The following is a 224,074-nucleotide window of genomic DNA, read 5'->3' on the forward strand; positions in this document are numbered from 1 at the left end:
ACGAGAGCAGAAGCTATACTGCCGTCCTTTTCTTCCAGATCCGGAAGAAAGACGATGTCAATCTCGTCAAGTGAAAACGTCTTACGTACCCGCTCGGCATTCTGAGCGGTGGCGTCGATAGCCGCCAAAATCCGGCTGCTCGCTGCATCCGCCTCGACCTCCTCGGTTTTCACCTCGGAGCCAACGATTGCGTCAATCGCTTCTTCCCGCTGCAGTCCCTGCGCGAAAAGTGGCGTCTGCAGCGCAAATGCCGCCGCGATCGCGAGGCCAATAATCAGATGAAGTCTGGTATCGACCGCTGCCGGCCGATCCATAATACTCAAGCTCATGGTTCAATCCCGTGTTCTCGCCGCGCAGAAAACATGTTCTGCCACGGAAGGCAACGGGCGCAGCGCAGCGCAGGTTCCGTCAGAGCCAGGTTGGATAATCTGAAACCAGCAGCCGATAGGGATCTTGATCTTCCTCAATCTCGGAGAACCGCGCTATCGGGTCGGCAAAAATATTGTCGCTCACGTCATCGTTTACGGTAGAAACCTCACCGATCAGCACATCCTGCTTTTCTCCCCAGAAGGCATGCCAGACCCCAGGAAGAAGCGTAACGCTCTCGCCAGGCTGCAATCTCAGGACACCGCCTGCATCCACACAGCGCATCACCCCGTCCGTGGGCACAGTGACCGGAGCCGTCCGATCAATGTTGCCATCCGCATCGGAAGCGAAAAGCTCGATGCAGAGCGTTCCGCCGCCGCGATTGATGATATCCTCGGCCTTGATTGCGTGGGTGTGCATCGGTGCGAGCTGATCGCGCCGGGAAATCATGATCTTCTCGGCATAAAGCATGCCGCGGCCGTGTTTCAGATCGTCCTGATTGCCGTTGCGCACCGTGAAGAGGAATAGGCCGCATCGATCGAAATCGCCGCGGCCATAGTCGGTAATGTCCCAGCCAAGACTCGCGTCGACGATCCCGCCGATCGAATCGCGCCTTTGCTTCATCTCATCGGGCGTCCAATCCGCAAAGGGCGGCATTACATAGCCGAAGGAACGGATGAACGCCTCTCCTTCGCGCAAAATCTCATTGACTTTCGACCGTTTCACCGCCGCCTCCCAAATACGAACCGATTTAGATCGTCGGTTCGTATCGCAAGACGGCCCTCGCGCCAAGGCGTTTGTTCTCTAGAACGCCTTGAAGGTCAAAGTGGTGAGCGAACGGCGAATGCCGGGCACATTGGCGATGTTCTCGCTGACGAATTTGCCGATATCGACACCGTCATCGATGTAGACCTTCATGAGCAGGTCGTAATCGCCGCTCGTGGAGTAAAGCTCCGAGGCGATTTCGCGCTTGTAGAGTTCATCGGCCACCTTATAGGTCTTGCCAGGTTTGCAGCGCAGTTGAACGAAGACAGGTCTCATAAGGGCTCCATGGAGCGGATTCAAAACAGGTTTGGGCCACACTTGGCCCACAGGCTCATGCTGTCAACAGACAGCGCACCATCTGATGATCGGAATCCGCAAGCCCGTCAATGACATCGAAATGATGGCGGTCGGGCTCTTCCACAGCGGTGGTATTGGCGCCAAGACCCACCCAGACATTCGCAAGCAAGGCGTTCTGCCGCAGGAATTCGCTGCGCTCCGAGGCCCCGACCCAGCACGTCAACCTCACGCCAGGCAAAGGCGCCAGCAAGGCCGGGCTTTCCACCTGCGCCTCTTCAGGGCTGATCTTCAGGCTCTCGTTCATGGCCGTCTTCATCATCGGACGCAGATCATGCACGCCGGAAATGGACAGAACGTGACGAAGACGTGACCGCACATCCGCTGGCAGGGGCGACGTCTCACATGCCATGCGGGACGCGAGATGACCGCCCGCTGAATGACCCGTCAGGATAAGGGGACCAGCGACGCGTCCGGCAGCGGCAGAAACGGCATCGCAAATCTCGCGCACGATGCCGGAGATCGAATTTTCGGGACATAGCGTATAGGACGGCATGGCAACCGCATATCCATTGTCCACCGCCCCGGCAGCCAGATGCGACCAGTAACTCTTGTCGAGCCTCAACCAGAAACCGCCATGGATGAAAACCACAAGACCGGCGGGCTTGCCCTCCGGTAGAAAAAGATCAAACTGATTGCGTGCGCCATCGCCGTAGGGAAGGTCGAGCTCGGCCCGTCCTGCTGCAACAAGGGCATCGCGATAAGCTTGCGCGGGTTCAACCCAGATCCCGGGCCACCGGTCTCCCCGTGGAATGTTTGCTCCATTGGCGTAAGCATCGTCCCAATCGGATACCTGATGATAGAACACGCGCGACTCTCCCTCTCTCGGGGCCGAAACACCCTGCTTGGTCCTGCGGGTGTATTCTGTCATTCTCACACCGCGTCGTGTAGACTGCGACCAGATTGCATATATTTCAACCTTAAAATTTCATACTTGAAATGTCGATTGTCCGGTGCGATGCTCCAAGCTTTCAATGCCAGGTGTTGAGCGATCCTGGGAGGAAGGAGCGCAAGCATGAAAGTTGCAATTCTCGGCGGCGGCCCGGCAGGCCTTTACTTCGCGATCTCCATGAAGTTGCGCGACGCGTCTCACGACGTGACGGTCTTTGAGCGCAACAAGGCTGACGACACGTTTGGCTGGGGCGTGGTTCTTTCCGACGAAACCCTCGACAATCTCGCAGAAAACGATCCGGTCAGCGCCGAACGCATTCGAGAGCATTTCGCCTATTGGGACGACATCGCCGTGGTGCACAAAGGCGTGCGCACGCTCTCCACCGGCCATGGTTTCTGTGGAATTGGCCGCATGCGCCTGCTCATCCTCCTGCAGGAGCGCGCCCGTGAGCTCGGCATCAAGCTGGAGTTCCAGACCGAGATCGACGACCCCCGTCCTTTCATGGCCGAATACGACATGGTGCTGGCGGCCGATGGCCTGAACTCAAGGACCCGCACCACCTTTGCGGATGTGTTCAAGCCCGACATCGACGTGCGCAAATGCAAATTCGTCTGGCTCGGTACCCATCAGAAGTTCGACGACGCTTTCACCTTCATCTTCGAGAAGACCGAGCATGGATGGGTGTGGGCACACGCCTACCAGTTCGACGACGACACCGCGACCTTCATCGTGGAATGTGGGCCCGAGACCTGGGAGAAGTTTGGCTTCGGCGAGATGAACCAGCAGGAATCGATCGCCGTCTGCGAGCGGATCTTCAAGGATCATCTTGGCGGCCACAGCCTGATGACCAATGCCAACCACATTCGCGGCTCGGCGTGGATCAACTTCCCGCGCGTGCTCTGCGAGCGCTGGTCGCACGAAAACATCGCCCTGATGGGCGACGCCGCTGCCAGCGCCCACTTCTCCATCGGTTCGGGCACCAAGCTGGCGCTCGAAAGCGCCATTGCGCTGGCCGAATATCTCCACACCGAACCGACACTGAAAGAAGCCTTCGACAAATACGAAGACGCAAGGCGGCTGGAAGTGCTGCGCCTTCAGTCGGCAGCGCGCAACTCGCTTGAGTGGTTCGAGGAGGTGGAGCGCTATCTCGATCTCGATCCGGTGCAGTTCAACTATTCGCTGCTCACCCGATCCCAGCGCATCAGTCATGAGAACCTGCGCCTGCGCGATCCCGACTGGCTCTCCGGCGCCGAAAGCTGGTTCCAGCAGCAGGCAGGCGCCGAGGACAATGCCGCCCGCGCGCCCATGTTCGCGCCCTACAAGCTACGCGGCCTCACGCTGAAGAACCGCGTTGTCGTCTCACCCATGGCTCAGTACAAGGCAGTGGACGGCTGCCCGACAGATTGGCACATGGTGCATTATTGCGAGCGCGCCAAGGGCGGCGCGGGCCTCGTCTATATCGAGATGACCTGCGTCAGTCCGGAAGGACGCATCACGCCCGGCTGCCCCGGCTTCTACAAGCCCGAACACGAAGCCGCCTGGACCCGGATTGTCGATTTCATCCATCAGGAGACGGACGCGAAAATCTGTGCGCAGATCGGCCATTCCGGCCCGAAAGGCTCCACCCAGCTCGGCTGGGAGGAAATGGATGCACCGCTGAAAGAAGGCAACTGGCCGATTCTCGCCGCCTCCGAGGTTTCATGGTCAGAAAAGAACCAGACACCCAAGGCCATGGATCGCGCCGATATGGACATGGTGCGCGACCAGTTCGTTTCCGCTGCTGAAATGGCCGAGCGTTGCGGGTTCGACATGCTCGAACTGCACTGCGCCCATGGCTATCTCCTGTCGTCCTTCATTTCGCCACTCACCAACCGGCGCGAGGACGATTATGGCGGCAGTCTCGAAAACCGGATGCGCTTCCCACTGGAGATCTTCCATGCGATGCGTGCCGTCTGGCCTGACGACAAGCCCATCTCGGTGCGCATTTCGGCCAATGATTGGGTCGGCGATGAAGGCGTGACGCCGGAGGAAGCCGTTGAGATCGCCCGCATGCTGCAGGAGGCGGGTGTGGACATCTGCGACGTCTCGGCCGGCCAGACCTCCAAACGTGCCCGACCCGTCTATGGCCGTATGTTCCAGACTCCCTTCTCCGACCGCATCCGCAACGAGACCGGCATGGCAACCATGGCCGTGGGCAACATCTACGAGCCGGACCATGTGAACTCGATCCTAATGGCTGGCCGCGCCGACCTCGTCTGCCTCGCCCGCCCGCATCTGGCCGACCCCTACTGGACGCTCCACGCTGCGGCAACTCTCGCAGACAAGGGCGTGACCTGGCCCGATCCCTATCTGCCAGGCCGCGATCAACTCTACCGGCTCGCCGAGCGCGCCGAGCAGATGACGGGGAAGGTGTGACGATGTTTTCCGAATGCCGGCTCTGCCCCTCATCCTCACCTTCTCCCCGCGCACGGGGAGAAGGTGGCATAGACGTCGCCGCTTCGTCCTTCTCCCCGCGTGCGGGGAGAAGGTGCCGGCAGGCGGATGAGGGGCATCGCCGAACTTCAAAGAAAAGGCCAGCACAATGACCAGTTCACGCCACGCACTCGTCACAGGCGGCGGAACGGGCGTTGGGGAAGCCGTCGCGCTTGCCCTTGCCGAAGCCGGCATCGACGTCACGATCTGCGGACGGCGCGCCGAACCGCTGGAAAAGGTCGCCGCACGGCATGATCGCATCCACCCCCTGACCGCCGATGTAACCGACGAAGCCTCCATGCAGGCGCTCTATGAAACGGCGGAAGACGCCCGTGGCCCCTTCGACATCGTCATTGCCAATGCAGGCACCGCATCCAGCGCGCCCGCCCACCGCACGAAGCTCGAAGACTGGAACCGCATCCTCGACGTCAACATGACCGGTGCGTTCCTGAGCGTGAAACCTGCCCTTTCCCCCATGGCCAAGCGCGGCAGCGGACGCATCATCTTCATTGCCTCGGTCGCGGGCCTTAAGGGCTATGCCTATGTCGCGCCCTATGTCGCCTCCAAGCATGGCGTCATCGGCCTGATGCGGGCGCTTTCGGTCGAACTGGTCAAGACCGGCGTGACAGTGAATGCCATCTGCCCCGGCTACGTCGAAACCGAGATGCTTGAAGAATCCATCGAGCGCGTGGTCGAAAAGACCGGGCGCAGCCACGAAGAAGCCCGCAAGGGTTTCGTCGAAGCCAATCCCCATGGCCGGCTGATCCAGCCGGAGGAAGTGGCGGCGGCGGCATTGTGGCTCGTCAGTTCTGCTGCCTCGTCGGTCACCGGCCAGTCGATTTCCATCTCTGGAGGTGAAACATGGTAAGCGCTCCCCTGACGGCCGTAAAAAGCGGAGCCCCGGCAAAAGAACGTCTGCGCCTGTGGATCAGGATCTTGCGTGCCTCGCGTCTGATCGAAGCCGTCTTGCGGGAGAGGCTCAAGTCCCGTTTTGACACGACCCTGCCGCGCTTCGATGTGCTGTCCGCGCTCGATCGCGCACCCGAAGGCATGGCGATGAGCGACATTTCACGCTTTCTACTCGTCTCCAATGGCAATGTTACAGGCATCGTGGAGCGTTTGGTGACGGATGGTCTGGCCAGTCGCACCAAGCGCGATGGCGACCGCCGGACCTCCATCATCAAGCTGACACCCACCGGCAAGGAAGCCTTCGCTGCGATGGCCGAAGCGCATGAGCGCTGGATCGACGAACTTCTCGGCAATTTGCCGGAAGATGAGGCGCGGGCGCTTGCCGGCACCCTCAAGACATTCGAAAGCAATTGGGAGGGCGGCGTATGAGCTCCATGGCCGATCTAAAGCCGAAGCATTTCATCTGGCGCATGGAAGGCAGCGTCGCGCTTATCCAGCTCGACCGGCCCGACCGGAAGAACCCGCTCACCTTCGATTCCTATGCCGAGCTGCGCGACACGTTCCGTACCCTGCCCTATGCGGACGATGTCGACGCGGTTGTGTTCCTGCCCAATGGCGGCAATTTCTGCTCGGGTGGAGATGTGCACGACATCATCGGCCCGCTGATCGATATGGACATGAAGGGCCTGCTCGCCTTCACCCGGATGACCGGCGATCTGGTCAAGGCCATGATCGCCTGCAACAAACCGATCATTTCGGCGGTCGATGGCGTGGCGGTCGGGGCGGGCGCGATCATCGCCATGGCGTCCGACATGCGGCTTGCCACACCGGAGGCAAAGACCGCGTTCCTGTTCACCCGTGTCGGGCTCGCCGGCTGCGACATGGGTGCCTGCGCGATGCTGCCGCGCATCATTGGTCAGGGCCGTGCCGCGGAGCTGCTTTACACCGGCCGCTCCATGAGCGCCGAGGAAGGCGAGCGCTGGGGTTTCTATAACCGGCTCGTAGCCGCCGACGCACTGGAAGCGGAAGCCTTGAACATGGCCGCGCGGATTGCCGCCGGACCGACCTTTGCGCACGGCATCACCAAGACCCAGCTCAACCAGGAATGGTCGATGGGTCTTGAACAGGCCATCGAGGCGGAAGCACAGGCGCAGGCCATTTGCATGCAGACAAAGGATTTCGAGCGGGCTTATCGTGCGTTTGTCGCCAAAGAAAAACCGGTGTTTGAGGGGGATTGATGCCTGATCGCTCCTTCCTCGACTGGCCCTTCTTCGAACAGCGCCACCGCGACTGGGCCGATAAACTCGACACATGGTGCGCCAAGAACCTCCCCGTCGACCACAGCGATGTGGACGCCGCCTGCCGCGACCTCGTCGCCCGGCTGGGCGCTGCCGGTTTCCTCAAGCCCACCGCGCTCGACACCGCCAATCCCGGCCCGCTCGATGTGCGCACGCTTTGCCTGACGCGCGAAACGCTGGCCCGACATGACGGTCTGGCCGATTTCGCCTTCGCGATGCAGGGGCTCGGCACCGGCGCGATCAGCCTGTTCGGAACGCAGGAGCAGCAGCAATGGCTCGACAAGACCCGCGCGGGCGAGGCGATCTCGGCCTTTGCCCTATCGGAGCCGCGCTCCGGGTCGGATGTGGCAAATATGGACATGTCCGCCACACGCGATGGTGCTGATTATGTGTTGTCCGGTGAAAAAACCTGGATCTCGAATGGCGGAATCGCCGATCTCTACACGGTCTTTGCCCGCACCGGCGAAGCGCCGGGCGCGAAGGGCATCTCCGCCTTTCTCGTCCCTGCGGACACGCCGGGGCTGGAGGTCGCAGAACGTCTGGACGTGATCGCGCCACACCCGTTGGCGCGGCTTGCCTTCAACGATGTGCGCGTGCCCGCCTCCGCCATGATCGGCAAGCCGGGCGATGGTTTCAAGATCGCCATGTCGGTGCTCGATGTGTTCCGCTCAACTGTGGGTGCCGCCGCACTCGGCTTCGCACGCCGCGCGCTGGACGAGACACTTGACCGCGCCGGCAACCGCGAGCTTTTCGGCGCGCCGCTGTTTGACCTGCAGATGGTGCAGGGCCACATCGCGGACATGGCGCTGGATGTGGATGCCGCGGCCCTTCTCATCTACCGCGCCGCATGGACCAAGGACATGGGCGCGCCGCGCGTGACGCGCGAAGCTGCCATGGCAAAACTTTTTGCCACCGACAGGGCGCAGCAGGTCATCGACAAGGCAGTGCAGATTCATGGCGGCGACGGCGTGCGCCGCGGGCACATCGTGGAGAGCCTTTACCGGGAGATCAGGGCTCTGCGCATCTATGAGGGCGCATCAGACGTCCAGAAAGTCGTCATTGCACGGCAGATAAAATGAGGGTGAACACATGCTCGGACCGACGGGTCACACAGACACATTTGCGCGGGATAACCTTCCGCCGCCGGATCAATGGCCGGAATTCTTGCTCGATGGTTTTGATTATCCCGACTATCTGAATGCCGGCGTCGAACTGACCGACCGCATGGTCGAGCGCGGTTTCGGTGACCGTGTGGCGCTGATCGGCAATGGCCGCCGCCGCACCTACAAGGAACTGGCCGACTGGACGAGCCGCCTCGCCCACGCGCTGGTCGAGGATTACGGCGTCAAGCCCGGCAACCGCATCCTGATCCGCTCGGCCAACAATCCGGCCATGGTGGCGTGCTGGCTGGCTGCCACCAAGGCAGGCGCGGTGGTCGTCAACACCATGCCCATGCTGCGCGCCGGCGAGCTGGCCAAGATCGTCGACAAGGCGGAGATCGGCCTTGCCCTGTGCGACACCCGCATCAAGGACGAGCTCGTCGCCTGCGCCAAGGACAGCAAGTTCCTCAAAAATGTGGTCGGCTTCGACGGCACCGCCAATTTCGACGCCGAGCTCGACCGCATCGCCCTCGACAAGCCTGTTCAGTTCGACGCGGTCAAGACAGGCCGGGACGATGTCGCGCTTCTGGGCTTCACCTCCGGCACCACCGGCACGCCCAAGGCGACCATGCATTTCCATCGCGATTTGCTAATCATCGCCGATGCCTATGCAAAGGAAGTGCTTCAGGTCACACCGGACGACGTGTTTGTCGGCTCGCCACCGCTTGCCTTCACCTTCGGGCTCGGCGGTCTGGCGATCTTCCCCTTGCGTTTCGGCGCAACGGCGACGCTGCTTGAAAGCGCCACGCCGCCGAACATGATTGAGATCATCGAAAAATACCGCGCCACGGTAAGCTTCACCGCTCCCACCGCCTATCGCGCCATGATGGCGGCGATGGATGAAGGGGCGGATCTTTCCTCCCTGCGCGTTGCCGTTTCGGCTGGCGAGACACTGCCTGGCCCCGTGTTCGAGGCATGGACGAAAAAGACCGGCAAGCCGATACTCGACGGCATTGGCGCGACCGAGATGCTGCACATCTTCATCTCCAACCGTTTCGATGATCGCCATCCCGCCACCACGGGCCGCCCGGTGACCGGCTATGAAGCGCGGATCGTGGACGAAGACATGAACGAACTGCCGCGCGGCGAAACCGGGCGTCTGGCCGTGCGCGGCCCGACCGGCTGCCGCTATCTGGCCGACGAACGGCAGAAGGAGTATGTCCGTGACGGCTGGAACCTCACCGGTGACTCCTTCTATCAGGATGAGGACGGCCGCTTTCATTTCGCAGCCCGTTCCGACGACATGATCGTTTCGGCCGGTTACAACATTGCCGGCCCCGAGGTGGAGGCCGCTTTGCTTGCTCATGCCGATGTCATGGAATGCGCCGTCATCGGCGCTGCGAGCGAAGAGCGCGGACAGATCGTCGAAGCCCATGTGGTACTCGCCCAAGGGGTGGCGCGCGACGCGCTGACGGTGAAACGCCTTCAGGATCACGTGAAAGCGACCATTGCACCGTACAAATATCCGCGTTCCATCAAGTTTCTCGATGCCCTGCCCAAAACGGAGACGGGCAAGATCCAGCGTTTCCGACTGCGGGAGAAGAGCTGACCATGGCAAGCCAGCCTGAGATCGATGACAACGGGGCAGCCAATATCAAGCCGCCCATGTCCTACAGCGACTATCTGCATCTGGAAAAGATACTCAGCGCGCAGGAGCCCCTGTCCGAAGCGCGCGACGAACTGCTGTTCATCATCCAGCACCAGACCTCCGAGCTCTGGATGAAACTCGCCATCACCGAAATCCGCTCCGCACGCGCTGCCATCGCCGAAGACCGCCTGCGCCCGGCCTTCAAGATGCTGACCCGCGTGGCGCGGATCTTTGAACAGCTCAACAGTGCGTGGGACGTGCTGCGCACCATGACGCCGAGCGAGTATTCCACCTTCCGCGATGCGCTTGGACAGTCGTCGGGCTTTCAATCCTGGCAGTACCGTTCCATCGAGTTTCTGGCCGGCAACCGCAATTTGGCAATGCTCAAGCCGCACTCAGATCTGCCGCAGATCACCGCACGGCTTGAAGAGATACTTGCCGAGCCCAGCCTTTATGACGAGGCACTACAGCTTCTGGCGCGCAACGGTTTCGACATCGGAGCGGATGCGGGGCGCACAAGCTGGCGTGACAAGCGCGAGGCCAATGATCAGGTCCAGGCGGCATGGAAGGCGGTCTACGCGCGGCCCGACGAGCACTGGGCGCTTTACGAGCTTGCGGAAAAATTGATTGATTTCGAAGACTATTTCCGCCGCTGGCGTTTCAACCACGTGACCACCGTCGAACGGATCATCGGGCTGAAACGCGGAACAGGCGGTACATCCGGCGTTTCCTACTTGCGCAAGATGCTGGATGTGGAACTATTCCCCGAGCTCTGGCGGGTCCGCACGGACATGTAACGGGGCGCGGGTAACAAAGCCGCTCATAGCGGTGTCAATGACAAGGGAACGTTGGGAGACTACACATGAAGAATCTACTAGCAGCAAGCCTGCTTGCCCTTTCGGCAAGTGTTGCCGGAAACGCCTATGCCGAACCGGTGAAAATCGGCATGATCACCACGCTTTCAGGCGGTGGCGCGGGCCTTGGCATCGACGCCCGCGACGGGTTCATGCTCGCCATCGAGCAGTCTGGCAACAAGGAAATCGATGTCGTTGTTGAAGACGATGCCCAGAAGCCCGAACTCGCAGTCCAGATCGCCGACAAGATGATCCAGAGCGACAAGGTGGACCTGATGACCGGCATCATCTGGTCAAACCTCGCCATGGCGGTCGTGCCATCGGCGACAGCGCAGGATGTGATCTACCTGTCAGTCAATGCCGGTCCATCGGCACTTGCCGGCGCCGGCTGCAGCCCGAACTATTTCAACGTTGCCTATCAGAACGACAATTTCCACGAGGCGATGGGCGAGGCGGCCAACAAGGACTACAAGAAGACCTTCATCATGGCGCCCAACTATCCCGCCGGCAAGGATTCGCTGACCGGCTTCAAGCGCTTCTACAAGGGCGAACTGGCAGGTGAAATCTACACCAAGCTCGGCCAGACGGATTATGCGGCCGAGATCGCCCAGATCCGCGCTTCAGGCGCCGATTCGGTGTTCATCTTCCTGCCGGGCGGCATGGGCATCGCCTTCACGAAGCAATATGCCCAGTCGGGCGTCGACCTGCCGCTGCTTGGACCCGCATTCTCCTTCAGCCAGGATGTCCTGCCAGCCATTGGCGATGCAGCGCTTGGGGTGAAGAACACCGCCTCCTGGGCTTATGATCTCGACAACGAAGCCAACAAGGCCTTTGTCGAAGGATTTAAAGAGGCGTATGGCCGCCTGCCCTCGGTCTATGCCGCGCAGGCCTATGACACGGCGAACCTCATCCTTTCCGCGGCAGAAAAGGCAAGCGTGAAGGACAAGGAAGCCTTCCGTGCAGCACTGAAGGAAGCGGAATTCGATTCCGTTCGCGGCAAGTTTTCCTTCAACACCAACAACCACCCGATCCAGGATTTCTATGTCCGCGAGGTGGTGAAGGATGGTGACACTCTGACCAACAAGATCGTTGGCACCGCATTCACCGACCACAAGGACGCCTACGCGGCCGAGTGCAAGATGTAGGACAGCCACGCGACATCCCGCCCTCGTGGTTCGACAAGCTCACCATGAGGGCTGGGGTGGGGTGAGTTCTGCAACATGCACTCCATTATTGGCGTGTTTCGCCTGACGCAGCTGTTTCACCCTCATCCGAGCTTGTCGAAGGGCGAGGGTGGAACGCACCTCAGTCGCCTCAAGTTCAACCCAAACAACAGCTGACCCGTGTCCCTAACCCTTCTCATAGAGCAGATTTTGAACGGCCTTCAGTTCGGCGTGATGCTGTTTCTGATGGCCGCCGGCCTGACACTGATCTTCGGCGTGATGGGGCTGATCAATCTGGCCCATGGCTCGCTCTTCATGGTCGGCGCATTTGCCTGCGCGGCCGTGGCCGCGGCGACGGGCTCGTTCTGGCTTGGCCTCGTGGCCAGTCTTGCCGCGGCTGCAGCGGCTGGTGCCATTGTCGAGCTTCTGGTGATCCGGCGGCTCTACGAACGTGATCATCTCGACCAGGTGCTGGCCACCTTCGCGCTGATCCTCATCTTTTCGGAAGGCACGCGCTGGGTATTCGGCTCCTTCCCGCTCTATCTCGACATACCGCCTCTTCTCTCAGGCGCGGTGCACCTGCCCGGCGGCGCACAATATCCGATCTATCGGCTGGCCGTGATCGGGGTCGGCATCGCGGTCGCCGTGGGGCTTTATCTCCTGATCGGCAAAACACGGCTCGGCATGCGCATTCGCGCAGGTGAATCCGACCGCGAGATGATCGGCGCGCTCGGCATCGACATCGGCACACTCTACACACTCGTCTTCGCGCTCGGCGCAGCTCTTGCCGGTTTGGCCGGCGCGATGGTCGGCGCCCTGCAATCGGTGCAGGTGGGCATGGGCGAACCGGTGCTGATCCTCGCCTTCGTGGTCATCGTCATAGGCGGTATCGGCTCGATCAAGGGTGCACTGGTGGGCTCGATCCTCGTGGGGCTGACAGAAACGCTCGGCCGCTTTTTGCTGCCGCATCTCTTTGGCCTGTTCATGGCCAATTCCGAAGCTGCCACGGTCGGTGCGGCGCTCGCCTCCATGCTGATCTATATCGTCATGGCCCTCATCCTCGCTTTCAGGCCACAGGGCCTGTTCGCGGCAAATGCGTGAGGGTGCAGTCATGACACGCGAAACAGTCTTCAGCATCCTTATCGTCGCCGGCCTGCTTGCGGCAGCCTTCATCGCGCAGGCCATCGGCGAGACCTTCTACATCACGCTGGCGACCCGCATGGCGATCCTCGGCCTTGCCGCCACCGGTCTCAACATCGCGCTCGGCCTGGGCGGTCTGGTCTCCTTCGGCCATGCCGCGTTCTTCGGCATTGGCGGTTATGCCGCGGGCATTCTGGCCACACACGCCTTCAACAGCGAGCCGCTTCTCTTTGGCCTGCCAGGCACCAACCAGATGATCGTCATCTGGATCACTGGTGCCATTGCTGCCGCACTGGTGGCGTTGCTCATCGGCCTGATTTCGCTCAGAACCTCCGGCGTCTATTTCATCATGATCACCCTCGCCTTCGCGCAGATGATCTACTATTTCGCAATCTCCTGGCCGGCCTATGGCGGTGAGGATGGCCTGTCGATCTATGTTCGCAATGCCTTCCCGGGCACGAACACATTGGCACCGATGAGCTTTTTTCTCATCTGTTTTGGCCTGCTCGTGCTTGGCCTCCTGCTTTTTGGATTGCTCCGCGATTCCCGTTTCGGTGCCGCACTTCAGGCCGGGCGACAGAACGAGACGCGGCTTGCCGCCGTCGGCATCGGCCCTTTCAGGGTGCGGTTAGTGGCCTTCGTCCTGTCCGCCATGTTGACGGCGCTCGCCGGAGCGCTCTTTGCCGATCTCAACCGCTTTGTCAGCCCGTCCATGTTTTCCTGGCACATGTCAGGCGAGCTGATCGTGCTGATCATCATCGGCGGCGTCGGGCGTCTCGCAGGGCCGTTGACCGGGGCCATCGTTTACGTCCTTTTCGAGTTCGCGCTGGGCGGCATCACCGAGCACTGGCAGTTCTTTCTTGGCCTCATCCTTCTGGCCGTGGTGCTGTTTGCCCGCGGCGGCATGATGGGCCTTCTTGCCGGGAGGGCGCGTCATGGCTGATCCCATTCTCGACATTCGAGACCTGAAGAAGCGTTTTGGCGCATTGCAGGCGACCGATGGGGTAAGCCTCGATCTCAAGCCTGGCGAGATCCACGCGCTGATCGGCCCCAATGGCGCCGGCAAATCGACCCTCATCCACCAGATTGCCGGCTCACTCAAACCCGACAGTGGGGAGATCCGCTTCGAGGGCCGCGATGTGAAACCGCTCGATGTAGCGGCCCGCGCGCGGCTTGGCATGGGGCGCACATTTCAGGTCTCTTCGCTGGCGCCGGAGTTTTCAGCCCTGCGCAATGTCATGCTGGCAGTACAGGCCCGGCAGGGTTCCAGCTTCCGGTTTTTCCGGCCCGTCATGCACGACCGCAGCCTGACGGAACCTGCACATGAGGCGCTCGACCGTGTCGGTCTTGCTGATCGCGCCCAGATATCGGCGGCCGAACTTTCCCATGGCGAAAGGCGGCAGCTCGAAATCGCGATTGCGCTGGCGCTGGGGGCAAAGGCCTTTCTGTTGGATGAACCCATGGCGGGCATGGGGCCTGAAGGCTCGCAGGCACTCACCGGTTTCCTTGATGGCCTTCGGGCAGAGGCACCGATTCTTCTGGTCGAGCACGACATGGACGCGGTCTTCGCACTGGCCGACCGCATTTCGGTTCTCGTCTATGGGCGCATCATCGCCACCGGCAAAGTTGACGAAATCCGCAATCATCCCGCCGTGCGCGAAGCCTATCTGGGAGATGGCGCATGAAGCTGCTCGAGATTCGGGATCTGAAAACCTTCTACGGCAAGTCCCAGGCGCTCTTCGGCGTTGATCTTTCAGTCGAAGAGGGTGAAGCAGTCGCTCTCATGGGCCGCAACGGTATGGGCAAGACGACGACCATCCGCTCCGTCTGCCACCTCACGCCCGCGCAGTCCGGCGGCATAAAATTCGCCGGCAAGGACATCATGCGCATGAAGCCGCACCGGATCGCGCGATTGGGTGTCGGGCTGGTGCCGGAAGGCCGCCGCTGCTTCCCCAATCTGACGGTGGAGGAGAACATCCTCGCCGCCGCCCGACCGGGAAAATGGATGCTCGATGGCGTGAACACGCTCTTCCCGCGCCTGGCAGAGCGGCGCGACCAGTATGCGAACACGCTCTCGGGCGGCGAGCAGCAGATGCTTGCCATAGGCCGGGCGCTCGCCACCAATCCGCGCCTCCTCATTCTCGACGAAGCGACCGAGGGTCTCGCCCCGGTGATCCGGCAGGACATCTGGCGCGCTATCCGCACCATCCGGACGGAGGGACAGTCGATCCTGATCGTCGACAAGACGCTCAGTGAGCTTCTGCCCGTGGCGGACCGCTGCGTCATTCTCGAAAAAGGCCGCACCGCGTGGACCGGTGCACCCTCAGCACTCACGGACGAGCTCCAGGAGCGCTTTCTCGGCGTGTGACCACGCCCTTGTTCCCAAGCATGAAGGAAATAGCATGACTGTCCCGCTTCACCAGATTCTCCAGCCCGAGAACTGGGTTCCCGCCAAGGGGTACTCCAATGGAGTGATCGCAAAGGGCCGCACCATTTTTCTTGGAGGCCAGATTGGCTGGAACAGCGAACAGGTGTTCGAGACCGACGATTTCATAGGTCAGGTACGGCAAGCGCTGGAGAACATCGTCACGCTGCTGAAAGAGGCCGGTGCCGGCCCGGAGCATGTGGTGCGGCTCACCTGGTTCATCACCGACAAGCAGGCCTATGGCAGCCGACTGCGAGAGCTCGGCGAGGCCTATCGCTCCGTCATGGGCCGCAACTTCCCGCCCATGAGTGTCGTCCAGGTTACGGCGCTTATAGAGGATGAAGCGAAGGTGGAAATTGAGGCTACGGCCGTCCTGCCGGATTAGCCTATACTCCAACATCGTTTTCGCCTCTCCCCCACAACCACCAGATGGGGGAGAGGCGCTCCGTGTGAGCCGGCAAATAGGGGTGGGCTCACACGGGATTCAACCGGCGGCCCCTGTGTCCGCAAGCCGCGCCGCATCCTCCCGCGCATTGCGACGCAGTGTGTGGACGAACGCGGCCAAGAAGAGAACCGTCATCAAGAGCACGATCGTCGGCGCTGGCGCGCTATCGAGGAAGAAGCTGAGATAAACGCCAAAGAACGACGAAAAAAGCGCCACTGCCAGGCTGACCAGCAGCATCTTGTCGAACCGCCTGACCAGCAGAAAGGCAACTGCCCCCGGCCCGATCAGAAGCGCAATCGCCAAAATGATCCCTACTGCCGTTAACGCTGCCACGATGGTGAGCGAGAGGATGGACAACAGCCCGTAATGGAGCATCCGCACCGGCAGGCCGATCGCCTTGGCGTGCTGCCCATCGAACGCATTCAGAAGCAGATCCCGTCGAAACAGCAGGATCGCCACGCAAACGAAAAGTGCGATGATCCCCGTCTGCACGATATCGCCCCAAGTCACGCCCAGCATGTCACCAAACAGGATGTGGTCGAGATGCACTTCCGTCTGAATTTTGGTGTAGAGCAAAAGGCCAAGCCCGAACATGCCGGAGAAGACCACGCCCATGATCGTGTCTTCTTTCACCCGACTGTTCTCCTTCAGATAGCCGATGCCCACAACGCAGGTCATGCCGGCGACGAAGGCACCGATGGCGAAAGGTATGCCGATGATATAGGCAATCACAACGCCGGGCAGCACCGCATGGCTCACCGCATCACCCATCAGCGACCAGCCCTTGAGGACCAGAAAACAGGACAGCAGCGCCATCGGTGCCGCGATCAGCACCGAGATGATGAATGCCTGCTGCATGAAGGGAAAAGCGAAAGGTAGCATCAGCGTCTCTAGAAAGCTGTTCATGCGCCGATCTCCTGCGTATCGCCTTCCAGCGCTTCTCGCGCGCGTCGCCGCGAGGCCAGAAGCCCGTGCTTCGGCGCGAAGATGAAGGCTGTCAGAAATGCAAGTGTCTGCAGCACCACGATGATCCCGCCCGTCGCCCCATCGAGAAAGTAACTCGTATAGGCTCCCACACAACTGGAGAGCGCGCCGATCGCCACCGCGATGGCGACGAGCCGCGGAAACCGGTCCGTCAGGAGATAAGCCGTTGCCCCGGGGGTCACCACCATGGCGATCACGAGAAACGCTCCCACCGTCTGCATGGCGGCCACCGTGCACGCGCTCAGAAGCGTGAAAAACACGAACCGTAGAAATCCCGGATTGAGCCCGATGGAGCGTGCATGGTTCTCATCAAAGAAGGCGACCATCAGGTCCTTCCATTTGAAGGCAAGAACAAGCAACGTAACAGCAGAAATGATGACGAGTTGCAGCGTGTCCGATGGCGTGATGGCAAGAATGTTGCCAAGAACGATGGTCTGTATGTTCACAGCCGCCGGTGACAGCGAAACCATGAACAGTCCGAGCCCGAAAAATGAGGTGAAGATCAGGCCGATGATGGCGTCCTCGCGCAGTTTGGTGCGCTGATTGAGAAAGAACATCGCACCGGCCGCAAGCCCGCCGGCAAAGAAAGCGCCGATGGAAAACGGCAGGCCCAGCATGTAGGCCCCGGCCACGCCCGGCACGATGGAATGGGAAAGCGCATCGCCGATCAGCGACCAGCCCTTGAGCATCAGATAGGCGGAGAGGAAGGCACAGACACCGCCCACCAGCGCGCTCACCCACATGGCGTTGACCATGTATCCGTAGGAAAATGGTTCGAGCAAATAGGCGCTCATTTTCTGTCACCCGCTCCCGATGCCCCTTCCTCGTCACCATATATGACGAAGGGCCGCTCATCGTCTGTCAGAACCGTCAGCCGGCGGGAATCCTCTTCCGCGTCTTCATGCAGGTCGGCTCCGGCCAGCGTGAACTGGCGCAGCACGCCACCAAACGCCTTCTCCAGATTGCCTCGGGTAAAGACTTCCGGTGTCAGCCCGGAAGCCAGCACCGTGCGGTTGATCAGGACGGTCCGATCGCAAAAGCGGGGCACGCTGCCCAGATTGTGCGTCGAGACCAGCATGACATGACCTTCCTCCCGCAGCGCCTTCAGAAGCGCGATGATGGATTCTTCCGTGCGGACGTCAACGCCGGTAAACGGTTCGTCGAGCAGGATAACCCGCCCTTCCTGTGCCAACGCACGTGCCAAAAAAACACGTTTTTTCTGACCGCCCGATAGTTCACCGATCTGTCGCTTCCTGTAATCGGCCATCCCTACGCGCTCGAGCGCGGAAGCGACCATTTCATGGTCCTGTCGGCGCGGCCATCGCATGAAGTTCATGTGGCCGTAGCGCCCCATCATCACGACGTCTTCGACCAGGACCGGGAAATTCCAGTCCACCTCTTCAGCCTGCGGAACATATGCTACGACATTGCGCTTGAGCGCGCGGCCGGCCGGCTGGTCCAGAATTGAGACCTGCCCACGAGCGAGCGGGACAAAGCCCATGATCGCCTTGAAGAGCGTCGATTTTCCGCTGCCATTGACGCCGACAAGCGCCGCGATCGTTCCGGTTGGGATCGAGAAACTGGCATCTCGTAACGCCGTGTGACCGTTCCGATAGGTAACGGTCACATCCTGAACGTCGATGCCGGCAGACTGTGCTGCCGGCTTTCTGTTCTTTTTGATCACGGGTGCGTTCATTGCCGGGTCAGCCCTTCGGCGATCGTTTCGCTCGTGACCCGAAGAAGATCCAGATAGGTGGGGACTTCGCCGCTCTCGTCGCTCAGCGAGTCGACATAAAGGACACCACCATACTTCGCACCGGTTTCACGCGCCACCTGCTTTGCCGGATCCGGCGATACTGTGCTTTCGCTGAAAACGGCCGGCGCCCCGGTTTCCCTGATCTGGTCGATCACATGGCGCACCTGCTGCGGCGTGCCCTGCTGATCGGCATTGATGGGCCAGATGTAGAGCTCCTTCAAACCGAAGTCGCGGGCCAGATAGCTGAATGCACCTTCACTGGTGACAAGGACCCGGTGGTCCTCAGGAATTTTGGCCAGTCGTTCACGGATCGGGTCCACGACCCCCTTGATCTGTGCCTTGTAGGCCTCGGCATTCTTCGCATAGACCTCGGCATTCTCCGGATCATGCTTGGAAAACGCGTCGCGGATGTTGTCGACATAGGTCAGCGCATCGCTCGGCGACATCCAGGCGTGCGGATTGGGCTTGCCCGTATAGGGCCCATCGCCAATGCTCATCGGCTCCACGCCTTCCGAAACCACCACGCTCGGCACATCCTTCAGATTGCGGAAGAAGCGCTCGAACCAGAGTTCGAGATTGAGCCCGTTCCACAGAATGAGGTCGGCATCCTGAGCGCGCAGAATATCGCCCGGTGTCGGCTGGTAATTGTGGATCTCGGCATTCGGCTTGGTGATCGATTCGACCAACGCCGCATCGCCTGCAACATTGCGCGCCATGTCGGCAATGACGGTGAAAGTTGTGACCGCCTTGAAACGCTCGTCCTTAGCAAAGGCGGAGGTCGCGGCGAGTGCCGCGACGATGAAAGTGGCCAATCCCTTGGCTAAACCCATGAATATCCCCTGAAACACTTCGATCTGCTGTGACTACCTGAAGCTAGGCTGAATTTGACAACTCGTCAATGCAATTGCAAATCGTTTGCAATAAAAAAGTTGAACCCTTGAAAATGTGGGGTTTTCTGAGGAGAAACTTGAGTGCGAACAGATGGAATCTTTGCAACTGATTGTCATCTGGCGCATAGTCGGCCCATGAACCAGCACGCCAGCCACAAGCCGGATTACGAGAAGGAACTGCGCCGCGCCGGCGTTCGCATCACCCGGCCGCGCAAGATCATTCTGCGCATTCTCACGGAGACCGACGATCATCCGGACGCCATGGAAATTTTCCAGCGTGCTTCAGCCATCGATCCGAGCATCTCGCTGTCCACCGTCTACCGCACCATGAAATTGCTGGAGGAGATGGGAGCGATCCACCGCCATGCCTTTGAGGGCGGCCGGGCCCGTTTCGAACAGGCCGATGGCGAGCATCACGATCACCTGATCGACATCGACACGGGCGACGTGATCGAGTTCCATTCAGACCGGATCGAGGCATTGCAGGAAGAGATTGCGCGCGCTCTGGGCTACGACATCGTGCATCACCGGTTGGAGCTTTACGGCAGAAAGCGCAGGAAATCCTGATCCCTGAGTATCAAGAGCCGCCGTGGTGGAGGGGAAACCACGGCGGCCATGCTTGAAACACCGCGGCAGCCCGGAGAGGGGGGATTAAGGCTGCCGCTATTTCGTCCGGGATAGGCGGGGGACGAGCCTAGGCCGAACCACGGCGAAAATTGCCGCTGTCTGTTATTTTGTATTTGAACGTGGCTATTCAAGGGCGCGGACATTACATCTTCGTAACAAAGGCGTGATAGAAAGCGGTAGGTGGCGTTCGTCCATGTCAGCACACTTCACCGAAAGGCGCTGAACACCCCCTTTTCCATGGACAGGCGCACCCTGCCGCGCTACCCGTACAGCCATGAAAAAAGGCGATCATCTTTTCCTCGTTGACGGCTCGGGCTACATCTTTCGCGCCTATCACGCACTGCCCCCGCTCACCCGCAAATCCGACGGCCTGCCGGTCGGTGCGGTGGCCGGCTTCTGCAACATGCTCTGGAAACTGCTGCAGAACGCGCGTGATACGGATGTCGGCGTCACGCCGACCCATTTTGCAGTGATTTTCGACCACTCGTCGAAAACATTCCGCAACGATCTCTATCCCGAATACAAAGCCAATCGCTCCGAACCACCTGAAGATCTGGTGCCGCAGTTCGGCCTGATCCGCGAAGCCACACAGGCATTCGACCTGCCTTGTATCGAAATGGCCGGCTTCGAGGCCGACGACCTGATCGCCACCTATGCCAGGCTTGCAAGCGAAGCAGGCGGAGAAACGACCATCATCTCCTCCGACAAGGATCTGATGCAGCTCGTCACCGATCAGGTTTCGATGTACGACCCGATGAAGGATCGGGAGATACGAGTGCCGGAGGTCATCGAGAAATGGGGCGTCCCGCCTGAAAAGATGATCGATCTCCAGGCGCTGACGGGCGATTCGGTGGACAACGTGCCCGGAGTACCCGGTATCGGTCCGAAAACAGCCGCGCAGTTGCTCGAAGAATATGGCGATCTCGATACACTGCTTTCGCGCGCAAATGAGATAAAACAGAACAAAAGACGCGAAAACCTGATCGAATTCGCCGAAAAGGCACGCATTTCCCGAGAATTGGTGAAGCTCAGGATCGACGTCCCTGTCGAGCACGGGATCGACACGTTCGAGCTTGCGCCACCGGACGGACCAAAGCTGATCGGCTTTCTGAAAGCGATGGAGTTCTCCACACTGACCCGCCGCGTGGCCGAGGCGACAGGAGCGGAAGTGGCGGAGATCGAAGCAGCTCATGTGGAGGTCGAAGCGGGTGAGAACGCCCATGGCCCGGACCTTGACTCTGAATCCGATGCAAACACCGATGATACCGCGACACCTGCGAAGCTGGCCGCCAGCATCGCCGAGGCCGGATCGGCCCAGAAATTCGACCACGCGGGCTACGAATGCATTCGCGAACTGGACACACTGAAAAGCTGGATCGAGGAAGCCTATGAGACCGGGATCCTGGCTTTCGACACCGAGACAACCTCGCTCGACCCTATGCAAGCGGAATTGTGCGGCTTTTCCCTTGCCACCAAACCCGGCCGCGCCGCCTATATCCCGCTCAACCACAAGAGCGGCGACGGAGATCTCCTAGGTGGAGGGCTGATCGAACACCAGATACCGCAGAAGGACGCGCTGGAAGCAATCAAAGCCATCATGGCGGACCCAGCCGTTCTCAAGATCGGCCAGAACCTGAAATATGATTGGCTGCTGATGTTCCGCCTTGGCGTGGAAATCGTCGGTGTGGACGACACCATGCTCATCTCCTATGTGCTCGATGCCGGAACGGGCAGCCACGGCACAGTGAGTCATGGCATGGATGCGCTTTCCGAACGGTGGCTCGGCCATACCCCCATTCCCTACAAGGAGCTGACAGGCACAGGCCGCAAGCAGGTCACCTTCGATATGGTCGATCTGGAGCGCGCCACCGCCTACGCCGCTGAAGATGCGGATATCACGCTCCGCCTCTGGCAGGTGCTGAAACCGCGTCTTGCTGCCGAAGGGCTTGTTTCCGTCTATGAGCGGCTGGAACGTCCCATGATCCCGGTAATCGGCCGCATGGAGCATCGCGGCGTTGCCGTCGACCGGCAGATTCTTTCGCGCCTTTCGGGCGATTTTGCCCAAACCGCGGCGGGCATCGAAGACGAGATCTACGAACTGGCCGGCGAACGCTTCACCATCGGCTCGCCCAAACAGCTTGGCGAGATCCTGTTCGGCAAGATGGGCCTCCCGGGCGGCAGCAAGACCAAGACCGGCCAATGGTCGACTTCGGCGCAGGTGCTCGAAGACCTCGCAGCCGCGGGCCATGAGCTCCCGCGCAAGATCGTCGACTGGCGCCAGGTCACCAAGCTCAAATCCACCTACACGGATGCGCTGCCAGGCTACATCAACCCCCAATCCAAGCGCGTGCACACCTCCTACGCGCTGGCGTCGACCACCACCGGACGACTCTCGTCCTCCGAACCAAATCTGCAGAACATTCCGATCCGCACCACGGAAGGCCGCAAGATCCGCACCGCCTTCGTGGCGCCTCAAGGTTCCAGGCTGATCTCCGCCGATTACAGCCAGATCGAGCTGCGTGTGCTTGCCCATGTGGCCGACATACCCGAACTCAAGAAGGCATTCGCCGACGGGTTAGACATTCACGCGATGACGGCCTCGGAGATGTTCGATGTTCCGGTCGAAGGCATGCCACCGGAGGTGCGCCGGCGCGCCAAGGCTATCAATTTCGGAATCATCTACGGCATCTCCGCCTTTGGGCTGGCCAATCAACTTGGCATCCCTCGCGAAGAGGCGAGCGCCTATATCAAACGCTATTTCGAGCGCTTTCCCGGCATCAAGGATTATATGGATTCCACCAAGGCCAAGGCCAAGGAATATGGCTATGTGGAGACGATTTTTGGCCGGCGCGCGCATTATCCAGAAATCCGCTCCTCAAACCCGCAATTGCGAGCCTTCAACGAACGTGCGGCAATCAACGCGCCGATCCAGGGCTCGGCCGCCGACATCATTCGCCGCGCTATGGCGCGCATGGAAGACGCTCTTGCCGATGCCGGGCTTGAAGACGTGGAGATGCTGCTTCAGGTCCATGACGAACTGATCTTCGAAGCGCCGGAAAGCAAGGTGGAAAAGGCCATCCCCGTCATCTGCGAGGTGATGGAGAATGCGGCATTCCCGGCACGTGCTCTCTCTGTTCCCCTTCAAGTGGAGGCGCGCGCCGCAAACAATTGGGACGAAGCGCACTGAGACCATGACATTTTTGGGACTCGATCTAGCCGTCGTCGCCTCGTTCGCCCTGGCGTCGACGCTGATTGAGCTGACCCCCGGTCCCAACATGGCCTATCTGGCCCTGATTTCGGCGTCGGAGGGCCGCCGGGCGGGTTTTGCAACTGTCACCGGTGTCGCGCTCGGGCTCGGCATCGTCGGTGTTGTCGCGGCACTCGGCGTTGCACAGATCATCCAGGCATCCATACTGCTCTATGAGGCTCTGCGCTGGGCAGGGATTCTGTTCCTGCTCTATCTCGCATGGGATGGGTGGCGGCAGGGCAGCGACGCGGTCTCGGCAGGCGACCGGCCGGACGAACAGCATTTTCTTCGCGGACTGGTCACCAATCTGCTCAATCCGAAAGCGGCCGTTTTCTACATCGCGGTGCTACCCACTTTCGTCAATCCCTCATTGCCGCTCACACCTCAAACCCTGTTTCTCACACTCATCTATGTGGGCATCGCCACACTGATTCACGGTCTGATTGTCGTATTGGCCAGCCGGCTACAACCGTTTCTGACCGATCCGCGGCGCGAACGTATCGCGCGGCGTACGCTTTCCGCGCTGCTCGCGCTCGTCGCTCTTTGGTTCGGCTGGTCGACAGCCCGCTGAATGTACAAAACCCCGCTGTGGCAGCGGGGTCTCGTTATCATTCAGCCGATTGTCTGGCTGTGCTCACCAGAGCTCGTAGCGCAGGCCAACCTTGATTTCATGCATGGAAAGACCGTTGTCAGTCCCCTGGATGCCGGTTGCTCCGGCTCCTGCCGTGGCTGCATCCCAACCGAACATGTCACCACCATCGATATTGCGATAGCGATAGCCCAGATCGATCTTCATATTGTTGGAGAAGTCATAGGAAACGCCAGCCATCAGGGCATAGGTGAAGCGCCAGTCAGACTCACCGGAATGCGTGGCTGTGCCCACCAGCGCCGGCGACGCACAGGCGCCACCCACACAGTATGAGCTGTTGGTCAGATCGTCCCAGCGGAGATAGGTGTAGCCAACGCCAGCACCCACATAAGGCGTGAAGCCGACAAAGGTGCCAAGATCAACATAGCCATTCAGAAGCATCGAATAGCCGGTTACCTCCGAAGAATCTTCTGACCGACAGGTGGTGCCGGCCGGACTTCCGGGGCAGGGAGTGCCGCTTGAGGTAGAACCGTTGAAATCGGCCGAGAACCGATCCAGCGTCACATCGGCACGAAGCCAGTCGGTAAAGGAGTAGCCGGCACCAATGCCGAAGGTGAAGTTATCGGACAGCGAAACACTGTCGAATGAAGCTGACCCATAGCTGGCGCCGTCAAAGGTCCGATAGGTGAAGGGGTCCTTAGCCTCTGTCTTCAGCGAATAACCTATATCGCCGCGCAGATACCAGCCGCTACCAATCTCCACCGGCACCACATCCGGCGCCTGATCGATGATGATGGGTGGATCGTAGTCAGCGGCAGGCGCCGTGCCGATCGAAATCAGCGTCAGGCATACCGAGGAAGCAAACAGACGGGTGATGGTGCGCATAATCCGAACTCCGCGAAATGCGACGGATAAACGCTGCCCCCGCCGCTGTTGGAGATCATTGTTAACCATCCGGGTTAAGCTGAGGTTAAGGCTAATGCGGAGTTACCGCACTTGTTTATGCTACCCGCAAACAAAAACCGCCCGGCAGAGAGCCGGGCGGTGTCAGAGGCCAAATGGCTGATTTTATTTGTAAACCGGCGGTTCAAATGGGGGCGGATCGTAGCTGACCATCTGCGGCTGCGCGCAATTGGAACTGCCGCCGAACTGATACCGCAAGCCGGCACGTGCTTCGTGCACGTTGAAGCCATCGTCAAAACCGGGGGCAACGCCAGACGCATATTCAAACATGCGTCCGCCAGCCACACGCGTGAAACGATACCCCATGTCGAGATTGAGATTCTCGGTCAGACAGTAGGAGGTACCGGCCATCAGCGAGTAGGCGAAACGCCAGTTGCTTGATCCCTCGTGAACCGTCGTGCCGTCCGGCGTGGTGTTGGTCAGGTCGTCCCACATAATGTACGCGCCACCGATACCCGCACCGACGTAAGGCGTGAACCCGTAATAGGTGCCGAGATCGACATAGGCGTTGGCCATCAGCAACCAGGCGCTGTAGGCCGAGGTGTCTGTGGAGACACAGGCGCCACCGCCCGCGCAAGTGCCTGAGGTGGAGCCGGAGAAGTCCGACTTGAACCAGTAATCCGCCGTCAGATCGGTGCGCAGATAGCGGTTGATCTGGTAACCGATACCAGCACCGAGGGACATGGCGCCTTTGAGATCGGTCGTGTCGAATGAGGCTGTTCCGCCGCGAAGGCCGCCCGGCGCGTCTCCATAGGTGATGTATTCGGTGCCACGCAGCTTCGACCAGTGGTAATCGAGGTCACCGCGGATATACCAGCCGCCGAAGGACGGGGCCGGACCTGGCTGAACCACCGGCGGCAGGGGTTCGGGAGCTTCGATGATCGGTGGCTCATACAGGTCCGCAGCATAGCCGGCGGTCGGAGCACTTAGCAGCAAGGCCGCCCCGAAGACCTTCATAGACTTCAACATAACATCCCATCCTTGGCGTTGCCGCGCCCCCCTGGGCACAGTGGCAAATTGGAACTCGACGGGAGTATTTGAGCAAAAAAGTTAAATACGCCTTAACCCTAAGCCTTAACCACGTTGACCATGCACGTTTTGCGGGAAGTGGCCGGTTCGGGAAGGCGCCATCCAATCTCTGCAAAACCAGAGAAAGTTCTTGTGCCAGCTTAGACAACCACGCGAGGTGCTTGAATGAAAAAAGCCGACGTTCAGGGCCGGCTTCTCTGCTGTCTCTGTTCTGTCAATTCAGGCCGCGTTCTTGGAGTCGGCAATCGCGTTGATAACGTCGTCGACCACGCTCTCAACCAGTGCCGGGTCGTCTGCCTCAGCCATCACGCGGATGAGCGGTTCAGTGCCGGACGGGCGGATAACAAGTCGCCCCTTGCCACCCAATCGGGCCTCGGCCTCGGCAATGGCCGATTTGACCGGTGCAGATTCGAGCGGCTTGCCGCCGGAGATACGCACATTCTTCAAGAGTTGCGGAACCGGCTCAAACTTTTTGCAGACTTCGCTGGCCGGGCGGTTCTCGCGCTTGATGCAGGCAAGTACCTGCAGCGCCGCCACCAGCCCGTCGCCCGTGGTCGAGAAATCCGAGAGCACGACATGGCCCGACTGCTCGCCGCCAACGTTCAGCCCATTGGCACGCATCCGCTCGACCACATAGCGGTCTCCCACCTTCACGCGGTGGAGATCGAGCTTCAGGTCCCCCATGAATCGCTCCAGTCCAAGATTGGACATGACGGTTGCGACAACGCCGCCGCCCTGGAGCTTTCCAGCCTTGTGCCAGGATTGAGCGATCAGCGCCATGATCTGATCACCATCGATCACCGTGCCATTCTCGTCGACGATCACGACACGGTCCGCGTCGCCATCGAGCGCAATGCCGATATCGGCCCGCACCTCATGAACCTTCTTGGCGAGGCCGAGCGGATGAGTGGAGCCACAATCTTCGTTGATGTTCACGCCGTTCGGCTCAACATTGATGGCAACGACTTCAGCGCCGAGTTCCCAAAGCACGGCAGGTGCCACCTTGTAGGCGGCGCCATTGGCGCAATCCACCACGATCCGGAGCCCGGAGAGAGACATTGAGCGCGGCAGGGTGCGCTTGGCAAACTCGATATACCGATCATGGACGCCGTCGACACGCTTTGCGCGGCCCAACCCGCCATTGTCAGCGAGCGCCAACTCGACTTCCTTGTCGAGCATCGCCTCGATACGGCCCTCGATCTTGTCCGACAGCTTATAGCCGTCCGGCCCGAAGAGCTTGATTCCGTTGTCGTAATAGGGATTGTGGGACGCTGAGATCATCACGCCGATATCGGCGCGCAGCGAACGCACAAGCATGGCTACCGCAGGCGTGGGTATCGGCCCCAGCAGAAACACGTCCATTCCGGCAGCACAGAATCCGGAAACCAAAGCGTTTTCGATCATATAGCCGGAAAGCCGGGTATCCTTGCCGAGCACCACGCGGTGACGATGGCTCCCGTTCTGAAACGAAAGGCCTGCTGCCATGCCGACCTTCATAGCGATTTCGCCCGTCATCGGGAACCGGTTCGCACGTCCACGAATCCCGTCGGTACCAAAGTATTTTTTTGTCATTTTTCCCTTGCTGCCCGTCTGGCGCACTTTGTCTGGTTTTCTCGTCAAAGCGGCATCCCCCAGTCACTCTTTGCCATAAGAGCAGCACTCGTTTGCATCAAATTCTGTGAGGCAGTGTAACGCTTTTCGACTAAACGTCTGCTTGCGAATTATACTTAAGGTCCAATTAACAGAACAAACCTCCAGGGTTTGCCAACTAGCGTGTTGTGGAAGCAGCGCACGAAAAAAGCCGTGAAACGGAGTTCACGGCTTTCCTCAGCAATGGCGTTCACGCAAGAAGCGGTCTCAGCCCTGTGGCTGTGGTTCCATACCGCCCTCAGGCTCATCGCCACCTTTTTTCTGGCCCTGAGAGCGCGTACCCGTTTTCGGAACAGCCGAGCCGCGCGAGGGCGGTGTGTCGTCACCCGCATCGCGCGATGGCTTTTCGCCCCTGAGAAGCGCTTGAATCTCATCGCCCGAGAGCGTTTCGTATTCAAGCAGGCCTTCGGCGATCGCGATCCAGCCTTTTTTCTTCTTCGTCAAGATATCACGCGCTGTCGCATAGGCTTCGTCGATCAGACGGCGCACTTCACTGTCGATCTTCTGCTGGGTCTCCTGCGACATATTCTGCTGGCGCGCCACCGAATGACCAAGGAACACTTCTTCCTGGTTTTCGCCGTAGGCCACCTGGCCGAGTTCATCGGAAAAGCCCCACTGCGTAACCATGGCGCGAGCAAGCTTGGTGGCCTGCTCGATGTCGGAGGACGCGCCGGAGGTGATGTTCTCCTTGCCAAATTTCAGCTCTTCCGCCACGCGGCCACCCATCATGATGGCAAGACGGGAGATCATCCATTTGTAGCTCATGGAGTAGCGATCGCCTTCCGGCAATTGCATGACCATTCCCAGCGCACGGCCGCGCGGAATGATCGTCGCCTTGTGCAGGGGATCGGCCTTGGGCACGTTGATCGCGACCATGGCGTGACCAGCCTCGTGATAGGCGGTAAGTTCCTTCTCTTCCTGGGTCATGGCATGTGAACGGCGCTCGGCGCCCATCATGACCTTGTCCTTGGCGTCTTCGAACTCCTGCATGGTTACCAGTCGCTTGTTGCGCCGCGCAGCCATGAGAGCCGCCTCGTTCACGAGGTTGGCGAGATCTGCGCCGGAGAAACCAGGCGTTCCGCGTGCCACAACCTTGAGGTCGACATTGGGCGCCATCGGAACGTTGCGCACATGCACTTTCAGGATCTTCTCGCGGCCGGCCACATCCGGATTCGGCACAACAACCTGACGGTCGAAGCGGCCAGGACGCAGCAATGCAGGATCGAGCACATCCGGCCGGTTCGTGGCGGCAATCAGAATGATGCCCTCATTGGCCTCGAAACCGTCCATCTCGACGAGAAGCTGGTTCAACGTCTGCTCACGCTCGTCATTGCCACCGCCAAGACCGGCACCCCGATGCCGGCCGACCGCATCGATTTCGTCGATGAAGATGATGCAAGGCGCGTTTTTCTTGGCCTGTTCGAACATGTCGCGCACACGGGAGGCGCCGACACCGACAAACATTTCCACGAAATCCGAGCCGGAAATGGTGAAGAAGGGCACATTGGCCTCACCAGCCACCGAGCGGGCCAGAAGCGTTTTACCGGTTCCGGGTGGACCAACGAGCAGCACTCCGCGCGGGATCTTTCCGCCCAGACGCTGGAATTTCTGCGGATCACGCAAGAACTCGACAATTTCCTCAAGGTCTTCCTTGGCTTCATCGACACCCGCCACATCCTGGAAGGTGACGCGGCCATGCGCTTCCGTCAGGAGCTTGGCCTTGGATTTTCCGAACCCCATGGCCCGGCCCGATCCAGACTGCATCTGGCGCATGAAGAAAATCCACACACCGAGGATCAGGATCATCGGCAGCCAGGAAACGAGATAGCCCAGGAAAGAGTTGGAACCATCGCTTTCAGGGCGAGCATTGATCGTGACACCACGCTCTTCAAGACGCTGCACGAGCGAAGGATCGCCCGGCGAATAGGTCTGGAAGGGGGTAGGATTCCCCGTATAGGTGCCCGTGATCCGATCACCTGTGATCGTCACGGATTCAATGCTTCCCGAGGAGAGTTCTTCCAGAAACTGCGAATACGCGATATCGCGTGTCGCGCCGCGCTGTTGCGGAGCCTGGAACAGGTTGAAGAGCGCAATCAGCAGGACGGCGATAATCGCCCAGAGCGCAAAGTTTCTGTAATTCGGATTCATATAAGTCCCGCATACTCGCCGTAGCCCGGCGATCGTCCGTTTTTCAATGGTCTGAATTAACATAGGGAGCCGGCGCTTTCTTGCCAAGCCGGAGCACGGCACCAGCTCACCTTTAGGTTAAGCTTCCTCTTTGAATGTGGTGCACTCAAGGCAGCTGCAGAACAGTTTTTCCACCAAGCAGCCGTATAAGAGCCTGCGCCACGTCGATGTCGAAGGAGGGAAGCAGCTTTGCCCACGGAGCAGGCAGACACAGCCCCGTCTCCACATCCGCCCGCAGAGCCGCACCGACGCAAACATCGCCGCGCCACAGGGCCGGCTCAGCAAATTGCGCTGCAAATTGAAGATCCTGCGGCAGAATAGCGTCTGCCTCGGGTAGATAATCGCGCGCTGCAACACCAAAAGGAGCGACATGCAGACCGTTGCCACCTGTGAGCCGGTAACGTCCATCCCAGAGCATATCCTGCGCAACGCACATTCTGGCAGGAAGGTTACGTCGTTCGCGATGAAGATAGACACCGCTCGAGCGACGATCGATCACGGTCCGCGACAATGTGGCGCAAAAGCCGTCGCGCAGTGCAGCAAGCACACGCGCAGATGCCTTCTCCGCCGGCAGATGGGAAGCGCCTCCCACCATCGCTGAAAGAACCCGCAAGGCATAGAGCGCCGCCGCACCGTCCGCATCTTCCACAAGAGCCGGATCGACACGGTAGAGCCCCGGCACCACACGGTGCACATGATCATCGATTAGCCGCGCCGCCCGCATTCCAAGCAAACGACGCTCGGTAGCGACAGCGTCGGCTCCTGCAACGCCTCGTGTCACCAATTCAGGTGTCAGCGATCGGCGCACACGCACGCGTTCGTAGTTCATATCATCGTTGGTCGGATCATCGATCCAGCGAATGTTCTGCTTCACGAGATAATTGCGGAGCTCAGCCCGCCCGCAGGCAAGCAATGGTCGCACAAACCAGATCCCGCTGGCGTGGAGTGAAGCCGGGGCGATGCCGGCCCCACCAAGCCCCGTCCCCCGCTCGCCGCGCATGGTTACGGTCTCGGCCTGATCGTCCCGTGTATGGCCCGTGAAGACAAGCCCTGCCCCGATTGAATGCGCAGCCTGCGCAAGAAGCTCCAACCGTGCCGTCCGAGCCACGGCGGATATGCCCGTCATCGGCTTCCCGCCGCGCCAGACCATGGTTGAATGAGCGATGCCGCGGGAGGCGCAAAACGCGGCAACAAGGCGCGCTTCATCTGCGGCTTCCGCCCTCAGGTCATGATTGACTGTCACGGCTGCAAGAGCCGGAGCATCCGCCTGCGAATCCAGGAATTCTTGAAGAAGAAGAAGAAGGGCGAGGGAATCGCCACCGCCGGAAACCGCTGCAACAACACCATTGTGTCGGGAGAAAGCGATACCGCCGAAAAGCTGTCGCGGATCTGGCTGCATCACCGGGTTCAGCAACCCGCAAGCGCCTGTTCCTGCTTCACGCGCTCTCGCAACGCCGTGGAAACATCAGGGTATTTCTGACCAATTTCATTATAAGTGACACATGCAACATCGCGCTGGTTCATCGCAGCCAGCGAGATGCCCAGCTTGAGAAGCATGTCAGGTGCCTTGTCGGCATTAGGGTATTCCCGGCTAGCGCGCAGAAAGATTTCCGCTGCATCGCGATAGCGGTCCTGCCCAAGAAGCGATTCCCCAAGCCAGAAATGCGCGTCGGATGTGCGGGCATCGCCGGGAAAGCGATCAATATGCTGACGGAAGCCAGCTTCCGCCGTCTTGTAATCGCCCGCAAGGATGAATTCGTAAGAGTTCCTGTAGAGCTCTTCCGGGTCGTCGGCGGAGGGGAGCGAAGCAATCTGCTCCCCCTGCCCGATCGGACCGATCTCACCCGAACGGGTGAGATCGATGGGTTCGCCGACTTCGCCTCCGACAATATTGCCATTCGCATCGAAACGAACACTGCCAAGCGAACGTGGTGGTTCGCCCACTGTCGGCGCGTCCCGAGACGCGCTTTGAGATTCACTGCTCAGATTATCCGCCGGACTGCCCGGAGGCGGCAAACGCTCGGTACGCTGATCGGAAAGCCCCCCTGTGGGTGCTCCTCCCGATCCACCGTTCTTTTCCAACTCCTGAAAGCGGAATTCATTGTCTTCCTGCATTCGTCGCAATTGATCCTGCATCTGCAAAATCTGGAAATTCAACTCTTCCACACGCCCGTTAAGCGCGCGGACCTGCTCCTCCAGACCGCTGACCCGTGGATCACCTGCCTGGGCAAGAACAACGTGACCGCTGTTCATTTTGGCAAAACCGGTTGATGGCGCTGCCGCGGGACCCAGCGCAAAAGCATGCCCCGCCATGAGAAAAGGCAACGCCAGAACGCCGCCGAGAATTGTTCGCAAAAACATTCCACTCTCGCTTTCGCATTAGACAACAGGGCTATTCTTCGCCCTATTTGCTCTTTATCAGGGCGCGAGACTTCGGCCAAATTTTGAATTTGGGCGTCTGACGCCGGGCATCAAGGCGAATTTCCCTCTCGAAACCGGTCACGTAAACCGCTATATGGCGCCTCAAAGGACTAGCAATGGCACGCATCTATCAGACACGGGCCTGGGAAAACCAGCTTTCGCCTTCGCTTCAGGAGATGGAGCTTTTAGCGCTCGAGGCCTATGCGAATTTTCCCGAGGAGTTTCGTCAGCTAACCGGCGAGATCATCGTTCAAGTGGCAGAGTTTCCTACTGAGGAGATCATGGACGATCTCGCTTTGGAGACACCATTCGACTTGCTCGGTCTCTTTGAAGGTCGCGGCATCGCTGAACGCTGGAACCCTGCAACCGGCGAAGGCCCCAACCGCATCACGCTTTATCGCCGTGCGATACTCGACTATTGGGCCGAGAATGAGGAGTCGTTGGGTGACATCATCAACCACGTTCTCATTCATGAAGTCGGCCATCATTTTGGCCTGACGGATGATGATATGGCGCGGATCGAAGAGACCGTGGCCTGACTTCAGTACTCCCCGAGCTTCATCTCCGGTGTGTACTCCAGCCCTTCGACCTCCTTGTAAACCGCCTGCCCGCACCGCATGGATTTGGTCTCGTCATCATAAGCATAGCTGGGCGAGCCATGCAGCAGCCAGCCCTTGTTGAGCGCAGCCGTAACCTTGTGACAGAAACCGGCATCATCCGGGCCGGTCAAAAACCGATAGAGCCTCATCGGTCCGTCTCCCCACTTTCTTTCAACCTGATGGTGCCTGCGCGTTCCAGCAGTGTCTGTGCCATTTCCAGATGCAGGCGTTCCACCATGCGCCCGTTTAGGGAGATCACGCCGCGTCCGGTGTTTTCAGGGTCTGCAAATGCAGCCACGATGGCTTCGGCCTCAGCAATAGCTTCAGGCGAGGGCGCAAAAACCGCGTTGGCCTTAGCGATCTGTGCCGGGTGAATAAGCGTCTTGCCATCGAAACCCATGGAACGGGCTTCAGTGCAACTACTCTCGAATGCATCGAGATCGCGAAAGTCGTTGGACACGCCATCGAGCACCGAAATGCCTCCGGCGCGTGCAGCCATGACGATTTGAAACAGAAACGGCGCCAGATAGCGCCGGTCTTCGGTCAGGGCGATCCCGGTTTCCTTGGCGAGGTCATTCGTCCCGGCAACGAGACAGGAGAGTCGGGCTGCCGGATCGCGCCCCAGTTGCGCTATTGGTCCCAGATTGAGCACGGCGCGCGGCGTCTCGATCATGGCCCAGAGTTTCAGGTTGCGTGGGGCATCGGTTTCATCGAGGGCGGCGTCCGCGTCGAGAACGTCGCGCGGACCGCTCACCTTCGGCAAGAGGATGGCGTCTGGCTTCACGGCGCGAGCGGCAAGAAAATCCTCGGTTCCCCAGATTGTGTCCAGCGCATTGATGCGTACGACGATTTCGCAGTGCGGGCGGTCTCCGCCATTGAGGAAATCGCGCAAGCGCTCGCGGGCATCGAGTTTTTCTTCCGGACCGACTGCATCTTCCAGGTCGTAGATCACGGCATCACAAGCAAGCGTTGCGCTTTTTGCCAGCGCTTTTTCATTGCTGGCTGGCACGTAAAGGACCGAACGGCGAAGCTGTGCTGATTGATGCTGCATGTCCGTTTCATGGCCCAGCCGCGCTTTCGGCGCAAGAGAGCTTTGCTTTGCAGGGTGGGCTTGTGTATGGAGAGGCGGCAGATAATATGGCCGCGCAGATAACGGACCAGGATTCATGGACAAGTTTACCAAGCTGACGGGCGTCGCCGCGCCCATGCCGATCGTCAATGTCGACACCGACATGATCATCCCGAAGGATTATCTCAAGACGATCAAGCGCACCGGCCTCGGCGCCGGGCTTTTCGCCGAAATGCGTTTCAACGAGGATGGCTCCGAGAACCCGGACTTCGTGCTCAACAAGCCAGCGTATCGCAATGCCAACATTCTCGTCGCTGGCGACAATTTCGGCTGCGGTTCGAGCCGTGAGCATGCCCCCTGGGCTCTCCTCGATTTCGGCATTCGCTGCGTCATTTCCACCAGCTTCGCCGACATCTTCTACAACAACTGCTTCAAGAACGGCATTCTGCCCATCAAGGTCAGCCAGGAAGAGCTGGACATGCTGATGGACGATGCACAGCGCGGCTCCAACGCGACGCTGACGGTTGACCTGGAAGAGCAGGAAATCCGCGGCCCGGATGGCGGCGTCGTGAAGTTCGAGATCGACGCCTTCAAGCGGCACTGCCTCCTGAACGGCCTTGATGACATCGGCCTCACCATGGAGAAGGCACCGGCCATCCAAACCTTCGAAAACAAGTACACGGAAAGCCATCCATGGGCGTAAGCCGGGATGATAGAGGCGGCCAGCGCCGCCTCATCTCCACCGGGTCTCCCTTCGAGAAGACCGCAGGCTACAGCCGCGCGGTCGTAGATGGAGATTGGTGCTTCGTTTCCGGCACCACGGGCTATGACTATGAAACCATGGCCATACCCGAGAGCGTGGAAGAGCAGACACGCAACTGCCTTTCCACCATTCGCGCAGCGCTGACCGAGGGCGGCTTCGAGTTCGCCGACGTGGTGCGCGCCCATTATTACGTGACCGACCGCGCCTTTGTGTCCCGTGTCTTTCCCATCCTTGGCGAAGCTTTCGGTGATATCCGGCCTGCCGCCACGATGGTCGTCTGTGAGCTTAACGAGCCGGAGATGAAGATCGAAATCGAGGTGACGGCGCTCAAGCGCAACCGTACCGCTTCGTAACGCACCAGCCTTGCGCATTCCGTCGCGGCGGATTAGCAAGTCCCTCGAATTCCCAAGTTCGAGAGGCTCTTCATGGCAACGCGCAAACTCCTTCTTCTCCCCGGCGACGGCATCGGCCCCGAGGCAATGGCCGAGGTCAAGAAACTCATCGAAATGATGAACGCCGATTTTAACGCCGGGTTCGAGACCGAAGAGGGCCTCGTGGGCGGCTGCGCCTATGACGCGCATGGCCAGTCGATCTCCGATGCCGACATGGACAAGGCCATGGCGGCGGATGCCGTACTGTTCGGCGCGGTCGGTGGGCCTAAATGGGATGGCGTGCCTTACGAGGTTCGGCCCGAAGCCGGACTCCTGCGCCTGCGCAAGGAGATGGAACTGTTTGCCAATCTGCGTCCGGCCATCTGCTATCCGGCGCTTGCGGCCTCCTCTTCTCTCAAGCCGGAAGTGGTGGAAGGGCTCGACATTCTGATCCTGCGCGAGCTGACGGGCGGCGTCTATTTCGGCGAGCCCAAGGAGATCACCGACCTCGGCAATGGTCAGAAGCGCGGCATCGACACTCAGGTCTACGACACCTACGAGATTGAGCGCATTGCCGGCGTGGCCTTCGAGTTGGCCCGCACCCGGAGCAACAAGGTTTGCTCCATGGAAAAGCACAATGTCATGAAGTCGGGCGTTCTCTGGAAAGAGGTCGTCGCCAATACGCACAAGGCAAAATATTCCGACGTCGAGCTGACGCATATGCTGGCCGATGCGGGCGGCATGCAGCTCGTGCGCTGGCCCAAGCAGTTCGACGTCATCGTCACCGACAATCTGTTCGGCGACATGCTGTCCGACGTTGCCGCCATGCTCACCGGTTCGCTGGGCATGCTACCCTCGGCCTCGCTTGGTGCTCCGGACGAGAAGACCGGCAGCCGCAAAGCGCTCTACGAGCCCGTGCATGGGTCCGCACCGGACATTGCCGGCAAAGGGATCGCCAACCCGATTGCCATGATCGCCTCCTTCGCCATGTGCCTGCGTTACTCGTTCAACATGGTCGAGGAAGCGGATCGGCTGGAGAAAGCCATCGCTTCTGTTCTGGACGACGGCCTGCGCACGAAGGATCTGATGTCCAAGGGCATGACCGAAGTCGGAACCGCCGCCATGGGTGACGCGATCATCGCCAAGTACAAGGCGCTTGCCTGAGACTTCTTCGGGGCCGGTGATGCCGGTCCCATAGGCTATAACGTTGACTTGCGCCCGATTCAGCGTAAAACAACGCGCGGAAACGGAGACCCCTTTGCCATGCGCGCGCACCATGAAGCGCCATCAGCACAAAGTTTTTTGAACGCAGCCGGGAACGGCAGCGTGGGTTTCCGCTTTACCAAAACGACAGCCAAAACGACGACCAAAACGGTCTGACGCCTTGGCTGCTCGTTCTCTCCCCGGGCCCAGCCGGGGAGAAGGTGCCTGCCAGATGCAGGCCTTCAAATCAAAGCCAAGCGGAGAGAGACAGGAGTAACAAACCAGATGGGTTTCAAGATAGCTGTCGCCGGCGCCACGGGGAATGTCGGCCGCGAAATGCTCAATATCCTCGAAGAGCGCGGCTTCCCGGCAGACGAGATCGTCCCGCTTGCTTCCCGACGTTCCGTCGGCACTGAGGTTTCCTACGGCGACAAGACGCTGAAGGTCAAAGCGCTCGAATCTCACGACTTTTCCGACACTGACATCTGCCTGATGTCGGCAGGCGGTTCGGTCTCCAAGGAGTATTCGCCGAAGATCGGAAAGCAGGGCTGCGTCGTGATCGACAATTCGTCGGCCTGGCGTTACGATCAGGACGTGCCGCTGATCGTTCCAGAAGTAAACCCCGACGCGGTCGAGGGCTTCACCAAAAAGAACATCATCGCCAATCCGAACTGCTCCACCGCTCAGCTCGTGGTCGCGCTTAAGCCGCTGCATGACGCAGCGACGATCAAGCGCGTGGTGGTGTCCACCTACCAGTCGGTTTCCGGCGCGGGCAAGGAAGGCATGGACGAATTGTTCGAGCAGACGCGCGCCGTTTTCGTCGCCGACCCGATCTCGACCAACAAGTTCACCAAGCGCATCGCGTTCAATTGCATTCCTCATATCGACGTCTTCATGGAGGACGGCTTTACGAAGGAAGAATGGAAGATGCTGGCCGAGACCAAGAAAATGCTCGACCCGAAGATCAAGCTCACGGCCACCTGCGTGCGCGTGCCGGTGTTCATCGGCCACGCGGAAGCGGTGAACCTCGAATTCGAAAAGCCAATCACGGCTGACGAAGCGCGCGAGATCCTGCGCGAGGCTCCCGGTTGCCAGGTGATAGACAAGCACGAGGATGGCGGCTACGTCACGCCCTATGAGAGCGCCGGAGAGGACGCTACCTATATCAGCCGTCTGCGGGAAGACCCGACGGTCGACAATGGCTTGGCGCTTTGGGTTGTCTCCGACAATCTGCGCAAGGGCGCCGCTCTCAACACCGTGCAGATCGCCGAGCTTCTGGTCGCCAAGGGCCTGGTCCAGCCAAAGAAGGAAGCTGCCTGAGACAAGGCGGGTTCTTCGATTGAAGAATGAGAAAAGCGGGCCTTCGGGTCCGCTTTTTTCTTTTTGCGCCGTGTTTGTGTGTCGAGCCCCTCACCGATCACAACAACACACCCCAAAACAAAAAAGGCGGGCCTTTCGACCCGCCATTTTCAATAGACATGCCTGCGAAGCTTATTCGCTTGCAGCGGCCTCTTCAGCCGGTGCCTCGGCGGCAGCGGCTTCAGCCTCGGCTGCCGCGGCCTTTGCATCTTCCTCGGCCTGCTTGGCAGCGTCGATGCGCTCCTGCGCCTTCTTGCCCGGCTTCGCCTTGTTGGGGTTGCTGCGCTCGGTGCGCTTGGCAATGCCAGCCTGGTCGAGGAAGCGCAGAACGCGGTCGGTCGGCAGGGCACCGTTTTCGAGCCAATGCTTGATGCGCTCTTCGTTGAGAACAACGCGCTCACCATCCTTGGGGAGCATCGGGTTCCAGGAACCGACTTTCTCGATGAAGCGGCCGTCACGCGGGCTGCGCACATCGGCGATGACCACGTGGTAGTAAGGACGCTTCTTGGAGCCCGCACGGGCCAGACGAATTTTCAGTGCCATGGTTTCTTCCTTTCGATAATGGCTTTCAAGCCGGCAACACGTGCCGGAATCTCAGGCGCGGCTCTCCGCGCAGTTCAGTGGGAGACATGGGCTCGGCACCCAGCCTTTTTGCAACGGCCTGTGAGGCCACATTGTCCGGATGGACGAAACTCATAAGCGGCGGCAGTTTCAGGTCTTCGGCGGCCCATTGCTGGACACGGCGTGCCGCTTCCACCGCATATCCCTTGCCCTCGAACCCTTCATAGAGGCTCCACGCCAGCTCCGGCTCATCGATCGCCGGCGGATGCCAAAGCCCGACAAAACCGGCGACCGCATCGCCATCCTTTGGTTGAACGGCGAACGTGCCATAACCATTCAGCACCCATGACCCGACCATCGAGGAGAAGGCGCCCCATGCCTGAAACCCATCTTTGGGTCCACCGGTGTAGCGCGTACGCTCGGAATCCGCGCAAAAGGCTGCAAATGCGGGAAAATCTTCCCGTTTCCAACCGCGCAATATCAGGCGTTCGCTTTCAAGCACCGGCGTCATGTTCAGGCCTTTTCACCGGTCTTTGCACCTGTGCCATGCTCTTCGGCAATCGCCTCGTGATGGCGGATCACCTCGCGGATGATGAAATTGAGAAATTTCTCCGCAAAATCCGGATCGAGATTGGCGTCATCGGCAAGACGACGCAGGCGCGCGATTTGACGCTCCTCACGCGCTGGGTCTGCCGGCGGCAGGTCATGGACGGCCTTGAGATGCCCGACGGCCTTGGTACAGCGAAAGCGCTCCGCCAGCATGTGCACGAGGGCGGCATCGATATTGTCGATGGAAGCGCGCAGCTCGAGAAGCTTTGCCTTGGCCTGATCCGTTTTGTCGCTCATGGGGTTCCCTTATTTCTTCTTGGGCAGCCCGGGTAGGCCACCCGGAAGCCCCGGCAAGCCGCCGCCCGGCATACCGGGCAGACCCTTGGGAAGCCCGCCCTTTGGCAGACCGCCCGCTCCACCAAGGCCAGCGGATTCGGCCTGCTTCTGCAAGGCTTCGAGCTGCTTGGGGTCCATCTTCGACAGGTCGGGCATACCTCCCCCAAGACCGCCTGGCATACCGCCGAGACCCATCTTCTGCGCCATGCCGCCCATCAGGCCACGCATCATGCCGCCCTTGCGGCCCTTGCCTCCCATGGCCTTCATCATGTCGGCCATCTGGCGGTGCATTTTCAGGAGCTTGTTGATCTGCGCGGAATCCGTGCCGGAACCGGCGGCGATGCGCTTCTTGCGGCTGTGCTTGAGCAGCTCCGGATTGGAGCGCTCCTTCGGTGTCATCGACTGGATGATGGCGATCTGGCGCCCGAACATCTTGTCGTCGAGACCGGCGGCAGCCATCTGATCCTTCATCTTGCCCATACCGGGCATCATGCCCATGATGCCGCCCATGCCGCCCATGTTCTGCATCTGGCGCAACTGCTCGGCGAGGTCGTTCAGGTCGAACTTGCCGGCCTGCATCTTCTTGGCCATCGCCGCAGCCTTTTCCGCGTCGATGGTCTCGGAGGCCTTCTCGACCAGCGAAACGATATCGCCCATGCCCAGAATCCGGTCGGCGATGCGCTTGGGATAAAACTCCTCGAGCGCGTCCATCTTTTCGCCAACACCGATCAGCTTGATCGGCTTGCCCGTGACAGCGCGCATGGAGAGCGCCGCACCACCGCGCCCGTCACCATCCATGCGGGTCAGCACCAGCCCGGTTATGCCGACACGGTCGTTGAAATTGTTGGCAAGATTCACGGCGTCCTGACCCGTCAGAGAGTCTGCCACGAGAAGGATTTCGTGGGGATTCGACGCGCTTTTGATGTCGGCCATCTCGACCATCAGCGGCTCGTCGATATGCGTACGACCGGCCGTATCGAGGATCACCACGTCATGCCCGCCGAGGCGAGCCGCCTGCGTGGCGCGTTTGGCGATCTCGACCGGCGTCTGGCCGGCAATGATCGGCAGGGTTGCGACGCCTGTCTGCTCGCCGATCTGCTTGAGCTGTTCCTGGGCAGCGGGACGGCGCGTATCGAGCGACGCCATCAGCACTTTCTTGCCCTGCTTCTCGGTCAGACGCTTGGCGATCTTGCCGGTCGTCGTCGTCTTGCCGGAGCCTTGCAGACCGACCATCATGATGACAACAGGTGCGGGCGCGTTGAGGTCGATCGTCTCGCCCTCGGTGCCGAGCATCTCGACCAGTTCGTCATGAACGATCTTGACGACCATCTGGCCGGGCTTGATCGACTTCAGGACTTCAGCACCAACGGCCTTTTCGCGTACACGATCCGTGAAGGAACGCACCACATCGAGCGCCACATCAGCTTCGATCAGCGCACGGCGCACTTCGCGCAGGGCCGCAGAGACATCCGCCTCCGACAGCGCACCGCGGCCCGTCAGGCCATTCAGGATGGAACCAAGGCGTTCCTGAAGCGATTCAAACATCCGCGTTCCTCATATCTCGCATCGACTTGTTCTTTGCGAGAGGTAATGCATCCGCGCCTGGGCTTCAAACATCGCGCAAAGCCGAAAAGCACCCGGGGGCGCATCGCGCTGCCGGGTGTTGACCTCCAGGATCGTTGCCTTTCGTGGAAAGGTGCCCTGGTCGGCTGCTCGGAGTTGTCACTCGTCGCGGAATTCCGCGCTTGTAGACAGGAAATCGCCTCCGGAGTCAAGAAAAAGCGTTGTTTGGCTCGCGTCGTGCCCGATAGCGCAAAACTTTCAATCTTTGGCGTTCAATGGGCGGCGCCTCTCCAGTTCCGCCTTTCTTTGCTCTTCACCACACATCTCCAGGAGGTGAGTGGGAAGGTCCTCGCAGAAGCCAGGATAGTATCGTGCAGCCAGCCAGACAATGAACCAACTGGATGCAACCTGGGTTTCGATCGACACGGTAGCCGGCAGGAAATGCTGCTGACCAGGAACAGGAGCGCTATTCGCGGAGACAGGCTCAGCCGCCACCTGTGCTTCTCCGTATCCGGACGCCGGTAGAGATCTCAGGCTGGAGACAGGGAAATGCCGAGCATCAGCCGGGCGCGACAATGAAGAAACGGCAACGAAGGCCGCAATTGCCAAAGGGAATGCGCCCGCTCGGCAAACCCTGTCTCCAACAATCATGGCATTACCCCTTCTCAAAAATCATGCGCGGGACGAGGGACTTCCACCCACAATCCTTGCTGAAAAACACTATCCTTGGGGAAGACCAAGGAGCGACGTCCGTTTGTGAAAACCATCACAAATTAGCTGGCTAATAATATAGGTTAACTTGCCGCGTATACGGTCGTGCGTCAAGCCTTTTCAAAATGGCCAACCAAAAAGCGCTGCGGTGACCATGGCACCGCAGCGCGTTATCACTTAGCCGATTAATAATTTGCTTCCGGGATCCTCTGTTTACCGCACAACATAGACAATGCGGCGCGTCTCCGGCTCGATCAGGACCGGCTGCTGGTTCACATAGACATACCGGTATTCGTAGTCGGGGATCTCACGCAACTCCACAGTTTCGGGGACAACAGCTCCAACCACTGCCTCGCCCTCCAGATACACAGGCTCAACCCGGTTGCTCTGGATATAAGTTGTAACTTCCGCCGGTGGCGGAGCGATGGGTTCCACCGTGCCGATAGCCGTTTTGCGGCCAATCAACTCTCCGTGGAAAGGTTCAACTTCAATAGTCGAGGTCGCTTCAAAGGAAACCGGGGGCAATGCTTCAGCTGGACGTTCTGTCACCACCACATAGTCCCCGCCGCCCTCAAAAGGCGCTGACAGATAATCCGAATAAGCCCAGCCATTCACGCCGGCATGGTTGACCGCGCACCACTTGCTGCCTTCCCGGCAACCTTCGATCTCGGCTTCCTCATTCACGCCGATAACGCCGACAATGGGATATTGCGGGCCCGGTCCTGAGCGGATGTTGAGGTCGGCAGCTGCTCTGGCAAGGACCTCTGCACCAGCAAGACCTGTCAGGGCCAAAAGCGCCACACCAGCGGCTGCACCTTTGAAAAGCATCGTATGCATGACCAAACTCCAGTCGGTTTCAACCGGGGCTCAAAACGGACCGAGCCTCGTTCAGTTCCGCTCGGGCTGGCCACGGATCAGGCGATTCTTGTCGCGAAAGGGTTCGGTAATGACCGCTATGCTAGGAAACTCAACGCTTGCGACCGTCGACCTGTTGTGTAATCGCTGGCAGCATCACATTATATAGCCATCATTTATCTTAAGGAGAGCAACATGGCTTTCGGGGGAAGAGCGGTGGTCCTGGCCGCTGCGGTTAGCGCCTCACTTCTCATGGCGGGGCATGCCTCCGCCGCACAGTGTGGCAACAACGCTGGGGGTTTCGAGGCCTGGAAGGCACAGTTCAGCCAGGAAGCAGCGTCACGCGGTATTGGCCAGCGGGGCCTCAATGCCCTGGCGCAGACCCGTTATGCCAGCAAGACCATCGCTGCGGATCGCGGACAAAAAAGCTTCAAACTGACGTTGAAATCATTCATGCAGAAGCGGGGTTCAAACGCGATCATCTCGCGCGGCAAGGGGATGAAGAAGAAGTATGCTCGTCTCTTCGCCAATATCGAAAAGCGCTATGGCGTGCCCGCCGGCCCGTTGATCGCGATATGGGGTATGGAAACCGGCTTCGGCGGCTTTCTCGGAAATCAGAACATCGTTTCCGCTGTTGCCACGCTCGCCTATGACTGCCGTCGCTCGGAGTTCTTCACCGGCCATCTTTACGGTGCTTTGACCATGGTGGACCGGGGCATGCTGAACCCAAGCGCCAAAGGCGCCGCGCACGGTGAAATCGGCCAGACCCAGTTCCTTCCCGGCAATGCCTTGAAATTTGGTGTCGATGGCGATGGAAACGGCCGTGTGGACATGATCCGTTCCAGCGCTGACGCCCTCGCTTCCACCGCGAACTTCCTGCGGGCTCATGGCTGGCAGCGCGGCGCTGGCTATCAGCCGGGTCAGCCGAATTTCCGTGCCATCCAGGGCTGGAACGCCGCAAGCGTTTATCAGCAGGCCATTGCCATAATGGCCAAGGAAATCGATGGGTGAAGACCGTCCAGCAACGCGGGCAGAAAGCCAACTGTTTGGCTTTTTGAGCGGCGAACGCCCGGAGCCATAGCGAAGGGCCGGCAGACGCAAGATCCTGCCCACAAAAAAAGCCGGCATCACAGCCGGCTTTTTCATTATCGAAATGCTGATGAACTGATCACCGGCCCCGCTTCCTCGCTGCCAAAGTACGCAGACGCAAAGCATTCAGCTTGATGAAGCCGGCTGCGTCCTTCTGGTCGTAAGCACCCTGATCGTCCTCAAAGGTAACCAGCGCATCGGAGTAAAGCGACTTGTCGGACTTGCGGCCGGTCACAATCACATTGCCCTTGTAGAGTTTCAGGCGCACTTCACCTTCCACGTCTTCCTGGCTCTTGTCGATCGCCGCCTGCAGCATTTCACGTTCGGGCGAGAACCAGAAGCCATTATAGATCAGCTCCGCATAACGCGGCATCAGCTCATCCTTCAGATGCGCTGCACCACGGTCGAGCGTGACAGACTCCATCGCGCGGTGCGCAGCCAGCAGAATGGTGCCACCGGGCGTCTCATAGACACCGCGAGACTTCATGCCCACAAAGCGGTTTTCAACGAGGTCCAGGCGGCCGATGCCGTTGTCACGACCAAGGTCGTTCAGCGCCTTGAGCAGGGTTGCCGGCGAGAGCGCTTCGCCATTGATGGCAACAGCGTCGCCCGCCTTGAACGAAATAGTGATTTCCGTCGGCTCATCGGGCGCATCCATTGGCGAAACGCTGCGCTGGTGAACATATTCCGGCGGCTCGATCCACGGATCTTCAAGCACCTTTCCTTCCGAGGAGGAATGCAGAAGATTTGCATCGACGGAGAACGGCGCCTCACCCTGCTTGTCCTTCGGCACCGGAATCTGATGCGCCTCGGCAAAATTGATGAGATCGGTGCGGGATTTGAACTCCCAGTCGCGCCAGGGCGCGATCACTTTGATGTCGGGATTGAGCGCATAGGCGGAAAGCTCGAAGCGCACCTGGTCGTTGCCCTTGCCGGTGGCACCATGGGCAATGGCGTCCGCGCCGGTTTCGGCAGCGATTTCAACCAGACGCTTGGAGATGAGCGGACGGGCAATCGACGTGCCCAGCAGATAGACGCCCTCATAGGCTGCGTTGGCACGGAACATCGGGAAGACGAAATCGCGCACGAACTCTTCGCGCACATCCTCGATGTAGATTTCCTTGATGCCGAGCATCTCGGCTTTCTTGCGCGCCGGCTCCAGCTCATCGCCCTGGCCGAGATCGGCGGTGAAGGTCACCACTTCAGCACCCAGCTCCGTCTGCAGCCATTTCAGGATGATCGAAGTGTCGAGACCGCCCGAATAGGCAAGCACGACCTTTTTCACGTCTTTCAGTTTCGTCATGGTCTTTCCCGGTATGAGAGGTTCGGCATGGCCGGCCGGCTCCGCACGCCGGAGCCTTGGAAGTTGACGCGACTAATATCAGGAATGGCAGCGCGGGCAAGGCCAGTCGCGGCAATTGAAAGAGGCCAGACGATCTTCGCCATGCCGCGGGCTCAACGCAAAAGGTGGTCAGGCAGCTTCCAATGTCTCTACTGTCTTCAGCGCCCCATCAAGCATCTCGCCCTTCTCATCCTTGAGCGCGGCTTCGCGCAGCCGTCGCAACCAGTCGGCCGCATCGTCGCGCCCCTCCAGCAAAGGCAAGCCCGACAGCACGCGGTCAAACTTTGAGTGCGCGCGCACATGGGTGTCGCTGTAACCTTTGATGAGCCGGCGGCAATTGAGAATCTCGACTCCCAGCGCATAGTCGCGTTTCGTCGTGTTGAGTGCGAGCCCGTACCAGCGTTCAAGATGGGCCTTTTCCACTTGATGGCGCAGCAGCGACCGGCGCCATGGCCGCAGGGTTCCGATCAACCAGAGCGCGCCGAAACCGAACAGGCTGTCGGTGCGAATGCGGCGCCCGCGATTGATACGCCGGTCCACCCAGCGCGCAAGCCCCGGCCTGTTCTCGATAAATCGCCCAAGCCCCGCCGGCAGCGTTCCGCAGAACTCCTCCACACGCGGGTGAAAGAACTCGGTCACCTGCAGCACGTTGGCCTTTCCGACCTTCATTTCCTTGCGGATGCGTTCGGCACGCGTGGTTCGTGTTTTCAGGTCCGCAACGCGCAGAATGTCGTCATAACACATGGCGTTTGCCACATGCTTTGCCGCGGCCTCCCCCAGCGCATAACTCTTCTCCGCACTGTCCAGCGCCAGTGCTTCATCCAACCGGTCGAGATATTCCTTGCCATAGGCAAGGTCCTGGTAATCGACAACCTTTCGCAACCCGGCAAGTGCCATGGCTCTCATCGGCGCGGGATAGGCCTCCGCGCGCGCAGCCAGCGCGTTCCAACGTGCCACCAGCCTCTGAGGTCCATCCACGGCGATTTGCTTTAAAGCCGGTATGGCGTCCGGGCGAGCTTCTTCCACACGCTCACCGGACACAGTGAGATCGAACGCCTTGCCGAATGCAGCCAGGCTCGCTTTCACGCCGCGCCCTGAGGCCTCGATCGTTTTCTCATAGCTCTCGCGCGGAAACGGCAATGCGCCGGAGCCGGCCAGCGCACCAAACAGACTCGATGAAATGACAGAGCCGGCTTCCACGGCCACCTTTTCCATATCGAAACAGACATAGCGGCTCGCCGCTTCGCGCGCATTCCTGTGAACGGTGGGCGAATCCGCGCGTCCGTCACCGGGCTCGATCTTTTCCGAGACGGCGGCAATGCGGTGCGCCGAGGCAATCAGCGTTGTGCGGTCGGGCGTCACAAAGCCCCGCATCACAGCGCGTCCCGCCTCCATGAGCTCGGCGGCAATCAGAATGTCGATATCGCCTTGCGCCGGTGCGAGCGAGAAAACCGGCCGGCGCCCCGTGTCAGGGCACATCTCGACGTAGTAGATCGTAGCACCCGTACGCTGCGCCACGCCCGCAACGGAGGTCGCCTGAGCAAGATAGCCATTGCGCTCGGCCACATCGGTGATCCAATTGGTGAGAACACCGCCGCCCTGCCCGCCAACGGCAAGAATGGCGAGCTTGATAATCTTCTGATCTTGTTTTGCTTTCATACGCTTGGCCATGCTCTTTCCCTCAAGCGTCGGCAAATGTCAGGCGCCGCTTTTCGCGGCGGGTTTGCAGAAAGCCGGTCACCTTGCCACGCACCCTGTTTGAAAAACGATCCCACCAGCCCGGATTGTGAACCACATCCGCCCGATAGAAGGAGGGGCACAACACTGCCGCGTCGGCCACCTCGCCACAATTGCCACAACCCACACAGGTATGATCGATCGACGCAACCGGATCGTCACGCAGCGGATCATCGAGCTTCTTGACAGAAAGCGATGGACAGCCAGACAGGCGCATGCAGGCGTGATCGCCGGTACAGACATCCTCATCGACACCGAAACGCGGTTTCACCACCCGCTTACCGCCTGAAATAGCCTTGGCGGTCATTGGCTTTTCCCGGCGTTGACGGTTGAGCATGCATTCGGAAGACGCCACGATGACCTTTGGGCCCTTCTCTTCCGTGGTCAGCGCCTCCCGCAGAGCAGCGCGCACCTTCGTCACGTCATAGGTGCGGTCGATATGCCGGATCCATTTCACGCCCATCCCCTTCACCGCATCCGTGATCGGATGTTTCGTGGATTTCGTGGGGTTGTTGGCACGAGAAGAGAGAATATCCTGCCCGCCAGTCGCCGCGGAGTAGAAATTGTCGACGACAACGATGACACCGTCATTTTCGTTGAACACTGCATTGCCGATGGATGACGTCAGGCCGTTGTGCCAGAAGCCACCGTCTCCGACAAACGAGATCGAACGCCGCTTTGCATCCGGAGAATTGAAAGCTGAGGCTGAAGCCGGCCCGAGGCCATAACCCATGGTCGTCGCGCCCAGCTCGAAAGGCGGCATGATCGAGAACAGGTGACAACCGATATCCGACGAGATGTGATGCGGCCCCATTTCCTGCTCGATCAACTTGGTAGCCGCGAAAATCGGCCGCTCGGGACAACCGGTGCAGAAGCCCGGCGGGCGCCCGGGGACCACCTTGGCCAGATCCGCTGCCAGCGTGTTCTCACCCGGTGCATTGGGGGCCAGAACCTGCGCCGCCAATAGCTCCGGTGCATTGGCGCGCAGATAGGCGCTGATGCCGTCCAGCATGACCTGACCGGTATATTCGCCCGCCATGGGCAGAATATCCTTGCCCAGAATGCGCGTATCAACACCCTTCTTGTGCATCATCGAGGCGATTGCCTGCTCGAGATAGTTGGGCTGCCCTTCCTCCACGATCAGGACGGAGTCCTTATCCTCGCAGAATTCGATCACCTCATTGTCAATCAGCGGATAGACCGCGTTGAGCACATAGAGAGGGACATCGGTCTCGCCATAGAGATCGGCAAGGCCGATGCGCTGTAGCGCCCGGATGACGCTGTTGTACATGCCACCCTGCAGGATGATGCCGGCCTTGCCGCGGTCGGGCCCGAAAAATTCGTTGATCCTGCGGGAGCGAATGAAATCAACCGCAGCAGGCATACGCTTCTCCACCTTTTCCTTTTCGTGGAGGAAGGAGGCAGGCGGCAGCACGATGCGGTTAGTGTCTCGGCGCGGATTTTCGAGCGCGTCCGCGACCGTCATTTCCGGGCGCTTGTTGTCCTTCGTCTCAAAACTTCCGGTCACGTGACAACTTCTTATGCGCACCATCAGCATGACCGGGGTGTTTGACACCTCAGACAACTCGAAGCCGTCCTCCACAGCCTTTACGATGGAAGGCAGATTGGGTCGTGGGTCGAGCAGCCAGACCTGGCTCTTCATCGCAAAGGGGTGGCTGCGCTCCTGCATGATGGAGGAACCTTCGCCATAATCCTCGCCAACGATGATGAGGGCGCCACCCGTCACACCGCCTGAAGCAAGATTGGCAAGGGCGTCGGACGCCACATTCAGACCAACGGCCGATTTGAACGTACAGGCGCCACGAATGGGATAATGCACCGATGCCGCCAGCATGGCGGTTGCCGTCGCCTCTGACGCACTGGCCTCGAAATGGACGCCGAGTTCTCCCAGAATGTCCTGTGCATCAGCCAGAACGTCCATCAAATGGCTGATCGGCGCGCCCTGATAGCCGCCCACATAGCCCACACCGCACTGCAGAAGCGCCTTGGTGATGGCGAGGATTCCTTCGCCGTGAAAGGTCTCACCGGCCCCGAGCCTGAGCTTCTGGACCTCCTTCACAAACGAACGTTCAGCCATGTTGCAGTCTCCCGTCGCTGGCGCCGCAGTTTTCCCCTGCGCGCGGGCTTTCTAGAAATTATGCTTTCGAATGTTGCCGAGGATCTTCTGAAGGGTACCGACAAACGCCGCGTATTCCGCCTCGTCGATGTTCTTGAACATGTCGGCGAAGGCCTGGTGCATGGAGGGCCATGCCCGGTTGAACTCTTCCCGCCCCTTGTCGGTAAGAAAGATGTTTCGGGTACGGCTGTCATCCTGGCAGGCCTCACGCCGGACAAGGCCCTGCATCTCGAGCGCATCGAGTGTACGGCTCATGGTCGATTGTTCGATCACGGTGTAAACGGACAGTTCGTTGATCGACATGCCGTCACCCACGGAGAGAACGGCAAGCGCGCGGGCCTGAGGCACGGTGAGCCCCTGGTCGCGCAGATCGTTTCGCAGGGTCGAGTTGTAGCGCCCCATGATGCGGTTCATCAGATAGGGAGCGAACTGCTGCAAACCCAGATGGCCCAGGGTTTCAAGCCGTTCGCTCTTGTTGTCCACTCGTTCATCCATCAACACTTCTCCGCCAACCGCTCGCTTGATTTTCTGCCCGAAAGACTTCCCCAACGAAGGTCATTGCCAAAACAGGATAGAGGTATCTCAAAGCAGTATCTGTTGCGGCACACATAGGGCATGGCCACATCACCGCGCTCCGGGACCAACACGCGCTGGCGCCTACCGCCCCCAGGGGCGGAAGCAACCAACGCGTTGATGCTGCTGGCGACAACGATGGTGCCCGGATCAGGCATCGAGTGGCCGGATTAGTTCCGGGACACGAGCGCCAGAACACGGCAAGGACTGCCGGTGCCGTGTTCGATCTTGAGCGGTGCCGCGATGAGGATCGCCCCCTTGGGTGGAAGCTTGTCGAGATTGGCAAGGCTTGCAAGGCCATAGCGATTGGCCTTGTGCAGGAAATTATGCGCGGGGAATGGCGGCTCCATTCCTGCGGCCTGACCAGCATCCGTGCCGATGGTTTCACTGCCCCAACCGATAATCCCCTTGTCGAGCAGATAGGTGATCGCTTCCGGTGTCGGTCCTGGCGAATGGGGACCATTTTCATCCGCGTTCAGAAAGCTTTCCTCGGATCCGTTACGCTTGTACCAGTCGCTGCGCAGAACAACCCACTCGCCTTTCTGGATCTCGCCGTGCTCGGATTCCCAAGCCTTGATATGATCCGCGGTGAGCAGAAAGTCGGGGTTCTCCGCCGTTTCTCGAGAACAATCGATCACATTGACCGGAGCAACGAAATTCTTCGGGTCGATGGTGTCAGTCGACGCGTCGGGATGATCGCGGCCGGTTATCCAGTGGATCGGCGCATCAAAATGGGTTCCGGAATGTTCACCGAGCTTAAGCCAGTTCCAGGCCCACCAGGGGCCGTTATCGTCATAAGCGGAGATCTTGTGGATCTCGATTTTTGGCGTATCGACGGCAAGTTCCGGCGGGAGTTTCAACAAAGGCGTGTTGGGACCCAACACCGCCGATAGATCGACGACCTCGACTTTGCCCGACAGCAACTGGTCCGCAAACTCGCTCATAATTGACTGGCTCATAGGTCTCCTCCAGAAAAGCGTTTGAGACCGCTTCAGAAAGTCACATGCGGCCCAGAACCGTCTACCCGAAAAAGAATGCATTTGCAAATATCTTGACAAGCGTTGGGCCTACCACCTCGTACGAAAGCCGGAGAAGCTTTCCATTGATGCCTTTTTGGAAAGGCTTCGGAAGCCCGTTTCTCGACAGAGATTCGCGCGATGGAACGCACAAAAGAAAGTTTCAAATGCATATGAAGTGAATGGCATCGTGGCGCGTCGGTTTCTGTAGCCAATTCAATCCGAGGGCTCGCGACGCAAGTTTCAATCCCATCAGAAGGCTGGAACAGACCGATCGCCTATCATCGTGCTGCTGCCTCTCAGCCACTCTCTTTTCATTGGTGCTCTCGGCGATTTGCTGTGCTATCCAGCCGAAATGGCACAAAAAAAAGCGCATGAAGTCGACCGCTGGCTGGCTAGACCGGAGCAAGCCTACCGCATCATCTTGATATACGGACCGGATCGCGGCCTTGTTAGCGAGCGGGCGAAACGCTTCGCGATGGGATCGGGCCTTCCGCTAGACGACCCCTTTACTGTAGTGCGTATGGAGGCGAGCGAAGTGGAGCAACAGCCCGGACGGCTTGCCGATGAAGCCCAAACGGTGCCGATGTTCTCTGATCAGAGACTGATTTGGGTGAAAGGCGCGGGCAACCAGAAGGCTCTGGTTAGCGATATCGCCACGCTCGTTTCGGAACCGCCGGCTGACTGCTCAATCCTTATCGAAGCTGGCGATCTGCGCAAAGGCTCTTCGCTTCGCTCGGCAGTCGAGCGGGGTGCAAGCGCCATGGCGTTGCCCTGCTATGCCGACGACGGGCGTGGTGTCGACGCTTTGATAGACGAAACCCTCGACAAGGCGCGGCTCAAGATCTCCCTGGAAGCACGCCAATTGTTGAAGGCGAACCTTGGCGGCGATCGCCTCGCAACCCGAGGTGAACTCGAGAAGCTGACCCTTTACTGTGCTGGAGCGAAGGAGATAAGCCAGGACGATATCCGGCTTCTCATCGGCGATGTGGCCGGATTAAGCGCAGACGAAGCCGTCGATGCAATCATTTCCGGCCGCATTCAGGCGTTTGATAGCGCCTTCCAGCGGTTTATGTCGGCCGGCAACCCTCCTTTTCTCATACTCTCAGCCACGCTTCGCCAGATACATGCATTGCAGATCATGCGACAAGCAATGGATAGCAAAGGGGTGACTGCCAGCGCTGCCGTGGCTGGAGCCCGGCCTCCAGTGTTTTTCTCCCGACGCAAAACAGTTGAGAATGCGCTCAGTCGCTGGAACAGCACGACATTGCAAAAAGCAGCGGAACGGTTGCAAGCGACGATCCTCCGCACACGCCAAAAGCCGATGCTCGCCAGCTCCATCGCCCGGCAGGCGCTCCTGGCGCTCACGGTGGAAGGCGCTCGAGCCCGCCGTTAGCTTGCTGGTGATTTAATAAATTTACTGACCAAAAAGGGGAAGGTCGCTTGAAGATACCTCCTCCCCGCGCCCGAAGCGTTGCCCAGGGTGTGCCTCGGATATGCTTGGGGTATCCCTGCGGTATGCCTAGGATGAACAGACCCGACCTTCAGGATTGTTACTGCTTAAGAAGCCGGCACAACTCGTCCAATTGCTCAAGCGAGCGGTATGCAATTCGCATCTCACCTCCCCGCTCCTTGTGATTAATCACCACTTTGAGCCCGGTGCGGTCGCTCAAGAGTTTCTGTAGCGCCAGTGTGTCGGCGTCCTTATCCCTCTTGGGCGGCCGTGGTGACTTTTCATCGCCCTGAGGCGCGGCGGCCAGCGCTTCCGCCTGGCGAACGGAAAGCCCGTCCTCGACGATACGCTGTGCGAGGGCGACAGGGTCTTCCGCCGTTACCAATGTTCGCGCATGACCTGCCGACAGGGACCCGTCGACAATCAAATCACCAATCGCATCGGGTAGTTTCAAGAGGCGCAATGTGTTGGCAACATGGCTGCGACTCTTGCCAATTACCTGACCGAGATCAGCCTGTGTGTAATTGTGCTCATCGATCAGCTGCTGATAGCCGCGCGCCTCCTCCAACGGGTTGAGATCCGCGCGCTGAACGTTCTCGATGATCGCGAGTTCAAGCGCTGCCTTGTCATCCACCTCTCGCAAAATCACCGGCACTTCGGTCAAACCAGCGCGCTGAGCAGCACGCCAGCGACGTTCACCGGCAATGATCTCGAAGCGGCCTGGTGCATCTCCCGAGCGCACGACCACCGGCTGAACGATGCCGTGCTCGCGGATCGATTGTGCAAGATCGCTCAGATCGCTCTCGACAAACTGCCGGCGCGGATTACGCGGATTGGGAGAAATGAACTCTATCGGAACAGAACGGTCCGCCCGGACGGATTCTTTCTGCTCGGCTTCCGGTTTATCCATTTCGCCGATCAACGCGGCCAGTCCGCGCCCGAGGCGCTTGCGTGAAGGATCTTCGTTCATGTCACAACACCATCAACCACAAAACTCAGTTTTCCTGCGAGCGCCTCGTACAGCAAACTCATGCAGCGCGTAGCCGGCGCTCCCGCCGAATCACTTCGGACGCAAGCTGCAGATAGGCCTGACTGCCCGAGCATTTCAGATCGTAAAGGATCGCCGGCTTGCCATAGGATGGCGCCTCAGAAACCCGCACGTTGCGCGGGATAATTGTCTCATACACCGTGTCCCCCATGTGTGCGCGCACATCTTCCACGACCTGATTGGCCAGATTATTGCGTCGATCGAACATTGTAAGGACTATGCCCTGAATGCCGAGCCGTGGATTAATCGATCCACGCACCTGCTCAACCGTCTCGAGCAGTTGGCTCAGACCTTCCAACGCAAAGAACTCGCATTGGAGAGGCACCAGTATCGAATCCGCTGCAGCCATTGCGTTCAGCGTGAGGAGGTTCAGCGATGGCGGACAATCGACCAGAACGTAGGAATAGGGAATGCCGTCGGCATTGAGCGCATTGCGCAATTTAAGAACTCTGTCCGGAGCGCTGGATATCTCCATCTCGATGCCAAGAAGATCGAGAGTGGATGCAACTATGGAAAGGCCTGGCACCGCTGTTTCCATGGCTGCTTCGAGAACACCGGCATTGCCCGTCAGCACGTCGTAAGATGACACCAGCCGCTGCTGACGGTCGATACCCAGGCCGGTGCTGGCATTGCCTTGCGGATCAAGATCAACCACGAGAACATTCTCGCCAATGGCAGCCAGCGCCGTAGCGAGATTAATGGCCGTCGTTGTCTTGCCAACACCACCCTTCTGGTTTGCCACTGTGATGATACGCGTGCCGCTATTCATCGCTGCTGCTACCCCGATCTGATCCCACTGAAAGATGCTGCGGCAAAGCCGGCTATCGCCGAACCGGATTATTCACCTCGAGAATGATGGCTGCCGCATCAACCTTGTCTTCATGTTCTACCAGATCGAAATGCCACGTGTTACCGCTTTCTTCGACTTCGCGCCGGTAATCCCGACCTTTATGAAAAAGAGCTCGGGCTCCATTTTTTAGCCATGGTTCTGTCAGTTCGATCAGCAAAGGCAATGGCGCGAGAGCCCGTGCTGTGACGACGCTGGGTGTGTGAACAGTCGCGTAACAATCTTCAATCCGCTTGGCATGAATGTGCGCCGATACGCCCACCTCGTTGAGAGCAGAAACCAAGAACGCCGCTTTCTTTCGGTTGCTTTCCACCAAGTGAACTTCCGTATCCGGCTTTTCGGCCAGCAAAATGGCCATCACTGCCCCTGGGAAACCGCCGCCGGAACCCACATCCAACCATCGGAGAGCGTCAGGCGCGAGGCGAAGCAATTGCGCGCTGTCCAGGATATGACGCTCCCAGAGATCATTCAACGTCGATGGCGCGGCCAAATTGATTCGCTTTGACCAACGCTGAAACACGGTCTCGAAAGCGACGAGACGTTCAAATGTTTCACGTGAAACCGGACCGGAAATTTCCAACAGCCGTGAGAACCGCGCTGATTCCATCAGGCGGCGCCTTTTCGGGTCTCGAACTGCCGCAAGCTCGCAATGATCAGGGCCACGGCCGCGGGGGTCATGCCGTCGATCCGCTGGGCATCCGCAATGCTCCTGGGCCTCCGCTCCAAAAGTTTCTGCTTCAACTCGTTCGAAAGCCCTGCTATTGAGCTGAACTCAAGTTCCGATGGGATCAGGCGTGCTTCCTCGCGACGCAACATCGCAGCATCGGCACCCTGTCGCTCCAGGTAAACAGCGTACCGGGCTTCAGTCTCTATCCGCTCCGCGAGATCTGCTGAAATGCTACCGAACTCGGGCCAGATTTTTTTGAGCCGGCTTATAGTCATATCTGGATAGGATAAGAGTTCGTATGCTGAGCGCCGAACCCCGTCCTTGTTGAGATTAATGCCGTGGTGTGCTGCCTCGTTGGGACTGAGATCCAAACCCTGCAGAAGCGAGCGGGCTTTGGACAACGCTCCCTCCAACTCGCCGAATCTCTTGCTGCGTTCGGTTGAAGCAACTCCAAGCCGCAGCGCCAAGGGAGTCAAGCGTAGATCCGCATTGTCCGCGCGCAGTGAAAGCCGGAATTCAGCTCGTGATGTGAACATACGATAGGGTTCACTCACCCCGCGGGTGACAAGATCATCGATCAGCACCCCAATATAGGCATCCGCTCGACCGAGCGTGATCATCTCCGCACCCGAAGCACACCGGGCCGCGTTCAGACCTGCAAGAATACCTTGCGCTGCCGCCTCCTCATAACCCGTCGTTCCGTTGATCTGGCCAGCGAGGAAAAGCCCGTGAACCCTTCTCGTCTGAAGTGTTGGCTCGAGATCGCGGGGATCTACGTGGTCGTACTCGATCGCGTAGCCCGGTTGCAGCACGACTGCTTTCTCGAGACCCGGAATGGTCTTCAATAGAGCAAGCTGTGCATCCTCGGGCAAGGACGTGGAGATTCCGTTCGGATAAACCGTATGATCATCAAGCCCCTCAGGTTCAAGGAAGATCTGGTGCCCTTCCCGGTCTCCGAACTTGACGATCTTGTCTTCAATCGAAGGGCAGTAGCGTGGACCTATTCCGTCAATTGCACCTGAATACATTGCCGAACGGTGGAGATGCGCGCGAATCACCGCGTGAGTTTCGTTGGTCGTTCGCGTGATGCCACATTCGATTTGCGGGTTTTTGATTCGATCTGTCAGCAGGGAGAACGGCGTGGGGTCCTCATCAGCAGGCTGCATATCGAGCGAAGCCCAGTCGATTGTCCGCCCATCAAGTCGCGGTGGTGTTCCCGTTTTGAGGCGGCCCAGTCGAAAGCCTGCTGTTTCCATGGACACGGAGAGACGTTCTGCAGCCTGCTCATTCATTCGCCCGGCAGGGAAGGTCTTATCTCCGATATGGATGAGCCCGCGCAAGAAAGTTCCTGTCGTGAGAACCACGGCGCCACAGGTGAATTGGCGTTCGCCGGACACGACAAGCCCGGTAATCTTGCCCGCGATGATCTTGAGTTCCAGAGCTTCTCCCTCGATCACTTCGAGATTGGGAGTTTCCTTGATCGCCGCTTGAACTGCATTGCGATAGAGCTTTCGGTCGGCTTGCGTGCGCGGTCCCCGTACGGCTGGACCCTTCCGTCGGTTAAGCAACCGAAATTGGATTCCCGCCTCATCGGCAGCCCGGCCCATGATCCCGTCCAATGCGTCTACTTCCCGAACAAGATGTCCTTTGCCAAGACCGCCGATAGCGGGGTTGCAGGACATCGCTCCTATAGTGTCAGAACGCAGCGTCAGCAGAGCAGTTTTCGCGCCGGATCGGGCCGCCGCGGAAGCCGCTTCGGTCCCGGCGTGTCCACCTCCGATAACAATCACATCAAATCTGTTGTTCATCATTGTCCGTTTCCAACGGGAGTGCGGGATCTGTCAACAGCCAGGCAAGGCCCGTCAATCTCGTGAATGAAGCGGGGCAGACATGTCTCTTTCTACGGAAGCAGTCAAGCCATTTGCGTTATGCTTCCGTTTCACGTGAAACATTGTTGCGTATAGTTCATTTGCTTCGGCGTTGTTTCACGTGAGTCACGAGCCTGGTTAGGAGACATTGTTTCACGTGAGTCATCCATCTGCTCATTTTGCCGCGTGTTTCACGTGAGTCATTTGCCGATGCAGAACTGGGAAAATATCGTGTCGAGAAGATCTTCTACGTCAATTGTGCCGGTAATTCGTCCGAGAGAATCGGCAGCCAGTCTCAACTCCTCAGCACGAAGCTCAAGCGGTGAATCGACCGCCGCCACTGCGCTTTCCACGTGGTTCGCTGCTTGGAGAAGGAGTTGCACGTGCCGCTCGCGGAACGGAAGGGTTTCTGTAGCCCCTACTGTGGCAGCCGTTGCAAGAGAGTGCACCTTTTGCAAAAGGCTGTCGATTCCCTCCCCGGTGCGGGCGGAGATCGCGAAATCATATCGTCCATCGTCGGGCGAACTACCGGCAAGATCCAGCTTGTTCCCTACCTTTAACGAACGAGTCTCGTAGGGTATGTCAACGGGAACAGGGTCACTGCAGTCTTCCATCAGCAATAGGAGATCGGCCTCGCGGGCACGGCTTATCGCACGATCGATCCCCAACGCTTCCACCTTGCCGGGGTTCTCCCGTATGCCGGCCGTGTCGGTCACGATCACTTTGATGCCGTTAATATCCAGATTGGCCTCAAGAACGTCACGAGTTGTACCCGGTTCGTCGGTCACAATGGCGATCTCGCGTCGCGCAAGGGTATTGAGCAGGCTCGACTTTCCGGCATTGGGCGCGCCGAGTATTACCACACGAAATCCCTCTCTGATGATTTCCGCGGTTCGGTAACCCGCTGCATGTCGTTTGAGCGAATCGCGCAAGCCTTCCACTTCTTGCCATACCTGCTCGGCTACAGATCCAGGCACATCTTCCTCGTCAGAAAAATCCAGCTCCGCCTCAATCATGGCCCGCGTTTGAATGAGGGTTCTACGCCATTGGCCATAGAGGTCTTTATGACGGCTTTCCGAGTTGGACAGGGCAAAACGACGCTGTGTTTCCGTTTCCGCAGAGATAAGGTCCGAAAGTGCTTCTGCCTCGGTCAGATTGAACTTGCCGTTCAGGAATGCCCGCCGCGTGAACTCACCAGCTTCCGCCAGTCGAAAGTTCTTTCGATGCGAAAGCGTCTCTAGTATAGCGCCAACGACAGCACGACCGCCGTGAAGATGAAGTTCGCCGCAATCCTCACCGGTGAAACTGTGGGGACCCGGAAAAAAGAGGATTAGCGATTTGTCCAGAATCACCCCATCGCCGTCTCTCAGTGTCTTCAAAGTCGCGTGACGCGGCGCAGGTAGGTCACCTGCCAAATCCTCCAACGCCGAGGCAGTTCCCGGACCCGACATCCGCACAACAGCGACGCCGGATGGCAATCCACCGCTGGAGAGGGCGAAGATGGTTTCTCTCATGATGTTTGCTCTCGCATGGAAAGCGCCCTACCGTGGCGCGAAAATCAGGGTTAGGTATTTTCCATAACCGTTCGATGTGCAAGGAGCCGCTATGCCGCTGCCCGCAAAAAACCTTCTGGGTAACGAGACAAGTCCCTATCTCCTTCAGCATCAGGATAATCCGGTGCACTGGAGGCCTTGGTCATCAGACGCGCTACGGGAGGCACGCGAATTTGGAAAGCCTATTCTGCTTTCCGTCGGTTATGCAGCGTGCCACTGGTGCCATGTCATGGCGCATGAGTCGTTTGACAATCCTCAAATAGCTGACGCGATGAACCGCTATTTCGTCAACATCAAGGTGGATCGGGAAGAGCGCCCGGAGATCGACCAGATATACATGGCGTCCCTGTCGGCAATCGGTGAGCAGGGAGGTTGGCCACTGACCATGTTTCTAGACTCTGAGGCCCAACCGTTCTGGGGCGGTACCTATTTCCCTCCCAAGCAGGCATATGGGCGGCCGGGCTTTCTGCAGGTTCTGGAAGCTGTCAATGAAGCCTGGCAGAACAAGCGCCACGAACTCTTGAAAAGTGCTGGTGCACTGAGCGCGCACGTGAAGATGCAGCTTTCCGCGAATCCAGGGGAAGCTCCTTCGCCGCTCTCGGCGCTACAGTCTCTCGCTACCAATATCCATGCAATGATCGATCGGGATCTCGGTGGTCTTCGTGGAGCACCCAAGTTCCCAAATGCTCCCTTTATGCGCGTACTCTGGTTGAGCGGCGATAGTGATCACAAGTCAGCAGTCATCGACAGCCTCTCCGCCATGCTTTCTGGTGGTATTTACGATCACGTTGGAGGCGGACTCGCGCGCTACTCAACCGATGACAAATGGCTTATTCCCCATTTCGAGAAGATGCTTTATGACAATGCTCAACTCTTGCGTCTCTTGTGTTGGGTCTACACCGACACGCAGAACGAATTGTTCCGTATACGAATCGAAGAGACCGTTGCTTGGCTTCTGCGTGAAATGAGGGTGGAGGGCGGCGCTTTCGCGTCCAGCCTCGATGCCGATACCGAAGGTGTCGAAGGAAAAACCTATCTATGGACCGAGGCACAGATCAGGGACGCATTGGGAACTCAGGCAGACTCCTTCTTCCAGACATTTTCCTTATCCAAACCTGATCAATGGGAGGGCGACCCGATCCTTCATCGGCGGTCTCACCCCAGCTATCTTGGCGAAGAACGAGAAGCTTTGTTGCGTAGCATGCTGGACGAACTCCTCGCCACTCGGCTGGCCCGTGCGCAGCCAGGCCGGGATGACAAGGTTCTTTTGGATTGGAACGGCCTAGCGATTAGCGCACTCGCGGACGCGGCCCGCCTCCTTGATCGCCCGGATTGGCTAAGAGCCGCGCGCGATGCTTTTCGTTTCGCTTGCGAATCGATGAAGGATGGGCGTCTTCCCCATAGCATCCGGGAAACCAGAAGCGTGTTCCCTGGGCTTTCAAGCGACTATGCTTGCATGATTTCGGCCGCTGCATCGCTCTTTCAGTCGACTTCAGATCAAACATTTCTGGATCAGGCGCAGGAATGGGCAGACCAATTGCGCACCTGGTATTTGGATGAGAGCGGCACTGGACACTACCTCACCGCCAGCGATGCGAAGGATGTCCCCATTCGGATACGCGGAGACATCGATGAAGCCATTCCATCTGCCACAAGCCAAGTCATCGATGCATTGCTGGCACTTTCCGTGCTTTCCCCCGAACCGACCAACAGCCATCTTTCAGACCTCGTGCAATCCGCATTGGGTCGCACGACCAATCAAGCCTATGGCCAGGCAGGTATTATCTATGCTTCGGCGCTCGCAGCTGCTCACAAACTGCTGATCATGGTCGAACCTGGCAGACAGGATGTCTTCGTTCCGGTAGCGAATCGAAACCTTGATCCATCCCGCTTCGACATTGTCGTGGGGGAAAAACGTACCCGTAAGCTGCCAGACGGTATGAGTATCAACCCAAATGAACGGGCCGCCTATCTCTGTATGGGACAGACCTGCCTTCCGGCCATCTACACGCCAGAGGAGCTCGAAGCTGCCCTGCGCCGAACGCAACCCGTGGGACCGGCATGGTAAACAAACAGTAAAGGCGGCACCTTAGTGCCGCCCCAACTTGATCAGGAATGCCCGAAACGATCAGGTGTTCATCGAATCGAAGAATTCCGAGTTTGTTTTTGTCTGTTTCAACTTGTCGTTCAGGAACTCGATGGCGTCTGTCGTACCCATCGGAGCCAGAATGCGGCGCAGAACGAAAATCTTCTGCAGATCCTGACGAGGGATAAGCAGATCTTCCTTACGGGTGCCAGACTTGAGAATATCAATAGCCGGGAAGATGCGCTTGTCAGCAACCTTGCGGTCAAGCACGATTTCCGAATTGCCCGTTCCCTTGAACTCTTCGAAGATCACCTCGTCCATACGGCTACCCGTATCGATCAGCGCGGTCGCGATGATCGTCAGCGAACCGCCCTCTTCGATGTTGCGCGCTGCACCGAAGAACCGCTTCGGACGCTGTAGCGCGTTGGCATCGACACCACCCGTCAGAACCTTGCCGGAAGATGGCACAACCGTGTTGTAGGCGCGGCCAAGGCGCGTGATCGAATCGAGCAGAATGACCACGTCGCGACCATGCTCCACAAGACGCTTTGCCTTCTCGATCACCATCTCGGCAACCTGAACGTGGCGGGAGGCCGGCTCATCGAAGGTGGAGGAAATCACCTCGCCATTCACCGAGCGCTGCATGTCGGTCACTTCTTCCGGACGCTCGTCGATCAGAAGCACGATCAGGAAGCATTCCGGGTGATTCGACGTGATCGAGTGGGCGATGTTCTGCAGAAGAACCGTCTTACCCGTACGCGGCGGCGCGACGATCAGGCCACGCTGGCCCTTGCCGAGCGGCGCCACGAGGTCGATCACGCGCGCCGACAGGTCTTTCTTCGTCGGATCCTCGATCTCCATGTTCAGCCGCTCATCGGGATAGAGCGGGGTCAGGTTGTCGAAATGGATCTTGTGGCGGATCTTCTCCGGATCCTCGAAATTGATCGTGTTGACCTTGAGAAGGGCGAAGTAGCGCTCGCCTTCCTTGGGGCTGCGGATCGGCCCCTCCACCGTATCGCCGGTTTTCAGCGAGAATCGGCGGATCTGCGACGGGGAGATGTAGATATCGTCGGGACCGGGTAGGTAGTTGGCTGTTGCCGAGCGGAGAAAGCCGAAGCCATCCTGCAGCACTTCGACGACACCCTCACCGATAATCTCGATATCCTGGGTGGAGAGCTTCTTTAAGATCGCGAACATCAGCTCCTGCTTGCGCATGATGCTGGCGTTTTCGACCTCAAGCGATTCGGCGAACGCAATGAGATCGGTGGGCGATTTGCTTTTCAGCTCTTGGAGTTTCATTTCCTGCATGTGCGGACTCTGGAAAGGCAACGGAAAAGGTGGAGGTAGGCGTATTTGATGCCGGCCGGCTTCAATCGAAACGGAAGATATTCGTGGAACCGGACAAAAAGGAAGGAACCATCTCTTACAGCCGTCTATGTCAAAGGGCAAGACGGCTTGCCCGGTTTCATCTCACGGGCGGTCTGTCAAACACCCGTATCAGAAGGGTTTGACGATAACAAGGATAACGATGACGATCATCAGAACCGTCGGCACTTCGTTCATTATACGCCAATGACGCGCCGGTCTGGTGTTCTGATCAGCGGCAAATCGGCGAACAGAGGCCGAGAAATACCCATGCACGCCGGACATGGCGACCACCAGTGCAATCTTGGCATGAAGCCATCCACCTGAGAAGCTGAAGCCATTCCATGCAAGCCACAGACCAAGAACCCAAGTCACCATCATGGCAGGATTGATAATCAGCCTGAGGAGCCGCTGCTCCATGACCTTGAAGGTCTCCGACTTCTCCGAACCAGGTTCGGCATCCGCGTGATAGACGAAGAGACGCGGCAGATAGAGCATTCCGGCCATCCAGGCGATCACCGCTATGACATGAATGGCCTTGGCCCAGAGATAGAACCCGGATGGATTGTGAAAAAACAGAAGTGCCGTTAACCCGATGAAAATCGCCAGCGCGACGAAGGCTCTGCCCGCGGCCTTTTTGCCACCAGTATCGCTTGCAGCCATCACTGTGCCTCCCGGATCCGTTTCAGCATCGCTTCAACGTGTTCAACCGGCGTCTTTGGTGTGATGCCGTGACCTAGATTGAAAATGAAAGGCCCATGGCGCAGCGCCTCGATAATCGCATCCACGCCTTCATGGAGCGCCTCTCCGCCTGCTATGAGCCTGAAGGGGTCCAGATTACCCTGAACCGCTCCCTCGGCCTGCAGACGGCGCGCTGTGCCCAAAGGAACCGTCCAGTCTAGCCCGAGTGCCGTCACGCCCGTCTCCCGGCGATAGCCCGCGTAAAGTGCGCCTGCACCCTTCGGGAAACCGATGATCGGGGTGTCGGGGTGTTTTTCCCGGATTTTCGCCACCATGCGCGCGACAGGTCTCACACACCACCGCTCGAAGGACAGTTCGTCGAGAACACCGGCCCAGGAATCGAAGATCTGGACCGCGTCCGCCCCGGCGTCTATCTGCCGGATGAGATACTCTGCAGAACAGTCTGCAAGGCAGTCTATCAGAGCGGAGAATGCCTCAGGCTGCTCCAGGGCAAACATGCGGGCCGGCGCCTGATCCGGTGTGCCATGCCCAGCGATCATGTAGGTCGCCACGGTCCAGGGCGCCCCGCAGAAACCGAGCAGCGTCGTTTCGTCTGGAAGCTCTCTTCGAAGCCGGCGCACCGTTTCGTAGACCGGCGCCAGATGATCGTGAAAACCCGATGTCTCCAGTTTTGCGATACCGCCAACGTCGATAGGCGTCAGCAGCGGACCTCTCCCTTCCTCGAAGCGCAGATCGCGACCAAGCGCGTGCGGCACGACGAGAATGTCGGAAAAGAGGATCGAGGCATCAAAGCCAAAGCGCCTGATGGGCTGCAGTGTCACTTCCACCGCAAGATCGGGATTGTAGCAGAGATCCAGGAACCCACCGGCCTGTTTTCTCGTTTCCCGGTATTCTGGCAGATAGCGTCCTGCCTGGCGCATCATCCAGACGGGAGGGGGAAACACCGTTTCACCTCTAAGGACTTCAAGGGTTTTTCGCTGCCCCATCAGGCTGCTCCACAGTCAGGATTCAAAAGATAATTACGGATCTGAAGATTCTTCTGATTCTTAGACTCTGTTTGTAATGTGGATTCAAATCTGTCCACGGTTTTGCGTGCATTCTTCGGGGTCTTATTGCCGCGCCCTTGAGAAATCCACTTCTTCAGAAGAACGGGGATAACGCGGATTCAGCACGCAGATTCAAGCGGCTGACGGGATTTCATTGAATCTCCACCGGTGGACAATGAAGGAAGCTTCGAGAATTGTCGATTGTTCTCCACATGGGGCAATCGCAATTCACACAGAGCACATCTGTGGATGAAGGGGTGGAGTTATCAAAGGGTGCGGCCTCGCCATTTTCTCGGGCCCGCGTTATCAACAGACATCCACATGGCGGGACAAAAATCCGTGCAACAGCCGCAGCGCTTCTTCCATCTTCACATGATTTCTGATGCGACCGGTGAGACTCTGCTCGCCGCAGGACGCGCCGCAGCCGCGCAATACAAGGATGCGCGGGCGATCGAACATATTTATCCGCTGATTCGAAACGAGAAGCAGCTTGCCCGTGTTCTCGATGAGGTGGAGCGGGAGCCAGGCATTGTGCTTTACACTGTTGTGGACCAGAAACTTGCCCGCCAGGTGGATGAAAGCTGTGCTGCTCTCGGCCTGCCCTGTGTGTCAGTGCTGGAACCCGTTCTGATGGTCTTTCAGTCCTATCTCGGAACGCCGGCGGGAAGGCGCATGGGCGCTCAGCATGTGCTTGATGCGCAATATTTTCACCGCATCGAAGCACTGAATTTCACGATGGATCATGATGATGGACAGCTACCCCTTGATGTGGAGGAAGCCGATGTCATTCTCGTGGGTATCTCTCGAACGTCCAAGACACCAACCAGTATCTATCTGGCAAACAGGGGCGTTAAGACCGCAAATGTGCCCATTGTTCTGGACATAAAGCTTCCGGAGCAGCTTTCCACTGCGAAACGGCCTCTGATCGTTGGTCTGGTCGCCTCTGCGGAGCGCATTTCTCAAATCCGTCAAAACCGGATTCTCGGATCGGTGGATGAGAACGCTTTCAACCCCTATACCGACCGGGTGACCATTTCCCGAGAGATTGCATATGCACGCCAGATCTGCGCACGCCATGGATGGCCGGTAATAGACGTGACCCGCCGCTCGATCGAGGAAACTGCAGCAGCCATTCTCGCATTGTATGCGAAGTCTAAGGAAAACCGAGGGTAACGATATGACCGAGACTTCCGACATCATTCTGGCGTCTGGCAGCGCTTTCCGCCAGAAAATGCTGCGCGATGCCGGCGTGACATTCCGTGTTGAGCGCTCCACGATCGATGAGCGCTCCGTGGAGAGTGCGCTGGAGGGGAGCGGATCAGACCCTGAAACGCTTGCCCAGATCCTCGCGGAAGCCAAGGCCGTCGATGTTTCCGAACGTGAGCCGGGCGCGCTGGTGATCGGGGCGGATCAGACACTTTCGCTGGGTGATGAAGTGTTTCACAAGCCGGCTGATATGGAAGGCGCGCGCCGCCACCTTCTGAAACTGTCCGGGCGCACGCATCAGCTCAACAGTGCCGTGGTCATTGCCCGCGATGGCGAGGTGATCTGGCGGCATGTGGGCGTTGCCCGCCTCACCATGCGCGATCTCGACCCCGGTTTCATAGGCAGGCACCTTTCCAGTGTCGGTGAAAAGGCACTTGCGAGCGTTGGTGCCTACCAGATTGAAGGTGAGGGCATTCAGCTGTTTGAAAAGATTGAAGGCGATACGTTCACAATAGTCGGCCTGCCGCTTCTGCCACTGCTTGCGGAACTGCGGGCCCTGGAGGCTATCGATGGCTGATCTTCGCGCATTCGTCTGCGGACATCCGATCGCCCATTCGCGCTCGCCCCTCATTCACGGGTTTTGGCTTGCCGAGCATGGCATCAATGGCAGCTATGAAAAACTGGATATCGCTCCGCTTGATTTCAGTGGTTTTCTAAAAGAATTGCCGGCTTCAGGATATGCGGGGGGTAATGTCACCCTGCCCCACAAGGAGGCCGCCTTTGCCGCGGTACATCGGCGTGATGAAGCCGCAGAGATGATCGGGGCGGTCAACACGCTTTGGTTTGAATCCGGCAAACTGATCGGCGGAAATACGGACGCTTACGGCTTTGCGGCGCATTTGAGCGCCAGCGCACCGAGTTGGGGAGATGGCGAAACGGCAGTCGTGCTCGGCGCAGGCGGTGCGGCACGTGCAATCGTCCACGCTATTCAGAAAGCCGGCTATAAAAAAATCTGCATCGTCAATCGCACACTTGCCCGTGCGCAGGAACTCGCGACCCGCTTCGGCAAAGGCGTCGAAGCCCACGACTGGGCGGAAATATCTACGCTTCTTGGCAACGCAGATCTCGTGGTCAATACGAGCGCTCTCGGCATGACCGGCCAGCCACCGCTGGATATCTCGCTCGACCCTGTGCCGGAAGGCGCCATTGTCAGCGATATCGTTTACGCCCCGCTAGAGACCAAGCTTCTTGCTGCTGCTGCGAAGCGCGGATTGCAGGCCGTCGATGGTCTCGGCATGTTGCTGCATCAGGCTGTGCCCGGCTTTGAGCGCTGGTTCGGTGTCCGGCCGGTGGTATCGGGCGCATTGCGGGATCATGTGCTTGCTGGCGAGGCTGCATGATGACAATCGTGCTTGGCCTGACCGGCTCCATCGGCATGGGGAAGTCCACCACGGGCAGAATGTTCATGGACGAAGGCGTCCCGGTTCACGATGCCGACGCGGCTGTTCATCGCCTCTATGCCGGCGTCGCCGCACCACTGATCGAAGCGCGGTTTCCCGGAACAGTGGTTGAGGGCACGGTTGACCGAACCCGCCTCGCCGAGGCGGTCATGGGAAAACCGGAAGCCTTCAAGGCGCTGGAAGAGATCGTCCATCCCCTTGTGCGGCAGGATGCCGATAATTTCGTAGCCGATCATCGGGAAAAAGGCACACCCATCGTTGTGCTCGACATCCCGCTCCTTTTTGAAACCGGTGGCGAGGACCGTGTCGATCGCATTGTCGTGGTTACTGCCCCCGCGGAAGAGCAGCGCCGAAGGGTTCTCTCACGTCCCGGAATGACGGAGGAGAAGTTCGCGGCCATCCTTGCTCGCCAGGTGCCCGATGCGGAAAAACGCAAGCGCGCAAATTTCATCATAGATACGGGGAAAGGCATGGAGCCGGCGCGACAAGCTGTGAAAGCGGTGATACGCGAACTTTCCCCAACGGATGAGGGCGCGAGATGACGGTATCCTTGCGTCCGTCGCGGCACCTACGCATGTTGGATTAGTTCGACCTTCGGAGCGGAAGAATGCGCGAAATCGTTTTTGATACGGAAACCACAGGCCTCGATTCCAACGAAGACCGGGTGATCGAGCTTGGCTGTGTGGAGCTGGACAACCGCTTTCCGACCGGCCGCACACTGCATCATTTCATCAATGCGCAGGGGCGCTCCGTTCACCCTGAAGCTCAGGCGGTTCACGGCATTTCCGATGCTGATCTGGCCGACAAACCGGTGTTCGGAGCGATTCTCGATGAGTTTCTGGAATTCATCGATGGCGCAAAGCTCGTCGCGCACAATGCCAATTTCGATATTGGCTTCATCAATGCCGAGTTCGACAGACTTGGTGTGCCGCCAGTGGATCCGGGTCTTGTGGTCGACACATTGGCCATCGCGCGCCGAAAGCATCCAATGGGCCCGAATTCGCTTGATGCGCTCTGCCGCCGCTATGGTATCGATAACAGTCACCGTACCAAGCACGGTGCCTTGCTCGACGCAGAGCTTCTCGCCGAGGTCTATATCGAACTGATCGGTGGAAAGCAGGCCGCATTGGGGCTTGAGGTCTCTTCAGGCCGCGATGATGCAGGGCAAGAAGCAAGTCAAGGATTGGTAAGGGTTTCGGCAAGGCCTTCACCTCTTCCACCCAGGATCAGCGAAGCCGAACGCGCAGCGCATGATGCGCTGGTTGAAAAGCTCGGTGAAAAATCCCTCTGGCGCACTTTGCGTGCCTGAACAGAGGTCCATCCCGGTGTGATCTGCATCGGTCACCGCCTGGAATGAGGGGCAGTAAAATGAAACGGGGCGGCGCCTGAAAGCACCGCCCCGTCTGAAATTGTGGAGATGCCAGGTTCAGGAAACCTGAACTTGGCCCTTTGCCTGTTCTTCGGCCACACGCTGCTGGAACATGCGGGCAAAATCGATCGGATCGATCATGAGCGGAGGGAAGCCGCCTGCACGCGTCGTATCTGCGATCACCTGACGGGCAAAGGGGAACAGCAGACGCGGGCACTCGATGAAGAGAACCGGCAGCATGTGTTCCTGCGGGAAACCGGCGACCCGGAAGACACCACCATAGATCAGCTCGACATTGAACAGGACCTTGCCTTCGGCCTCGGCCTTGGCATTGAGGGTCAGCACAACATCGTAGTCCGTGTCGCCGAGCGGATTGGCGTTGACGTTGACGTTGATGTTGATAGCCGGCGCTTCGGAACGGCCACGCAGCGACTGCGGAGCGCCCGGGCTTTCGAAGGAAAGGTCCTTCACATACTGCGTCAGCACATTCAGAGAGGGCTGAGCACCGTTGCTCCCGTTCGCACCTTCAGTCTTTTCTTCTGGTTTCTTCGCCATGCGTTTGTTCCTCAAGCGTGGTTTGGCAGCCGCGCGGCTCCCCTTTTTGAATTTGCTTGCTCGCTAGCATGGGCTTCGGCGCATGACAAGGCGGCGGGCGTGCCGGGACCGCATTGGAAATTGACCTGGGTCCGAACCCTAGTCCCGTTCTGGTTTGCGCCAGGGAGAATCGTCACTCGCCGCATCACTATAGTCATCCGCTGTCAGATCGATGGTTTGTGCACCTCGATTACGCTGGTTGGACGAGGTGCGCTCACCCGACTGAGGGGAGGGTCCGCCGAGGATCACGATTCTGTTGCGCAGGAACCGCCAGCCAGCATCGCGGATTGCGGGAACGAACAGCAGAAATCCGAGCGTGTCGGTGACAAAGCCGGGGGTCAGCAGCAATACGCCGGCAACCATGATCATCATGCCATGGACGAGATCACGGCCAGGCACACCCCCTTCATTCATTGTCTGCTGGATTCTGCGCACAACGCCAAATCCCTGAATGCGAAGCAGGATCGAGCCGGCAATGGCCGTCACGACAACGAGGCCCAGCGTGGGAAACACGCCAATCTGGCTGCCGACCACGACAAAGGTGGCAATCTCGGCCAGTGGAATTGCCAGGAGAAGGAATGGTACAATGGAAAAGCGCACGAACCTGTTAGCCTTGTAGCGTGTTTCGAGGAAATCTGACCGTTCCATGCTGGCCAGTTGTGAAAACATAGGTATTCTGAGCGGAAATTTGAATGATGGCTCTCTGCGTTCTATATGATTTCCTTTAGGGACGGGATGCCGTCGCCTCTGCGCCTGCCCTGAGCCGGCAGGCGCTGTGGAACACAGTGGCTCATTTGGCTGGACGTTATGGAATTCTTCGATTTCGGCACGATTTTCTTCCTGATTGCCGCTGTGGTGATCTTTTTCCAGTTGCGCAATGTGCTGGGTCGGCGCACGGGAAACGAGCGTCCACCGTTTGATCCTTATACTGCTGGACGCAATGCGTCTCGAAAAGATCAGACCGCCAACGGTGAGAACGTGGTGTCGCTACCGCGACGCAAAGGTGCCACGGAACCCGACCAGACTTATGTCGATATCGACAAGGCTGCCAAGCCGGGCACCGAATTGAACAAGGGAATGCGCGCGGTTCGGGACGCCGACCCATCCTTTGCGCCAAAGAGTTTCGTCGACGGCGCGAAAATGGCCTATGAGATGATCGTCATGGCTTTCGCGGACGGTGATCGCCGTACGCTGAAGAACCTGCTCTCCCGCGAGGTGTATGAGGGTTTTGTTTCTGCAATCGATGACCGCGAGAAGCGCAACGAGAAGATCGAATCCTCTTTTGTCGGCATTGACGACATGACGATCATTGCAGCCGAGATGAAGGGCTCTGAGGCACACGTAACCTTGCGGATTGTCAGCGAGCTTATCTCTGCCACACGCGACAGCGCGGGCGAGGTAATCGACGGCGATCCGGAGACAGTGGCAGAAGTCAAAGACGTCTGGACTTTCGCGCGCGACACGCGTTCACGCGATCCCAACTGGAAGCTTGTCGCCACCGAAGCCGAGGATTGATCCTTGTCAGGCGAAGCGCCGTGTGCGGCCGCACCCTTTGCGGCGCTTTCGCCAGGCTTTGAGCCCTGCTCTTTCCAAGACGTGCCCGGATGGCAGCAGGACTCCGTTCTTGACGCATTTCATGCCTTTGCCCGCTCGGCGGCGCGCGTTGAATCGAAGCCTTATCGCTCCGGCTCTCTTGGAGTTGTCCTTTCTGCCTTCGAATCCGCACACGCTGCGGCTCGCGTCTTGCCAAGTGCCGACGAGCGGGCGGCTCGTGCCTTTTTTGAAGACCACTTCATTCCCTGTCGCATCCGATCGGAGGATGGAGGCCCCGGTTTCGTAACGGGCTATTATGAACCGGAAGTCGAAGCTTCAAGCGTCAAAACCGACCGCTTCCATGTCCCGCTCTACCGCCGTCCGGACGATCTGGTTGATGTCGACGACAGTAACCGGCCAAACGATCTCGATCCGTACTTCGCCTTTGCTAGAGAGACCGACAGCGGCCTTGTCGCCTATCACGATCGCAGTGCAATCGATCGTGGTGCTCTTGGGGACCGCGGTTTGGAGCTCGTCTGGCTGGACAACAGGGTTGATGCCTATTTCATCCATGTCCAGGGCGCTGCGCGGCTGCGTCTGCAGGATGGAACGCCAATGCGCGTGACCTATGCCGCTAAATCGGGTCATCATTTTACAGGTGCGGGAAAGGTGCTCATCGAACGCGGTGAACTTTCTCCGGAATCAGTGACGATGCAAAGCATACGTGCATGGTTCTCGGAAAATCCGGACCGGATTGACGAGATTCTATGGCGAAATCGCTCGTTCATCTTTTTTCGGGAAACAGAAATCGGCGATGAAAAATTGGGGCCTGTCGCCGCGGCGAAGGTTCAACTTGCACCCGGGCGTTCGATAGCAGTCGATCGGCTTCTTCACACGTTTGGCACGCCTTTTTTCATCGACGCACCCGATCTCCGCGCCGGGAATGATGAGCCGTTTCGCCGCTTGATGATCGCACAGGATGCGGGTTCGGCGATTACAGGACAGGCACGCGCTGACCTTTTTATTGGTAGCGGAGCCGCCGCAGGAGAGATCGCCGGGGGTATCCGACACAAAGCGGATTTCTATGCACTGGTTCCGCGGGCGCTCCTGGGAGGCTGATCGATGAGCAGCCACACGCCCAAGCGATTGAGTATGGAAGACCGCATCCTTTGGAACCGGGTGGCGCGGACGACGGAGCCGCTAAAGGGAAAGATGCTGGAAGAGGCATCGGAGCCAACCGATGAAACGATGGCGGAACTTTCCCGCCTTGTCGCAAAGGACACGGGCAGCAAGACTCCTGCCGGGCCAACGCTCAAGGAGGCACCTCAGCCGAAAGCGCATCCGACACGGCGGATAGACAAGCCGACACATACAAAGCTGGCGCGGGGCCGGCTCGCATTGGAAGGTCGCGTGGATCTCCACGGGCTCACGCAACCCGAAGCACATAGTCTTCTCCTTTCCTTTCTCAGCCGCGCCCATGCAGACGGTGTGCGTCATGTTTTGGTTATCACCGGAAAGGGAGCTTCGTTCGGCAGCGATGGCGTGCTGCGGCGTGCCGTTCCGCAATGGCTTGCAACGCCGCCATTTTCCACCCTTGTCAGCGGCATCGACGAGGCGAGCCGCCGGCATGGCGGCGGCGGTGCGTTTTATATTCGGCTGAAGCGCAGACACAGGAGCGGGATGTGACACCGCTTGGTGAAAAGATCCGCCAGCTTCGCCGGGAGCGTGGCGTCAGTCAGAAGGAAATGGCGGCGGCCATTGGGGTGAGCGCCGCCTATCTCTCGTCTCTGGAACATGGTCGCGCCAGCCCGCCCAACTGGGCGATGGTTCAAAAGATCATAGGCTTTTTCAATGTGATATGGGACGACGCAGACGAGATGCAGCGCATTGCTGAGCTTTCTCATCCACGTGTTGTGGTGGACACGGCAAGGCTTTCACCCAATGCGACAGAACTCGCCAACCTTCTGGCGGCGCATATAGGCTCCTTGAAAAACGCCGAGATCGACCTGCTGTTGAAGCAACTGCGTGATATCACTGGAAACCGCGCAGCCAGCAAAAAATAGCAAACGTCAGGAATCGTGGAAGAGCGCCTTCAACTCGTCCAGTTTATCGTTCACCAGCCAGCCATAATAATTTTCTTCAGGAAATTTTATCCGCTGACCCTTCGCGCGGCGAATGCGGTTTTCGGCCGCGAGGCGCGAGGCGCGAGCCTCAGGGTTTCCGAGATTGTAAAGCGTAGCAGTAATGCCGGGATTCCCGGAAATGTCGAAGTCGGCAATCCGCTTGTAGGCGGAGATGGACTTTTTCACGGTCGCCGCGACATAGGCGAGTGACTTATCCGGATCCATGATGGTCTGGTAAACTTCCTGCGGGTTGTCATGGTTGATCCGTCTGAAGCCAGATACCTTGTGCACCATATCGGTCATTTTGAGTGCGGTCAGCGGGTTGAGCTGGCCAATACCAAAGGTCTGTCCTGCATAGAAGGGCTGAAAGAAAACCGCGCCAAAACGATCGTTCGGCCACTCTGTTCCATCCACGCTCTTGCCGCGAAAAGACTTGTCCCAAACCGCCTCGCGACAGCTCCAGAGCTCATAGCTGCCTTTTTCCTTCTCGCATTCAGCGAATTCGGAGCGCTTTATGAACTGTCCAACGGACTCACCGCCATGGGAAAAGGAAAAATCGCTCTTCAGATAGGAAATGGCCTTTACATAATAGGTCTGCAGCCGGTCATACGCATCGACATTGTAGGTGTGTTCGCCGACGATAGCGCCCACCACATGAACGGGGTCGATCTGATACCGGGTGGAAATCGTACGGATCTTGGAAACAAGTCCGCTATCATTCTTCAGAAGCTGATAGACCTTGCCATACTTGGCGTCATAAGTGGTTTGCGCAGATTTGGTCCGCTTCGCGGAAACGCCGGGTATGGGGGGCTGCTCGGCGTTGCGATTGCCCTCTGGCACCAGGTTTGCCGCTGCGAGGGGCAAAACGCCGGCGCCCATCAAGCCGACGCAAATGCCGATAACCAATCGAGCCCGTGATGCCATGTCGCGCTGCTTGCGCCCCCGGTGCATTCTTTTTTTGGATGAAGCGCAAGTTAGGCAATGCCTGACAGCAAGTCGAGAGGCATTCGGGCATGAGGCACGATGTCATCGCGACCGCGGCAGAGATGTCACACTTGAAAAGCCGGCATCATGGCCCTGCCACGCAGGGCCATGATGCCGTACCACGCTAGAGTATGAAGCGAGACAGATCCGTATTTCTGGCCAGATCGCCGACATTTTCATCGACATAATCGGCATCAATCTTGAGCGCGCTGCCCGAACGGTCGGGTGCATCGAAAGATACTTCGTCGAGGACACGTTCCATCACGGTCTGTAGCCGGCGGGCCCCGATGTTCTCGACGGTCGCGTTGAGATCGACAGCGATGGCCGCCAGCCGGTCAATAGCGTCGTCGGAGAATTCCAGCGTCACGCCTTCCGTCTCCATCAGGGCCACATACTGCTTGATGAGGCTCGCCTCGGTTTCCGTCAGGATACGGCGGAAATCGTCCTTTTCCAGCGCCCGCAATTCGACGCGGATGGGGAGACGGCCCTGGAGCTCGGGCAGAAGGTCCGAGGGCTTGGAAACATGAAACGCACCCGAGGCGATGAAGAGAATATGGTCGGTCTTCACCGGCCCGTATTTCGTTGCAACCGTAGTGCCTTCCACGAGCGGAAGCAGGTCGCGCTGCACGCCTTCGCGCGAAACGCCTGCCCCAACGCCGCCTTCCCGCGTCGCGATCTTGTCGATCTCGTCGAGAAAGACGATGCCATCGTTCTGGGCGGATTCCAGGGCCCGCTGGGTCACTTCGTCCTGGTCGAGAAGCTTGTCGGATTCGTCAGCGATCAGGAGTTCGTAGGATTCCTTCACCGTCGTCTTGCGCTTTTTGGTCTGCTGGCCGCCCATGGCCTTCTGCAGCATGTCGTTGATGTTCAGAACGCCGATATTGGCGCCGGGCATCCCGGGAAGCTCAAAACCCGGCATGCCGCCACCGGAATCGGAAACCTCCACCTCGATTTCCTTGTCATCCAATTCGCCATTGCGCAGCTTCTGTCGAAAGCTGTCCTTCGTGGCCGGGCTCGCCGTCTTGCCCACCAGGGCCTCCAGCACGCGCTCTTCGGCATTCATGTGGGCACGGGCGCGGACGTCTTCGCGCATTTTGTCACGCGTCAGTCCGATGGAAACCTCGACCAGATCGCGAATGATCTGCTCCACGTCACGACCGACATAGCCAACCTCGGTGAATTTGGTGGCCTCCACCTTCACGAAGGGCGCACCGGCAAGCTTGGCCAGCCGTCTGGAAATCTCGGTCTTGCCGACACCCGTGGGGCCGATCATGAGGATGTTCTTGGGCATCACCTCTTCGCGTAGCTTGGGTTCAAGCTGCTGCCGGCGCCAGCGATTGCGCAGCGCAATGGCCACGGCGCGCTTGGCGTCCTTCTGGCCGATGATGTAGCGGTCGAGTTCGGAGACGATCTCGCGCGGGGAAAATGTGGTCATGTGTTCGTCTCGTTGTAATTGTCGTATTGCATGATGAGGGCGCTTCCGGGCCGACCCTCCAGTTGAGGAATCGTGCGGAAGCCCGCTTTCTCGTAAGCGCGCACGGCGCGGCTATTATTACGCTCCGGGTCGATGAAGATGTTTTCATGGCCCTCGTCCCGAAGGCGGCGCACCATTTGTTTCAGCGAGCGGCTGCCTATGCCCCTGGAAAGAAGCGCCTCTTCGCCAAGGGACAAATCGACACCCACGGCATCGTCCGGCAGCTCGGCCAACCACGGTGCCACGGCAAGGGTTTCCTCGCTCTTGTCGTCGGCAACGAACCAATACTGGATGTAGCCGACCGGTCGTCCGTCCAGAAGAATGATGAAAGGCCGTGTCGTGTCGCGTCCTTCCACCATGTCCCGGATCTGAGCTAGCTCCGTTTCGGGTTCGCCCCACCATTGCCGCACATGCGGCCGGTGGAGCCAATCCAGCAGCAGCGGATAGTGCTCGGCCGTGACCGGAACGAAGTCGATCTGGCCGTGTTCATTCGGCATCGAGCGTTTCCACCACGACATTGTCATTGGTGTAGATGCAGATGGACGCGGCAATCTCCATCGCCTTGCGGGCAATGTCTTCGGCGTCCTTGTCGGTGTCGGCCAGTGCACGTGCTGCCGCAAGCGCATAGTTTCCGCCCGAGCCGATGGCCATGATGCCCTGCTCAGGCTCCAGCACATCGCCATTCCCCGTAAGCGCCAGGGTAATGTTCTTGTCGGCCACCAGCATCATCGCTTCAAGCCGGCGCAAATAGCGGTCTGTGCGCCAGTCCTTGGCCAACTCGACACAAGCGCGCATCAGCTGCTCTGGATACTGTTCCAGCTTGGCCTCAAGCCGTTCCAGAAGGGTGAAGGCATCGGCCGTCGCCCCGGCAAAGCCGGCAATCACATTGCCCTTGCCGATGCGGCGTACCTTGCGCGCATTGCCCTTCATCACGGTATTACCCAGGCTGACCTGCCCGTCTCCGGCGATCACCACCTTGCCGCCCTTGCGCACCGTGACGATTGTCGTGGCGTGCATGGAATTCTCGTTGCTCATCGCACACTCCTTTTCGTGCCGCCCGAAAAGGCACGGCACCGTCAGAGCGAATATGTAAGTTGAACATTGTGGAATGCAAACGCTTGACGAGATTGGCGAGGGAGCTTGGCGCTGCCGGTACATGCTGCTAGAAGGCGTTCTTCCTGCAGGGCAAAGGGAAAGACAATGGCTTCCAGCAAGTCGCGCACTGGCGAGATCAGCCGCAAAACCAACGAGACGACCATTTCGGTCAAGGTGAATATCGATGGAGAGGGCCGCTTCGAAATGGCCACCGGTGTGGGCTTTTTCGACCATATGCTGGAGCAGCTTTCCCGTCATTCGCTGATCGACATGACGGTGAAGGCCGATGGCGATCTGCACATCGACGACCACCACACCGTTGAAGATTGCGGCATCGCGCTGGGCAAGGCAATCTCGGATGCGCTCGGCGAACGGCGGGGCATCAATCGCTATGCGTCGCTCGACCTTGCCATGGACGAATGCCTGACACGCGCGGCGATCGATGTTTCGGGGCGACCCTTTCTCGTCTGGGACGTGGCGTTTCCGACCCAGAAGATCGGCACGTTCGACACCGAACTTGTACGCGAATTCTTCCAGGCGCTGGCGCAGAACGCTGGCATCACCCTACACGTGACGAATCTCTACGGCGCCAACAGCCACCACATTGCCGAGACTTGCTTCAAGGCAGTGGCGCGTGTCCTGCGCACCGCTTGCGAAACCGATCCACGCCAGGGCAACGCGGTGCCCTCCACCAAGGGCAGCCTGAAGGGATAAACCGATGGCAAGCTATGTGGTTATGGAGCCGCCCGAGGGAGGTCCGGAACAGGCAGTCCTCGTTCGCGACGGGTTTGCTCTTCTGGCTTTCATCATGCCGTTTCTGTGGTTTCTCTGGCATCGCATGTGGCTGGAGGCACTGGCGGCTTTTGCCGCAGCACTGCTGATCGGTGCGCTGGGAACGGTCGAAGGATGGTCTGTTGCCGCGACTGTGGCATCGCTTTGTCTGTCTCTCTTCGTGGCGCTGGAAGCGCGCAATTTGCGTGTTGCCATGTTGGCCCGGCGCGGCTGGAGTGAATGGGGCATTGTCGACGCGGCAAGCCGGGACGAGGCCGAGACACGCTATATGTCCGGGCTCTTGTCGGAAGGGGCGGAAGCCCGAAACGAAACCACGGCACCTCCCGCTTTCACCGAAAAGCCACTGCCGGGCAGGGTCTCAGGCCGCACACATGAACCGGCACTTGGTCTCTTCACGTATCCCGGAGCGCGCTGACCATGAAGGTTGCGATCATTGATTACGGTTCGGGCAATCTGCGCTCGGCCGCGAAGGCCTTCGAGCGTGCCGCGCACGACAATGGCATTGCCGCAGATATCATTGTAACGGCGGATGCCGATGCCGTTCGCACCGCCGACCGCATCGTTCTGCCGGGTGTTGGGGCCTATGCCGATTGCCGTCAGGGGCTGAATGGAGTGCCCGGCATGGTCGAGGCGGTCACGGATGTCGCGATCCATCAGGCGCGACCCTTTCTCGGCATCTGCGTCGGTATGCAGTTGATGAGCGAGCGCGGACTGGAAAAGACGGTAACGGAAGGGCTCGGCTGGATCGGCGGAGACGTGGTTGAAATGGCGCCGTCCGACCCGGAACTGAAGATTCCGCAGATCGGCTGGAACACGATTCACGTGAAACATTCGCACCCGATCTTCGAGGGGATCCCCACTGGAGCCGACGGCTTGCACGCCTATTTCGTGCACTCCTATCACTTTGCGGCGCGCAATGAGGCGGAGGTTCTCGCCACTGCAGATTACGGCGGACCGATCACCGCCGCTGTCGCGCGTGACAATCTGGTGGGCACGCAATTCCATCCGGAAAAGAGCCAGACGCTCGGCCTGGCCCTGATCGCAAACTTCCTGCGCTGGAGGCCATGATGAGTGAAACGGACAAAAAAGGCTACTGGATCGCGCAAGTCGAGATCGCCGATTTCGAGGGCTACCGAAAATATATCGAAGCCAACGCTGCGGCGTTCCAGAAGTACGGCGCGAAATTTCTGGTGCGTGGCGGGCAGTCCGTCGCACCGGAAGAACCGGCCGGCGACCGTCAGGTGGTTATCGAGTTTTCATCCTATGAGCAGGCGCTCGCCTGTTACCATTCGCCGGAATATCAACATGCCATCACGTTCCGGAAACCCGTTTCCAAAGCCAGGCTCAGCATCATCGAGGGCGTCTGATACATGATTCTTTTTCCCGCCATCGACCTGAAAGACGGCCAGTGCGTTCGGCTCAAGCTGGGCGACATGGACGAGGCAACGGTCTACAACACCGATCCCGCCGCGCAGGCCCTCTCCTTCGAGGAGCAGGGATTTGAATGGCTGCATGTGGTCGACCTGAACGGCGCCTTCGCTGGCGCGAGTGTCAACGGCGCCGCGGTCGAGGCGATCCTGAAAGCGACGAAAAACCCGGTGCAGCTTGGCGGCGGCATCCGCACGCTTGCTCATATCGAGGCGTGGCTCGACAAGGGGCTCGCGCGGGTAATTCTCGGAACCATAGCCGTGCGCGATCCCGATTTGGTGAAGGAAGCCTGCAAGGCGTTTCCGGGCAAGATCGCCGTGGGCATTGATGCGCGCGGCGGCAAGGTGGCCGTGGAAGGCTGGGCGGAGACGTCCGATCTCTCGGCGATCGAACTTGCGCGCCGGTTCGAGGGCGCCGGCGTGGCCGCCATCATCTACACCGATATTGACCGTGACGGTGTCCTGACGGGCATCAACTGGGACTCGACCATCGAGCTCGCCGATGCGGTTTCCATCCCCGTCATCGCCTCGGGCGGCCTCGCCTCCATCGCCGATATCGTCCGCATGACCATGCCCGACGCAGCAAAGCTCGAAGGCGCCATCTCCGGCCGCGCGCTCTATGACGGGCGGATCGATCCCGCGGAAGCGCTGAAAGTGCTCAGGGGGGAGGCTGCGTGAGCGCCGACGGTCGTCTGAATCGGGGCGCCAAAAGAATTTTCACGGTTCTTCTGGTGGTGATCCTCGTCTTGGCGGCGCTGCCCGTTCTTTCGGTTGCCGCCTCCAGCATCCTTGCCAGCACCTATGGCTGCACGGTGCACGAGGGTTTCAGCAATCCGTGCATGATCGCCGGTACGGACCGGGGTGACATGCTATACTCCATGTTCGTGATGGGCTGGCTGGGGATCATCAGCCTGCCCCTCGGCATGGCAGCATTGATCGCCTGGACCATTGCGCTGATGATCGCGGTGAACCGGGCCCGCAGGAAGGCGAACCTCGCATGACCCTTAAAGCCCGTGTCATTCCCTGTCTCGATGTGAAGGACGGTCGCGTCGTCAAGGGTGTCAATTTCGTCGATCTGATCGATGCCGGCGATCCGGTGGAGGCGGCGAAGGCCTATGACGCCGCTGGTGCCGACGAGCTCTGCTTCCTCGACATCACCGCCTCCAGCGACAACCGCGAAACGATCTTCGATGTCGTGGCCCGCACGGCTGAACAATGTTTCATGCCGCTCACGGTGGGTGGCGGTGTCCGCGCGGTTTCCGATATTCGCAAACTCCTGCTTGCCGGGGCCGACAAGGTGTCGATCAACACGGCTGCGGTGAAGGACCCGGAGCTGGTGGCGCGTGCGGCCGACAAGTTCGGTGATCAGTGCATCGTCGTTGCGATAGACGCCAAGCAGGTTTCCGGCGAAGGCGAGCCACTGCGCTGGGAAATCTTCACCCATGGCGGACGCAAGGAAACGGGCATCGACGCCGTCGAGTTCGCCCGCAAGGTGGTGGATCTCGGCGCGGGTGAAATCCTGCTCACCTCAATGGATCGCGACGGCACCAAGGCCGGCTACAATCTCGCTCTGACCCGGGCCGTGGCCGATGCGGTGCGTGCGCCGGTCATCGCTTCGGGTGGCGTGGGCACACTCGATCATCTGGTTGAAGGCGTGCGCGATGGGCATGCGAGCGCAGTGCTTGCTGCCTCGATCTTCCATTTCGGCACATACACGATCGGTGAGGCCAAGGCGCACATGGCCGCTGCCGGCATACCCATGCGGATCGATCCCGCGCAGACCCCGGAGCAGGCATGAGCCAGTTCGACCTTTCCCGCCTGGAAGCGATCATTGCTGAGCGCGCGCGCTCAGGCGACGAAAATTCGTGGACGGCAAAGCTGTTTTCCAAGGGCACGTCCAAGGCCGCGCAGAAACTGGGCGAAGAAGCCGTCGAAGCGGTGATCGCCGCCGTCACGCATGACAGGCAGGGACTCATTTCCGAAAGTGCGGATCTCCTTTATCATTGGCTCGTAGTTCTGGCGCTGGAAGGCGTTTCGCTCGAAGAGGTGCTGGCGGAGCTCGAAACCCGCACCACCCGTTCGGGGATTGAGGAAAAGACATCCCGAAAAGGATGAGCGGGAGCCAGAGAACGAAGTCAGCCGTGGCGGCAAGGAAGGGGCCCGCAAATTTCATGGACCAGCTTGTCTCAGGGGAGAAATACTCCCCCTATCGCATTTTCTCGGCGGAGAAATGGGCTAAGTTCCGCGCCGACACGCCGTTGACGCTGACCGAGGATGAGGTTCGGCGATTGCGTTCGCTGAACGACCCGGTCGATCTGGAAGAGGTTCGCCGGATTTACTTGTCCATGTCGCGGCTTCTGTCAGCCCATGTGGAAGCGACACAGCTTCTGTTTCAGCAAAGGCAGGCGTTTTTTGACAGCCAGGATGTCGTGAAATCGCCCTTCATCATCGGCATTGCCGGTTCGGTGGCTGTCGGCAAATCGACCACTGCGCGCGTGCTCAAGGAACTGCTTGCCCGCTGGCCTTCCAGCCCGAAGGTGGATCTGGTGACGACGGACGGATTTCTCTATCCCAACGATGTCCTTCGGCGCGACAACCTGATGGAGCGTAAGGGTTTTCCCGAAAGCTACGATCTTGGTGCCGTGCTGCGTTTTCTTTCTGCCATCAAGGCCGGCCTGCCCAATGTGCAGGCTCCGCTTTACTCGCACATGACCTATGACGTGCTGCCGGGGGAATTCCGCACCATTGATCGGCCCGATATTCTTATCTTTGAAGGCATCAACGTGTTGCAGACCCGCCATCTGCCGCAGGATGGTACGGCGGTGCCCGTCGTTTCGGATTTCTTCGATTTCTCAATTTATATCGACGCACCGGAAGACCTGATCCATCAATGGTATGTCGACCGTTTCATGCGGCTGCGCGAAACGGCGTTCCAGAACCCGGAATCCTTCTTCCATCGCTACGCGGCACTGAAGCCCAGTGCTGCGCTCGCGATTGCCGAGCAGCTTTGGGAAACCATCAACCTCAAGAACCTGCGCGAGAACATTCTCCCGACAAGGCCGCGCGCCGACCTGATCCTGCGCAAGGGTGCCAATCATCTGACGGAAGAGGTCGCGCTCAGGAAGCTGTAACGCGGCGCAATGTGAGATTGATCCGGCCGGGCGTGTTCAACAGGGTGGACGTGCCCGGGTAAATGCGGTCAACGCCGTGAAAGGCAAGCCGCGCTGCCCCGCCAAGCACCACCACGTCGCCGGACTGGAGCTTTACGGATACGGTTTTGTCGCCGCGCTTCGTACCGCCGACACGAAAGAGGCAAGCATCGCCGAGCGATAGTGAGACCACAGGTGCTGCGAAAGCTTCCTCATCGCGATCCTGATGCAGGCCCATCTTCGCCCCTTCGGTATAATGGTTGACGAGGCAGGCCTCCGGTGGAGCAGGGAAATCAGCCACGTCATTCCAAAGGGCGAGAAGGCGTTCCGGAATATGAGGCCAGGGTTTCCCGGTGACTGGATGCGTCTCCTGATAACGGTATCCCCTCTCCTTGTCAGTGACCCAGCCGAGCACGCCGCAATTGGTCATGCGGACGCTCATTTCCTTACCGGTCCGCGGCATGGCAGGCACGAACAGTGGCGCCTCGCGCACCACCGCCCGTATCTCGTCGAGCAGCGCTTCCTGTGCGTCGCGGTCGAGATATTCCGGCAGATGGGTCACGCCTTCGGTCAGGGTGGGCAATCAAATCTCCTTGCTTTGCATATGGTGCATGAGGTGTTGCCACATAGAGGGTGAGCTTGTCGAACCACGCACAGTGCTGTTGCCATACGCCATCACGGCACGCGCGGCGCAGCCCCGCGTAGGAAGCTTACGCTTGCGAACAAAAAACGGCGACCCGAAAGCCGCCGTCTCATGCCAGATCATGACAGGTGGATCACGCGTCAGCGAGATCGGGAATGCGCAGCACCTGGCCGGGATAGATCTTGTCCGGATCGTCGAGCATTGGCTTGTTGGCCTCGAAGATGATGGTGTATTTCGCACCCTTTCCCTTGCCGTAATTGGCTTCGGCGATTTTCCAGAGGTTGTCGCCTTTCTTCACGGTGTAGAAAACCGGCGCCTTGGCGTCAGCTGCGGCGACCTTGAGCTCGCCAGCCTCCACCTTGGAGATGCCGAGCGTGTTGCCGACCGCAACGACGGCTTTCTCAAAGGCCGACTGGTCGGCGACTTCGCCCTTGAGAACAACTTTGTCACCTTCCACGACCACATCGACCTTGTCGGTGCCGAGCTTGTGGGAGTCGAGTTCCTTCTTCAGTTCGCCGGCTGCCGGCGGTTCCTCGTCTACCATGCCGAGCTTCTTGCCGACGGATTTGACAAAATCGAAAATGCCCATGGAAATGTCTCCAGTTAGAATTCGCTGATATTTGACGTGTAACAGCCCAAAATTTCAACTGCAAAACAGTCGCTGGGCAAAAAGTTACGGTAGTGGAATCGCAGGTGAGTCCTGTCTCAACCTCAGTCGAAGCCGATTTTACCGCGTAGTTTCTTGACTGAAGAGCGGCCCGCTTTGGCTTTCAACCGCCGTTCTATCGCGGAACGAGAGGGTTTTGTTTTCTTGCGGGGTCTGGGCGGCGGCTCGGCGGCACGGGTCAGCAGCTGGGTCAGCCGATCCCGGGCGTCAGCGCGGTTAAGTTCCTGAGTGCGGTAGCGGCCTGCCTCGATCACGATCTCGCCGTCCTTTGTGGCGCGGCTACCGGCTAGTTCCAGAACCTTGTCCCGTACACGCTGCGGCAAGCCGCGGGCTGACCTTGCGTTGAAACGCAGTTGCACGGCGGTCGCCACCTTGTTGACGTTCTGACCTCCGGGGCCGGAGGAACGGATGAACTGTTCCTGCAACTCGTCCTCGAAAACGGTCACACCGTTCCTGATATTGAGGTCGTTCTCGGCCATCGTTTCTGTCCGCTCAAATGAAAAGGCCCGGTCTCTGTGACCGGGCCTCAACATGCGCATTCAGCGATTTGGATGCAAGCGTGCCTTGCTATTCGGCAGCGTCCGCCATCTGTGGCGCGGCTTCGCGCACGGTCGCATCCACATGCGTTTCAAACTTTCCGAAATTGTCGATGAACATGCCGACGAGCCGGCGTGCCTGAGCATCATAGGCCGCCTTGTCGGCCCAGGTGGAGCGTGGATCCAGCACGCCGCTCTCGACGCCGGGCACCGCCACCGGTACGGAAAACCCGAAATGTGGATCGGTGCGGAATTCCACGTCGTTCAGCTCACCGCTCAATGCTGCGTTGAGCAGGCCGCGTGTCACCTTGATGGGCATGCGATTGCCCACACCGTAAGCACCGCCGGTCCAGCCGGTGTTGACCAGCCAGCAATCCACACCATGACGGGCGATCAGATCGCGCAGCAGGTTTCCATACTCGGAGGGATGGCGCGGCATGAAAGGAGCACCGAAGCAGGTGGAAAACGTGGCCTCAGGTTCTGTCACGCCCTTTTCTGTCCCGGCCACTTTGGCGGTATAGCCTGAGAGGAAGTGATACATGGCCTGAGCCGGTGTAAGCTTGGCGATCGGCGGCAAGACGCCGAAAGCGTCGGCCGTCAGCATGATGATGTTGCTCGGATGGCTGCTGCGGCCTGTTTCGCTCGCGTTGGGGATGAATTGCAGCGGATAGGCGCAGCGTGTGTTTTCGGTCAGGCTTCCATCGTCAAAATCCGGACGGCGCTCTGCATCGAGAACTACATTCTCAAGCACCGTCCCGAAGCGGCGCGTGGTGGCGAAGATCTCCGGCTCGGCGTCTTCCGAAAGCCGGATGGTCTTGGCGTAGCAGCCACCCTCGAAATTGAAGAGGCCGGCCTCGCCCCACCCATGCTCGTCGTCACCGATCAGCGTCCGTGACGGATCCGCCGAAAGCGTGGTCTTGCCGGTACCCGACAGGCCGAAGAACACTGCGGCGTCGCCATTCGGACCGACATTGGCCGAGCAGTGCATCGGCATCACGCCCTTTGCCGGCAGAATATAGTTGAGAGCGGTGAAAACCGATTTTTTCATTTCGCCCGCATAGGAGGTACCGCCGATCAGGACGATATTGCGGGTCAGATCGACGGCGATGACGGTGTCTGTTCGGCAGCCATGGCGCTCCGGGTCGGCGCGAAACGACGGCAGATCGATAATCGTCATCTCCGGGACGAAAGAGGCAAGCGCATCCACTTCCGGGCGCAGGAGCAGATTGCGGATGAAGAGGGAGTGCCAGGCATATTCAGTGACGACCCGCACAGGCAAACAGTTTTCAGGGTCTGCCCCGCCGACTAGATCCTGCACAAAAAGATCGCGGTCGGCTGCATGGGCGATGAAATCGGCATGAAGCGTCTCGAAATGCGCCGATGACATGGGTTTGTTGTTATCCCACCAAACTGCGTCTTCCGTCTCGGCGGTACGCACGACAAACTTGTCCTTGGCAGAGCGGCCCGTGTGCTGTCCGGTTTCGGCAACCAGCGCGCCATCTGCGGTGAGTTTCGCCTCACCGCGGCGGATCGCCTCCTCATAGAGCGCAGCCGGCTGAAAATTATAATAGACGGCACCCGCCGTTTTCAGACCATTGCTGTCGATCCCGCAAGCCGGGTTGCGCATGCCGGTTTCGTTCATCGTAACCACCAGATTTCCCTTGAGATGCCTGTCTCCGCAGGCGATCCAAGCTGAAAACACAAATAAGCGAAAGATATCAAACCATTAATCGATTTAAATTTTTTAAAATCGTTTAAATCGTTTAAATCGGGTCGGATTCGACCAGTATTTGCACAGCTTCGCAGCGTCGGGAGTTGTCATGAGAAGCACCCGTGTGACACGGGGTTCTTTATGTGCCACATTTTGTACCCAATTTGTCCTGCATCTGCACAGCCATTCGATGCAAATAGGGACGACATGCCCATGAGGGAGCCGCTGGATATGGCAACAATCGCGCTTGTCGATGACGACCGCAACATTCTCACCTCCGTTTCCATTGCACTGGAATCGGAAGGTTATCGGGTCGAAACCTATACGGACGGCGTTTCGGCGTTGGAGGGGCTTGGAGCTCGCCCGCCAAATCTCGCGATCCTCGACATCAAGATGCCGCGGATGGATGGCATGGAGCTTCTGCGCCGACTGCGCCAGAAAAGCGATGTGCCAGTCATTTTCCTGACGTCCAAGGATGACGAAATTGACGAGCTCTTCGGCCTCAAGATGGGCGCTGACGATTTCGTCCGTAAGCCGTTTTCGCAGCGTCTTCTGGTCGAGCGAGTGCGGGCTGTTCTGCGCCGCGCAAGCAATCGCGAGACCGCTGCAAAGACCCCGGGCAAGCAATCGCAATCGCTGGAACGTGGACAGCTCGTCATGGACCAGGAACGCCATACATGCACCTGGAAGGGAGAGCCCGTCACGCTCACCGTCACTGAATTCCTGATCCTGCATTCGTTGGCGCAGCGTCCCGGCGTGGTGAAGAGCCGCGATGCCCTGATGGATTCAGCCTATGACGAGCAGGTATACGTGGACGACCGCACGATCGACAGCCACATCAAGCGCCTGCGCAAGAAGTTCAAGGCGGTTGACGGCGAGTTCGACATGATCGAAACGCTCTATGGCGTAGGCTATCGCTTCCGCGAGATCTAGACCTTGGTGTCATTCCGGAAATGCGGTTGCCCGGCGCGCGCGTCGGCAAGACAGTAGCGATGAGTGCAGAAACTGAAAAGACGGAGCGGCGGTCCTCGAAGGCCGCACGTTCAGCGGGCCAGCCCTTTCTGGGCCGGCTTGCCGTGCCTCTGCGCCGTCTCTTCGGCCATTATGTGTTTTCGAGCCTCACGCGGCGTATCCTGTTTCTGAACCTTGCCGGCCTTGGTGTTCTGGTGGTCGGGGTTCTCTATCTGAATGAATTTCGCGAAGAGCTGATCAGCGCTCGCGTCGAGAGCCTGATGACCCAGGGCGAGATAATCGCGGGGGCCATTGCCAGCTCTGCGGAGGTGGAGACCGATTCCATCCTTGTGGATCCCGACAAGCTGCTCGAGCTGCAGGCCGGGCAAAGCCTTCCACCGCGAGGCGATCAGTTGGAGAGCCTTGATTTCCCCATCAATCCGGAACGTGTAGCCCCTCTTCTGCGACGGCTCATACCGCAAACCCGCACCCGCGCCCGCATCTACGATCCGGACGCCAACCTGCTGCTGGACTCCCAATATCTTGGACAGGTTCTTCGCTATGAATTGCCGTCCATCGAGGATGACGATGCGAGCATTTTCGATCAGGTCTGGCAGCGGATGAAAGAGATTTTCCGTCGCCGGGACCTGCCGGTGTATAAAGAGCAGCCGGGAGGCAGCGGCGTGGCCTATCCCGAGGTGATGCGGGCACTCACCGGCACCACCAACCACGTGGTGCGCGTCAGTGAACAGGGCGAACAGATCGTCTCCGTTGCCGTTCCCATTCAACGCTTCCGGGCTGTCCTTGGCGTGTTGCTCCTGTCGACGCAGGGTGGCGATATCGACAAGATCGTGGCCGCCGAGCGCAAAGCCATTCTGCGCGTTTTCTTTGTGGCTGCTCTGGTGACGGCCATCCTGTCCCTGCTTCTTGCCTCCACCATTGCGAACCCGCTGCGGCGGCTTTCTGCGGCAGCTGTACGTGTTCGTCGCGGCGCGCGGTCGCGGGAGGAGATCCCCGATTTCTCCCATCGCCAGGATGAGATCGGCAATCTGTCCTCGGCTCTGCGCGATATGACCAAGGCGCTCTATGCACGCATCGATGCCATCGAAAGCTTCGCGGCCGACGTGGCCCATGAGCTGAAAAATCCGCTGACATCATTGGGCAGCGCCGTTGAGACGCTCCCGCTCGCCAAGGACGAGCGCTCCCGTGAGCGCCTTCTGGAAATCATCCAGCACGATGTTCGGCGGCTGGACCGTTTGATCACCGACATTTCCGACGCCTCCCGGCTCGATGCGGAGCTTTCACGCGAGGATGCAGATCGCGTGGATCTGAAGCGGTTCGTTGGCGATCTGGTCGGGGCGATCCGTGAGGCAGGCTCGACGAAGAAGCCTGTGGAGATCACCTTCACAACTGCATCGAAGGGTGAAAGCGAAGCGGCGGCCTATTTCATCCAGGGTCACGATCTGCGGCTGGGGCAGGTGATCACCAATCTCATTGAGAATGCCCGCTCTTTCGTTCCGGAAAAAACGGGGCGGATCGATGTACGCCTGTCGCGAACCGGCAAACGCATCATCCTCACCGTAGAGGACAATGGCCCGGGAATTCGCGTGGAAAACATTGATCGGATTTTCGAGCGCTTCTACACGGATCGTCCGGTCGGCGAAGCGTTCGGCCAAAACTCCGGGCTCGGTCTTTCCATCAGTCGCCAGATCATCGAAGCGCATGGCGGTACGTTGACCGCAGAAAACATTGTCGGAGCGAAACCCGGTGACATCAGGGGCGCCCGATTCATTGTGGCATTGCCGGCCGAGGCCTGAGCGGGATGCCAAACTGCCACGCCACCGCCATTGTTGTCGCCGGAACCGGAATATTGGTCGAGGGTCACTCGGGAAGTGGCAAGACGATGCTCGCTCTCGAGGTTCTTGCCTTTTTCCAGGTGGCAGGCATCTTTGCCGCATTCATTTCGGATGATCAGGTTGACCTTTCGGCGAGAAACGGACGCTTGATAGCAAGCGCGCCGCATTCCATCGCCGGGTTGGCCGAAGCCCGTGGTTTGGGCCCCGCAAAGCTGGATTATGTCCCTGCCGCTGTCATCGACCTTGCCATCCTTTTGATTGACGAGCAAAAGGCGCCGCGCGTGGCCGAAGAGACGAAAATCGTCCATGAGGGTATTGCGATTCCGTGCGTGGTATTGCCGCAACGGCAGGCACGACGGGCGGTTCACGCCGTAGCCGCAGCCCTGCAATTGCCGCCTTTTGGTCCAGGTCGCACCGCCGTTTGAACTTTATTTAGGCGAATCGCCGCAGTTTGGGGCTTGTCAACGGCTTGTGCGTTGACAAGATAGCGCTCTTGCCTTGGGGCAGGACGGGACTGGGGCGTCTCCGGACCTGCTTCCAACAAGGGTGGACCGACAAGGTCTGAACACTAAGTGAAGAAAAACCGGATAAACGGGCAGGCCCGTGAAGCCAGTGGATGGAGTAAACGCGTGACAGGCTCGAGCGCAAAACCAAGCATTCGGATGATGTGCCGATGATCGGGCTCGTCTTGGTGACGCATGGCCAGCTGGCCGAGGAGTTCCGCCACGCTGTGGAGCATGTGGTGGGCCATCAGGAAAACCTGGAAACAGTTTCCATCGGGGCCGAGGATGATATGGAGCAACGCCGCCGCGACATTGTCGATGCGGTTGCCCGGGCAGACACCGGTTCGGGTGTGATCATTCTCACCGACATGTTCGGTGGCACGCCCTCGAACCTCGCGATTTCGGTGATGGACGCGGGCCGTGTCGAGGTGATCGCGGGCGTAAACCTGCCCATGCTCATCAAGCTCTCTTCCGCACGCGCCAATGACGATATGGCCCAGGCGCTCGAAGAGGCGCAGGCGGCGGGCCGCAAATACATCAATGTCGCAAGTCAGGTTTTGAGCGGAAAATGAGTGAGGCCCACGCAAACGAAGTCTCAAGCAACGCCACCGCTCCCGATAGGCTGAAGCGCGAGTTCAGCATCATCAATCAGCGCGGTCTTCATGCGCGCGCTTCGGCCAAGTTCGTACAGTTGGTGGAAAGCCACGATGCCGATGTGGAGGTTGAGAAAGACAACATCACAGTTGGCGGAACCTCCATCATGGGGCTGATGATGCTTGCGGCCAGCCCAGGCTGCAAGATCCGCGTGAGCGCCAGCGGCCCGGATGCCGAGGCGTTGCTCGACGCCCTGGAGATTCTTATCGCAGAGCGTTTCGGCGAGGAGTGCTGAGACCCACTCGGCCTCACACATGCACGAATAAAGATTTCTTTATGTCCATTGTGAGCTGCGTCGTGATCTGGTAGTCAGGCACCAGCATTCGCGCCCGGCTTGCTGCTCGTGGCGCTCGGATTCATGAAAATCGGAGAGTACGCCAATGAGCGCTGACAAGGATTATGTGGTCGCTGACATTTCTCTGGCCGACTGGGGTCGCAAGGAAATTGAGATCGCAGAGACGGAAATGCCCGGCTTGATGGCCTGCCGCGAAGAGTTCGGCAAGGACAAGCCACTCAAGGGTGCCCGGATCTCAGGCTCCTTGCACATGACCATCCAGACCGCTGTTCTTATCGAGACGCTGAAGGCGCTTGGCGCGGATGTGCGGTGGGCTTCCTGCAACATCTTCTCTACACAGGATCACGCCGCTGCAGCCATTGCAGAGAGCGGTACACCCGTGTTCGCTGTAAAAGGCGAGACGCTTGAGGAGTATTGGACCTATACCGACCAGATTTTCCAGTGGAGTGATGGCGAGCCCTCCAACATGATCCTGGACGATGGTGGCGACGCTACCATGTACATTCTGATCGGCGCCCGCGCCGAGGCCGGCGAGGATGTGTTGTCCAATCCGGGCAGTGAGGAAGAAGAAGTCCTGTTTGCACAGATCAAGAAGCGCATGGCTGCAACGCCGGGCTTCTTTGCGCGTCAGAAGGAAGCCATCAAGGGCGTGACGGAAGAGACGACCACCGGCGTGAACCGTCTCTACCAGCTTCAGAAGAAGGGCCTTCTCCCCTTCCCGGCAATCAACGTCAATGATTCCGTGACCAAGTCGAAATTCGACAACAAATATGGCTGCAAGGAATCGCTGGTCGACGGAATCCGTCGCGCAACCGATGTGATGATGGCCGGCAAGGTCGCCGTGGTTTGCGGTTATGGCGATGTGGGCAAGGGCTCGGCCCAGTCGCTTGCCGGTGCAGGCGCCCGCGTGAAGGTGACCGAAGTCGATCCGATCTGCGCGCTTCAGGCAGCGATGGACGGCTTCGAGGTGGTCACTCTGGATGACGCCGCCCCCACCGCCGACATCGTGATCACCACGACCGGCAACAAGGATGTCATCACGCTTGATCACATGCGCAAGATGAAAGACATGGCGATCGTCGGCAATATCGGCCACTTCGACAATGAGATTCAGGTTGCCGCCCTGCGCAATCTCAAATGGACCAACATCAAGCCGCAGGTGGACATGATCACCTTCCCGGACGACAAGCGGATGATCCTCCTGTCCGAAGGCCGGCTTCTCAACCTTGGCAATGCCACGGGTCATCCGAGCTTCGTCATGTCCGCGTCCTTCACCAACCAGGTGCTGGCGCAGATCGAGCTCTTTGTGCGTGGTGAGCAGTACAAGAATGAGGTCTACGTTCTGCCGAAACATCTCGATGAGAAAGTCGCGCGCCTCCATCTCGACAAGTTGGGCGCTCAACTGAGCACGCTTTCGGAAGAACAGGCCTCCTATATCGGTGTCACGCCGCAGGGCCCATTCAAGCCGGAACACTACCGCTATTAAGTAAAATTAACTAAGACACAATATATTGATGCCGGACCATTGACTTTTGGTCCGGCATTATTTTTGTGGCGCGGCCTTCTTCACGGCGATTCGCTCACGCGGTACAGTGCTGTGATTCGCGAGGCGGTTGACCTTCCGGGCTGCGGGCCTGCGATAGGAAGGGGCGGTCTTGCCAGATCATGCGGCGGAGAAGGAACAAGACATGCCGGGGCTGGACCCGCTGAACCGCGGATCTACGGGCCCTAAGGGCCGACAGCGCAAAGCGGGCATCGTGCGGGGACTGATGCGGTTACTGACGCTGACGACGGGTGTGGCGGTGCCATCCGTGGCCGCCGCGCAGACGGTTGCGCAACTTGCGCCGGGCGTTTCGGTTACGACCGTCGAAGTCATCCAGATCGCGGTTTTCGCCGGTGTCATGGGTGCCGCATTTCTCTCTGCCATCTGGTTGATCCGGCAACGCGCTCGCATCGCTTCTGAAAATCTCGAACTTCGCGCGCGGATCGCGGAGCTGAGTGGCGCACTCGGCCGCTCCGAAGCACTTCTCAATCTCAAGGATCAGCGTGCGGTGGTCTGGGGCGGCGGATCGGACAAGCCGGCGATTGTAGGCGATCTTGCACCAGGATGTGGTGCGCCGGATGAGCGCTCGGCGTTTCTGGCATTCGGCCGCTGGATGATGCCGCGGTCCGCCTCCGCGCTCGACCGCGCGCTTGCCACCCTCCGCGAAACCGGTGAAAATTTCGACCTCACCATCGAAACCAGATCGGGCACGATGCTGGAGGCGCAGGGTCGGAAATCTGCCCAGCACACGGTCCTCCGTTTCGTCTCGCTTGCCGGCGTGCGTGAAGAACATGCACGACTTCAACTGGAGCACGACCATCTCTTGTCCGAACGTGCCACGCTTCTGGGGCTGCTGGACGCGCTCGACATGCCATTCTGGCTGAGGGACAAGGCCGGACAACTGGCTTGGGTCAACCGAGCGTTCAGCGGTGCGGTGGATGCCCCTACGGGCGATGCCGTTCTGCGGGAACAAGTCGAGTTTCTGCCGCTGTCAGCACGCGAAGAAATCATCGGCCGTCATCGTGAAGCCAATGAGGTGTTCCGGCAATCCTTGTCCGCCGTTGTTCATGGCGAGCGGCGGGTTTTCGCGGTCACCGATTACGCCGGCGGGCACGGCTCCGCAGGCATTGCGGCCGACATCAGCGAAGTGGAAACAATCCGCCGGGAGTTCGAGAGCACGGTTCAAAGCCATTCCGAGACGCTCGACCAGCTCACCACGGCGGTAGCGATCTTCGACGAACAACAGAAGCTGCGCTTTTTCAACCAGTCGTTCCAGAAGCTTTGGGACCTCGATACACCGTTTCTTGAGAGCAGACCCGATAACGCGCTGCTGCTCGACCGGCTGCGCAGTGAAGGCACGTTGGCCGAGCAGCCCGAATGGCGGCGCTGGAAGGAAGGTCTCCTGTCCGCCTATCGCAGCATGAAGCCACAGGAACACTGGTGGCACCTGCCTGACGGGCGCACGATCCGCGTGATCGCCAATCCGCAACCCAAGGGGGGCGTGACCTGGGTTTTCGAGAATCTGACGGAAAAATTCGATCTGGAAAGCCGTTATAATGCGGCGATGCGGGTTCAGGGCGAAACGCTCGACAATCTCACCGAAGGGGTTGCGGTGTTTGGGCCGGATGGGCGCCTGCGCCTTTCCAATCCCGCCTTTCAGCGCATCTGGAACCTGCCGGACCAGCTCATCACGCCCGAAGCGCACATTGCCGACATCCGCGCAGTGTGCGATCCGCTTGCCAAGGATAGCCCATGGCGCAGCTTCGTCGCCTCGGTCACAGGCTTCGATGACGAGCGGCGCAGCCAGCATGGCCAGGTAGAGCTTTCGAATGGCTCCGTCCTCAGCCATGCCACCATTCCGCTGCCCAATGGACAGGTGATGATCACCTTTGTCGACATGACCGACAGCGTGAACGTTGAGCGGGCGCTTAAGGAAAAGAACGACGCTCTGCAGAAGGCAGACAAGCTCAAGAACGACTTCGTGCAGCATGTCTCCTACGAGCTGCGTTCACCGCTGACAAACATCATCGGCTTCACCGATCTCCTCAACCTTCCGGAGACGGGCCCGCTCAATCAGAAGCAGCGTGAGTATCTGGACCATATCGGATCTTCTTCTTCCGTGCTTCTCACTGTGGTGAACGACATTCTCGATCTTGCGACGGTCGATGCCGGCATCATGGAACTGGAAATCGGAGAGGTACGCGTTGGCGACATGGTGGAGGCGGCGGCCGGGCTCATTTCAGAGCGCCTTCGCGAACACCAGATCCGCCTCGATGTGCAGTTGGACGATTCCGCGCTCATTTTCCACGCAGACGAAAATCGGGTGCGCCAGGTTCTGTTCAACCTGCTTTCCAATGCTGCCAATTACGCGCCCGAGCACAGCACGATCCGCCTTTCCGCAAGGCAGCTGGACGATGCGGTGGAGTTCAGCGTTCATGACGATGGGCCGGGCATGGCGCCCGATGTTCTGGAAACCATCTTCAAACGTTTCGAGCCGCATGTTAATGGCGGGCGCAGGCGTGGTGCGGGGCTTGGCCTCTCCATCGTCAAAAGCTTCGTCGAGCTGCATGGCGGTTCGGTTCACATCGACACGGGCGAAGGGCGCGGAACCACGGTAACCTGCCGGTTCCCCTCCGCGCCGACACAGGCGCGGGTCGCCGCAGAGTAGCCAAACCGTATGACAGCACGCGTTCTGGAACGCTTCCTGCCGGATGAAGACGCAACAACGCTTTTCGGCGAGGACATCGCCGTGGCGCTTCGCGCCGGCGATGTTCTGGCCCTGAAGGGCGATCTCGGCGCGGGAAAAACCACGCTCGCCCGTTCCATCATCCGCGCCTTGGCCGACAATCCGGATCTGGAGGTGCCAAGCCCCACCTTCACGTTGGTACAGAACTATGAAGCACGGATTCCGGTACATCACTTCGATCTTTATCGGCTTGGCGATCCGGATGAGTTGGAAGAGCTCGGCCTTTTCGAGGCGGCGGAGGAAGGCATTGCGCTTGTCGAATGGCCCGAGCGTGCTGGCGAGCGGTTTGCCGATGCGATCCGCATAGAGCTGCACGACAGGGGCGAAGGTCGGCTTGCGGTTATCGCGGGGCCGGAGGGGGCCATGCTGCGACTGGAGCGCAGCTTCGCCATCCGCGATTTTCTAAACAAGGCCGGAGAGGTGCGCGCTCACCGCGCGTTCCTTCTTGGCGATGCCTCCCTGCGGGCCTATGAGACCGTGACGACACGCACAGGCGCCCGCCGCATCCTGATGAACGCGCCGGAGCGCCGCGACGAGCCGCTGCTTGAGTGCGGTCGCCCCTATAGCCGCATCGCCCATCTGGCGCAGTCCGTCGCCGCCTCCGTTGCCATGGCAAACGCCATCCGCGCCCGCGGCTTCTCTGCCTATCAGGTCTATGCGCAGGATCTGGAAACGGGGCTTCTTCTCACAGAGCATCTGGGCGAAACGCCGTTTCTTTCGCCGGAGGGCGAGCCTGTGGCTGAACGCTATGTGGAGGCCGCGCGCCTTCTTGCGGCGCTCCACCGCTATGCCTGGCCAGAAGAGTTGCCCGTCAACGATCAGGTCACGCACCAGCTTCCGCCCTATAATGGCGAGGCGCTCGGCATTGAGGTGAGCCTTCTGACCGACTGGTACATGCCGTTCATGGCCGGTCGTCCCGCAAATGATGCAGAACGGGCTGGCTATATGGAGCGTTGGAACCGGCTGTTCACACGCCTCGAAGACTTCGAGAAAAATCTCGTCCTGCGCGACTTTCATTCGCCAAACCTGATCTGGCGTGCCGAGCGCGAAGGGTTCGACCGGCTGGGGCTGATCGATTTGCAGGATGCGGTGTGTGGGCCGGCGGCATACGACGTCGCCTCGCTTGCGCTCGATGCCCGCGTGACTATGCCCGAAGCACTGGAACGCGCCGTGGTGGAAGCCTATTGCGCCGCCCGCGCCGAACAGGGCCCGTTCGACCGCACAGCCTTCGACGAGGCCTATGCGATCTGCGCCGCCCAGCGCAATTCCAAGTTGCTCGGAACCTTCGTGCGGCTGGAGCAGCGCGACCACAAGCCATTCTACATCAAACATCTGCCGCGCATCCGCGCCTATCTTCGCCGCGCAATGCGCCATCCCGCACTGGATGAGCTGCGCACATTCTATGAAGAGGCCGGTTTTCTGAGCGGAGACGGGGCATGAGCGCGAAACTCCCGACAAAGGCGATGGTGCTGGCCGCTGGGCTCGGCAAGCGCATGCGGCCCATCACCGACACAATGCCCAAACCGCTGGTGAAGGTCGCGGGGCGCACACTGATCGACCGGGCGCTCGACATGCTGGAGGCTGCCGGGGTCAAGGTGGCCGTGGTAAACGTGCATTATCTCGCCGACCAGATGGAGGCGCATCTGGCGCACCGCACCGCGCCGGAAATCATCATCTCCGACGAGCGCGATCAACTCATGGACTCGGCGGGCGGCGTCATCCGCGCCCTGCCGCATCTGGGTGATGCGCCCTTCTTCATTCTAAACGCCGACACGTTCTGGATTGAAGCTGGCACGTCCAATCTCGAGCGCATGGCCCTTGCCTGGGAGCCTGAGACCATGGATATTCTCCTCATGGTTGCAGACACCGAACAGGCCACGGGCCATTCCGGCTCGACCGATTACAGCATGGATGCACAAGGCCGCCTCGCCCGGCATCGGGGCGTGGCGGGCGGTGTCATCTATGCCGGCGCCATCGTGCTTCACCCGCGCATCTTTGCCGGTGCCGGTAACGAGCCACAGTCTCTCAATGCCTATTTCGATGCAGCGGAGGCGAAGGGCCGGCTTTTCGGCATGAGAATGGATGGCGCGTGGATCACCGTCGGCACGCCGGATGCCATCGCGCCCGCCGAAGCAGTGGTGAAGAAGCACGCCGAGAAGAGCGATGCTGGCTGAAGATAGAAGCCGCGTCTTTTCCATTCCCCCCGGCGTCGGCTTTCTGGAGACACTTGTCGAAGCCCTGTTTGAAGGCAGGCTCGTGCCGGGCTTTCGCCACACGGGCGATCCGCTGGCGCTGGCCGATGTCACCATCTATCTGCCGACCCGCCGTGCCGCCCGCGCCCTGCGCGATGTCCTGCTTCGAAAGCTCGTTGGACAATCCGCCATCCTCCCCGTCATTCGCCCGTTGGGCGAGTTCGATGAGGAGGCCGCGCTGTTCGATACGGAAGGTGCCACCGCGCTCGATCTCGCCCCGCCAATAGAGGCGCTGGATCGCATCCTGCTGCTCGCACCGCTCGTGCAGGCGTGGAAGGCGCGGCTACCCGGCCACGTGGCCGCCCTTTTCGAGGAAGGTGTCGTGGTGCCGGCTTCAGCGTCGGATTCCATCTGGCTCGCGCGCGATCTCGCCGGCCTGATGGACGAGATCGAAACCGAGGAAGCCGACTGGACGAAACTCGCCAGCCTTGCGCCCGATGCGCTGGCGCACTGGTGGCAGGTAACGCTCGAATTCCTGCAGATCGTCACCGCCCATTGGCCAAAACTGCTCGAAGAGCTCGACCGCTCCAACCCTGCCGCGCATCGAAACGCGATGCTGGCGGCAGAAGCCGCCCGGCTCAAGGCCCACGCACACAAGGGCCCGGTCATCGCTGCCGGCTCCACCGGTTCCATCCCCGCCACGGCGCGGCTTCTGGCGACAATCGCCGGGCTGGGAAACGGTGCCGTGGTTTTACCGGGCCTCGACACGCGGCTCGACGCACAGGCCTGGGAGGCGGTGGGCGATGCGGACGAGCCATCGGCCTTCGGCCATCCGCAGGCCGGCTTGAAGAAGCTGCTTTCGGCCATCGGCATCACGCGCGAAGAGGTGGTCGAGCTTGGCGAGCCTGCCCCGCCGCTAACCCTGCGCCGCGCATTGGTCAGCGAAACCCTGCGCCCTGCCGAAACCACGGATGCCTGGCTTGAAAATCAGGCGCTGGCAGCCGATGCAACGGAAGGCGGCGCGCTTTCCGGCGTGACCCTGGTCGAGACCGCAAACGAGCGTGAGGAAGCACTGTCGATCGCCGTCGCGCTGCGCCTGGCCTTGACCGACGAGAACGCAACGGCGGCACTGGTCACGCCAGATCGCGGTCTGGCGCGCCGTGTCGCGGTGGAGCTACGTCGCTTCGGCATCGAGGCGGATGATTCCGGCGGAACGCCGCTCGCCGACACCCCGCCGGCAACGCTCGCCCGGCTTCTGCTCGAAACCGTGTTCCGCCCCGGTGAACCCATCGCCATCGTGGCTTTGCTCAAGCATCCCTTGCTCCGGCTCGGGCTGAAGCGCGCCAGTGTGCGCCGCGCCGCCGAGACCATCGAGCTCGTGGCGCTGCGCGGCGGCACGGGCCGGCCGGACATCGTCACGCTCGATGCGCTCTTTGAAACACGCTGGGAAGCGATTGAACGCGACACGCGCAAACCCTTCTGGTTCCCGCGCGTCAACGACGCCGCACTGGCCGAAGCGCGCGCCGTGCTCGGTGCCCTGGTCGAGGCGCTGCGCCCACTGGCTGCGCTTCGCGGGCAATCGGGCATCGGCGTGCCCGAGATGGCGCGCAAGGCAGTCGAAGTTCTCGAAGCACTCGGCCGGTCCGAAGATGGCAGTCTGACAAATTACTATGACGGCGAGCGCGGACAGGCCATGGCCGCCTTCCTGCGCGGTCTGGTGGGTTCGCAAACGGCCCTGCCCTTCGACGCCGCCGAATGGCCGGCGGTCTTTGCCGCACTCATCGCCACCGAGATGGTGAAACCCACCATGGGCGCAGACAGGCGCGTGGCCATCTGGGGCACGCTCGAAGCGCGGCTTCTGCATGTCGACACGATGGTTCTGGGCGGCATGAATGAGGGCACCTGGCCTGCCATCCCCTCCTCCGATCGCTTCATGTCGCGCCTGATGAAGGCCGAGCTTTCGCTGGAGCCGCCGGAGCGCCGCATCGGCCAGGCCGCGCATGATTTCATGATGGCGATGGGCACGAAGAAAGTGGTGCTGACGCGCGCCGCGCGCGCCGGCGATGCGCCGGCTGTCGCTTCGCGCTGGCTGCAGCGCCTCACGGCATTTGCCGGCAAAGATGTTGCCGAAACCATGCGCGCCCGCGGCCGTGAGCTGATCGCCTGGGCACGCCTTCTGGACGACAGGCCGGACGAGGATTTCGCCCCCCGGCCCGAGCCCGCGCCGCCGGTCGAGGCGCGCCCCACGCGCTTCTCGATCACCGAGATCGAGACGCTGCGGCGCGATCCCTATGCCGTCTATGCAAAACGCATTCTGGCACTTGTCGCGCTCGACCCGCTGATCCGCGATCCGGGTGCCGCAGAACGCGGCAATCTCTTCCACGATGTTCTGGAGCGCTTCATTAAGGAAGTGGAAGACCCGACGGCCCCCGACGCGCTCGACGGGCTGATCGCCATTGGCCGCGAGCTCTTTTCCGAAGCCGGTCTTCCAGCTGATGTGGCAACCGTCTGGTGGCCGCGCTTCGAGCGCACGGCGGCCTCCGTCATCGAGTGGGAGCGCGGTCGCGCCGATGGCATCGCAAGGCGCCATGCCGAAATCCGCGCCTCGGCCATCGAGGTGGCGAAGCTCGGCCTCACCCTTTCAGGCCGCGCCGACCGCATCGACATCCGCGCCGATGGCAGCGCCGAAATCCTCGACTACAAGACCGGCGCCTCGCCGTCGCGCCGGCAGGCGCACACGCTTCTCTCGCCGCAGCTCGCGCTGGAGGCGGCGCTGCTTCAGCGCGGCGCGTTCGCCGATATCGGCCCGGCAGAGCCCGGCGATCTCGCCTATGTGCGGCTCAAGGCCAATGGCGAGGTGATGCCTGAATCCATCCTTCGCATGAAGGACAGCGAAAAGACCGCGCCCGGCATGGCCGAGGAAGCGTGGGAGCGGCTGGGGCAGCTTCTTGCCCATTATCACAAGCCCGAGACGGGCTATCGCTCGCGCGTCCTGCCCTTCCGCGAGGGCGATGTGGACGGCGATTACGATCACCTGGCACGCGTGCTCGAATGGTCTGCCGGCGGCGATGCGGGCGATAGCGGAGGGGACGAATGAAAAAGTTTCCCTTGATCCCCAAGGACACGATCAAGGCGCAGTCGCTTGCAGCCGACCCTGCCACATCGGCCTGGGTCTCGGCCAATGCCGGCTCCGGCAAGACCCACGTCCTAGCCCAGCGCGTGATCCGGCTTCTTTTGCAGGGTGCCGATCCCTCCAAGATCCTCTGCCTCACCTACACGCGCGCTGCCGCCGCCAACATGGCCAACCGCGTCTTCCGCGATCTCGCCGGCTGGAGCCTCCTGCCCGACGAAGCGCTGTCCGATGTCATCGCAGAGATGGAAGGCAAGGCGCCCAGCCGCGAAAAGCTTGCCCGCGCGCGGCGGCTATTCGCCCGCGCGCTGGAAACGCCGGGCGGCCTGAAAATCCAGACGATCCACGCCTTTTGCGAGGCGATCCTGCACCAGTTCCCGCTGGAGGCAAACATTGCCGGCCATTTCGAGCTGCTCGACACGCAGATGGAGGAGGCGCTGCTTGCCGAGGCGCGGCGCGATCTTCTATCCGGTGCCGCCGGTGAGGATGGCGCGCTGGCCGAAGCCTTTGCCGAGGTGCTGGAGCGTGGCGGCGAGAGCGGCTTGCAGGAGCTTCTGTCCGAGATCATCGCCCGCCGCGATGGGCTGCGCGCCTTCATTGATGAAATCGTAAAAAACGCCCAGGTGCCCTACAGCGCGCTGTTCGAGGAGTTCGATTTCGCGCCCGATGACACGGCAGCATCGATTGCCGCCTCCATCTGGCCGCTCCCCGGTTTCGATGCCGGCGCGTTTCGTGCCTTCGTGGCCGAGGCGGAGGCCGTCGATGCCAAAACGGTTTTGAAGAGCATCGTGCCCGATGCCAGCCGCGCCTTCGAAGAAACGGACCCGCTGCGCCGGCTCGACCATCTGCGCAAGGGCTTTTTGAAGGCCGATGGCGGCGTCTATGGCGAGACTACCTTCAAAAAGGCGCTGCGCACCGCCCTGTCCGATATTGTGGAGCGCTATGGGGAAGCGGCGGAGGCAATCCGCAATGCGGCCGACCGTGTGGCGCTCTTCCGCATGCTGGAGGCAACGCGTGCGGCCCTTGTCATCGCCGATGGCATGATCGCCCGCTATGAGCGTCTGAAACGCGCGCGCGGTTTTCTCGATTTCAACGATCTCATCATGCGCACCATCCGGCTTCTGGCGCGCGCCGATGCCGGGCCATGGGTGCAGTACAAGCTCGACAAGGGCATCGACCATGTGCTGATCGACGAGGCGCAGGACACGAGCCCCGAGCAGTGGCAGATCGTGCGCCTTTTGGCGGAAGAATTCTTTGCCGGCGAAAGTGCGCGCGAGGGCCTCATGCGCACCATCTTCGCCGTGGGCGATGAAAAACAGTCCATCTATTCATTTCAGGGTGCGGAGCCGGCGGCCTTCGGCGAGAGCGGCCGCGCGTTCGAACAAAAGGTGCGCGAGGTCGAGCGCCGCTTCGAGCGGCTGCGCCTGCGCTATTCCTTCCGCTCCACGGAGGATGTGCTGCGCGCCGCCGATCTCGTGTTTTCGAAAGCCGATGTGGCGCAGGGGCTGACGCACGATCCCGAGCCAATCGAGCATCTGGCGGTTCGCGCGGGCCAGCCCGGCTATGTGGAAGTCTGGTCGCCCATTGCGCCGGTCGCGGTGGACGAGCCGGAAGACTGGACGGAAGCCATCGACCACGCCTCCGCGCCCGCCGTGCGGCTGGCCGAAACCATTGCGCAGACCGTCGAGGACTGGATCCGCAATGGTGAGATCATCGAAGGCACGGGCAAGCGCCTCACAGCGGGCGATGTTCTGGTGCTCGTGCGCAAGCGCGACCGGTTCGTGCACGCGCTCTCGCGCAGCCTGAAAAACCGTCATATCGATGTGGCCGGCGCGGACCGTCTGCGGCTCACGGCACACATCGCCGTGCAGGATCTGATCGCGCTTGGCCGCTTCCTGATCCAGCCACATGACGACCTCTCGCTGGCAGCGGTGCTGAAAAGCCCCCTCTTCGGCATGGATGAGGAACGCCTCTTCCGCCTGGCCTGGAACCGCGGGCGCGCCGTACCGCTGTTCGATGCCATGCGCGCGCAAGCGCTGGAAGATCCGGTCGTGGCCGGCATGGTCGAGACCCTGCAAAACTGGCAGAACGAGGCGGCGTTCAAGCCGGCTTTCGAGTTTTATGCGAGCCTTCTCACGGGCACGCACGAGCGGGAGGGCGCGCGTCGGCTTTTCGTTGCGCGGCTCGGCCATGAGGCAAACGACATTCTCGATGAGTTTCTGTCCTTCGCACTCGCCGGCGAGCGGGCGGGGCTCAACGGTCTTGAAGCGCTGCTTTCGGCGCTTGAGGGACAGGCGCCCGAAATCAAGCGCGAGATGGACCAGACACGCGACGAGCTGCGCATCATGACGGTTCACGCCGCCAAGGGTCTTGAGGCTCCGGTGGTGTTTCTGGTGGATCCCGGCAGCGCGCCCTTCGTCTCCCAGCATCTGCCCAAGCTCATGCCCTTTGCCCCGCGTGGCGAAGGTTGGCAGGGCAAGGGTTTCCTCTGGCGCGCCGGCAAGGATGTTTCCAACACGGTGGCCTCCACCTTCGAAACCGATGCAAAGGTCAAGGCGGAGGAGGAATACCGCCGGCTCCTCTATGTGGGCATGACACGGGCCGAAGACCGGCTGATCGTCTGCGGGTATCACGGCCAGCGCGAGCCTCAGGAACTGACCTGGCTCAACGTGGTGCGCACCGCACTTTCCGGGGCCGACCGGGTGGAGGAACGGGCAAGCCCGGAAATCTGCGCTCCGGTCTATCGCTATCGTGTCAGTGATGCACCGGCGGTGAAGCCTGAGGCGGAGAAACCTGCTGAGACCGCGCCCGAAACCGCGCTTCCCGAAGTCCTGCTCACGCAGCCGCCCATGCCGGTCGACCTGCCGCGCCCGCTCTCGCCGTCACGCGCTGGCGCCCTGATCGAAGCTGACTACGAGCCTGTCCCCTCGCCCATCTCGCCCGTTCTCGACGAGGCGCGCAAGCCGGGTTTCGCCATCCAGCGCGGTCTGGCCGTGCACAAGCTTCTGCAATTGTTGCCCGAATGCCCGCAGGAAGAGCGTGAGGCCGCAACCGGTCGGTATCTCGATCGCGTCGGCAGCTCATGGAGTGATGCCCAGCGGGAAGCCGTCCGGCGCTCGGTGCGCGCGATCCTTGCGGACACGCGCTTCGCGCCCATCTTCGCGTCGGGGTCGCGTGCCGAGGTTTCGGTGATGGGAGAGCTCACGCTTGGCAAGCGCCGCCACGCCGTTTCCGGCAAGATCGATCGTCTGGCTGTTACCGATGAGGCGGTTCTGATCGTCGATTACAAGACCAATCGCCCTGCCCCCGAAACGCTGGAAGAAGCACCCGCCGCCTATGTCGCACAGCTAGCGCTTTATGCGGAGCTTCTGAGGCCACTCTACCCCGGCCGCAGGGTCGAGGCCGCGCTTCTGTTTACCGAAACGCCGGTTCTGCTGCCGGTGCCAGAGGATCGTCTCGCAGATGCGCTTGAACGACTCACGGGAGCGTGACACAAGAAAGCTTGACGCGACCCCGCGCCACCCCCACATGTGGTGTGACAGATTTGCCGATAAGGAGAATTCCCATGGCCACCGTGAAGGCGGACAAGAACAATTTCCAGTCCGACGTGCTGCAGGCGTCCGAGCCCGTGGTTGTCGATTTCTGGGCCGAGTGGTGCGGCCCCTGCAAGATGATCGCGCCCGCGCTGGACGAGATTGCCGCCGAGCTCGGTGGCAAGGTCAAGATCGCCAAGGTGAACATCGATGAGAACCCGGAACTCGCCGCGCAGTATGGTGTGCGCTCGATCCCGACGCTGATGATGTTCAAGGGCGGCGAAGTGGCCGACATGAAGGTCGGCGCCGCACCCAAGACGGCGCTTTCGGCCTGGATCAACGGTGCCGTCGCCTGAAACGTCACCTGCAGAGACATGAAAAACCCGGCCTCGTGCCGGGTTTTTTGTTGGCTGGATTGCACCACGCTACTGCATTCGGTCCTGAGCCTGGCCGGCTCAACCCCACACAAGTAGGGCGACCAGCCCGACACTGCCCACGAGCAGCCGCCACCAGCCAAACAGCGCATAGCCGCGCCGCGATACGTAGCCAAGCAGCCAGCGCACCACCAGAAGAGCGGCGAAGAAGGCGGCGATGAATCCGATGGCAATGATTTTCACATCGGCCGCCGAGAGAAGATCGTAATTCTTGTAGAGATCATAGGCGAAAGCGCCGGTCATGGTCGGCATGGCGAGGAAGAACGAAAATTCTGCCGCCGAGCGCTTGTCCGCACCCATCAGCAGCCCGCCGACGATCGTCGCGCCCGAGCGCGACGTGCCTGGGATCATCGAAAGGCACTGGAACAGACCGATGCCAAGATACATGGAGAGCGGGAATTTCGTGATGTCATGATAACGCGGCTTGTTGGCCCAGCGATCCACCCAGAGAAGCACGAACCCGCCCAGGATCAGCATGACACAGATCAGAAGCGGTGTTTCGAAGAATACGGTCTTGATGATCTTGTAGGCCAGAACACCGATGATGGCGGCGGGAAGAAAGGCGATCAATATGCCGATGACGAAGCGTTGCGTCGCAGGATCGCGCGGCAGATCGATCAACATTTGCCAAAGCCGGGCGGCATAAACGCTGAGGATCGCCAGAATCGCGCCGAGCTGGATCAGAACCTCAAAAGCCTTGCCGGTGGATTCAAAACCAAGGAAATGGCCTGCCAACAGGATGTGTCCGGTCGAGGAGACGGGTATGAATTCCGTCAGTCCTTCGAGGACGCCAAGAAGGAGGGCCCCCACGATGGTCTGATCCGTCATGTTAGCTCCTCAATCACGGCTTGCTTGTCAGCAGATACGTCTCCCCCTATAGCAGAAGGGAGTACTTGCAGAATCAGGTAATCGAAGAATTACCGCCAAGGCCATGAAATGGCCAGAGCCTTCCGTTAGAAGCGACCGCATGCTGACCCTGTTTCATCATCCCCTTTACGCTTCCTGCCGTTTCATCCGGCTTTCCTTTGGCGAGTATGGCGAGGAACTCGCCCTCATCGAGGAACGTCCTTGGGCGCGGCGTGAGGAGTTTCTCACGCTCAATCCGGCCGGAACCATTCCCGTGCTTCTGGCCGAGGGCGATTATCCCATCGTTGGCGCCACGGTCATCGCCGAGTATCTCGACGAGACACGCGGTGCGCTCAAACGCGAAAAGCGGTTGATGGCCGAGGATTCTGTCGACCGCGCGGAAATCCGCCGTCTGGTTGACTGGTATCTCGTCAAGGCTGATGCCGATGTCACCCGGCATCTGGTGCGTGAACGCGCACTCAAGCCGCAGATGGCTGGCTCGGAAGGTGGCGGCTCGCCGGATTCGGCGGCCATTCGTGCGGCGCGCACCAATGTGCGCCAGCACATGAAATACACCAACTGGCTGGCCGGCACGCGCGACTGGATGGCCGGAAAACGCCTCTCCTATGCCGATCTCGCTGCAGGCGCCACGATCTCGGTTCTGGATTATCTGGGCGAGATCGAATGGTCCGAATATCCGGCAGCGCGCGACTGGTACACCCGCATGAAATCGCGGCCCTCTTTCCGCTCCATCCTGGCTGACCGCGTGCGCGGGCTTTCCCCCGTTTCTCACTACGCGGATCTGGATTTCTGATGAAAAGCGCGCAGGCCGACAGGCTTCGCGCGTTCGTCGAAAGGGAGGCGCGCGCGCTGGGCTTCGATGCCGTGGCCGTGGCCTCGGCGGAGCGAGCCCCTTCGCGCGCGGCCGAACTTGGACATTTCCTCAAGGAAGGCCGGCACGGAAGCATGCAATGGATGGAGGAAACGGCCGACCGTCGCGCCCATCCGCGCGACCTGTGGCCACAAGCGCGCTCTGTCATCATGCTCGGCATGAATTACGGTCCGGAGGAAAACCCGCTCGAAGTGTTGAAACGTCGGGACCGGGCGGCGATCTCCGTGTATGCGCGAAACCGCGATTATCACGATGTGATCAAAGGCAGGCTGAAACAGCTTGCCGGCAAACTTGCTGCCCGAACGGGCGAGGATGTGAAGGTTTTCGTCGACACCGCACCGGTGATGGAAAAGCCGCTGGCCCGCGAGGCCGGTCTCGGATGGCAAGGCAAGCACACGAATCTGGTTAGCCGGGAGTTCGGTTCCTGGTTGTTTCTCGGCTCCGTCTTCACCACGGCCGAGTTGCCGCCGGATGCACCCGAACGCGATCATTGCGGGTCCTGCCGCGCCTGTCTCGACATCTGTCCGACGGACGCCTTTCCGGCCCCCTATCAGATCGATGCTCGGCGCTGCATCTCCTATCTCACCATCGAGAACAAGGGGCCGATTCCGCGGGAGTTCCGCGGCGCCATGGGAAACCGCATCTATGGCTGCGACGATTGTCTTGCCGTCTGCCCATGGAACAAGTTCGCGCAGAATGCGGCCGAGGCGAAACTGCAGGCGCGCAAGGATCTCAGGGAGCCACCGCTTTCCGAACTCCTGGAGCTGGACGATGCCGGCTTTCGCGCGCTCTTTTCAGGCTCCCCGATCAAGCGTATCGGCCGCGACCGTTTCATCCGAAATGTGCTGATTGCGGCAGGCAATTCCGGCGAATCCAGTCTGGTTGACCCATGCGAGCGCCTCGCCGAAGATGGTTCGCCGCTGGTGCGCGGCGCAGCAGTCTGGGCGCTTTCCCGGCTCCTGGATAAAATGGCTTTCGCGGCGCTTGAAACGCGACTGCGTCCGCAGGAGCAGGACGCAGAGGTGCTGGCTGAGTGGGACGGGCAATCATGACCAAGCAATACTTCATCTTTGGCGCAGGTTATTCGGGCCGGGCCCTCGCCCGCGAAGTGGCGCGTGAAGCCGCGGCCGTGGCCGGCACCACACGCAGCGCTGAAAAAGCCGAGGAACTGACCCGCACCGGGATCGTGCCTTACCTTTTTCAAGGCACCATTCCCGCTGAAGCGAAGGATGTGTTGGCCACCACCACGCATCTCATCGTCAGTATAGCACCGGATGCCGAGGGCGATCCCGTGCTGGCTGCCGGGCGCGAGTTGATCTCGAACGCGATGCCTTCGCTCAAATGGATCGGCTATCTCTCCACGGTCGGCGTCTATGGAGATCATGGCGGAGCGTGGGTGGATGAAACCGCAATTTGTGACCCGGTCTCCGATCGTTCGAAGCAACGGCTCGTTGCGGAGGAAGAGTGGCTCCGCCTTGGCGCAGAGCTCGATCTGCCCGTCGCAATCATCCGGCTGTCAGGCATTTATGGGCCGGGACGCAATGCGTTCTGCAGCCTCGAGGCGGGAAAGGCACGCCGCATCGTCAAACCGGGCCAGGTGTTCAACCGCATTCATGTGGATGACATCGCGGGCGCAACAGCGCATCTCGCCCGGCGGTTCGAAACGGGCATCTTCAATGTGACGGATGATGCGCCATCTCCCCCGCAGGATGTGGTGGCGCATGCCGCCGCCGTGGCAGGTCGGCAGGCACCGCCGGAAGTTTCATTCGAAGACGCGGACCTCTCTCCCATGGGGCGTTCCTTCTATGGCGAGTGCAAACGCGTTTCCAATGCGCGGCTCAAAAGCACGGGTTATCGGATGCGGCACCCGGAGTATCGCGCGGCACTCGAAACCATGTGGGCAGACGGGAGCTGGCGTGAATCGGAATCGTAAACGAATGCGGTAAGCGATTGGCAAGCATGATATGATTCGATCATCGCGTGGGTGGGCTGACAACGAGGAAGCGATGCGATTCCAACGGACTCTGAAATTGGTGGCCCTGGCCATGGTTGGTCTCTCCACCACAATTGTCTCCGTTCAGGGCGAACCCCTGGCCAAGGAGCTTTTTGGAGCCAGAAAACTCCCTGCTGCCACCCGGCCGGCAGCCTATGGCTTTTACTCCAAGGGATGTTTTTCCGGCGGCGTTGCCATCGCACCCGATGGTCCGCATTGGCAGGCCATGCGTCTGTCACGCAACCGCCGATGGGGGCACCCTGTCCTCATATCCCTGCTGGAGCGCCTGTCGAGAGAAGCCGCGCAGGACGGCTGGCGCGGACTTCTCGTCGGAGACATTTCTCAGCCGCGCGGCGGACCCATGCTTTCCGGTCATGCATCGCATCAGATCGGGCTGGATGCCGATATCTGGTTCACCCAGATGCCGACGCAACGCATGAGTGTGGCTGACCGCGAACGTATCAGTGCCGTCTCGATGCTGAAGAACGATTCCCTCTACGTCGACGACAAAAAATGGACACCTGCCCACGAAGCCGTGTTGCGACGCGCCGCGAATTACTCCGAGGTCGAACGCATCCTCGTCCATCCGGGCATCAAGAAGAAGCTTTGCGATACCGTGCGCGGTGATCGCTCCTGGCTGAGCAAGATCAGGCCTTTCTGGGGGCATCACTACCATTTCCACGTTCGCATCGGCTGCCCTGCCGGTTCTGCCGGCTGCAAACCGCAAAGCCCGCCACCGCGCAGCGAAGGATGCGATGATTCCCTCGCTTGGTGGTTCACAGATGAACCATGGAGGCCGGCAAAGGGCCCCGCCAAGCCGAAAGCCCGGGACGTGATGACCATGGCGGCCCTCCCCTCCGCTTGCCGGGCAGTGCTTGACGCGCCCAGCCCGGTTTCGGAAGCTGCAGTGACCGTGGCAGGCGAGGGCGGCGTTCCGCAAGCCGCAGCGGCTGATCTGCCGGCACTTGGGTACCAGCCTGCCAGCCCTGCCAGTGTGCTGTCGGCGATGCCGCCGGCGCGGGTTCCCCGACCGACCAACAGGCCTGGCTTTCAGTAAAGCCAATCGGTGCCGAGGCGCCGAGCGCGCAGACATTTTTGCTACCGGCGCGCTTGCGTTCCGCCTTTAACCGATTTAATCCCGCTTTAACCTCTATCTTTGAAGCGGCAAATCGCCAGAGTCTGTCCCATGCATTTCAAGAATGAGAACGATACAGCCCTGCGATTTCCGGTTTTGATCGGTGATATTGGCGGCACCAATGCGCGCTTTGCCATTCTGCTGGACTCCAACGCCGAGCCAAAAGCATTTCCGGTGGTACAGACCGCAGACTTTGCGACCATCGACGAAGCCATTCAGAGCGCTATCCTTGATCGCACCTCGATTATCCCCCAATCGGCGGTGTTGGCGGTGGCCGGTCCGGTCGAGGGCGATGAGATCGACCTGACCAATTGCGACTGGGTGGTGCGTCCGCGGAAGATGATGGAGACGATGGGCTTTAGCGACGTTATCGTCATCAACGATTTCGAAGCTCAGGCTCTCGCTGTCGTCGCGCTCGACGACGACAATCTGGAAATGGTCTGTCCTGGAAAGTCGGAAGCCACCGGCAGCCGTGTGGTCCTTGGACCTGGGACAGGGCTTGGCATGGCGGGGCTGGTCCACGCGCAGCACACATGGTTTCCGGTGCCGGGTGAAGGCGGGCACGTCGATATGGGCCCGCGCTCCGAGCGCGATCTCGAGATTTTTCCGCATCTGGAGCGTATTGAGGGCCGCGTTGCAGCCGAGCAGATTCTGTGTGGACGTGGCATGATGAATCTATACCGCGCGATCAATGCTGCCGACGGTAAGAACCTGGTCCACGAAACGCCTGCGGAGGTCAGCAGCGCCGGTCTCGACGGCTCCGATCCGGTGGCGGTCGAGACCCTTGACCTCTTTGTCACCTATCTGGGGCGGCTTGCGGGCGACATGGCACTTATTTTCATGGCGCGCGGCGGCGTTTATCTGAGCGGCGGTATAGCACAAAAGATCGTTCCGACGCTCAAGAACGGCCGTTTCCGGGCGGCTTTCGAAGACAAGGCGCCGCACAGCGCCCTGGTGAAAGACATACCGGTCTATGTCATCACGCATCCCAAAGCCGCCCTTGTTGGCCTCGCCGCCTATGCCCGCACACCTGTTCGTTTCGGCATTGAAACCCAGGGGCGACGCTGGAAGGCCGCGTGAAAAGCCGCTGCCGGAGCAGGATTCACCGTTGCATGAGCGCGGTCGAACGGGCATAGCCTGTTGCTGAAAAAGTGCGGCCGCTCAACGCCCGGTCGCCCGGCTGAACAGGAACGGATGTTTTGAAGCTTGGAAAGAACAAGGCGGATGTGGGAGACGTTCTTCCTGTCATTCGCCGCATCTTCGCGGAAAACGGCCGCGATTATATCGGCCACTATGCGATCGCGATTGCCTGCATGTTGGCGATTGCCGCGACCACCGCTTTCAGCGCATGGATCATGCGCGACATCATCGACGAAGTGTTCTATCGCCAGCGCTGGGAGCTGGTTGGCTGGATTTGCGGCGCCATAGTGGCTGCCTTCGCCATTCGCGGTTTCGCCACCTATGGCCAGTCGGTCATGCTGGCCAAGATCGGCAACAACATCGTTGCCCGCTACCAGCAGCGCATGTTCGATCACCTCATGCGGCTTGGCATCGACTATTTCACCACCACGCGTTCCGGCCAGCTTGCAGCTCAGATCAGCCAGAACGTGACCGGCATCCGCGATCTGCTCAACATGACCGTCGCCTCCATTGCCCGCGATCTGGTCACGCTCATCGGTCTCGTGGCCGTGATGGTGATGCAGGACCCCCTGCTCTCGGTCATCGCTTTGGTCATTGGCCCGCCGCTCATCTATTCGGTCAATTACCTGATGCGTCGCCTGCGCCGCGTCACGCGTGAGGCAGTCGATGTGAACTCCCGCCTGTTGGGTGCCATGCAGGAATCGGTGCAGGGCATCGCCATCATCAAGGCCTTCACCATGGAGAAGCAGCTCTCGAACAAGATGTCAGGGCTGATCTCCTATGCCGAGGACCGCTCCAACAAGATTGCCCGCGTCTCGGAGCGGCTTGGCCCCATCACCGAGCTTCTGGCGGGCCTCGCGATTGCCGGCGTGATAGGCTACGCGGCCTGGCGCGCATCCGTCAGCGCTCAGCCGCCGGGGTCCGTTTTCGCCTTCATCACCGCTCTGCTTCTGGCCTATGATCCCGTGCGCAAGCTTGCCCGCGTGCAGGTCAATCTCGAGCGCGCGCTGGTCAATGCGCGGATGATCTACGAGATTCTCGACACCGAGCCCCAGCAGCGCGATGCGCCGGGGGCAGGCACGCTTTCGGTCAATAAGGGCACCGTCAAATTCGACAGGGTTGCCTTTTCCTATGGTGACGATCTTCCGGTACTGCACGGCGTCAGCTTTGTTGCAAAGGCGGGTGAAACCACGGCCATCGTGGGCCCGTCCGGTGCCGGCAAGTCCACACTCTTCGCGCTTCTCCAGCGCTTCTACGATCTCGATGGCGGCAAGATCGAGATCGACGGGCACGATATTTCGACCGTTACCAAGAGTTCGCTGCGCAATGCCATCGCCTATGTGTCGCAGCAGCCCTATCTCTTTGAAGGCACGATCCGCGACAACATCCGCTATGGCCGTCCGGATGCAACCGATGCAGAGGTGGAGGAGGCGGCAAGGCTTGCCTTCGCTGATGAGTTCATCCGCCAACAGGCAAAAGGTTATGACACGCTGGTCGGCGAGAACGGCGCCAATCTTTCCGGTGGCCAGCGGCAGCGCATTTCCATCGCCCGCGCAATTGTGCGCGACGCACCGATCCTGCTCCTCGACGAGGCGACCTCTGCGCTCGACAACGAGTCCGAGGCACGTGTCCAGCAGGCGCTGGAAGGCATCATGGAAAGCCGCACCACGCTGGTCATCGCTCACCGCCTTTCCACTGTCGTTAACTCGGACCGCATCATCGTGCTTGAAGAAGGGCATCTGGTCGAAGAGGGCACGCATGAAAGCCTCCTCGCCAAGCCCCATGGCATCTATGCACGCTTCCACCGAATGCAGAGCCAGAAGGGTGAGAACCTGCTCGCCAACACGACAGCAGCAGAACCGCAGGAGCAGAACACATGAGCGATATGGGTCTTGTCATCGTCGGCGCGGCCGGCCGCATGGGGCAGACGCTCATCCGCACCGTGCATGCGATGGAGGGGTTGCGTGTGGCAGCCGCCGTGGAGCGTCCGGGTTCTCCGTTCCTTGGCCGTGATGCGGGTGAGCTTGCCGGCATCGGCACGATCAATGTTGCCATCACCGATGACCCGCTGGCAGCCTTCGCAAAGGCCGATGGCGTTCTGGATTTCACCGCGCCGGACTCCAGCGTCGAATTTGCCGGCTATGCCGCGCAGGCGCAGATCGTCCACGTGATCGGCACAACGGGCTTTGCACCGGAACACGAAGCGAAGATCAAGGCCGCCGCGCATCACGCCACCATTGTGAAATCAGGCAATATGAGCCTCGGCGTGAACCTTCTCGCCGTTCTGGTTGAAAAGGCCGCCCGCGCGCTGGAGGCCTCCGATTTCGACATCGAAGTGCTGGAGATGCACCACCGTCACAAGGTCGACGCTCCCTCGGGCACGGCGCTGCTTCTTGGCGAGGCCGCTGCAAAGGGCCGCGAGATCGCGCTTGCGGAAAAGAGTGTGCGCGTGCGTGATGGCCACACCGGCCCGCGCGAGGAAGGCACGATCGGTTTTGCCACGCTGCGCGGCGGTTCCGTTGTCGGCGAACACTCGGTCATTCTGGCTGGTGCCGGCGAGCGCATCACGCTTTCGCATCAGGCCGAGGATCGTGGCATCTTCGCCCATGGGGCGGCAAAGGCCGCCCTTTGGGCGCATGGCCGCAAACCCGGCCTCTATTCCATGCTCGACGTGCTCGGGCTCAACTGAACCTTCCACCACGAAGCAACAAGGAACGCACCATGTCCGGTACCCTCATTCTCGTTCGTCACGGCCAGAGCGAATGGAACCTGAAGAACCTGTTCACCGGCTGGCGCGATCCGGGCCTCACCGAGAAAGGCCATGAGGAGGCAAAGGATGCCGGTCGCCGGCTGAAGGCCCGTGGCTTCAAGCCGGACATCGCCTACACCTCGGTCCTCTCCCGCGCGCAGGTCACCAATGACCACATCCTGAAGGAGCTCGGGAGGGAGGATCTGGAGACCATCCGCGACCAGGCGCTCAACGAGCGCGACTATGGCGATCTTTCGGGTCTCAACAAGGACGATGCCCGCGAGAAATGGGGCGAGGAACAGGTGCATGTCTGGCGCCGCTCCTACGACACGCCCCCCCCCGGCGGCGAGAGCCTGAAGGATACGGGCGCGCGCGTTTGGCCCTATTTCCTGCACGAGATCCTGCCGCACGTGCTGCGCGGTGAGACGGTTCTGGTGGCCGCTCATGGCAATTCGTTGCGCGCACTCGTCATGGCGCTCGACGGTCTTTCCGGCGATGAGATCGTGAAGATGGAAATCGCCACCGGTGTGCCGATCGTCTACAAGCTCAATGCCGATTCGACCGTGGCGTCGAAAGAGGTTCTGGAAGATTGATCCGTGATGGCAGGGGGGCTTCACGGCACCCCTGCCCGCTTTTGCGAAAGGCCACGGTATCGGGGTTTGTCATTTTCCTGACAAACAACAAGAATCCGCGTTGACACGGACGGGCTTGCCCCTTACATCGGCATCGCACACCTGCCCAGGTGGCGGAATTGGTAGACGCGCACGGTTCAGGTCCGTGTGCCGCGAGGCGTGGAGGTTCGAGTCCTCTCCTGGGCACCATTCTTTCATATCTGAATGCGTATTTGCCGGCGCTGCGTGATCGTTTCCGCAGCGCTTTTGTTTGGGAACAGGCCGGACCTTCACGAAGCCGTGCGCAGCTGTACGGTCACTGTCTCCGGGCCTGGCGCGCACACCTGGTTGCGGCCCTGCCCTTTCGCGGCATAAAGCTGTTCGTCGGCGATCGCCATCAGGGTGGAAAAGTCCGCCCCGGTCTCCACGAATGACACCCCGATGCTGACGCTGAGGCTTGCAGTCCTGCCTTGCACGGTGCGGATCTCGATGCATTCGACAGCTCGGCGGAGACGTTCGGCGAGCGTTCTGCCGTGTGAGAGGGGTGCCGCTTCGAGAAACACCCCAAACTCCTCACCACCGATCCGGCCGGCAATGCCTTCCGAGGCGAAAACATCGCGGATGACGTTTGCAATTGCGCTAAGCGCGCGGTCCCCCGTCAGATGGCCATGCGTGTCGTTGATGCCCTTGAAGTCGTCGGCGTCGATGACGAGCAACACGCCGCCCGCGCCCCGTTGACCTGCCCGGTTCAGTTCCATGATGAATGAACTGCGATTGAGCAATCCGGTCATGTCGTCGATGCGTGCGGACGCGGCAAGTCTTCGATAGACCCCCGCGAGTTCGCGGTGGGCTGCCTCCAGCTCCTGATGCGCCAGCGCGATCCTGTGATTCTGATAGAATGTGTAGGCGCTGGCCGGGAATGCGATCAGCAGCGGGCACAGCGTGCTCATGAAGGCGGCAAACCAGTTCATGGAACTTCCGGTAAGGCGGATCGCCACCCAGGAAATCGCCAGTGAGGCGATGATGGATAGAAGCGTCGCGATCGCAGCTTTGAGCAGAACCGGTTTCATGGTTCGGCGGATATCAGCCGCCCGTTACCCCATCGTTAAGGGCGCGTGATGGCGCCTTCGGAGCCTACGCCCCTTCGTCGCCTCATTTGGTCCGTAAAGCGCCTCCAAGGAAAATCGGTGTCCGATTTTTTGTCCGGAACTGTGTGAAAACCATCCGTTGGATCGCTTTATCCATTCCGCGAAATGTTCAAGGGGCCGTTTGTCCCATGATGAAATTCAGGACCAAAAAATGCACAAGCGACTTCCCCGCAGCATGGTGAGTGCGTCGGTAGCAGCCCTGCTCTTGGCCGTGGTGACTGCGCCGGCCTCCGCGCAGTGCGGTGGTGCCTCATGGTACGCGCTGACCTCGAAGACCGCTTCCGGCGAGCGGATGAACCCGGCGGCGATGACTGCTGCACATCGCACCCTGCCCTTCGGCACGAAACTGCGCGTGACCAATAAGAGAAATGGACGCAGCGTCGTCGTGCGGATCAATGATCGCGGGCCGTTTGTTCGCGGCCGGATCCTTGATCTGTCGAAAGCTGCGGCTGCCAAGCTCGGCTTCATCCGGGCCGGCCACACGCGGGTTTGCCTGCAAAGAAGCTGACCCGGTTGCTCCGGCTTGCTCAGATGATGCGTTTGCGCTGAGCGGGGAACCAGGTGTTCTGGCGAAGATAGCCCAGCGTCTCGTCGGCGTTGCAGGGACGGCCGAAGAGAAAGCCCTGCCCGCCTGCACAGCCGAATTGCACCAGACGGTCGGCCTGGGCCTCAGCCTCGATGCCTTCAGCCACCACGTCCATTCCCAGCCCTTCGCACATGGCGAGAATGGCACGGATGATGTGTTCGGATGGACGGTCTTCCAGAATGGAAGAAACGAAGGCGCGGTCGATCTTGAGCTTATCGAAATGAAACTCGCGAAGCCGCCCGAGACTCGACTGGCCCGTGCCGAAATCATCCAGCGAAACGCGGATGCCGACGCGCCGCAGATCTTCAACGATGTGACGGGCCGAAGCTGGATCGTTCATAAGGCCGGTTTCGGTGATCTCGATCTCCAGCCGCCGTGGGTCAAAGCCTGTCCGCTCCAATATTGAGAGTATCTGCAGGCCCGTATTGTGGTCCACGAGCTGTGATGGCGAGAGATTGAAAGACAGAAACAGATCTTTCGGCCAATCGCGCGCCGCCTCTGTTGCCTTGCGAAGGACGAGCTGAGAAAGCTGGCCGATGATACCGCGCTCTTCGGCGATGGGAATGAATATGCCTGGCGAGACAGGCCCCAGATCGCGGTCTGTCCATCGGGCCAGTGTCTCGAAGCCGACAGTGCGGCGGGTTTCCAGGTCAACGATCGGCTGGAAATGTGGCTCTACTTCTCCTGCGGCCACGGCGCGTCGCAGCGCCTGTTCGATATGGGTCACCCGCTTGGCCGCTTCTTCCATCTCGCGTGTGTAGACCACCACGGCCCCGCGCCCGGTGCGTTTTGCCTGATAGAGCGCGGTTTCGGCCTTGTTGAGCAGAACCTCGCTCGTTTCCTCTTCGGAATAGTAGAGCGAGCAACCGGCCGAAGCCGAGAGCCGCGCCGTGCGCTGACCCACGTCATAGGGCGCGGAGAGAATTTCAATCAGCAACCTTGTTTTCTCGCGTGCCGTTTCTTCGCTGAAGACGAGGGGAAACAGAAAAGCGAATTCATCGGCGCCGATTCGCGTCACGGTGGAATTCCCATCCATCGCGGCCCGAAGCCGCATCGCGACCTGCTGCAGGATTTCATCGCCGGCAGCGCGGCCGAAGAGGTCGTTGATCGGCTTGAAACCATCAAGGTCGAGAACACCGATGGCAAAGGGGGCGGGATCGTCGGCGCGCTCTTCGATCAGTCGATCAATCTTGTCGAAGAAACGGCGCATGTTTCCAAGGCCCGTCAACGCATCGGTGAAGGCAAAATCGGACTGGTCTGCCGTTATCGTCCGTTCAGGTGCGGGCGCCGGCTGCATCGAAACTCCGTTGCTTTGGCGATTTTTTGATCACATGGGCCGAACCATGGACCCAAATTGTTTAGGAATCGTATCCAATTTTCTCTCGCTGCGCACGCGATTTTCACCAATTGGCGGGCGATTGTGCGCCTTGGCCGCTACTCTGTCTTGACACCCGCGCGTTGCCGCTCTCATCTGCCGCCGCCAGTCGATGAATCGCGCCGCCGAAAGCTTTTTCGCATCCGCCTTGAGATCGAAGATCAAATACTTAGATTCCATCCGGGTCACATCCCAGGAAACATAAAGCTGCCAGTGGCATCGTGTTTCAAATATTTGCTCTGGCGGTCTGGGCGGCCGGGTGCGAATGTTGAAGACGCTGCCTAAGTCCCGCCGGAGTTTATTTCATGCCCCTGAAAATCGCGGTCCAGATGGACCATATCTCCACCGTTTCGATTGCCGGCGACACGAGCTTCGCGCTCGCGCTTGAAGCACAGGCGAGGGGCCATGCCCTCTGGCACTACACGCCGGATAAACTCTCCATGGTCGATGGCAAGGTCATCGCCTGGGCGGAAGCGTTGGAAGTGCGCGATATCAAGGGCGATCATTTCACGCTCGGCGAGCCGCAGCGGCTCGATCTGTCGGAGATGGACGTGGTTCTTTTGCGTCAGGATCCGCCCTTCGACATGAATTATATCACCACCACCCACATCCTTGACCGGATTCACCCCGAGACATTGGTCGTCAACGATCCGTCCTGGGTGCGCAACAGCCCTGAAAAGATCTTCGTCATCGAGTTCGCGGATCTGATGCCTGAAACGCTCATCACGCGGGATACGCGCGAGGTCGACGATTTCCGCAAGAAGCACGGCGACATCATCGTCAAGCCGCTCTATGGCAATGGCGGTGCTGGCATCTTCCATCTGAAGGAGGGCGACCGAAATCTCGCCTCGCTGTTGGAGATGTTCATGGGGGCGTTTCGCGAGCCCTTCATCGTGCAGCGTTATCTCAAAGAGGTGCGGGGTGGTGACAAGCGGATCATTCTTATCGAGGGCGAGCCCGTGGGCGCCATCAACCGGGTTCCCGCCGAGCATGATTCCCGTTCCAACATGCATGTGGGCGGGCGCGCCGAGCATGCGGAACTGACAGATCGCGAGCGTGAAATTTGCGCGCGCATCGGCCCGTCCCTGCGCGAGCGTGGCTTCACCCTTGTCGGCATCGATGTCATCGGAGACTGGCTGACGGAAATCAATGTCACGTCTCCCACAGGCATTCGTGAAGTGAAGCGTTTTGGCGGCGCCGATATCGCAGCCTTGTTCTGGGATGCGGTCGAGGCCCGTCGGGCCCGTGGATAATCCCGAAAGACGAATGGCGCGTTCCTCAAACACAACCATAGCGTTTTCTCGTTCCTGAAATGTTCTTGATCTGATCGCCGCAAGCTGCTTCAATACGGTTGTAGGGCGATCGGATTTCTTGTCCTGGGTGTATTCAGGGGCTGTGCATTTGATCGCTCGGTTGTGTTTCGAGCGCCTTGCGGGAGTATGCCCATTCGCCCCCACAGCGCTTCAGGGACCGGGGGGAAACACATGGTTTCGCATGTCTGCACAGTGGCCTTTCAGGGGGTAGAGGCCGTTCCTGTCGATGTGCAGGTCATGATCGCGCCCGGCAAGATGGGTATCCAGATCGTCGGGCTTGCCGACAAGGCGGTCGCGGAAAGTCGGGAGCGGGTGCAGGCGGCACTTCATGCATCAGGCTTGTCGATGCCGCCCAAGAAGGTGACGATCAATCTCGCGCCCGCTGATTTGCCGAAGGAAGGGAGCCATTATGATCTCCCCATCGCCCTCGGCTTGATGGCGGCGCTTGGCGCTGTCCCGTCCGACGTGCTGGCAGGCTATGTCGTCCTGGGTGAGTTGTCGCTCGACGGCACGATTGCTGCGGTCAATGGTGTGCTGCCGGCGGCCATTGGCGCAAACGCCATGGAACGCGGCCTGATCTGTCCCCATGCCTGTGGGGCTGAAGCGGCCTGGGCAGGTGCAGATATCGACATTCTCGCCCCGCGCAGTCTTATCGCGCTCGCAAATCATTTCCGTGGCACCCAGGTCATGAGCCGGCCCGAGCCGGCGCTGTATCCTCCGCCCGTCTCGGTGCCCGACCTTGCCGACATTCGTGGGCAGGAAGCGGCCAAGCGGACGCTCGAAGTGGCCGCCGCCGGCGGGCACAATCTCCTAATGTCAATTACATAAGACCCCTTTCTTGTACCCCCATGGGGGATTGAGGATGTGCAGCTTTCTAAAAGCGCCGATACGGGTGATTTCCCCAAATAGCCGCTTTCTTGCAGATACATTCCCGACCCCATACAGAAGAAAAATTCTACCTGGGGGTTGAATTGTGATTCTTCCTTCTAGTAGAATGGTTTCACCGCGATTCGCGGTCATTGAAAGGAACGGAGCTATGACAACGCAATTCGGAAAGGAACTACGCAAACTGAGGATTGAATATAATGAGAAGCTGTTCGACATGGCCGGTCGGATTGGAAAATCCGTCGCCTTCCTGTCTGCAGTCGAAAGGGGGAAGAAAGCTCTACCGCAGGGCTTCGAAGAGGCGGTCATCGAAAGTTATTCGCTAAGAGCGGAACTGGCTGGTCGAATTCGAGCCGCTGCTGACCAGTCTCGGCGTACATTTACGCTACAGCCGTCAAGCGCTCTAGCTCGCGACACAGCAGGAATGATGGCGCGTCGGATGAATAATCTCTCGGAGGATCAGTTGAAACAGATGTTGCGCATTTTGAAGTCGGAGGGGGGCGAAACCCATGAAGGCGACGCATGATTATATTGTTCCTGCCAAGTCTTGGGACCAAATCGGCTTGGCAGCTGAAGAAGTACGGCGTTTGCTTCATGTAGAGCGTACACCGTATTTTCCTGTGGTGGATATTATTGAGAGCGTTCTCGACAACCAGCTGGGCCTTTTGAGTTTCGAAATCGACCCTGAAGAGGAAATGGGGGAGGCTGAAGGCTATACGGCGCCCGACGGGTCTCTGATTATTCTTCGTGAGGATGTCTATGTCGCTGCTTGTAATGGCGAAGCGAGGGCGAGATTCACTTCAGCACATGAGTTGGGTCATTGGTTCATGCATACCAACATTCCCTTAGCGCGTGCTCCAAGCAGGGGTGCTAAGCCGTACCGTCTTGCCGAGCCCCAAGCAAATGCCTTTGCTGCGGAAATTCTGATGCCACGACGTTTCGTTACGTCGGCGGATACCGTCGCAACGATAATGGCGCGTCATGGTGTCTCTGCTGAGGCGGCCACAAACCGCATTAAGTTCCTGAAAAATAAGGGGATCATCTAAAAAAGAGAGACTTGAGTTCCCGCTCAAATCTCTCTCAGTTTTCCGTATCGGGCTTGAAAAGGGGCTCGCTGGTACGGACGCCTTACACAAGCCGTTGCTACGATTCGCAGTTCTAGTTAGTAGCGGCAAATAGTTGTGTCAAGGTAAACATCGCCCCTTGGAGAAGGCTCTTGAAAAAGCGTCTTCCTCCACCTCCCCCCGGGATGAAGTACATCTTCCGCCCGTGGCGCAGGTGTCAGAAGACCGGTAAGGTGCTTTACGCATCGCAGTTCGGTCTGAAGGCATGGCCCATTCTTGTAACTGCTTAAGCAGGGGGAATGCGGACCTTAATTATGATTGGGGCGGCGACGGTCGCCCCTTTCTCTTTCGATACCAGCTCTCCGCTGTCGAAGCTACCTCGGCAAAAAATGTGGGCCTAGACAAAGAGGCGGCAAGCGCCGCCCCTGGTCTCATTGGGAACCCCCTGTCCATTCTGGACATGTAAGCATGGACAGTTAATAATCGTCTTCATTGTCCCAAAGGGCTGCCAAGTCCCGAGCGCTTTCGAGATCATTCCGCAACCCCTCCACGGTTTCCCGGAAGGCATCACCCCAGGCATCGGTTTGCATGAGTACGCTTGGCAATCGCTCATCAAGCATCACGAGTGCCATAGCAAATGCCTCAGGATCAACGAATGGCCGGTCCTTCACAGCTCGCAAGATGCTTTTTACGTACCGTTCCGCCCGTTTCCTGACTGCGGCCTCGGGACAAGTTAGCTCTTTAGCGGCGACCCCTCGGGAGTTCATTCTGGCATCCTTCCATGACAAACTTTGAAGGTCCTCCACTGTCGTCGCGGGATCTTCGAGTAGCTTTGCCTTAACGCTTCTCATCTCTCCGACTGTGCCGTTGGCCACGCCGCAGGAGTCTACGATCTGCCGCTTTGAAAGACTGCTTACCAGTACCAAGCGCCAAGCGTAATTGAGCTTGTCTTCAAGCCTCATTGGCAAGCGGTTCTTAGAATTCAAGGCGGCACTATGGGCCATCGCCTGATCAAGCGTTCCTTCGAACACCTCGACGGGAATATCAGTGGTTACCTTCTGCCGGTCGTAGGCAGTCAAACGATGATGCCCGTCGACTACGTAGTATATGTCACCGCCCCACCAAACAGTGATTGGATCAAGCATACGAGGTTCTTCACCGTGACCTATCGCAGCTTGCAGCTCTTCGATATGGCATTCGTCTTCCGCAAGACGCCCTTGTAGCATCCGGGGTTGGAACACCGAGACCATCCGAGCGATCTCCCGGCGGCCGAGGCGCTTCGGGTGTGGTATAGGAGAGGTTGTGCCGCAAGCTCTGAGAGACTTGCGGATCAGTTTTAATCCTTCTGTGAGCGTAAGTTCGGGTCCAGAGATCGTCATTGTTTCGCCCTTGTGGCCGTATATGGCTCTGCAGATCCAGCGAAGATGTCGCTGGATTTCGGTTGATCTTCCTAGGGTATGTGCCTCGAGGGGTGCTCCCGAGGCGAATGAGACGCTGTTCTCTGTATGAGGATGTTTCATCGGCTTGGGCCGTAGATACCAAGATATCCCTGATATCGATTGGTGGTGTGCTGGTGTTCTCTCCACGGGTAGCGATCAGCGCGGCGCTGTCAGTTGAACGACCACCACCAGTAGCTATCGCTGATGAAGGGAAATGCTGCAGACATCACTCTAGGGGGAAATCGAAGGGGACCTCTGTGGTCTCCTGCGAGTGTTTCCAGTGAAATACGAGGCACCCAACTCGGTAATCCACCACGCAGTTCATCATCGCATCTCGGAGAGCCGTATTCATCTCGGTTATCGAGTTCTTCTGGTTAGTGAGTGCCTTTTGAAGTTTGCCCACCACACGATCGACGGCCTTGCCGGAGGTCTTGCTCGCTTGTTCCTCGAGGTTACTCAATTCGTCTTGTAACTGCATCTGCGTAGCTTCAAGTTCTTCAAGTCGCCGCCTTAGCGCTGGGCTACTGCCCCCCTCCTCGATTTCTTCAAGTAGGTTATTGATCGCAGCACCTACTCCATCAAACTCGCGATTGAGCATGTTCAAACGTTCATCAATCAGGGGGTCTCCTGAGGGAACCTCAAAGACGAACTGTGTATTTCCAGCACGTCGAATTGCGCTCTCCACTAAGGACAACTTCACGGCGTGATAGGTACATCCCGCGCCAGCTTTCGCTGAGGTGCAGACTAGACTTGGTGTTCCTCCGCTTCGACCTTTGTTCACGCGGGTCATTGTTGAACCACATTTGGGGCATTTGGCGAGGCCAGCCAAGATATTCGACACCTGTCCTTGTTCGCCTCGCATACGGGGTGTGTTGCCCCCACGTCGCCTCGAATTGACGCGCTCAAAGAGTGCCGTGGGAATGATCTTTGGGTAGTAGTTCGGTATAGGCTCGAGAGCGTCCCGAGTTCTCTTGCCCCCAGTCTCACGGGAAGTGTGCGGTGTTAATGTCCCTATCACAGCGGTGTTGCGCAGAATCTTTGCGATATAGGATCTATGCCAAAAGGCGGCCTTCCGTTTGCCGTTACCGAATGTATCGACGCCTTGGCCGTTCAGGCTCGCAGCTATTGTGTGCTGCCCCTCCCCTCGATCAGCAGCAGCGAAAATCCTTTTAATAACCTCGACGCGATCTTCAATCGGAATAAACGAGCGTCCGTCCTCTGACAGCCTAAGCCATGCGGGTACTCGCGCGGTCAGTGCAGCCCCTTCTTCCGATGCACGCTGTCTTTTCCTACGCCAAGCCTCTCGAACACGCTGACTTTTGATTTCACTTTCTTCGTTGGCTCTAGTCGCCACCATGAACGCCCACATGAATGCCATGGGATCATTATCAAGAGTGTCTATCGAATACGCTTTGCCGTCGGCGAGTGTAACGAGAACAATGCCCGCTTCGCATATATCTTCCAAAAGGCGGACTGCTTTGCGTGGCTTCTCACGGCTTATGCGGTCCATACTCTCGACGAGCAGGTAGGAGCCTCGTTCGATGACACCGTCTTTCACGGCCAGCAGGAAGTCCGCAAGCGCTCCTTCTTCCCGGTTCCTGCCACGATAGGCAGACACACCGAGGTCCATGTATTCGTCATCTACGAGGTCGAGTCCATGCCTCGCTGCATATTCTGTCGCCTTTTCGATCTGACGGCGTTTGCTATCGCCACGAGCTTGTTCAGGGGTGGAAAATCGAACATATGAATACGCCTTCGGGGCGAAGTTCTTCGTATTTTTCATTCGTAACCTCTTGCGGAATAATGATTTTATGTGGGGAATAAGTCAATAACATCCTGATGATCGGGCCGCCGGGAGCAGGAAAATCCATGCTGGCGCAGCGCTTGCCGTCCATTCTGCCCCCGCTGTCGCCGCGCGAACTCCTGGAGGTGTCGATGATTTCTTCCATCGCTGGAGAACTGGCAGATGGAAAATTGTCGGACCGGCGCCCCTTCCGCGCGCCTCATCATTCAGCCTCCATGGCTGCCATCGTGGGCGGTGGGCTGAAGGCAAGACCGGGTGAAGCATCGCTGTCTCATCACGGCGTTCTGTTTCTCGATGAATTGCCGGAATTCTCGCCGCAGGTTCTCGATTCCCTGCGCCAGCCGCTGGAGACCGCTGAATGCGTGATCGCCCGTGCCAATCACCGGGTCAGCTACCCGGCGCGCATCCAGCTCGTGGCAGCCATGAATCCGTGTCGATGTGGTATGGCGGGCGAGCCTGGTCATCGCTGCCGGCGTGGGCCGCGTTGCGTCTCGGACTACCAGGCGCGCATTTCGGGCCCGCTGCTCGACCGCATTGATCTGCGCATCGAGGTGCCAGCCGTATCGGCCGGTGATCTCATCGGCAGGACAGAGCGGGCCGAAACCAGCACCATGGTCGCGGAGCGCGTGGCTTTCGCCCGGCAGAAACAGCAATCCCGCTATGTGTCGCTCGGCCTTCCTGCGTGGACCACCAATGCATCCTGTTCCGCGGCTCTGATAGAAGATGTCGTTGCGTTGGATGCCGATTGCACCAGCTTGATCCGTGATGCGAGTGAAAAGCTCGGCTTCTCTGCCCGTGCTTATCACCGGGTGCTCAAGGTCGCGCGAACGCTTGCCGATCTAGATGGCGTCGACGCGGTTGCGCGGCCCCACATCGCCGAAGCAATCTCCTATCGCATGACGGGTCAGGCAAGAGAGCATGCAGCTTGACCCGTAGCTTGACATAGCGCCCACCTAAGGAGCGTGCACGGGACAGGATTGCGCGAGTTTCAAAACGCTCTCATAGTCGATTTCATCGCTGGGTGGGGTTGGGACACGCTCAGTCGGATGTTGGCACCTTTGCCTCGCTCGGTGGTCAGGAGGCAAACAGGTGAGGCGTCTTTCGCATTTGCTTTAAGGCGCACAACGTTTTTGGGAGCGAAGACATGGTCGAGACCGGAACCCTGTTGACCTACGCTTTGGTTGTCCTGGGATTGTTTCTGATCCCCGGACCAGCGGTCCTGATGACACTGGCCCGCGCCGCCGCCGGTGGCCGTCGTATTGGCATCGCCACCGGGCTCGGTATTGCAGCAGGTGACTTGGTGCACACGCTCATGGCAACAGTTGGTTTGTCGGCTATTCTTATGACCTCCGCACTGGCTTTTGCCATTGTGAAATATGCTGGTGTCGCTTACCTGATTTATCTCGGTATCAGCGCCTTTCTCGAAAAATCAGACCGTTTCGATCTGCCAGCCGTGCGGCCTCTGACCGCCCCACGGGCCTTTCGGCAGGCGCTCTACGCTGAGGTGCTGAACCCGAAGACGGCCCTGTTTTTCCTCGCCTTTCTGCCCCAGTTTGTTCAGCCAACCGGATCGGCCATCGTCCAGCTTGCAACACTCGGATTCGTCTTCGTCCTGATGAGTGCGGCTTACACTTCACTCATCGCGGTTGCCACCGGTTGGGTTGGTGCATGGCTGCAACGCAATCCAGCAATTGCCCGTTGGCAGGGGCGTGTTGTAGGCACAATCTATCTGGCGCTCGGCGCACGGCTTGCTCTTCAGGAACGATGACCGCATCATACAAATAAGCCGGCTACTGAATTTGCAGAGATCTGGATCATGACACCTTAGGGCTTCCAGCCGGGCAGGGCGGATGCATGCCGCACCCATGACGTGAATTGTGCCTCGTCGAGCGTTTCATCCTCATGAAGGTGAAAATAGCGCGTATTGGCGTCCTTGGATGCCACAGGCGGGAGGGGCTTGAGTGAAGCGCCTTGAAAGAAGGCGATTTTGATATAGCGCGTAAAACAGTGAAGGCCGAGGAACCAGCCCTGGCCTTCGATCCCGTAGAGTGGTGAATTCCACTTTACCGCCTTGCGCACTTCGGGAAGCTCGTGAACGATCAAGCTGTCGAGCATGCGGCCAGCCTCACTCTTCCAGCCCGGCATCGCCGCAATATAGGCTTGAACGGGGCCGTCCCCGTCACCCTTGGGGATTTGCGGGTTTCCGCCGGACAGCAGGCGTGGGGTCTCTTCGCGCCTGGTCGCCTTGTCCGAAGATTTGTCTGCCATCTGCATCATCCCATAATAGACGGTGTCTGGCGGCGCTTTGGTGCTCCGGAGAGGAGGTTCTCCAACCATTTCGACGAGAACTAGGCGCTTGCTCGCCCCTTGGCCCGGTGCCTGACTGCGTAGGGCAGGATAAACAGATAGAGCCCGGTTATCAGCAGAAGAATGAGCGGGCCGCCAGCCAGAAAGTAGACCCAAGCGGGTGGTTCCGCACCGCGCATCGCGAAGACTATGTTGATGATCACGCCCACTGTGAATGCGATCGAGATCCAGCGATGCACCTGTCGGAGCAGAGCATTCCACATCATCGGCTGATCCTCCTATTTGCGTGTCGATGCGTTCAGGCGGGCGGCGCGTTGAAGAAGTGCCTTCAAAGCGTCCTCGGCGATGACATCCCCTTCGTGAAAATCGATGGCACGCCGAGTGTTACCCTCAAGGCTGGCGTTGAAGAGACAGGAAGGGTCTTTAAGCGAAGCGCCCTTGGCAAACGTCATCTTCACGGCCTTCTTGTAGGTTTCACCGGTGCAGATCATCCCGTCCTGATACCAGACCGGCACGCCGCGCCATTTCCACTCCTCGATCACACCGGGAAGCGCCTGTTTGACGATGCAGCGAAGCCTTGAAAGCATCTCGCCGCGCCAGTCGTCCAGTTCCGCGATCCTGGCGTCGATCCGCTCAGGCGCTGATGTTTCGGTCGTGGTCATGTTTCGTCCTCATGCGTTCCACGTTCGGTTTCATTCGGCTTTGCGCAGCCGCCTCAGTCAAGCCGCTCGAGCAGCCTTTCGAGTGCGGAGATGAAGCGCGGCCATCCCACGCTAGCGCCCTGGAAATAGGACTTCTGGTTCGGCAGAAATCCTTCCTGCTCCATGCGCAGAAGCGTCCCGTTTTCCGTGGGAGTGAGCGTCCAGCTGACGGTGCTGCGCAGGTCTTTCGTGTCCCAGGCATAGGAAAGCGCCCTATGGGGCTTCACCGTCTGCACCACGCAGTCCACACCACCCCAGTCGGCGGTCAGGCTGAAGCGATGGCCCTCACGCGCTTCAAAATCGTTCTTCATCAGCCATTCCGCAATCAGATGCGGCCGTGTGAGAGCGCGCCAGATCTTTTCGGGCGGGTGCGGAATCTCACGCTCAACCACCACGGAGCGCGTTTCGGTTGCGGCCTTTGTCATTGATCCATCCGGTTGAGCAGGTCCTCAAGGTCGTCGAAGCGGCTCTGCCAAAAGCCGTTCATCTCTTTTGTCCAGTTGTTAAGGGGGGTCAGCGCTTCGATGCGCGCGCTGTAGCGGGTTTGCCGGCCCTCCTGGTGATCTTGCACAAGACCCGCACGCTTGAGCACGCCGAGATGTTTGGAGACCGCAGGCTGCGACACACCAGCGCCGGCCGTCAGCACCCCGACCGTCAGATCGCCATCCCGACAAAGACGTTCGAATATCGCGCGGCGCGTCGGGTCGGCCAGAGTGCGAAAGAGGATATCTCGAGACTGCTGCATCATTATTCATAACTATAGGGCTATGAATTAAACCGATAGCTCTACGGTTATGAGTTGTCAAGACCATGCGATGGAGCGTGGCAACGTCCCCTTGTGGGGTATTGTCCTCTCCGGAGAATACACAATCGCTCTAATGTGCGCCCGCAGCCTGCAATATCTCAACGATCTCTGCATAGTTGTGGCGCTTTGCATGCTGCAGCGCGGTTACACCCTTGCGGTCCGGAATGTCAGTGTCTGCGCCGGCATCGACCAAAAGCTTCACGACGGCCACATGATCCGGTCCACCGTCGCCGAGGATCACGGCTTCGAGCAACGCCGTCCAGCCAAGCTTGTTTACGTGATCCGGATCCACTCCCGCTGCGATCAGCGTTCTCACGGTCTCCACGTGGCCACGCTCGGCAGCGGGAATAAGTGCCGTACCACCGAACCTGTTGGTGCTATTCAGATCGGCTCCGTTTTCGAGCGTGAGGCGAAGAATGTCGAGATAGCCGCGCGCGCCAGCCAGGAGATAAGGACTGTCCTCGATGCTGTCGCGGGCGTTGACATCTGCTCCTGCTTCGATGAGCAGGCGGGACGCCTCTGTCTGGTTTGCCTGGACGGCGGCCATAAGCGCAGTCCTTTGCTGCGCGTCGCGCTCCTCCAGAGCCGGTTCGCCCTCTAGTGCACGTTGAAGCGCTGGCAGATCGCCGTTTTCGGCTGCGGTGATGAGAGGTGCTTGCGCGAAAGCGCCACCATGAAAGGCCGCAGCGATCACAAGCGCCACCACAACACACAACACTCGTCCGCCGGGCAAAGACAACAAACCATACATGCAGGATCTCCGTTTGCGTAGATCCCGGCAGTATAGATTCTCAACTGTGACAAAGTTGGGAGCAGCGTTGCTGCGCCTTACTCGCTGACTGCGCCGACAACCGGGTTGTTGCCCTCTCTAAGGCTTACCCACCGCCCCGTGTGGCTGCTGGCCTGCCGCTTGAGGTAGCGGTAGTTCGTGGCGCTCCAGAGCTTCACGCTGTCGTTCAGATTGTCGAGCACAAAATCGCCGCGGTCCGTGCGGACGGTGAGGACAGCATGGCCCTCGCCATTGGGCTTGCGCACAACGGTGATCAGCAGATTCGTGAGCGATAACCCTGCGCGCTTCAACTCGCGGCGCTTTTCGAGCACATAATCCTCGCAGTCACCGACGCCCGTTGAAGGATAGGTCCAGACCTCTTCAGCACCATAGATGTCGATGTCGTTCATCGGTCTAACGGTGTCGTTCACCGCCGCATTGACATCGCGAATGGCTTTCCAGAGCGTCTTGGTCATATGCTCCGGTCCCCGATCCCGCAGGCGGATGGAGCATTCAACGGGATTGGCTTTGCAGAATTCATAGTGACCGATCGGCTGGGATGTGAAGCCACCGGTTTCCATGGTGTTCATTGCAGCCGTTGGTGCCGTCATGGCGCCCACAAGAATCAGGCTTGCAAAGAAGCCATCGCGGATTACCCCCCGCAAAGCAGCCATCATGCCGCTCCCCGCTTGTTTCTATCGTTAATGAAACGTTAAGAAACGTGAGGGGGCAATGTCAATCGGCCCGCGGGCAATCTTACCAGCTATGGTTACCAGCGCCGCTCTGCCGGACCGGTTTCAGTCCGTCTGTTGCCAAAATGCACAGCCGGTGGAAGTTGCCACCGTGTAGGTTCTTCGTCGAAGAAGGAAATTCCGAAATTCGGCCCCGGTTTTCCGGAATTTCAAGCTTGTTTGGCGCGAATTTGCCGTTTCTGAACCCTTTTTCGGGAAACGTCGGCAGGAGCTTTTGCCGTGTTTTTCAGCCCGCCGGACGGGTGGCTGCGCATGAAGTCAAGAATGCGCGGGGCGATCTCCGAGCGGAACCGCGAACCGTTGAAAACGCCATAATGGCCAACGGCCGGCTGCATGTAGTGGTGGCGCATGTCATCGGGGATGTTGACGCATAGATCATGCGCAGCCTTTGTTTGGCCGACGCCGGAGATATCGTCGTTCTCACCTTCGACGGTCAGAAGAGCCACGCGGCGGATTGCGCTCGGATCCACCAGTTCGCCACGATGCCGCATTTTCCCACGCGGAAGGTCATGGCGAATGAAGACGGTTTCCACCGTCTGCAGATAGAACTCGGCGGTCAGGTCCATGACGGCGAGGTATTCGTCATAGAAGTCGCGGTGCTTCTCGGCCGAGTCACCGTCGTTTTTCACCAGGTGCATGAAAAAGTCCTTATGCGCCGTGATGTGGCGATCAAGGTTCATGCTCATGAAGCCGGAAAGCTGCAGAAAACCCGGATAGACGTGTCGCATGAAGCCGGGATTGGGCCACGGCACTGGCATGATCACATTGTCGCGGAACCAGGATATGTCTTTCTGCTCGGCCAGTTCATTGACGGCCGTCGGGTTCTTGCGTGTGTCGATGGGCCCTCCCATCAGCGTCATGCTGGCGGGCACATTTTTGTCGCCGCGCGCCTCCATCAGCGCGATGGCAGCAAGCACTGGAACAGAAGGCTGGCAAACCGCCATCACATGCGTGTCGGGGCCCAGGTGATCGAAAATGTCGATCAGGTAATCGATGTAGTCATCGAGATCGAACGGCCCATCGGAAACCGGCACCATGCGCGCATCCGCCCAGTCCGTGATGTAAACGTCGGCGTAGGGGAGCAGGGTTTCCACCGTGCCGCGCAGTAGTGTTGCGTAGTGCCCGGACATGGGCGCGACCATGAGGACCTTCGGGCCCGGATGAGCGCCCTTGGGTAGATCACGCTTGAACCGTATGACGTCGCAGAATGGTTGCGACCACACGGTCTGCTCGCGCACACTCACCTTCACGCCGTTGACGCTTGTTTCCTTCAGGCCGAACTCGGGCTTCGTGTAGCGGCGTGTGCTGCGCTCGAAGACTTCGGCTGCGGCAGCGACAGTTCGTCCGAAATAAGTCTTGGCAACCGGGTTCAAAGGATTGCTGTAAAAGAGCCGAACCGCATCGGCATAGGCCCGTGCTGGTTGGAGCGCGGCGTGGTTGAATTCATAGAGCTGATAATACATTGCTAGGTTTCCAGAGAGGACCTTCGCTATGGCCAGGCTGCCGTGAAAAAATGAGGAGTGAACGGAGAGGCCTTGCTTGTTTGCTTTCCCGTCAGAGTAAACAACTTTTGCTGCGTTGCAATAGATGGGCTGCTTCCCGGCCATGGCACAATCAGAGATCGGCATAAGCGATTGAAATTTCGCGTATAATCCGATCTTCGGATCAAGTAGTCTTGTTGCGACGCACCATAAGAAGGCGGGCGTCTGCCACAATTCCTGGGGGAATTTCAGCAAGGAAGCGCTTTTTCAATGTCTCATCCGCGATACCGAAAGGCTCATCGACAAAGCCGTGGCGCTTGTAGAACGGAGCATTGAAGGGCACCGATCGAAAGGTGCTGAGCGAAACGCCGTCCAGCTTGCGAGCGACGCTTTCGGCGATCACCGCATCAAGCAATGCACTCCCCAATCCTCGCCGTCCGTGCTCCGGCGCCACGGAAAGTTCCTTCAGGTGGAGAAACGAACCAATCTGGCCGCAGATGGCGAACCCTATTGCACCATCGTCCTCATGCGCCGCAACGAATGTCCTGTTCCTCGAGGCGATAGCGTTAAAGGCATCTTGCGCGAGCGCCGGGGTGGCAGCGAGGCGGGCATAACCATACGCGGCAAAAAGCTCAGCCGCCCGCGCCTCCACCTTTGGAAGAAGCGCGGCATCGGCGCTTCGATAGGGCCGAATTGCATATTGGTCAGGCAGGTCGGACGTGGGCCTGTCTCCTTCGCAAAGCCTACTCTGCGCCTTCGACGAGGACCATGTCCGCGTCCGCCACGGCCGTGCGGATCGCCTTTGCAGCCTGGTATTCGGGAGAGTTGTAGCAATCGCGCGCTGCCTGGAGCGAGGGAAACTCGATCACGACGTTGCGCCCGCGCCCCGTGCCTTCCAACCCTTCCCATGCGCCGCCCCGCGCGAGGAAGCGGGCACCGAACTTCTCGAAGGCCGGCTTTGCTGTTGCGACATAGTCTTTATAGCGCTCGGGATCGCGCACATCGACATGGGCGATCCAATATCCTTTGGGCATGGTTTCCTCCTCCTCCGTCGTTGGCGTGCAGCCCACTCTGTCAGGCGGCGGCCATCTCGTCGAGAATGGATTGAGCCGCAGCCTTCGGATCCTGCGCTGCCACGATCGGGCGGGCCACCACCAGGTGGGAACCTCCTGCGCGGATCGCATCGCCGGGCGTCATGACGCGCTTCTGATCGCCATGGTCGCTGCCGATAGGGCGGATACCGGGCGTAACCAATGCCATACCCGGGCCCGCCACTTCACGCATTTCGCTGACTTCGGTCGGTGCACAGACAACCCCGCCCATGCCCGCCTCGCGCGCCTGTGCGACGCGCTTCCTAACCAGTTCACGTGCGGTCAGCGCATAGCCAGCCTCTTTCAGATCCGCATCGTCCATGGATGTGAGCACCGTCACGCCGAGCAGGGTAAGTCCCGATCCCTCAGCCGCCTGAACTGCCGCGCGCATCGCCTTCGGATAGGCATGGATCGTCAGCATCGTCATCCCCATTCGTGCGATGTTTTCGACGCCTTTGGCCACTGTGTTGTCGATATCGAGCAGTTTCATGTCCAGGAAGATTTTCTTGCCCGAGCCCGCCAATTCCCGTGCAAAGCTCAATCCACCGGCAAAGGCGAGCTGATGGCCGATCTTGTAGAAGGACACGGTATCGCCGAGCGCGGCGACCACCTTGTCGGCTTCGGTCAGGGTCGGCACATCCAGGCCGACAATCAGGCGGTTTCGCATTGCGTCGCTCATAGGGTCAGGCTCCCACTCTTGTCGATGTCAATCTCGCGCGTTCGATCAGGCTGCTGCACACGGCTTCCATCATTCCGCGCGTGCGGTCATCCTTGAAGTTGCCATTCTCGTCGAAGGCATCCTGCGCGCGGGCGACCGAGCATTGTTGTGTGATGATGTCAGCCTTGCAATTCATCAGCACTGCGCGCAGGTGATAGAGCCCGCGAATACCGGCAAAATTTCCGTCCGAAGAGGAGCAAAGTCCCACCGGTTTTCCAGTCCAAGGTCGCAACGGTTTTCCGCCGTCCTTCGAAACTCGGCTGATCCAGTCGACTGTATTCTTCAGAAGAGGGGGGATGGAGGCGTTATATTCCGGGCTGGCGATTAGCACACCATCATGGGCGGCGATCAACCGGCCGAGCCTGTAGGCATTGTCAGGAATGCCTTTTTCCTTCTCCAGATCCTGATCCATGATTGGGAGGGGATAATCCGCGAGCGAGATCCGTGTCACCTCGGAGCCCTGCTGCGCCAGCTCCTTCATGGCGGCGTCTGCAGTCTTGCCGCTAAAGGCGCCGGTACGGATTGAGCCCGCGAACACCAGAATCTTTGGGGTCATTGGTCACAGCTCCCTTTTGAGAGAGCCGTATAACCAATGTTATCGAGGATTGATAGGTGCTGACCTTAATGCCTGCCGCGGCGGTACACCCAGAGCTGCGTTGGTGGAATGTTGCGCAGCACGAAATCGAAATGCTCAACCGTGTAGTTGCCTTGTCCGGGCGGAATTGGTGATTTCGGTCCGTAGGTAAGCTGGATCACGGGACGCCCTTCGGGAATGCGATCCAAAAGGGAGTCGAGATAAGCGATGCGCGCTTCAACCGGGAAGTTAAGCAGAGGCACACCGGAGATCACGCTGTCGAAGACGCGCGGGGTCGCGTCGCCCAGTGCCTCCGTCAACGTTTGATCGAGGTTGAAAGCATCGCCCTGGATAACGTGCACTCCGGGATAGGCTTCGCGCAGGTGCTTGACGAAATCCGGTGAGTACTCGACTGCGTAGAGCTGATCGGGTTTTACCCCATGGGCCAAAATAGCCTTGGTGATGACGCCCGTTCCGGGCCCTACTTCGAGAACCGGAAGACCGGAACTGGTGTTGATGACAGATGCCATCCGTCGTGCTGTCACGCCACTCGTTGGAATGATGGAGCCGACGGCCTTGGGCTGCTCGATCCAGCCACGAAAAAAACGCAGCTCTTCTCCAAAGCGAACCGCGATGGCCTTGCGCATATCCAAGCCTTTGCTCATCTTTCCGGCGTCCTCCTTCATGTTCCCGTTCTCCGTACAGCCTCCACATATGGGTGGCCGCACAAGAGTAACCGGGCAACCGACCCGGTGGTTCCTCTTAGCACGCTTTGGCTACTCGCCGAAGGATTCGAAGAAGTCTTTCATCCGCGAAAAGAACCCAGCTGATTGAGGGCTGTTTTCCTTGGAAGATATGTTCTCGAACTCCTCCAGAAGCTCCCGCTGCTTCTTGGTCAGGTTTTGCGGCGTTTCTACGGCCACTTGGATGTAAAGATCGCCGACCTTCGGTTGGCGCAGAATAGGCATGCCTTTTCCGCTAAGGCGGAACTGTCGCCCATTCTGCGTGCCTTCAGGTACTTTCACGCGGGTCTGTGTTCCATCGAGCGTGGCAACCTCGAACGCGCCGCCAAGCGCAGCAGTCGTCATGGAGATCGGCACCTTGCAGTAGAGATCGGCACCGTCGCGCTGGAAGAACTCGTGCGGCTTGACGGAAAGGAAAATGTAGAGGTCGCCGGCGGGGCCGCCACGCAGCCCAGCTTCGCCTTCACCTGCGAGGCGGATGCGCGTACCGTCCTCAATGCCCGCGGGAATGTTGACGGAGAGAGACCGTTCTTCGGCCACGCGTCCCTGGCCGGAACATTTGGGGCAGGGGTCTGAAATCGTTTCCCCGCGCCCCTGACAGGTCGGACAGGTACGTTCGATCGAAAAGAAACCTTGCGCAGCGCGTACCCGTCCGGAACCATGGCACATCTGGCACTGCGTCGGCGAAGTGCCTGGCTTCGCCCCTGTGCCGGCGCAGTCGTCGCAGGCTACGGCCGTCGGGACCCGGATCTGTCCGGTTTTGCCGGTGAAGGCTTCCTCGAGGGTGATTTCCATATTGAAGCGCAAATCAGCGCCATGTTGGCGGCCACCGCGGCGGCGACCACCACCGCCCATCATGTCACCAAAAATGTCCTCGAAAATGTCGGCGAAACCGCCACCGCCGCCCCCGAAACCGCCGCGTGCGCCCATGCCACCATTCTCGAAAGCGGCATGCCCGAACTGATCATAGGCTGCACGCTTCTGAGGATCGCGCAGCGTTTCGTAGGCTTCGTTGACTTCCTTGAACTTCTGCTCAGCTTCGTCGTCGCCCGGATTGCGGTCAGGGTGATACCGCATGGCGAGCTTGCGAAAAGCGCTTTTCAGTTCCTTCTCGTCGGCGTTTCTCGACACGCTGAGCGTCTCGTAAAAATCTGCCTTCATGAATGACGGTCCCGCATAATCTGTTTGGAGCGAACACTGCTCCCCCGATCAGTGTCCGTTACTTAGGTATTCGCGACAGCGAATGCCATAGTTTTCAGCAGATTGCCAGCCATGCAAGCATGTCTGCGGCTCCATTTGGCTGCCGGGCCCGTTTTCAGTTTGCCTCGACCGCGGGTCTGGCGGCAGCGGGTCGCGCGAGACCAGCAGCCCGCAGCAAATATCCGGACAGCGTATTTTCGAAGAAACGGAAAGACGCCATGGCAACGATCACGGTCACCAGCATCACAAGGCCTGTATAGATGAAGAAAAGAGTGATCGAATGCGATTGGATCCGATGGCTCCACAGATAGGAAAAGAAGATGCTCTCGGTCACCGGATGCCAGAGATAGATGCCGAATGAGACGGCGGCTGCCGATCGCAGGAAGGCTGGGTAACTGTACCGTTCAGGATCATTCCGTTCGACAAGCCCTGCAAGGAAAACCGCAATCGCCAGCAGAAGCAGTGTGATATAGATATTGAGTTGCAGCACCATCGAAGTGCAGGCCAACAGGATCGCGATCCATGCGGGCCATCGCGCTGAAACGGTCATGGCGGAGCGCCGCGAGAGGACAGCGAGTAGCGCTCCCAGAACAAAATCGGCAAAGGTGCGGTAGGCACCCCAAGTATCCGCCTGAACCCAGCTCTCAACTGGCATGATGCCGGTGAGAACCATCAGCTCCAAGATCGCGTAGCAAGCGAAGAGCAGAAGAAACAGGCCGGCGAGTCCTGAACGGCGATAAGCGAACAGGATGATGGGCAGCAGAAGATAGGCAAACCACTCAGCAGAAAGCGACCAGGATACAAAATTGAAGGTTAGCCTGTCTTCCACACCCCAGGCCTGAATGAGCAGGAGGTTCGAAGGCAGCGCACTCCAGTCGTAGAGCTGCGGCTCTCCACCGGTGCGCAAGACGCCCACGGAGACAAGAAGCCCGATCAGTACGAAATAGGAAAGCGTGGCCAGATGAAGCGGGTAAAGGCGGATCAGCCGCTTGTAGAGATAGATGCCGTAGCTCTTCGCATCCCGGACCTGGTCTCCGTATCGCGCAAAAATGAGAAAGCCCGAGATGATGAAAAACATATCAAGCAACGGCCGGAGAGATGCGAGCTCGTTCTTCACGGCAAGACCGCCGCCGGGCGCGAAATGCCCGAAATGGTAGAGCATGATCAGCAGCGCCGCGATGAAGCGCCAGATCTCAAACAGCCGGTACCGGATCATCAGCCTCCCCTTGGCCAATCCGAAATTTTTCTTTGCCGGCAAGTCTATTTGGGGGAGGTTTAAGAAGGTATGAAAAAGCCCGGGAGTTACCTCCCGGGCTTTTTCAATCGATCTGTCAAACTGCTCAGGCAGACTTCTTGTCGTCTTCGTCGATTTCCTCGAAATCGGCATCCACGACATCATCGCCCGAAGCCTTTGCGTCGGCTGCGGCATCCGTTTCAGCCGCTTCTGCCTGACTGGCCTCGTACATGGCCTGACCCAGCTTCATCGAGGCTTCGGCGAGCGCATTGGTCTTCGCCTTGATGTCCTCGGCGTCGTCGCCTTCGGTGGCAGTCTTCAGTTCGGCCAGCGCGTCCTCGATGGCTTTCTTCTCCTCTTCGGAGACCTTGTCGCCATACTCGGCGAGGGACTTTTCAGTGGAGTGGATCAGGGCTTCGGCCTGGTTCTTGGCTTCCACGGCTTCGCGGCGCTTCTTGTCGGCCTCGGCATTGGACTCGGCGTCCTTCACCATGGTCTCAATCTCGTCGTCGCTCAGACCGCCGGAGGCCTGGATGCGGATCGCCTGTTCCTTGCCGGTGCCTTTGTCCTTGGCCGACACATTGACGATGCCGTTGGCGTCGATGTCAAAAGTGACCTCGATCTGCGGCACGCCACGCGGTGCCGGTGGGAGGCCGGTCAGGTCGAAGCGGCCGAGGCTCTTGTTGTCGGCTGCCATTTCGCGCTCACCCTGGAACACGTTGATCGTCACCGCATTCTGGTTGTCCTCGGCGGTGGAGAACACCTGGCTCTTCTTGGTCGGGATCGTGGTGTTCCGGTCGATGAGGCGGGTGAACACGCCGCCCAGCGTCTCGATGCCCAGCGAAAGCGGGGTCACGTCGAGCAGCAGAACGTCCTTCACATCACCCTGCAGAACACCGGCCTGAATGGCGGCACCCATGGCAACCACTTCGTCCGGGTTCACGCCCTTGTGCGGCTCTTTGCCAAAGAAGCTCTTCACTGTCTCCTGGACCTTGGGCATGCGGGTCATGCCACCGACCAGAACCACTTCGTCGATCTCGCCGGCATTCATTCCGGCATCCTTGAGGGCGGCCTTGCAGGGCTCGACGGTGCGCTTGACGAGATCCTCGACAAGGCTCTCGAACTTGGCACGCGTCAGCTTCATCGTCAGGTGCTTCGGACCCGACTGGTCAGCGGTGATGAAGGGCAGATTGATTTCCGTCTGCGAAGCGGAGGAGAGCTCGATCTTGGCTTTCTCGGCGGCCTCTTTGAGGCGCTGAAGAGCCAGCTTGTCCTGCTGCAGGTCGATGCCCTGCTCCTTCTTGAACTCGGCTGCCAGATACTCGACCAGACGCATGTCGAAGTCTTCACCGCCGAGGAAGGTGTCGCCGTTGGTGGACTTCACTTCGAAAACGCCGTCGCCGATTTCGAGGATCGAGATATCGAACGTGCCGCCGCCAAGGTCGTAGACGGCGATGGTCTTGCCGTCCTTCTTGTCGAGGCCGTAGGCGAGTGCGGCCGCCGTCGGCTCGTTGATGATGCGCAGCACCTCGAGACCGGCGATCTTGCCGGCGTCCTTGGTGGCCTGGCGCTGGGCGTCGTTGAAGTATGCAGGAACGGTGATGACCGCCTTCTCGACCTTTTCGCCGAGATAGGATTCAGCCGTTTCCTTCATCTTCTGCAGCGTCATCGCAGAGATCTGCGAGGGCGAATAGGTCTTGCCATGGGCCTCGACCCAGGCATCGCCATTATCAGCGTTGACGATCTTGTAGGGGACCAGCTTCTTGTCCTTCTCGACCGTGGGGTCGGAGAAGCGGCGGCCGATCAGGCGCTTGATTGCAAAAAGGGTGTTTTCCGGATTGGTGACCGCCTGGCGTTTCGCCGGCTGGCCGACCAGACGCTCGTCCGACTCCGTGAAGGCCACGATGGACGGCGTGGTGCGGGCACCCTCCGCGTTCTCAATAACCTTGGCGTCCTTACCGTCCATGACGGCGACGCAGGAATTGGTTGTTCCGAGGTCGATACCGATAACTTTAGCCATGTCTTCTCTCCGCTAAGCAGACTGTCAGGACCCATTCCGGCGTTCCAGATGACAGCCCCTGTTCACACGAATTTGCTGCGGCAGCATCCCTGGACGAAACGCGCCGAACAGCTTCGAGGCGTATATAAGAACGCTATTTTTGCAACGCAAGGCGGGATTTGCCTCGATTTTGATCGAACCCACCCCATTGCCGGCAGAAGTGCCTCCCAGGGAAGTCTCCCTGACGAGAGGTAAACCTTCCTATCCGGATTTGAAGCAAAGCCAATTTGTTTTCGCGCATAGGTTGTGAGAACGATCTGCTGCAGGGGCCCATACGGGTGGTGATGCCGAAATGGTATTCACAGGAGTGGCAATGTTTGCAGAAAGTCTTTTGTTCGGGGGATTGTACGTTTCATCTCTGCTCCAGTCGATCCCGGCCTGGGAACCTGAGACGATTTTTCCCTCCACTTTCAGAACGATAACAGAGCTTTTGGGCGAGGAGTCTCGTCCGCATCGATATTCCACGTTCAATCCGATGCTGCCGTCCTTTATCAGGGAGGCCGAGATGACCTGCCTTTCAGCAGCAGTCTATCACGAGGCGCGCGGCGAGCCCGTAGACGGCCAGAAGGCGGTTGCGATGGTCATTGTAAACCGCGTTCGCTCCGCATCGTACCCCAGCACCATTTGTGGCGTCGTGTTTCAGAACGCGCACAGGCCCTATCGCTGCCAGTTCTCCTTTACATGCACCGGTGTGGCTGTTCTTCCAAAGGAAGAAAAACCCTGGCGGCGCGCCCGGGAGGTTGCCGCTTCCATGCAGAATTGCCTCTCTGACTGCACAAGGGAAGCGGCTTCGGTCGATGGCGATCTGCAGGCCTTCGGCGCGGCTACGCACTACCACGCCAGCTATGTTCGTCCGAGGTGGGCGCGGCGTCTGCAAAAGCTTGGGCGCATAGGCCGGCACATCTTCTTCGCCAGAAAGACCGGAGGGCCGGTTTGAGCTGACCTTGATCCTTAAACGACCTCCCAGCCATCATGCGCGCCAGCACGGAAGATCGCATCGACCAGCTTCTGGTTCTTGACTGAGTCTTCAAGTGTGAAGACCGTTGCCTCCGCGCTGCCCTGGGCCGCTCGCACGATCGCCTCCGCCTGCAAGCGATATTGGCGCGCGCGTGGGAAACGGAAGATGTTGGCGCTGTTGTGGTCGGCGCTGAAGACCGTCAGGCGCGTGTCGCCATAGTCCGGGGTGTTGAAGGGCGCGTTGACCTCGATGAAGCCCCTGTCGCCGTGGAACACCATGCTCTGCCGCAGCGCCATCTGCGTCGACACATAGAAGCTGAGTTCGAAGGAGCCGAAATCGGCCTTGACGCTTGAATAGATGTCGGTGCCGAAGGTGGGGTCGCGCTCCACAACCGCCTGCACGCGCCCTGGCTCCAGCCCGGTGGCAAAGCGCGTCGTCACCGTGGGATAGACGCCGATATCCGGCAGGCCGCCGCCGCCAAGCTCCGGCTTGTTGCGCATGTTGTCGGGATCGACATTGTGGTAGCAGAACACGCCCTGCACATGCCGCAAGCGCCCGATGGCGCCTTCGGCGATCAGGTCGCGCACCTTGCGCCATTGCGGGTGATAGGTGACCATGAAGGCTTCTGACACCACCACATTGTTGCGGTCGCGCGCTTCGATCACGCGGGCAATCTCCTTGGCGTCGAGCGCCAGAGGCTTTTCCACCAGAACGTGCTTTCCGGCGTCTGCCGCTTTGATGGCAAAGGCCACGTGATCGGAGGTGGGCAGCGGAATGTAAACGCCGTCGACCTCGGGCGAGGCGAGGAGTGCATCGTAGGAAGAAAACACGTGGGGGATGCCGAAGCGGTCCGCCACGGCCTGCGCCTTCGAGGAATCGCGGCTGGCGATAGCCGTGACGACTCCATTTTCCGAATCCTGAATCTGCGGAATCACCTGCTCGCGGCCAATCCTGGCCGTCGAAAGAACGCCCCAACGGAACATGCACTTTCCTCCTGTTTTGCGCAGGCAAACACATAAAGCATTTTGCAGTCAGGTGGAATCACCTGACGTCCGCACAAATGCCGGAACAGAGGGAAGGATTGAGCGGAGCAGCGCTTCTATGAAACGGTGATCCGCTCTATGCCGGGGATTGAAAACCGGCAAGGTTTCGCGCGCTATTTTGTTCTGCTAATGTTCTGAAAACCCCTGGAGAGGCGCATGACAGCGGATGAACCCGTCCATCTCGTGGAAGATGCAGAAACTGGAGACCGGTTTCTGATCTACGATGGTGAAAAGGGCCTGCGGCTCGACATTCGCTATGAGGGCGAAACGCTCTGGATGACGCAGGAACAGATTGCGCGGCTTTTCGGGCGTGATATCTCGGTTATATCCCGGCACATTTCGAATGTGATCGCCGAGGGGGAACTGGAGCAGGAGAGCAATTTGCAAAAAATGCAAATTGCTCGGTCGACGAAACCAGTCACGCTCTACAGCCTCGACATGATCATTTCGGTTGGCTACCGCGTCTCCTCCGCGCAAGCGACCCTTTTCCGGCGCTGGGCAACCGGGATTCTGGTTCAGTTTGCGCGCAGCGGCTTTGTGGTGGATTCAGCGCGCCTCAAGCAGGAGCGCGACCGCATCGCCGAATTGCGGGAGATCATCCGCGACATTCGCTCTGATGAGGCCAATGTCTATCGTGAACTGCAAGCCATCTGCGCTCTCTGCCAGGACTATGACGGCAGCACCGCCAGGGCGCAGAGCTTCTTCCAGAAAACGCAGGCCAAGCTGATCCATGCGGTTGTTTCGCAGACACCCTCGGAAGTGGTGATGGCACGCGCTGATCATCGCCTCGAGAATATGGGGCTGCAAAGCTGGCCCGGCGACACGATCCGCAAGCGGGACGTGACTGTCTCAAAGAATTACCTCGCCGAGGCCGAAATCAGCGAGCTCAACCGCCTGACCACCATTCTCCTCGATATTTTCGATGATCAGGCCAAGGTGGGCCGATTGGTTGTCATGGAGGATGCAATGCGGCTTCTCGACCAGCAGCTCGCAAACCTTGGCCGGGCCGTCCTGCGATCGGGTGGCAGTGTGAGCGCGGACGCTGCAAAGGATCATGCGCGCGCGGAATTCGAGCGGTTCTCCGAACAGCAAAAGATCGAGCGCCACAAAAAAGCGGACGAGCACATCGCTGCGCTCGTCCGCGAAGAGAAACGGCTTCCGAAAGGGCGCCGCTGAACGAACCTACCCCCGCAGCGTGCCGCCGGTCTGCTTGCCGACATTGGCGACGACGCGGCCGGCGATGGCTTCAAGCTCTTCATCCGTCAGCGTCTTTTCGCGCGGCTGGATCGAGACTTCGATGGCGACGGACTTCTTGTCTTCACCGAGCGAGGGGCCTTCGAAAATGTCGAACACGCGCACACCGGTGACAAGCTTCTTGTCGGCCGCTGCTGCCGCGCGCTCGATGGTTGCAGCTTCCACAGCCTTATCGACAACGAACGCAAAGTCGCGGCGCACGAGCTGGAAGGGCGAAAGCTCGAGACGCGGCTTGGTGCGTGTTGCCTTGGCCTTCGGCTCCGGGATCGCGTCGAGAAAAACCTCGAAACCGCAGATCGGACCGGAAGCATCCAGCGCTTCCAGCGTGCGGGGGTGAATTTCGCCGAATGTGGCGAGCACGATTTTCGGCCCAAGACGGATCGTTCCCGAGCGGCCGGGGTGATACCATGCGGGGGCCTCCGCCACGATCTGCAGCTTGTCCACCGGCGCACCGGCCGCCTCAAGAGCTGCCAGCGCATCGGCCTTGGCATCGAACACGCCGACAGAGGTGCTGTTGCCCGACCAGTGGCGCCCGGCACCGTCCATCACCGCAGTGCCTCGGCGAATGCCGCCGGCCACACGGCGCTGGCCTTCATAGCTGTCATTCTCATAGGTGCTCGACACCTCGAACAGCGCCACATCGCCATAGCCGCGCGCGGCGTTGCGCTGGGCGGCTGCGATGAGGCCCGGGAGAAGCGAGGGGCGCATGTCCGACATGGAGGCGGCAATGGGGTTGGACAGCCTTAGCGACGCATCGCCACCGCCGAACAGCTTTGCCTGCGCCTCGTCGATGAAGGTCCAGGTGACCGCCTCCAACATGCCGCGCACGGCCAGCGCGCGGCGCGCCTGGCGGGTGCGATTTTGCAGAACGGTGAGGATCTGGCCATTGACCGCGCCATGGGAGGGCAGGGGCGCGGGCGCGATTTCGTTCACGCCGTGAATGCGCATCACCTCTTCCACCAGATCGGCCTTGCCGTCGATGTCCGGACGCCAGGGCGGCACAGACACAACCAGCACATCGCCATCGCCGGTGGAGGAGAAACCAAGGCGGTTGAGAATGTCTTTGCTCTCAGTGCCTGAAACCTCAAGGCCGGTCAGGCGCTTCACCTCGCTCACCGGGAAGGTGATGCTGCGGGGCTCATAGCCTTTGTATCCGACAATGCGGCTTTCCGTCGGCTCGCCGCCGCACAGGTCGAGAACGAGCTGCGTGGCAAGCTCCAGGCCGGGTTCCATCATCTCCGGGTCGACGCCACGCTCGAAGCGATAGCGCGCATCGGTGATGATGCCGAGATCGCGGCCCGTGCGGGCAATGTTCATCGCGTCCCACAGGGCGGATTCGATCAGCACATCCGTGGTGTTCTCATCGCAGCCCGAATGCTCCCCGCCCATGATGCCGGCGATGGATTCAACGCCGTTTTCGTCGGCGATGACGCACATTTCCGGCGTCAGCTTGTATTCGCGCTCGTCGAGCGCCAGCACGGTCTCGCCGTCCCTCGCGCGGCGCACGGAGAGATTGCCTTTCACCTTCGCCGCATCAAACACATGCAGCGGGCGCCCACGGTCGAAGGTCATGTAATTGGTGATGTCGACCAGCGCGTTGATGGGACGCAGGCCGATGGCCGTCAGGCGCTGCTGCATCCATTTGGGCGAGGAACCGTTCTTCACGCCGCGCACGAGCCGCAGCGCGAAACCGGGGCAAAGCTCCGGCGCTTCGATGGTCAGGTCGACAGGGCAGGCACCCTTTCCCGCCACCGCGGCGATGGGTGCGTCCTTCAGCGTGCCAAGGCCCGCCGCTGCCAGATCGCGCGCAATGCCATGGACGCTGGTGCAGTCCGGCCGGTTCGGCGTCAGGCCGATCTCGATCACCGGATCGTCGAGCTTCGCCCAGCTTGCGAATGACGTGCCCACGGGCGCGCCTTCGGGCAGGTCGATAATGCCGTCATGCTCGTCCGACATCTGCAATTCGCGTTCCGAGCACATCATGCCATGGCTTTCCACGCCGCGGATCTTGCCGACCGAGAGTGTGACGTCGATGCCGGGCACATAGGTTCCGGGCGCGGCAAAGGCACCGACGAGACCGGCCCGCGCATTGGGCGCACCGCACACCACCTGAACCGGCTTGCCGTCGCCCGTGTCGACGGAGAGCACACGCAGCCGGTCGGCATCGGGATGCTGCTCGGCGGTCAGAACCTTGGCGATCACGAAGGGTTTCAGCGATGCCTTGTCGTCCACCTCTTCGACCTCGAGGCCGATCATGGTGAGCTTTTCGACAATCTCGTCGAGCGTGGCGTCAGTCTCAAGGTGCTCCTTGAGCCAGGAGAGCGTGAATTTCATTGGGGCGCACCCTTATCTTCGGAGTCTTCCGTAATTGTCATGTTATCGGACCAGAGATAGCCCTTTTCACCGGTGCCATCGCCGACCCATTCGCGCTTGCGGTCGTCTGCCTCAACGATAAATTCAATGCCGGTATTGTGCTTACCCATGAATTCCCGATCAGTGAGCTCGTATCCGACAATTTTCCCTTGCCTATACGATGGCTCGTTGCGCGATTCATGAAGCGCTAAGTATGCACCGTGACGTATGCTGTCGATCACACGATGTTCTGCCACCACCCAAGACTTCGATCGAAATCTGTTCGGCGCATCGACCGTGACTCCCCGTTCATCCGCGCAAACGAAATGATAACCCGCTACATAACCCTTGTTGACCGAACCAACACGGCGCGTTCTCTTTGGTGAACGCTTCTCAAGCTCAATACTACATAACTCAGCGATATCTTCCCTACGTAGACGTTCAGCGTTGGCCAACAGCGTCCGAATATCCTCGGACGACATAGATGCTATCTTCTCGGGACTATAATTCGGCATCTGCCCGTTACCTCCTCACCCTAATTAACTGCTCAATCCGCCGAACAGCGTCGGCAGGTCCAGCGGGCGGAAGCCGTAATGCTCGATCCAGCGCACATCGGCGTCGAAATAGTCGCGAAGGTCCGGCATGCCGTATTTCAGCGTGGCGATGCGGTCGATGCCCATGCCCCAGGCAAAGCCCTGATACTCGTCGGGATCGAGATTGCAGGCGCGCAGCACATTTGGGTGCACCATGCCGCAGCCGAGGATTTCCATCCAGTCATCGCCCTCGCCAAAGCGCACTTCGCCGGGCTGCGAGCGGTCGCACTGGATGTCTACTTCCAGGCTCGGCTCGGTGAAGGGGAAGAAGGACGGACGGAAGCGCATGTTGAGCTGCGGCACTTCGAAGAACGTCTTGCAGAACTCCTGCAGGACCCACTTCATGTTGGCGACATTGGCTGTCTTGTCGATCACCAGCCCTTCGAGCTGGTGGAACATGGGCGAGTGGGTCGCGTCCGAATCCTGCCGGTAGGTCTTGCCGGGAATGACGATGCGGATCGGCGGTTCCTGCGTCTCCATCGTGTGGATCTGCACCGGCGAGGTGTGCGTGCGCAGAAGCTTGCGCTCACCCTTCTCATCCGGCGGGAAGAAGAAGGTGTCGTGCATCTCGCGGGCCGGGTGGCCTTCAGGGAAGTTCAGCGCCGTGAAATTGTAATAGTCGGTTTCGATGTCCGGCCCTTCGGCGATGGAAAAACCCATATCGGCGAAGATTGCCGTGATCTCGTCGATCACCTGGCTGATCGGATGAATGCGGCCGCGCTCGGCGGGCGGGCGGCGCACGGGCAGGGTGACATCCACCTTCTCGCTTTCCAGCCTTGCGTCGATAGCAGCGTTGCGCAATGCGTCGCGCCGTGCCGTGAGGGCTTCGGTGACGCGCGCCTTCAGCCCGTTGATGGCGGGGCCCATCACCTGCCGCTCATCGGGAGACATGGAGCCGAGCGTCTTCAGCATCTGCGAGACCGAGCCCTTCTTGCCGAGCGTGGCGACGCGCACGGCGTCGATCTCCTGCTCGTCAGCGGCAGCTTCGATCTGCCCGGCGATGGTCTTTTCCAGTTCCTCGAGTTCGCTCATGCCTCGTAGCCCCTTTTGGGTTTGATGTCGTTCTGGCTCTGTGTGGCGGGCGTGGCCGTGTTCTCGCCGAGAGCCGTTTTCAAAAACCGTGTTGCTTTCAACACGCGCTTGCCGTCGCTGCCAAGCCCCCAGTGCTCGATTGCTCCGAGAAGGGGGATGAGCGGCGTAAAAAAGCGGATGATGCGACGCAATTCATCGGCCACGTGCCGAGGCGGCTCGACAAAATAGGCATCGAACGCCTTTTGCGGCGTATCAGCCAGTTTCGACTGCATGCAGATCTGCAGGAAAAGAAGCCACACATCGCGCGCCTGCGCTATAGCGAGAGGCATCGCGGCTTCAGGCTCTTCTTCGAAGTCCACAAAACCCCAGCGGCCATCATTGGTGATGAACATGTCGCGCGGGTGCGGCCTGCCGTGGCACAGGCCAAGGCTATGTGCCTTACGCAAAGCGTCTGCCGCCTGCACCAGAAGACCCTCATGGGCATCATGCTCGCCATGGCGCGCCAGCATGTCGAGCTCGCTCTGGGCGATGGGCGCGACATTCGACAGGACCAGAACCCGGTCGTTGCGGAAAAGCAGCTTCGCCGTCGGGAGCCCCGCCTCGCGGAAGGCATCGAGCTTGCGCACTTCGCGCTCAATGGCGGTTGCCGTGTTGGTGCCGGGTGAGGCGCGCAGGAAGGCGGCGGGCATCAGCGGCGTCAGTGCCGTATGCAACCATTTGGCCGCCGGTTGCCGCTCGACATCATAGCGTTTGATCCAGACGGTATGCCCGTCCAGCACAGTTGACGAAACGCGCTGGCGCTCACCGGTGATGAGCAGGCGCAGCAGCGCTGCTGTCGCTTCCGGCGAAAGCAGGTCCTTTTCGCTTTTCGTCTTGTCGTGCATGGTCTTCATCACAAAGAAAAAACCCGCGCCAGCCCTGCCAGCGCGGGTTTCCCGAACTAAACCTGATTGCTTCGGGAAGCGCCAGCCTTAAGCTACAGCGCTTTCAAAAGCATTCGGGGTGGTGTCCTTGAGGTACACGAGCGCTTCCTTGGACTTCTTCACCAGAGCGGCGAAGGCCTGCGGCTCATGCACGGCCATATCAGCCAGCACCTTGCGGTCGATCTCGATGCCGGCCTTGTTGAGGCCGTCGATGAAGCGGCCATAGGTCAGGCCGTGTTCGCGGGCGCCGGCGTTGATGCGCTGGATCCACAGAGCGCGGAAATTGCGCTTGCGGGCCTTGCGATCGCGATAGGCGTACTGCAGCGATTTCTCAACCGCCTGCTTGGCGATGCGAATGGTGTTCTTGCGGCGGCCGTAGAAACCCTTTGCGGCTTTCATGACCTTCTTGTGCTTGGCGTGGGCGGTAACGCCCCTCTTTACGCGTGCCATGACATGATCTCCTTAAATCTGTTCCGGGTTCCTGCGATCACAGGCCGTAGGGCATGAACTTCTTCACGATCTTCGTATCGGGATCGGAAAGAACCATCGTGCCGCGGGCGTCGCGGATGAACTTGTTGGAACGCTTGATCATGCCGTGGCGCTTGCCAGCGGCTGCGACTTTCACCTTGCCGGTGGCGGTTACCTTGAACCGCTTCTTGACAGAAGACTTCGTCTTCATCTTGGGCATTTTGCTTCTCCGTTCTTTCGCCTGCGCCGGTCTGCGGAAAAGCGCGCCAGTTGGCATCAGCTTCCCACAGTGTCGCGCATGCGCATTTCAGCATTAAGGACCGCCACGGCATGCCCTGCCGGCCGGTCCAGGAACGCGGCCTTATAGCGGTGGCGGGCGGTTTGCGCAACTCCTGATTTGACCGCTTGGCGGCGCCGGCTCAGTAGAGACGGAACAGAATGGGCAGCAGTCCGAGATCCTGGACATACTCCACCAGCTCGAAGGCCGGCATGGCCAGGAAGAAGATCAGCCCGTCCCGCAGCGTGCCATAAAGGCGCTCGGGCAGAATGGTCAGAGTTTTCGGGTCATGAAAAAGTCGCGGGTTCGGGATGAAGGCCGGCACGCTCGCCAGGTAGGCGTCATAGGCCTCGCCGAAGGTTTCGCGCAGGTGGTGTTCTTCCCGGCGCGTGGTGATGCTGAGAATGAAGGCCGCCAGAACGCCGCAGATCACTGCAACCACCATGCTCCCGGTTTGCGCGCCTACCCCCATCGCCCCTATCGTAGAAAAGAGGTAGAGCGGGTTTCGGGTTATGGAATAGGGGCCGTCCTCGACGAGTTCCGCAGCCTTGCGCCCGCCAATATAAAGTGTGCACCAGAGCCGGCCCGCGATGGCGATGCCGATCAGGCCGAGCCCCGTGATTTCGATGATTTCCTCGATATCGATGCCGAGTGGTTGATAGTGCGCCCAGCCCGAATGAAAGAAGAGAACGAAGCCGCAAAGCAGTGCAGCGATGAGCCAGAAGCTCGCGATACGCAGACGCTGGAATTGCCCCAGCGCGATTTGGTGGATCGACATTCTCGCATCCCGGATGATGTTGCGCCCCAGTATCAGGCTTTTTCAAAACTGACAGGGAATGACGCTTAGGGACAGAATGCGGCGCATTTGCGAAAGAAAAAGCCGGAGCGAGCCCCGGCTTGTTGTCGTGTTGGTGTGCGTCTTTACGGGCGCAGTGCCAATCAGGTGGTGCGCGGTGCCAGAACCATCATCATCTGGCGACCTTCGAGCTTCGGCTCGGCTTCCACCTTGGCGATCGGCTCGACCTCTTCCTTGACCCGGTTGAGGAGCTGCATGCCAAGTTCCATATGCGCCATTTCACGGCCGCGGAAGCGGAGCGTGAGCTTGACCTTGTCGCCAGCCTCGAAGAAGCGGCGAACGGCCTTCATCTTCACCTCATAGTCATGGGTGTCGATGTTGGGACGCATCTTGATCTCCTTGATCTCAATGGTCTTCTGCTTCTTGCGCGCCTCGGCAGCCTTTTTCTGGCTCTGATACTTCATCTTGCCAAGATCGGTGATCTTGCAAACGGGTGGCTTGGCGTTCGATGCCACCTCTACCAGGTCCAGACCCGCCTCCTCGGCAAGACGCAAGGCATCTTCCGTGTCGAGAACGCCGCGGTTGTTGCCTTCATCGTCGATCAGCTGAATCTGGGGAACCCGGATGTCGCGGTTTGCGCGCGGGCCTTCTACTTTCTGAGGCGGCGCTTTGAATGGTCTGCGAATGGTCGTGATCTCCTCGAATTGTTAAATCACTGGTTACGGCATTGCTTCAGGCCGAGGCGTATGTCGTCTCGGCAGGTGAAGTGTCAATAGCATATAAGGTCAAAAGAATCACGTTTCACGTTTCGTCTTGGTGTGAATGCGTGTGATGAATGGTTGGTTCCGGCATAGGAGACAGTTGATGAGCGGAGCGAAGGCGCGTTTTCTGACAATCAGCGACACGCAGATCGCGTACCGGCAGCGGGCTGGAAGTGCGCCCGGCCTCGTCTGGCTAGCGGGCTATAAATCCGACATGCTGGGCACAAAAGCTGAGGCACTGGATGCATGGGCCGCTGAAAGGGGTCACGCCTTCCTGCGGCATGATTATTCCGGCCATGGTGAATCCGGCGGCGCGTTCAAAGACGGGACGATCTCGTTCTGGCTGGAGCAGAGCCTTGGTGTTTTCCGGGCTTTTACCGAGGGGCCACAGATCCTCGTCGGATCATCCATGGGGGCATGGATCGCGCTCCGCATGGCGCAGGAGCTGAACCGCGCCGGTGAAGGCGCGCGGCTGGCGGGTCTGCTTCTTCTGGCACCCGCTCCCGATTTCACCAGCGAGCTGGTGGAGCCGAAACTTACTGCTGCCAATCGCCGACAGCTCGAAGACATGGGCTATATGGAAGAGCCTTCCGACTATTCCGACGAGCCCTACATCTATACGCGCGCATTGTTTGAGGATGGAAAGCGCAACCGGGTGCTCGATGGCATTCTCGACACGCATTGCCCGGTTCACATCCTCCAAGGCAAGGCCGATCCCGACGTGCCCTTCACCCATGCCATGCGGCTCACCGAGCATCTGCCGGCAGATGACGTCACCCTGTCTTTGATCGGCGATGGCGATCACCGGCTTTCCAGGCCGCAGGACATTGCCCTGATCCTCCGGTCACTGGAAGGTCTCATCGAGCGATCCGTTTAGGCGGATTGCCGGAATGGTGCAGGATCGCGCGAATAAATGATGTAAAATCATGGATTTGCGCGATTTCCGTTTATTATTTCCTTGAATATCGAAAAATGAGCCCCCATTTCGAAACCATGCAGCTTCCCGGGGGTTGCATGCTCAAGGAAAGGAACGGGTGACCATGACAAATTCTGCGCTTATCCGTCCTGCCTGGACGCCTGCGACGATTGCTCTGATGGTGGTGGGTTTCATGGTGTTCTGGCCGCTCGGCCTCGCCATGCTCGCCTACATTCTGTGGGGTGACCGGCTCGGGGAGTTCAAGAAGGACGTGAACCGAAAAACCGATGAAGTTTTCGCCGGCTGCCGGCGTGCATCAAAGCGTCATGCGTTTACAGGCAACGTCGCCTTTGACGACTGGCGCGACAAGGAGCTGGAGCGCCTCGCCGAGGAACGCCGCAAGCTCGACGAGATGCGCGACGAGTTCGATGATTACATGCGCGAGCTGCGCCGGGCCAAGGATCAGGAAGAGTTCGATCGTTTCATGAACGAACGTAACAAGGGTCGCAAATCGGGCCACGGCAAATCCGTCCCCGATGTGACTGACGAGGCCTGATCCAGTGGACAACAGGTAAACGGTTGAAACGGCATCTCTTCGAGGTGCCGTTTTCTTTGCGCGTTTTTCTCCACGAATCGCTTACTCTTGTTCAATGGCGCTTGGTTTCCTCAACAACATGATCGGGCTGAAAGTGACGGCTCCTCCGGCAGAGCGCGTACATCGCGTGGCCGGTCGGGAACTGCCACTGCGCATTGTCGAGAATGCGAGGGCACGGCGGTTGACGTTGCGGATCGAGCCGGGTGGGCGCGGCCTGCGCATCACCGTGCCGCCGGGCCTTTCCCGCTCACGCGAGGTGGAAGAGTTTCTCGACCGCCACACCGGCTGGCTTGAGCAGAAGCTGAAAAAGCTGCCCGAACGACCTTTGGTCCGACCGGGTATCAAGATCCCGGTGCGCGGCGTGCCGCATTTGATCGTGCACGATCCCGAGAGCCGTGGCGCTGCCAGACTTGCCATGAGGGACGGTGCGCCCGTGCTGGTTGTTCCGGGGGACGGTGAGCGTTTGCCGCGGCGGGTCGCCGATTTCCTGAAGCGCGAGGCCAAGCGGGACATCGAGGCTCTGGTGGCAAAACACTCCGCCACCATTGGCAAACGCGCCCGCGCGATCCGCTTTCGCGACACCAAGAGCCGCTGGGGCTCCTGCACCTCGGATGGCACGCTCTCCTTCTCCTGGCGCATCATGATGGCCCCGCCTCTGGTGATCGATTATCTGGTCGCCCATGAGGTCGCGCATCTGAAAGAGATGAACCATAGCGCCCGTTTCTGGAAGCTCTGCCGGGAGCTGTGCCCCGAAACGGACCGTTGCAAGGACTGGCTGAAACGCAATGGCACGGCTTTGCAGGCCATCGGGTTTGAGTGACGGGTGTGCTTTGCCGGGTGTTTTTCTAGGCGACTTCGCCTGATTGCTACTGAGGTGCCGGGCGCCCTCGCCCTTCGACAGGCTCAGGATGAGGGCTACTTCAGCGTCGCCGCACAAAACGACTGAAGAAACACGCCAGCAATTCAACAGCCCTCATCCTGAGCTTCTTGAGCTTGTCGAAAGACGAAGGGCGAGGGGGCCTGGCGCGACCGCCTCCTGCCTCGACTCCGCCGTCAATTCATGGCACTTCCTTGTTATGACACTCGACGTAAAAATCTGCGGTCTGAAGACCGATGAAACCGTGGCGGCGGCGCTGGATGGCGGGGCGAGCCATATCGGCTTTATCTTCTTTGAAAAAAGCCCGCGCCATGTGGAGCCCGAAATGGCTGCAAACCTGCGAAAAGCGGCCCATGGACGGGCACAGGCTGTTGCCGTTTCGGTGAATGTCGATGATGCGGGACTGGATGCCATCGTGAGCGCTGTTCAGCCCGACATGCTGCAGCTTCATGGCGGGGAAAGCCCGGAGCGCGTTGCCGAGGTGAAGGCCCGCTACGGATTGCCGGTGATGAAGGCGTTTGCCATCCGCGAGGCGGGCGATCTGGAGCGCATCGCGCCCTATCGCGGCATCGCCGACCGGTTCCTTTTCGATGCCAAGCCGCCGAAAGGATCCGAGCTTCCCGGCGGCAATGGGGTCTCTTTCGACTGGCAGCTTCTGGCTGGCCTTGACGATAAAGTGGACTACATGCTTTCCGGTGGCCTGAACGCGGGCAATATCGGCGCGGCTTTGAAAGCGGCCTCGCCGCGCGGAATAGACATTTCGTCTGGTGTAGAAAGCGCGCCGGGCGTGAAAGATCAGCAAATGATACGCGACTTCTTCGCCGCCATTCGGCAGGCGCTTGAAACCGACGCGGCTCCGGCATGAGGAGCCGGCATGAGGAGAATGGCTTGAACAAACCGGCAGAACCCAATTCCTTCCGGATTGGCCCTGATGATGAGGGCATGTACGGGATCTTCGGCGGCCGGTTCGTGGCCGAGACGCTGATGCCGCTGATCCTCGATCTGGAAAAGCACTGGAACGAGGCGAAGGACGACCCGGCGTTTCGGGCCGAGTTGGATAGTCTGGGCCGCCATTATACGGGCCGGCCCTCGCCGCTCTATTTCGCCGAACGCCTGACCGAGCATCTGGGCGGCGCGAAGATCTACTTCAAGCGTGAGGATCTGAACCACACCGGCTCGCACAAGATCAACAATTGCCTCGGCCAGATCCTGCTCGCCAAGCGCATGGGCAAGACCCGCATCATCGCCGAGACCGGCGCCGGCCAGCATGGCGTGGCGTCGGCCACGGTGGCCGCCCGCTTCGGCCTGCCCTGCATTGTCTATATGGGCGCGACAGACGTGGAGCGGCAGAAGCCGAATGTCTTCCGCATGAACCTTCTGGGCGCCGAGGTGAAGCCGGTGTCCTCCGGGCATGGCACGCTGAAAGATGCCATGAACGAGGCGCTGCGTGACTGGGTGACCAATGTTGAAGACACCTATTACCTGATCGGCACGGCGGCAGGCCCGCATCCCTATCCCGAGCTGGTGCGCGAGCTGCAATCGGTGATCGGCACGGAAGCGCGTGAACAGATACAGGAGCTGGAAGGCCGGCTGCCCGACGCCATCGTGGCGGCGGTGGGCGGCGGCTCGAACGCCATCGGCCTGTTCCATCCCTTCCTCGATGACCGCCAGGTGGAAATCCACGGTGTGGAGGCCGGCGGGCACGGGCTGGAGGGCGAGGAGCACTGCGCCTCCATGACGGCGGGGCGCCCCGGCGTGCTGCATGGCAACCGCACCTATCTTCTGCAGAATGAGGACGGGCAGATCCTCGACGGGCATTCGGTCTCTGCCGGGCTCGACTATCCCGGTGTCGGGCCGGAGCACAGCTGGCTGAAGGATACGGGCCGTGTGATCTATTCGCCCATTCTGGACGATGAGGCGATCGAGGCATTCCAGATGACGACGCGTCTTGAGGGCATCATCCCGGCGCTGGAATCGGCCCATGCGATTGCCCATGCGATCAAGCTGGCACCCACCATGGGCAGGGACCAGATCATGATCGTCAATTTCTCCGGGCGCGGGGACAAGGACGTCCACACCGTCGGAAAGATGCTCGGCATGGAGATGTGAACATGTTCGAAATCTATCGCTCCAAGCAAAACCAGCACCACTATGTGGCCATTCGCCAGGACGACGATAGGGAAAATCCGAAGGGGATAAGGGCAAGCCAGAACCTTGCCTTCCTGACCCATGTGGCCGATGACGGCGAACCCCGTATCGCCTTCGACCCCGAAGAGGCGAAAAGCCGGATAGAGCGCGATGGTTTCTATGCCTTCGCCGTCACCATCGAAATTCGCGAGCACGCCGAGGGATAGGCTGATCGCATTGCATTGCCGCGTTCGTGATCGAGCGATAAGGCCGCTGCAACCGCAAGGACTGCAAGACGGCGTGGGGGCGCCGCGCTGGATGTACGAGGACCCAGGACCATCATGACCACCCGCATTGACCGCCGCTTCGCGCGGCTGAAGGAAGAAAACCGCCCGGCACTCGTGACCTATTTCATGGGTGGGGATCCGGATTATGAGACCTCGCTCTCGATCATGAAGGCGCTGCCGGCGGCGGGCAGCGACGTGATCGAACTGGGCATGCCCTTCTCCGACCCCATGGCCGATGGCCCGGCCATTCAGGCCGCCGGCCTGCGCGCGCTCAAGGGCGGGCAGACGCTTTCAAAGACGCTCCAGATGGCGCGTGATTTCCGCAAAGACGACGACGACACGCCCATCGTGATGATGGGCTATTACAACCCGATCTACATCTATGGCGTGGAGCGCTTTCTTACTGACGCGAAGGCCGCCGGCATTGACGGCCTCATCATCGTCGATCTGCCGCCGGAGATGGATCAGGAGCTTTGCGTTCCGGCGATCAAGGCGGGGCTGAACTTCATTCGTCTGGCCACGCCGACGACGGATGAAGAACGTCTCCCAAAGGTTCTGGAGAACACGTCGGGCTTTGTCTATTACGTGTCGATGACGGGTGTGACGGGATCGGCGCTGCCGGACACGAACAATGTGTCCGAAGCGGTTGCGCGGATCAAGGAACACACGGATCTGCCGATCTGCGTGGGCTTCGGGGTGAAGACGGCGCGGCAAGCCAAGGCGATCGGCGAAGCGGCGGACGGTGTTGTGGTCGGCAGCGCCATCGTGGCGGCCATCGCACAGTGCTACGACGACAACGGCAAGCGGATCAAAGACCCCGCCGAGGCCGTGGCAACCCTTGTGAAGGGGCTCGCAGACGGGGTGCGCCAGGCGCGCCTTGCTGCTGCCCGATAATTGGCGCATCCTCGGATTGCGGAAAAACAGAAGGCATATGGAATGAACTGGATCACCAGCTATGTGAGGCCGAAGATCAACTCGATGCTCGGTCGCCGGGACATGCCGGAAAACCTCTGGATCAAGGATCCCGAGACCGGCGAGATGGTCTTTCACAAGGATCTGGAAGACAATCTCTGGGTCATTCCCTCCTCCGGCCATCACATGAAGATTTCCGCCCGCGAGCGGCTAAAGAGCTTCTTCGACGATGGCGAATATGAGACGCTAGAAAATCCCAAGGTCGTCACCGACCCATTGAAGTTCCGCGATGAGCGCCGCTATACCGAACGCCTTCGCGACGCCAAGGCCAAGACCAACATGGAAGATGCCGTGTTGAGCGGCGTGGGCCGGGTTCAGGGGCTCGAGCTACTGGCCACCGTGCAGGACTTCGCCTTCATGGGTGGTTCCCTTGGCATGGCAGCAGGCGAGGCGATTGTCCGCGCGTTCGAGACTGCCGTGGAGCGCAAGCTGCCGCTGGTGCTTTACGCCGCCTCGGGTGGCGCGCGCATGCAGGAGGGCATTCTCTCGCTGATGCAGCTGCCGCGCACCACGGTCGCGCTCGACCGGCTGAAGGAGGCGGGGCTTCCCTACATCGTTGTGCTCACAAACCCGACCACTGGCGGCGTGACGGCATCCTACGCCATGCTGGGCGATGTTCATATCGCCGAGCCCGGTGCGCTGATCGGCTTCGCCGGCCCGCGCGTGATCGAGCAGACCATCCGCGAGAAGTTGCCGGAAGGTTTCCAGCGCGCCGAATACCTGCGCGACCATGGCATGGTCGACATGGTGGTTTCGCGACTGGAGATGAAGGCGACCATTGCGCGTCTTTTGAAGATTCTCCTGAAGGAGAAGGTGGAGGCTGCGCCTGAGGTCGTGGAAGACGAGTCTCCGACAGAACCCGAAACGGCTCCGGTTCCCGTCGAGGGTGCCGAAACCCCAGCCGAACAGCCAAAGGTATGAGCAGGCAAGGCTTTGCTGGCTGAATAACCATCCTTCGGGCAGGACCCTGATGACCACTCTCTCCGCCGAGCGGGAAATCGAGCGTCTTCTGTCGCTCCATCCCAAGGGCTTCGACCTGTCGCTCGAGCGCGTCACGCGCCTGCTCGACCGGCTGGGCAATCCGCATCTGAACATGCCGCCGGTGATCCATGTGGCGGGCACGAACGGAAAGGGCTCGGCAACGGCCTTCGCGCGCGCCGTGCTGGAAGCGTCGGGACGGGTCGTTCACGTGCACACTTCGCCGCATCTGGTCAATTGGCACGAGCGCTACCGGCTGGGTGCGGAAGGCGGCGGAAAGCTGGTGGAAGATGCTGTTCTGGCCGAGGCGGTAGCGCGGGTGGCCGAGGCGAATGCCGGTGAGACGATCACCGTTTTCGAGATTCTGACCGCGGTGATGTTTGTGCTCTTTTCGGAGCATCCGGCGGATGTGGCGATTGTCGAGGTCGGGCTTGGCGGTCGGTTTGACGCGACGAATGTCATTCCCCATCCGGCGGCCAGCCTCATCATGCCGATCTCGCTCGATCACGAAGCCTATCTGGGCGACCGGGTGGAGCTGATTGCCGCCGAGAAGGCCGGCATCATCAAGCGCGGCTCACCCGTGGTTGTTGGCCAACAGCCCTTCGATGCGGCGCGCGAGGTGCTTGTCGATACGGCGGAAAGACTGGCCTGCCCGCTCACCGTCTATGGCGAGGATTTCCTGGCATTCGAGGAAAACGGCCGCATGATCTATCAGGACAATGATGGCCTTTTCGACATGTCGCTGCCACAGCTTGCAGGTCGACATCAGATCGCCAATGCGGCGGCAGCCATCGCCGCGGTCAAGGCGGCGGGCTTTCCTGTTGCTCTGCGTGCGGCGGAGATCGCGATGGAGCGTGTTGTCTGGCCGGGTCGTCTGCAGCGTCTGCCACAGGGCATGCTTGCGGATCTTGGGCCGGAAGGGGCCGAGATCTGGATCGATGGCGGGCACAATCCTGGTGCCGGCGAGGCGATTGCCGAGGCGCTGGCTACCGAGGAAGATCGCTCGCCCCGACCGCTCTTCCTGATAGCCGGAATGATCAACACAAAGGATCAGACCGGTTATTTTCGCGCCTTCGAGGGCATGGCCCGGCATGTCTATACGGTTCCGGTGGAATCGAGCGATGCGGGTGTGCCCAATGCGGAGCTTGCGGCGCGCGCCATGGAGGCGGGGCTTTCCGCAGAGCCGGTCCATTCAGTGGCCAATGCGCTCAAGCTGTTGCGGGATACGCTGGATGCCGGCCGCGACGGCACCGAACCCCCACCGCGCATCCTGATCTGCGGTTCGCTCTATCTGATCGGCTCGGTGCTGGCCGAAAACGGTACCCCACCGCGGTGATCCCGGCCTCCCAGTCTCGTCATCCTCGGGTCAAGCCATAGGATGACGAATGAGGAGCTGCGGGAAAGCCTCTTATACCATCCCTATCACGCCCCGGCGGATGAGATCGAGCGCGAGCAGCGTGAGGCCGATCTTGAACCAGCGGCGGAAGGTCTCCTCGGGCAGTTTCTCAAGAAGGCGCGTTCCATAGATCGTGCCCAGATAACCCGAAGCGATCATCACCGCGATGAAGGGCAGCCAGCGCCAGAAGGCGAAACCGGCAAGGGCAAAGGCGATGACCTTGAGAGCGTGCTGCACCGTCATGCCGGCAGCATGGGTGGCGATCAGCGCCTTGCGGTCGTCGGGAATGAGCTGCGCAAAGAAGGCCGAGAGCAGCGGACCGGTGGCTCCGACAAACATGGTGGCAACCGCAAGAACGGCACTGCCGGCGGCGAGGCCGGCATGGCTGAGTTGGGCGGCTCCAGGAATCCTTGTCCATGTCACGGCGATGACGAAGACGCCCAAAACGAGTTTCAAGAGTGCATCGGGCAATTGCACCACGAAATAGGCACCGACTGCAGCGCCGATCAAGCTCCCGAGAATGAAGGGTGCGGCGATCGAGAAGCGGATATGCGGACGCTGATGCCAGGCACGGCCCGTGTTGGAGCCGAGCTGTACGGCTCCATGAACAGGAATCAACGCTGCTACGGGAATGAAAAGGCCAAGCAGCGCCAGCATGGCCACACCGCCGCCCACGCCAAAGGCTGCCGTGAGCGCGGAGGTGAAAAAGCTGGCGATGACGAGAAGAAGCGCTGGGAGCAGACCCAGCGTTTCAGGCAGTAGCGTATCCCAGCCGCTCAATGGCCCGCCTTACAGGAATTGCTTGCGGGTGAACTGGCCTGCCGGGCGGTAGCGCCACAGATAGGTGGGCAGGATGGCGGCCAGAGAATGTTTCTGGATGCCAAGTCCTTCGAGCGTGCGCCCGGCCGCTTGCGCCTCTTCAGAAACAACGTTGTCGGTCTTGAGAAGCTTCACCTGATCGAGAGTGAGCAGCGGGTTCGGCAAAAGGCCAAGAATGCGGGCCTGGATGCGTGCGACGAACCAAGGCAGGGAAACGAACCAGCGTTTGCGGTAGGTGGCTTCGAGCATCTCCTCAAGGCATTCGCGGAAGGAGAGGGCTTCCGGCCCGCCCAGCTCGTAGATCTGGCCGCCCTTCAGGTCGCCATCGACAGAGCGGGCATAGGCTTCGGCCACATCGCCAACATAGACAGGCTGGAACTTCGTCTCGCCGCCACCGATCAAAGGCAGGAACGGCGAGAACCGCGCCATGTTGGCAAAGCGGTTGAAGAAATCGTCTTCCGGACCGAAGACGATGGATGGGCGGATGATCACCGCATCCTTGACGGTTTCCAGTACGGCTTTTTCGCCTAGTGCCTTGGTGCGGGCATAGTCGGACTCGGACTCCGGATCGGCCCCGATCGCCGAGCCATGAGTGAGCTTTGCGCCAGTTGCGCGGGCGGCTTCCGCCACTGCACGGGCGCCGAAATGTTGAACCGCGTCAAAGGACTGGCGTCCGGATTCATAGAGGATGCCGACCAGATTGATCACATGGTCGGCGCCTTCCACTGCCCGGTCGATGGACGCACGGTTGCGCAAGTTCGCCTGCACGGCTTGCACTTGGCCGACATTGCCGAGTGGCTGCAAATGTATCGCTGTATTGGGGTTGCGGCATGCAACGCGCACCCGGTAGCCGCGCCTCGTGAGGGCCTGCACCAAATGGCGGCCGACAAAGCCGTTGCCGCCGAAAATGGTGATGAGCTTAGGTTTCTGGCTGATGGTGGCCATTTGCCTCTGTCTCCGATTTCTCAACGGCTTCATAATCGGTTTCGCGCCAAAGGCAAAGGGTGCCCGGTCATAGTTTTCATCCCCAGCCTGAAATCACTGCAAAACTTGGAAAAAAGCCATGAAACCCCTATATCTTGGGGGACAGGCGCCGGGTGATTCGCGGCGCGGACTTCCCATGCCCAAAAGGGGGTTCCCTCAGGGCTCCTGAGTGAAAGAATTTGATGAGCGACACGCCCGAAACTCTCCCAGGCGAACCGGCCGAATACGGCGCTGAATCCATCAAGGTTTTGAAGGGATTGGACGCCGTTCGCAAACGCCCCGGCATGTATATCGGCGACACGGATGACGGGTCTGGCCTGCACCATATGGTCTATGAGGTGGTGGACAACGCGATCGATGAGGCGCTGGCTGGCCACGCGACACTGGTGACCGTCACGCTCAATCCAGATGGCTCCTGCACCGTGACCGACAATGGCCGCGGCATACCGACCGACATGCATGCCGAAGAGGGCGTGTCTGCGGCCGAGGTCATTATGACGCAGCTTCATGCCGGCGGTAAGTTCGACCAGAATTCCTACAAGGTCTCGGGCGGCCTGCATGGCGTTGGCGTTTCCGTGGTCAATGCACTCTCCATCTGGCTGAAGTTGAAAATCCGCCGCAAGGGCAAGGTGCATGAAATGAGCTTCACGCATGGCGTGGCAGACGAGCCGCTTGCCGTGACGGGAGATGCCGGCGACGAGACGGGGACGGAGGTGAGTTTCCTGCCTTCGCCGGACACCTTTACCATGACGGAGTTCGACTACGGTACGCTGGAGCATCGCCTGCGCGAGCTCGCGTTCCTGAATTCCGGCGTGCGCATTCTTCTGACCGATAAGCGCCATGCCGATGAGAAGAAACAGGAATTCCTGTTCGACGGAGGCATTGTCGAGTTCGTCAAATATCTCGATCGCGCCAAGAAGCCGCTGATCGATGCGCCCATTTCCATTGGTGGCGAGAAAGACGGAATCACGGTGGAAGTCGCCATGTGGTGGAACGATTCTTACCATGAAAATGTGCTGGCCTTCACCAACAACATTCCGCAGCGCGACGGTGGCGCGCATATGGCCGGGTTCCGCGGTGCGCTGACGCGTCAGGTTACGGGTTACGCCGAGAAATCGGGCTTGACCAAGAAGGAAAAGGTTTCGTTGACCGGTGACGATTGCCGCGAGGGGCTCACGGCGGTTCTCTCGGTCAAGGTTCCCGATCCGAAATTCTCGTCCCAGACCAAGGACAAGCTGGTGTCCTCCGAGGTGCGCCCGGTGGTGGAGAGCCTAGTCAACGAGGCACTCGGCACCTGGTTTGAGGAGCACCCGGCAGAGGCCAAGGCGCTGATCGGCAAGGTGGTGGAAGCCGCCGCCGCGCGCGAGGCTGCACGAAAGGCGCGCGAGCTGACGCGGCGCAAGGGCGTGCTCGACATCACGTCGCTGCCGGGCAAGCTCGCCGATTGTCAGGAGCGCGATCCCGCCAAGTCCGAAATCTTCATCGTCGAGGGTGATTCCGCAGGCGGCTCGGCTAAATCCGGCCGCTCGCGCAAGAACCAGGCGATCCTTCCGTTGCGCGGCAAGATCCTGAACGTGGAGCGCGCACGGTTCGACCGCATGCTTTCGTCCGACATGATCGGGACGTTGATCACGGCGCTCGGCACTGGCATCGGCAAGGATGAATTCAACGCCGAGAAACTGCGCTACCACAAGATCATCATCATGACGGACGCCGATGTCGACGGCGCTCACATCCGGACGCTGCTTCTCACTTTCTTCTTCCGACAGATGCCGGACCTCATCGAGCGCGGGCACCTCTATATCGCCCAGCCGCCACTCTACAAGGTGACGCGTGGCAAATCGGTCCAGTACATCAAGGACGAAGCGGCGTTCGAGGAGTTCCTGATCGATTCCGGTCTTGAAGAGGCGACGCTCGAACTTTCCAATGGCGAGGTGCGTGGCGGTCAGGATCTCAAACAGGTGATTGATGACGCACGCGGTGTGCGCTCGCTGATCAACGGCCTGCATACGCGCTATGACCGTTCCGTGGTAGAGCAGGCGGCAATCGCCGGTGCGCTCAGCGCGGCAGTTCTGGCCGATCCGGGGCGTGCGGCAGATGCCGCGAAGCATGTGGCGGAGCGGCTCGACATGATTGCCGAGGATACCGAACGCGGCTGGGAGGGGCGCGTGAATCCCTCGAATGAGGGTGCGGGCGGCTATCTCTTCGAACGCACGGTGCGTGGCGTGCGCGAGGTCGTGGTTCTCGACTCGGCGCTCGTAGCCTCGGCTGATGCACGCGCGATCGACAGGTACACAACGCGCCTGCAGGAGATCTACACCAAATCACCCGTGTTGCGCCGCAAGGACAAATCGGAAGTGATTTCCGGGCCGATGGCGCTGCTTGACCAGGTCTTCGCGACGGGCCGCAAGGGGCTCACGATGCAACGCTACAAAGGTCTCGGCGAAATGAATGCCGAGCAGCTCTGGGAGACGACGCTGGATCCAGATGCACGCTCGCTGCTCCAGGTGAAGGTGACGGACGCGACGGATGCGGATTCGCTCTTCTCGCGCCTCATGGGCGACGAAGTGGAACCGCGCCGCGAGTTCATTCAGGACAATGCGCTGTCGGTGGCCAATCTCGACATCTGACTTTCTTCCAAGGCTGATTTCATCAAGGCGGCGCCGGGCAACCGGCGCCGTTTTCATTTGGCGCTCCTCCATTTCCCACGTCAATTCTTGACTAACCAGCAAAACGAGTTTAGCTGGTTGTAACGATGGGAGATTGAAGCCATGGCCGCCACCGTCGCCTGGCCTGTGCCGTTTTTTCTCGGCGGCAGGCTTTGCCTGGATTTTGTCAACACGGTGAATAGTCGGACGAGGCCGGCCACGAAGGATTACATTCCCGATGTCGCGGCGCTGCTGGGATGGTGCAGTCAGTTGGCTGTGTTCGACGCGGACACCCTGTCCCGTCTGCAGAGTATGGCTGAAACGCAACCTCGTGTAGCGGAAGCCGCACATGCCAGAGCCAAACGATTTCGCGAAACACTGTTTGCGATTTTCCAGAACACGATCGACGGTGAAGGTCCCTCGGCGGAAGCACTCGGTGCGCTTGGTGAACTCGTAAGCGCGGGCCGGCAGCGTCAGCGCTTGAAAAAGGGCGAGGAGCGCTTTGTCTGGAGCTGGGACAAGAGCCGCCTCGATCTTGATGCTCCCCTACAGGCTGTTGCGCTCAGCGCCGAACAGATGCTCACCAAAGGTGATTTGCAACGGCTGAAGGCCTGTCCCGGGCCGGAAGGATGCGGATGGCTGTTCTACGATGAAACGAAGAATGCCTCGCGCCGCTGGTGCAGCATGGAACATTGTGGGGGCGCGGCGAAAGCCCGGCGTCATGCGGCCCGTTTGAGGGAAAAAAGATTATGAAACTCATATCTTTACGCAGCATCGTCGTGGCCGCATTGGTGTTCTGTGGGTTGCTCTTCGCCGTCGGTTGGTTCACCCGCAATGATCCCTCGGAAGACCCCTATGTAAAGGTTCTCGGCGGAGGATTCATGTTCAATTACCGCCAAGGCGAAGTGTTCTATGGTTTTACCGCTCAGGTAATGAGACCGCTGGCCAGCGGGTCCATCATCGAGGCGACATTCGAGGATCCTGCAGGCGGTGCGCCGCTCGTGGTGTCGGAACGCGTGAGCACGATGACCGACCGATACGCGCTGAGAACACCGCCGGTTCGCGGGGTTGAAGCGAAGAAGCCGTACAAGGTATCGATCCGTGTGTACGACCGTGAGAAAATCAGCATGATCTGGGAAACGGACACGACCTTCGCGAGCCAGATCAGCGATCTTGTCGTGCCCGACAAGCCGCTTACCATCGGCCCGGGCTATCATCTAAACCCGGACTGAGATTTTTTGTCCGGCTGGTTTTATTTCATGAACCTTTCTCCAGACCACGGCGACTGACGGATGCCGGAGCGCGATTGCCCCTTCCTAAAAACCGAACTGGAGATCACAATGCCCTTTACTTTCAAGACCAATCGTATCGCTATAGCCGCCGCTTCACTCGTGATGCTTGCAGCCGCAGCACCCTCTGCCGGCGTCGCCGGCCAATTTGCCCTTGCGCCGCAGATGGCCAGTCCTTCGATGAACTGCTCGGTGCCCAACCATGTGGTGTGCAATATCAGCAGCACGAAGGGTCTGAAGCTGGTGAAGATCACCGCGAACACGCCGCAAGGCAGCGTGAACCTCGTGAACAAGACGTACCGCAGCTGTCCCAAATCGGTGAAGGTGTCGTGGGACTCGGCCTATCAGATGGCCGGTAAACAGATCGTCGAATGCAGCGGGGACCTAAAACTCAAGGCGCGCTGAACAGGAAACGGTGCCGCCTGGCCCGGGTGGCGGGGCAGCCCGTATCAGCGGCATCGGGGGTGGGCTTGTCTGCTGTTGCAGCAAGCCCACCCGTTTTCGTTCTTGAGTGCTAATCGCTCATCTTCAGGGCCTGGATGAAGGCTTCCTGTGGAATCTCAACCTTGCCGAACTGGCGCATGCGCTTCTTGCCCTCTTTCTGCTTCTCGAGCAGCTTGCGCTTGCGGGTGACGTCGCCGCCGTAGCACTTCGCCGTCACGTCCTTGCGCATGGCCGAAATGGTTTCGCGGGCGATGACCTTTCCGCCAATGGCCGCCTGGATCGGGATCTTGAACATGTGGCGGGGGATAAGGTCTTTCAGCTTCTCGCACATGACGCGCCCGCGCTTCTCAGCGGCCTGTCTGTGCACAAGCATGGAGAGTGCATCCACCGGCTCCTCATTGACGAGGATCGACATCTTTACCAGATCGCCTTCGCGGTAGCCCGTGAGCTGGTAGTCGAAGCTCGCATAGCCCTTGGTGATGGATTTCAGTCGGTCATAGAAATCGAACACCACCTCGTTGAGCGGTAGTTCATAGGTGACCATGGCACGCTTGCCCACATAGGAAAGATCCGTCTGGACACCACGCCGCTCCTGGCAGAGCTTGAGGATCGCGCCCAGATAATCGTCGGGCGTGAGGATCGTGGCCTTGATCCACGGTTCCTCGATGGAACCTATCTTCACGATGTCCGGCATGTCGGCGGGGTTGTGAAGCTCCACCTGCTCACTGGAGGTGAGGTTCATGCGATAGACGACCGAAGGCGCGGTGGCAATGAGATCGAGATTGAACTCGCGCTCCAGCCGCTCCTGGATGATCTCCAGATGAAGAAGGCCCAGAAAGCCGCAGCGGAAGCCGAAACCGAGCGCCGCCGAGGTTTCCATCTCGAAGGAAAACGAGGCATCGTTGAGGCGCAGTTTGCCCATCGCGGCGCGCAGGTCTTCAAAGTCAGCCGCATCGACTGGGAAGAGGCCGCAGAAGACCACCGGCTGCGCCGGCTTGAAGCCCGGCAGCGGCTTTTCCGTCTGGCGCTTGTCTTCGGTGATCGTGTCGCCGACGCGGGTGTCGGCGACCTCCTTGATAGAGGCGGTGATGAAGCCGATCTCGCCGGGACCAAGCTCATCGACCATGACCATTTTCGGGGTCATGACGCCAACCCGGTCCACCGGATATTTGGCGTCCGTGCCCATCATGCGGATGGTCTGGCCCTTTCTCAGCTTGCCGTCGATCACGCGGACCAGAACGATGACGCCCAGATAGGCGTCGTACCAGCTGTCCACCAGAAGTGCCTTGAGCGGGGCTTCCCGTTCTCCGCCTTCGGGCGGGGGTAGACGCTTCACGATGGCTTCTAGAACCTCGTCGATGCCGACACCCGTCTTCGCGGAAATCGGAATCGCGTCGGAGGCATCGAGCCCGATCACCTCCTCGATCTGCTCCTTGACGCGCTCGGTGTCGGCGGCGGGAAGGTCCACCTTGTTGAGAACGGTCACGATTTCATGATCGTTGTCGATGGCCTGATAGACATTAGCGAGCGTCTGGGCTTCGACGCCCTGGCTGGCGTCGACCACCAGAAGCGAGCCCTCGCAGGCCGAGAGCGACCGCGAGACTTCATAGGCAAAGTCCACATGGCCGGGCGTGTCGATCAGGTTCAGCACGTAGTGCTCGCCATTGCGCGCATCATACTCCAGACGCACGGTTTGCGCCTTGATGGTGATGCCGCGCTCGCGCTCGATATCCATCGAGTCGAGGATCTGGTCTTTCATCTCGCGATCGGCCAGCGATCCCGTCATCTGGATCAGCCGGTCGGCAAGCGTCGACTTGCCATGGTCGATATGCGCGACGATGGAAAAATTGCGAATATGGGAAAGTGGCGTGTTCGTCATGCTGCTGGCCTTAGCAGGCGGCCCGTTCTTCGACAAGCAGATTGCTGCAGCACCTCCCACGGAATAGCCGGGCGATAACGAACTCAGCAAGTCTTGTCAGGAGCCGACCGCGATCTTGTTGCGGATGGGATCACGCGACCATATATCCCGCGAATGAAAGATCCTGAACGACACAAGCTGGGCTTCCTGATCCATGATGTTGCGCGCCTGATGCGCAAGCGGTTTCAGGAAATTGACAATGAATTCGGGCTCACGTCTGCCCAGTGGAGGATGCTTTTCGGGCTCTTGCAGCATGATGGCGTTTCCCAGGCACGGTTGGCCGAGCTTCTGGAGGTCGAGCCGATCAGCGTGTCGAGAATGGTCGACCGGCTGGCGGAGAGCGGCTGGGTCGAGCGACGTTTTTCTCGCACCGACCGGCGGGTGCGCATGATTTATCCCACGCGAAAGGCCCGCGAGGCGCGCTCCGGCATCCAGCAGATTGCGGCGACGGTGCATGACGAGGCGCTGTCGGGCCTCGACGAAGAGGAGCGCCGCCTCCTGATCGACGTGTTGGGGAAAGTGGCTCTCAATCTATATGGAACGGCTTCCGAAACCCCCTCCACGACTGCGTCCTGTCCCTCACCGGGGCCCGGCGAGGGAGCGCGGGCCTAGATGTGTTTCACCGTTTCAGGCAGGCGCCGTCTTGCTCAATCGGCCACCAGCTTGCGGTAGAGATGCCACGTGGCGTGACCCAGAATGGGCATGACCACGGCAAGCCCCGCAAACAGCGGCAGAGAACCTACGACAAGCGCACCGACGACCAACAGTCCCCACAGCGCTATGGGCAAGGGATTGGCACTTGCAGCGCGCGCTGAAGTGATGATCGCGGCCACCGCACCGCAGTCTCGGTCGAGCAACATCGGGAAGGCGATGGACGTGGTGATCAGCACCACCAGAGCGAAAATGAACCCGATTGCATTGCCGATCAGAAGCAGCGTGAAGCCGGCATCCGTCGTGAACACGCTTTCGAAGAATCCGGCGATGGATGCGGGCGGTTCGGGGCCAAGCAAGCGCACATAGAGCCCCTGGGCGACCAGAAGCCAGGTCACGAAAATGGCAAAGAGCATGGCCCCCACGGCCATGATGGAGGGGATTGCCGGTGATTTGCGCACCGCCAGCGCGTGGCGCCAGGACGTGTCGAGTCCAGCCTCGCGTCTTCGGCTGATCTCATAAAGTCCGATGGCGGCGAATGGACCGAGGAGGGCAAAACCCGATGCCAGCGGAAAGAGAAGCGGCAGCGCGTCTGCATCTGACGCCCAGTAGATCAGCACAACACCGACAAGCGGGTATATCAGACACAGAAATGCATAATGCGATGGTTTCTGCCAGAAATCATCAAGTCCGCGCCCCAATGCATCGATGATATCCGATGCCTGGATCTTGCGAACCTCAGGCAAGGACAGGGACTTGTCGGTTCCGGCCATGACATGAAAATCCGTCATTTCAGACCTCCCGGGTCTGCCGGGCTACACACCGCACTTGGTGGCACCCGGCGGCAAACGAAGGCCGGATTATAGAGCCTGAGCCGGATCCCGGCGAGGTTTGGACCGGTCACATCTTCTGGAGCGGAGAGTGAGCAGGCTCAGGATCGCGCCGGGAAGAAAGTGGTTTTTGCAAAGGGTGCGGTTGCCCCATGGAGAATGACCGACAGGAGAATGGTGAAGACGGCAATGTTGGTGATCTGATCTGCCACGACAAAACCGGACTGGTCTACCACGAGAAGGAGATAGAGCACGGAAGCGAGACCGCGCGGCCCGAACCACCCGACAAAAAGCCGGGTCCGCGTGCCTGACCGACTCCCGAGCATGGCAATGAAAACCGGCGCCATTCGGATGACGGTCAGGCTGAGTGCCGCATAGACGAGAGAAGAGATCACCGGCGCTTCGAGCGCCTGCGGGAGCATGGCCGCTCCAAAGAGGAGGAATGTGAGATTGGTGAGGATCGAACCCTCGGTCATGGCGAAATTGCTGGCCTTGTGCACCGTTTCGGCGGGCAGGCGCCAGCCAAAGGCCAGACCGGCCGCGAAGGCTGCGAGAAATCCATTGCCGCCGACCAATTCCGCCCCCAGATAGGCGAGTCCGGCAAGACCGACCATGATGGGCGTGCGCCCAGCGGGATTCGATAGGGCGTGGGTGAAAGAAAATCCGGCCGCCGCTGCCCCTGCATACCCGACGGCCAGTCCCGCAAGCGGGCCGAAGAGCACCTGTTTGAGAAAGAATTTGGCGTGTCCCGCCATGCCGTCTCCGGTTCCGGTTTCGGCAGCAAGGGCGAGCGTGATCAGAAGCAGGGGCAGGCACAGGCCGTCGTTGAGCCCGCTTTCCACGTCCAGGGCCTCACGTTCGATCTCGGGCAAACCATCATCGCCGAAAACCGGCTGAGCGAGAGCCGCATCCGTCGGTGTCAGCACGATGGCAAGCACCAGTGCGCCGAAAAAGCCAAGCGCCGGGAACAGGGCCATGCCCGCGGCGGTGCCTGCAAGGATGGTGAGCGGGATCCCGATGCACAGGAGCCGCGCGGAGAGCAGCGCAGTGGCGCGCTCTGCCATCACGCTTGAAATATGGATGTTTGCGGCATCGCGGAACAGGATGATGGCCAATGTCGCCGTCGCTAGAAACTCGACGACGGAATTGTCGAGCGGCGAGGTGAGGGAGGCGTCGGCCAGATAAAAACCATAACCGAGCGCGGTGAAAAGCATGGGGCCCGAGACGACGGACGCTTCAATCTTGCGCGAGAGGAGCGAATAGGCCGTGAAAGCGAGGAAAAGAAGGACCAGCGCCTCATGAATGTCCATCAGTCTTGCTCCCCCTGTGCCCTGTGCTGTGCCTTCTCTCGCCTCTCGGAGCCTTCCTGGCCTGGAGGCGGTCCCCAGTTCAGTGTCTTGTAGTCGAATCCGAAAGCGAGGGTCGGCTTTATGATGGCAAAATAGGGTGACAGGTCGAAATCACGTGGCGTGAACAGGCTGTGATGGCGGATATGCAGGATCTCCTGTCGCGAGTATGTGGATTCGGCCGAGGCGCGGCCCTTTGCCTTCGTAATTTCGGGCAGGATCGGGTAGCCGACCTTCTGAAATGCCTGGGCGATGAGCGACGAGCAGATGGCGCGGGTGGGATCGCCGGAGCCGATGGCGATCATGCGGCGGCGCCAGCGCACGGGCACGGGCGGGGTCGGCAGGAAATAGCGCATCAGATCGAAGATGTTGCGCATGTCGTAGTGCAGACCGAGCTTCCCGATCATGAAATCGACAATGGCGTTGCGATCATCCGGCGTCAGCCCGCTCGCCCGGCAAATGCGCGTGTTGTAGGTCTTGTATTTGGACAGCGGCACGGCGATGCAGCCATCCCCCAGGACGACCTCCACCAACCGGGGGCGCTCCGAACCGTCTTCTGGTTCGGGCAGTGCATCGCCGACATAGAGTGCGGCATGGCTCCAGGTGGACTGGGTCAGATATTTGATTGCCGCCGAAATGCGCTGGTTGCCTTCGATGAGGAGGATGTCGCCCGGCTGCAATGTGCGGTGCAAGGTCTCTGGATCGGAAGGCGTGTAGGGCTGGTAGCCTGAGGATTCGCTTTGCAGCCGCCGGGCCAGAAAACGGCCGAAACGGTCGAGCAGGGTGCCGGTTTGTTCGCTCATGCGCTGCCGTCCGCGATTCTTCGATCCATGGCAGGTGGAACTTAGAGGTTTTATCGCGCAGGGCAAACGCCCGGATATGAAGCAATGATGCGAATGTGTTTCTCGGGTTGATGGTGCAGCCGCAGTGGTACAGGACCGAAGTGCCATGACGGCATCAATCGGCCCCATTTCGGATCCGTAGGTTGACATAAATCAAACGTTTGATTAATTAATGCTGATATTTGGAGATTTGTGCCATGCAGGACGACCGGATGCGGCTTTCCTCCGCCGAACACACGCGGCTTTCGCTCATCAGGACGGGGCTGAAGCTTTTCGGTGAGAACGGGTTCGAGGGGACCACGACGCGGGAAATCGCGCGCGCGGCAGAAGCGAATATCGGATCGATCTCCTATCATTTCGGTGGCAAGGAAGGTCTGCGCGCGGCATGCGCGGACTACATCGTCGAACTGCTCTCCGAGATTACCGGAAGCGCGCTGAAAACGGGTGGAAACGACGGTGCTTCGCTAACCCCGCAGCAAGCGCGTGTGGTCCTGATGCAGGTGTTGGAGACAATGACGGGTTTCATAGCCGCACGGCCCGAGGCCGGGCTTATCGTCAAGTTCGTGCTCAGGGAATTATCGCACCCCACGGTCGCGCTCGACCGCATCTATGAAGGCATCTTCGCGCCGGTTCACAAGCGGCTCTGCGCAGTCTGGGAGGCGGCGACCGGTGAGCCTGCGGAGAGCGACGAGACCAAGCTGACCGTGTTCACGCTCATCGGTCAGCTCGTTTATTTCCGCATTGCCGGCGAAGCGGTGCAGCGGCGCATGGGCTGGAGCCAGATTGGTGCGCGCGAGGCGGCCTCCATCACGGCCATAGCCGGCAGCAATCTCGACGCCATACTCGCCGCGCGCACGCGCCGAAAGGAAACACCATGAGCATGATCTGTGCCATTCCTGTTTTGGCGGGGCTCGTCTCGGGATGCGGATCTGCCGAGCCGCTGGCAGTCGGGTATGTCGAAGGCGATTACGTGCTGCTCGCGCCCACGGATGTGGGGCAATTGAAAGCGGTTTCGGTGCGGCGCGGTGCGGTCGTGGAGGAGGGGGCGACGGTCGCGATGATGGATGACACGGATGCGCGGATCGCAGTTCGGCAGGCCGAAGCGGGACTGGCCGAGGCGGAAGCGCAGCTGGCCGATCTTAAGGAACCCAAGCGGCCCGAGGAGATCGCCGTGCTGGAGGCGGCTCTCGCTTCCGCCAAGGCAGAGGCAGCCGAGGCGGGCCGGGTGCTGGCGCGAACGGAAGATCTCTCGCGCCGAGGCATCGCCACGCAGGCCGAGCTGGACAAGGCGCGCACGGCAAAGGAACTGACGGACACAAAGGTCGGCCAGGCTGAGGCCAATCTGGCGGTTGCGAGGTTGCCGGCCCGGGCCGAGGCGATCAAGGCCGCAGCAAGGCGCCGCGACCAGATGCAGGCAGCGCTGGAGCAGGCGCGCTGGCGGCTTTCCGAACGCGCCATCACCGCGCCTTCAGCGGGCCGCATCAATGATGTGATCCGCAATGCGGGGGATGTGGCCGGACCGACGGCACCCGTCGTCTCACTGCTCCCAGACGGGGGTGTGAAGCTGAAGGTTTATGTGCCCGAAGCGGCCTTCTCCAGCCTTGAACCCGATGCGCTTCTGGCCGTGAACTGCGATGGCTGCGGAGCGGGCCTGACGGCACGCATCACCTATATTTCTCCCGATCCGGAATTCACGCCGCCGGTGATCTATTCGCTGGAGACACGGCAGAAGCTCGTCTATCTGGTCGAGGCGCGACCGGAGGGTGAGGCGCGCAGCCTGCAGCCGGGACAGATCGTGGATGTGCGCTTGAAAGCAGACGCGCCATGAACGCGATCGATGTCCACGGCCTTGTGAAACGCTTCGGCGACAAGACGGTCGTCAACAATGTGACGATGCAGGTGGCCAGGGGCGAGATTGTGGGCTTTCTCGGCCCGAACGGGTCTGGCAAGACGACGACGATTCGCATCATGTGCGGGCTTCTGACGCCGGATGAGGGGGATGGCACGGTTCTGGGGTTCGATCTGCGAACCGAGGGGCTGAAGATCAAGCGCGAAGTCGGCTACATGACGCAGCGCTTCTCCTTCTATGAAGACCTGACCATTGCGGAGAACCTGGCCTTCGTCGCAAGGCTATACGATCTGAAGCCGGTGAAAGAGCACGTGGATCGGACGCTAGAGGATCTGGGCCTCTCTTCGCGACGGAACCAGTTGGCGGGCACGCTTTCGGGCGGCTGGAAACAGCGGCTGGCGCTGGCGGCCTGCATCATGCATCAGCCGAAACTTCTCCTGCTGGATGAGCCGACGGCGGGTGTCGACCCGAAGGCGCGACGCGATTTCTGGGACGAGATTCATCGTCTCGCCGCCGACGGGCTGACGGTTCTCGTCTCCACACACTACATGGACGAAGCCGAGCGCTGCCATCGCATATCCTACATCTCCTACGGAACCATGCTGGCGACTGGCTCGGTGGCCGATGTGGTGCGCGATGCCGGGCTTGTCACCTATCTTGTCGATGGGCCGAAGCTGGAAAAACTTGCCGCCGAACTGCGGCAGCGGCCCGGTGTGGAGCAGGTGGCGCCTTTCGGCGCGAGCCTCCACGTGGTGGGGTCGGATGAAGACGCGCTGAAGGCGGCGCTGCAGGATCTCGACGGGCGCGAAGGCGTGCAGGTGTCACGCGGCGAGACGAGCCTTGAGGATGTGTTCATCCAATTCATGGCCAATTCGACGGACAACATGCAATGAACGGCTTCTTCTCATTCAGCCGGCTTGCCGCTCTGCTCATCAAGGAGTTCATCCAGATGCGGCGCGACCGCATCACATTTGGCATGATGCTGGGCGTGCCGCTGATGCAGCTCGTGCTGTTCGGCTTTGCGATCAACTCCGATCCCAAGGCACTGCCGGCGGCACTCGTCTCGCTCAGCCAGGACCACTATAGCCGGGCGATGGTCTCGGCGCTGGAAAACACCGACTATTACCGTTTCGACCATGTGTTGGAGAGCGCGGCGGAGGCCGAACAGCTGATGGCGAGCGGCGCGGTGGTCTTTGTGGTCACCATCCCGTCGGATTTCGCCCGCCGTGTCGACCGGGGGCAGCGACCGCAGATCCTGATCGAGGCGGATGCGACCGATCCGTCGGTGGCCTCCGGGGCGATTTCCACGCTTGGAACGGTGGCCGCCGAAGCGCTCTTGCGCGAGCGCGGCGTGCCGGCTTCGGAGGCACAACCGGCTGACCGGCTGGAGGTAATCGTCCACCGCCGTTACAATCCGGAAGGCATCTCGCAATACAACATCGTGCCGGGGTTGCTGGGCGTGATCCTTCAAATGACCATGGTTATGATGACGTCCATCGCACTGACCCGCGAACGCGAGCGCGGCACAATGGAAAATCTGCTCGCCATGCCGGCGAGCCCGCTGGAGATCATGCTCGGAAAGGTGCTGCCCTATCTGGTGGTGGGTGCGGTGCAGGTGGCGGTGATCCTGGGGGCGGCGAAACTGCTGTTCGGCGTCCCCTTCATCGGCAGTTTGTGGCTGCTTCTGACGGCGGTGCTTGTCTTCGTACTGGCACTGGTGTTGCTGGGTTACACGATCTCGACCATCGCGCGCACGCAGATGCAGGCCATGCAGCTCACCTTCTTCTTCTTCCTTCCCTCAATCCTCTTGTCCGGCTTCATGTTTCCGTTTCGCGGCATGCCCGATTGGGCGCAGTGGCTCGGAGAAACCTTTCCGCTCACACATTTCCTGCGCGTGATCCGCGCCATCATGCTCAAGGGAGCGGACCTGCCGGCGGTGGCCTTCGAGACGGGCATTCTCGCTCTCTTCATCCTGATCTATGCAGGCCTGGCACTGATGCGGTTTCGCCGGACGCTGGATTGAAAGGGATGGGCAATCTTTAGAAGTATTCTAATCTATTGACGGTCAATGCACTGCCTTCTATCTTAGAATAATTCTAAACAATGGATTGCCCTACTCATGTTTTCACGCTTCTTCGGTTCCTCCCGTCGCGCTTTTTCGTCACTCAGCGAGCAGGAGGTTCTTGCTCTTGCCATTTCGTCGGAGGAGGACGATGCGCGCATCTACCGCGCCTACGCGGACGGCCTGCGCGATGAGTATCCGCATTCGGCAGCCGTCTTCGACGAGATGGCGGAGGAAGAAGACGGACACCGTGCAGCGCTGATCGAGGCGCATCGCAAACGTTTCGGCGAGCGCATTCCGTTGATCCGTCGTGAGCATGTGCGCGGCTATTACGAACGCAAGCCCGACTGGCTGGTGCGTCCGCTCGGGCTGGAGACGGTCCGCGCGCAGGCCGAGCAGATGGAGGAACAGGCGCATCGCTTTTACGTGGAAGCGGCCAAGCGGACCGAGGACGCCGGCATTCGAAAACTGCTTGGCGATCTGGCCATCGCCGAAAAGACGCATGAATCTCTGGCGCACCGGCTTTCGGAAAAACATCTGGGTGAAAACGAGCGCGTCGAGGAAGCACAGACCGAACGCAAGCAGTTCATCCTGACCTATGTGCAGCCCGGCCTCGCCGGCCTCATGGATGGTTCGGTCTCCACGCTCGCGCCGATCTTCGCTGCCGCTTTTGCCACGGGCGACACATGGCAGACCTTCCTCGTCGGTCTTGCCGCGTCCATCGGTGCGGGTATTTCCATGGGCTTCACGGAAGTGGCTTCCGACGATGGCGTGATCTCGGGGCGCGGCTCGCCGATCAAGCGCGGTCTTGCCACGGGCATCATGACGACCGTGGGTGGCCTCGGCCATGCCCTGCCCTACCTGATCCCACATTTCTGGACTGCGACAATCCTCGCCTTCATCATTGTCTTCATCGAGCTGTGGGCGATCGCCTGGATCCAGAACCGCTATATGGAAACGCCTTGGAGCCGCGCCACCTTTCAGGTGGTGCTCGGCGGTGCGCTTGTCTTCGCCACGGGCATGCTCATCGGCAACGCCTGACGCTGTTCAACCATCATGCAGCGCGCGGCTGTCTTCCGGGGCTTCCGCGCGCTCGGTCATGCCATAATCGCGCAGGACATGGGCGATGCGCAGACGATAGCCTGCAAAAATCCCGCCCCGGCCCGCGCGCTGCGCCTGCCTGTGTTCGTGCGTGTTGCGCCAGGCTTTGACCGCTTCCTCGTCGCGCCAAAAGGAGAGAGAGAGGACGCGGTTTTCATCAATCAGGCTCTGGAAACGTTCAATGGAAATGAAGCCGTCTATGCCTTCGAGCATTGGGCGCAGATCGGCGGCGATGCCGAGATAGGCATCGCGCCTGCCCACTGCAGGCTGAACTTCAAAGATGACGGCGATCATGGCCGCACCCATTCGGCATGGGGCGCGGATGCGCGTTTCAGAAACATGCGATCCTCCTTGAGAATGAAGCGCTCGCGTTTTGCAAATTCGTAGTTGGCGCGGCCCTCGGGGCTTGCCGCAAGACGCGCCCGATAGGCTTCGTAATCTGCAAGGCTGTCGACATTGTAGACCCCATATGCGGTCGTCGCCGAGCCCTCATGGGGTGCGAAATAGCCGATGAGGTCCACACCGGCCCTTGGGATCGCCTGCCCCCAGTTACGGGCGTATTCCTCGAAAGCGTCCCGTTTGAACGGGTCGATCTCGTATCGGATGAAACATGTGATGGTCACGGTTAGGGTCCTTTCCTGCGGGCATGCTTCGATGAGCATGGAAACGTAATCCTGTTTTCTGTGTCAGACGTCCCAGAAGGGCTTTGCACATTCGCGTTCCACGTCACGGCGGGTGAGGCCCACATCGCGAAGTTGCTCGTCAGTGAGATCGGTGAGGTCTCGCCGCTGCCAGTGTCGCTCCAGAGCAAGCGTGAGCCGGCAGAGCCACGACAGGATCGAGGTTCGGCGGTTTTTGGCCTGCTCAACCTGGGGGAATGATTGATCTCTCATATGCCCGCATCGCTTCTCTCCCTGTTCGATAGTCCGAGAATAGCGCTTGTAGAACATTCATACTTTGGCTAGCGTCGAATTATGAAAGCAGGAACGGACCTCGCCCAGATTGCAAGCCTTGTCGGCGACCCCGCCCGCGCCAACATGCTGGCGGCGCTGATGGGGGGGACCGCGCTCACGGCGAGCGAGCTTGCCATGGAGGCCGGTGTCACCCTTCCGACCGCCAGTGCGCATCTCGCCAAGCTTTCGGATGGCGGCTTGCTACGCATGACGCGGCAGGGCCGCCACCGCTACTATGCGCTGGCCGGCCATCAGGTCGCAGGCATGCTCGAATCGATCATGGGCGTGGCTGCGGAGCTCGGGCCACGCAAGGTGTTGCCCGGACCGCGTGACACGGCCATGCGCGAAGCCCGCATCTGCTACGACCATCTGGCAGGCGAGGCGGGCGTCGCCATGTTCGATGCCTTTGCCGGGCGCGGGTTGATCGCCATCGATGGAGACGACCTGAACCTCACGATCAAGGGGGCCGCGTTCTTCAGCGATTTCGGTCTCGACATTGAGGCGATGCGCGGGAAACGCAGGCCAGTGTGCCGTTCCTGCCTGGACTGGAGCGTACGGCGTTCTCATTTGGCTGGAAGTTTGGGAGCGGGGGTTCTCGACCGGTTTATGGCGCTACATTGGGTGCGGCGGGAAAAGAACAGTCGCGTCATTCGCTTTACCCCACCCGGACGCACCGCCTTCGAGACCTTGCTGCGCGAGGCTTGAGCCAGCGGGAAACGGAAACGTGGCCGTTTCTTTCCGCATCTCTTTGCGCCATGGTCGCGCTTCACCGATGATTCCTAAAATTCTCCGACGGGGACGCTGATGAACACTGAATTGCTGCGAAAGCTCTGTGAAACACCGGGAGCGCCGGGCCACGAAACGCGCGTCCGCGCCCTGATCGAAAAAGAAATCGAAGGTCTGTTCGATGAGGTGCGCACCGACCCGATGGGCTCGCTGCTGTGTGTGCGCAAGCCACGCAAGAAGGTGAAGGGCGACCCGCTGAAGATCATGCTTCTTTGCCACATGGACGAGATCGCCTTTCTCGTCACCCATGTGACCGAAAAGGGCTTCCTGCATCTCGACCCGGTGGGCGGCTTTGATCCCCGCAATCTCTTCTCCCGGCGCGTGCTCGTCTGCACCGAAACCGGCGACTACAAGGGCGTCATGAACCCCTCCGGCAAGCCGATCCACATCCAGAGCGCGGAAGAGCGCAAGAAGGTGCCCGAGCCTGGCGAGTTCATCGTCGATATGGGGCTTGGAGAGAAAGCGCGCGATCTGGTGCAGGTTGGCGACTTCGTGGTCATGGATGAACCCTTCCTCGAAATGGGAGAAAAATTCGTCTCCAAGGCGCTCGACAATCGCGTCGCCTGCTGGCTCGGTATCGAGGCGATCCGCGCGCTGGAAGAAGCGGGCGAAAAGCATGCCTGCGAAATCCATGTGGCTTTCACCGCGCAGGAAGAGGTGGGGCTGCGCGGTGCGCGCACGGCCGCCTATGCGGTGAAACCAGACATCGGTCTCGGCATCGACACGACACTCTCCTGCGATACGCCGGGGATCGGCGAGCATGAAGCCGTGACGAAGCAGGGAGAGGGTTTCGGCCTGCATGTGAAGGATTCTTCCTTCATCGCCGATCAGGCGCTGGTGCGCGAGGTCGAGCAACTGGCAAAGAAGAAGGCTATTCCCTACCAGCGCACCATCCTGGCACGCGGTGGGCAGGACGGGGCGGCAGCCCAGCAGGCGGCAGCAGGCGCGCGTGCCGTGGGCATTGTGGTGGGCACACGCTACATCCACACCGTCACCGAAATGATCGACCGCAACGACCTTCAGGCCGCGCTTGACATCATTGTGGCCTATCTCGGCGAAAACTGAGCTCCAGGCAGCGCCGCACCCAGTTGAGCTGTGGCGCGGCGGCCACTCCAAAGCTGTTTGCTACAACAAGACCCAATTTAAGCCATCAAAGCGGCACAAATCGGGGCGAAATCCAGCCGCTATTCACGGAGCGTTCACTTCGTGATTGTAATGCTGAGCCCGCAAATGCACACAGGCGGTTGGAGGAGCCGCCACCGGTTGGACAATTCAAATGGCACTTCTTGTTCGTTGTATTGCCGTCCTTCGGGACTTCATCGCTCCCCGCTACCATCCCGAGCGCCATTACATGCGTGGCCCGGGCCCTGCCTGCCAGAAGCGCGGCGGCAGCTCACCCAGGGCTGCCTGACAGCGGGTCATTCGCAATATTTGATGATTGCCGGCGTGCCTTCTGTCGCGCCGATTTCCCGGCATTCGCCGGCTGCACATAGTTCCCAGCCGGATCCTGTCTTGCCAGATGCGGCCAGAACAAGTTCGGGCTGCGGCGGGACGGACGGGCGATAGCGCCACCAGCCCATGTCGAACCGGGCATCGGGCGGCGGCTCCATGCCGGCACCGGATCCCTGAACACGGGCCTCGACAATCTCAAGCCCGGCAGGGGTTGCGCGCCAGTCTTCCTCCCAGCGGATCTTCTCGACCGAATGCATCCATGACAGGCTGAAGAGTGCTGTTCCGAGGGTCAGCGCCTTCCCGCCTGCAAAAACGCAGATGCTCATGCGTCTGCCTTCTTCTCTTCCGGCGTGTGGGCAGCGCGGGTACGATACCAATGCAGACCGAGAAAGATCGCGGCCAGCCCAAAGCCGAGCTCATCGGTGACCGGCAGCGCGGCGATCAGCGTGAAAGCCGCGGCGGCCGCCAGAATGCGCTCCCAGATTGCCAGTTTCGCGCGCAGGAAGCCGATCACCGCCGCGCCCCAGAGCGCAATCGCAAGAAGGGCCTTGAAGACGATATAGGCGACAGCCGGGTAATAGCCCCAGGCCTCCGCCAGCGGCCCGCCATCCTGCAGCATGAGGGCCGGCGTATAGACCGCCATGAAGGGAATAACGAAACCGGCTGCGGCCACTTTGATCGCCTCCATGGAAATCTTGAGCCCGTTTTCCTTGGCGATTGGGCCGGCGGCAAAGCAGGCGAGTGCCACCGGAGGCGTCAGGTCAGCCAGAATCCCGAAATAGAAAACAAACATGTGGCTGACAATCAGCGGAACGCCGAGCGCCAGAAGCGCTGGGCCGGCAATCGAGGATGTGATGATGTAGTTCGGTATGGTCGGAATGCCCATGCCCAGAACGATGCAGGTGATCATGGTGAGCACCAGCGACAGAAACAGACTCGTCTCGCCCACCGAGACGATGAACTGCCCGAATGTGTTGGCGACGCCGGTCAGTGTCATGGTGCCGATGATGATGCCGACAACAGCGCAGGCGACGCCGACAGGAAGTGCGGTCTTGGCTCCCTCGGCAAGCGAGTCCCTGCAGACGATTAGCGTCCGGCGACCTCCATCGACAATCAGGTTGGCGATGATCAGTACCAGAGCGGCGGCCAGGATAGCCGTGATGCCATAGCGAAAGAAGCTCGCGGCAACGAGACCAAGGCCAATCCAGAAGATCACCCGTAACACCTGGCCCGGCAGGCCGAGGGCCACCGAGCCGCCCAGGATGAGGAGCACCGTCAGCGATAGACCGATCGTGCCGGCAAAGAGCGGCGTATAGCCCGTGAACAGGAGGTAGACCAGCACTGCCAGCGGCAGGATCAGGTACCAGCCTTTCTTCAACGCCTTGCGTGCGGAAGGAAGCTCGGACCGGGGCAGGCCATGCAGGCCGTATTTGCCAGCTTCCAGGTGTACCATCCAAAAGGCCGAGGCGAAGTAGAGGACGGCGGGGATAATTGCCGCCTTGACCACTTCATAATATTCCACGCCCAGCGTTTCTGCCATGATGAAGGCCACGGCGCCCATGACCGGCGGCATGATCTGCCCACCCATGGACGCAGTGGACTCCACGCCACCGGCAAAGGCCGCGCGATAGCCAAACCGCTTCATGAGCGGGATCGTAAACTGTCCAGTGGTGACCACATTGGCAACGCCGGAGCCGGAGATCGTGCCCATCAGGCCCGACGAAATAACTGAAACCTTGGCCGCGCCACCACGTGCATGGCCAACGAGGCCAAGCGACACATCGGTGAAGAGCTTTATCATGCCTGCGCGCTCCAGGAAGGAGCCAAACAGGATGAACAGGAAGATATAGGTGGCCGAAACATAGATCGGGATGCCGTAGATCCCTTCCGTACCATAGGCCATGTGGTCAATGACCTGGCTGAAATCGTAACCGCGGTGGTTGAGCGGAGACGGAAGATACTGACCGAACAGACAATAGGCGAAAAATGCACCAGAAATGATCGGCAATGCCGGGCCCATAAGCACATAGGCCGCAGCAAACACGGTGATGAGCGCCACCACGCCGAACACGATATCGAGCGGCAATGGATCGCCTGCCCGCAGGAGCAGCGGTTTGTATTCGATATACTGATAGAGGGCTACGGCCACACCGGCGAGTGCCAGCGCCCAGGCGAGCCCCTTGATCATGGGCGCGCTGTCACGAGCCTGTGCCACCAACGGGAAAACCAGCAGTGTCAGGAAACCGACGTGGAAAGCACGCACCACCTGACTCGGCAGGCTGATCACATGTGCGGCGGTTGCAATCTGGTACAGCGAGAAAACGACGGCGATCCAGAACAGCAGCCTGCCGATGCGGTCGGTTCCGAACTCACCATGCGTATGGTCATGCAATTCAGCCTCAGCCGGGCTCGCGGCCTGGCCAGTTTCTGTATTTGTCATCGGGCGCTCCGCTTCCCATGCTACGCGTGAGGGCCTTGCCGATTGTCCGCTCCCGCGCATCGCATGGGGGAGGGCTCGACATTTCGGGCCTTCCTGTCACGCCCCCCAATCGGAGCGTGACAGGAAGGCCCCGTCGCTGGACGGGGCCACGCCTGGAAGCCTAGAGCAGGCCCTTTTCCTTGTAATAGCGTTCGGCGCCGGGATGCAGCGGGAGCGGCAAGCCCTTGGGGCCATTCTCGGCGGAAATGGCCTTGGCGGCAGCGTGCGCAGCCACCATGTCATCGAGATTCTCGAAGAGCTGTTTGGTCATTTCGTAGGCAACTTCGTCGGAAACATCCGAATGCGAAACGAGGATGTTGGTGATGGCCAGCGTCGGCACATCCTCGGTCTGGCCCTCATAGGTTCCGGCGGGAATGGTGGCGGCGATGAACGGGGCACCGAGCGTCTCGGCGACGCTGTTGGGCACCGACACGATCGTTACCGGAAGTGAAAGCGCGAGATCCTTGATGGAGGCAACGCCAAGACCGGCCGACTGGAGCGTCGCATCGAGCTGGCGGTTCTTGATCAGTTCCACGGATTCGCCAAAGGGCAGATACTCGGTCTTGCCGAGATCGTCATAGCTCATGTCCATGGCGCCGAATATGCGCTGGGCGTTGAGTTCGGTGCCGGACTTCGGCGCACCGACGGAAAGGCCCTTGCCCTTCAGGTCGGCAAATTCCTTGATGCCGGATTCCTGCGAAGCGACGATCTGGATATAGTTGGGGTAGATCGCGGCAATGGCGCGCAACTTGTCGAGCTTCTTGTCGAAGCCGGCTTCTGCATCGCCCTCCCAGGCCGATTTGACGGAATCGCCGAGTGCAAAAGCAATCTCGCCACGGCCCTGCTGAAGCAGGTTCAGGTTTTCGACCGAAGCCTTGGTCGACTGTACCTGCGTGCGCACGCCGTCGATGTTTTCGCCATAAATCTTGGAAAGCTGCGAACCGAGCGGGTAATACACGCCCGAAGTGCCGCCAGTCAGCACATTGATAAAATCCTGGGCCACCGCGCCGGCAGGTGCAAGGCCAAGCGACAACGCCACGGCACCGGCTGCGAAATATTTCCTGCTTGCATGTAACATTACGTCTCCTCCGCAATATAGCTGCACCGCAGGCACCACCGCCTGCGCTGACTCTGACTGTAGACAACCGCGCCTTTTTGCCAACCGGAAAGCGACAGGCAAGAGGATGATTGACCTTGCAAAGCGGATAATCGGAGAGGATTTGGCGCGCAACCCCCCGTATGCCGGCAATCAACCGGCATCCCTTAGACCAAAGTATAGGGCGCGGTATTGGTCTGGGTGGAGAAGACCCCAGACGTCAGGCGACGCCGGTTGAACCGAACCCGCCAGAGCCGCGCAGGGTTTCACCGGCATGGCTGCGTTCTTCCAGCCGGACCTGGACCACGGGCGCAATGACAAGCTGTGCAATCCTGAGGCCGCGCGTGATGGCGAAGTCATCTTCGCCATGGTTGATGAGCAGGACCTGAACCTCGCCGCGATAGTCGGCGTCGATCGTGCCGGGTGCGTTGAGGCAGGTGATGCCGTGCTTGAGCGCAAGACCCGAACGCGGCCGCACCTGCCCTTCAAAACCCTCTGGCAGCTCGAGGATGAAGCCGGTCGGAACCAACACCCGCTTGCCCGGGAGCAGAACGATACGGCGGTCCTCAGGCACGGCCGCGCGCAGGTCCATACCGGCAGCGGCGGCAGTCTCATAGGCCGGCAGCGGCAATTCCTCACCATGAGGCAAACGGACAATGCCGACATTGGGGCCAATGACGGGCATGGAGGAAACGGCGTTGGACATGGCTTGATCCTGTGCGCTGCAATCTGGGGGCGATGATCACGACCCTTTCCGTCTGGCGCGTTTTGCCGATGAATTCAACCTTCGCGTGGCGGGCTGGGGGATCTCTGCACCATTATGTGGGCAAGGAAGCGTCCACTTTCTGTTCGACACGCGCCTTGACGCTTGTTACAAGCGCCCGGCCTCAGGAAAACCATATCAAGATGACCGACAAAATCGCCGATGCGGTGGCCCGCCGCCGCACCTTTGCAATCATTTCGCACCCGGACGCGGGTAAGACCACGCTGACCGAGAAGTTGCTTCTTTTCGGCGGCGCGATCCAGCTTGCCGGTGAGGTGAAAGCGAAGAAAAACCGTGTCCAGACCCGTTCGGACTGGATGAACATCGAGCGCGAACGCGGCATCTCCGTCGTCACCTCGGTAATGACGTTCGAGTATGGCGATCACGTCTTCAATCTGCTCGATACGCCGGGTCACGAAGATTTTGCCGACGACACCTATCGCACGCTGACAGCGGTTGACAGCGCGATCATGGTGATCGACGCGGCCAAGGGCATCGAGCCGCGCACACTGAAACTGTTCGAGGTGTGCCGCCTGCGCGACATTCCGATCGTCACCTTCGTCAACAAGCTTGACCGCGAAAGCCGGGATCCGTTCGAGATCCTTGACGAGATCGAGCAGAAACTTGCGCTCGATACGGCTCCCATCACTTGGCCGATCGGCCGCGGAAAAAGCTTTGTCGGCACTTACAATCTCGCCAACGACACGATGCGCCGCTCGGATGATGATGTGGAGCCCACCGCCGTCAACGGGCCGGAGTCCGATGCCGTTGCCGGGCTTCTGCCCGAGAATGAGCGCGAGATGCTGGTGGAAGAGATGCTGCTCGGCAAGGAAGCCTGCCGTCCCTTCGACATGCAGGCCTTCCGCGAAGGTCACCTCACGCCGGTCTATTTTGGTTCGGCGCTGCGCAATTTCGGCGTGCGCGATCTGATCGAAGCGTTGGGCAATTTTGGCCCCGCGCCTCGCGCGCAGGAAGCAGATTCCCGCAGGGTCGAGGCGACGGAGGAGAAGATGACCTCCTTCGTTTTCAAGATTCAGGCGAACATGGACCCGAACCACCGCGACCGCATTGCCTTCGTGCGCGTCTGCTCCGGCAAGCTCCAGCGTGGCATGAAAGCCAAGCTCGTGCGCACCGGCAAGCCGATCAGCCTGTCCGCACCGCAGTTCTTCTTCGCCAAGAGCCGCATCACCGCCGATGAGGCTTTTGCAGGCGACGTGGTGGGCATTCCGAACCATGGCACACTGCGCATTGGCGACACGCTGACCGAGGGCGAGGAACTGCTTTTCCGGGGCGTGCCCAACTTTGCGCCTGAAATCCTGCGCCGCGTCCGGCTTGGCGATGCCATGAAAGCCAAGAAGCTGAAAGAGGCCCTGCAGCAAATGGCCGAGGAAGGCGTGGTGCAGCTTTTCACACCGGAAGACGGGTCGCCCGCCATTGTCGGCGTGGTTGGCGCACTGCAGCTCGATGTGCTGAAGGAACGGCTTAAGGTTGAATATTCACTTCCGGTGGATTTCGAGATGGCGCGTTTCAGCGTGTGCCGCTGGATCTCTTCGGAGGAGCCGGGAGAAGTGGATCGGTTTATCACCGCGCATCGCGGCGACATCGCCCGCGATCTCGACGATGATCCCGTTTTCCTTGCGCCGCATGAGTTCGGTCTGAACTACGAGGCCGACCGCTGGAAGGCGGTGCGCTTTGCCACGGTGAAGGACTACCAGACACGCAAGGCCGCCTGAGCGAGCGGGTTCACTGAATACGTGCCATATTGGTAGAATTTTTCTTCTTTGAGTCTCTCTAGAGAATGAAATTCCAAGCAGGTGCCGCAAATAGCGCCTAGATGAGGTTCATCTGCACATGTGGGGCTTGCTATCCTGCATCGTCAGGAACATCAACTGCATTTCATCTCACCCAGGAGGAGAGAACGATGAGCCTTCGCATCAACGACACCGCGCCGGATTTCAGCGCGGAAACCACCCACGGAACCATCAATTTCCACGACTGGATCGGTGACGGTTGGGCCGTTCTTTTCAGCCACCCCAAAGATTTCACGCCAGTCTGCACCACCGAGCTCGGCACGATGGCGGGGCTCGAGGGAGAGTTCAAAAAGCGCAACACCAAGATCATTGGTATTTCGGTCGATCCGGTTGAGGACCATGTGCGCTGGAAGGACGACATCAAGTCTGCCACGGGCCATGCCGTCGATTATCCGATGATCGGCGACAAGGATCTGAAGGTCGCCAAGCTCTATGACATGCTGCCGGCTGATGCGGGCGACAAGTCCGATGGTCGCACCGCAGCAGACAACGCGACCGTGCGTTCTGTTTACGTCGTGGGTCCCGACAAGAAGATCAAGCTCGTGCTCACCTATCCCATGACGACGGGCCGCAATTTTGCGGAAATTCTGCGTGCGATCGACTCCATCCAGCTCACCGCCAAGCATCAGGTTGCGACGCCGGCCAACTGGCAGCAGGGCGAGGATGTGATCATCACGCCGGCAGTGTCCAACGAGGATGCGGTGAAGCGCTTCGGTTCATTCGAAACGATCCTGCCCTATTTGCGCAAGACCAAGCAGCCCGCGGGCTGATATTGGTCGACTCATGATCGCAGCCCCGGAAGCGCGCTCGCTCCGGGGCTTTTTTTTGGGCGAAGGGCCGGACTTGTCTTCAGAACGCGCCGCTGGCAGGGTCTGGTGATTCTGCATGAAACCGTCTCAGGAGTCCGCCATGCCCCGTCCCATTTTGTCGCTGATCGCTCTCCTCGCAATTTTCTCTCAAGCTCACGCGGCAACGATGGAGATTGATCTTCCCGACGCAGAGAGCGTTGAGGCTGCAGCGGTAACTTATGCGTGTCCGGGCGGCGATATCGACGTCACCTATTACAACGCCGGCGACACGTCACTTGCGGTCGCCATGATTGACGGCACTTCGGTGGTGATGAGCAATGTGCTGGCCGCCTCAGGGGCGAAATACGCTGGTGGACCCTATGTCTGGTGGACGAAGGGTGACGATGCCGATCTCTACGATCTGATGAAGGGTGAGGGCGCAGAACCCGTGTCCTGTAGCACAAAAAACTAAACCAACAGGCCGGATTCAGAAAATAAACCACCTGGTTGACTGTTCATTTCGCGAATGGTAAATAAACCATATGGTTGAATATCTGTCGTCTGAACTCGATGCTGTTTTCCATGCCCTCTCGGATCCAACGAGACGTGCGATGCTGCATCGCCTTTCCGCTGGTGAGCGTAGCGTCTCGCAGCTGGCACAGCCCTTCGACATGTCGCTGGCCGGGGCTTCCAAACATGTGAAGGTTCTGGAAGGCGCGGGTCTCGTCAGCCGGCGTGTGGAGGGGCGCACCCATTATTGCCGGCTGGAGGCCGCACGCCTTGCCGGCGCTCAGGCTTGGTTCCGCTACTATGAGCGGTTCTGGACCAACCGCATCGACACGTTGCAGGCAATTCTGGAAGCCGAAGATCGAGAGCGCGCCATCAGGAAAGATTCACAGGGAAAACCACCGGTCACAGGGACATGAAAGGACGACAATGAAACAGAAAGACGAGAATGGTTTCGGCGTCGCCACGGCACCCGACGAGGTTCGTTTCGAGAGATATCTTCCGGGCCCGGTCGAACGCATTTGGTCCTATCTGACCGAAGCGGACAAGCGCCGGCGATGGCTGGCGGGCGGAGAGATGGAGCCACGTGCTGGTGGTTCCGCAAAACTCCTTTTCCGCCATTCCGAGTTCACCGACGAAGACCCGCCCGAGGTCTACAGGGAAATGAACGAGAAGGGATTTCTCTCCGAGGGGCGGATCCTTGCGTGGGATGCACCGCGGTTTCTGGCCATGACCTGGCCGGGAGATGGTGCCGATAGCCAGGTCGAATTCGAGCTCTTCCCCGAGGGCGAAAGGGTTCTCCTGGTCGTGACCCACAAACGCCTCGCCGACCGGGAGGAGATGATCAATGTCTCCGGTGGTTGGCATGCGCATCTGACGGTTCTGCAAGCGGTACTTGCAGGCGAGAAGGCACCGCCCTTCTGGTCGCAGATCGCTGCGCTGGAGACCGCTTACGCCGCACGCTTCAACGAACAGTGAAACCTTGCCGCTGTTGGCACCAAGGAGGATGACATGAATGTGTCTGCTAAGCCGGAAGCTCACGCACGGCCCGACGCCGCACCGAAGCTCGTCGGCGGACGAAACATCGCCATGAAGGTGCCGCCGCATCAGTATGACGAGACGGTGCGCTTCTATCGGGATGTTCTCGGCATGGAGCAAATCGAGGAGCTTCTGCCCGCTGTCGGCTTCCGCTTCGGAGCCAACCAGCTTTGGATCGACAAGATGCCGGGCATGAGCCAGTCGGAACTCTGGCTGGAAATCGTGACCGACGATACCAAGGCAGCCGCCGCTCGGCTGGAAGCGGCGGGCATCGCGCGTTGCGACGAGATCGAACCGCTGGGCGAAAATTTCGACGGCTTCTGGATATCGAGCCCCGCTCAGATCATCCATCTGGTCGACAATAAGACCGGCGCCTGGTGAAGGCGATATGCTGCAGATAGCACTGACGAGCATCCTTGTGGATGATCAGGACAAGGCTGAGGCATTTTACACGGATGTGCTGGGTTTCCGGAAGAAGCAGGACTTTCCGGCCGGCGGGGCCCGCTGGCTGACCGTTGTGACAATGGGAGTCGAGAACGGCACCGAGCTTCTGCTGGAACCCATGGGCTATGACTTCGCGCACACATATCAAAAGGCACTTTTTGACGCGGGCCTTCCCTGCGCGACTTTTGCCAGCGAGGATGTCCAGGCAGAATATGACCGGCTGAAAGCGCTGGGCGTGGTGTTTCGTGGAGAGCCGACCCGGATGGAGGGGATGCCGACCATAGCGGTGTTCGAGGACACGTGCGGTAATCTCATCCAGATGTTCGAGACGCCGTAACAGGAAAGGCGGGCACGAGGTGCCCGCCCTGATCTCGACTTCACCTTCAGGACTTCGCTCCCTCACGGATGAAGGTGCCGGCATTCAGTTCATTGAACGCTTGCATCAGTTCCTGACGCGTGTTCATGACAATAGGACCGTGCCAGGCGACGGGCTCCTGGATGGGCTTGCCCGATACGAGCAGGAAACGGATGCCCTGTTCACCGGCCTGCACCACCACCTCGTCGCCGGTGTCGAAAACGACCAGCGTGCGGTCCCCGCTCATGTCGCGAAGATGCAACTCCTCGCCGGCGACTTCCTTTTCCACCAGCACGCCGAAAGGCCTGGAGGCATCGCGGAACGTGCCGGATCCCTCGAAGATATAGGCAAACGCGCTGCGATAGGTATCGACAGGCAGGATCTTGCGCCGCCCCGGCGGCACCCAGACATCGAGATATTGCGGATCGGCGGCAATGCCGTCGACGGGACCGCGCTTGCCCCAGAACTCGCCAACCACAATACGAACCCGCGTGCCGTCGTCATCGATCACTTCGGGAATGTCGCCCGCCTTCACGTCCTGATAGCGTGGCGTCGCCATCTTTTCGCTGGACGGAAGATTGGCCCAGAGCTGGAAGCCATGCATGCGGCCCTGCCTGTCGCCATGCGGCATTTCCTGGTGGAGGATACCACTGCCGGCCGTCATCCATTGCACGTCCCCAGCACCGAGTGAGCCGGCATTGCCGAGACTGTCGGCATGATCGACACTTCCGGCCAGCACATAGGTGATCGTTTCGATGCCGCGATGCGGGTGCCAGGGGAATCCGGCCTGATAGTCTTCGGGACGGTCGTTTCGGAAGTCATCGAGCAGCAAAAACGGGTCAGCCAGCTTCGGATCGCCGAAACCGAATGCCCTATCAAGGCGAACTCCGGCACCCTCAATCGTGGGCTGAGCTTGCGAAATCTGCTTTACGGGACGAATGGACATGATCGTCTCTCCATCTGTTGCTTGCAGCAAAGATAGTCGGTTCACGCGGTCATGACATCCGCAACAGCGAAGACGCGCTGTTCACATGTCGGAGACAATCGAGGGCATTAACGCTGCAGGTGGTTCGATGCTCTGGTCGCGCCAGAAAACGATGCTCGGACGGTCCTTGTATTCGGCTCGCGCCTTTTCAACAAAGCCGAGGCGCTCTGCAAGTTTGAGCGAGGGAGCGTTTTCCTCATCGATGATGCACGTGATCGCTTTGCCACCGTGCGCCTGCGAGCACCAGACAAACACCGCTTCCATGGCTTCTTTCGCATACCCCCTGCCGTGGACCTCCGGCAGGAAGACCCATCCCGCCTCCAGTGTGCCCAAAACAGAAGGGGTAATGGTGCGCCGTGCTTCCTGAACACCCGCATCGCCCAGAAAAGCGCTGGTCGCCTTTTCCGTCACGGCAAAATATCCGAAACCCATCAGGTCCCACATGCCCCGATGCGCGGCGAGACGGCGCCAGGCATCTTCCTCGGTGAGCGGTTTGCCCGAGGTAAAGCGTGTGGTTTCAGGCAGCGACCACAGGCGGGCGAAGGCATCGAAATCAGTGATCGAGTGCGCACGCAGCACGAGACGCTCCGTCTCGAGAATCGGGGTTTGCAAAGTCATCCTTTTGGTCCGAGCCGATCGGCTATGAGCTGTGCCAGACGTTCGGCAACGTCGTCCTTGCCCATTTCCGGCCATTCGTCATGTCCGTCCTGACTGACGATCACCACGCTGTTGCGGTCGCCACCCATCACCCCGCCGGGGCCAACGCCGCTATCATGCGAGACATCGTTGGCGACGATAATGTCGGCGCCCTTCTTGTTCAGCTTGGCGCGCGCATTCTTGAACAGGTCCTGTGTTTCGGCAGCGAAGCCGATGACGAGTTCCGGACGCTTCTCATGGTGGCCGACACCAGCAAGAATGTCCGGGTTTTCGGTCAGTGCAAGCGTAGGGGCGCCCTGCCCAGGCTTCTTCTTGATCTTTTCGGCGGTCTCGACCGCCGGGCGCCAGTCGGCGACGGCAGCGACGAATACCCCGGCATCTGCCGGCAGGGCTGCTTCCACAGCCTCGCGCATCTGGCGCGCCGTCTCCACATGGGTGGTCGTGACACCCTGCGGGTCCGGAATGGAGACGGGCCCCGAAACGAGGTGAACCGAAGCCCCGAGGCGGGCAAGTGCCGCAGCGATGGCGTGGCCCTGTTTGCCCGAGGAACGGTTGGCGATGTACCGGACCGGGTCGATCACTTCATGGGTCGGACCGGACGTCACGATCACCTTGCGGCCCGCAAGCGGCTTCTCGCCTGTATCAAGCAGTGTCTCGATGGCCGCCACGATCTCCAGCGGTTCGGCCATCCGGCCCTCGCCCGCTTCGCCCCTTTCGGCCATTTCCCCCCGATTGGGACCGATGAAGTGCACCCCGTCTTCCCGGAGCGTCCCGGCATTGCGCTGTGTGGCCGGGTGCCCCCACATATGGGGGTTCATGGCCGGCGCCATGAGAACAGGCTTATCGGTGGCCAGCAGCACAGTCGATGCGAGATCGTTGGCCTGGCCGGTGGCAAGCTTTGCCATCAGGTCCGCTGTGGCTGGCGCGACGACAAGGAGATCCGCCTCCCGCGATAGACGGATATGGCCGATATCGTGCTCGTCCTGTCGGTCGAACAGATCTGTGAAGACATGGTCCGCGCAGAGCGCTCCCACCGAAAGGGGCGTGATGAATTCCTGTGCAGCCTTTGTCATCACGCAACGCACGCTGGCCCCGCGCTCGCGCAGGCGGCGGATCAGGTCAAGGCATTTATAGGCTGCGATACCGCCCCCGATCAGAAGCAGGATGCGCGTTTTGCGAAGGGTCTGCTGCGGGGCTGTCATGGATGCAGGCTCTCTTACGAAGGCTTCATGGCTGGCTCGATATCGGTATGGACGAAATCGTCGCCCTTGAAAAGAAGCGGCAGGTTAGTGCTGCGGGCAAGCGCGTAAGCGAAGCAGTCACCAATGTTGAGCGCGGCCTTGTGTTCGGTCCCTATACCGTAGATCGCATAAGCCCTGCGGGCGATGCTCAATTGCCGGTCGTCGAAATCCACGGTTTCCGCCCCCACCGACTTGAGAAGCGTGTTCAGCCGTGCGGTTCCATCGATCAACGCGATGTGCCTCGCAACATAGTGCGCCTCGAAGGTGGTTGTGGTGCTGATTAGGGCCTGCTCGGCATCAAGGAAAGCTTGCAGGAACATCGGCGCATCGTCGTCGCCATTCAGAACAGCTATCAACGCCGACGTGTCGATGACGAATTTCGTTTCACAACGTACGGCCATTCCAGATCTCGTCTGTGATGGCCTTCAGATCAAACGGGCCGATGGGTCTCATTGAGATCGATTCGATCAGCTCTATGCGATGGCGAGCATTCTTGTCGCGTGTAATTTGAGTGGGGTTAACGCTTTTTACGAGTATTCGACGCACCTCTTCTTCCATCGAGACGTCGTTTTCGGCAGCCTGCTTTTTCAAAGCGCGTCGGACTTTTTCGTCCACATTTCGGATGGTCAGTGTCGCCATCGTTGCCCCATCACAAAACACTTCAATCATCACGCCGCGGCAGGTGTGCGGCACGCCTGCCAGACGGCTGCATTCAATTCCGGACATAACGCAATGACAGCATGGCTGTCAGTGCTGGCGCTGCGTTATGCACACTTCTTCTGCGCCAAATAATTGAAGTGAATCCATGCCTTAGATGCGCTTTGCTAGCATTGCTGTCATCGCTTTCATCATGGCGGCGCTTGGCTGAGAAGCGATGCAAGACGGAATTCGAATGTGGAGAGTTGAATTAAGAAAGTTGCCAGGCGATGGCGGCAAGCGCGATGGCGATCACCCATAGCGCCACGCGCCCGCCGCGCGAATGGCGGGCTTCCGCCCTGCCGATCGCCTCGGCCGTCTCGGGATCAAAACGCAGCCCCTTCTGGGCCATGGTGTCGATCTCGCGGGAGAGGCGCTCCGTACGGGCGGCCAGATCTGGTCCTTGTCGAACGAGAGAGACGAGCGCGCTCACGCCTTCGCCTGCATCTCTCAGCATTCCACGCGGCCCGAGATTGGCAGCAATCCAGTCGGAAACGACTGGCTCGGCTGTCTTCCACATATTGAAATGCGGATCGAGCGTGCGCGCCACACCTTCGACCACAACCATGGTTTTCTGCAGGAGCAGAAGCTCGGGACGGGTCTGCATGTCGAAAAGCTCGGTGACTTCGAAGAGCAGTGTCAGGAGCCGCGCCATGGAGATGGTCTCGGCCGACTGGCCATGGATCGGCTCACCGATGGCGCGCAGCGCCTGCGCAAAAGCGGCGACATCGTGGTGTGCGGGAACATAGCCCGCCTCGAAATGCACTTCAGCGACCCGGCGAAAATCGCGGGTAATGAAACCGTAGAGGATTTCAGCCAGGAAATGCCTCTCCTTGCGTCCGATCCGCCCGGTGATGCCGAAATCGACGGCAACGATCGTGCCGTCATCCTCGACAAACAGATTCCCGGGATGCATGTCGGCGTGAAAGAAGCCGTCGCGCAATGTATGGCGGAGGAAGGACTGGATCAGCGTTCTGGCAAGTGCTTCCAGATCGTGGCCTGCATCGCGCAACGCGTCGATATTCGACATCTTCGTGCCGTTGACCCACTCGAGCGTCATCACATCTCGGCCGGTACGCTGCCAGTCGACAGCAGGCACGCGGAAGCCTGGATCGTCTTTCGTGTTTTCCTGTATTTCTGAAATGGCGGCAGCTTCCAGCCGCAGATCCATCTCGATCTTCGTCACCTGCGCCAGTGTCTCTGCCACCTTTACGGGCTTGAGACGGCGCGTGGACGGCATGAACCGTTCTTGCAGATGCGCAGCCAGAAAGTAGCTTTCGAGATCGTTCTGAAACCGGCGCCTTACCCCGGGTCGAATGACCTTCACGGCCACCTTTCGGGGCTCTGCCCCACCGGTATCCACAAAAGCCTCGTGCACCTGAGCAATGGAAGCGGCGGCGACCGGACCATCGAATTGCACAAAGAGCTCATCGACGGACAGGCCAAGCGAACTTTCTATGCTGGCGCGGGCCTGGGTTTCGGGAAACGTGTCCATCCGGTCTTGAAGGCTGGAGAGGTCCCGCGCCATGTCATGGCCGACAACATCCGGGCGCGTTGCCAGGAACTGGCCGAGCTTCACATAGGAGGGGCCAAGCCGGTTGACTGCCTGCGCCAGCCGCTCAGGACGATCGCGACGTGCCGAGCGACGCCGTGACAACACTTTCGCGACACGCCAGCCAAAGCGCGGCATGCCTTCGAGCTGGTCGCCCGGCATGGCGGCCACCACACCTTCGCGAACGAGAATCCAGCCCGCACGTGCAAGCCTCAGATATGCGCCGACCGTGCTCATGAATACGCCGTCAAATCTTCCAGCCGGAGTGCAGGGCGGCGATGCCGCCGGTATAATTGCGCCACGTGGCGCGCGAGAAGCCGGCCTCGGTGATCATGGTGGCAAAGTTCTGCTGATTGGGAAATTTGCGGATGGATTCGATCAGATAGCGATAGGGCTCGCCGTCACCTGTCACCGCCTGGCCGATGCGAGGGATGGCGTGGAAGGACCAGTTTTCGTAGATCTTGTCGAGCAATGGCATTTCGACTTCCGAAAACTCAAGGCACAGAAAGCGCCCGCCGGGTTTCAGGACGCGAAAGGCTTCGTCCAGTGCCCGGTCGATATGCGGGACATTGCGAATGCCAAACGCAATCGTATAAGCATCAAAGCTGTTGTTCTCGAACGGCAGGTCTTCCGCGTTGGCCTCGACGAAAGTCAGGTTTTCGGCAATGCCTCTCTTTTCGGCGCGTTCGCGTCCGACTTCCAGCATTGAGCCATTGATGTCGAGCACTGTCACGTCCGCGTTGCGGCGGGACGCCTCAACGATGCGAAAGGCGATGTCTCCTGTACCGCCCGCCACATCCAGCGCGCGATAGCCAGGAATTTTCGAGGGTGCGAGCCACGAAATCATGGCGTCCTTCCAGGCGCGATGCAGCCCGGCGGACATCAGGTCGTTCATCACGTCGTAGCGTTTTGCAACGCGGTGGAACACCGTGTTGACCAGACCCTGCTTCTCGTTCTCGTCCACCTGACGAAAACCGTAGGCCGTCTCCATGCCGCCCTGGGCGGTGGTACGTTGATCTGACATCATCACCCTTTCGAAATCGCCGGGACCATAGCTCATTGCCGCTTGTGGCGCTATTGTCAAAAGCGCGATGAACAGCCGCGCCAGCGGACTGGTTAAAACGGAGTACCCATGGTTCTGAAAGCCGAGCTTCACTGCCATATCGAGGGCGCGGCCTCGCCCGAACTCGTTTTGTCCCAGACGCGCAAATATGGCGTCGATCCATCCGATTTCCTTCGTGACGGCGCATATCACTGGTACGATTTCACGAGCTTTCTGGCCGCATATGATGCTGCCGCGAACCTTTTTCGCAGCGAGGAAGATTACGCGCTTCTCGCCGACGACTATCTCACTAGCCTCTCACGCGATGGCGCCATCTATTCGGAGATATTTACCTCGCCCGATCACGCCGAACGTGCGGGATTGTCCCGCATGGCCTATACGAATGCGCTGGGAGAAGGGATCGAGCGCGCGCGGGAACGAACCGGAATCGAGGGGCGCATGATCGTGACGGGCGTTCGTCATTTCGGTGCGCGCGCGGTGGAGGATGCGGCCCGGTTTGCCGCCGCCTGCGGTCATCCGCTGGTGACCGGCTTCGGAATGGCCGGTGACGAGCGTTTCGGCAATGTCCGCGATTACGAGAAGGCTTTTGCGATCGCTCGCGATGCGGGGCTCGGTCTGACCGTACATGCTGGCGAGTTCGGTGGCTGGGAGAGCGTGGAGGCGACGCTGAACCACATCCGCCCGACACGCATCGGCCATGGTGTGCGCGCCGCGGAAAATCCGGATCTGCTGGCGCGGATTGCTGAGGAGGAGGTGGTTCTGGAAGTGTGCCCCGTCTCCAACATCGTTTTGAACGTTTATCCCGATTATGCAAGTCACCCGCTGCCCGATTTGCTCAAAGCAGGCTGTCGCGTCACGCTCAACTCGGACGACCCGCCCCATTTCCACACTTCGCTCGGACAGGAATATGAGGTGGCGCGGGATGAGTTCGGCCTTGGCGACACGGCACTGCTTGCCATGACACGCACGGCGATAGAGGCAGCCTTCGTTGATGAGGAGACCCGCACGGGCCTCTTGGAGGCGTTTCGCGACAAAACTGTGGCTCAATGAGGCTGGCGGTATGCCGCGACGCGTCGGCGGGCTAGTATTGGAGTTGCGTAACCAGTTTCGGGGAACATGACATGCAGGGCGTGACCGTCGTCGACCATCCGCTTGTTCAGCACAAGCTCACCATCATGCGCGACAAGGAGACGTCGACGGCAGGGTTTCGACGCCTTCTGCGCGAAATCTCCTTATTGCTCTGCTACGAGGTCACGCGCGATCTGGAGCTGACCACCAAGCGCATCGAGACACCGCTCCAGCCCATCGATTCGCCAACGCTTGAGGGAAAAAAGCTTGTCTTTGCCTCGGTGCTGCGCGCCGGCAACGGGTTGCTCGACGGCATGCTGGACCTGGTGCCGGCGGCGCGGGTGGCGCATGTGGGAATGTATCGGGATCACGAGACACTGGAAGCGGTGGAGTATTTTTTCAAGGCGCCGAGCGATATCGGCGATCGTCTGGTGATCGTCGTAGACCCCATGCTGGCGACAGCCAACTCCGCCATCGCCGCGGTTGATAAGCTGAAGGAGCGGGGCGCCACCAATCTGCGCTTCCTGTGTCTGCTCGCGGCACCCGAGGGCGTGGAGAATTTTCGGAAATCCCATCCGGATGTACCGATTTTCACCGCCTCGATCGATGAGTGCCTGAACGAGAAGGGTTATATCGTGCCCGGTCTCGGCGATGCCGGTGATCGTATGTACGGCACCAAGTAACCTCCGCTTAACCAGCCGGACCGGTTGTCTCGAACGTTAAGCGAATGGATGGTCTCGTCGCTTAAGCTGCCGCCAGTTCGAGAACTGGACGGGGCCGATGTATAGCAAGATGATCATGCTGGGGATTGCGATTGGTGCTGCAGGTGGCATACCGGCGCTCTACCAGAGCAATCCCGAATTCTATCGGGGGCTTCTTCATCTGGCATTGACCGAGCAGGCGGAGGTAACACCCCACCAGGTTGCAACCGCACGTCCGTCGTCCGGCGTTGCCCAGTCGAGGGGTGAAACATCCGTGCTCCTGGGCAAGAAGGTGAGCATCACCGCCGACGAGGTTGGCCATTATGTTGGACGTTTCAAACTGAACGGGCGTGAAATGAACGCCATGGTCGATACTGGCGCGACCTATGTGGCGATCAACCGTGAGACAGCACGCCGTATCGGCGTGAACTTGATGGCTTCCGATTTCAGGTATGAGGTGAATACGGCAAACGGCAAGGTGCGTGCTGCTGCAGCAACAATCGAGAGCCTGCAAATCGGTCGCATCTATGTGGAGAATGTTGACGCTGTGGTGCTCGATGAGCGGTCGCTTGACAAGGTGCTGATCGGAATGAGTTTTCTCGAGCGTCTTTCACGCTTTCAGGTGGAAAACCGGGCTCTTGTGCTCGAGCAGTAAATGACGTTTCAAGGTAGGCCCGCACGCCATCATTTGTCTGCAGTCACGCGACGCAGAATGGTCTTGCGGGTGCGGGGTTTCTCATCCGTGATGGCGTAGGCGCCGCTCACAATCTGCGCCGCGCGCCGCGCGCTTGCTTCCGATGATGCGTGCACCATGCAAATCGGCTCGCCGCGTTTCGTTTCGGCCCCGTGGGGTATGAGATCGGTGAAGCCGACCGAATGGTCGATCCGATCTTCGGGAGCGCGACGGCCGCCACCCAGCTCGATGACAGCAAGGCCGAGGGCGCGGGCATCGATCGCGGTGACAAAGCCATCGTCCGCAGCAGGAACAGGAAGAGTTACCGACGCACGAGGCAGGTGCGTGTTCGGATTCTCAACGAAGTCAGCCGGCCCGCCAAGGGCGGACACCATCTTGCCGAAACGTTCTGCAGCATTTCCGCTCTCGAGGGCATCGTGAGCGCGATCATAGGCTTCGCGCGTGGTTGCAGCGATGCCTGATGCCAGAAGCATCTCGCCCGCCAGCGCCAGCGTGACATCCACGAGCCGCCGGTCCCGCTTCCTGCCCGTGAGAAAGTCGACGGCATTGACGACTTCGACCGCGTTGCCCGCGGCAGAGGCGAGCGGCTGGTTCATGTCGGTCATGAGGGCGGAGGCGGAAAGACCGGCTTCGCCCGCCACACGCACCAGGTTTTCGGCGAGCTTGCGGGCCGCACGGGAATCTCCCATGAAGGCGCCATTGCCGGATTTTACATCAAGCACCAGCGATGAAAGGCCTGCGGCAAGTTTCTTCGACAGGATGGAGGCGGTGATAAGCGGGATGGATTCCACGGTGCCGGTAACATCACGCACGGCATAAAAGCGCTTGTCGGCGGGTGCGAGATCACCCGTCTGCCCGATGATCGCACAACCCACCTTGCGCACCGTTTCGGCAAAGCGCTTCTGGTCTGGCTGGCTCATGTAACCGGGGATGGCATCCATCTTGTCGAGCGTCCCGCCGGTGTGGCCCAAACCCCGCCCCGAGATCATCGGTACAAAGGCACCGCAGGCCGCCACGATGGGCGCTAACATGAGAGAGACATTGTCGCCCACGCCGCCGGTGGAATGCTTGTCGGTCACGGGACCGGGCAGATCCGACCAATCGAGCACGGTGCCTGAATCGCGCATGGAGAGCGTGAGGGCTGCGCCCTCGGCTGGATCCATCCCGTTGAGAAAAATGGCCATGGCGAGGGCGGCAATCTGCCCCTCGCTCCATGTGCCGTCGGCAAGCCCGGCAGCAAACCCGGCGATCTCGTCGTCCGTCAGCGCCTTGCCGTCACGTTTCCTGCGGATGATCTCCTGCGGCAGCATCGGGCGCTCAATTGGCCTGAAGGCCGTCGGCGCACAACTGGCCGAGAATGGAAGCGAGGCGCTGCCCGCCGATGGGCGCCATGTCCTTGGTTTCCTGATGGGAGAGTTCGCCAGCACTCATGCCTGCACCCAGATTTGTGATGACAGAGCAGGCGGCGACACGAAGCCCGAAATAGCGCGCGAGAATGACTTCGGGCACGGTCGACATGCCGACCGCGTCGGCACCCAGCGTGCGCGCCATGCGGATTTCCGCCGGTGTTTCGAAGGTGGGTCCGGAGAACCACATATAGATGCCCTTGTGTAACTGCGTGCCCGTGTTCAGAGCTGCTTTCTCAAGGCCTTCGCGCAGGCCTGCGTCGTACGCCTCGCTCATGCCGACGAAACGACGGTCACTGCCTTCGCCGATCAGCGGGTTGGCGCCCGAGAAATTGATGTGATCCTCGATCAGCATCACCGAGCCGGGCGGCATGTCTTCGCGCAGGGAGCCGGCGGCATTGGTGAGGATGAGCTGCGTGATGCCGATGCCCCATAAGGTTTCAAGCGCCGGGCGCATGGCGGCGGGATCGCCGTGCTCATAGTAGTGCGCGCGGCCTGCTAGCATCAGGACCGGCGTGCCGGCAAGCCGCCCCGCGACGATTTCGCCCGCATGGCCCGTCACCCCGCTTTGCGGAAAGCCTGGCAACTCGGAATATGAGATGCGCACGGCATCGTCCACATCGTTGACAAGCCCGCCAAGCCCCGAGCCCAGCACCAGCGCAAGCTGCGGGGCAAGCCCGTTGAGCCGCTCCGTCAGACGATCGACGGCCTGCTTCATTTGCCATCCTCAAAACTGAATCCGCGCGGAAAGACCGCAGAAAAAGGCACCGTTTCCAGAACGCCGTTGGTGTCGCACAGATGTAGCACCGCATCTTCCGTGGCGAATTCCGCCAGCCGCTGCCGGCAGCCGCCGCAGGGCATGATTTTCGGCATTTTCTCCGCCACCACGGCGATCTCGGTTACGCGCCCGCCGCCTGCCATGACGAGATGGCCGAGCGCGGTGGTCTCCGCACACCAGCCTTCGGGATAGGAGGCGTTCTCGATGTTGCAGCCGGCATGGATGGTGCCCGCCTCGGTCCTGACCGCGGCCCCCACGGGAAAGCGCGAATAGGGGGCGTAGGCGTTTTTCATGGCCGCGCTGGCGGCGGAAAAGAGGTCGCTGGCGTTCATCAACGCTCCTTCACATAGGGCACGCCACCGGCGCGCGGCGGCACGGCCTTGCCGATAAAGCCGGCCAAAAGCACGACGGTGAGAATGTAGGGCAGGGCTTGCATGAACTGCACCGGCACCTGGCCGATCAAGGGCAGGGGCGTGCCCTGAATGCGGATTGCAAATGCATCGAGAAAGCCGAACAGGAGGCAGGCAAACATGACCGGGACGGGCTTCCACTTGGCGAAGATGAGGGCTGCCAGCGCGATGAAGCCGCGGCCTGCCGTCATGTCCTTCACGAAGCCGGCATTCTGCGCCATGGAGAGATAGGCGCCAGCCATGCCGGTGAGGATGCCGGTGCAGATGACGGCACGATAGCGCAGCCATGAGACGGAGATGCCCGCCGTGTCGACCGCTGCCGGGTTTTCGCCCACCGCCCGCAGCCTGAGGCCGAAACGGGTGCGGAAGAGCACCCACCAGGTGAAGGGCACAAGCAGGAAGGCAGCGTAGGTGAGCAGCGAATGGCCGGAGATGAGCTCGGAGTAGATCTCGCCCAGAATGGGCACATCGCGCACCGCCTCGGCAAAGGGCAGCTCGATCGAGCTGAAGCGCGCATCGCTTGGCAGCGAGGGGGTCCGCCCGCCCTGCCGGAACCAGGCCTGCCCCAGAATGATGGTGGAGCCGGCGGCAATGAAATTGATGGCGACGCCCGAGACGATCTGGTTGCCGCGATGGGTGATGGAGGCAAAGCCATGCACAAGCGCGAGGAACACGGAAATCAGCATCGCCGCGCCAAGGCCTGCCCAGGCGGAGCCGGTAACGGCCGCCGCCGCGCCGGCAGCAAATGCGCCGGCCAGCATCTTGCCTTCAAGGCCGATGTCGAACACGCCCGACCGCTCCGAATAAAGCCCGGCGAGTGCCGCCAGAAGCAGCGGGATGGACAGCCGCACGGTGGAATCGAGAACGAGGATCAGGGAATGAAAGAAATCCATATCAGCCACCCTCTCCCTGCTGCGCCTCGACGCCCGCCGAACGCGGGCTGAGACTGGCGAAAAGCGCCTGGATCGAAGGACGGAACATGTGCTCCAGCGCGCCGGCAAAGAGGATGACAAGGCCTTGAATGATGACGATCATGTCGCGCGAGATATTGGGCATCTCGAAGGCAAGCTCGGCCCCGCCCTGATAGAGCATGCCGAACAGGATGGCCGCCGGCACGATGCCCGCCGGATGGGAGCGCCCCATCAGCGCCACGGCGATGCCGACAAAGCCTGCGCCGGTGACGAAATCGATCTGCAAACGGTTTTGGTCGCCCATCACCGGGTTGAGCGCCATCATGCCGGCAAGCGCGCCGGAGATGAGCATGGTGATGATGATGATTTTCGTTTCGCTGACGCCGGCATAGCGCGCGGCCTTGGGGCTGAAACCGCGCATGCGGATTTCATAGCCGAGCCGTGTGCGCCAGATCAGCACCCAGACGAGAAACGCCGCCAGAAGCGCCAACAGGAAAGAGAGGTTGAACGGAGCGGAGCGGATGGAAAAGCCCATCGCCTCCAGCACCCAGTTGAGCTTGGGCAATTGCCCGCCTTCAAGGAAATTGCGGGTCTGCGGGGCCTGCGCGCCGGCGGGCTTCAGTACATTGACCAGCAGATAGACCATCAGGCTGGCGGCGATGAAATTGAACATGATGGTGGTGATGACGATGTGCGACCCGCGCCTTGCCTGGAAATAGGCCGGGATGAAGGCCCACGCCGCGCCAAACAGTGCCGCACCCACAATGGCCAGCGGAAACACCACCCACCAGGGCAGAATGCTGTCGAAGGCGAGGCAGACCACCGCCACGCCCAGCCCGCCCACATAGGCCTGCCCTTCGCCGCCAATGTTGAACAGGCTGCAATGGAAGGCAACGGCGACGGCAAGCCCTGTGAAGATGAAGCTCGTCGCGTAATAGAGCGTGTAGGCGATGTTCTGCCCGCGGCCCAGCGCCCCTTCCACCAGAATGGCGGCGGCGCGAAACGGGTTTTCCCCCACCAGCATCACCACCAGCCCGGCCACCAGAAAGGCGACGGCGAGATTGATGAGCGGGATCAGCCCGTAATCGGCCCATGCGGGCAGTTTCGCATAAGGCGCACTCATTCCGCCGCCTCCTTGGAACTCGATGCATGATCAAGCGACTGCCAGTCATGGTAGGTCAGCTTTCGTCCCTCGACCTTCCAAGTCGTGCGTCCGTTGGTGTTGCGATCCAGGACCACTGCGGCGGCTGCAGATGGGCTTTTGAATGCGAATGAAGTGGCAAACTCAAAACGATCTTCCGCAATCTCTTTGAGAATGCCTTGTAAAATCAGGTCGTCTTTGAGTTCTTTATAGCTTAGCTGAACATAGCCGGTGTTCCTGAGGGCCTGCGACCCCTTTAACACAATAAACTCCCCTTCTTCCTCTATGGCCCGCGCCTGAACGCCCGAGCGGTGTCGAATCTCAAAGGATGCTTGGGGTAGTATCGAGTTTCCGGAACCGTCCGGTTCAGCCTTTTGTGGAACTTCCTGTGCAGTGGCCTGCTTCAGGAAATCTATACCGACAACCGGCAGAACCGTTTTCAGATTGGCCAGAAACGCTTCCATATTTGCCTTGTCAGCCTCGGGCAAACGCCTCTTGTCGGGGCTTGGATATTTCGAGTTTTCGAGAGTGGCGCGGGCTGCAGATGCAGCCATCTCGATAAGGCGCGCTTCTAAATATTGAACGTGCCCCTTCGTCAGCGCGTCATCCGAGGTTGTGATGGCCACAGCTGTTTCCCAAAACCCGCGGTCGCGGGCGCTACTGGGAAGGCGATCCTTGAGGCTGTCGGCTTCGCCGATATACGCGCGCATCTTCAGGGGGTTGTCGGGGTCTTGGCCGTACAGAATGTAGACGCCGGTCTTTTCCATTTCCGGCCTTTGAAGCAAGCGGTCAAAACGACTTTGCCTGCTGACAAGCAGCGAACCTGTCCATCCGTGGAGAGACACAACCATCAAGCCGTTTGGGCTGCCATCGACCAAAAACAGCTGAATAGTCCGACCGAACTCCTGGCTCACACTCATTCCGCCGCCTCCTTTTCCTCGACGCCGGCCATGAGCAGGCCGAGTTCGCCTTCGCTGGCTTCAGGACCGCGTTCGCCCACCACGCGGCCGGCGAACATGACCAGGATGCGGTCGGAGAGCGAGCGGATTTCATCGAGCTCGACCGAGACCAGAAGCACGGCCTTGCCCTGATCGCGCATGTCGATCAGCTGTTTGTGGATGAACTCAATGGCGCCCACATCCACGCCGCGCGTCGGCTGGCCGACGATCAGCACCTTCGGGTCCTGTTCCATTTCGCGCGCCAGCACGATTTTCTGCTGGTTGCCGCCCGAAAAGTTCGCCGTCTTCAGCCGGCAGTCGGGCGGGCGGATGTCGTATTTCTCGATTTTCTCGCGGGCATCGGCGCGGATCGCCTCGATGTTGAGGAAGGGGCCGTTGAGATATTTCGCCTGCCGGTGATAGCCGAGCATGGCGTTTTCGTTTTCCTCAAAGGGTAGAACGAGGCCCACATGGTGCCGGTCTTCGGGCACATGGGCCATGCCGCGCGCGCGCAGGTCTGCCGGGTCTGCCGCGCCTGTCAGGTCCACCGGCTCGCCATCCAGCGTCACCGTGCCGGAAATGGCCTTGCGCACGCCGGTGATGGCATCGAGAAGCTGCGATTGCCCATTGCCCGCCACGCCGGCAATGCCGACGATCTCGCCCGCGCGCACATCGAGCGATACATTGTCGACCATGGTGACGCCGCGCGAATCCTTCACGGTGAGATTGCGCACCGAAAGCAGCACCTCGCCGGGGCTTGCCTCGCCCTTTTCCACCTGAAGCAGCACCCGCCTGCCCACCATCAGCTCGGCCAGTTCCTCCACGCTTGTCTCGGCGGTCTTGCGGGTCGCCACCATCGTGCCCTGCCGCATGACCGAGACATTGTCGGTGATCGCCATGATCTCGCGCAGCTTGTGGGTGATGAGGATGATGGTTTTTCCCTCTTCCTTGAGCTGTTCGAGAATGCGGAAAAGGTGGTCCGCCTCTGCCGGCGTCAAGACGCCGGTCGGCTCGTCGAGGATGAGAATGTCCGCGCCGCGATAGAGCGCCTTGAGGATTTCCACCCGCTGCTGCAGGCCCACGGGCAAATCCTCGATGATGGCGTCGGGGTTCACCTCCAGCCCATAGTCGCGCTCCAGCCGCTCCAGCTCCGAGCGCGCCTTGGCGATGGAGGTGTTGAGCAGCGCCTCGCCTTCCGCCCCCAGGATCACGTTTTCCAGCACGGAAAAATTCTGCACCAGCATGAAGTGCTGATGCACCATGCCGACGCCCAGCGCGATGGCGTCGCTCGGCGTGTTGATCGCGGCCTTTTTGCCACCCAGATGGATCTGCCCATGATCGGCCTGGTAGAAGCCGTAGAGGATCGACATCAGGGTCGATTTTCCGGCCCCGTTTTCGCCGATAATGCCGTGGATGGTCCCGGCTTCGATTTTCAGATCGATGTTGCGGTTTGCATGAACCGCGCCAAAGCTCTTGCTGATGCCCTTGAGCTCGATTGCCGTTTCAGCCATCGGCGGCCCGCTTCCCCATTTTTATCGTTTGGTCAAATTCCTATCACGCGGGCCCGCCGCCTGCCAACCTGTGCGGCAAGGGCACGGCAATAGGAACCGTCATTCACTCTCGACAAATCAGGCCTTGCTTGTCAATTTCCGCGGCCGAGAATGCACTGAAACCGCAGAAAGAAGCGCGCCATGAGCGAAGACCGCATCACGCAGCTGGAAATCCTGGCCGCCGAGCAGGAAAAGACCATCGAAGAGCTTTCCGCCGAGCTGACGCGCCAGTGGCGCGAGACGGAAGCGCTGAAGAAAAAGCTCGAACGGCTTTCGGAGCGTTTCATGGAGCTGGAAGAGCAGACGGCGGGCGATGTGCCGGTGACCAAGCCGCCGCATTGGTGAGGGGGGGATAAGGAGAGAGTGTCCGATATTGGCGGTTAGGAATGAGGTGGTCTCTAAGGAGCTTGGTGGGCGATCATGTGCGCTTTCTGCACCTTATCGATCGAAACGGTGACATAAGGGTTCACGGAATGCAGACATTCGAAGCAGTGTAGACAACGGGAGCTTCGTGCGAAAAAGCTGAAAACGATCCGATCAGAACGTACCCACAGTGGGACTGTTACGCTAACGCATTGGAAGTCATGAGATAGAGGATCAATCGATATGAGCGAGGCGCAGTTAAGCGAAGGAATTCGATGCTTCAAAGATTCCTATACAGATCCATGGTCCCGCGACGAGGTGATCAAGTGCCCGCATATGATGGCGCTACTTGGATATCTCATTCAGCAGCACAATCTTCCGCGATACGCTTCGAAGGAGAAGGGGTTGCGCTACCATTACACTGACGCGGTCGGTTTGCTGGGAATTGTCGAGACGGGTCGAGTCTGGGCAACTGACATTCGATTTTTGAACGATCCGTCTGAAGGCTCGTATTTGCCAGAGCGGCTCCTCTCAATCATGAGCTTGAAATCAAGCGGAGTAACTAAAACTGAGCAAGCGATAATCGACGGCATCCGCGATGCACTACAAAAACCACGATGGAATCATTCAACTTTTTGCGTCAGTTTGTCGAGAAACGGCGATCTACTCAGCCAATGGAGGGGATATGGCAGCTTCGGTAAGGGCTATGCCGTTGGCATGGATTTCCTTCCGCATCCCCAACTTGCCCAATACTATGATGTCGTTTACGGCGATGATGGCCTACGCGAGCTCGCTGTTGACCTTCTAGACCTCTTCGTAGCGTCCTTTCAAAAGTGGGAGGATGAACTATATGATGAGTGGGCAGCGACATTGAGCGTAGTTGCCAAATCATTCAAAGTTGAAAGCTACAGTGAAGAGCAGGAAAGCCGCTTGATCTGCAATTCCTCATCGTACGATGATGCTCGTTTCCAACGAGAGTTGCCCCTAAATTTCAGGGCGAGGGGCAGCGACATTGTGCCATACATTTCCATGTCGCACGACCTCTTAAGAGATGACGACGAGGAGCCTCGACTTCCAATTAAGCGGATCGTCATTGGCCCCGGCGTGGATTTCGATAGGAATTTTTCTTCGGTTAACGCTCTGCTAAAAGCAAACTCCTACGAGGATGTCGAGATAGTTCCCTCGGCTATTCCGTTTCGCCCCTAAGTGCTCTTGAAGCATAAAATGGCTCACAGACTAAGCGTGGAGCCACTGTGTCCACAGGCAGAGTTTACGGCGACGGTCGGTTGAAGGATTGCTTTCTCAGGTGGCTTTCCAACCGTAATCAACCAGAATGCCTGATTAGGAAAAACAAAGAGATAGAGCGGAACAGGGTTTCCGTGAAACGATGAACCGTTCTAAGGGAGCAAATCGGTCCTTCCCAACAAGGTTCCTATCAATTCCCCCCATCAAAAAACCCCGCCGGATCGCTCCGGCGGGGTCTTTCATTTCTCATCCGATAAAGCCGTAAGGCTTATTCGTCGTCGCCGCCCTTGTTCTTCAGGGCTGCGCCGAGGATGTCGCCGAGGGAGGCGCCGGAGTCGGTGGAACCGAACTGTGCGACGGCTTCCTTCTCTTCCGCGATCTCCAGAGCCTTGATCGAGACGCTGATGCGGCGGGTCTTCTTGTCGAAGACGGTGACGCGGGCGTCCACCTTCTGGCCGACGGAGAAGCGCTCGGGGCGCTGCTCGGCACGGTCGCGCGACAGGTCGGAGCGCTTGATGAAGCTTTCGACATCGTGATCGACCAGGCGAACCTCAAGGCCGCCGTCCTTCACGTCGGTCACTTCACAGGTCACCACGGCGCCCTTGCGCAGCTCGCCGGAAGCGGCGGCCTCGCCGATGGCGTCATGGCCAAGCTGCTTGATGCCGAGCGAGATGCGCTCTTTCTCGACGTCCACGTCGAGAACCTGCGCCTTCACCATGTCGCCACGGTTGTACTCCTCGATCACCTGTTCGCCCGGACGGTTCCAGTCGAGATCGGAGAGGTGAACCATGCCGTCCACATCGCCATCGAGACCGATGAACAGGCCGAACTCGGTCTTGTTCTTGACCTCGCCCTCGACAACGGAGCCGACGGTGTGATTGCGGGCAAATGCCTCCCACGGGTTCTCGAGCGTCTGCTTGAGGCCGAGCGAGATGCGGCGCTTGACCGGATCCACTTCCAGCACCACCACTTCGACTTCCTGCGTGGTGGAGAGGATCTTGCCCGGATGAACGTTCTTCTTCGTCCAGGACATTTCCGAAACGTGGATCAGGCCTTCGATGCCCGGCTCCAGCTCCACAAACGCACCGTAGTCGGTGATGTTGGTGACGCGGCCCAGAACCTTCTTGCCAAGCGGGTACTTGCCGCCGATGCCGTCCCACGGATCGGCCTCGAGCTGCTTCATGCCCAGCGAGATGCGGTGGGTTTCCTGGTTGATGCGGATGATTTGCACCTTGACCGTCTGACCGATGTTGAGGATCTCGGTCGGATGGTTGACGCGGCGCCATGCCATGTCGGTCACGTGCAGCAGGCCGTCGATGCCGCCAAGGTCCACGAACGCACCGTAATCGGTGATGTTCTTGACCACGCCTTCGACCACCTGACCCTCTTCGAGGTTCTGGACGATCTCGGAGCGCTGCTCGGCGCGGCTCTCTTCGAGAACCGTGCGGCGGGACACGACGATGTTGCCGCGGCGCTTGTCCATCTTGAGGATTTCAAAGGGCTGCGGGGTGTGCATGAGCGGGGTGACGTCGCGGATCGGACGAATGTCGACCTGCGAACGCGGCAGGAAGGCCACGGCGCCGTCCAGATCGACGGTGAAGCCGCCCTTGACCTGGTTGAAGATGAAGCCCTCGACGCGCTCGCCGGCGTTGAACTTCGCTTCCAGCTTGACCCAGCTTTCCTCGCGGCGTGCTTTCTCGCGGCTCAGCATGGCTTCGCCAAGCGCGTTTTCGATGCGCTCGACATAGACTTCGACTTCGTCGCCGACCTTGAGATCGGATTCCTTGCCCTTCGCGCCGAATTCCTTGAGCGGGACACGGCCCTCGACCTTGAGGCCGACATCGACGATCGCCATGTCTTTTTCAATGGCGGTGACGAGGCCCTTTACGACAGAGCCTTCGGCGGCGTCGCGTTCGGTGAAGGATTCTGCGAGAAGACTCGCGAAATCATCGCGAGACGGATTGAGTTCTGACATTGATGCTCCTGAAAAGCCCCTGTCAATCAAGCGGGGCAAAAGCGCCGGTGGTTCGTGTTGCGTTTGTCCGTTCATGCATCCGAGCGGATCGCTCTCAAGGCCGCGTGAAGCGGCAGATCCGGCGCAAAGAATGCGTGGCAGACGGTTCTTTCAGTTCAGACTTTCAGTTCTCGTTCCGGGCTGCCAGTCTGGTATCCACCAGTTTGCAGGCCGCCTGGAACGCCGTCTCTATATCCATTTCACTCGTATCGAGCAAGTGCGCATCGTCCGCCGGCCGCAGAGGACTGTCCTTTCGGCCCATGTCGCGGGCGTCGCGCCGCTCGATATCGGCGAGGATTTGCGCATAGTCGGCGCTGCCGCCACCGTCCATGATTTCGCGCCAACGGCGCGTGGCGCGCACCTCGGCGCTTGCGATCACATAGAGCTTCACGTCCGCATCGGGGCACACCACCGTGCCGATGTCGCGCCCGTCGAGCACGGCGCCGGGGGGGGCGCTCGCAAAGGCGCGCTGCTTGTCGACAAGCGCGGTGCGCACCGATGGCATCACCGCAACTTTGGAGGCGGCCTCGCCGATGCCGTGCTCGGAAAGCACGGCCCGGTCGAGCGCGCCTAGATCGAGCGCGCGCGCGGCCTTTTCGGCAATTGTCTCGTCGTCCAGCGGCTGGCCGGCATCGATCAACGCCTTTGCAACACCGCGATAGGTGAGCCCGGTGTCGAGATGGCGCAGGCCATAATGCGCCGCCAGGCGGCGCGCGAGCGTGCCCTTGCCGGAGGCGGCCGGCCCGTCAATGGCGATGGTCAGTCTGCCGCTCATGTCGTCAGACCGATCGCGTGATGCCGCCGTCGATGCGGATGTTCTGGCCGGTGATGTAGCTGGATTTCTCGTCGGCAAGGAAGGCGATGAGCTCGGCCACCTCGTCCACAGTGCCATAGCGGCCCATGGGAATGCGCGCGCGGCGGTCTTCCTTTTCCGGCAGGGAATCGATGAAGCCCGGCAGCACATTGTTCATGCGCAGGTTCTCGCCCGCATATTTGTCGCAGAAAAGCTTGGTGAAGGCGGCAAGGCCGGCGCGGAACACGCCTGAGGTCGGGAAAGCCGCCTCCGGCTCGAAAGTGGCATAGGTGGAAATGTTGACGATGGCGCCCGATTTCTGCACCTGCATGATGGGCGTGACGAGCCGCGTCGCGCGCACCACATTGAGCAGGTAGACATCCATGCCCTGATGCCAATCCTCGTCGGAGATATCGAGCACATCGCCCTTCGGCCCGTGGCCGGCACCGTTCACCAGAGCATCAATGCGGCCGAAACGCTCCATCGTCGCGTCGGTGAAGCGCTTGAGATCGTCGGGCGAGAGGTTGGAGCCGGTAAAGCCCACCCCACCAAGCTCCCTGCCAAGCGCCTCGCCCTTGCCGGAGGATGACATGACAGCGACTTCAAAACCGCTTTTTGCCAGCTTGCGGACCGCCGCGGCACCCATGCCGCTACCGCCGCCAATGATCATGGCTACTTTCAATCCAGTCATCTGCTCTCTCCCATTTCCGATCGGGGTGTCAGTCCAACTTTGCTCCGAGCCGCGTCATGAGCGCGGTGAAATCGGGAAAGCTGGTGGCGATCATCGCCTGATCGTCAATGGTAACGGATTTTTCGCTCGCCAGCCCCATGACGAGGAAGCTCATGGCGATGCGGTGGTCGAGATGGGTCTGGACCGTGCCGCCGCCAAGCCCCTTGCCGCCCGGGCGGCCCGTGACCCTGAGCGAGGCTTCGCCCTCTTCGCAGTCGACGCCATTGGCCTTGAGGCCTTCGGCGACGGCGGAAAGCCGGTCGGATTCCTTCACGCGCAGCTCTTCCAGCCCCTGCATCAGCGTATCGCCCTCGGCAAAGGAGGCCGCCACGGCGAGCACGGGATACTCGTCGATCATGGAGGGTGCGCGGTCTTCCGGCACGGTCACACCCTTGAGCTCGGAGCCGCGCACGCGCAGATCCGCCACATCCTCGCCGCCTTCGTTGCGGCGCTCAAGGATCTCGATATCCGCGCCCATCTCCATAAGCGTGGTGACGAGACCGGTGCGTGTCGGGTTCATGAGCATGCTCTCGATCACCACGTCCGAGCCCGGCACGATGAGCGCGGCCACCAGTGGGAAGGCGGCAGAAGACGGGTCGGCGGGAACGGCGATGGTCTGGCCGATGAGCTTAGGCTGGCCCTCGATGCGGATATGGCGCACACCTTCGCCATCGGTCTCCACCTCAAGTGCCGCACCGAAACCTGCCAGCATTTTCTCGGTATGGTCGCGTGTGGCAACGGGCTCGATCACTGTGCTCACGCCCGATGTGTTCAGTGCAGCGAGCAGCACAGCCGACTTCACCTGAGCGGACGGCATCGGCACGCGGTAGGTGATGGGTGCTGCATGTTTGGGCCCGCGCAGCGTGATGGGTAAGCGGTCGCCCGGTTCGGCGGAGAGCACCTGCAGGCCCATTTCCTTCAAAGGATCCAGCACGCGGCCCATGGGGCGCTTGGAAAGAGAGGCATCGCCGATAAAGCGTGTCGTCATGTCATACGAGCCGACAAGGCCCATGGTCAGGCGTACGCCGGTGCCGGCATTCCCGAAATCGAGCGGCTCTCGGGGCTCCAGCAGCGCGCCATTGCCGGTTCCGTGCGCGATCCACTCGTCGCCGCGCTTTTCGATGGTTGCGCCCATGGCTTTCATGGCTTCGCCGGTGCGCAGCACGTCTTCGCCTTCCAGGAGGCCGGTAATGCGGGTTTCGCCGGCCGCCAGCCCGCCAAACATCAGCGCCCGGTGCGAAATCGACTTGTCACCGGGCACGCGGGCCCGGCCCGATAGGGCGTCTGATTTTCTGGCGCTCATGGGGCGCGGCTCGGTCGTATGCATTCTGTAGTCCCTGATGATAGGCATTCTGCCGGGCGGCAGATTATTCGAGGATTTTGTCCGTTCGCTCTAGCATGATGAGGATAGTCGGTCATCCCCCGGTTGACGGATGGGCCCTGACGGGGTTGTAAAGAGAGTGAGCCGTGGAAGGAGAGGCCTTTCCAGGGTGTGCATTAGGCTTTGACAGGTGCGCGACTTGCCGGTATGGGGACCAAAATTTTCAGTAAGGCAGGAAGCGCTTCCGGTGCCGGCCGCGATGGAGCCGTCGCAGGCTGGGCCGACCGCAAGACGATGAGGCAGCAAGGTGGCTAAACCGGAACTCGGAACAAAACGCGTCTGCCCGGAAACGGGACGCAAATTCTACGACCTGAACAAGGATCCGATCGTCTCTCCCTATACGGGCCAGACCTATCCGCGCAGCTTCTTCGAGGCTGGCGCCGACACCTCCATGGATGAAGAAGACGAAGTGGAGGAAAAGGAGCTGGATACCGAGGAGGATGCACCGGAAACCGTGTCCCTTGAGGATGCAGACGACGAGGCATCGTCCAGCGACAAGGCAGAGATCTCGGATATCGACGGCGATGACGATGACGACGATGTCGACCTTGGCGACGATGAAGATGACACGTTCCTCGATGACGACGAAGACGATGATGACGATGATGTGAAAGACTTCATCGGCGTCGGAGACGACGACGAGGAAAGCTGATTTTTCAGCACATGCGGGAAGAATGGCTTCGGCCCCGTGCCAAAAGTGATACGGGGTGCAAATCGGGGCTTGATCTTCCCGCCGGGCGGGTTTAGAAGCCGCCCACACGGTTGGCCCGGCGGGCCTTCCGGACCTCTTCGCCGGAGACGGCGACCGGCCACTATGCCGGAGTGTGGGGCCATAGCTCAGTTGGGAGAGCGCTTGAATGGCATTCAAGAGGTCAGGGGTTCGACTCCCCTTGGCTCCACCAATTTTCCATTCCGTTTCGACAGACCGTCAGCTCTCTACATGTGATCCACGACGTCCCTTGATCCAGAGGGGAAATCAGGCAATCGTGCCGAGCGCTGCATGTCGCTTGGGGAGCGCCGGTTGAACTGGATTGGATGTCATGAGTGATCTGATCGTCTGGACATATGACTGGGTTCCTGAGGGACCCCGTGGTCATGTGCGTGACATGAGGCTGAGATGGGCCTGCGAAGAAGCCGGACTTGCCTACACCGTTCGCACTGTCCCGTTTAAAGATCGCGGACCAGAACATTTTGTGCACCAGCCCTTCGGGCAGGTTCCATTTCTGAGCGATGGCAAACTCAAACTGTTTGAGAGCGGAGCGTGCCTGCTGCATCTGGCGCGGAAAAGCGAAAAGTTGATGCCGCGCGACCCCGCCGGGGAAGCGCAGACCCTGCAATGGTTGATCGCCGCACTCAATTCGATCGAAATGGTGTCGGTCCCCTGGTGGTTTCTGGAGGTGACCGGTGCAGAGCAGAATCATTTGACTGGCTGGCTGGAAAGCCGCCTTGGACATGTCGAACGCGTACTCGCTGAAAAAGAGTGGCTGGCCGCCGATCGCTTTACGGCCGCCGATCTCTTGATGGCCGATGTGCTGCGCATCGCAAAAATTCGGTCCTTTGGTGAGCGCCCCGCGACCGAGGCCTATGTGAAGCGGATCACGGATCGCCCCGCTTTCAGAAAGGCCCATGCAGACCAGATGGCGCATTTCGCAAATGCCGATTGAGCCGATTCAAAAAGACTATCCCTTTAAGCATGAGGATCAGCCGTGCCTGAAACCGTCACGCGCAAACCTTCCGAACGCAGGCGCGGCTCCGGCGTGCAATTCGTCTACGATGTGCTGCGTGACGAAATACTGGATCTGGTGCTGAAGCCTGGCGCACCCATCGATGAGGTGCAGCTTGCCGAGCGGTTCTCGATGTCGCGAACGCCGATCCGCGAAGCGCTTGTTCGGCTGGCCGGTGAGGGGCTGGTCACGACCCTGCCCAACCGCTCCACAGTGGTGGCCAATATCGATTTCCTGAACCTGCACACATTCTTCGATGCGCTGACGCTGATGTATCGTGTGACGACGCGGCTGGCCGCGCTCAACCACCAGCCGCACGACCTCGAAACGATTCGCACCCGCCAGGTTGCGTTTGCCAAAGCCGTCGAGGAACAGGACGCGCTGGCCATGATCGCCACCAATCGCGAGTTCCACGCGGCCATCGCCGCGGCGGCCCGCAACCCCTATTATGAAAGCCTGTTTCTGCGTCTGCTCGATGAGGGACGTCGGCTGCTTCGCCTCTATTATTCATCGTTCAACGATCAATTGCCGCAGCGCTATGTCGTCGAGCATGAGGACATGATTTCGGCCATCGGGGCGCGCGATGTGGAGAAGGCCGATACGCTTGCGACAGAGCATGCGGACCAGATCGTCGCGCAGATCCGCACCATGTTTGCGCGGGACCAGCGCCAGAAGATTGACCTCTAGGCCCTGTTGCCGGCGATCACATTTTCCCGCTCAGCTTTGTCTTGCCTCACCATTCCTCCTGCGGGCAGGGAACAAGCGCGGGGCTGACATGTAAATTTATGTCGACAAGAAAAATACAAATGATATTCTGCACGGCAGAAACATTGGCCGCCTCTCGCATAAGGGGGATCGGACAGCATTCCATCCGGCAAGCGGCACGAATGCTCACAAATGAGGAATCTCGGTATGACCAATCACATTTTCTCGGGATGCATTCCCGCGCTGATGACGCCCTGCAAGGTTGATCGCAGCCCCGATTTCGATGCGCTGGTGCGCAAGGGCAAGGAACTGATCGAAACCGGCATGCGCGCCGTGGTTTATTGTGGGTCGATGGGCGATTGGCCGCTCCTGACCGACGCGCAGCGCATGGAAGGCGTTACCCGGCTCGTTGAGGCCGGCGTCCCCGTCATTGTCGGGACTGGCGCTGTCAACACGGCCGGTGCGGTGGCCCATGCAGCACATGCGGCCAAGGTGGGTGCGAAAGGACTGATGGTCATTCCGCGCGTGCTTTCACGCGGCACGTCGACTGCGGCCCAACGCAACCATTTCAAGGCTGTTCTTTCGGCCGCTCCCGACCTGCCGGCGGTGATCTACAACAGTCCGTATTACGGGTTTGCCACCCGGGCGGACCTGTTCTTCGCGCTGCGTACCGAGCATCCCAACCTGGTCGGCTTCAAAGAATTTGGCGGTGCTGCCGATCTGCGCTACGCGGCGGAAAACATCACCGGCGGCGATCCGGACATCAAGCTGATGATCGGTGTCGACACGACGGTTTTTCACGGTTTCGTCAATTGCGGTGCGGATGGCGCCATCACCGGCATCGGCAATGTGCTTCCTCGCGAAGTTCTGCATCTCGTCACGCTGAGCCAGGCCGCTGCGGCAGGCGACGCGGAAGCGCGCCAGCGCGCCGCCGAACTTGACGCGGCACTCGCAGTGCTGTCCTCGTTCGACGAGGGGGCCGATCTCGTCCTTTATTACAAATACCTGATGGTGCTCTCAGGTGACGAAGCGTATCGCCTGCACTTCAACGAAACGGATGCACTGTCAAAGAGCCAGCGCGGCTATGCCGAAGCGCAGTACAAGCTCTTCTGCGACTGGTATGCGGACTGGAGCAAATTGCCAGGTGCCGTTGCAAAATCAGCAGCCTGACTTTGCCTAAGAGCCCTCCCTGTCCGGGAGGGCTCCCATGTTCAAACTGCATCAAGTCCTTTTCCGCGCAGTCGTTCGAGCAGTGCCATTTCCTCGGATGTGAGACGGATGCCTTCGGCAAGCGCCTTCTGACGGGCGGCAAACCGCCGCTGGGAGGGTAGCCGCGCGCCTTGGCCGGTCATGGCCTCAAACAGCATTTCGGCACGCGCCAGCGGGTCGCCCGCCCGACCTTGTGAAAAGCGGGTGGGATCAAAGGCGAGGATGAGTTCGCCATGGGCCGGCGCCAATGCGGTGGTTCCCAGGGCTTCCAGTGCCTCCGGGCTGGTCAAGTCGCCGATCATGACTGCGGCAAGCAACTCGATCATGGTGGAAATCGCAGATCCCTTGTGAGCGCCAAAGGGAAGCATTGCCCCATCGAGGGCGGCCTCCGGATCTGTGGTGGGATGTCCGTCCCGGTCGATCGCCCAGCCGTCGGGCAGCTGCTTTCCGGCACGGCGATAAAGCTCTATTTCGCCGCGTGCGGCAACGCTGGTGGCGAAGTCGAAGACATAGGGATTCTTGTCGCGCCGTGGCCAGCCAAAGGCAAACGGGTTCGTACCCAGAAGCGCGGCACTGCCACCGGATGGGGCAACGCTGGCATAGCTCGGGCACATGGCCATGGCGGCAAGGCCGTGCTCCGTCAGCAGTTCGATCTCGGGCCATAGGGCAGCGAAGTGGGTACAGTCATTGATGACAAGAGCCGCAAGTCCGAATTTTCTGGCCTTTTCGGCCAGAACGGGTGCGCCGGCTTCGAAGGCCGCATTGGAGAAGCCACCCCCGGCCGCAACGCGAACGATGGCACTGTCATCGCTGGAGAGCTCCGGTACCGCATCCGGGACGACCTTGCCGGCCTTGATAGTGCGCAGGCAACCTTCGACGCGATAGACGCCGTGGGATTTGCATGCATCGCGCTCTCCGGCAACGATCACCCTGGTCAATGCGGCCGCGTGGAGGGGAGAAAGCCCCCCCTTGAGCATGATCTCCTCGACCAAACCGGTGAGTTCATCGATGGTCAGTATGGCTCCGCTCATGAATTACCCTCTCCTTCGATTGCCGACGCGCAGATGCCGGGCGACCCGGGCGGCATCACTCCCGAACGGCTCTAGCTTATCTGAAGGCTTTAGCAAATAAGGGAGTTCACGAAGCCATGCTGGGCGCCGTGCGAGAAGAGGGCGAGAAGAGGGCGGAAAGAGGGCCAGTGCCCGCACTCGGATGATCACTGGTTCAGAAGATCAATCCCGTTACTCGTGAACAGATTGGATACCTTGTAGGCGGCTTCGGTGCGATTGGTCGCCTTCAGTTTCTGCATGATGTTTCGAATGTGTACCTTGACCGTGCTCTCGCACATGTTCAGTTCGTAGGCGATAATTTTGTTGGGTTTGCCCTGCCAGATGGCCTCAGCCACCTGGATCTGGCGAGGGGTGAACATTTCCGTCAGGCGCGGGTTATGCCCGGCGTCGCCGTTGATGACCTCACGGATGGCGAAGACGGTGCTGGCGGGCACGAATACCCCGCCGGCAAGTGCAAGGTTGATGGCTTCGACACAAACCTCGACACTCACCGACGAAGGTATATAGCCCCGCACGCCATAGTCGAGAGCATTGACGATCTGCACGACATCATCCCGGTCCGCCAGGATGATCAATGGCGCTGATCCGGACACCTTGATGGTCTGCCTGATTAGCTCCTCCATGTGGGATTCCATTATGTTGGTGGAGCCCACATGGAGGAGCACAGCGGCCAGTGGAGGATGCCGGTCCGCTTCATTCTGCCATTCTTCCATCGTGCTGCAGGCAAACACATCCCAGGGAGCTGGATGAGATGCCAGGCTGCTGCGCAGGCACTGACGTGCCAGGATCCGGTCATCGACGAGGACCACCGAGCCCTTCTGCGTGAGTGCACGGCTCGAGGTTTTTCCAATCGTGCTGCGGCGGGCCTCTTGCGGCGGCAAGTCCGGTCCGTGGGAGGATGCGGTACAGGATGAGAAGGCCGTCATGTTGGAAACCCGCTGTTTTCGCCGAGGTTGCTCTGCTAACGGATGCTAGATTAACCACCACAGCATGTGACTTCTGTGAAATTGGCTACACTTGCCAACGGAGATGTTTCTCAGCCACGCAACAACCCAGATTGCGCCGGCAAATGGACTCGTGCTCTTCCCGGTTGCCCGAACCCCTAAGCGGGGATACGCTGGGGTCCTTGAGGGGCACCAACTGAAAAAAATCCATGTCCGAGGGGCAATATACCCGACAGGTCACGACGATCGCGTCTATCGACGCAGTCGGATTTTCACGGCTAATGGGAATCGATGACGCGTTTGCGGTGGCCGCATTCGAGGAGCGTCGGTCGATCATCGCCGACAGTTGCGATGCCGCCGGTGGTCGAACATTCGGTGCTGCCGGCGATAGCATCATGGCGGAATTCGGCACACCCATAGACGCGTTGCGCGCCGCCTTCGATTTCCAGAGCCGGATTGTCGACCTCAACGGTCAGGTGCCCGGCGACCGGCGCATGCCGTTCCGGGTCGGAATCAATACGGGCAATGTGATCGTTCGGGGCGCCAGCCTTTACGGCGATGACGTCAACATTGCCGCCCGCATTCAGGAACTGGCCCCCACGGATGGGCTGGCGATCTCGGAAACAACCTGGAACCATGTCAGGGACAAGGTTGCCGCCAGCTTCACCGATCTCGGCGAGCGGCAACTCAAGAACATCGCTCTTCCGGTTCGCATTTTCGTGGCGAGCCGGGGCGAGGGTGAGCAGACACAGATGGTGCCGCATCGGACCGCCGACCCGGCCGCTCCGCCGGCGGTTGCCGTTCTGCCGTTTCAGAACGAGGCCGGCGCGCGGGAATTCGACTACATCGCCGACGGCGTTGCTGAAGATATCATTCAAGGTCTTTGCAGCACGCGTTGGCTGCCGGTGATCGCGCGGGAATCGAGCTTCCAGTTTCGCGACAAGGCGCTGGGTGCGCGCATGACCGGCAGCGCGCTTGGTGCCCGCTATCTCGTTGACGGCAGGCTCGCACGCGGCCATGCACATTTCGATCTCGTTATCACGCTGACCGATGCGTCAAATGAAAGACTGGTATGGACACGTGGATTCCGCCGGCCATTGGACGAAGTCTCTCTGGTCAACGATGAGATCGGTGGCCAGATCGTTTCCATGCTCGAAAAAGAGGTGGAAAGGGTCGAGCAGGCGCGCACATTTCAGGTGCCATGGGAGAGCCTCGAAACATGGCAGCTCGTGCGGCGCGCGCGCTGGCACATGCAGCGCCGCACCCGCGAGGACACGGCGCTGGCATTCGACTGTCTCGATGAGGCACGCCGGAAAGCCCCTAATTCGAGCGCGGTGCTGAACGAACTCGCATGGTGGCACTTTTGGCGTGGATGGCTGCGGTCGGGTGCAGGCGACGACCTCGACAAAGTCACGGATCTGTCGCGCAAATCATTGTTGATGGACAGCCAGGATGCACGGCCGCACGCCAATCTCGGCGCCGTTGCAATCATGAGGGGCCAACCGAAGGCCGCGATCGAACACCTGCATGAAGCCCTGCAGATCAACCCCAGTTTCGCATTCGCCCATTCGGCAATGGGCAGCGCCCATCTGTTGCTTGGGGAGGCGGGTAGGGCCATACCTCTGCTTGAGACAGCACGGCGTTTGAGCCCGTTCGACATTTACGGCTTCCACAATCTTGGCGAACTGGCCGCCGCCTGCTGCTTTGAAGAGCGGTGGGACGAGGCCATCGCAGCGGCGGAGGCTTCGCTGGGTCTGTCGCCGCGGTATTTCTACGCGCGCTTTCTTAAGATCGGAGCACTCGCACGGTGTGACCGCGTGGACGACGCACGCCGGGAACGCGCGATTTTCAACGCCTATCATCCCGATTTTTCGCTTGAACGTGTCGCATGGATACCTTTCGCACAGAAATCGGCGACTGCGTTCCTCATCGACAATTTCAACATCGCCAATCAGGAGGATGGAGCACCCGAACCCGGACCTGCGTGAATTGCTTCACACATAATCGGCCCTTTCACGCGTAGGCCTTTGCTGTCGGAGGGGAACGCAATGGCGACGACCAAATATTACGACGGCGTGCGTGAAGCGCAGCGCACTCAGGGGCCGATAGCCCACATGCCGCCGTTCGATATGGAGCGGATGCGTGCAAAGGGTTGGCGCGCCAAACTTACCAGCCGCCTGCTTGAGAACCCGCGGTGGGTGCTTGGTTTCTTGCGGCGGTTTCATCCCGTACTCAAAATAGGCGATTTCGTGCTTGTGACGCGCAGCGAAGATGTGCGCGAAATCCTTGAGCGTCAGGACGTATTCCAAACCCCTTACGGTCTTGAAATGGCGGAGATCGCCGGAGGGACCAACTTCATTCTCGGCATGCAGGACGGTCCGGAATATCGACGCATGAAATCGACCGTATTGTCAGCCTTTCCTGCGGACGAGGTCGAAGGGGTTGTACGCCCTATGGCGGCGCGGCACGCTTCAGCCATCATGCAACGCGCCGCCCCGCGTTTTGATGCGGTTGCCGCGCTTCTGCGTGTCGTCCCGGTTCGCATCTGCCGCGATTATTTCGGCATTCTCATCGACGATGAGGAGGCCTTCTCTGATTGGGCCAATGCTTTGAGCGGCTTGTTTTTCGCCGATCCCGGTGCCGATCCTGTGACACGGGAACTGGCGGTTGTGGCCGCCGATCGCGTGCGGCGATCGATTGATCGATCGGTCATGGCGGTACGCGAGGGGACGGTGCCAAACACCACACCGCTTGGGCGGCTGGTCAAGATGCTCGATGCGGAAGAACCACAGATCAGCCTCGGCGAGGTCCATGCGATCATGCTGGGCATGATTGCCGGCTTTACGCCCACCAATCTTCTGGCGAGTGGCAATTGCCTGGATGTCGTGCTTTCCAAACCCGAGGCGCGTCGGGCAGTGGAAGAGGCGATCGCGGCCGGCGACGATGCGCGTCTCGAACGCGCCATCCTTGAGGCGATGCGCTTCAAGCCTATCTGGGTAGGTCCGTTCCGGTACACAGCGCGGGATGCGGTGCTCGCCAAAGGGACACGCCGCGAACGGAAGATAAAAGCAGGCACCACGGTGATGCCCGCGACCCTTTCGGCCATGTTCGACCCGGCAGTGGTGCGTGAACCCGAGCGCTTCGACACGGACCGTCCGGCGCGGGATTACATGGTGTTCGGTCATGGCATTCACCAGTGCATCGGTGCTGCAATCGCCCGGATACAGATCGCTGAGTGCTTCCGCGCACTGTTCTCAAAGCCCGGGTTGAAACGCGGCGGCGGGAAAGACGGGCGCTTGAAACGGCTCGGCGCCTATCCGGAAAGTCTCACGGTTTGCTTTGATCCCGCCCCACTTTCAAGGACGGTCCAGCACGCCATGGTGACAGCCGTGTTTCCCTGCGACAGGGACGCGCCGCTGGACGCGTTGCGCGAAAGGGTCGATAGGCTGGGCAATCCGGCGGGAGAAGCGATGACGCGCGCGCTGGACGCGAGTGGCGTGATCCATTTCGCCAGCATCGCCGTGATCGACGGGCGAAGCGAAAGGGAGAGCAACAGCGCCGGTCACCTCGTCGTCGAGTTATCAGGCGATGGCACGAAGGATCAGGTCGTGGATGCTTTTGTGCAGGGGGCCGAACCCATTCTACGGGAGCTTTTTGCCATGGCGAGCGGAACGAGCGGGCATAAGCCGGCCGGTACGCTTATCCGCGACAACGCGCTCGATATCTCCCCGACCTTCGGCAGCAATGCGGGGCTTGTGTTCTCCGGCACACCTGGTCACTCTGTCCGGCGCATCCGGGCGGAAGCGGAGTTGGAAAAGACCGCACGCGAAGAAATCGCGGCGGCGCCTGACGGCGCCGAGGCGGGCAGAATTCTGGACAGTGTCCGGCAGAAACTGGCCAACGACGGGCGCTTCGACTGGGCGTTCGAGCCCGCCGAAACGCTGCTGGAGAAACCGGCCGGCAGCCTTGCCAGCGCAGTCAAGCGGACTCTGCGCGCGCCGAAAGTTCTGGTGGCGGTGACGGTAACACTCCTCATCTGCCTCGCCATCACCTATTCGCTGGTGTTCGGCTACGCGCCCGGCTTCTTTCGCAATCTGCTGATCGTCGGCACCTCAATCGTGCTCACCCTGATCGGCGTGATCATGCTGCTTGCCTTCATAGCGGGGCTCTTGATCCTCTATCTGAGGCGGCTTGAAAAACGTGATGTGCCGAGCGACCGAAATGCGGATCTGTCGGCTCTCGAAGAGATTTCAAAGCGGGAAAACCATCTGGCGCAAAATCATCTTACCGCGGTCTCGACGCTCAAGGGCGGTTGGTTGAGACGCCTTGCGCTGCGTCTCTCCTTCTATCTGATTTCGATCATGGCCCGGCAGGTTTTCCGGCCGGGGTACCTTTCCGATATCAACACGATCCACTTTGCCCGCTGGGTGCTCCTGCCGGCGACGAAACAGCTTGTCTTCTTCAGCAATTATGGCGGGAGCTGGGAAAGCTATCTGGAGGATTTCATCACCAAGGCGCGCGCCGGTCTGACCGGGGTCTGGAGCAACACGGAAGGATTTCCGAGAACGCGAATGCTGTTCTTCGACGGGGCGAGTGATGGCGACCGCTTCAAGCGCTGGGCGCGGGCACAGCAGGTTCCGACGCTTTTCTGGTATGCGGCCTATCCAGGCCTCACCACTGCGCGTATCCGCATCAACTCGCTGATCCGCAGCGGTATCGCGAAGGCGGAAACCGAAAGTGAAGCGCGCGACTGGCTGCGCCTGTTCGGCTCGCAACCGCGCCCACGTGACACGCTTGAAATCGAGGAGATCCAGTCGATCTTCTTCGGACCTCTTGGCCCGCTCGCAAAAGCGGAGTTGCTCGCCTTCCATATCCCGGCGGACCTGCCGCGCCCGGCGCGGCGGGAATGGTTGGCGTTTTTGCTGGAACGTACCAGTTTCGGCAATCAGCTTCCGCCCGAGCGGGCCATGATCACCCTTTTCGGGCCGGATGGGCTGAGAAGGCTGGGGCTGGGAGAGCGCTCGGGCGACGACCGCCTCGACGGTTTTCCGGCCGCCTTTCGGCAGGGCATGGCAACGGAGGCGCGCAGCCGTGTGCTCGACGACATCGGCAAGAGCGCACCGGAACGCTGGGCATGGGGCTCGCAGGAGAAGCCGGTCGATGTCGCGGTGATCTGCTATGCGCGCATGTATGAAACACTGGACAAAGACATTCAGTCACTGATGCACGCAACAGACAAAGCGGGCGTGAAGCCCGTTGCGCAGCTTCCCCTGGAAATCAAAAGAGAGGGCGGGCACGCGGTTGAGCAATTCGGTTTCGCCGACGGTATTTCCCAGCCGATCGTGCGGGGCACGCCGCGGGCAAAAGAAAGCGCATCGCCCATGCACCTCATCGCTCCGGGCGAGTTCTTACTTGGCTATCCGGATGAAAACGCGCTCTACCCGCCTTCCCCAACGATTGTCGAAACCGAAGATCGCCTCGGCATACTTCCAGTGGTGGAAACGGGAGAAGAAACACCGCTCTTCGGCAAGAAGGCAACCTTGCGAGACTTCGGACGAAATGGCAGTTTTATGGTGATCCGCCAGCTCGAACAGCATGTTTCCGCCTTCAACACCTATTGCCGTCATGCTGCCGAAGCGGTGCGCACCGAGACGGGCAATGCCAGGCTCGATTCGAAATGGATCGCCGCCAAAATGATCGGACGCTGGCAGGACGGCACCTCCCTGGTGCGCAATCCCAATGGACGCAACGACCGCGAGCCTGATAACGATTTCGCCTTTGCCTTGGAAGACTCGCAGGGGCTTCATTGCCCTTTGGGTTCGCATGTGCGCCGCTCCAACCCGAGAGACTCGTTGGGGGACGATCCGCAAACCCAGCTCAGGATCAACAATCGCCATCGCATTCTGCGTTGCGGACGAACCTACAAAAGCGATCAGGAAACAGGCCTGCTTTTCATGTGCCTCAATGCCGATATCGAGCGACAATATGAGTTCATGCAGCAAAGCTGGATCTCGGCCTCCTTCTTTCAGGGGCTCACGGATGAGAAGGACCCGGCCATCGGCGCCAATGAGGGCAAGGGCAGTTTCTCTATCCCGATTGGTGAGGGGCGGCTGATGCTGCGTGACCTGCCAAGCTTCGTGACCACGCGCGGCGGTGGCTATTTCTTCATGCCGAGCCGCTCCAGCCTGCGGTATCTCCTGTCCCGCTTGTGATCAGTCGTCTTCTTGCTGAACGACCTCCTGAAGGCCGGCTCTGGAGATCAGTCTTATGGCACCGCGCCTGATCGCGATCAGGTTTTCACCGCGCCAGGCATTGAGCATCTTGTTGACGGATTCGCGGGTCGCACCCAAGAAGGCGGCAAGCTCGGATTGGGAAATTCCAATCCAGCCGCCATCACCGGCAATCCTCTCGTCCAGAAGCAGGAGGCGCTTGGCGAGTCGCGCTTCCACCTTGAGCAAAGCCTGATCGTTCCGTTCATTGCTGATCCAGCGCAGGCGCGCGCAAAGAAGCTCGATCATCGCAAGAGACAATGAGGCGTCCTCCGCCAGTTTCCGCATCAGCTGCTCGCGGCTTAGAGACACCAGTTCGCAATCGGTCAGGCAAATGGCGCTTGCAGTCCTGGTTCCCCCGTCCAGCGCTCCGATCTCGCCGATGAGACTCCGGGACAGCTCGATATTCGCAACCAGTTTCCGACCGCTGATAGAATAGGTGGAAATCTCGACCGTGCCCGACAGAACACCGTATATCCGGTGTGCAGGATCCTCGTGCATGAAGAGGTAGGACCCTGCCCTGTGGTGCTCGGGACGGCACCGGCTGAACAGGATATCGAAATGCGCAGGTGACAGGTTGACCGTCTCCCGTTGCGGCGGAGTGTCCTGGGCGGTGTGCAGCTCTTCCGTCGTTTCCAAGGGGATCCACGCGGGCTGATTTTGGTGCCGAATAATGATTTGCGTGGTGCCGGACGTCAACGCGAAGCAGGTTGGAGCACGAGTTCCGGGCAAATTTTTACACGGCCAGGGCACGTGGCTGCCATTTGTTCGTTGAGTGCTGTGCTCCATCAGGCATGTCAGAAATGCCTGTTCCGTCCAGGCAGGAGGGACGGTGGGTGGCATGATGCGGCCTTGCAATTCTGATCGTGCGAAGGCGGTTGCAGATAATATTATTTCTATGAAACTTGCACTTACGCGGGGAATATTGCGCATTCCGTGCAACCTATGGAAAATCCACCCAAAAGCGTTTGACGTATACGGAATTTCATTGCCAAATGCCGCCTCTCTCATCCGTTGGGTGGATGACAGCAAGCAAGAAAATGGGAGTGCGGGAAATGTTGAAATCACTGATACGTCCGTTGCTCGCGGGCACGATTTTGATCTCTTCGGCAATGGCAGCGTCTGCCGTCACCTATGTCCGCGGCAATGATGGCGACCCCGAAACGCTGGACCAGCACAAGACCTCGACCGTCGTTGAGGCACACCTTCTGCGCGATCTCTATGAAGGTCTCGTCGTCTATGATGCAAAAGCGAAGATCATTCCGGGCGTTGCGGAGGAATGGACCGTTTCCGACGATGCGACGGTTTACACATTCAAGCTGCGCGACGATGCAAAATGGTCGAATGGCGATCCGGTCGTGGCGGCGGATTTTGTCTTCTCGCTGCGTCGTATCATGACGCCGGACACCGGCGCGAAATATTCCAACATTCTCTACCCGATCAAGAATGCAGAAGCGATCAACAAGGGTGAGATGGAGCCTGATCAGCTGGGCGTCAAGGCGGTGAACGAGCGCACGCTCGAAGTCACCCTCGAGCAGCCGACCCCCTATTTCCTGGAGCTCTTGACGCACCAGACTGGCCTGCCGGTCAACCCGAAGGCGGTTGAAGCCCACGGGACCGATTTCGTGGCGCCGGAAAACATCGTGACCAACGGTGCCTACAAGCTTGTCTCCTTCCAACCGGGCGACAAGATCGTCATGGAAAAGAACGAGAATTTCCATGATGCCGACAGTGTGAAGATCGACCGGATCGAGTATTTGCCGATCGAGGACCGCGCCACCTGTGTGCGTCGTTTCGAGGCGGGCGAAGTCCATAGCTGTTCCGACCTGCCGACCGAGCAGATCAAGTCACTCAAGGAGCGTCTTGGCGATCAGGTCCGGATCACACCCTATCTCGGCACCTATTATTACGCGCTCAATATGAAGCGCGAGGCCATGGCCGATCCTAACGTGCGCCAGGCGCTCTCGATGGCTATCGATCGCGAATTCCTTGGCGAGGAGATTTGGGCCGGCTCCATGCTGCCCGCCTATTCGCTCGTGCCGCCCGGCATCGGTAATTATGAGGGCGGCGGTGCTCAGGCCGAGTGGGCAGACATGTCGCCGCTCGACCGCGAGGACAAGGCCATCGAGTTGATGAAGGAAGCCGGTTACGGTGAAGACAATCCGCTGACCGTGGAGCTTGCCTACAACAATTCCGAGAACCACAAGAACACCGCGACCGCGATTGCCGACATGTGGAAGCCGCTTGGCGTCAATGTCGAGTTCAATGTTCGCGATCTATCGGCGCATTATGCCAACCTGCGCGACCAGAAGGATTTCGACGTGGCGCGCGCCGGCTGGATCGGCGACTATTCCGACCCGCAGAACTTCCTGTTCCTGGTCGAGAGCGACAATACCGGTTTCAACTACGCCCAGTATGAAAACCCGGACTATGACGCATTGATGGACAAGGCCGCTGCCGAGACCGATCTGGTCAAGCGTGCCGAGATTCTGCGTGAGGCAGAAGCGTTGTTCCTGGCAGACATGCCGTATGTTCCGCTTCTCTTCTACTCGTCCCTTTCTCTGGTGTCCCCCAAACTTTCGGGCTGGGAGGACAACATCCAGAACGTCCATGGGACGCGCTTCATGAGCATCAGCGAGTAACAACAGCGTTCGATATTTCCGCCCGGACCCTTTCGGGACCGGGCGGCATCGAACCAGCATGAGAGTTGGTAGCGATGCTCGGTTATGCCGTTCGCCGTCTCCTCGGCGCTATTCCGACCCTGTTCCTGATCATCACCTTCGCCTTCTTCCTGATGCGGGTGGCGCCGGGCGGTCCCTTCGACCGCGAGCGCACGCTGGAAGCGAAGGTTCTGGAAAACCTGAACCGCGTTTTTCACCTCGATAAGCCGATCTGGGAGCAGTATTTCTACTATCTCGGCAATCTCGCCCGTGGCGATCTGGGTCCGAGTTTCATCTATCGTGATTTTTCCGTGCAGCAATTGCTCGGCAATGGCCTACCCGTGTCCATTCAGCTTGGCGGCATGGCGTTGCTTGTGGCGCTGCTGATCGGCTGTGTGCTCGGCACCATCGCCGCATTGCGACAGAACTCCTGGGTCGATTATTCGGTCATTGCGGTTGCCACCTTCGGCATCACCGTGCCGAACTTCGTGGTCGCACCGCTTCTGTCGCTCATATTCGGCGTGTGGCTGAGCTTGCTGCCGGCCGGCGGCTGGAACAGCCCTGAATCCATGGTGCTGCCCGTGATCACGCTGGCCCTGCCCCAGGTGGCCATCATCGCTCGCCTGATACGCGGATCCATGATCGAGGCGCTGCGCTCCGACCATGTGCGCACCGCGCGAGCCTACGGCCTGCCGCAGCGCATGATCGTTGTCGTGCACGCGCTTCGGGCAGCCTGTCTGCCGGTGATCTCCTATCTGGGGCCGGCAGCGGCAGCATTGCTGACCGGCTCGGTGGTGGTCGAAACCATCTTCGGTCTGCCGGGAATCGGCCGCTATTTCGTTCAGGGTGCGCTCAACCGCGACTACACGCTGGTTATGGGCACCGTCATCATCATCGCCGTCTTCGTGGTGGTCTTCAATCTGATCGTCGACCTCCTCTATGCGGCGCTGGACCCGAGAGTGCGTTATGACTGACATCGCCACCGGACCCGCAAGAGGGCCCTTGCCGCCCGAGGACGAGTTGCCGACCACGAAGAGCCGCTCGCTGTGGGAAACGGCCTTCATGCGGCTGCGCAGAAATCGCGCCGCCATGGCCAGCCTGTTCATCCTGGTCCTGTTTGTCTTTGCAGGCATTTTCGGCCCGATGCTGGCGCCGCATCCCTATGCGCGTGTCTATTCGGATTTCGTGAAAGTGCCGGCCAGCCTCGAAGCCTATCCGCGGAAGGCGGAGATCGTGCCGCTGGCCGAATCTGCCCTGTCGCGAGCGCGGCTCGATACCGGTTTCATCGAACTCGACGGCAATACGGTGCGCATCGAGGCGACGTCACGCCGTGAGATTGATCCACGCGTGACGCGCTATCTTGACCGCTCGGACCTGTTCTCAAACGCACGCATCGTGGAGCAGGCAGAGGACAAGAGATCGATCGTGATGGAAGCGGATGTCCAGCGTTTGAGATTCATATTCGGCACGGATGCGAATGGGCGTGACCTCTTCGCTCGTGTGCTGATCTCGATCCGCATCTCGCTGATGATCGGCGCCCTTGCAACGGGTGTGGCATTGCTGATCGGCGTGATTTATGGCGCCACTGCCGGCTTTCTCGGCGGACGCGTCGACAATATCATGATGCGCATCGTCGACATTCTGTATTCGCTGCCGTTCACCTTCTTCGCCATTTTGCTCGTGGTGTTTTTCGGTCGAAACGTGGTTCTGATGTTCATCGCGGTCGGTGCCGTGGAATGGCTGGACATGGCGCGCATCGTTCGGGGACAGACAATCTCGCTCCGGCGGCGCGAATTCGTGCAGGCGGCGGAAGCTCTGGGCGTCGGTTCAAGGGGCATCCTGAAACGGCATATCATACCCAACACACTCGGTCCGGTGATCATCTACATGACGCTCCTGGTGCCAAAGGTTATCCTGCTGGAGAGCTTTCTCTCCTTTCTCGGTCTGGGCGTGCAGGAGCCGCTCACCAGCCTTGGCGTGCTGATCTCGGAAGGTGCACGCAACATGCGCGGGGCGGCCTATATGCTGCTCTACCCTTCACTGGCGCTGACCGCGCTTCTCTTTGCGCTCAACTTCCTCGGCGATGGCCTGCGCGATGCGCTCGATCCGAAGGACCGGTGACATGATGAAGCAGAACGGGGAACCCATTTTCGATATTCGCGACATCCGTGTCACCTTCGACACGCCTGACGGAGCGGTCGAGGCGGTGCGGGGAGTGGACATGCATGTGAAAGCCGGCGAAACGGTTGCTGTGGTGGGTGAATCGGGGTCCGGCAAGAGCCAGATCATGATGGCTGCCATGGGGCTTCTCGCCAACAATGGTTCCGTCTCCGGTTCCGTGACCTATCGCGGGCAGGAACTGATCGGACTGCCTCGCGCAAGGCTCAACAGGATCCGCGGCGCCAAGGTCACCATGATTTTTCAGGAGCCGATGACGTCACTCGATCCGCTTTACACGATTGAGCGGCAGATCTGCGAGCCGATCCGGGTGCATGGCGGGCTTTCGGCGGGGGCGGCACGCAAGCGGGCGCTGGAACTGTTGAAGCTCGTTCACATTCCCGATCCCGAGCGGCGGCTGAAATCCTACCCGCACGAGCTTTCAGGCGGCCAGCGCCAGCGTGTGATGATCGCCATGGCGCTCGCCAACGATCCGGATCTGCTGATTGCCGACGAGCCGACGACGGCGCTGGATGTGACGATCCAGGCCGAGATTCTCGGCCTGCTGGCAGAGCTTCAGAAAAAGCTGGGTATGGCCATCCTCTTCATCACCCATGATCTCGGCATCGTCGAGGCCTTTGCCGACCGGGTTTATGTGATGCAGAAGGGGCTCGTGGTGGAGACGGGCGTGACGGAAGATATCTTCCAGCGACCGCAGAAGGACTACACGAAAATGCTTCTGGCCGCCGAACCCGAGGGCCACAAATCACCGGTGGGCGACGATCAGCCAATCCTGCTCGATGCCAGAGACATGTGTGTGACCTTCACCATCAAGGGCGGGCTCTTTTCGGGGCCGGGCTATGAACTGAAGGCGGTGCAGAATGTCGGGCTGACCCTGCGCGCCGGGCAGACGATCGGCATCGTCGGAGAGTCGGGTTCGGGCAAATCAACGTTGGGCCGTGCGCTTCTGCAGTTGCTGCCGTCTGAAGGGCGGGTCGTCTATCAGGGCACACCCATTCAAGGCTTCGACCGCGCGGCGATGCGGCCATTCAGGCGCAACCTGCAGATGGTTTTTCAGGATCCCTATGGTTCGCTCAGCCCGCGTATGACGGTGGGTGAAATCATCACCGAGGGACTTCTGGTGCATGAGCCGGGGCTTTCGGCGCGCGAGCGTGACAAGCGGGCCACTCAGGCGCTGGAGGAGGTCGGGCTCGACCCATCCATGCGCAACCGTTTCCCGCACGAATTTTCAGGTGGGCAGCGCCAGCGCATCGCCATTGCCCGCGCCGTGATCCTGAAGCCCACCTTGATCGTGCTCGATGAGCCGACCTCGGCGCTCGACCGCTCGGTGCAGAAGCAGATCATCACCCTGCTCAGGCGCATTCAGGACAGCCACAACCTGTCCTTCATCTTCATCAGCCACGATCTGGCTGTGGTCAAGGCGCTGTCGGACTATGCGATTGTGATGCGGTCGGGACAGGTGGTGGAAGAAGGACCAACGAGTGAGGTCTTCGACAATCCACAGAGCGATTACACCAAGGATCTGATGGAAGCCGCCTTCAATCTTCGCGAAGTCTTGCAACGTCAGGCGGAAGACCGCGCCTAGGTCTCATCCCAGTATTCGAGCCGGGTTGCCCTGAGGAATGGGCGATCTGGCGATCTTCCGGTTCACGTATCCTTGCCTGAGAAAACAAATGTTTTCGCAATTCGCGGAACTTTATTCGAAGCCGTTTGTTTTCATCATGGAAACAATCGATTGCACAATCGATTGACTCTGCGGCGCGTCTGTTTACGCTGGTCGTGTCGTAGGAGACAGGGAGCAAGGAGGGGCGTTTGCACGCACCCTGCATGACCGGCCTGGACGTCGCAGCCATACCCGCGCGGTGTGGCAAATTGCGTTCGTTCTGTTGGCAGCAAGCGTTTTCCGCAGCTGCCATGGCAAATGCCGCGTCTCTTCCCCTGCTTCTCGGGCGCAGCAAGAAGCGCCGCCGCAGATTTCCGGCAAAAGCGCGTTTGCGCGGCATCGCGACCGTTCCTGGTTGGTTTCCCGCCAGTTGACGACGCACGCTTGAAATCGTTGGCCTGTGACCGGAGATCGGCACAGGACTTTGTTTTTTATTGCCGAAATCAGTTTGATCAGTGACCAGAGGAGAACAGAATGCGTTCCATCAAATCCCGCTTTTTGGCAGGTCTTGCCAGCACAGCGATCGTGCTCGCAGGCGCCGTGGCAGCTCAGGCGGAGACCTGGAAATACGCTTTCGAAGAAGCGATGACGGACGTTCAGGGCGTTTACGCCCAGAAGTTCAAGGAAGAGGTCGAGGCCAATTCGGATCACGAGATCCAGCTTTTCCCGTTCGGTACGCTGGGCGAATCCGCTGACATCATGGAGCAGGCGCAGGCCGGCATCCTGCAGTTCGTCGACCAGTCTCCGGGCTTCACCGGCGCTCTTATTCCCGAGGCTCAGGTCTTCTTCGTGCCCTATCTGCTTCCGGCCAAATCGGAA

222 protein-coding genes, 2 tRNA genes and 2 pseudogenes (2 of these 226 running past the window's edge) are annotated in these 224,074 nt (G+C 59.9%); 117 read left to right on the forward strand and 109 right to left on the reverse strand.

The annotated features are described in order from the left end of the window. The 4 genes from KW403_RS07840 to KW403_RS07855 all read right to left on the reverse strand — a co-directional run. Positions 1–329 carry the 5' portion of a hypothetical protein gene (locus KW403_RS07840; RefSeq protein ID WP_223022150.1) on the reverse strand. Its footprint begins 169 nt before the window's first position, so the window shows 329 of its 498 coding nt (coding positions 1–329); it begins with the start codon at positions 327–329; the stop codon falls past the left edge of the window. A gap of 79 nt (positions 330–408) precedes the next feature. Further along, positions 409–1,092: a D-lyxose/D-mannose family sugar isomerase gene (locus KW403_RS07845; RefSeq protein WP_223022151.1), complete on the reverse strand. Its 684-nt coding sequence runs from the start codon at positions 1,090–1,092 to the stop codon at positions 409–411. Between the two features lie 78 nt (positions 1,093–1,170). Further along, positions 1,171–1,407 carry an Lrp/AsnC ligand binding domain-containing protein gene (locus KW403_RS07850; RefSeq protein ID WP_223022152.1) on the reverse strand — a complete coding sequence of 79 codons (237 nt, stop codon included), beginning with the start codon at positions 1,405–1,407 and terminating at the stop codon, positions 1,171–1,173. A 55-nt stretch (positions 1,408–1,462) separates the two neighbouring features. Beyond that, the gene (locus tag KW403_RS07855) at positions 1,463–2,293 is read right to left on the reverse strand and encodes an alpha/beta hydrolase (RefSeq protein WP_223022153.1); all 831 of its coding nucleotides are present in this window, start codon (positions 2,291–2,293) and stop codon (positions 1,463–1,465) included. A 207-nt stretch (positions 2,294–2,500) separates the two neighbouring features. On the opposite strand from KW403_RS07855, the gene KW403_RS07860 reads away from it, so the two are divergent. From KW403_RS07860 to KW403_RS07920, 13 genes are all read left to right on the forward strand, one after another. Beyond that, positions 2,501–4,792 carry a bifunctional salicylyl-CoA 5-hydroxylase/oxidoreductase gene (locus KW403_RS07860; RefSeq protein ID WP_223022154.1) on the forward strand — a complete coding sequence of 764 codons (2,292 nt, stop codon included), beginning with the start codon at positions 2,501–2,503 and terminating at the stop codon, positions 4,790–4,792. Between the two features lie 166 nt (positions 4,793–4,958). Then, complete coding sequence (locus KW403_RS07865) at positions 4,959–5,717, forward strand: SDR family NAD(P)-dependent oxidoreductase (RefSeq protein WP_223022155.1); 759 nt, start codon at positions 4,959–4,961, stop codon at positions 5,715–5,717. Then, positions 5,711–6,187: a MarR family winged helix-turn-helix transcriptional regulator gene (locus tag KW403_RS07870; protein WP_223022156.1), complete on the forward strand. Its 477-nt coding sequence runs from the start codon at positions 5,711–5,713 to the stop codon at positions 6,185–6,187. Before KW403_RS07865 ends, KW403_RS07870 begins: the two co-directional genes overlap by 7 nt. Continuing rightward, entirely contained in the window at positions 6,184–6,996 is an 813-nt protein-coding gene (locus tag KW403_RS07875) for an enoyl-CoA hydratase family protein (protein WP_223022157.1), read from the forward strand. Before KW403_RS07870 ends, KW403_RS07875 begins: the two co-directional genes overlap by 4 nt. Beyond that, complete coding sequence (locus KW403_RS07880; RefSeq protein WP_223022158.1) at positions 6,996–8,135, forward strand: acyl-CoA dehydrogenase family protein; 1,140 nt, start codon at positions 6,996–6,998, stop codon at positions 8,133–8,135. The genes KW403_RS07875 and KW403_RS07880 overlap by 1 nt, the downstream gene beginning before the upstream one ends. A 10-nt stretch (positions 8,136–8,145) precedes the next feature. Next, entirely contained in the window at positions 8,146–9,765 is a 1,620-nt protein-coding gene (locus KW403_RS07885) for an AMP-binding protein (RefSeq protein WP_223022159.1), read from the forward strand. 2 nt (positions 9,766–9,767) lie between these two features. Beyond that, positions 9,768–10,601, forward strand: a complete 834-nt coding sequence (gene kynA / locus KW403_RS07890) for a tryptophan 2,3-dioxygenase (protein WP_223022160.1) — start codon at positions 9,768–9,770, stop codon at positions 10,599–10,601. A 65-nt stretch (positions 10,602–10,666) separates the two neighbouring features. Next, entirely contained in the window at positions 10,667–11,803 is a 1,137-nt protein-coding gene (locus KW403_RS07895; RefSeq protein WP_223022161.1) for an ABC transporter substrate-binding protein, read from the forward strand. Between the two features lie 198 nt (positions 11,804–12,001). Beyond that, entirely contained in the window at positions 12,002–12,922 is a 921-nt protein-coding gene (locus KW403_RS07900; RefSeq protein ID WP_223022162.1) for a branched-chain amino acid ABC transporter permease, read from the forward strand. 10 nt (positions 12,923–12,932) lie between these two features. Continuing rightward, positions 12,933–13,904: a branched-chain amino acid ABC transporter permease gene (locus KW403_RS07905; RefSeq protein WP_223022163.1), complete on the forward strand. Its 972-nt coding sequence runs from the start codon at positions 12,933–12,935 to the stop codon at positions 13,902–13,904. Next, the gene (locus tag KW403_RS07910; protein WP_223022164.1) at positions 13,897–14,646 is read left to right on the forward strand and encodes an ABC transporter ATP-binding protein; all 750 of its coding nucleotides are present in this window, start codon (positions 13,897–13,899) and stop codon (positions 14,644–14,646) included. The genes KW403_RS07905 and KW403_RS07910 overlap by 8 nt, the downstream gene beginning before the upstream one ends. Next, positions 14,643–15,329, forward strand: coding sequence for an ABC transporter ATP-binding protein (locus KW403_RS07915; RefSeq protein ID WP_223022165.1), 687 nt, complete (start codon positions 14,643–14,645; stop codon positions 15,327–15,329). Before KW403_RS07910 ends, KW403_RS07915 begins: the two co-directional genes overlap by 4 nt. A gap of 34 nt (positions 15,330–15,363) precedes the next feature. Further along, positions 15,364–15,771: a RidA family protein gene (locus tag KW403_RS07920; RefSeq protein ID WP_223022166.1), complete on the forward strand. Its 408-nt coding sequence runs from the start codon at positions 15,364–15,366 to the stop codon at positions 15,769–15,771. Positions 15,772–15,870: 99 nt separating this feature from the next. Here the strand turns inward: KW403_RS07920 and KW403_RS07925 are convergent, their stop codons facing one another. Genes KW403_RS07925 through KW403_RS07940 form a run of 4 tightly spaced genes read right to left on the reverse strand, consistent with a single transcriptional unit; the run spans position 15,871 to position 19,401 of the window. After that, entirely contained in the window at positions 15,871–16,737 is an 867-nt protein-coding gene (locus KW403_RS07925) for a metal ABC transporter permease (RefSeq protein WP_223022167.1), read from the reverse strand. After that, complete coding sequence (locus KW403_RS07930) at positions 16,734–17,609, reverse strand: metal ABC transporter permease (protein ID WP_223022168.1); 876 nt, start codon at positions 17,607–17,609, stop codon at positions 16,734–16,736. The genes KW403_RS07925 and KW403_RS07930 overlap by 4 nt, the downstream gene beginning before the upstream one ends. Further along, complete coding sequence (locus tag KW403_RS07935) at positions 17,606–18,511, reverse strand: manganese/iron ABC transporter ATP-binding protein (protein ID WP_223022169.1); 906 nt, start codon at positions 18,509–18,511, stop codon at positions 17,606–17,608. Before KW403_RS07935 ends, KW403_RS07930 begins: the two co-directional genes overlap by 4 nt. Further along, positions 18,508–19,401 (reverse strand): metal ABC transporter substrate-binding protein, encoded by an 894-nt coding sequence (locus tag KW403_RS07940; protein WP_223022170.1) that lies wholly within the window; start codon positions 19,399–19,401, stop codon positions 18,508–18,510. Before KW403_RS07940 ends, KW403_RS07935 begins: the two co-directional genes overlap by 4 nt. Positions 19,402–19,596: 195 nt before the next feature. On the opposite strand from KW403_RS07940, the gene KW403_RS07945 reads away from it, so the two are divergent. From KW403_RS07945 to KW403_RS07955, 3 genes are all read left to right on the forward strand, one after another. Further along, positions 19,597–20,028, forward strand: coding sequence for a Fur family transcriptional regulator (locus tag KW403_RS07945; protein WP_223022171.1), 432 nt, complete (start codon positions 19,597–19,599; stop codon positions 20,026–20,028). 334 nt (positions 20,029–20,362) lie between these two features. Continuing rightward, positions 20,363–23,275 (forward strand): DNA polymerase I, encoded by a 2,913-nt coding sequence (gene polA, locus KW403_RS07950; protein ID WP_223022172.1) that lies wholly within the window; start codon positions 20,363–20,365, stop codon positions 23,273–23,275. A gap of 4 nt (positions 23,276–23,279) precedes the next feature. Next, positions 23,280–23,906: a LysE family translocator gene (locus KW403_RS07955; protein ID WP_223022173.1), complete on the forward strand. Its 627-nt coding sequence runs from the start codon at positions 23,280–23,282 to the stop codon at positions 23,904–23,906. 63 nt (positions 23,907–23,969) lie between these two features. Here the strand turns inward: KW403_RS07955 and KW403_RS07960 are convergent, their stop codons facing one another. From KW403_RS07960 to ybgF, 6 genes are all read right to left on the reverse strand, one after another. After that, a complete protein-coding gene (locus KW403_RS07960) occupies positions 23,970–24,809 on the reverse strand; it encodes an outer membrane protein (protein WP_223022174.1) in 840 nt (279 codons plus the stop codon). A gap of 183 nt (positions 24,810–24,992) precedes the next feature. Beyond that, a complete protein-coding gene (locus KW403_RS07965; protein WP_223022175.1) occupies positions 24,993–25,856 on the reverse strand; it encodes an outer membrane protein in 864 nt (287 codons plus the stop codon). 279 nt (positions 25,857–26,135) lie between these two features. Beyond that, positions 26,136–27,488, reverse strand: a complete 1,353-nt coding sequence (gene glmM, locus KW403_RS07970; protein WP_223022176.1) for a phosphoglucosamine mutase — start codon at positions 27,486–27,488, stop codon at positions 26,136–26,138. A gap of 285 nt (positions 27,489–27,773) precedes the next feature. Further along, positions 27,774–29,714, reverse strand: coding sequence for an ATP-dependent zinc metalloprotease FtsH (gene ftsH / locus KW403_RS07975; protein WP_223022177.1), 1,941 nt, complete (start codon positions 29,712–29,714; stop codon positions 27,774–27,776). Between the two features lie 145 nt (positions 29,715–29,859). Continuing rightward, entirely contained in the window at positions 29,860–31,152 is a 1,293-nt protein-coding gene (tilS, locus tag KW403_RS07980) for a tRNA lysidine(34) synthetase TilS (protein WP_246637926.1), read from the reverse strand. An 8-nt stretch (positions 31,153–31,160) separates the two neighbouring features. Further along, positions 31,161–32,114 carry a tol-pal system protein YbgF gene (gene ybgF / locus KW403_RS07985; RefSeq protein ID WP_223022179.1) on the reverse strand — a complete coding sequence of 318 codons (954 nt, stop codon included), beginning with the start codon at positions 32,112–32,114 and terminating at the stop codon, positions 31,161–31,163. 176 nt (positions 32,115–32,290) lie between these two features. On the opposite strand from ybgF, the gene KW403_RS07990 reads away from it, so the two are divergent. Then, positions 32,291–32,713 (forward strand): metallopeptidase family protein, encoded by a 423-nt coding sequence (locus KW403_RS07990; protein WP_223022180.1) that lies wholly within the window; start codon positions 32,291–32,293, stop codon positions 32,711–32,713. A gap of 2 nt (positions 32,714–32,715) precedes the next feature. Here the strand turns inward: KW403_RS07990 and KW403_RS07995 are convergent, their stop codons facing one another. Continuing rightward, positions 32,716–32,922 (reverse strand): DUF1737 domain-containing protein, encoded by a 207-nt coding sequence (locus KW403_RS07995; protein WP_223022181.1) that lies wholly within the window; start codon positions 32,920–32,922, stop codon positions 32,716–32,718. Further along, on the reverse strand, positions 32,919–33,824 hold the full coding sequence (locus tag KW403_RS08000) for an HpcH/HpaI aldolase/citrate lyase family protein (RefSeq protein WP_223022182.1): 906 nt from the start codon (positions 33,822–33,824) through the stop codon (positions 32,919–32,921). Before KW403_RS08000 ends, KW403_RS07995 begins: the two co-directional genes overlap by 4 nt. 115 nt (positions 33,825–33,939) lie before the next feature. On the opposite strand from KW403_RS08000, the gene leuD reads away from it, so the two are divergent. The 4 genes from leuD (at position 33,940) to KW403_RS08020 (ending at position 37,499) form a co-directional block, all read left to right on the forward strand. Next, entirely contained in the window at positions 33,940–34,545 is a 606-nt protein-coding gene (leuD, locus tag KW403_RS08005) for a 3-isopropylmalate dehydratase small subunit (RefSeq protein ID WP_223022183.1), read from the forward strand. Continuing rightward, entirely contained in the window at positions 34,536–34,958 is a 423-nt protein-coding gene (locus KW403_RS08010) for a RidA family protein (protein ID WP_223022184.1), read from the forward strand. The genes leuD and KW403_RS08010 overlap by 10 nt, the downstream gene beginning before the upstream one ends. Positions 34,959–35,030: 72 nt before the next feature. After that, positions 35,031–36,140 carry a 3-isopropylmalate dehydrogenase gene (gene leuB / locus KW403_RS08015; protein ID WP_223022185.1) on the forward strand — a complete coding sequence of 370 codons (1,110 nt, stop codon included), beginning with the start codon at positions 35,031–35,033 and terminating at the stop codon, positions 36,138–36,140. Positions 36,141–36,464: 324 nt separating this feature from the next. After that, positions 36,465–37,499 carry an aspartate-semialdehyde dehydrogenase gene (locus KW403_RS08020; RefSeq protein WP_223022186.1) on the forward strand — a complete coding sequence of 345 codons (1,035 nt, stop codon included), beginning with the start codon at positions 36,465–36,467 and terminating at the stop codon, positions 37,497–37,499. A 171-nt stretch (positions 37,500–37,670) separates the two neighbouring features. Here KW403_RS08020 and rpsP read toward each other — a convergent pair whose 3' ends face one another. From rpsP to KW403_RS08045, 5 genes are all read right to left on the reverse strand, one after another. Continuing rightward, a complete protein-coding gene (rpsP, locus tag KW403_RS08025) occupies positions 37,671–38,081 on the reverse strand; it encodes a 30S ribosomal protein S16 (protein WP_223022187.1) in 411 nt (136 codons plus the stop codon). Between the two features lie 25 nt (positions 38,082–38,106). Beyond that, positions 38,107–38,610, reverse strand: a complete 504-nt coding sequence (locus KW403_RS08030; RefSeq protein ID WP_223022188.1) for a GNAT family N-acetyltransferase — start codon at positions 38,608–38,610, stop codon at positions 38,107–38,109. A gap of 2 nt (positions 38,611–38,612) precedes the next feature. Continuing rightward, entirely contained in the window at positions 38,613–38,945 is a 333-nt protein-coding gene (locus KW403_RS08035) for a chorismate mutase (RefSeq protein WP_223022189.1), read from the reverse strand. 9 nt (positions 38,946–38,954) lie between these two features. Continuing rightward, entirely contained in the window at positions 38,955–40,529 is a 1,575-nt protein-coding gene (gene ffh / locus KW403_RS08040; RefSeq protein ID WP_223022190.1) for a signal recognition particle protein, read from the reverse strand. A 942-nt stretch (positions 40,530–41,471) separates the two neighbouring features. Then, entirely contained in the window at positions 41,472–42,095 is a 624-nt protein-coding gene (locus KW403_RS08045; RefSeq protein ID WP_223022191.1) for a DUF1236 domain-containing protein, read from the reverse strand. Positions 42,096–42,308: 213 nt separating this feature from the next. On the opposite strand from KW403_RS08045, the gene KW403_RS08050 reads away from it, so the two are divergent. Then, the gene (locus KW403_RS08050) at positions 42,309–43,124 is read left to right on the forward strand and encodes a lytic murein transglycosylase (protein WP_223022192.1); all 816 of its coding nucleotides are present in this window, start codon (positions 42,309–42,311) and stop codon (positions 43,122–43,124) included. 157 nt (positions 43,125–43,281) lie between these two features. On the opposite strand, the gene KW403_RS08055 is transcribed toward KW403_RS08050, so the two are convergent. From KW403_RS08055 to KW403_RS08075, 5 genes are all read right to left on the reverse strand, one after another. After that, the gene (locus tag KW403_RS08055) at positions 43,282–44,505 is read right to left on the reverse strand and encodes an argininosuccinate synthase (protein ID WP_223022193.1); all 1,224 of its coding nucleotides are present in this window, start codon (positions 44,503–44,505) and stop codon (positions 43,282–43,284) included. Between the two features lie 168 nt (positions 44,506–44,673). Beyond that, a complete protein-coding gene (locus KW403_RS08060; RefSeq protein ID WP_223022194.1) occupies positions 44,674–46,215 on the reverse strand; it encodes an indolepyruvate oxidoreductase subunit beta family protein in 1,542 nt (513 codons plus the stop codon). A 10-nt stretch (positions 46,216–46,225) separates the two neighbouring features. Further along, on the reverse strand, positions 46,226–48,379 hold the full coding sequence (locus KW403_RS08065; protein WP_223022195.1) for a thiamine pyrophosphate-dependent enzyme: 2,154 nt from the start codon (positions 48,377–48,379) through the stop codon (positions 46,226–46,228). A gap of 51 nt (positions 48,380–48,430) precedes the next feature. Continuing rightward, positions 48,431–48,913, reverse strand: coding sequence for a MarR family winged helix-turn-helix transcriptional regulator (locus tag KW403_RS08070; RefSeq protein ID WP_223022196.1), 483 nt, complete (start codon positions 48,911–48,913; stop codon positions 48,431–48,433). 248 nt (positions 48,914–49,161) lie between these two features. After that, a complete protein-coding gene (locus KW403_RS08075) occupies positions 49,162–49,950 on the reverse strand; it encodes a cyclase family protein (protein WP_223022197.1) in 789 nt (262 codons plus the stop codon). 412 nt (positions 49,951–50,362) lie between these two features. Between KW403_RS08075 and holA the strand changes: the two genes are divergently transcribed. Continuing rightward, on the forward strand, positions 50,363–51,403 hold the full coding sequence (gene holA / locus KW403_RS08080; protein WP_223022198.1) for a DNA polymerase III subunit delta: 1,041 nt from the start codon (positions 50,363–50,365) through the stop codon (positions 51,401–51,403). A 157-nt stretch (positions 51,404–51,560) separates the two neighbouring features. Here holA and KW403_RS08085 read toward each other — a convergent pair whose 3' ends face one another. The 5 genes from KW403_RS08085 to mnmE form a co-directional block, all read right to left on the reverse strand. Next, the gene (locus KW403_RS08085; protein ID WP_223022199.1) at positions 51,561–52,430 is read right to left on the reverse strand and encodes a ParB/RepB/Spo0J family partition protein; all 870 of its coding nucleotides are present in this window, start codon (positions 52,428–52,430) and stop codon (positions 51,561–51,563) included. A gap of 58 nt (positions 52,431–52,488) precedes the next feature. Beyond that, on the reverse strand, positions 52,489–53,277 hold the full coding sequence (locus KW403_RS08090; RefSeq protein ID WP_223022200.1) for a ParA family protein: 789 nt from the start codon (positions 53,275–53,277) through the stop codon (positions 52,489–52,491). 52 nt (positions 53,278–53,329) lie between these two features. Then, on the reverse strand, positions 53,330–53,962 hold the full coding sequence (gene rsmG / locus KW403_RS08095; protein WP_223022201.1) for a 16S rRNA (guanine(527)-N(7))-methyltransferase RsmG: 633 nt from the start codon (positions 53,960–53,962) through the stop codon (positions 53,330–53,332). After that, the gene (mnmG, locus tag KW403_RS08100; RefSeq protein WP_223022485.1) at positions 53,962–55,830 is read right to left on the reverse strand and encodes a tRNA uridine-5-carboxymethylaminomethyl(34) synthesis enzyme MnmG; all 1,869 of its coding nucleotides are present in this window, start codon (positions 55,828–55,830) and stop codon (positions 53,962–53,964) included. Before mnmG ends, rsmG begins: the two co-directional genes overlap by 1 nt. 260 nt (positions 55,831–56,090) lie before the next feature. Continuing rightward, a complete protein-coding gene (mnmE, locus tag KW403_RS08105) occupies positions 56,091–57,404 on the reverse strand; it encodes a tRNA uridine-5-carboxymethylaminomethyl(34) synthesis GTPase MnmE (protein WP_223022202.1) in 1,314 nt (437 codons plus the stop codon). Between the two features lie 91 nt (positions 57,405–57,495). Between mnmE and KW403_RS08110 the strand changes: the two genes are divergently transcribed. After that, the gene (locus tag KW403_RS08110; protein ID WP_223022203.1) at positions 57,496–59,511 is read left to right on the forward strand and encodes a thioredoxin domain-containing protein; all 2,016 of its coding nucleotides are present in this window, start codon (positions 57,496–57,498) and stop codon (positions 59,509–59,511) included. 60 nt (positions 59,512–59,571) lie between these two features. Here KW403_RS08110 and rho read toward each other — a convergent pair whose 3' ends face one another. The 3 genes from rho to hemE form a co-directional block, all read right to left on the reverse strand. Beyond that, positions 59,572–60,837, reverse strand: coding sequence for a transcription termination factor Rho (gene rho / locus KW403_RS08115; RefSeq protein WP_025029315.1), 1,266 nt, complete (start codon positions 60,835–60,837; stop codon positions 59,572–59,574). Positions 60,838–61,026: 189 nt separating this feature from the next. After that, entirely contained in the window at positions 61,027–61,557 is a 531-nt protein-coding gene (gene hemJ / locus KW403_RS08120; RefSeq protein ID WP_223022204.1) for a protoporphyrinogen oxidase HemJ, read from the reverse strand. Next, positions 61,557–62,582, reverse strand: a complete 1,026-nt coding sequence (hemE, locus tag KW403_RS08125; RefSeq protein WP_223022205.1) for a uroporphyrinogen decarboxylase — start codon at positions 62,580–62,582, stop codon at positions 61,557–61,559. The genes hemJ and hemE overlap by 1 nt, the downstream gene beginning before the upstream one ends. Positions 62,583–62,981: 399 nt before the next feature. On the opposite strand from hemE, the gene KW403_RS08130 reads away from it, so the two are divergent. The 5 genes from KW403_RS08130 to dnaQ all read left to right on the forward strand — a co-directional run bounded on the left by KW403_RS08130 (position 62,982) and on the right by dnaQ (position 66,617). Beyond that, positions 62,982–63,815: a pyruvate, water dikinase regulatory protein gene (locus KW403_RS08130; RefSeq protein WP_223022486.1), complete on the forward strand. Its 834-nt coding sequence runs from the start codon at positions 62,982–62,984 to the stop codon at positions 63,813–63,815. 4 nt (positions 63,816–63,819) lie between these two features. After that, a complete protein-coding gene (locus KW403_RS08135) occupies positions 63,820–64,425 on the forward strand; it encodes a Maf-like protein (protein ID WP_223022206.1) in 606 nt (201 codons plus the stop codon). Further along, the gene (locus tag KW403_RS08140) at positions 64,418–65,248 is read left to right on the forward strand and encodes a shikimate dehydrogenase (RefSeq protein WP_223022207.1); all 831 of its coding nucleotides are present in this window, start codon (positions 64,418–64,420) and stop codon (positions 65,246–65,248) included. Before KW403_RS08135 ends, KW403_RS08140 begins: the two co-directional genes overlap by 8 nt. Next, positions 65,248–65,850: a dephospho-CoA kinase gene (coaE, locus tag KW403_RS08145; RefSeq protein ID WP_223022487.1), complete on the forward strand. Its 603-nt coding sequence runs from the start codon at positions 65,248–65,250 to the stop codon at positions 65,848–65,850. The genes KW403_RS08140 and coaE overlap by 1 nt, the downstream gene beginning before the upstream one ends. Before the next feature lie 65 nt (positions 65,851–65,915). Further along, a complete protein-coding gene (gene dnaQ, locus KW403_RS08150) occupies positions 65,916–66,617 on the forward strand; it encodes a DNA polymerase III subunit epsilon (RefSeq protein WP_223022208.1) in 702 nt (233 codons plus the stop codon). 117 nt (positions 66,618–66,734) lie between these two features. Here the strand turns inward: dnaQ and secB are convergent, their stop codons facing one another. Together secB and KW403_RS08160 are read right to left on the reverse strand one after the other, a co-directional pair. Further along, positions 66,735–67,232, reverse strand: coding sequence for a protein-export chaperone SecB (secB, locus tag KW403_RS08155; RefSeq protein ID WP_223022209.1), 498 nt, complete (start codon positions 67,230–67,232; stop codon positions 66,735–66,737). Between the two features lie 138 nt (positions 67,233–67,370). Continuing rightward, on the reverse strand, positions 67,371–67,871 hold the full coding sequence (locus tag KW403_RS08160) for an FxsA family protein (RefSeq protein ID WP_223022488.1): 501 nt from the start codon (positions 67,869–67,871) through the stop codon (positions 67,371–67,373). Between the two features lie 207 nt (positions 67,872–68,078). On the opposite strand from KW403_RS08160, the gene KW403_RS08165 reads away from it, so the two are divergent. Genes KW403_RS08165 through KW403_RS08180 form a run of 4 tightly spaced genes read left to right on the forward strand, consistent with a single transcriptional unit; the run spans position 68,079 to position 70,867 of the window. Beyond that, complete coding sequence (locus KW403_RS08165) at positions 68,079–68,786, forward strand: Tim44/TimA family putative adaptor protein (protein WP_223022210.1); 708 nt, start codon at positions 68,079–68,081, stop codon at positions 68,784–68,786. Between the two features lie 3 nt (positions 68,787–68,789). After that, complete coding sequence (gene mltA, locus KW403_RS08170; RefSeq protein WP_223022211.1) at positions 68,790–69,923, forward strand: murein transglycosylase A; 1,134 nt, start codon at positions 68,790–68,792, stop codon at positions 69,921–69,923. A 3-nt stretch (positions 69,924–69,926) separates the two neighbouring features. Continuing rightward, positions 69,927–70,490 carry a Smr/MutS family protein gene (locus KW403_RS08175; protein WP_223022212.1) on the forward strand — a complete coding sequence of 188 codons (564 nt, stop codon included), beginning with the start codon at positions 69,927–69,929 and terminating at the stop codon, positions 70,488–70,490. Then, the gene (locus KW403_RS08180) at positions 70,487–70,867 is read left to right on the forward strand and encodes a helix-turn-helix domain-containing protein (RefSeq protein ID WP_223022213.1); all 381 of its coding nucleotides are present in this window, start codon (positions 70,487–70,489) and stop codon (positions 70,865–70,867) included. The genes KW403_RS08175 and KW403_RS08180 overlap by 4 nt, the downstream gene beginning before the upstream one ends. A 6-nt stretch (positions 70,868–70,873) precedes the next feature. Here KW403_RS08180 and KW403_RS08185 read toward each other — a convergent pair whose 3' ends face one another. The 4 genes from KW403_RS08185 to hslV form a co-directional block, all read right to left on the reverse strand. Then, positions 70,874–71,851, reverse strand: a complete 978-nt coding sequence (locus tag KW403_RS08185; RefSeq protein ID WP_223022214.1) for a DUF1402 family protein — start codon at positions 71,849–71,851, stop codon at positions 70,874–70,876. Between the two features lie 184 nt (positions 71,852–72,035). Further along, complete coding sequence (gene hslU, locus KW403_RS08190) at positions 72,036–73,346, reverse strand: ATP-dependent protease ATPase subunit HslU (protein ID WP_223022215.1); 1,311 nt, start codon at positions 73,344–73,346, stop codon at positions 72,036–72,038. Beyond that, positions 73,343–73,882 (reverse strand): GNAT family N-acetyltransferase, encoded by a 540-nt coding sequence (locus KW403_RS08195; protein WP_223022216.1) that lies wholly within the window; start codon positions 73,880–73,882, stop codon positions 73,343–73,345. The genes hslU and KW403_RS08195 overlap by 4 nt, the downstream gene beginning before the upstream one ends. Further along, positions 73,872–74,420, reverse strand: coding sequence for an ATP-dependent protease subunit HslV (gene hslV / locus KW403_RS08200; RefSeq protein WP_223022217.1), 549 nt, complete (start codon positions 74,418–74,420; stop codon positions 73,872–73,874). The genes KW403_RS08195 and hslV overlap by 11 nt, the downstream gene beginning before the upstream one ends. Before the next feature lie 165 nt (positions 74,421–74,585). Between hslV and hisB the strand changes: the two genes are divergently transcribed. Genes hisB through coaA form a run of 9 tightly spaced genes read left to right on the forward strand, consistent with a single transcriptional unit; the run spans position 74,586 to position 79,830 of the window. After that, positions 74,586–75,194, forward strand: a complete 609-nt coding sequence (hisB, locus tag KW403_RS08205) for an imidazoleglycerol-phosphate dehydratase HisB (protein ID WP_223022218.1) — start codon at positions 74,586–74,588, stop codon at positions 75,192–75,194. 4 nt (positions 75,195–75,198) lie between these two features. Beyond that, on the forward strand, positions 75,199–75,687 hold the full coding sequence (locus KW403_RS08210) for a DUF2628 domain-containing protein (protein WP_223022219.1): 489 nt from the start codon (positions 75,199–75,201) through the stop codon (positions 75,685–75,687). A gap of 2 nt (positions 75,688–75,689) precedes the next feature. Next, the gene (gene hisH / locus KW403_RS08215; RefSeq protein WP_223022220.1) at positions 75,690–76,340 is read left to right on the forward strand and encodes an imidazole glycerol phosphate synthase subunit HisH; all 651 of its coding nucleotides are present in this window, start codon (positions 75,690–75,692) and stop codon (positions 76,338–76,340) included. After that, the gene (locus tag KW403_RS08220) at positions 76,340–76,639 is read left to right on the forward strand and encodes a DUF1330 domain-containing protein (RefSeq protein ID WP_223022221.1); all 300 of its coding nucleotides are present in this window, start codon (positions 76,340–76,342) and stop codon (positions 76,637–76,639) included. Before hisH ends, KW403_RS08220 begins: the two co-directional genes overlap by 1 nt. Before the next feature lie 3 nt (positions 76,640–76,642). Beyond that, positions 76,643–77,377 carry a 1-(5-phosphoribosyl)-5-[(5-phosphoribosylamino)methylideneamino]imidazole-4-carboxamide isomerase gene (gene hisA / locus KW403_RS08225; protein ID WP_223022222.1) on the forward strand — a complete coding sequence of 245 codons (735 nt, stop codon included), beginning with the start codon at positions 76,643–76,645 and terminating at the stop codon, positions 77,375–77,377. Continuing rightward, complete coding sequence (locus KW403_RS08230; RefSeq protein WP_223022223.1) at positions 77,374–77,700, forward strand: hypothetical protein; 327 nt, start codon at positions 77,374–77,376, stop codon at positions 77,698–77,700. Before hisA ends, KW403_RS08230 begins: the two co-directional genes overlap by 4 nt. Then, entirely contained in the window at positions 77,697–78,497 is an 801-nt protein-coding gene (gene hisF, locus KW403_RS08235; protein WP_223022224.1) for an imidazole glycerol phosphate synthase subunit HisF, read from the forward strand. Before KW403_RS08230 ends, hisF begins: the two co-directional genes overlap by 4 nt. Beyond that, positions 78,494–78,814 (forward strand): phosphoribosyl-ATP diphosphatase, encoded by a 321-nt coding sequence (locus tag KW403_RS08240; RefSeq protein ID WP_223022225.1) that lies wholly within the window; start codon positions 78,494–78,496, stop codon positions 78,812–78,814. Before hisF ends, KW403_RS08240 begins: the two co-directional genes overlap by 4 nt. A 56-nt stretch (positions 78,815–78,870) precedes the next feature. Next, entirely contained in the window at positions 78,871–79,830 is a 960-nt protein-coding gene (gene coaA / locus KW403_RS08245) for a type I pantothenate kinase (protein WP_223022226.1), read from the forward strand. Here coaA and KW403_RS08250 read toward each other — a convergent pair. The 4 genes from KW403_RS08250 to KW403_RS08265 form a co-directional block, all read right to left on the reverse strand. Then, positions 79,817–80,431: an alpha-ketoglutarate-dependent dioxygenase AlkB family protein gene (locus KW403_RS08250; RefSeq protein WP_223022227.1), complete on the reverse strand. Its 615-nt coding sequence runs from the start codon at positions 80,429–80,431 to the stop codon at positions 79,817–79,819. The genes coaA and KW403_RS08250 overlap by 14 nt on opposite strands. A gap of 193 nt (positions 80,432–80,624) precedes the next feature. Next, entirely contained in the window at positions 80,625–81,080 is a 456-nt protein-coding gene (gene lysM, locus KW403_RS08255; RefSeq protein WP_223022228.1) for a peptidoglycan-binding protein LysM, read from the reverse strand. A gap of 122 nt (positions 81,081–81,202) precedes the next feature. Next, on the reverse strand, positions 81,203–81,637 hold the full coding sequence (arfB, locus tag KW403_RS08260; RefSeq protein ID WP_223022229.1) for an alternative ribosome rescue aminoacyl-tRNA hydrolase ArfB: 435 nt from the start codon (positions 81,635–81,637) through the stop codon (positions 81,203–81,205). 88 nt (positions 81,638–81,725) lie between these two features. Continuing rightward, positions 81,726–83,336 carry a phosphoenolpyruvate carboxykinase gene (locus tag KW403_RS08265; protein ID WP_223022230.1) on the reverse strand — a complete coding sequence of 537 codons (1,611 nt, stop codon included), beginning with the start codon at positions 83,334–83,336 and terminating at the stop codon, positions 81,726–81,728. 300 nt (positions 83,337–83,636) lie between these two features. Here KW403_RS08265 and KW403_RS08270 point away from each other — a divergent pair, with 300 nt between their 5' ends. From KW403_RS08270 to trxA, 12 genes are all read left to right on the forward strand, one after another. Beyond that, a complete protein-coding gene (locus KW403_RS08270; protein WP_223022231.1) occupies positions 83,637–84,338 on the forward strand; it encodes a response regulator transcription factor in 702 nt (233 codons plus the stop codon). A 59-nt stretch (positions 84,339–84,397) separates the two neighbouring features. After that, on the forward strand, positions 84,398–86,173 hold the full coding sequence (locus KW403_RS08275; protein ID WP_223022232.1) for a stimulus-sensing domain-containing protein: 1,776 nt from the start codon (positions 84,398–84,400) through the stop codon (positions 86,171–86,173). Positions 86,174–86,178: 5 nt separating this feature from the next. After that, on the forward strand, positions 86,179–86,637 hold the full coding sequence (locus KW403_RS08280) for an HPr kinase/phosphorylase (protein ID WP_223022233.1): 459 nt from the start codon (positions 86,179–86,181) through the stop codon (positions 86,635–86,637). Positions 86,638–86,885: 248 nt separating this feature from the next. Next, entirely contained in the window at positions 86,886–87,287 is a 402-nt protein-coding gene (locus KW403_RS08285) for a PTS sugar transporter subunit IIA (RefSeq protein WP_223022234.1), read from the forward strand. Next, the gene (locus KW403_RS08290; RefSeq protein ID WP_223022235.1) at positions 87,284–87,604 is read left to right on the forward strand and encodes an HPr family phosphocarrier protein; all 321 of its coding nucleotides are present in this window, start codon (positions 87,284–87,286) and stop codon (positions 87,602–87,604) included. Before KW403_RS08285 ends, KW403_RS08290 begins: the two co-directional genes overlap by 4 nt. 145 nt (positions 87,605–87,749) lie before the next feature. Then, entirely contained in the window at positions 87,750–89,150 is a 1,401-nt protein-coding gene (gene ahcY, locus KW403_RS08295) for an adenosylhomocysteinase (protein ID WP_223022236.1), read from the forward strand. 202 nt (positions 89,151–89,352) lie between these two features. Then, positions 89,353–91,875, forward strand: a complete 2,523-nt coding sequence (locus KW403_RS08300; protein WP_223022489.1) for a sensor histidine kinase — start codon at positions 89,353–89,355, stop codon at positions 91,873–91,875. A gap of 9 nt (positions 91,876–91,884) precedes the next feature. Further along, the gene (gene tsaE, locus KW403_RS08305; protein ID WP_223022237.1) at positions 91,885–93,393 is read left to right on the forward strand and encodes a tRNA (adenosine(37)-N6)-threonylcarbamoyltransferase complex ATPase subunit type 1 TsaE; all 1,509 of its coding nucleotides are present in this window, start codon (positions 91,885–91,887) and stop codon (positions 93,391–93,393) included. Beyond that, the gene (locus tag KW403_RS08310; RefSeq protein WP_223022238.1) at positions 93,390–94,127 is read left to right on the forward strand and encodes a nucleotidyltransferase family protein; all 738 of its coding nucleotides are present in this window, start codon (positions 93,390–93,392) and stop codon (positions 94,125–94,127) included. The genes tsaE and KW403_RS08310 overlap by 4 nt, the downstream gene beginning before the upstream one ends. Then, on the forward strand, positions 94,117–97,242 hold the full coding sequence (addB, locus tag KW403_RS08315; protein ID WP_223022239.1) for a double-strand break repair protein AddB: 3,126 nt from the start codon (positions 94,117–94,119) through the stop codon (positions 97,240–97,242). The genes KW403_RS08310 and addB overlap by 11 nt, the downstream gene beginning before the upstream one ends. Then, entirely contained in the window at positions 97,239–100,766 is a 3,528-nt protein-coding gene (addA, locus tag KW403_RS08320; RefSeq protein WP_223022240.1) for a double-strand break repair helicase AddA, read from the forward strand. The genes addB and addA overlap by 4 nt, the downstream gene beginning before the upstream one ends. A 74-nt stretch (positions 100,767–100,840) precedes the next feature. Further along, the gene (gene trxA / locus KW403_RS08325) at positions 100,841–101,164 is read left to right on the forward strand and encodes a thioredoxin (protein WP_007009092.1); all 324 of its coding nucleotides are present in this window, start codon (positions 100,841–100,843) and stop codon (positions 101,162–101,164) included. A 99-nt stretch (positions 101,165–101,263) separates the two neighbouring features. On the opposite strand, the gene KW403_RS08330 is transcribed toward trxA, so the two are convergent. After that, entirely contained in the window at positions 101,264–102,070 is an 807-nt protein-coding gene (locus KW403_RS08330) for an undecaprenyl-diphosphate phosphatase (RefSeq protein WP_223022241.1), read from the reverse strand. Positions 102,071–102,209: 139 nt separating this feature from the next. Between KW403_RS08330 and KW403_RS08335 the strand changes: the two genes are divergently transcribed. The 9 genes from KW403_RS08335 (at position 102,210) to KW403_RS08375 (ending at position 110,818) form a co-directional block, all read left to right on the forward strand. Then, complete coding sequence (locus KW403_RS08335; RefSeq protein WP_223022242.1) at positions 102,210–102,902, forward strand: glutathione S-transferase family protein; 693 nt, start codon at positions 102,210–102,212, stop codon at positions 102,900–102,902. Then, positions 102,902–104,032: a tRNA epoxyqueuosine(34) reductase QueG gene (gene queG / locus KW403_RS08340; protein ID WP_223022243.1), complete on the forward strand. Its 1,131-nt coding sequence runs from the start codon at positions 102,902–102,904 to the stop codon at positions 104,030–104,032. The genes KW403_RS08335 and queG overlap by 1 nt, the downstream gene beginning before the upstream one ends. Further along, positions 104,029–104,913 carry an SDR family oxidoreductase gene (locus KW403_RS08345; RefSeq protein ID WP_223022244.1) on the forward strand — a complete coding sequence of 295 codons (885 nt, stop codon included), beginning with the start codon at positions 104,029–104,031 and terminating at the stop codon, positions 104,911–104,913. The genes queG and KW403_RS08345 overlap by 4 nt, the downstream gene beginning before the upstream one ends. Before the next feature lie 73 nt (positions 104,914–104,986). Further along, the gene (mepA, locus tag KW403_RS08350) at positions 104,987–106,030 is read left to right on the forward strand and encodes a penicillin-insensitive murein endopeptidase (RefSeq protein WP_223022245.1); all 1,044 of its coding nucleotides are present in this window, start codon (positions 104,987–104,989) and stop codon (positions 106,028–106,030) included. Between the two features lie 129 nt (positions 106,031–106,159). Continuing rightward, positions 106,160–107,188: a glucokinase gene (locus KW403_RS08355; RefSeq protein ID WP_223022246.1), complete on the forward strand. Its 1,029-nt coding sequence runs from the start codon at positions 106,160–106,162 to the stop codon at positions 107,186–107,188. 119 nt (positions 107,189–107,307) lie between these two features. Beyond that, complete coding sequence (locus KW403_RS08360) at positions 107,308–109,128, forward strand: ABC transporter ATP-binding protein (protein ID WP_223022247.1); 1,821 nt, start codon at positions 107,308–107,310, stop codon at positions 109,126–109,128. Beyond that, positions 109,125–109,937 (forward strand): 4-hydroxy-tetrahydrodipicolinate reductase, encoded by an 813-nt coding sequence (dapB, locus tag KW403_RS08365; RefSeq protein ID WP_223022248.1) that lies wholly within the window; start codon positions 109,125–109,127, stop codon positions 109,935–109,937. The genes KW403_RS08360 and dapB overlap by 4 nt, the downstream gene beginning before the upstream one ends. Before the next feature lie 32 nt (positions 109,938–109,969). Beyond that, positions 109,970–110,590 carry a 2,3-bisphosphoglycerate-dependent phosphoglycerate mutase gene (locus KW403_RS08370; RefSeq protein WP_223022249.1) on the forward strand — a complete coding sequence of 207 codons (621 nt, stop codon included), beginning with the start codon at positions 109,970–109,972 and terminating at the stop codon, positions 110,588–110,590. A 143-nt stretch (positions 110,591–110,733) separates the two neighbouring features. Continuing rightward, positions 110,734–110,818 (forward strand) — tRNA-Leu (locus KW403_RS08375). A gap of 80 nt (positions 110,819–110,898) precedes the next feature. On the opposite strand, the gene KW403_RS08380 is transcribed toward KW403_RS08375, so the two are convergent. Continuing rightward, positions 110,899–111,678: a GGDEF domain-containing protein gene (locus KW403_RS08380; RefSeq protein ID WP_223022250.1), complete on the reverse strand. Its 780-nt coding sequence runs from the start codon at positions 111,676–111,678 to the stop codon at positions 110,899–110,901. 253 nt (positions 111,679–111,931) lie between these two features. Here KW403_RS08380 and KW403_RS08385 point away from each other — a divergent pair, with 253 nt between their 5' ends. Continuing rightward, positions 111,932–112,264, forward strand: coding sequence for a septal ring lytic transglycosylase RlpA family protein (locus tag KW403_RS08385; RefSeq protein ID WP_378597056.1), 333 nt, complete (start codon positions 111,932–111,934; stop codon positions 112,262–112,264). Between the two features lie 19 nt (positions 112,265–112,283). Here KW403_RS08385 and KW403_RS08390 read toward each other — a convergent pair whose 3' ends face one another. Together KW403_RS08390 and KW403_RS08395 are read right to left on the reverse strand one after the other, a co-directional pair. After that, positions 112,284–113,639 (reverse strand): putative bifunctional diguanylate cyclase/phosphodiesterase, encoded by a 1,356-nt coding sequence (locus KW403_RS08390; protein ID WP_223022252.1) that lies wholly within the window; start codon positions 113,637–113,639, stop codon positions 112,284–112,286. Positions 113,640–113,669: 30 nt separating this feature from the next. Further along, positions 113,670–113,897, reverse strand: coding sequence for a hypothetical protein (locus KW403_RS08395; RefSeq protein ID WP_223022253.1), 228 nt, complete (start codon positions 113,895–113,897; stop codon positions 113,670–113,672). 125 nt (positions 113,898–114,022) lie between these two features. Here KW403_RS08395 and gshB point away from each other — a divergent pair, with 125 nt between their 5' ends. The 4 genes and pseudogenes from gshB to KW403_RS08415 all read left to right on the forward strand — a co-directional run bounded on the left by gshB (position 114,023) and on the right by KW403_RS08415 (position 116,961). After that, the gene (gene gshB / locus KW403_RS08400; RefSeq protein WP_223022254.1) at positions 114,023–114,970 is read left to right on the forward strand and encodes a glutathione synthase; all 948 of its coding nucleotides are present in this window, start codon (positions 114,023–114,025) and stop codon (positions 114,968–114,970) included. A gap of 231 nt (positions 114,971–115,201) precedes the next feature. Then, positions 115,202–115,846: pseudogene (locus KW403_RS08405) on the forward strand (magnesium chelatase domain-containing protein); the annotation flags it as partial. A 220-nt stretch (positions 115,847–116,066) separates the two neighbouring features. Continuing rightward, entirely contained in the window at positions 116,067–116,441 is a 375-nt protein-coding gene (locus tag KW403_RS08410; protein ID WP_223022256.1) for a helix-turn-helix domain-containing protein, read from the forward strand. Continuing rightward, the gene (locus KW403_RS08415) at positions 116,425–116,961 is read left to right on the forward strand and encodes an ImmA/IrrE family metallo-endopeptidase (RefSeq protein WP_223022257.1); all 537 of its coding nucleotides are present in this window, start codon (positions 116,425–116,427) and stop codon (positions 116,959–116,961) included. Before KW403_RS08410 ends, KW403_RS08415 begins: the two co-directional genes overlap by 17 nt. A gap of 494 nt (positions 116,962–117,455) precedes the next feature. Here KW403_RS08415 and KW403_RS08420 read toward each other — a convergent pair whose 3' ends face one another. Together KW403_RS08420 and KW403_RS08425 are read right to left on the reverse strand one after the other, a co-directional pair. Further along, positions 117,456–118,358 carry a ParB/RepB/Spo0J family partition protein gene (locus KW403_RS08420; RefSeq protein WP_223022258.1) on the reverse strand — a complete coding sequence of 301 codons (903 nt, stop codon included), beginning with the start codon at positions 118,356–118,358 and terminating at the stop codon, positions 117,456–117,458. A gap of 286 nt (positions 118,359–118,644) precedes the next feature. Next, positions 118,645–120,201 carry a recombinase family protein gene (locus KW403_RS08425; protein WP_223022259.1) on the reverse strand — a complete coding sequence of 519 codons (1,557 nt, stop codon included), beginning with the start codon at positions 120,199–120,201 and terminating at the stop codon, positions 118,645–118,647. A gap of 44 nt (positions 120,202–120,245) precedes the next feature. On the opposite strand from KW403_RS08425, the pseudogene KW403_RS08430 reads away from it, so the two are divergent. Together KW403_RS08430 and KW403_RS08435 are read left to right on the forward strand one after the other, a co-directional pair. Next, positions 120,246–121,151, forward strand: a pseudogene (locus KW403_RS08430) (YifB family Mg chelatase-like AAA ATPase); the annotation flags it as partial. A gap of 215 nt (positions 121,152–121,366) precedes the next feature. Next, a complete protein-coding gene (locus KW403_RS08435; protein ID WP_223022260.1) occupies positions 121,367–121,990 on the forward strand; it encodes a LysE family translocator in 624 nt (207 codons plus the stop codon). Positions 121,991–122,046: 56 nt separating this feature from the next. Here KW403_RS08435 and KW403_RS08440 read toward each other — a convergent pair whose 3' ends face one another. The 16 genes from KW403_RS08440 to dnaK all read right to left on the reverse strand — a co-directional run bounded on the left by KW403_RS08440 (position 122,047) and on the right by dnaK (position 134,617). Next, positions 122,047–122,490, reverse strand: coding sequence for a DUF1801 domain-containing protein (locus KW403_RS08440; protein WP_223022261.1), 444 nt, complete (start codon positions 122,488–122,490; stop codon positions 122,047–122,049). Between the two features lie 80 nt (positions 122,491–122,570). After that, entirely contained in the window at positions 122,571–122,795 is a 225-nt protein-coding gene (locus KW403_RS08445) for a hypothetical protein (protein ID WP_223022262.1), read from the reverse strand. A gap of 12 nt (positions 122,796–122,807) precedes the next feature. After that, positions 122,808–123,191 (reverse strand): DUF1801 domain-containing protein, encoded by a 384-nt coding sequence (locus KW403_RS08450; RefSeq protein ID WP_223022263.1) that lies wholly within the window; start codon positions 123,189–123,191, stop codon positions 122,808–122,810. Positions 123,192–123,244: 53 nt separating this feature from the next. Continuing rightward, complete coding sequence (locus KW403_RS08455) at positions 123,245–123,655, reverse strand: SRPBCC family protein (protein WP_223022264.1); 411 nt, start codon at positions 123,653–123,655, stop codon at positions 123,245–123,247. Next, positions 123,652–123,975 (reverse strand): ArsR/SmtB family transcription factor, encoded by a 324-nt coding sequence (locus tag KW403_RS08460; RefSeq protein ID WP_223022491.1) that lies wholly within the window; start codon positions 123,973–123,975, stop codon positions 123,652–123,654. The genes KW403_RS08455 and KW403_RS08460 overlap by 4 nt, the downstream gene beginning before the upstream one ends. Before the next feature lie 130 nt (positions 123,976–124,105). Beyond that, complete coding sequence (locus KW403_RS08465) at positions 124,106–124,786, reverse strand: ankyrin repeat domain-containing protein (protein ID WP_223022265.1); 681 nt, start codon at positions 124,784–124,786, stop codon at positions 124,106–124,108. A 77-nt stretch (positions 124,787–124,863) separates the two neighbouring features. Further along, on the reverse strand, positions 124,864–125,469 hold the full coding sequence (locus tag KW403_RS08470) for a transglutaminase-like cysteine peptidase (protein ID WP_378597053.1): 606 nt from the start codon (positions 125,467–125,469) through the stop codon (positions 124,864–124,866). Between the two features lie 236 nt (positions 125,470–125,705). Beyond that, on the reverse strand, positions 125,706–127,019 hold the full coding sequence (locus KW403_RS08475; protein WP_223022266.1) for a polyhydroxyalkanoate depolymerase: 1,314 nt from the start codon (positions 127,017–127,019) through the stop codon (positions 125,706–125,708). Positions 127,020–127,221: 202 nt separating this feature from the next. Further along, positions 127,222–127,689, reverse strand: a complete 468-nt coding sequence (locus KW403_RS08480; RefSeq protein ID WP_223022267.1) for a GNAT family N-acetyltransferase — start codon at positions 127,687–127,689, stop codon at positions 127,222–127,224. Positions 127,690–127,780: 91 nt separating this feature from the next. After that, on the reverse strand, positions 127,781–128,071 hold the full coding sequence (locus tag KW403_RS08485; protein ID WP_223022268.1) for a DUF1330 domain-containing protein: 291 nt from the start codon (positions 128,069–128,071) through the stop codon (positions 127,781–127,783). A 40-nt stretch (positions 128,072–128,111) separates the two neighbouring features. After that, positions 128,112–128,795 (reverse strand): orotidine-5'-phosphate decarboxylase, encoded by a 684-nt coding sequence (gene pyrF, locus KW403_RS08490; RefSeq protein ID WP_378597051.1) that lies wholly within the window; start codon positions 128,793–128,795, stop codon positions 128,112–128,114. Between the two features lie 16 nt (positions 128,796–128,811). After that, positions 128,812–129,402 carry an NADPH-dependent FMN reductase gene (locus KW403_RS08495; protein WP_223022270.1) on the reverse strand — a complete coding sequence of 197 codons (591 nt, stop codon included), beginning with the start codon at positions 129,400–129,402 and terminating at the stop codon, positions 128,812–128,814. A 65-nt stretch (positions 129,403–129,467) separates the two neighbouring features. Beyond that, a complete protein-coding gene (gene pmtA / locus KW403_RS08500; RefSeq protein WP_223022493.1) occupies positions 129,468–130,085 on the reverse strand; it encodes a phospholipid N-methyltransferase PmtA in 618 nt (205 codons plus the stop codon). A gap of 111 nt (positions 130,086–130,196) precedes the next feature. Beyond that, positions 130,197–131,324, reverse strand: coding sequence for a molecular chaperone DnaJ (gene dnaJ / locus KW403_RS08505; RefSeq protein ID WP_223022271.1), 1,128 nt, complete (start codon positions 131,322–131,324; stop codon positions 130,197–130,199). Between the two features lie 154 nt (positions 131,325–131,478). Next, the gene (locus tag KW403_RS08510) at positions 131,479–132,579 is read right to left on the reverse strand and encodes an acyltransferase family protein (RefSeq protein WP_223022272.1); all 1,101 of its coding nucleotides are present in this window, start codon (positions 132,577–132,579) and stop codon (positions 131,479–131,481) included. 124 nt (positions 132,580–132,703) lie between these two features. Next, on the reverse strand, positions 132,704–134,617 hold the full coding sequence (dnaK, locus tag KW403_RS08515) for a molecular chaperone DnaK (RefSeq protein ID WP_223022273.1): 1,914 nt from the start codon (positions 134,615–134,617) through the stop codon (positions 132,704–132,706). A 544-nt stretch (positions 134,618–135,161) separates the two neighbouring features. Between dnaK and KW403_RS08520 the strand changes: the two genes are divergently transcribed. Then, positions 135,162–135,593 carry a cell wall hydrolase gene (locus KW403_RS08520; protein ID WP_246637927.1) on the forward strand — a complete coding sequence of 144 codons (432 nt, stop codon included), beginning with the start codon at positions 135,162–135,164 and terminating at the stop codon, positions 135,591–135,593. 14 nt (positions 135,594–135,607) lie between these two features. Here the strand turns inward: KW403_RS08520 and KW403_RS08525 are convergent, their stop codons facing one another. After that, positions 135,608–136,597: a Gfo/Idh/MocA family protein gene (locus KW403_RS08525; RefSeq protein WP_223022274.1), complete on the reverse strand. Its 990-nt coding sequence runs from the start codon at positions 136,595–136,597 to the stop codon at positions 135,608–135,610. 216 nt (positions 136,598–136,813) lie between these two features. Between KW403_RS08525 and rhuM the strand changes: the two genes are divergently transcribed. Further along, the gene (rhuM, locus tag KW403_RS08530) at positions 136,814–137,833 is read left to right on the forward strand and encodes a RhuM family protein (protein WP_223022275.1); all 1,020 of its coding nucleotides are present in this window, start codon (positions 136,814–136,816) and stop codon (positions 137,831–137,833) included. 6 nt (positions 137,834–137,839) lie between these two features. Here rhuM and pheT read toward each other — a convergent pair whose 3' ends face one another. From pheT to infC, 8 genes are all read right to left on the reverse strand, one after another. After that, complete coding sequence (gene pheT, locus KW403_RS08535) at positions 137,840–140,245, reverse strand: phenylalanine--tRNA ligase subunit beta (protein WP_223022276.1); 2,406 nt, start codon at positions 140,243–140,245, stop codon at positions 137,840–137,842. Further along, a complete protein-coding gene (locus KW403_RS08540; protein ID WP_223022277.1) occupies positions 140,242–140,745 on the reverse strand; it encodes a hypothetical protein in 504 nt (167 codons plus the stop codon). The genes pheT and KW403_RS08540 overlap by 4 nt, the downstream gene beginning before the upstream one ends. Positions 140,746–140,802: 57 nt before the next feature. Next, positions 140,803–141,888 carry a phenylalanine--tRNA ligase subunit alpha gene (pheS, locus tag KW403_RS08545; RefSeq protein WP_223022278.1) on the reverse strand — a complete coding sequence of 362 codons (1,086 nt, stop codon included), beginning with the start codon at positions 141,886–141,888 and terminating at the stop codon, positions 140,803–140,805. Next, complete coding sequence (locus KW403_RS08550) at positions 141,885–142,772, reverse strand: lipopolysaccharide kinase InaA family protein (protein ID WP_246637928.1); 888 nt, start codon at positions 142,770–142,772, stop codon at positions 141,885–141,887. The genes pheS and KW403_RS08550 overlap by 4 nt, the downstream gene beginning before the upstream one ends. A gap of 87 nt (positions 142,773–142,859) precedes the next feature. Then, positions 142,860–143,261, reverse strand: a complete 402-nt coding sequence (rplT, locus tag KW403_RS08555; protein WP_025029706.1) for a 50S ribosomal protein L20 — start codon at positions 143,259–143,261, stop codon at positions 142,860–142,862. Positions 143,262–143,298: 37 nt separating this feature from the next. After that, positions 143,299–143,499, reverse strand: a complete 201-nt coding sequence (gene rpmI, locus KW403_RS08560) for a 50S ribosomal protein L35 (RefSeq protein ID WP_007009054.1) — start codon at positions 143,497–143,499, stop codon at positions 143,299–143,301. A gap of 199 nt (positions 143,500–143,698) precedes the next feature. Continuing rightward, entirely contained in the window at positions 143,699–144,334 is a 636-nt protein-coding gene (locus KW403_RS08565; protein ID WP_223022280.1) for a methyltransferase family protein, read from the reverse strand. A gap of 161 nt (positions 144,335–144,495) precedes the next feature. Continuing rightward, complete coding sequence (infC, locus tag KW403_RS08570; protein WP_081487733.1) at positions 144,496–145,038, reverse strand: translation initiation factor IF-3; 543 nt, start codon at positions 145,036–145,038, stop codon at positions 144,496–144,498. 178 nt (positions 145,039–145,216) lie between these two features. Here infC and KW403_RS08575 point away from each other — a divergent pair, with 178 nt between their 5' ends. From KW403_RS08575 to KW403_RS08615, 9 genes are all read left to right on the forward strand, one after another. Next, entirely contained in the window at positions 145,217–145,990 is a 774-nt protein-coding gene (locus KW403_RS08575) for an alpha/beta fold hydrolase (protein ID WP_223022281.1), read from the forward strand. 163 nt (positions 145,991–146,153) lie between these two features. After that, complete coding sequence (locus tag KW403_RS08580; protein WP_223022282.1) at positions 146,154–146,585, forward strand: DUF2852 domain-containing protein; 432 nt, start codon at positions 146,154–146,156, stop codon at positions 146,583–146,585. A 94-nt stretch (positions 146,586–146,679) separates the two neighbouring features. Continuing rightward, positions 146,680–147,444 (forward strand): M48 family metallopeptidase, encoded by a 765-nt coding sequence (locus tag KW403_RS08585; protein ID WP_223022283.1) that lies wholly within the window; start codon positions 146,680–146,682, stop codon positions 147,442–147,444. A gap of 256 nt (positions 147,445–147,700) precedes the next feature. Next, the gene (locus KW403_RS08590; protein WP_223022284.1) at positions 147,701–148,366 is read left to right on the forward strand and encodes a phosphoribosylanthranilate isomerase; all 666 of its coding nucleotides are present in this window, start codon (positions 147,701–147,703) and stop codon (positions 148,364–148,366) included. Between the two features lie 23 nt (positions 148,367–148,389). Beyond that, positions 148,390–149,610, forward strand: a complete 1,221-nt coding sequence (gene trpB, locus KW403_RS08595) for a tryptophan synthase subunit beta (protein WP_223022285.1) — start codon at positions 148,390–148,392, stop codon at positions 149,608–149,610. Positions 149,611–149,612: 2 nt separating this feature from the next. After that, on the forward strand, positions 149,613–149,855 hold the full coding sequence (locus tag KW403_RS08600) for a hypothetical protein (RefSeq protein ID WP_223022286.1): 243 nt from the start codon (positions 149,613–149,615) through the stop codon (positions 149,853–149,855). Positions 149,856–149,969: 114 nt separating this feature from the next. Further along, a complete protein-coding gene (trpA, locus tag KW403_RS08605; RefSeq protein WP_223022287.1) occupies positions 149,970–150,809 on the forward strand; it encodes a tryptophan synthase subunit alpha in 840 nt (279 codons plus the stop codon). 42 nt (positions 150,810–150,851) lie between these two features. Continuing rightward, complete coding sequence (gene accD / locus KW403_RS08610) at positions 150,852–151,808, forward strand: acetyl-CoA carboxylase, carboxyltransferase subunit beta (RefSeq protein WP_223022288.1); 957 nt, start codon at positions 150,852–150,854, stop codon at positions 151,806–151,808. Between the two features lie 49 nt (positions 151,809–151,857). Further along, positions 151,858–153,201, forward strand: a complete 1,344-nt coding sequence (locus tag KW403_RS08615; RefSeq protein WP_223022289.1) for a bifunctional folylpolyglutamate synthase/dihydrofolate synthase — start codon at positions 151,858–151,860, stop codon at positions 153,199–153,201. Positions 153,202–153,273: 72 nt separating this feature from the next. On the opposite strand, the gene KW403_RS08620 is transcribed toward KW403_RS08615, so the two are convergent. Next, positions 153,274–154,041, reverse strand: a complete 768-nt coding sequence (locus KW403_RS08620) for a sulfite exporter TauE/SafE family protein (RefSeq protein ID WP_223022290.1) — start codon at positions 154,039–154,041, stop codon at positions 153,274–153,276. Between the two features lie 9 nt (positions 154,042–154,050). Continuing rightward, entirely contained in the window at positions 154,051–155,025 is a 975-nt protein-coding gene (locus KW403_RS08625; protein ID WP_223022291.1) for a complex I NDUFA9 subunit family protein, read from the reverse strand. Positions 155,026–155,246: 221 nt separating this feature from the next. Between KW403_RS08625 and gyrB the strand changes: the two genes are divergently transcribed. The 4 genes from gyrB to KW403_RS08645 all read left to right on the forward strand — a co-directional run bounded on the left by gyrB (position 155,247) and on the right by KW403_RS08645 (position 159,406). Then, positions 155,247–157,694 carry a DNA topoisomerase (ATP-hydrolyzing) subunit B gene (gene gyrB / locus KW403_RS08630; protein WP_223022292.1) on the forward strand — a complete coding sequence of 816 codons (2,448 nt, stop codon included), beginning with the start codon at positions 155,247–155,249 and terminating at the stop codon, positions 157,692–157,694. A gap of 141 nt (positions 157,695–157,835) precedes the next feature. Further along, positions 157,836–158,465, forward strand: a complete 630-nt coding sequence (locus tag KW403_RS08635) for a CGNR zinc finger domain-containing protein (protein ID WP_223022293.1) — start codon at positions 157,836–157,838, stop codon at positions 158,463–158,465. Beyond that, entirely contained in the window at positions 158,462–158,944 is a 483-nt protein-coding gene (locus KW403_RS08640; RefSeq protein ID WP_223022294.1) for a hypothetical protein, read from the forward strand. The genes KW403_RS08635 and KW403_RS08640 overlap by 4 nt, the downstream gene beginning before the upstream one ends. A 60-nt stretch (positions 158,945–159,004) precedes the next feature. Then, entirely contained in the window at positions 159,005–159,406 is a 402-nt protein-coding gene (locus KW403_RS08645; protein ID WP_246637929.1) for a hypothetical protein, read from the forward strand. A 109-nt stretch (positions 159,407–159,515) separates the two neighbouring features. Here the strand turns inward: KW403_RS08645 and lepA are convergent, their stop codons facing one another. After that, positions 159,516–161,324 carry a translation elongation factor 4 gene (lepA, locus tag KW403_RS08650; RefSeq protein WP_223022295.1) on the reverse strand — a complete coding sequence of 603 codons (1,809 nt, stop codon included), beginning with the start codon at positions 161,322–161,324 and terminating at the stop codon, positions 159,516–159,518. Between the two features lie 153 nt (positions 161,325–161,477). Between lepA and KW403_RS08655 the strand changes: the two genes are divergently transcribed. After that, positions 161,478–161,975: a MarR family winged helix-turn-helix transcriptional regulator gene (locus KW403_RS08655; protein ID WP_223022296.1), complete on the forward strand. Its 498-nt coding sequence runs from the start codon at positions 161,478–161,480 to the stop codon at positions 161,973–161,975. 35 nt (positions 161,976–162,010) lie between these two features. Here KW403_RS08655 and KW403_RS08660 read toward each other — a convergent pair whose 3' ends face one another. The 3 genes from KW403_RS08660 to KW403_RS08670 form a co-directional block, all read right to left on the reverse strand. Then, positions 162,011–162,805: a DUF2189 domain-containing protein gene (locus tag KW403_RS08660; RefSeq protein ID WP_223022297.1), complete on the reverse strand. Its 795-nt coding sequence runs from the start codon at positions 162,803–162,805 to the stop codon at positions 162,011–162,013. Between the two features lie 140 nt (positions 162,806–162,945). Beyond that, positions 162,946–164,154 carry a cation:proton antiporter domain-containing protein gene (locus KW403_RS08665; protein ID WP_223022298.1) on the reverse strand — a complete coding sequence of 403 codons (1,209 nt, stop codon included), beginning with the start codon at positions 164,152–164,154 and terminating at the stop codon, positions 162,946–162,948. After that, positions 164,154–164,993, reverse strand: a complete 840-nt coding sequence (locus KW403_RS08670; protein ID WP_246637930.1) for a YiiX/YebB-like N1pC/P60 family cysteine hydrolase — start codon at positions 164,991–164,993, stop codon at positions 164,154–164,156. The genes KW403_RS08665 and KW403_RS08670 overlap by 1 nt, the downstream gene beginning before the upstream one ends. A 236-nt stretch (positions 164,994–165,229) precedes the next feature. Between KW403_RS08670 and KW403_RS08675 the strand changes: the two genes are divergently transcribed. The 5 genes from KW403_RS08675 (at position 165,230) to mbfA (ending at position 169,984) form a co-directional block, all read left to right on the forward strand. Beyond that, positions 165,230–165,910, forward strand: coding sequence for a CerR family C-terminal domain-containing protein (locus KW403_RS08675; protein WP_223022299.1), 681 nt, complete (start codon positions 165,230–165,232; stop codon positions 165,908–165,910). After that, complete coding sequence (locus KW403_RS08680) at positions 165,907–166,860, forward strand: HlyD family secretion protein (protein WP_223022300.1); 954 nt, start codon at positions 165,907–165,909, stop codon at positions 166,858–166,860. Before KW403_RS08675 ends, KW403_RS08680 begins: the two co-directional genes overlap by 4 nt. Next, positions 166,857–167,774 (forward strand): ABC transporter ATP-binding protein, encoded by a 918-nt coding sequence (locus tag KW403_RS08685; protein ID WP_223022301.1) that lies wholly within the window; start codon positions 166,857–166,859, stop codon positions 167,772–167,774. Before KW403_RS08680 ends, KW403_RS08685 begins: the two co-directional genes overlap by 4 nt. After that, positions 167,771–168,904: an ABC transporter permease gene (locus KW403_RS08690; RefSeq protein WP_223022302.1), complete on the forward strand. Its 1,134-nt coding sequence runs from the start codon at positions 167,771–167,773 to the stop codon at positions 168,902–168,904. The genes KW403_RS08685 and KW403_RS08690 overlap by 4 nt, the downstream gene beginning before the upstream one ends. 96 nt (positions 168,905–169,000) lie before the next feature. Continuing rightward, positions 169,001–169,984, forward strand: coding sequence for an iron exporter MbfA (gene mbfA, locus KW403_RS08695; protein ID WP_223022303.1), 984 nt, complete (start codon positions 169,001–169,003; stop codon positions 169,982–169,984). A 6-nt stretch (positions 169,985–169,990) separates the two neighbouring features. On the opposite strand, the gene KW403_RS08700 is transcribed toward mbfA, so the two are convergent. From KW403_RS08700 to KW403_RS08710, 3 genes are read right to left on the reverse strand one after another with little or no spacing between them, the layout of a single operon-like run. Then, positions 169,991–170,338, reverse strand: a complete 348-nt coding sequence (locus KW403_RS08700) for an antibiotic biosynthesis monooxygenase family protein (RefSeq protein WP_223022304.1) — start codon at positions 170,336–170,338, stop codon at positions 169,991–169,993. Beyond that, positions 170,335–170,706: an NIPSNAP family protein gene (locus KW403_RS08705; protein WP_223022305.1), complete on the reverse strand. Its 372-nt coding sequence runs from the start codon at positions 170,704–170,706 to the stop codon at positions 170,335–170,337. The genes KW403_RS08700 and KW403_RS08705 overlap by 4 nt, the downstream gene beginning before the upstream one ends. Positions 170,707–170,730: 24 nt before the next feature. After that, positions 170,731–170,937: a DUF1127 domain-containing protein gene (locus KW403_RS08710; RefSeq protein ID WP_223022306.1), complete on the reverse strand. Its 207-nt coding sequence runs from the start codon at positions 170,935–170,937 to the stop codon at positions 170,731–170,733. Between the two features lie 81 nt (positions 170,938–171,018). Here KW403_RS08710 and KW403_RS08715 point away from each other — a divergent pair, with 81 nt between their 5' ends. Both KW403_RS08715 and KW403_RS08720 read left to right on the forward strand, forming a co-directional pair. Then, positions 171,019–171,702: an ArsR/SmtB family transcription factor gene (locus KW403_RS08715; protein ID WP_223022307.1), complete on the forward strand. Its 684-nt coding sequence runs from the start codon at positions 171,019–171,021 to the stop codon at positions 171,700–171,702. A gap of 99 nt (positions 171,703–171,801) precedes the next feature. Then, the gene (locus tag KW403_RS08720; protein WP_223022308.1) at positions 171,802–172,848 is read left to right on the forward strand and encodes a M42 family metallopeptidase; all 1,047 of its coding nucleotides are present in this window, start codon (positions 171,802–171,804) and stop codon (positions 172,846–172,848) included. A 353-nt stretch (positions 172,849–173,201) separates the two neighbouring features. Here KW403_RS08720 and KW403_RS08725 read toward each other — a convergent pair whose 3' ends face one another. The 4 genes from KW403_RS08725 to dut form a co-directional block, all read right to left on the reverse strand. Next, complete coding sequence (locus KW403_RS08725; RefSeq protein ID WP_223022309.1) at positions 173,202–173,561, reverse strand: DUF1850 domain-containing protein; 360 nt, start codon at positions 173,559–173,561, stop codon at positions 173,202–173,204. After that, positions 173,558–175,675 carry a TRAP transporter permease gene (locus KW403_RS08730; protein WP_223022310.1) on the reverse strand — a complete coding sequence of 706 codons (2,118 nt, stop codon included), beginning with the start codon at positions 175,673–175,675 and terminating at the stop codon, positions 173,558–173,560. Before KW403_RS08730 ends, KW403_RS08725 begins: the two co-directional genes overlap by 4 nt. 160 nt (positions 175,676–175,835) lie before the next feature. Then, a complete protein-coding gene (locus KW403_RS08735; RefSeq protein ID WP_223022311.1) occupies positions 175,836–176,792 on the reverse strand; it encodes a TAXI family TRAP transporter solute-binding subunit in 957 nt (318 codons plus the stop codon). A 238-nt stretch (positions 176,793–177,030) separates the two neighbouring features. After that, positions 177,031–177,516 (reverse strand): dUTP diphosphatase, encoded by a 486-nt coding sequence (gene dut, locus KW403_RS08740; protein WP_223022312.1) that lies wholly within the window; start codon positions 177,514–177,516, stop codon positions 177,031–177,033. Between the two features lie 200 nt (positions 177,517–177,716). Here dut and KW403_RS08745 point away from each other — a divergent pair, with 200 nt between their 5' ends. From KW403_RS08745 to KW403_RS08775, 7 genes are all read left to right on the forward strand, one after another. Then, positions 177,717–179,306, forward strand: coding sequence for a peptide chain release factor 3 (locus tag KW403_RS08745; RefSeq protein ID WP_223022313.1), 1,590 nt, complete (start codon positions 177,717–177,719; stop codon positions 179,304–179,306). Positions 179,307–179,494: 188 nt separating this feature from the next. Beyond that, positions 179,495–180,154: a peroxiredoxin gene (locus KW403_RS08750; RefSeq protein WP_223022314.1), complete on the forward strand. Its 660-nt coding sequence runs from the start codon at positions 179,495–179,497 to the stop codon at positions 180,152–180,154. A gap of 139 nt (positions 180,155–180,293) precedes the next feature. After that, on the forward strand, positions 180,294–180,644 hold the full coding sequence (locus KW403_RS08755; RefSeq protein WP_223022315.1) for an MliC family protein: 351 nt from the start codon (positions 180,294–180,296) through the stop codon (positions 180,642–180,644). 70 nt (positions 180,645–180,714) lie between these two features. Continuing rightward, positions 180,715–181,098 (forward strand): ArsR/SmtB family transcription factor, encoded by a 384-nt coding sequence (locus KW403_RS08760; protein WP_223022316.1) that lies wholly within the window; start codon positions 180,715–180,717, stop codon positions 181,096–181,098. Between the two features lie 10 nt (positions 181,099–181,108). Further along, complete coding sequence (locus tag KW403_RS08765; protein WP_223022317.1) at positions 181,109–181,657, forward strand: SRPBCC family protein; 549 nt, start codon at positions 181,109–181,111, stop codon at positions 181,655–181,657. 33 nt (positions 181,658–181,690) lie between these two features. After that, on the forward strand, positions 181,691–182,098 hold the full coding sequence (locus KW403_RS08770; protein WP_223022318.1) for a VOC family protein: 408 nt from the start codon (positions 181,691–181,693) through the stop codon (positions 182,096–182,098). A 7-nt stretch (positions 182,099–182,105) separates the two neighbouring features. Further along, positions 182,106–182,498 carry a VOC family protein gene (locus tag KW403_RS08775; protein WP_281425678.1) on the forward strand — a complete coding sequence of 131 codons (393 nt, stop codon included), beginning with the start codon at positions 182,106–182,108 and terminating at the stop codon, positions 182,496–182,498. Positions 182,499–182,544: 46 nt separating this feature from the next. On the opposite strand, the gene KW403_RS08780 is transcribed toward KW403_RS08775, so the two are convergent. The 7 genes from KW403_RS08780 to ubiE all read right to left on the reverse strand — a co-directional run bounded on the left by KW403_RS08780 (position 182,545) and on the right by ubiE (position 188,671). Further along, positions 182,545–183,462 (reverse strand): pirin family protein, encoded by a 918-nt coding sequence (locus KW403_RS08780; RefSeq protein WP_223022319.1) that lies wholly within the window; start codon positions 183,460–183,462, stop codon positions 182,545–182,547. An 81-nt stretch (positions 183,463–183,543) separates the two neighbouring features. After that, positions 183,544–184,119: a GNAT family N-acetyltransferase gene (locus KW403_RS08785; protein ID WP_223022320.1), complete on the reverse strand. Its 576-nt coding sequence runs from the start codon at positions 184,117–184,119 to the stop codon at positions 183,544–183,546. Beyond that, positions 184,116–185,360 carry a bifunctional phosphopantothenoylcysteine decarboxylase/phosphopantothenate--cysteine ligase CoaBC gene (gene coaBC, locus KW403_RS08790; RefSeq protein WP_223022321.1) on the reverse strand — a complete coding sequence of 415 codons (1,245 nt, stop codon included), beginning with the start codon at positions 185,358–185,360 and terminating at the stop codon, positions 184,116–184,118. Before coaBC ends, KW403_RS08785 begins: the two co-directional genes overlap by 4 nt. 14 nt (positions 185,361–185,374) lie before the next feature. Continuing rightward, positions 185,375–185,800 carry a type II toxin-antitoxin system VapC family toxin gene (locus KW403_RS08795; protein WP_223022322.1) on the reverse strand — a complete coding sequence of 142 codons (426 nt, stop codon included), beginning with the start codon at positions 185,798–185,800 and terminating at the stop codon, positions 185,375–185,377. Further along, a complete protein-coding gene (locus tag KW403_RS08800; RefSeq protein WP_246637932.1) occupies positions 185,784–186,125 on the reverse strand; it encodes a FitA-like ribbon-helix-helix domain-containing protein in 342 nt (113 codons plus the stop codon). Before KW403_RS08800 ends, KW403_RS08795 begins: the two co-directional genes overlap by 17 nt. Positions 186,126–186,306: 181 nt before the next feature. Then, positions 186,307–187,884 carry a 2-polyprenylphenol 6-hydroxylase gene (ubiB, locus tag KW403_RS08805; protein WP_223022323.1) on the reverse strand — a complete coding sequence of 526 codons (1,578 nt, stop codon included), beginning with the start codon at positions 187,882–187,884 and terminating at the stop codon, positions 186,307–186,309. A gap of 10 nt (positions 187,885–187,894) precedes the next feature. Next, entirely contained in the window at positions 187,895–188,671 is a 777-nt protein-coding gene (gene ubiE, locus KW403_RS08810; protein ID WP_223022498.1) for a bifunctional demethylmenaquinone methyltransferase/2-methoxy-6-polyprenyl-1,4-benzoquinol methylase UbiE, read from the reverse strand. A gap of 108 nt (positions 188,672–188,779) precedes the next feature. Between ubiE and KW403_RS08815 the strand changes: the two genes are divergently transcribed. From KW403_RS08815 to KW403_RS08825, 3 genes are all read left to right on the forward strand, one after another. Then, positions 188,780–189,760, forward strand: coding sequence for an adenosine deaminase (locus tag KW403_RS08815; RefSeq protein ID WP_223022324.1), 981 nt, complete (start codon positions 188,780–188,782; stop codon positions 189,758–189,760). A gap of 71 nt (positions 189,761–189,831) precedes the next feature. Further along, positions 189,832–190,461, forward strand: coding sequence for a uracil phosphoribosyltransferase (gene upp / locus KW403_RS08820; RefSeq protein WP_223022325.1), 630 nt, complete (start codon positions 189,832–189,834; stop codon positions 190,459–190,461). Positions 190,462–190,558: 97 nt separating this feature from the next. Then, positions 190,559–191,134 carry a retropepsin-like aspartic protease family protein gene (locus tag KW403_RS08825; protein WP_223022326.1) on the forward strand — a complete coding sequence of 192 codons (576 nt, stop codon included), beginning with the start codon at positions 190,559–190,561 and terminating at the stop codon, positions 191,132–191,134. A 29-nt stretch (positions 191,135–191,163) separates the two neighbouring features. Here KW403_RS08825 and deoA read toward each other — a convergent pair whose 3' ends face one another. Genes deoA through KW403_RS08860 form a run of 7 tightly spaced genes read right to left on the reverse strand, consistent with a single transcriptional unit; the run spans position 191,164 to position 198,268 of the window. Further along, on the reverse strand, positions 191,164–192,483 hold the full coding sequence (deoA, locus tag KW403_RS08830) for a thymidine phosphorylase (RefSeq protein WP_223022327.1): 1,320 nt from the start codon (positions 192,481–192,483) through the stop codon (positions 191,164–191,166). 7 nt (positions 192,484–192,490) lie between these two features. After that, positions 192,491–193,297, reverse strand: a complete 807-nt coding sequence (locus KW403_RS08835; RefSeq protein WP_223022328.1) for a purine-nucleoside phosphorylase — start codon at positions 193,295–193,297, stop codon at positions 192,491–192,493. Beyond that, the gene (locus tag KW403_RS08840) at positions 193,294–193,689 is read right to left on the reverse strand and encodes a cytidine deaminase (protein ID WP_223022329.1); all 396 of its coding nucleotides are present in this window, start codon (positions 193,687–193,689) and stop codon (positions 193,294–193,296) included. Before KW403_RS08840 ends, KW403_RS08835 begins: the two co-directional genes overlap by 4 nt. Next, on the reverse strand, positions 193,689–194,660 hold the full coding sequence (locus KW403_RS08845) for an ABC transporter permease (protein WP_223022330.1): 972 nt from the start codon (positions 194,658–194,660) through the stop codon (positions 193,689–193,691). Before KW403_RS08845 ends, KW403_RS08840 begins: the two co-directional genes overlap by 1 nt. 1 nt (position 194,661) lies before the next feature. After that, positions 194,662–195,801, reverse strand: a complete 1,140-nt coding sequence (locus KW403_RS08850) for an ABC transporter permease (protein ID WP_223022331.1) — start codon at positions 195,799–195,801, stop codon at positions 194,662–194,664. Beyond that, complete coding sequence (locus tag KW403_RS08855) at positions 195,798–196,739, reverse strand: GIY-YIG nuclease family protein (RefSeq protein ID WP_223022332.1); 942 nt, start codon at positions 196,737–196,739, stop codon at positions 195,798–195,800. Before KW403_RS08855 ends, KW403_RS08850 begins: the two co-directional genes overlap by 4 nt. Next, a complete protein-coding gene (locus KW403_RS08860) occupies positions 196,736–198,268 on the reverse strand; it encodes an ABC transporter ATP-binding protein (RefSeq protein WP_223022333.1) in 1,533 nt (510 codons plus the stop codon). Before KW403_RS08860 ends, KW403_RS08855 begins: the two co-directional genes overlap by 4 nt. Positions 198,269–198,448: 180 nt before the next feature. On the opposite strand from KW403_RS08860, the gene KW403_RS08865 reads away from it, so the two are divergent. Further along, positions 198,449–198,652 carry a SlyX family protein gene (locus KW403_RS08865; RefSeq protein ID WP_223022334.1) on the forward strand — a complete coding sequence of 68 codons (204 nt, stop codon included), beginning with the start codon at positions 198,449–198,451 and terminating at the stop codon, positions 198,650–198,652. 261 nt (positions 198,653–198,913) lie between these two features. Next, positions 198,914–199,876, forward strand: a complete 963-nt coding sequence (locus KW403_RS08870; RefSeq protein ID WP_223022335.1) for a DUF2971 domain-containing protein — start codon at positions 198,914–198,916, stop codon at positions 199,874–199,876. 307 nt (positions 199,877–200,183) lie between these two features. Here the strand turns inward: KW403_RS08870 and rpsA are convergent, their stop codons facing one another. From rpsA to aroA, 4 genes are all read right to left on the reverse strand, one after another. Beyond that, the gene (rpsA, locus tag KW403_RS08875; protein ID WP_025031123.1) at positions 200,184–201,890 is read right to left on the reverse strand and encodes a 30S ribosomal protein S1; all 1,707 of its coding nucleotides are present in this window, start codon (positions 201,888–201,890) and stop codon (positions 200,184–200,186) included. Between the two features lie 163 nt (positions 201,891–202,053). Beyond that, positions 202,054–202,704: a (d)CMP kinase gene (gene cmk, locus KW403_RS08880; protein ID WP_223022336.1), complete on the reverse strand. Its 651-nt coding sequence runs from the start codon at positions 202,702–202,704 to the stop codon at positions 202,054–202,056. A gap of 4 nt (positions 202,705–202,708) precedes the next feature. Next, complete coding sequence (locus tag KW403_RS08885) at positions 202,709–203,413, reverse strand: SDR family oxidoreductase (protein WP_223022337.1); 705 nt, start codon at positions 203,411–203,413, stop codon at positions 202,709–202,711. A 28-nt stretch (positions 203,414–203,441) separates the two neighbouring features. Then, positions 203,442–204,779 (reverse strand): 3-phosphoshikimate 1-carboxyvinyltransferase, encoded by a 1,338-nt coding sequence (aroA, locus tag KW403_RS08890; protein ID WP_223022338.1) that lies wholly within the window; start codon positions 204,777–204,779, stop codon positions 203,442–203,444. 301 nt (positions 204,780–205,080) lie between these two features. On the opposite strand from aroA, the gene KW403_RS08895 reads away from it, so the two are divergent. From KW403_RS08895 to KW403_RS08915, 5 genes are all read left to right on the forward strand, one after another. Beyond that, complete coding sequence (locus KW403_RS08895; RefSeq protein WP_223022339.1) at positions 205,081–205,485, forward strand: TIGR02300 family protein; 405 nt, start codon at positions 205,081–205,083, stop codon at positions 205,483–205,485. 174 nt (positions 205,486–205,659) lie between these two features. Next, a tRNA-Ala gene (locus KW403_RS08900) sits at positions 205,660–205,735 on the forward strand. A gap of 138 nt (positions 205,736–205,873) precedes the next feature. Next, positions 205,874–206,497, forward strand: coding sequence for a glutathione S-transferase family protein (locus tag KW403_RS08905; RefSeq protein ID WP_223022340.1), 624 nt, complete (start codon positions 205,874–205,876; stop codon positions 206,495–206,497). 42 nt (positions 206,498–206,539) lie between these two features. Continuing rightward, entirely contained in the window at positions 206,540–207,244 is a 705-nt protein-coding gene (locus KW403_RS08910; RefSeq protein WP_223022341.1) for a GntR family transcriptional regulator, read from the forward strand. A gap of 225 nt (positions 207,245–207,469) precedes the next feature. After that, entirely contained in the window at positions 207,470–208,432 is a 963-nt protein-coding gene (locus KW403_RS08915) for a dihydrodipicolinate synthase family protein (protein ID WP_223022342.1), read from the forward strand. 41 nt (positions 208,433–208,473) lie between these two features. Here KW403_RS08915 and KW403_RS08920 read toward each other — a convergent pair whose 3' ends face one another. Together KW403_RS08920 and KW403_RS08925 are read right to left on the reverse strand one after the other, a co-directional pair. After that, positions 208,474–209,502 carry an Ldh family oxidoreductase gene (locus KW403_RS08920; protein WP_223022343.1) on the reverse strand — a complete coding sequence of 343 codons (1,029 nt, stop codon included), beginning with the start codon at positions 209,500–209,502 and terminating at the stop codon, positions 208,474–208,476. A gap of 185 nt (positions 209,503–209,687) precedes the next feature. Beyond that, positions 209,688–210,467 (reverse strand): LuxR C-terminal-related transcriptional regulator, encoded by a 780-nt coding sequence (locus tag KW403_RS08925; protein ID WP_246637933.1) that lies wholly within the window; start codon positions 210,465–210,467, stop codon positions 209,688–209,690. 227 nt (positions 210,468–210,694) lie between these two features. On the opposite strand from KW403_RS08925, the gene KW403_RS08930 reads away from it, so the two are divergent. Together KW403_RS08930 and KW403_RS08935 are read left to right on the forward strand one after the other, a co-directional pair. Continuing rightward, entirely contained in the window at positions 210,695–212,473 is a 1,779-nt protein-coding gene (locus tag KW403_RS08930) for an adenylate/guanylate cyclase domain-containing protein (RefSeq protein WP_223022344.1), read from the forward strand. 60 nt (positions 212,474–212,533) lie between these two features. Then, positions 212,534–216,697, forward strand: a complete 4,164-nt coding sequence (locus KW403_RS08935; RefSeq protein WP_223022345.1) for a cytochrome P450 — start codon at positions 212,534–212,536, stop codon at positions 216,695–216,697. On the opposite strand, the gene KW403_RS08940 is transcribed toward KW403_RS08935, so the two are convergent. After that, positions 216,698–217,393: a Crp/Fnr family transcriptional regulator gene (locus KW403_RS08940; protein ID WP_246637934.1), complete on the reverse strand. Its 696-nt coding sequence runs from the start codon at positions 217,391–217,393 to the stop codon at positions 216,698–216,700. It lies immediately after the preceding gene. Between the two features lie 416 nt (positions 217,394–217,809). Between KW403_RS08940 and KW403_RS08945 the strand changes: the two genes are divergently transcribed. From KW403_RS08945 to KW403_RS08965, 5 genes are all read left to right on the forward strand, one after another. Then, on the forward strand, positions 217,810–219,396 hold the full coding sequence (locus KW403_RS08945; RefSeq protein ID WP_223022346.1) for a peptide ABC transporter substrate-binding protein: 1,587 nt from the start codon (positions 217,810–217,812) through the stop codon (positions 219,394–219,396). Positions 219,397–219,470: 74 nt separating this feature from the next. Next, on the forward strand, positions 219,471–220,388 hold the full coding sequence (gene oppB / locus KW403_RS08950; protein ID WP_223022347.1) for an oligopeptide ABC transporter permease OppB: 918 nt from the start codon (positions 219,471–219,473) through the stop codon (positions 220,386–220,388). Next, complete coding sequence (locus KW403_RS08955) at positions 220,381–221,535, forward strand: ABC transporter permease (protein ID WP_246637935.1); 1,155 nt, start codon at positions 220,381–220,383, stop codon at positions 221,533–221,535. The genes oppB and KW403_RS08955 overlap by 8 nt, the downstream gene beginning before the upstream one ends. Position 221,536: 1 nt before the next feature. After that, positions 221,537–223,177, forward strand: coding sequence for an ABC transporter ATP-binding protein (locus tag KW403_RS08960; protein WP_223022348.1), 1,641 nt, complete (start codon positions 221,537–221,539; stop codon positions 223,175–223,177). A gap of 552 nt (positions 223,178–223,729) precedes the next feature. Continuing rightward, on the forward strand, positions 223,730–224,074 hold the start of the coding sequence (locus tag KW403_RS08965; protein ID WP_223022349.1) for a TRAP transporter substrate-binding protein. Its footprint extends 675 nt past the window's final position; 345 of the gene's 1,020 nt are visible here — the first part of the coding sequence; the start codon lies at positions 223,730–223,732; its stop codon lies off the right edge, out of view.

It is taken from the genome of Nitratireductor kimnyeongensis, from assembly GCF_019891395.1.
Lineage (GTDB): Bacteria > Pseudomonadota > Alphaproteobacteria > Rhizobiales > Rhizobiaceae > Nitratireductor > Nitratireductor kimnyeongensis.

What these genes read in the sequence shown, in the direction of transcription:
- KW403_RS07850 (WP_223022152.1), bottom strand. Translation starts at nt 1,407, where the DNA reads ATGAGACCTGTCTTCGTTCAACTGCGCTGCAAACCTGGCAAGACCTAT.
- KW403_RS07860 (WP_223022154.1), top strand. Translation starts at nt 2,501, where the DNA reads ATGAAAGTTGCAATTCTCGGCGGCGGCCCGGCAGGCCTTTACTTCGCG.
- KW403_RS07865 (WP_223022155.1), top strand. Translation starts at nt 4,959, where the DNA reads ATGACCAGTTCACGCCACGCACTCGTCACAGGCGGCGGAACGGGCGTT.
- KW403_RS07870 (WP_223022156.1), top strand. Translation starts at nt 5,711, where the DNA reads ATGGTAAGCGCTCCCCTGACGGCCGTAAAAAGCGGAGCCCCGGCAAAA.
- KW403_RS07875 (WP_223022157.1), top strand. Translation starts at nt 6,184, where the DNA reads ATGAGCTCCATGGCCGATCTAAAGCCGAAGCATTTCATCTGGCGCATG.
- KW403_RS07880 (WP_223022158.1), top strand. Translation starts at nt 6,996, where the DNA reads ATGCCTGATCGCTCCTTCCTCGACTGGCCCTTCTTCGAACAGCGCCAC.
- KW403_RS07885 (WP_223022159.1), top strand. Translation starts at nt 8,146, where the DNA reads ATGCTCGGACCGACGGGTCACACAGACACATTTGCGCGGGATAACCTT.
- kynA (WP_223022160.1), top strand. Translation starts at nt 9,768, where the DNA reads ATGGCAAGCCAGCCTGAGATCGATGACAACGGGGCAGCCAATATCAAG.
- KW403_RS07895 (WP_223022161.1), top strand. Translation starts at nt 10,667, where the DNA reads ATGAAGAATCTACTAGCAGCAAGCCTGCTTGCCCTTTCGGCAAGTGTT.
- KW403_RS07905 (WP_223022163.1), top strand. Translation starts at nt 12,933, where the DNA reads ATGACACGCGAAACAGTCTTCAGCATCCTTATCGTCGCCGGCCTGCTT.
- KW403_RS07910 (WP_223022164.1), top strand. Translation starts at nt 13,897, where the DNA reads ATGGCTGATCCCATTCTCGACATTCGAGACCTGAAGAAGCGTTTTGGC.
- KW403_RS07915 (WP_223022165.1), top strand. Translation starts at nt 14,643, where the DNA reads ATGAAGCTGCTCGAGATTCGGGATCTGAAAACCTTCTACGGCAAGTCC.
- KW403_RS07920 (WP_223022166.1), top strand. Translation starts at nt 15,364, where the DNA reads ATGACTGTCCCGCTTCACCAGATTCTCCAGCCCGAGAACTGGGTTCCC.
- KW403_RS07925 (WP_223022167.1), bottom strand. Translation starts at nt 16,737, where the DNA reads ATGAACAGCTTTCTAGAGACGCTGATGCTACCTTTCGCTTTTCCCTTC.
- KW403_RS07930 (WP_223022168.1), bottom strand. Translation starts at nt 17,609, where the DNA reads ATGAGCGCCTATTTGCTCGAACCATTTTCCTACGGATACATGGTCAAC.
- KW403_RS07935 (WP_223022169.1), bottom strand. Translation starts at nt 18,511, where the DNA reads ATGAACGCACCCGTGATCAAAAAGAACAGAAAGCCGGCAGCACAGTCT.
- KW403_RS07940 (WP_223022170.1), bottom strand. Translation starts at nt 19,401, where the DNA reads ATGGGTTTAGCCAAGGGATTGGCCACTTTCATCGTCGCGGCACTCGCC.
- KW403_RS07945 (WP_223022171.1), top strand. Translation starts at nt 19,597, where the DNA reads ATGAACCAGCACGCCAGCCACAAGCCGGATTACGAGAAGGAACTGCGC.
- polA (WP_223022172.1), top strand. Translation starts at nt 20,363, where the DNA reads ATGAAAAAAGGCGATCATCTTTTCCTCGTTGACGGCTCGGGCTACATC.
- KW403_RS07955 (WP_223022173.1), top strand. Translation starts at nt 23,280, where the DNA reads ATGACATTTTTGGGACTCGATCTAGCCGTCGTCGCCTCGTTCGCCCTG.
- KW403_RS07960 (WP_223022174.1), bottom strand. Translation starts at nt 24,809, where the DNA reads ATGCGCACCATCACCCGTCTGTTTGCTTCCTCGGTATGCCTGACGCTG.
- KW403_RS07965 (WP_223022175.1), bottom strand. Translation starts at nt 25,856, where the DNA reads ATGTTGAAGTCTATGAAGGTCTTCGGGGCGGCCTTGCTGCTAAGTGCT.
- glmM (WP_223022176.1), bottom strand. Translation starts at nt 27,488, where the DNA reads ATGACAAAAAAATACTTTGGTACCGACGGGATTCGTGGACGTGCGAAC.
- ftsH (WP_223022177.1), bottom strand. Translation starts at nt 29,714, where the DNA reads ATGAATCCGAATTACAGAAACTTTGCGCTCTGGGCGATTATCGCCGTC.
- tilS (WP_246637926.1), bottom strand. Translation starts at nt 31,152, where the DNA reads ATGCAGCCAGATCCGCGACAGCTTTTCGGCGGTATCGCTTTCTCCCGA.
- ybgF (WP_223022179.1), bottom strand. Translation starts at nt 32,114, where the DNA reads ATGTTTTTGCGAACAATTCTCGGCGGCGTTCTGGCGTTGCCTTTTCTC.
- KW403_RS07990 (WP_223022180.1), top strand. Translation starts at nt 32,291, where the DNA reads ATGGCACGCATCTATCAGACACGGGCCTGGGAAAACCAGCTTTCGCCT.
- KW403_RS07995 (WP_223022181.1), bottom strand. Translation starts at nt 32,922, where the DNA reads ATGAGGCTCTATCGGTTTTTGACCGGCCCGGATGATGCCGGTTTCTGT.
- KW403_RS08000 (WP_223022182.1), bottom strand. Translation starts at nt 33,824, where the DNA reads ATGCAGCATCAATCAGCACAGCTTCGCCGTTCGGTCCTTTACGTGCCA.
- leuD (WP_223022183.1), top strand. Translation starts at nt 33,940, where the DNA reads ATGGACAAGTTTACCAAGCTGACGGGCGTCGCCGCGCCCATGCCGATC.
- KW403_RS08010 (WP_223022184.1), top strand. Translation starts at nt 34,536, where the DNA reads ATGGGCGTAAGCCGGGATGATAGAGGCGGCCAGCGCCGCCTCATCTCC.
- leuB (WP_223022185.1), top strand. Translation starts at nt 35,031, where the DNA reads ATGGCAACGCGCAAACTCCTTCTTCTCCCCGGCGACGGCATCGGCCCC.
- KW403_RS08020 (WP_223022186.1), top strand. Translation starts at nt 36,465, where the DNA reads ATGGGTTTCAAGATAGCTGTCGCCGGCGCCACGGGGAATGTCGGCCGC.
- rpsP (WP_223022187.1), bottom strand. Translation starts at nt 38,081, where the DNA reads ATGGCACTGAAAATTCGTCTGGCCCGTGCGGGCTCCAAGAAGCGTCCT.
- KW403_RS08030 (WP_223022188.1), bottom strand. Translation starts at nt 38,610, where the DNA reads ATGACGCCGGTGCTTGAAAGCGAACGCCTGATATTGCGCGGTTGGAAA.
- KW403_RS08035 (WP_223022189.1), bottom strand. Translation starts at nt 38,945, where the DNA reads ATGAGCGACAAAACGGATCAGGCCAAGGCAAAGCTTCTCGAGCTGCGC.
- ffh (WP_223022190.1), bottom strand. Translation starts at nt 40,529, where the DNA reads ATGTTTGAATCGCTTCAGGAACGCCTTGGTTCCATCCTGAATGGCCTG.
- KW403_RS08045 (WP_223022191.1), bottom strand. Translation starts at nt 42,095, where the DNA reads ATGCATACGATGCTTTTCAAAGGTGCAGCCGCTGGTGTGGCGCTTTTG.
- KW403_RS08050 (WP_223022192.1), top strand. Translation starts at nt 42,309, where the DNA reads ATGGCTTTCGGGGGAAGAGCGGTGGTCCTGGCCGCTGCGGTTAGCGCC.
- KW403_RS08055 (WP_223022193.1), bottom strand. Translation starts at nt 44,505, where the DNA reads ATGACGAAACTGAAAGACGTGAAAAAGGTCGTGCTTGCCTATTCGGGC.
- KW403_RS08060 (WP_223022194.1), bottom strand. Translation starts at nt 46,215, where the DNA reads ATGGCCAAGCGTATGAAAGCAAAACAAGATCAGAAGATTATCAAGCTC.
- KW403_RS08065 (WP_223022195.1), bottom strand. Translation starts at nt 48,379, where the DNA reads ATGGCTGAACGTTCGTTTGTGAAGGAGGTCCAGAAGCTCAGGCTCGGG.
- KW403_RS08070 (WP_223022196.1), bottom strand. Translation starts at nt 48,913, where the DNA reads ATGGATGAACGAGTGGACAACAAGAGCGAACGGCTTGAAACCCTGGGC.
- KW403_RS08075 (WP_223022197.1), bottom strand. Translation starts at nt 49,950, where the DNA reads ATGAGCCAGTCAATTATGAGCGAGTTTGCGGACCAGTTGCTGTCGGGC.
- holA (WP_223022198.1), top strand. Translation starts at nt 50,363, where the DNA reads ATGGCACAAAAAAAAGCGCATGAAGTCGACCGCTGGCTGGCTAGACCG.
- KW403_RS08085 (WP_223022199.1), bottom strand. Translation starts at nt 52,430, where the DNA reads ATGAACGAAGATCCTTCACGCAAGCGCCTCGGGCGCGGACTGGCCGCG.
- KW403_RS08090 (WP_223022200.1), bottom strand. Translation starts at nt 53,277, where the DNA reads ATGAATAGCGGCACGCGTATCATCACAGTGGCAAACCAGAAGGGTGGT.
- rsmG (WP_223022201.1), bottom strand. Translation starts at nt 53,962, where the DNA reads ATGGAATCAGCGCGGTTCTCACGGCTGTTGGAAATTTCCGGTCCGGTT.
- mnmG (WP_223022485.1), bottom strand. Translation starts at nt 55,830, where the DNA reads ATGAACAACAGATTTGATGTGATTGTTATCGGAGGTGGACACGCCGGG.
- mnmE (WP_223022202.1), bottom strand. Translation starts at nt 57,404, where the DNA reads ATGAGAGAAACCATCTTCGCCCTCTCCAGCGGTGGATTGCCATCCGGC.
- KW403_RS08110 (WP_223022203.1), top strand. Translation starts at nt 57,496, where the DNA reads ATGCCGCTGCCCGCAAAAAACCTTCTGGGTAACGAGACAAGTCCCTAT.
- rho (WP_025029315.1), bottom strand. Translation starts at nt 60,837, where the DNA reads ATGCAGGAAATGAAACTCCAAGAGCTGAAAAGCAAATCGCCCACCGAT.
- hemJ (WP_223022204.1), bottom strand. Translation starts at nt 61,557, where the DNA reads ATGGCTGCAAGCGATACTGGTGGCAAAAAGGCCGCGGGCAGAGCCTTC.
- hemE (WP_223022205.1), bottom strand. Translation starts at nt 62,582, where the DNA reads ATGGGGCAGCGAAAAACCCTTGAAGTCCTTAGAGGTGAAACGGTGTTT.
- KW403_RS08135 (WP_223022206.1), top strand. Translation starts at nt 63,820, where the DNA reads ATGACCGAGACTTCCGACATCATTCTGGCGTCTGGCAGCGCTTTCCGC.
- KW403_RS08140 (WP_223022207.1), top strand. Translation starts at nt 64,418, where the DNA reads ATGGCTGATCTTCGCGCATTCGTCTGCGGACATCCGATCGCCCATTCG.
- coaE (WP_223022487.1), top strand. Translation starts at nt 65,248, where the DNA reads ATGACAATCGTGCTTGGCCTGACCGGCTCCATCGGCATGGGGAAGTCC.
- dnaQ (WP_223022208.1), top strand. Translation starts at nt 65,916, where the DNA reads ATGCGCGAAATCGTTTTTGATACGGAAACCACAGGCCTCGATTCCAAC.
- secB (WP_223022209.1), bottom strand. Translation starts at nt 67,232, where the DNA reads ATGGCGAAGAAACCAGAAGAAAAGACTGAAGGTGCGAACGGGAGCAAC.
- KW403_RS08165 (WP_223022210.1), top strand. Translation starts at nt 68,079, where the DNA reads ATGGAATTCTTCGATTTCGGCACGATTTTCTTCCTGATTGCCGCTGTG.
- KW403_RS08175 (WP_223022212.1), top strand. Translation starts at nt 69,927, where the DNA reads ATGAGCAGCCACACGCCCAAGCGATTGAGTATGGAAGACCGCATCCTT.
- KW403_RS08185 (WP_223022214.1), bottom strand. Translation starts at nt 71,851, where the DNA reads ATGGCATCACGGGCTCGATTGGTTATCGGCATTTGCGTCGGCTTGATG.
- hslU (WP_223022215.1), bottom strand. Translation starts at nt 73,346, where the DNA reads ATGACCACATTTTCCCCGCGCGAGATCGTCTCCGAACTCGACCGCTAC.
- KW403_RS08195 (WP_223022216.1), bottom strand. Translation starts at nt 73,882, where the DNA reads ATGCCGAATGAACACGGCCAGATCGACTTCGTTCCGGTCACGGCCGAG.
- hslV (WP_223022217.1), bottom strand. Translation starts at nt 74,420, where the DNA reads ATGAGCAACGAGAATTCCATGCACGCCACGACAATCGTCACGGTGCGC.
- hisB (WP_223022218.1), top strand. Translation starts at nt 74,586, where the DNA reads ATGGCTTCCAGCAAGTCGCGCACTGGCGAGATCAGCCGCAAAACCAAC.
- KW403_RS08210 (WP_223022219.1), top strand. Translation starts at nt 75,199, where the DNA reads ATGGCAAGCTATGTGGTTATGGAGCCGCCCGAGGGAGGTCCGGAACAG.
- hisH (WP_223022220.1), top strand. Translation starts at nt 75,690, where the DNA reads ATGAAGGTTGCGATCATTGATTACGGTTCGGGCAATCTGCGCTCGGCC.
- KW403_RS08220 (WP_223022221.1), top strand. Translation starts at nt 76,340, where the DNA reads ATGAGTGAAACGGACAAAAAAGGCTACTGGATCGCGCAAGTCGAGATC.
- hisA (WP_223022222.1), top strand. Translation starts at nt 76,643, where the DNA reads ATGATTCTTTTTCCCGCCATCGACCTGAAAGACGGCCAGTGCGTTCGG.
- hisF (WP_223022224.1), top strand. Translation starts at nt 77,697, where the DNA reads ATGACCCTTAAAGCCCGTGTCATTCCCTGTCTCGATGTGAAGGACGGT.
- KW403_RS08240 (WP_223022225.1), top strand. Translation starts at nt 78,494, where the DNA reads ATGAGCCAGTTCGACCTTTCCCGCCTGGAAGCGATCATTGCTGAGCGC.
- coaA (WP_223022226.1), top strand. Translation starts at nt 78,871, where the DNA reads ATGGACCAGCTTGTCTCAGGGGAGAAATACTCCCCCTATCGCATTTTC.
- lysM (WP_223022228.1), bottom strand. Translation starts at nt 81,080, where the DNA reads ATGGGCATTTTCGATTTTGTCAAATCCGTCGGCAAGAAGCTCGGCATG.
- arfB (WP_223022229.1), bottom strand. Translation starts at nt 81,637, where the DNA reads ATGGCCGAGAACGACCTCAATATCAGGAACGGTGTGACCGTTTTCGAG.
- KW403_RS08265 (WP_223022230.1), bottom strand. Translation starts at nt 83,336, where the DNA reads ATGAACGAAACCGGCATGCGCAACCCGGCTTGCGGGATCGACAGCAAT.
- KW403_RS08270 (WP_223022231.1), top strand. Translation starts at nt 83,637, where the DNA reads ATGGCAACAATCGCGCTTGTCGATGACGACCGCAACATTCTCACCTCC.
- KW403_RS08275 (WP_223022232.1), top strand. Translation starts at nt 84,398, where the DNA reads ATGAGTGCAGAAACTGAAAAGACGGAGCGGCGGTCCTCGAAGGCCGCA.
- KW403_RS08280 (WP_223022233.1), top strand. Translation starts at nt 86,179, where the DNA reads ATGCCAAACTGCCACGCCACCGCCATTGTTGTCGCCGGAACCGGAATA.
- KW403_RS08285 (WP_223022234.1), top strand. Translation starts at nt 86,886, where the DNA reads ATGATCGGGCTCGTCTTGGTGACGCATGGCCAGCTGGCCGAGGAGTTC.
- KW403_RS08290 (WP_223022235.1), top strand. Translation starts at nt 87,284, where the DNA reads ATGAGTGAGGCCCACGCAAACGAAGTCTCAAGCAACGCCACCGCTCCC.
- ahcY (WP_223022236.1), top strand. Translation starts at nt 87,750, where the DNA reads ATGAGCGCTGACAAGGATTATGTGGTCGCTGACATTTCTCTGGCCGAC.
- KW403_RS08300 (WP_223022489.1), top strand. Translation starts at nt 89,353, where the DNA reads ATGCCGGGGCTGGACCCGCTGAACCGCGGATCTACGGGCCCTAAGGGC.
- tsaE (WP_223022237.1), top strand. Translation starts at nt 91,885, where the DNA reads ATGACAGCACGCGTTCTGGAACGCTTCCTGCCGGATGAAGACGCAACA.
- KW403_RS08310 (WP_223022238.1), top strand. Translation starts at nt 93,390, where the DNA reads ATGAGCGCGAAACTCCCGACAAAGGCGATGGTGCTGGCCGCTGGGCTC.
- addB (WP_223022239.1), top strand. Translation starts at nt 94,117, where the DNA reads ATGCTGGCTGAAGATAGAAGCCGCGTCTTTTCCATTCCCCCCGGCGTC.
- addA (WP_223022240.1), top strand. Translation starts at nt 97,239, where the DNA reads ATGAAAAAGTTTCCCTTGATCCCCAAGGACACGATCAAGGCGCAGTCG.
- trxA (WP_007009092.1), top strand. Translation starts at nt 100,841, where the DNA reads ATGGCCACCGTGAAGGCGGACAAGAACAATTTCCAGTCCGACGTGCTG.
- KW403_RS08330 (WP_223022241.1), bottom strand. Translation starts at nt 102,070, where the DNA reads ATGACGGATCAGACCATCGTGGGGGCCCTCCTTCTTGGCGTCCTCGAA.
- KW403_RS08335 (WP_223022242.1), top strand. Translation starts at nt 102,210, where the DNA reads ATGCTGACCCTGTTTCATCATCCCCTTTACGCTTCCTGCCGTTTCATC.
- queG (WP_223022243.1), top strand. Translation starts at nt 102,902, where the DNA reads ATGAAAAGCGCGCAGGCCGACAGGCTTCGCGCGTTCGTCGAAAGGGAG.
- KW403_RS08345 (WP_223022244.1), top strand. Translation starts at nt 104,029, where the DNA reads ATGACCAAGCAATACTTCATCTTTGGCGCAGGTTATTCGGGCCGGGCC.
- mepA (WP_223022245.1), top strand. Translation starts at nt 104,987, where the DNA reads ATGCGATTCCAACGGACTCTGAAATTGGTGGCCCTGGCCATGGTTGGT.
- KW403_RS08355 (WP_223022246.1), top strand. Translation starts at nt 106,160, where the DNA reads ATGCATTTCAAGAATGAGAACGATACAGCCCTGCGATTTCCGGTTTTG.
- dapB (WP_223022248.1), top strand. Translation starts at nt 109,125, where the DNA reads ATGAGCGATATGGGTCTTGTCATCGTCGGCGCGGCCGGCCGCATGGGG.
- KW403_RS08370 (WP_223022249.1), top strand. Translation starts at nt 109,970, where the DNA reads ATGTCCGGTACCCTCATTCTCGTTCGTCACGGCCAGAGCGAATGGAAC.
- KW403_RS08380 (WP_223022250.1), bottom strand. Translation starts at nt 111,678, where the DNA reads ATGAAACCGGTTCTGCTCAAAGCTGCGATCGCGACGCTTCTATCCATC.
- KW403_RS08385 (WP_378597056.1), top strand. Translation starts at nt 111,932, where the DNA reads ATGGTGAGTGCGTCGGTAGCAGCCCTGCTCTTGGCCGTGGTGACTGCG.
- KW403_RS08390 (WP_223022252.1), bottom strand. Translation starts at nt 113,639, where the DNA reads ATGCAGCCGGCGCCCGCACCTGAACGGACGATAACGGCAGACCAGTCC.
- KW403_RS08395 (WP_223022253.1), bottom strand. Translation starts at nt 113,897, where the DNA reads ATGGAATCTAAGTATTTGATCTTCGATCTCAAGGCGGATGCGAAAAAG.
- gshB (WP_223022254.1), top strand. Translation starts at nt 114,023, where the DNA reads ATGCCCCTGAAAATCGCGGTCCAGATGGACCATATCTCCACCGTTTCG.
- KW403_RS08410 (WP_223022256.1), top strand. Translation starts at nt 116,067, where the DNA reads ATGACAACGCAATTCGGAAAGGAACTACGCAAACTGAGGATTGAATAT.
- KW403_RS08415 (WP_223022257.1), top strand. Translation starts at nt 116,425, where the DNA reads ATGAAGGCGACGCATGATTATATTGTTCCTGCCAAGTCTTGGGACCAA.
- KW403_RS08420 (WP_223022258.1), bottom strand. Translation starts at nt 118,358, where the DNA reads ATGACGATCTCTGGACCCGAACTTACGCTCACAGAAGGATTAAAACTG.
- KW403_RS08425 (WP_223022259.1), bottom strand. Translation starts at nt 120,201, where the DNA reads ATGAAAAATACGAAGAACTTCGCCCCGAAGGCGTATTCATATGTTCGA.
- KW403_RS08435 (WP_223022260.1), top strand. Translation starts at nt 121,367, where the DNA reads ATGGTCGAGACCGGAACCCTGTTGACCTACGCTTTGGTTGTCCTGGGA.
- KW403_RS08440 (WP_223022261.1), bottom strand. Translation starts at nt 122,490, where the DNA reads ATGGCAGACAAATCTTCGGACAAGGCGACCAGGCGCGAAGAGACCCCA.
- KW403_RS08445 (WP_223022262.1), bottom strand. Translation starts at nt 122,795, where the DNA reads ATGATGTGGAATGCTCTGCTCCGACAGGTGCATCGCTGGATCTCGATC.
- KW403_RS08450 (WP_223022263.1), bottom strand. Translation starts at nt 123,191, where the DNA reads ATGACCACGACCGAAACATCAGCGCCTGAGCGGATCGACGCCAGGATC.
- KW403_RS08455 (WP_223022264.1), bottom strand. Translation starts at nt 123,655, where the DNA reads ATGACAAAGGCCGCAACCGAAACGCGCTCCGTGGTGGTTGAGCGTGAG.
- KW403_RS08460 (WP_223022491.1), bottom strand. Translation starts at nt 123,975, where the DNA reads ATGCAGCAGTCTCGAGATATCCTCTTTCGCACTCTGGCCGACCCGACG.
- KW403_RS08465 (WP_223022265.1), bottom strand. Translation starts at nt 124,786, where the DNA reads ATGTATGGTTTGTTGTCTTTGCCCGGCGGACGAGTGTTGTGTGTTGTG.
- KW403_RS08475 (WP_223022266.1), bottom strand. Translation starts at nt 127,019, where the DNA reads ATGTATTATCAGCTCTATGAATTCAACCACGCCGCGCTCCAACCAGCA.
- KW403_RS08485 (WP_223022268.1), bottom strand. Translation starts at nt 128,071, where the DNA reads ATGCCCAAAGGATATTGGATCGCCCATGTCGATGTGCGCGATCCCGAG.
- pyrF (WP_378597051.1), bottom strand. Translation starts at nt 128,795, where the DNA reads ATGCGAAACCGCCTGATTGTCGGCCTGGATGTGCCGACCCTGACCGAA.
- KW403_RS08495 (WP_223022270.1), bottom strand. Translation starts at nt 129,402, where the DNA reads ATGACCCCAAAGATTCTGGTGTTCGCGGGCTCAATCCGTACCGGCGCC.
- pmtA (WP_223022493.1), bottom strand. Translation starts at nt 130,085, where the DNA reads ATGAGCAAAGGCTTGGATATGCGCAAGGCCATCGCGGTTCGCTTTGGA.
- dnaJ (WP_223022271.1), bottom strand. Translation starts at nt 131,324, where the DNA reads ATGAAGGCAGATTTTTACGAGACGCTCAGCGTGTCGAGAAACGCCGAC.
- KW403_RS08510 (WP_223022272.1), bottom strand. Translation starts at nt 132,579, where the DNA reads ATGATCCGGTACCGGCTGTTTGAGATCTGGCGCTTCATCGCGGCGCTG.
- dnaK (WP_223022273.1), bottom strand. Translation starts at nt 134,617, where the DNA reads ATGGCTAAAGTTATCGGTATCGACCTCGGAACAACCAATTCCTGCGTC.
- KW403_RS08520 (WP_246637927.1), top strand. Translation starts at nt 135,162, where the DNA reads ATGACCTGCCTTTCAGCAGCAGTCTATCACGAGGCGCGCGGCGAGCCC.
- KW403_RS08525 (WP_223022274.1), bottom strand. Translation starts at nt 136,597, where the DNA reads ATGTTCCGTTGGGGCGTTCTTTCGACGGCCAGGATTGGCCGCGAGCAG.
- rhuM (WP_223022275.1), top strand. Translation starts at nt 136,814, where the DNA reads ATGACAGCGGATGAACCCGTCCATCTCGTGGAAGATGCAGAAACTGGA.
- pheT (WP_223022276.1), bottom strand. Translation starts at nt 140,245, where the DNA reads ATGAAATTCACGCTCTCCTGGCTCAAGGAGCACCTTGAGACTGACGCC.
- KW403_RS08540 (WP_223022277.1), bottom strand. Translation starts at nt 140,745, where the DNA reads ATGTCGTCCGAGGATATTCGGACGCTGTTGGCCAACGCTGAACGTCTA.
- pheS (WP_223022278.1), bottom strand. Translation starts at nt 141,888, where the DNA reads ATGAGCGAACTCGAGGAACTGGAAAAGACCATCGCCGGGCAGATCGAA.
- KW403_RS08550 (WP_246637928.1), bottom strand. Translation starts at nt 142,772, where the DNA reads ATGCACGACAAGACGAAAAGCGAAAAGGACCTGCTTTCGCCGGAAGCG.
- rplT (WP_025029706.1), bottom strand. Translation starts at nt 143,261, where the DNA reads ATGGCACGCGTAAAGAGGGGCGTTACCGCCCACGCCAAGCACAAGAAG.
- rpmI (WP_007009054.1), bottom strand. Translation starts at nt 143,499, where the DNA reads ATGCCCAAGATGAAGACGAAGTCTTCTGTCAAGAAGCGGTTCAAGGTA.
- KW403_RS08565 (WP_223022280.1), bottom strand. Translation starts at nt 144,334, where the DNA reads ATGTCGATCCACCAAATCGCGCTGGGGCAATTCCAGCGTCTGCGTATC.
- KW403_RS08575 (WP_223022281.1), top strand. Translation starts at nt 145,217, where the DNA reads ATGAGCGGAGCGAAGGCGCGTTTTCTGACAATCAGCGACACGCAGATC.
- KW403_RS08580 (WP_223022282.1), top strand. Translation starts at nt 146,154, where the DNA reads ATGACAAATTCTGCGCTTATCCGTCCTGCCTGGACGCCTGCGACGATT.
- KW403_RS08585 (WP_223022283.1), top strand. Translation starts at nt 146,680, where the DNA reads ATGGCGCTTGGTTTCCTCAACAACATGATCGGGCTGAAAGTGACGGCT.
- KW403_RS08590 (WP_223022284.1), top strand. Translation starts at nt 147,701, where the DNA reads ATGACACTCGACGTAAAAATCTGCGGTCTGAAGACCGATGAAACCGTG.
- KW403_RS08600 (WP_223022286.1), top strand. Translation starts at nt 149,613, where the DNA reads ATGTTCGAAATCTATCGCTCCAAGCAAAACCAGCACCACTATGTGGCC.
- trpA (WP_223022287.1), top strand. Translation starts at nt 149,970, where the DNA reads ATGACCACCCGCATTGACCGCCGCTTCGCGCGGCTGAAGGAAGAAAAC.
- accD (WP_223022288.1), top strand. Translation starts at nt 150,852, where the DNA reads ATGAACTGGATCACCAGCTATGTGAGGCCGAAGATCAACTCGATGCTC.
- KW403_RS08615 (WP_223022289.1), top strand. Translation starts at nt 151,858, where the DNA reads ATGACCACTCTCTCCGCCGAGCGGGAAATCGAGCGTCTTCTGTCGCTC.
- KW403_RS08625 (WP_223022291.1), bottom strand. Translation starts at nt 155,025, where the DNA reads ATGGCCACCATCAGCCAGAAACCTAAGCTCATCACCATTTTCGGCGGC.
- gyrB (WP_223022292.1), top strand. Translation starts at nt 155,247, where the DNA reads ATGAGCGACACGCCCGAAACTCTCCCAGGCGAACCGGCCGAATACGGC.
- KW403_RS08635 (WP_223022293.1), top strand. Translation starts at nt 157,836, where the DNA reads ATGGCCGCCACCGTCGCCTGGCCTGTGCCGTTTTTTCTCGGCGGCAGG.
- KW403_RS08640 (WP_223022294.1), top strand. Translation starts at nt 158,462, where the DNA reads ATGAAACTCATATCTTTACGCAGCATCGTCGTGGCCGCATTGGTGTTC.
- KW403_RS08645 (WP_246637929.1), top strand. Translation starts at nt 159,005, where the DNA reads ATGCCGGAGCGCGATTGCCCCTTCCTAAAAACCGAACTGGAGATCACA.
- lepA (WP_223022295.1), bottom strand. Translation starts at nt 161,324, where the DNA reads ATGACGAACACGCCACTTTCCCATATTCGCAATTTTTCCATCGTCGCG.
- KW403_RS08655 (WP_223022296.1), top strand. Translation starts at nt 161,478, where the DNA reads ATGAAAGATCCTGAACGACACAAGCTGGGCTTCCTGATCCATGATGTT.
- KW403_RS08660 (WP_223022297.1), bottom strand. Translation starts at nt 162,805, where the DNA reads ATGACGGATTTTCATGTCATGGCCGGAACCGACAAGTCCCTGTCCTTG.
- KW403_RS08665 (WP_223022298.1), bottom strand. Translation starts at nt 164,154, where the DNA reads ATGGACATTCATGAGGCGCTGGTCCTTCTTTTCCTCGCTTTCACGGCC.
- KW403_RS08670 (WP_246637930.1), bottom strand. Translation starts at nt 164,993, where the DNA reads ATGAGCGAACAAACCGGCACCCTGCTCGACCGTTTCGGCCGTTTTCTG.
- KW403_RS08675 (WP_223022299.1), top strand. Translation starts at nt 165,230, where the DNA reads ATGCAGGACGACCGGATGCGGCTTTCCTCCGCCGAACACACGCGGCTT.
- KW403_RS08680 (WP_223022300.1), top strand. Translation starts at nt 165,907, where the DNA reads ATGAGCATGATCTGTGCCATTCCTGTTTTGGCGGGGCTCGTCTCGGGA.
- KW403_RS08685 (WP_223022301.1), top strand. Translation starts at nt 166,857, where the DNA reads ATGAACGCGATCGATGTCCACGGCCTTGTGAAACGCTTCGGCGACAAG.
- KW403_RS08690 (WP_223022302.1), top strand. Translation starts at nt 167,771, where the DNA reads ATGAACGGCTTCTTCTCATTCAGCCGGCTTGCCGCTCTGCTCATCAAG.
- mbfA (WP_223022303.1), top strand. Translation starts at nt 169,001, where the DNA reads ATGTTTTCACGCTTCTTCGGTTCCTCCCGTCGCGCTTTTTCGTCACTC.
- KW403_RS08700 (WP_223022304.1), bottom strand. Translation starts at nt 170,338, where the DNA reads ATGATCGCCGTCATCTTTGAAGTTCAGCCTGCAGTGGGCAGGCGCGAT.
- KW403_RS08705 (WP_223022305.1), bottom strand. Translation starts at nt 170,706, where the DNA reads ATGCTCATCGAAGCATGCCCGCAGGAAAGGACCCTAACCGTGACCATC.
- KW403_RS08710 (WP_223022306.1), bottom strand. Translation starts at nt 170,937, where the DNA reads ATGAGAGATCAATCATTCCCCCAGGTTGAGCAGGCCAAAAACCGCCGA.
- KW403_RS08715 (WP_223022307.1), top strand. Translation starts at nt 171,019, where the DNA reads ATGAAAGCAGGAACGGACCTCGCCCAGATTGCAAGCCTTGTCGGCGAC.
- KW403_RS08720 (WP_223022308.1), top strand. Translation starts at nt 171,802, where the DNA reads ATGAACACTGAATTGCTGCGAAAGCTCTGTGAAACACCGGGAGCGCCG.
- KW403_RS08725 (WP_223022309.1), bottom strand. Translation starts at nt 173,561, where the DNA reads ATGAGCATCTGCGTTTTTGCAGGCGGGAAGGCGCTGACCCTCGGAACA.
- KW403_RS08730 (WP_223022310.1), bottom strand. Translation starts at nt 175,675, where the DNA reads ATGACAAATACAGAAACTGGCCAGGCCGCGAGCCCGGCTGAGGCTGAA.
- KW403_RS08735 (WP_223022311.1), bottom strand. Translation starts at nt 176,792, where the DNA reads ATGTTACATGCAAGCAGGAAATATTTCGCAGCCGGTGCCGTGGCGTTG.
- dut (WP_223022312.1), bottom strand. Translation starts at nt 177,516, where the DNA reads ATGTCCAACGCCGTTTCCTCCATGCCCGTCATTGGCCCCAATGTCGGC.
- KW403_RS08745 (WP_223022313.1), top strand. Translation starts at nt 177,717, where the DNA reads ATGACCGACAAAATCGCCGATGCGGTGGCCCGCCGCCGCACCTTTGCA.
- KW403_RS08750 (WP_223022314.1), top strand. Translation starts at nt 179,495, where the DNA reads ATGAGCCTTCGCATCAACGACACCGCGCCGGATTTCAGCGCGGAAACC.
- KW403_RS08755 (WP_223022315.1), top strand. Translation starts at nt 180,294, where the DNA reads ATGCCCCGTCCCATTTTGTCGCTGATCGCTCTCCTCGCAATTTTCTCT.
- KW403_RS08760 (WP_223022316.1), top strand. Translation starts at nt 180,715, where the DNA reads ATGGTTGAATATCTGTCGTCTGAACTCGATGCTGTTTTCCATGCCCTC.
- KW403_RS08765 (WP_223022317.1), top strand. Translation starts at nt 181,109, where the DNA reads ATGAAACAGAAAGACGAGAATGGTTTCGGCGTCGCCACGGCACCCGAC.
- KW403_RS08770 (WP_223022318.1), top strand. Translation starts at nt 181,691, where the DNA reads ATGAATGTGTCTGCTAAGCCGGAAGCTCACGCACGGCCCGACGCCGCA.
- KW403_RS08775 (WP_281425678.1), top strand. Translation starts at nt 182,106, where the DNA reads ATGCTGCAGATAGCACTGACGAGCATCCTTGTGGATGATCAGGACAAG.
- KW403_RS08780 (WP_223022319.1), bottom strand. Translation starts at nt 183,462, where the DNA reads ATGTCCATTCGTCCCGTAAAGCAGATTTCGCAAGCTCAGCCCACGATT.
- KW403_RS08785 (WP_223022320.1), bottom strand. Translation starts at nt 184,119, where the DNA reads ATGACTTTGCAAACCCCGATTCTCGAGACGGAGCGTCTCGTGCTGCGT.
- coaBC (WP_223022321.1), bottom strand. Translation starts at nt 185,360, where the DNA reads ATGACAGCCCCGCAGCAGACCCTTCGCAAAACGCGCATCCTGCTTCTG.
- KW403_RS08795 (WP_223022322.1), bottom strand. Translation starts at nt 185,800, where the DNA reads ATGGCCGTACGTTGTGAAACGAAATTCGTCATCGACACGTCGGCGTTG.
- KW403_RS08800 (WP_246637932.1), bottom strand. Translation starts at nt 186,125, where the DNA reads ATGTCCGGAATTGAATGCAGCCGTCTGGCAGGCGTGCCGCACACCTGC.
- ubiB (WP_223022323.1), bottom strand. Translation starts at nt 187,884, where the DNA reads ATGAGCACGGTCGGCGCATATCTGAGGCTTGCACGTGCGGGCTGGATT.
- ubiE (WP_223022498.1), bottom strand. Translation starts at nt 188,671, where the DNA reads ATGTCAGATCAACGTACCACCGCCCAGGGCGGCATGGAGACGGCCTAC.
- KW403_RS08815 (WP_223022324.1), top strand. Translation starts at nt 188,780, where the DNA reads ATGGTTCTGAAAGCCGAGCTTCACTGCCATATCGAGGGCGCGGCCTCG.
- upp (WP_223022325.1), top strand. Translation starts at nt 189,832, where the DNA reads ATGCAGGGCGTGACCGTCGTCGACCATCCGCTTGTTCAGCACAAGCTC.
- KW403_RS08825 (WP_223022326.1), top strand. Translation starts at nt 190,559, where the DNA reads ATGTATAGCAAGATGATCATGCTGGGGATTGCGATTGGTGCTGCAGGT.
- deoA (WP_223022327.1), bottom strand. Translation starts at nt 192,483, where the DNA reads ATGCTGCCGCAGGAGATCATCCGCAGGAAACGTGACGGCAAGGCGCTG.
- KW403_RS08835 (WP_223022328.1), bottom strand. Translation starts at nt 193,297, where the DNA reads ATGAAGCAGGCCGTCGATCGTCTGACGGAGCGGCTCAACGGGCTTGCC.
- KW403_RS08840 (WP_223022329.1), bottom strand. Translation starts at nt 193,689, where the DNA reads ATGAACGCCAGCGACCTCTTTTCCGCCGCCAGCGCGGCCATGAAAAAC.
- KW403_RS08845 (WP_223022330.1), bottom strand. Translation starts at nt 194,660, where the DNA reads ATGGATTTCTTTCATTCCCTGATCCTCGTTCTCGATTCCACCGTGCGG.
- KW403_RS08850 (WP_223022331.1), bottom strand. Translation starts at nt 195,801, where the DNA reads ATGAGTGCGCCTTATGCGAAACTGCCCGCATGGGCCGATTACGGGCTG.
- KW403_RS08855 (WP_223022332.1), bottom strand. Translation starts at nt 196,739, where the DNA reads ATGAGTGTGAGCCAGGAGTTCGGTCGGACTATTCAGCTGTTTTTGGTC.
- KW403_RS08860 (WP_223022333.1), bottom strand. Translation starts at nt 198,268, where the DNA reads ATGGCTGAAACGGCAATCGAGCTCAAGGGCATCAGCAAGAGCTTTGGC.
- KW403_RS08865 (WP_223022334.1), top strand. Translation starts at nt 198,449, where the DNA reads ATGAGCGAAGACCGCATCACGCAGCTGGAAATCCTGGCCGCCGAGCAG.
- KW403_RS08870 (WP_223022335.1), top strand. Translation starts at nt 198,914, where the DNA reads ATGAGCGAGGCGCAGTTAAGCGAAGGAATTCGATGCTTCAAAGATTCC.
- rpsA (WP_025031123.1), bottom strand. Translation starts at nt 201,890, where the DNA reads ATGTCAGAACTCAATCCGTCTCGCGATGATTTCGCGAGTCTTCTCGCA.
- cmk (WP_223022336.1), bottom strand. Translation starts at nt 202,704, where the DNA reads ATGAGCGGCAGACTGACCATCGCCATTGACGGGCCGGCCGCCTCCGGC.
- KW403_RS08885 (WP_223022337.1), bottom strand. Translation starts at nt 203,413, where the DNA reads ATGACTGGATTGAAAGTAGCCATGATCATTGGCGGCGGTAGCGGCATG.
- aroA (WP_223022338.1), bottom strand. Translation starts at nt 204,779, where the DNA reads ATGCATACGACCGAGCCGCGCCCCATGAGCGCCAGAAAATCAGACGCC.
- KW403_RS08905 (WP_223022340.1), top strand. Translation starts at nt 205,874, where the DNA reads ATGAGTGATCTGATCGTCTGGACATATGACTGGGTTCCTGAGGGACCC.
- KW403_RS08915 (WP_223022342.1), top strand. Translation starts at nt 207,470, where the DNA reads ATGACCAATCACATTTTCTCGGGATGCATTCCCGCGCTGATGACGCCC.
- KW403_RS08920 (WP_223022343.1), bottom strand. Translation starts at nt 209,502, where the DNA reads ATGAGCGGAGCCATACTGACCATCGATGAACTCACCGGTTTGGTCGAG.
- KW403_RS08925 (WP_246637933.1), bottom strand. Translation starts at nt 210,467, where the DNA reads ATGACGGCCTTCTCATCCTGTACCGCATCCTCCCACGGACCGGACTTG.
- KW403_RS08930 (WP_223022344.1), top strand. Translation starts at nt 210,695, where the DNA reads ATGTCCGAGGGGCAATATACCCGACAGGTCACGACGATCGCGTCTATC.
- KW403_RS08935 (WP_223022345.1), top strand. Translation starts at nt 212,534, where the DNA reads ATGGCGACGACCAAATATTACGACGGCGTGCGTGAAGCGCAGCGCACT.
- KW403_RS08945 (WP_223022346.1), top strand. Translation starts at nt 217,810, where the DNA reads ATGTTGAAATCACTGATACGTCCGTTGCTCGCGGGCACGATTTTGATC.
- oppB (WP_223022347.1), top strand. Translation starts at nt 219,471, where the DNA reads ATGCTCGGTTATGCCGTTCGCCGTCTCCTCGGCGCTATTCCGACCCTG.
- KW403_RS08955 (WP_246637935.1), top strand. Translation starts at nt 220,381, where the DNA reads ATGACTGACATCGCCACCGGACCCGCAAGAGGGCCCTTGCCGCCCGAG.
- KW403_RS08960 (WP_223022348.1), top strand. Translation starts at nt 221,537, where the DNA reads ATGATGAAGCAGAACGGGGAACCCATTTTCGATATTCGCGACATCCGT.